Genomic DNA, 230,686 nt, shown 5'->3' with positions numbered 1-230,686 from the left:
CCCCCACGCGCGGGAGGCCACCGTCCGTCTTTCCCGCGGGCGCGACCTGGCCGGCGAACGAGCGCACAAAGCCGTCGTTGGAGTAGATCGAGAACGCGTACTTGTGGTCGGTGACCTTGGTGTCCCAGGTGTACTTGCGCGGCTTGCTCGCGGTGACGGTGAACGGCGTGTTGGAGAACGGCTGGTACTTGTCGGGGAAGACCTGGAAGCACACGGCCTTGTCCTTCGCGCCGCCGGCCAGGGTCATCGTGGCGGTGACCGTCCCTGCCGCGCGGTCTTCCGAGATCGTCGCGTGCGGATGGAAGCTCAGCGGGCGCGGCTTCATGTGGTCGGCGGCGATCGACACCGGCTGCTCGGCGAGCGGGTCCGGGAAGGTGGCGGGCCCCGGTTGCGGGTGGGCGAAGTCGATCGCGCTGGTCAGGTCGCCCGCGATCGAGCGCCGCCAGTCGCTGATGTTGGGGCAGCGGAACGGCTTGCCGAGGTGGGCCGCCCAGTTCTCCAGGAACTTGATCGTCGAGGTGTGGTCGAAGACCTCCGAGGCGACGTACCCGCCGCGGGTCCACGGTGAGACCAGCAGCATCGGCACCCGCGCACCAAAGCCGAGCGGATAGTCGTCGGCGTACTCCCGCGCCGTGCCCGGCTCCGGCCACGGCGGCAGCACGTGGTCGAACTTCCCGTCGTTCTCGTCGTAGTTGAGGATGAAGAGGGTGTGGTTCCAGATATCGGGGTTGCTCTGGAGGATGTCGAGCACCTTCTTGACGTAGCGCTCGCCGTGCAGGCTGTCCGCGTCCGGGTGCTCGGACCAGCCGTACGGCGCCACGATCCAGGAAACCGCCGGCAGCGGGTGTTCCGCGCCCGGCCGGCAGGCGTCATGGAGGTCTTTGAGGACCGCGTCGAGGTTCTTGTCGGAGTCGTCGTTCGGCGAGGTCGTGCCGGAGTAGTACGTGGCGTTGCCGCGCCAGATCAGCCCTGTGCCGGGCTTCAGCTTCGGGTCGTCGGCGCTCAGCCCCTCCGGGTCGAACCCCTTGAAGTACTTCAGCTCGTTGTCGCCGTAGTCGCCGACCCAGCTGCTGACGTAGCCCTGTCGCCCGTTGCCGCTGTTGTCGGAGTAGAGCCGCCAGTCGATGCCTGCCTGCTGGAGCTGCTCGGCCACCGTGATCCAGGGACGGGAGTAGTTGGACTCATCGGTATTGCCCGTCTCGCTGTTGGCGGTTCCGCTCCACAGGTACTTCCGGTTGGGGTCGGTCGGCCCGAACTCGGAGCAGAAGTTCTGGTCGGCGATGGTGTACTGGGCGGCGACCGAGTGGTAGAAGCCCATGTAGGCGTCGCTGTGGTGGTTCATGCAGCTTGCGCCGCTGTGCTGCACCCACAGGTCCCACTTGCGGTGGTCGACGTCGCCCCAGGCTCCGTGGTCGTTGCCCCAGGTGCCGTCGTCGACCTGCGGGGTGACGATGTTGCCCTTGCCGTCCTTCTGCTGGAAGACGTTGGTGCCGTCCTGGAACCGCAGCGCCTGCTTGTCGTGGAAGCCGCGTATGCCGGGGAACGTGCCGAAGTAGTGGTCGAGGGACCGGTTCTCCTGCATCAGGATCACGACATGCTTCAGGTCGGACATGTCGCCCTTGAAGCCCTTTGGCAAGATGTACCCGGGCTTCGGAGCGGCGTACGCGCCGCCCGCCCCGGCGGTCGCGCCCAGCACCAGCGTCCCGGCGGCGGCTCCCGCGCCCTGGAGGAACCGACGGCGGGTGGCGCCGGTCGTCGTCTCGTGTCTGTCGCCGAACTCGGACTCGGGCGTCGGGGTGGTCGGATCGGGGGCCATGGATGCTCCTCACGAGGGAACAGATAGTTGGGCATGGGTACTGGGGCCGTTCACGTAAGCCAGCCGACGCCAACCCCGTGTGAACACTGGCTGAGCGACGACTGGCAACAAGCGGACGGTTGCGGGCAGCAGAGCCGGCTGGAGCCCGTGGCCCGCCCCGCCGGAGTCGCACCGGCACAGCAGTGCGTCGGCGGCGCTGCACGCCCCGGTCCGGGCCAGGCCGCTGAGGACCGGGGAAGTGAGGTCGTCGACCGCTTCCCCTAGGGCGCGTCGTTCGGATCATGGTGTCCCGGCCCTCCGGACGGCAGCGTCTACGCGAGCGGCAGGGCGCTCTCCTCCTGCTCGTCGGACGCTCGCGCGAATCCGTCTGTCAGCCTTCCCGGATGAAGCCCTCCCGCACCAGCCAGTCCTTCGCCACCTCGTGCGGGTCCTCCCCGTCCACGTCCACCCGCGCGTTCAGCCGCTGGGCCTCCGCCCCCGTAAGCCGCTTGGTGATCGGGGTGAGGAGGTCGGCGATGGCGGGGTACTTCCTCATTGTGGCGCTGTTCATCTCGGGTGCCGCGTTGTAGTTGGGGAAGAAGTGCCGGTCGTCCTCCAGCACCTTCAGCTTGAGTTCGGGAATGCGGCCGTCGGTGGTGGCCGCCACGCCGAGGGCGCAGGCCGCGCCCTCGGCGACCTGGGTGTAGACGACGCCGTCGTCCATCTTTTTGAAGTTCCCGCGCCGGAGGGCGAATCCGTACGTCTTCGCCACGCCCGGCAGGCCGTCCTCGCGCACCGAGAACTCACTTCCGCCGCAGATCGTCGCCGCGCCCGGGTCTTTCTTCGTCAGACGTGCCACGTCGGAGAGTGTGCGCAGCCGGTACTTCTGCGCATTCGCCTGGTTCGCGACCAGCGCGTAGGTGTTGTTGAGCGGGGCGGCATGCAGCCAGGTGATGCCGTTGCGGCGGTCCTCCTCGCGTACGGCCGCCCACTGCTCGTACGGGTCGACGAGGCGCTTGGTGTGACCGAGGTAGGTGATCCAGGCCGTGCCGGTGTACTCGTACATCCCGTCCGCCGCACCGGACTTGACCGCCTCGCGGGCACCGATCGAGCCCTGGATGTTCGTCCGGTCCAGGACTTCCGCGCCGGCCGCTTTGAAGACCAGCCCCATGATCTGGCCCAGGATGATCTGCTCGGTGAACTCCTTTGAGGTCACGGTCAGTTGGACGCCATCCAGCGGCCGCCCCTTCCCGATGGAGCCGGGCTGCACCGAGTCGGCCAGCGGGCTGCCGCTGGTCAGTCCGCAGCCGCTCAGCCCTGCGGCGGCGAGCAGCAGGGCGCCCGCGACGGCCGCCCGCACCTGGGCCAGGCGCATCAGTCCACCTCCAGGCCGCGTGGGCGTAGCAGCAGCCCGACGAGCGTCCCCAGCCAGTCCATGATCAGCACCATGGCGACCGTCAGTACGAAGCCGAGCACCAGCACCGACATGCGCTGATTGGTGGTGCCGGAGGAGCCCAGGTCCCCGAGTCCTCCTCCTACGCCGAAGGTGGCTGACGGTCATGTGCGGGAAGAGACCCGTGGCCTGGATTGCGTAGCCGATGGTGCGGCGGTGCGCCACGGGGTTGATGCCGGTGACGTCCTCGCCGCCGAGGGTGATCTGCCCCGAGGCCGGCTCGATCAGCCGGTTGATCATCTTAAGGGTGGTGCCCTTGCCGCAGCCCGAGGGCCCCACAAGGATCACGGTTTCGCCGGCTGCTTCGTCCCGGGTCACATCCTCCACGGCCGGGGCTCGGCTGTCCGGAGAGCGCTTGGTGAGGTTGTCCAGCCGGATACTCGCGCTGGCGGCGGCCGGCCGGCCGGGCCCGGCGGATCGGGCGGATCCGCCGGGGCCCGCGGCGCCGGACGTCGGGGAGGTCGGTTCGACGGTTTCGGCAGAGTCAGCCACGGATCCCCCGTGAGATGGTGAGCCGTCCGATCAGCACGTACCCGGCGTCGAACGGCAGGACTGGGACGACGATTCCGAGCGTCCCCGACAGTACTTCGTTGAGCGTGACTCCCAGAAGGTCACTTCTCGGTCCCTCCCTCAAGCCGGTCCTCCAGCGGTCAGACGTCCATACGGCGCCTGCCGCGACGCCCGGCGCACCAGTGGAATGATCCGGAGCGACACCGGATTCTCCAACGTGATCGCCGTCGAGGCCCGCACGATGTCATCGAATCCCACCATCCGGTCGATCACGCGCTGCAAGTCGGCATTCGAGCGTGCCACCAAACGGCACAGCATGTCACCACCGCGCCAGCGGCGAGGAGTACTTGGGCCGCGCCCGACGGGAGCCGCATCACCGGTTCAGCCAACTCGCACTGCTCGCCAACCGCTGACCCACCCGGGCATCCGACATGACTCCCCCGGTGGTGAGGGGACGGTACCGGGTCGGAGGGATTCCCGGTGTCCGTGACAGGCCGTTTGACACGGATGACGGCGTCGCCGGCACGCGGGGACGTACGAAACGGCTGAACGGGAACGTAGGCGTGTCCCGTCGAGTTCTTCACTCCTCCAGATTAGCGTGCGCGGCGCACGCTTTTCCTGTACGGTAATAAGCGTGCTCGACGCACGCATCTCCGACCGATGCACGGCGGGTCACTCCCGCACCCAACCGAAGGAATCCCCATGAACCGCACCGACGCCCACGCCGCCCTCACCGACCTGCTCCTCACCCCGGGCCTCGACCTCGACGAGGCCGCCGACCGGCACTTCGCCCCCGACTACCGCCAGCGCACCGACGGAAGCTGGGCGAACCGCATCGAGTTCCTCGACCACATCGCCCACCTGCGCACGGTCGTCGCCGGCGGCTCGGTCGAGGTGCACGACGAACTCGTCTCCGGCGACCGGTACGCCGACCGCCACACGATGGAGGTCATCAAGAACGACGGCTCCACCGTCCGCATGGAGGTTTACCTCTTCGCCGAGTTCGCCCCCGACGGCCGCTTCCGCCGTATCGAGGAGACCACCCTCATGCTCGAAGGCGCCGACGCCGACCGGAACCTCGGCAGCGCCCGCTGAGCCAGATTGCCCACCTGACGCCACGAGGCCGCCCCTGTCCCGGCGCATCGGCGGGGGCCGCCGTCGTGGCGCATCGTCCCAAGAGTGAGAGGAAGTGGTTGTCATGCTCGACGTGCTCATCGCCGGGGCCGGCCCTGTGGGGCTCTGGCTCGCCGCGGAATTGCGCCTGCACGGAGTGGAGGTGACCGTCGTGGAACGCCGGGCGAACCCGGACGGACGGTCGCGCGCGGTCGGCATGCAGGCCGGCACGCTGGACACCTTCGCCACCCGCGGCCTCGCGGAGCGGTTCATCGAACGCGGAACCCCGGTGCCGACCGGCCACTTCGGCGCGGCGACCACCCGGCTGGACTTCTCCACAGTCGGGGCGGTGCACCCGTTCATGCTCGCGCTCGGTCAGTCCGTCACCGAACAGCTCCTGGAGGAGCACGCGGTCGCCGTGGGCGCCCGGGTGCTGCGCGGGGAGGAGGTCGTCTCGCTCACCCAGGGGCCGGACGCCGTCGAAGTGGTGATCCGGGCCGGCGGCACCCATCGGACCGTGCAGGCCCGCTGGGTGGTGGGCTGCGACGGCACCCGCAGCGCGGTGCGCCGGGCGGCCGGCATCGAATTCCCCGGTCAGGACACCACCCTGACCGGGTGGCTCGCCGACGTCGAACTCGACGATCCGCCCACCGCGCCGCTCGCCGCCACCGGGCCGGCCGGTTCGTTCCTGGCGGCCCCGATAGACGACGGCGTCCACCGACTGGCGGGCCTCTCGACGGCCACCATGCACCACGGCACCGGCGAACCGCTGACCCTGGAGGAGGTACGCGAGCAGACCCGCACGCTGCTGGGACGGGACCTGGGCATCCGCAACCCCCGGTGGCTCTCGCGCTACGGCAACGCCACCCGCCAGGCCGCGCGGTACCGAGCCGGGCGGGCGCTGGTGGCCGGGGACGCGGCGCACATGTTCTTCCCGGCCGGTGGGCAGGGCATGAACCTCGGCATCCAGGACGCCACCAACCTGGGCTGGAAGCTGGCCGCCACCCTCCAGGGCCGGGCGCCCGACGGACTGCTCGACAGCTACGACGCGGAGCGCCGGCCGGCCGCCCGCGCCGTCATCGACAACACCCGCGCGCAGCTCGCCCTGTTCGCGGCGGCGAGCCCGGAGCAGATCGCGCTGCGCGAGGTCTGGTCCGCCGCGCTCGCCGAACCGCAGACCAACCGCCAGTGGGCCCGCCGGATCGCCGGCTTCGACGACCCGCTCCCCGCCGACACCAAACCCGGCGCGCACCCGCTGAACGGCACCCGACTGGCCGGCCTCGCCCTGGACACAGCCGGCGTACCCACCGCCCACCCGTTGATGCACCACGGCCGACCACTACTGCTGGACCTCGGCGGGACGCGGACACCGTGCCCCACAGACGGCCTGGAGCAGCAGGCAGGAACCATCAACGCCGAGGCAGCGCATCCGATCTGGCGGGACGTCACCGCCGTCCTCATCCGGCCGGACGCCCGGATCGCCTGGGCCAGCACCGACACCGACCCGCAGCGCCGGGGCGCGGACTGCCTCACCACCCTGCGCACCTTGTGCCGCTGAACGCCGCTCGATGAGCCCACCCACCGGCCCCGCTCGGCGGCCCTCTCTCACGGATAAGGCCGGATCATCGCGCGGCGCCCCCCAGCCTCCAGACGGGGGGACCCCCATCCATGTGTGCATCGCAAGGCGGGGAACCTCCGGGCGCCGGGCCGGACAGCCCATGGACCCCGCGACGTTCGACAGGCGCCTTTCGAACGGGCCAAGGGGCTCGATGGCAGCTGCGCGGTTCCCCCTTGGGAGCTGCGGACCGAGGTCACCCGCGGAGCCGGCAGCGAAGCCGCTGCCCTGGTCATGCAATTTGCGGCACCACGGCGGCAGGATCGCCGAGGAGAACCGCTGGCGCCCGCCTGTCGTCTCGTCGATGCGCTTGTCGTTCACCCGCGGGGCCTTCACCTCGACCGGCCCGGCCGCGGTCGTGACCTTCCGAGGCTGGTGATAGCCGTTGCGGACCACCAGGCGCCGCCCGCTCCCGGTGAGGTCGTGGATGCCGTCGGTGGTTGGGCTCCTCGAACAGCGTGAGCTGGGTGCTCACCGTCGCGTGGACGAACTGCGAGAGGAGGCCAACCGCATGCAGGTCGAGTCGGCCGTGGCCGAGCAGAGCGGAATCACAGCGTGGATCTTCCTTGGCGGGTGCGGCTTTATGACGCCGCACGAAGCTGTGCGGCCTCGTGGCACAGCGCCTCCACGGTGGCCGTCACCTCGGGAGAGCGGTCGCGGACCGTGACGGCGACGCTGGCTCGGCCAAGCCAGGCGGGGTCGTCGACTTGGATGATGCGGACTCCGGTGGGGACCGCGGCCGCGGCTACTTCGGGGAGTACGGCGATGCCGAGACCGGTGGCGACAAGGCCGAGGCGAGTGGGCCATTTTTTGGCGGCGTCGGCGATCCGCGGGTGGTCGAGGGTCGGCCAGGCGCCGAACTGGGGGTCGTCACGGAGGCCCTTGCCGACGATCCAGGGTTCGTCCCTCAGCTCGGTCACCGGGATGGTTCCGCGGCCGGCGAACCGGTGGTTGGCAGGGACGGCGAGCAGAAGGCCGCCGTCGAGGAGCAGGTCTCGGCGCAGGCCCTCGAAATCGTAGGCGGGCAGGTCCGGTCCCACGCCGATCACTGCGACGTCGATGCGGTGAGCGCGGAGTTGGCGAAGCTGCGTGGGCGAGGACGTCTCGCCGAACTCGACAATCAAACCCGGGTGGTCGTTTCCAAGGCGGGCCAATGTCCTGGGGACGAGCACGGCGGCGGCCGAGGGGAACGCCGCGATGGCGACTCGTCCGGTGACGTGGTCCTGCAGTCCGGCGAGGTGGTTGCGTCCGCCAGATCAGCGACCTCGCACGCGGCTACGAACCCCACCTGAAGGTGCAGGGTGTTGAGCAGTTCCTCAGCATCGTCCGGGCAGCGGCATGACACCACCAGGAGGCTCCTCATGAACGACGAGCTGGGACTCGCACCCACGCCCGGACCGCTGACCGCCGGGCTGCCCACGGCCCGCGCGGCAACGCCCGCAGATGCGGCAGGCATCATCCGGCTACGCGCCGAGTACGTTCTGTCCGAGCCGATGGGCGAGGAGTGGATCCGACGGTGCACCGCCGAGCTGGCTCCGCGGCTAGCCCCGGGTGGTGATGCACGGGCCTTCGTCATCGACGCCCCGGACGGCTCGATGGCCGCCTGCGCCCTCGGGCTCATCCATCGCGTGCTCCCGGCACCGTCCTACCCCTGGGGGCTGGCAGGCCGCGTGCACGTGGTCGCCACACGCCCGGATTCCCGACGCCGCGGCTACGCCAGGGCCGTTGTCCGCACTGCTCGACGAGCTCCGCACCGAGCACGTCACCCTGTTCGAACTCCACGCCAGCCAGGAAGCGGCACCCCTGTACCGCGAGTTGGGCTTCGCCAGCAGTTCAGCGCTGATGAGGATGACGCACCTGGAGGAGCCGGGCGGTCGGCTCCACTGACCGACGGACAAAGGGTGGCTTCGCAGACGGGGATGCCGCGGAGCCACCCCCTCCGCAGGTGCAGTCCACGCTCTCGTTTCGGGCCGTGGACAGCACCTGCGGCCGTCGACCGGTTCACGCCGCCGCGTAGCTCGCGCGGAACAGCTCCTGGGCGCGCTCCAGGTCCCTCCGGCTGCGCAACTGCACCTCCAGGTCCCCGGTTCCGTGGTGGCCGAGTCCGGTGACGTCGCGGGTGAACCCGGGCACGAGGTCAACCTGCTTGGGGGGCCCGCAGGTAGACGAGGAGCTTGGTCTTCTGCGGCGGGCAGACGCACGCGAAGTTCCGCAGGCGCTGGTATGCGCGGTACTGCTTGCGCTGGATGCGGTTCACGCCGTCACCCAGCCCGAGGTGCACCTCGTCGACCGCCGCCGCCAGCTCGCCCAGATCTACGCACCGGTCGCCCCCACTGCCGCACCGGCCGCGGGCCGGCGCGCCATCCGGGCGGTAGGTGTCCGGCCGGCGACGGAGGCGACGGTCTCAAGGCCCAGGAGGTCGCTGCCGAAGTATCTGCCATCTCACATGGGAGCATATGAAATCCATGCCCTAATTAGGAATTGGCGAGAACTACGACATTCTCCTCGTCTCCAGGGGAGGCTATCAGCTGCCCCCAGATTAAGCCCTACCGGGAAACTGAAGGCCTCGCCGACATTTCAAATCGACACAATGCGGAAATCGCTCACGCCGACGAGTCAGCAAAAAGTCGGCATCGACCCCGTGATCTTGACAGACGGCGCGCAGGGCCACAGTGGCAAGATCTTGGCCCGCCGCTGGCCGCTGGCCCGCAGAGCGTCTGGTAGGCCGTTTCCTTCGGACATCTGATCGTTGATCCGATCGCCGTCGCTGACTGATACCCAATGGGCTCGGGTCGAGCCACACCATCGCGGTGACGTCGACAGCCGCCACGGCGAAGTCGACCACCACGGTGACCCGGATCGCGGCCCGCACGCGCTTAGTTGAGTGGGCGGCCGGGAATGTTGCTGGGGGGCGGGCACGTGTGGGCCGCGATCCGATGCGCGCGGTGGCGTCAGCCGCCGGGAAGGGGATCGGGGTAGCGCTTGAGGACCTGGGCGGGGTGGTCTTCGTCCGTGGGCCAGAGCACCACGTGGTAGCGATCCTCGCCGTCCAGCCCGTCCTCGGAGATGGTGTGCAGGCCGCTGGAGTAAACGCGCACGGCGTATGTGCCTGGCGTGAGGCGGATACGGGGCAGCTCGTCGTCGAAGTCCGCCCCTCCGACGGCAACCGCAGGGGCCCGACGCCCCTTCGACCAGCTGTGGGGCGACCTCGATAGCCGGACGCGAGGGCGCCAAGGTGCGGTGACGCCTTCAGCAAGTCGTAGGTCTTCACATGGTGCGGCGGTCACCCCCCTGGGCTCCCTTCCCCTGCGCACGCAGCCGATCCGTTGGATTCGATCAGCTAGGTCCGCCGGGGCACTTGTCCCGTCATCAGCAGGTCAACGATCTTCTCGGCGAGGTCGTCGACGAAGTTGACGCCAGTGACCACCTGTCGGTAGAAGACGGGCCCCGCGATGATGTCCATGAAGATCTCGACGTCGACGTCTTCGGGGATGTCTCCGCGCTCGATGCCGCGGTTGATCAGGACTTCGCAGTTGGCTCGGCGTCCGTCCAGGAAGTGCCGCCGGAATCCCGCGAGGGTGCCGGGTTCGTGGGCGAGGTCACTCAACAGTGCCGGAAGCGCAGTTCCTGCGGGCGTCGAGGTGTAGTTGGCGATCGTTACTTGGAGCCAGGCGATCAGGTCGTCGCGGGTGTTGCCGGTGTCGGGTACCGGGCCTCGGTCCAGCGTGGCCCCCAGCGCCCAGCCTACGAGGTTTCCCTTGGACGGCCACCAGCGGTAGAGCGTGGCCTTGTGTACGCCGGCACGTGCAGCCACCTGCTCCATGGCCATGCGCTGATAGCCCTGCTCCGCCAACAGCTCCAACGTAGCCTTCAAGATCGCGTCACGACCACGAGGCCCTTCGTCGCTGCCCAGCGCGATGCCGTCGCCCTGCTGCATTGGTTTTGACATGACAGACATTCTCCATGCAAGGATATGCGCGACGCGACGTCGCGTCGCATTGCGTGTCAGCGAAAGGGAGTGGTGAGAGCCGTATGGCGGAACTCCCGGTCACTTTCGCTGCACCCCCTGGCATGCGGAGCGGGATCCAGAGTGGCGGGCCCGGAGCTATATGCCTCTTATGTCCGCATCGATGGAAGGCAGGCGGGTGTCTAAGGTGAAGCTTCCAGGGCGGCCACTCGCGACGGTTCGAGCGATGGCGGCTGCCTGCCTGCTGGGAGGGGTGGCCGGCTGGTCACTGACTGCAGTGGGCGCAATCGCTCCGGGGATCGCGGACGCGTACGGAGTCGAGCTGGCGACGGTGGGCCTTTTCACCACGGCTTTCGCGGTCACCTACGCGCTGTGCCAGATACCCGCTGGTGCGCTGGTTGACCGTGCCGGGTTCCGCTGCGTTGGCGCGGCAGGACTCTCGGTCGTCGCAGCGGCCTGTCTCCTGGCCGCCCTTGAGCCGTGGCCAGGGCTCGCCATCGCCGCCAGACTGCTGGCTGGCGTGGGTGCATCGCTCTGCTACGTTGCCGGCGCGGATCTGGCGCGAGCCAGTGGCGCCGGCCCCTGGGGGCAGGGCGTCTTCGGCGGAATCTCCGCCGCCGCAGGCGGAGTCGCCCTGATCGTCGTGCCGTGGACTGCCGAGGCCCTGGCCTGGCGGTCACCCTGGATTACCAGCGCCATATTCGCCGCCGCCGGACTGGTGACGTGCCTTATGGCGGCCCCCGTACCGGGCACGAAGCGCACACGGGCCGTCCCCAAGGGGGCAAGGCGGTCCGTGCTGAAGGATCGGGAGCTATACCATCTGGCAGCCGTGCACGCGGTCACCTTCGGCGGTGGGATCGTCCTCAGCAACTGGGCGGCACTCATCTTGCAGCGCTCTTGGGATATCGACCGCAGGTGGGCGTATGCCACTGCCTCTCTCGTGCTGCTGACCACGGTCATCAGCCGACCGCTCGGCGGACTTCTGGCTCGCACCCGCCGGCAGCAGGTCCCTATGGCGACGGTGGTGTCGCTGACCATGGGTGCCCTGGCCACGCTGGGGCTGACACGTCCGGGCCCGCCCCTCCTGGCCGTGTGCTGGACACTGCTGCTCGGACTGGCTTCCGGCCTCCCGTTCGCGGCTGTCTTCGCCACCGCGCAGCAGCGCCGCCCGGACCGTCCCGCATCCGCTGTCGGGCTCATGAACGCCCACGCCAACGCGCTGATCTTCGCCGGGACCCCGGCGCTCGGCGCAGCAGTGGGCAGCGGCCACACCTCGGCGGCTCTGACCGCAGCAGCTGTCCTGTGGCTGCTGCCTCTCCTCTTCCTGCCGAACAGCTTGGGGGAGGGCCCCGTCCGCTAGCACTAACCACAGTTTTCGGCCTTCGACGCGGCCGCGCCGCGTGAACGGGACAGGCACCTCCTGATCGAAGGCCGCAAGCGGCGGGAACGCCGGTCGCTGAGGGGCACCCTGCCCCCGGAGTTGACCTCTTTCGCCGCGATCACCAGTAACCCACGCACGGTGCGCAACGGGCTGCCGGTGCCGCACGCCCGGCGCATCGGAAAACTCTCAAAGGGACATGAACATGCGCGTCAACCATGAACGCCTACAGCGGCGCATGGCCGACTTCGAGCTGGACGCGATCGTCAGCACGACGGCTGAGAACCTCACCTACCTCACCGGCATCGACAGCGTCCACCTGGGGATGTTCCCGCACTCCGGGCGCGCCTTCGCGGTGCTGTCGCGGGACACCACCGCGGGCTCCGTATTCGTATGCGGCCGGTGCGAGGTCGACCAGTTCCTAGACGCCGACGAACCCATCGCCGAGGCCATCGGCTACGGACCGTTCTACCGCGAGAACCCCGCGGGCGCCCTGCTGGACGACGACCGCCTCCTGCAGCAGGTCAACGACGACACCCCCTTCGACGATGCGCTCTCCGCACTCGTCTACGCGGTGAAGAAGTCCTCCCCGGGCGGCGGCCGAGTGGCCGTCGACGAGGAAGGTATACCCGCGGCCTTCCTCGAAGCTCTCACCCAGCAGCTGCCCGGCTGGGAGATCATGCCCGGCGCCGCCCACCTGCGCTGGGTGCGCAAGGTGAAGACCCCGGTCGAGCTGAGGCGCGTCGCCGCCGCTGCCGCTGTGGCCGAGAACGCCATCCGCGCCACCGTCGCCCTCATGCACGAGGGCGTCACCGAACGGGAGCTGGTGCGTGAGTTCAACCGCTCTGTAGCCGCGCAGGGCGGCACGCCCAAGTTCACCCTCGTCCGCATCGGCGCCAACGCCGTCGCCGGGCAGCGCCGGCCCACCGGCACGGTGCTGCGCGGGGGCCAGGCGGTCTGGTTCGACGTGGGCGCCGTGGTGAACGGCTACTGGTCCGACATAGCCCGCGTGGCCACCCTCGGCGAGCCTGACCCGCGCATGGCGCACCTGTACTCGGCGATGCTCACCGGTGAGCAGGCCGCCATCGACCAGGCCCGCCCCGGAATGACCGGCGAGGAGCTCTACGACCTGACCATGGACGCCGTCCGCACCGCGGGAGTGCCCGACTACCGCCGCAGCCACGTCGGCCACGGCATCGGCGTCGAGGTCTACGACCCGGTGCTGATTCGCCCCGATTACAAGGACGAGTTGGAGCCCGGCACCGTCGTCAACATCGAGACGCCGTACTACGAGTTCGGCTTCGGCGCCGCACACGTTGAGGACCCCTTCGTGGTCGAGCCCGGCGGCAACCGTCTGCTGACCAGCCTCTCCCGCGACCTGATCGTCGTCGGCTGACCGCCCGCACCGGAACCCTCGCGGAAACACAGTGATCTACAACGACGTACTGGAGACCCTGGGCGAAACCCCGGTCATCCAGCTCCGCAAGCTCCTGCCCGACCCGCAGGACAAGATCTTCGTCAAGCTGGAGGGCGCGAACCCCTCCGGCAGCATCAAGGACCGGGCCGCACTCAACATGGTCGTCCAGGCAGAGCGCAGCGGCCGACTCACGCCGGACTCGACGATCGTGGAATCCACCTCCGGCAACCTCGGCAAGGCCCTCGCCCTCATCGGGGCCGTCAAGGGCTATCGCGTCGTCCTTGTCGTGGACCCCAAGACTCCGAAGACAGTGCTCTCCTACGCCACCAGCCTCGGCGCGGAACTGGACATGGTCACCGAGCCGGACGCCAACGGCGGCTACCAGGCGACACGTATCCGCCGGGTACAGGAGCTCGTAGCGCAGATTCCCGGGGCGATCACGCTCGACCAGTACAACAACCCCGACAACCCCCGGGCCCACATCCAGCACACCGCTCCCGAGATCGCAAAGGACTTCGAGCACCTCGACGCCCTGGTCGCGGCGGTCAGCACCGGCGGGCACCTCAGTGGCCTGAGCACCGGGCTGAAGGAGACGTTTCCGTCCCTGCACGTGCGCGCCATCGACGCCGTGGGCTCGGCCACCTTCGGGCACCCCTTCGCCCCGTACAAAATCCGCGGCATCGGCCTCGGCTGGACACCGGGCAATCTCCGCACCGACGTCGTCGACTCCCTGCACCGTGTGAGCGACACCGAGGCGTTCTCCACCTGCCGCGTCCTGGCCGCCGAAGAAGGGCTGCTGCTCGGGGAGTCCGGCGGTGCCGCCGTCTTCGCCGCCCTGGCCTACGCGACGGAGAACCCCGGACGGACGGTCCTCGCCATCGCCCCAGACGCGGGTGCCAACTACCTGTACGAGTCGTACGACGACACCTGGCTCTGCGAGCACGGTACGGATCCGGACTCTCTCTGGCGTAGCGGCGACGACCTGTTACGCAACGCCCGCTCCCCGCAGTACCCGGCCGCCGCCAGCACCGTGTCCGCTCCCGGCTCCCCTTGCTCCCCCGCCCCCACCGAGGTGTACGCATGACCATCCGAACCGGAGCCGAATACCTGGCCGGACTGCACGACGGCCGTGAGGTGTGGATCGCCGGCCGCCGGGTTGACGACGTCCTCTCCGAGCCCGTCCTCGCCTCCGCCGCGCACAGCATCGCCCGCCTGTACGACCTGCAGCACGATCCGTTCCTGCAGGACAAGCTCACCTACGAGGAGAACGGCGAGCGCTACCCGCTGTCGCTGGCCTCGCCGCGCGACCAGGAGCAGCTGCGACGCCGCGGCGAGGCGTTCCGCACCGTCGCCGAGTCGACCTTCGGCCTGCTCGGCCGCTCGCCCGACTTCATCAACACCGCCGTGACGGCGTTCGCGTCCGCCGCGCCGTTCTTCGCCCGCGCCGACCCGCGTTTCGGCCGGAACATCACCGACTTCCACGCCTCCTGCCTGGCTGCTGACCGTTTCCTGTCGCACGCGGCCATCAATCCGCCACTCAACCGGTCCCAGTCCTCCGCTGAGCAGGAGGACCAGGACGTCCACCTGCGCATCGTGCGCGAGACGAGCGAGGGCGTCGTGGTCCGCGGCGCCAAGCTGATCGGCACGTTGGTTCCCGTCGCGGACGAGATCGTGGTCTTCCCGCTGCCCAAGTACCAGCCCGGCGACGAGGCGTACACGGTGGCCTTCGCGGTCCCCGTCGCCGCCCCTGGGGTGCGCATCATCTGCCGCGAGCCCATCGTGCCCGACCCCCAGCGGCTCCTGAGCAACCCCCTGGCCCCGTACGAGGAGATGGACGCAACCATCGTCTTCGACGACGTCGTCATCCCCTGGGACCGGGTGTTCTTCCACGGCGACGTCGACGACGCCAACCGCCTCTACGATGCCACCACTGCCCGGCACCACACCGGCCACCACGGCATCATCCGCGGCGCCGCCAAGGCGGAGCTGCTGACCGGCATATCCGTCGCAATAGCCGAGATGACCGGCACCAACGCCTTCCTGCACGTGCAGGAGAAGCTCGGCGAGGTGCTCGGATCCCTCGAACTGGCAAAGGGCGGCATCCTGAGTGCCGAGGCCGGTGCCCGGATGTCTAAGTGGGGCACGTGGACCCCGGCCATCGAGCCGATCATGGCCCTGCGCTACCACTTCCCGCGCATGTGCGCGCGGATGATGGAGGTCATCCAAATCCTGGGCGGCGGCAGCCTGTTGAGCACCCCGGCCGAGGAGGACCTGCGCAGCGAGCTGTGGCCGGGCATTGAGCGGTTCTTCCGCGGCACCCGCGGCGTCGAGGCGGAGCACCGCATCCGGCTGCTCAAGCTCGCCTGGGACGCCACCGGCAGTGCCTTCGGCCAGCGGCAGATGCAGTACGAGCGCTACCACTCCGGCGACCCGGTGCGTCTGGCAGCGGCGCAGTACTTCGGGTACGACAAGGCCCCGCTCCTGGACACCGTAAACCGTGCCATGAACCCGGTCCCCGTGCCCGCCGATCTCGGCGCACCGACCCAGCGACAGGGAGCGCACACGTGACCTTGGTACAACAGCAGCCTCGATGCGGGAAGTTGCTCGTTCTCGTCGGCGCCGCGACACCCGCCTCGCGCTCACGATCGGCCGCCGAGTCGGTCTGCGCCGAGGCGGAACGCGCCGGGCTCGAGTCGCGCCTGTGGGACCTCGCCGAGGACCCACTGCCGCTCCTCGACACCAGCCGTGGCGGCGCCGGGCACGGGGCCGGTGCGCTGCGCGACCGTGTCGCCGAGGCCGACAGCCTGGTCCTCGTCACGCCCTGCTATCACGGCAGCTACTCCGGCGTGCTCAAGAACTGCCTCGACTACCTGCGCGCGGACGACCTGCGCGGCAAGCCGGTCGGCATCGCCGCGGTCGGGGCCTCGCTCACTGCGGTCCAGGCGTGCGACCACCTGCGGTCCGTGGCCAGGACGCTGGGGTGCGTCACGGCCCCGACCCAGACGGTCTTCGTCCACTCCGGGCCGGGCGGGCAGGACTCCGACCTGACCCGCGGGCAGCAGGACAGCGCGCTCGGCCGTATCCGCCGCATGGTGGGAGAGCTGCGGGCCCTCAGCGAGGCCACGTCGGCCCTGCGTGGGGCCGCCGAAGCCGATCCGCTCACCGCTGCGGGAGCCGGGGCATGACCGGCACCCCGCAGTGCGGGCCATACGGCGGCCGGGCGGTACCCGCCCGGGAACGAACACGTGTGCAATCCCGCGTCGACGGCGCGGGTCACACCGTCGTCGAGGTGGCGGCGCCGGATATCGCGTCCCGTATCCAGCCGGGCCAGTTCGTCTCGTTGCCGGCGCCGCCCGGCATCGGCCCGCCTGCCCGCTGGATGTTCTCGCCGCTCGGGGTACGCAGACCGCACGGAGCGGAGCCGGCGCTGCGCCTGGTCGCCCAGCGCTCTGCCAACGGTGCGCTCTCCCGGCTGAAGCCGGGCGACCCGCTCGACGCCATCGGGCCTCTGGGCAGTCCGGTCGCCCTGGCGCAGGACGTCAGCTCCGTGGTCGTGCTGGGTCTTGGCCACGGCGCTGCCACGGCGGTGTTCCTCACGGAGACCCTGCGGGCGCGGGGCATTGCGTGTACACCACGGCTGTTCACAACCGGGCCGGCGGCGCCCACGACGGATACACCATGGCGACTGGGCGACGGGACGACCGAGCCCTTGGCACAGCACCGGATCCATGATGCGGGGGACTGGCCCGGTCTCGTACGCCGCACCCTCGACGACGCCGGGGCCGACCACGCGGTCGTCACAGGGCCCCTGGCGCTGCTCCACGCCGCGGCCGACGTGTGCCGTCAGGCGGCGGTGGGCTGCACCGTGCTGCTTGAGCCTTTCATGGCCTGCGGAATCGGGCTCTGTCTCACGTGCGCGGTGCCGCTGGCTGCCACGGACACCACCGGGCCGCGCCACGTGGGCGGCTGCACCGACGGCCCGGCCTTCCCCGCCGAAGCCGTTGACTGGGAGCGCCTGCTGGCGGGTTCAGGAGTCAGAACATGAAGCCCACCTCACTCTCATCACCTCGCTCCGACCGCGTCACAGTGGACCTATCCACCGACCTGGCCGGGCTCCGGCTGCCCCACCCGGTCCTGCTTGCCTCCGGGACGGCGATGTACGGCAAGGAGATCAGCGCCTTTCTCAACCTGGCGCGCACGGGGGGCGTGATCACCAAATCGGTGCTCTCGCGCCCCTGGAACGGCATGCCTCCGGTACGTGGCACCACCACGCCGAGCGGCATGCTCAACTGCATCGGCCTCCAGGGCGAAGGCGTCGGCACCCTCCTCGACGAGCACCTGCCCTGGCTGCGCGAGCAGGGCGCGCGGACCGTGGTCTCCATCGCGGGCCACAGCATCGACGAGTACGCGGAGGTGGCAGCCGCGATCGCCGCGCACCCAGAAGCCGTCGAGACGGTGGAGCTCAACATCTCCTGTCCCAACGTCGAGGACCGCAACAAGATCTTCAGCCGCGATCCGGACTCGGCGGCCCAGGTGGTCGCCGGAGTGCGCGCCGCACTCCCAGACGTCACGCTCCTCGCCAAGCTCAGCCCCGATGTGACCGACATGGTCGAGATCGCGCACGCTTGCGTGGCCGCCGGGGCCGACGCGCTGAGCCTGATCAACACCCTCACGGGGGCCGCCATCGACCTGCGGACCCTCCGCCCCACGCTGTCTGGGACCTTCGGCGGGCTGTCCGGCCCGGCCATCAAGCCGGTCGCCGTGCGCTGCATCTGGCAGGTGCACCAGGCCCTACCAGAGGTACCGATCCTCGGCGGAGGCGGAGTGCGCAGCGGCCGGGACGCCTTGGAGCTGACGCTCGCCGGAGCCTCGGCGCTGTCCATCGGCACCGTGAACTTCGAGGAGCCCGACGCCGCCGACCGCATCACTGCCGAGCTGACCGACTTGCTGGCCGAGCGCGGCATCATGCGCTACCGAGATGCCATCGGCCTGGCCCACCGGGCCGACACACCGACCAAGGAGACCTCGTGACCAGTACCCTTGCCAATACCACGGAACTCAAGCACCTCATACGTGAACTCGCCCTGGTCCAAGGGGAGATCACCCTCGCTTCAGGGAAGAAGTCCGACCACTACTTCGACCTGCGGCGCGTCAGCCTCGACCCGCGCGGCCACGAACTCATCGGCGACGCGGTCCTGGATCACACTCGGGACTGGGACTACGACTGCGTCGCCGGCCTGGTGCTCGGCGCGGTGCCCATCGCCGTGGCCGCCATGGCTGCCGCGCACAAGAACGGCCGGTCGTTGCCGGCCGTTGCCATCCGCAAGGAAGCCAAGAAGCACGGTCTGGGCCGTCGCACCGAGGGCGTCGACCTGGCAGGGCGGCGCGTGCTCCTGGTCGAGGACACCTCCACCACCGGCGGCTCGCTGCTCACCGCCGTCGAGGCCGCGCGTTCGGAGGGAGCCGAGGTAGCCGGCGTGGTTCTGCTGGTCGACCGCGGGGGCAGCCGCGCCATCGCCGACGCCGGCTTGCCCGTGCGCTCCGTCTTCACCACCGACGATCTGAGGTAGTCAAGCCCGTGACCTCCCACCCACACCCGAGCGATGCCGTCACGTCACCCGCTGCCGGCTCTACGCGGAGCATCGCCGTCTACACGGGCTCCGCCGTCGGGGCTTCTCCCACTGTCGCCGCACAGGTCCGTGCCTTCGGCGCAGCTCTGGCCGCACGGGGCATCACCGTGGTCTACGGCGGCGGGCACGTAGGACTCATGGGCGCCCTCGCCGACTCGGCCCTCGCCGCGGGAGGCAGGGTCGTCGGCGTCATGCCCAAGTCCCTCGTGGACAGCGAACTGGCCCACACCGGACTCGACGACCTGCAGATCGTGTCCTCTCTGCACGAACGCAAGGCGCGCATGGCAGACCTCGCGGACGCTTTCGTGGCGCTTCCCGGCGGCTCCGGCACGCTGGAGGAGTTCTTCGAGACATGGACCTGGGGCCAGCTCGGCCTGCACACCAAGCCGGTCTGTCTGCTCGACATCGAGGGCAGCTGGCAGAGCCTCGTGACGATGTTGCAGGACATGGTGGCGCAGGGTTTCCTCGCCCAGCGCCACCTCGATGGCCTCGTCGTCGCCAAGGACGCCGACGATCTGCTGGCGCAGCTGTCGGCCTGGACCCCACCGCAAGCGAAGTGGACATGAAAGCAACCCGCACCCTTGAGTCCGTCGGCTGGCTGCATCTGCGCGACGGACGGCTGCTCGTCGTCCGTTCTGTCGGCCGCGATGCCTTCTACCTGCCAGGTGGCAAGATCGAGCCGGGAGAGAGCCGGAAACAGGCCCTGGTACGGGAAGTCAGGGAAGAGCTCGGCATCGCACTCGCCCCAGGGTGCCTGACCTCCGCCATGCTGGTCACGGCGCCCGCCCACGGCCTCGACAACACCGAACTACACATGCACTGCTACACGGGGCTCGGCCACGGTGAGCCGAAGCCTGCCCGGGAGATCGAGGAGATGGCCTGGGTCGACTCCCGCGACACCGGCCGCTGCGCCCCGGCGGTTGTCACCGTGCTGCGCAACCTGTGCGTCCAAGGGCAATGCGGTTGAACACCGCACCTCGGCCCCCGTTCACCGGCCACTCCCTCTTCTATCCCGGGCTAGGTCTAAAACTGACGGACGCTATTGACAGGTGGGTCTCTCGTATCTAGGAGACCTGCATGATGACCGAACGCGATCTATCGTGGCGTGCGAGGCACCGGCTGGCGGTGCTGCGCCACGGCGGAACGCGATCAGCAACCTGAGTCGGTGGATCCGTGACAGGACCCCCCGGTCCGCTCCCGCGCCCCGCGCCCGGCATCAACCACGGCCGCTGACGCCGCTGGCTCCGATCTTCCGCCGTACCGGAACCAGACCCCTGTCATGTGTGCCGCACCTGCAGGAGAAAGGGCGGGCCCGGAACATCAGCTCCGGGCCCGCCCGTGTCATCCCTCGTCCGGCGCTCCGGCAACGAGGGCCGGATCAGACCCGTGGATCAGCGGTTGGTCCACAGGTTCCAAAAGTGTCCGTTCGCGCACTGGAATTCGTCCCAGTGGTGGCGTTGGACGCCTTCCTGACCCGCCTCCAGACAACCGCCGCGGGTCCAGTACTTGCCGCGATGCACCCAAGCCGGGGGCGCTTCGACGGTATGGGCGGCACGGGCCGCCTGGACCGACTCCCGTTTGGGCTCGGCGGACGCCTGAGCTGTGCCCAGGCCCATGGTTCCCGCGAACGCGATGGCCGCGAGAAGGCTGGCTGCAATGCGCTGACACCTCATGTTTTCCCCCTGGTGTATGCGGTGCTGATGCCCCTTCAGATTCTGGCGATCGAATCCCACGAATCGCAAGAAACCCGCAATTCCGTAGCTGACGGGATCCATGCAGGATGAGTTATGGGAGAGCCGATGAGGGAAGCCGTCCAGGCCCTCCTCCGGTGGCCGTTCCGATGCAGCTGATCACGAAGCCCGGTGCGCCCTACCCGGGCCGGTGGAGGGCGGTCCTCGCGATCTTTCGAATCAGGGCAACGTGCGGGCGGTCGCGGTTTCCGACGAACCAGGTGAGAGCCATCGTGCACGGTGGCGCGTCCACCAAGTCCCGATAGACGATTCCGGGGCGCGGGTAGAAATCGCGAGCCGAGGAGGGGAGAAAACCGATGGCCTGCTTTCGGGAGATCGCGTGAAGTACGCCCTCAACATCAACGGCCGGCGGCCCGAATTGAATGGGAATTCCATTGGGGCGTGGATTGACCGCCCAGAAGTCCCGCCACACCCGGGGCGATTCCGGTGGCATCGTCACCATGGTGCGGGTGGAGAGATCAGCAAGGGTGATCCGCTCCTGCTCGGCCAGCGGATCGTCGGACGGCAAGCAGACGATCCGAGGTTCCTCGGCCAGCTGGTACACCTGGATACCGGAAGGTGCAGGCGGACGGAGGAAGGCCACATCCACCTCACCACGGACGAGGGCCGCGTACTGATTGATGAAGTTGAGGCTGCGCATCTCGATCACCAAATGGGGGTGAAGCCTGTGCAGTTCGTCAAGAATGGCACGGGTGTGCGGCATCGCCGGCTCGGCGGCGAGTGTGCCGACGAGGATACGGCCGGAAATCTCCCGCGACCGCACCTCGGCGACATGGCACAGGTTGGCCATGGCCTCGGTGACGGCACGAGCCTGCGGTAGCAACGCGTGTCCGGACGCGGTGAGCTCGACGGCACGGCTGGTGCGTTCGACCAGTTGGAGACTCAACCGCCGTTCCAGAGCGCGGATCTGCTTGCTCAATGCTGGCTGAGACATAAACAGCCGGGCGGCCGCGCGCCCGAAATGCAGCTCCTCCGCCAGTGTCATGAAGAGACGAAGTTGATGGACGCTCGGCTCGGAACCACCCCCGTTCGAACGAGCAAGCGAGGATAATGCCAATTCGCCGTCAGCACTCATATCCAAAATCTATCGCCACATGAGCATCGGCTCCATAAGCACGCGTAACTCGACTGTGGTGGATGCTTTCTTGAAGCCCGCAGCAGATGCCGAACGCTGCAGCCTGGGTGCCGAAGGGGCGGCATGGCAGCGCGGCGCTGAGCGGAGCCCGCTGACGTCCCCGGGCGGCCGACCGCCGGGGACCGAGGGCAGCCGAAAGCCACCCCTTCCCGTCACCAATCGACGCACTTCCTCACGCCACGGCACTAGGGTCTGTTGTGAAAGCGCTGGTCATAGTACTCCAGCTGTAGATCGTGATCAGACGTCGTGAGACGCTGCCCTTCATGATCGCCAAGCTGCAGTGTGTGGTGTTGGACTGTGCCGATGTCCTTGAGCTGTCCCGGTTCTACCAGTCGCTTCTCGGCGGCGTAGTGAACCAGCCGGATCCGCGGTGGTCGCTCGGCGACGGCTGGGCGACGCTCCACACCGACGGGCTCGTGCTTGCCTTCCAGCGGGTGGAAGACCATCAGCCACCACGGTGGCCGGGCCCCGCTCGGCCCCAGCAGTTCCACCTCGACCTGGGTGTCAAGGACCTGGAACAAGCCCAGGAATGTGCAGCTGACGGAGGCCTATGACAGTGGGTTCTGGGCTTTCTGTCGGAGTCGTTCGTAGGGTGTCTGGCCGGTGAGTGCGCCGTGGGGGCGATCGTAGTTGTAGTAGTCCTCCCACTCCTGGAGCTTGGTGTTGAAGAGGTTGACGTCATCGATGACCTGCCCCTCCAGGAGGCGGTAGAACTCTTCGGAATCGATGCGGTGAGATCGTTCGACCTTGCCGTTCAGCCGCGGGGTGCGGGGCCTGATGCGGACGTGGTCGATGCCTTTGTCGAGCAGGTGCCAGTGGAACGCTGAGCCGAACTCTTGGCCGTTGTCGGTCTGGACCTGCTCGACAGCGAACGGCAACTTGGCCAGGACGTGGTCGATGAATTGGATCGCGGTCTTTTGGTCATTGCGTGGGTAGGCGCGCAGGACACGGAGCCGGGTGCAGTCGTCGATGGCCGTGTACTGGTAGTAGCGCTTCTTGCGGCCCGTCTGGCCGAGGGGCTCGATGAACTTGACGTCTACCTGCAGCTGGTGGCCCGGACGCTGCTTCTCGTACCGCTTCCAGCGGGTAGAACGGCGCTTGTAGCGCTGGGAGGCCGGCAGACGGTTGAGACCCACCTTTTTCAGAATGCGCCACACGCCGGACGAGCTGACCTTGACGTCGTGGTACCGCTCCAGATACATCGCGATCTTGGACGGCCCAAAGTGGTACTGCGGACGCAGCCACAAGATCTTCTCCACGACGTCTGCCTTGGTGGCATGCGGCGTGTGGTGCGGTGCGCTCGAGCGGTCCTTCAGCCCCTCCAGGCCCTCAGCCTCGTAGCGCCGCAGCCATATGTAGTAGCACTGACGGCTGATGCCGTAATAGCGGCACGTGGCGGCCACACTGCCACTCACCTCTTCCACATGGCGCAGCACCGCCAGCCGGTGCCTCGCACGCCTCGATAGATCGCGTTCGGTCATCATGCAGGTCTCCTAGATACGAGAGACCCACCTGTCAATAGCGTCCGTCAGTTTTAGACCTAGGCCACTTCGACGAAATTGGTGAAATGCTGCCGTCGCCGAGCATGTTCCCTGGCCCCAGCGGCGCCCCACGAGGGACGGGCGCCGGACAGACCGAAGTCCCCTTCATTTGCGTCGAGTTAACCGTAGTCGTGTGCGCGACGAGGGGCTTGAAGGTGACCGATGGGCCGGTGGCCGAGCAAGGGGTGCTGACCGCGCCGGATGAGCTGTGGGGTGCCGCGATGCGGCAAGCCGAGGTGATCAGGCACCCGCCGTCAGCGAGTGCAGCTTCTGTGCCCGTTGGCGGTTCTGCGGAGCCGCCCGGTCCGTATGTAGTGGTCCTCGGGTTGCCGGTGAAACCACGGGTCTATGGGACCGTTATTCCGGTTGAGTAGCTGAGATCGATTCTGGACTCTCCATGGAGGTGGGCCGATGCCGAGTCTTGCGCGGATGCCGCTGGAAGGCGGCGGGGCGATTCTGCTGGAAGAGGTGGAAGGCGCACCGGAGTTCGACGGGCCGGTGAAGGCGGGCCGGGTCGGTGACGCGGTACGTGAGCTGCCTAGGACATTGCAGCAGTCTCTGGTTCCGGTGCGGGAGACAGCGCGGGCAGTGCTGGACCAGCTGCAACAGGCGGGTTCGCGGGAGGTGGAGGTGGAGTTCGGGGTGAATCTGTCGGCGAAGGCCGGGGCGGTCATCACCACCGGCGAGGTAGCCGTCCATCTGAAAGTCCGCGTCGTGTGGGAGAGCGGTGGATCCGGGCAGGACGCCCCGTGAAGAATGCGGGGACGATGGCGGGAGACGAGTCTGCGGCAGGCCGTGGTGGAGGCGCGATGGAGGGTGTACCGGAGAGCAACCTTGCCGGGGCGGGTGAGCCTTCGGTGCCCGAGTCGGTATTCCAGGTACTTGCGTCGGACGGCGGTGTTGCTGGGGCAGGCTTCCTGGCTGGGGAGGACACCGGCTTCACCTGTGCGCATGTCGTGCACGCCGCCGGGCAGTACCCGGGCGGTCGGGTGGAGGTGCTCTTCCCGCGTCTGCCAGACGCACCGCGGGTGATGGCCGATGTGGTGGCTGAGCAGTGGCGGGCACCGGAAGCCGAGGATGTCGCCGTTCTCCGCCTTGACTCAGTTCCGGCGGGGGCCCAGGGCATGGCTGTGGGTGCGAGCGCGGGGTGCCGGGGGCACCGAGTCTGCTCGTTCGGTTTTCCTACCCAGGCGCCGAGAGGCGGTCATTTCGGGTACGGCGAGGCCGGCAACCTGCTGCCAGGGGACAACGGTGCGGGACGGCTGCTTCAGCTGTCGAAGGCCAACGACCTGACGACCGGGTTCAGCGGCGGGCCTGTGGTGGACGAGATGACCGGCCTGGTGATCGGCATGGTTACTGCCATCGCCTCCCCCGACGCCCACCTGAAAGGGCTGGGCACCGCGTACGCCACCCCGGCCGAAGTACTGCGAGAGATCCAGCCCCAGCTGGCCGAGCACCAGGCCTGCCCTTATCTGGGGCTGGAGTCCTTCACAGCCCGGCACGCCGACTGGTTCCACGGCCGGGAGGCCGCCGTGGAGCGGGTGCTGACGGCGCTGGGTGGGGCCCGGCGGATGCTGATGCTGCTGGGCCCCTCCGGAGCGGGGAAGACATCGCTGATCAACGCGGGTGTCCTGCCCGCCCTGGCTAAGGGAGCGATACCGGGCAGCGACCGTTGGCTGCCCGTGTGTGCCCGACCTGGCCAGGACCTACTCACGGAGATCGGGGGCCAGGGCCTGCCCGGTGCGGCCAGCGACGGCCTGGTGGCCGCGGCCGAGGCCCGCCTCGCTGCCGAGCCCGACCACGACCGTCTGCTGCTGGTTATCGACCAGTTCGAGGAACTTCTCACCCAGCCGGTCCCCAACCCGTACCGACGTGCAGATGACGGGCGTCTCAGGGCCGTGGAACAGCTCGTGGAGCTGGGCGCTTCCCATGCCCCTGTCACCGTGCTCCTGGTCATGCGCAACGACTTCTACGCCCCGCTCGACGCCCTCGCCCCGGACTTGATGAACACCGTCCTCCCCGGACTGTGCAACGTCCCCGCGACGCTGAGCCGCTCCGAGCTGCTGGCGATCATCGCTCGACCCGCCGCGGCCCTGGGCCTACCGCTCGAGGCCGGCCTGGCAGACCGGATCGTCGACGACGTCCTGGCCGTCGACCCGTTCGCCCGGCAGGCGCCGGTCACGCTGCTCCCACCGCTGGAACTGGCCCTGCGCCAGTTATGGGTACGCCGTCGCCGTGAGGACGGCCAACTCACCCATGCGGCTTACGAGAAGATCGGCAAGGTCACCGGCAGTCTGACGACTTGGTGCAACCGCGCCCTCGGCCAACTGACCGCCGAGCAACGTCCCATCGCGCAACAGATCCTCACCGCACTTGTCCGGCCCGCCGACGAAGGCAACGGCGTCCCCGCGACCCGTCGGCCCGTTCCCCTCACCCGGCTCCGTGCCCTGGCGATCGGCCACAGCTTCAGCGGACCAGATGCCGACATCGTCTTCGACGACGTACTAGAGGCACTCACTCGCTTCCGCATCATCATCACCGGCACCACCACACCTCCCGACGCGGCCTCCGGTGAACCGGCAGCGGAGCTCATCCACGACGCTCTCATCCGCGGCTGGGCCGACCTGCGTGACTGGGTCGCCAAGGACCACCAGTTCCAGGTCTGGCTCCAGCGCGCCACCGAACAGCAAGACCGACACGAGCACAGCGGCATTCCCGGCGACCTACTGGACGGCTCCCTCCTCGCAGAAGGAGAGGAATGGGCAGATCAACGCTCTCTCCCGACCGACATCACCTCGCTCCTGGAAGCCAGCCGGCAGCATCAGCAGTCAGCCCTGCGCCGCACCCGACGCATCAACATCACTCTCGTCGGAATGCTGGTACTCGCCCTGGTCGCCACCGGCGTCGCGTTCGGCCAGCGGCAGACCGTCATCGGCCAGCGTGACCGTGCGGCGTCCGCACAGGTGGCCGGGGTCGCCCAGTCGGTTCGCCGCACCGATCCCCAGCTCGGTCGGCGGCTGGCGGTAGCTTCGGCAAGTCTTGCCAGCACCCCCGAGTCGTGGTCGGCCCTGCTCGCCCTGCACGACCAGCAGGAAGACGATGCGCTCAAGCTCCCCGGCTTCGTAGCGACGGAGTCCGATCTGGACAGCACCGGGCAGACCTTCGCGGCTGCCGGAGGCACCCGCGTGGAGTTCTGGAACGTCCAGACCCGCAAGAAGATCAGTTCCTACACCGCTCCGGCCAAGGTCCACCAGGTGGACCTTTCCGACGACGGCAAGACGGCTGCCGTGAGTACCGACGACGGATACACCCGCCTGCTCGACGTCTCCAGCGCCCGCCAACGCCACGCGCACGCCTACCCCACCGCCAAGCAGGACGGCGAACACTGGCCGGCGATGGCGATCAGCCCTCTAGGCACCTACCTGATGGTCCAGACGAACGACTCGGACCTAAAGACCACACTGACCGTCTGGGACAGCCGCACCGCCCGCAAGATCATCACTTTGAGCCCCCGTGCATCCGCTTTCTTCAGAGACTCTTCGTTCTCTCCGGATGAACGAGTACTTTCCCTGCCCGGCAGCGGGGGAAAGCCCTTCACCTGGATCGACTTGCGGACCAAGAAGCAGTTGCCCGTCCCCGTCCCCTACTTCGGGCTCAAGGCCAGCGACATCCACGGCCCTGTGGTGTTCAGTCCGGACGGCAAACTCGCTGCCCTGACAGCCGAGGGCGGAAGAATCAGCTTCTTCGACCGCACTGGAAAATACACCAGCATCGAACTCAAGGGCGCTGAGGACCCCACGGACTATCCCCTTTATTTCAGTCACGACGGCAGGTACATCGCGCAGAACGGCCTCGTCTGGGAGGTGTCGGTGACGAGTTCGGGACCTGTCATGCGCTACTCGACCACCCAGAGCGAGTGCTACCCCGGGACGGCCCTGCGTTTCACGGCCGACGACTCGCAACTCCGATGCGCCGGAACCGATGGCGTCGTCCGGTCGCTCGACGTGAGAGCGTTCACCAAACCCCCCAAGGAGAATGTTGGGTTCACTCAAGAGGGGGTGGTGAGTTCCGATCGGCGCACCCTTGCGCGCAACCTCGGCAACGACATCGAAATCTGGTCCCTGCCTTCACGAACCAAGCGTTTCACCGTGACCTCGCGCGCGGAGGACACGGGATACGCCGTGGAGGAGATCCAGCTCAGCCGCGACGGGCGTCGGCTCGCTGTGCTCGCCGGTACGACGATCGAGATCTGGGACACGGGCGGGAAGAAGGGATCAAGGCTCGGAAGCCTGCCCATCCTCAGGAAGGACCAGCGCAGCGGAACAACTACGGCGTTCGCGTTCTCACCGGACGACAAGGCACTCGCCGTCCAAACCGTGACACTAAACGGCACCAACGTTCTCACCTTCTGGGATCTGACCACCATGCGCCAGACCCGTCAGCTGCGCGCCGACCTCGGCTACCCGGATAACGGAGGGGCCGTCTTCTTCCTTCCAGACGGCAAGAGCGTGATCGCCGCCCCGAACTTCGGCAGGGTCGCGTTCCCCTCCGGCAGGGTCGTCACCAAGGGCGCCCCGAACCTGGAAGTGGACTCCGTCAGCGACGACGGGACGGTGCTCTACACCTACCCCCGTGGATTCCGGTCCTACGTCCGGCTCTGGGACGCTCAGACGCTCCGGCCCACAGGGGAAGACCTGCGCACCGGTCCCGTGAGCCCTCCCTTGACCGCGCCGGAACGAGCGACCGCCGTCTCACCTGACGGCCGACTCTTCGCCACCGTGCACCAGTCCGGACTCGGCTACCAGACCAAGGTGTGGGACAGCCGCACCGGTAGCGAGCTGGGCGTCCCACCCGTGGGGCCCCTCACCGAGATCGTCGCCCTGGCGTTCTCTCCCGACGGCTCGACGCTGACCAGTGTGGATCAGCATGGCAGTTTCTTCACCGACACCATTGCCCCTGCGCGGTTGATCCGAGATCTCTGCACCAGGTCAGGCCCTCTCACCGAACAGGAATGGAAAACTCTTATCCCTGACATCCCGTACCGCAAGACGTGCTGACCAGGTGAGAACCAGCCGAGCTCGCCGGACAGGTCGTCAGGATGACCAGCGCGCAAGGAGTTCAGACATACATGCAATGGGCTTCGGAAGTCTACAACCAAGGCGGCGAGTTCAGCGCAGCGCCACTCTCACAAACGGTTGCCACTCGTGTCCATGCTGCGCACCTAGCTAAGGGCTCGCATGACTGGTGATCGGTGCGATCGCACCTGACTGACCGCACTCGCATCACCGCCCGATCGAGCCATCGATCTGCTCGCGCAGGATGTCCGCGTGACCGGCGTGCCGGGCGGTCTCCTCGATCATGTGGACCAGCACCCCAGCGCATCGACGGCGGCGGGGTCTCGCGCAACGAGCGGGCGCCGGGGCGGTCCAGGTCGGTGCAGGCGAGGGCGACTTCGTTGGCCTGGGCGATCGCCTCGCGATAGGCGTCCGCCAAGTCCGACGCGGTGTCGTCGGCGGACACCGCACCCTCGTCCTCCCAGCGCTCGCTGTCGGCGCCGGTGTAGGCCCAGACGAACCGGTTGAGCTCGACGGCCTTCAGGTGCTTGAGCAACTGGAGCAGGCTGGTCCCGGAAGGGACGCCGGTCGTGCGGACCGCCGGCTCCGGGATGCCGTCCGCCTTCGCAAGGACGGACTCGCGCAGATAGTCCAGGAAGGTCAGCAGGGTGGTCTTCTCGTCGGCGTTCAGGCCGGGGGGCCGAAGATCGAGGCGGGGCTCCGTAGTCGTCATGGCGGAACCGTAGTTGATCGATTCAAGCCGTCAGTGGTCGTATGCGGTCAGCGCGAGTACTCGCTGGAGCACGCGGACAACCACACCATTGGGAGTTCGGCCGCGATGCCGTTCGAGGTGGAGCTGGCCCTTGGGTCTCGTTGATCGACTCGATGACCTGCCGCAACGGCTTGAACAACTGTGATCCGACCCGCTCGGCCTCGCCCTTGCGGGCCGGCAGCAGCAGCGCGATGTTCAAGTCCGCCAGTTGCGACTCGAATTCGCGGCCGAAGTAGTTGTTGTCGCCGATCAGCGTCTGGCCGGGTGGCCGGTCGGTGACCAGCGTCGGTTCGGTGGCGAAGATGTCGAGGAGCGTCTCGCGTTCCTCGGCCTTCGCCCCGGTCAGCGCGAACGCGATCGGCAGCCCGCCCAGCGTGCACAGCAGGTGCAGCCGAAGTCCCCAGAAATAGCGCGTATGGCTGGCGCAGTAGCCGTACCCGTGCACGCGTCTCGCGTCATTCTCGTGACAGCTCCTACACTCACCGTCACATGACGCGCTGACGCGAGGGGGACCGGATGGCGCGGGACGGATTACCCGAACAGGGGCACGCCGCCGCATCGGAACCGACGCTGGAGAGTCTGCTGTCGGTGATGGGCGCCGGTGCGATGGAGTTGTGCGTCGCTCCACGTGGCCTGGGAGCCGTGGTCGAGGGAGTAGCGGTGCTGGACTCGCTGGAGCCGGGGCTGCCGCCGGGGCAGGTGTTGCTGGCGGTGGGCGTCGATCCGCAGTCGGCTGCCGCCGTCGACGTCGTGCGCGATGCGGCCGGATCGCGAGCGGTCGCGGTGGTCTTCGGGCAGGGCAGGTCGGGCCGGCCCCCTGAAGCGTTGCGGGCGGCCGCCGAGGACGCCGGTACTGCGCTGCTTTTCCGGACGGCATGGTTCGGCTGGACGGAGTTGGTCGGGGCGCTGCGGGCGGGCCTGGTCCTGTCCGGAGTTCCCGCCGATCCGGCTGTGGCGGCTGTGACGTTGGGCGACCTGAACGGGCTGGCCGACGCGGTGGCGGTGTTGGTCGGCGGCGCGGTGACGATCGAGGACGTGGAGTCCCGGGTTCTGGCGTACTCGTCGACGAAGGAGGACGTGGACGAGTTGCGCCGACTGACGATCCTCGGCCGTCGGGTACCGGAGTGGCGAGTCTCCGCGATGCAGGAGGCCGGGTTCTTCCGGGCGTTGTGGGGTACAGGGGACGTCATCCACCGGCCGGCGCACGGGGAGAACCCCGAACGACTGGTGGTGGCCGTCCGAGCGGGTGGGGAGGTCTTGGGGTCGATCTGGGTGGCTGCCGCAGGCAGTGACCTCGCGCCGCGTGCATCCGACGCACTGCGGTCGGCGGCGCGGGTGGCCGCTGCACACCTGGTTCACCACCGGTCGCACCGGACACACGCCCGGTTGGTCGAGGATGCGGCCCGTGCGCTGCTCGACGGGCGGGGGTCCGCCGACATGCTCGCCGAACGCGCCGGGATTCCGCCGCATGGACACTGCGCTGTCCTGGCGGTACGCCCCGGAGGCTCCCGGAAGGGTGACGAAACCGGAAAGCTGCACGGCCTGCTGGCGGTGCGTTGCGGCGCGCACGACCTCAAATCGGTGGTGCTGCCGGTTGAACAGGGGGCCTTGGTGCTGCTGGGCGCGCTGCACCAGGACAGGCAGCGGGCCGTCGAACAGGTTTCACAACTGGGCAATTCACTGGTCCGGCAGGTGACCGACGCGTTCGGTCCGGGAACGAGAATCGGCCTGGGATCGGTGGCCGAAACCTTGGCGGATCTGCCTGAGTCCCGTCGGTCGGCCGACCTGGCGCTGAGAGCCCTGCTCTCGACGGGAGAGCACCGCGCCGTCGGGTTCGCACGCGAGGTGGCCGAGACGGTCGCCCTGAACCAGATCATGGACGCGCTGACGGGGCTGGCCCTGGCATCGGAGACTCCGGTGGCACGCCTGGTGGCATTCGACGCCGGGCACGGCGGGGGCACCATGGTGGAGACCCTGCGGGCATACCTCGACCACTTCGGTCACGTGCCGGCCACCGCCAAGGCGCTGGGTGTGCACGCAAATAGCCTGAGGCACCGGATCAACCGGCTCACCAAGGTATCCGGGCTCAACCTGCGCAGTCCCGACGCCCGACTGCTCGCCCAACTGCAACTGCGCCTGCTCGACCGCGGCGGCCGGGAGGCGTGAGCACTTGGGGCGCCTCTACGAAAAGAAGGTGGCGTCTTCGTGCACCAGCACAACGGTGGCGGTGCCACGGCCCGGGGTTCGCGCCACGGCGAGAACCGCGCAGCGGAATACCGGTACTCCCGACGAAGACACTGGCATCGTTTCGACGAGAGTCTGGTGGCCCGCCCAACAGCATCCGTGGGTGGTCGAGAATCTCGGCTCAGGGAAGGTGCACGATGAGTGCTTATGGCAAGGACCGGCGTGAGCGAATTCTGCGGGCAGCCGTAGAGCAGGGCCTCCTGGAACCCGAGACGGCCGTACTGGCCGGGTTCATCGACCTCGACGGCGTCAACGAGACCGTCACGTCCCTGCGGAGTGCATTTCCTGACTCGCTCCGGGTCCTGCACGCGTTCGCGGCCAAGGCGAACTGTCTGGTTCCCGTACTCCAAGAACTGCGCCTGAGCGGCATGGGCTGCGAAGTCGCCAGTGCCGGCGAGCTCGCCCAGGCGCTGGACGCGGGCTTCGAACCCGCACGCATGGTGTTCGACTCCCCGGCCAAGACCCGGGCGGAACTGGTCCAGGCACTGAGCCTGGGGGTCGCGGTGAACGCGGACAGCTTCCAAGAACTTTCGAGGCTGGACGAGATCCTGGCGACCCGCCGCTCCGACTCGCGGATCGGCGTGCGCATCAACCCCCAGGTAGGCGCCGGCTCGATCACCGCGATGAGCACGGCCACCGCGACGTCGAAGTTCGGCATTCCCCTGGAGGACGAAGGCAATCGACAGCGGCTGCTTCAGGCGTACCGCGACCGTCCCTGGCTCACCTGGGTGCACACGCACGTCGGCTCGCAGGGCTGCTCCCTGGACCTGATCGCCCGGGGCATCGCGAAGGCCGTGGCCTTCGCCGAGGAGATCAACGACTACCTCGGCCGTGGACAGGTGACCGGCATCGACATCGGGGGAGGTCTCCCGGTCAATTTCGGCAGCGACGAGACGACCCCCGGCTTCGACACCTACGCGGCCCATCTGCGCGACCACGCGCCTGCCCTGTTCTCCGGCGAGTACGAGATCGTCACCGAATTCGGACGCTCCGTCCTGGCCAAGAACGGGTTTACCGCCGCGTACGTCGAGTACACCAAGACCGTCGGCGGCCGTCCCATCGCGATCACCCACGCCGGCGCCCAGGTCGCCACGCGGACCGTGTTCGCCCCCGACGCATGGCCGTTGCGGATCGAAGCCCACGACCCTCACGGCCGCACCAAGCACAGCCCGCCCGTGCCGCAGGACATCGCAGGCCCGTGCTGCTTCGCCGGTGACCTGCTAGCACGCAACCGTACCCTGCCCCTCCTCGACGCCGGTGACATCGTCGTCGTCCCGGACACCGGCGCCTACTACTTCTCCACCCCCTTTCACTACAACAGTCTTCCCGAACCCGCCGTTCACGGCGCCCGCCTCGACGCCGACGGCCGGGTCACCTTCCAACTGCTCCGCCCCGCGCAGGCGGTGCACCCGGCCCCGGTCCTTGCCGGGAGGTAACTCTCGCCCTTCCAGTACATACGGACCCCGGCGTGACCGCACAAGAACGCCGACCGCAGTCACTAAGGCCAGGACGGCACCGAGCGGGAACGCCTGGCTGCCCAGAGAGAACCACAAGGCGAAGGAAGCAGGTGCAACCGCCATGAAAGTACGGCGCGCCCGGTCGGGGTGCTCCATGGAGAAAACGACCTCTCCGGGGCGATGGGAGGCCATCGGACGACGGCTGTCCGCCGCCGGGGTGCGCTGCGGCCGGACGGCGCGTGGTTCCGCGCGGTGGATCTCACGGCGCCGGCGGATCGCGGCCGACCAGTTTCTTCGGGGTGCGTGCTACGGGGCAGGCACTGCTGTAGTGGGCTTGCTGGTGGTGTGGGCGCAGACCCGTTGACGACGGCGCGAGCCCGGCACCCGCCCGACCTCGCTGCGCCCCGGGCCTCATGAGAGAGCCGGCCCCCACCTGGGTGGTTCCGGTGCTGAGCACGAGCGCCGGACAACAAAGAAGCCCCGGGCCACTGGTGGCCTGGGGCTTTCTAGTGGAGCGGGTGACGGGAATCGAACCCGCGTTCTGAGCTTGGGAATCAGGGGCGCCTTGGGGGGCAACAGTGCTCTGAGCTGCGACTGTTTGAGCAAGGGGCCTTGTTGGAGGCGGCCAGTTTGACCGCTGTTGGTCCTGGTCTACCGCGCTAAAGGGCTGGGATGGGGGTGGCCTCCGATGGGGTGGGGATTGTCCGATACGGGTTGGCGTTGCATATGTCAGCTCTAAGCTGCATGCGATCTTGCATAGGTCAGCGTGACCTTGCATCGAGGGGCGAGGTTAGCCGGACGTGGTGCATGCATGAGTGCCGTTGGACATCCGGATGTCAGTGGGGTTGGACGTCAGATGTCACTGGGGCCCAGTTGAAAGGAGCCGACCGTTGCTCCCCGGGGCACAAAGGTTGAAAGGCGGCGCACCGCTGCTCGGCGCACACGCCGAAGGCCAGGTCGGGCCCTTCGGCCTGTGCGGCGGTGATCATGGTGCGGAGGAAGACGACGCAGCCGGCCACGCACTCGCGTTCACCGTGCCGCAGCCGTGGAGCGCGGCCTGATGGCCGGGGGTGGCGGCAGGTCCTGACCGCCTTCGCCAGCGACCAGCTCCCCACCGAAGAAATGCGAACACCTGCTCGCGCAAGGCGCCGCCGAACACTCCTACGACCGTCGCCGCGACGACCACCCACTGGCCCCCGGCGACGTCCAACACATCGCCCTGCTGGAGTTCGGACTGCTGATCGACGACCAGACCGCCGAGACGGCTCTGGCTCGACGATGGGTGACCTCGTCACCGCCCAAGCGTTGAACCCACCATGCAGGCGTGGCGCGGTCACATCCCCCCGCCGCTCCACGCGGCACCGGCCGGCAGCCTCCACGCCCGCCCGGCCACGAGGCTGCCGGACCGGCCGGTCACGTTGGGCCCCGTCCGTCCCGGCACCCAACCGAGAGCCCTGATCACGAATCAGCGCGATGACGGAACCCGTCGGCATGGATGATTCGCCCCGGGCGGCGGCCCCGGTGGGCTGCCGTGGTGCGGTGGAGTGCAATGAGGGCAGCGTCGTCGTCGAGACGTCCGCCGGCATGCGCGAGCAGGTCACTGCGGATGTGGTGCAGCAGCGAGGCGGGGCTGGCTTCGGTCCACTGCGCGGCCCGCCTCTCGAACGGGTAGAAGCCGCCGTCACCGTCGCGTGCCTCGATCACACCGTCGGTGTAGAGCAGGAGGGTGTCGCCGGGCTCGAAGGAGAACACGTCCACCGTGTAGTTCGTTTGTCCAAGGCCGCCGAGCCCCAGTGGCGGTGCGGGGTGCAGGCTCGGGGTGGTGACGGCGCTGCCGCGGCTGAGCAGCAGCGGGGGAGGGTGCCCGCAGCTGGTCATCTGGGTGATCTGGTCCCGGTCGGGGATCTCCAGCAGCAGCGCAGTGGCGAAGCTCTCCCCGGGCTCCTCCGCCTGCTCGAAGTCGGCCAGGTAGCGGGCCACGCTCTGCTCCAGGGCGGCGGCCAGCTCCGGAAGGGAGCGGTGCTGATAGGCGGCTTCACGGAAGGCCCCGAGCAGGAGGGCGGCCTCACCGATGGCGGGCAGGCCCTTGCCTCGTACGTCCCCGATCATCACGCGCACCGCGCCGTCGCATCGGGTGGCCGCGTACAGGTCACCGCCGATCTGCGCCTCATCCTCGGCCGCCAGATACAGACAGGCGATCTTCAGCGGGCCGATCTTGTCCGGCAGCGGCCACAGCAGGACATGCTGCGCCGCCTCGGCCACCGACCGCACCTGAGCCAGCTGGGCGCTACGCCGCTCGCGCACGGCAGACAGAAACACGACCAGAACCGTCAGCAGCGCGAGAGTGGTGATCTGCACTATGTGGTTCGTGGTGGCCAGGCCGCCGTGAAACACCGCGATGATCACCTGGGCTGCCACGGCGAGCCCGCCGATGAGCCCGGTCACCAAGGGGCCGGCGAACGCTGCGGCGATCGCGGGCGCGATGGCCAGCGCCGGTCCCAGATGAATGTCCGCAGGAGAGCGAATGTCCGCCACTGTGATCACCACGATGAGCGCGACAGGGATCACTAGCAGCGCACGGCTCGATCGCCAGGGCTGCCGTAGACCAGCAGGCTGCAGCTGGGAGCCCATGCCTCCACCCTGCACCGCGCCGCAGCAGCTGACCACCGCGGCTGGCAGGAGATGCCCGCATCGCGAAGATCGACATCACCGTCAGCGATCTCCTAGCCCTGCGGCAGGCCCCGACCGAGATCCGCCAGGGGACCGGGGCAGGTCAGCAGCCGGATCATGCCCTCGTCGCCGATCCACTCCGGCTCGCCGAGCATCAGCCCGAGCCCGAAGGCGTGGTCGGCGCGCTTGCGGTCCCGGTATGCCTGGGCCGGGCATACGTCGTCGCAGTACCGGCGCCGGGCCGAGGAGCCCCTCGGCAGCCGGGCCCCACACGAGTCGCAGAAGCGGATGCGGGCCACGCCTCCAGGGTCGCTCTGCGGTGGGGTGGCTACTCGTCCCGGCCGGCATCGTCACCCTGGTCCGGCCTTGGGGACCAGCGGTACAGCCATTAACGCTAAGCAGTTGATCTTGGTCTGGAGTGGTGAGCTACGAGGACGGCGTCGTGATGTGGACGAGCCTCAGGGTGGGGCGTGGTGGGGCGAATTCGCCGAGTTCCAGTGCTGCCTCACGCCAGTTGGCGGCCAGTTGGAGAAGGCGCTCGCTGTCGTGGCGGAAGAAAATCTTGTGGCACTCCGCCCGGCGGAGGGCTTCGAGCTGGCTCGCCAGCTCCTGGCGGGCAGTCGAGGTCCTGGCGTACCCGATCCTCACCGGCCGCTCGGTGCGAGGCGCGGGGATCACCGCAAGCGCGGGGCCCTGCTTCCACGCGCGGCCCGGTCGGCGGGCACCGGCACTTCGAGCTCCTCGCGGAGCGCGGGGACGAGGGCGAAGCGGGCGGTGTGGTACTTCGCGGCGGTCTTGCCGCCCCGGGTGCGGCGGGCGCTGCCGGCGGGCGCGTCACAGTTCGGGCAGTCGTGACGTTCTACCGCCAATGCGGCCTGATCGGGCGTCAAATCCATGGCGGGCAGCCTCTCAGAAGTGCCTCGCCCAACGCGCCGGTTTCGATAGGACTTTTGCGAGTGGCGACCTGCGGAAACGTGATCGCTCCGGGGGCTCTCGCAGAACTCTCACAGATGGTCATTTGTGAGAACCAGCGGCGTTGCTGTCCGCTATGGACAGGGGCACGCTGCCCCCATCTGAACCTACTTGGCCGAGAGAGCAGGTGGGGACGAAGCGGCGAGGCCGGCCGGGGCTTGCTGCAGCCCCGGCCGGCCCCTTCATTGATGCCCGCCTTCGTTCGACAGGCTCTCTGTTGTCACTTGCCAGTCAGGGCCCGCCATGCAAGCTGCCCCAATATGACCGCTGCCGTCTGCGCGACCGCCGCGCCGGTGCCACTGGCGGCACCGACCGGGCGAACATCGTTTACCAGCTGGCCGGTGACCGTCGGCGGAGGCGGAGGCGGAGGAGCCATCTGCCCGGTGTACTGGTAGCTCATCGTGAACCTTTCTGACTGTTCGAGTCCCGCAGAAGCGGGCTGATTCAATGGTCGCTCGGGGCCTCACGTTTGAATATGGGAGGAACCTGGATGCACATCAACCGGAGTGAGGGCTTTCCCTGTATCCCCGGGGCACGGCTGCGCTACTCCTATATGTTGAGGGTAACCGTGAGCCTCTTGGGCTATTCGGGATCACTGTGCCTTGTGTTGTCGCTGAGGTACGCAAGGACGATCAGGACTCGGATGTTCATTTTCAGTTCCCGTTCCTGGTCAGGCGAGGGAAGCTCGTAAGCTCTCCTGATGGCCCCGATGTGCCGATCAACCGTTCCCTCGGCCATCCTCAGTTCCTCACCTATTCCCTTATTCGTCCGTCCTCGTACGATCAGCTCGGCGACCTCTCGCTGCTTATGAGTCAGTCTGCCTCCACGACCTGCCAAACCTTGCAGCTCTGCGTCGATGCAGATACCTCCGGCCCTGACCGTTTCTGCGCATTCCAATAGTTCCGCGACGTCGGCGACTTTGTCTTTGAGGAGATATCCGACCCGGCCCCCCTGTTGCCCGATCCTCATCATTTCCAATGCGATGCGCATTTCGTCGTGCTGAGAGAGGGCGATCAGTGCAATTCCGGGGAAACCGCGCCGGATTGTCCGTGCGACCCTCAGTCCGCCGAACGATTCTTCGCCGGAACGAGAAAAGTTGATGTCCAGCAGAATCACGTCGGGAGCGACACCTTGCTCAAGCTGTCCGAGCGTCTCTTTGATGGACCTGGCGCTGCTTACTCGAACTCCGTGTTCCCGTAGCCGTGGTGCAAGCGTATCGTGGAGTAGGCGCGCATCGTCAGAGATCATGATGTGCATGGCAGTTCCGCCTTCACGTGCGTGCCCACACCCAGTGGACTATCAATGGACAACTTTCCCCCTAGCACGGTCACCAGTTTTTCCACCCGCTGAATTCCGACACCCGGGGACTTGGATGAGTTCGCGCCCCCGAGGCCATCATCAACGATCTCCACAATGAGCCGATCGTGTTGATGAGTGGCGATGACGCGAATCGTCCGGGCTTGCGCATGGGTCATGGCATTACGCACTGCTTCACTGACGACCCCGTACGCGATATACTCGACTCGCTTTGGCCAGCGCGTTTCGGGGATGTCCACATGCACTGGAAGCCGCAGCCGATCACGCAACGACATGACGCCAGCGCGCAGACCAAACTCCTCAAGTGTCGGCGGCGAGAGCTTGAACGCGACATCCTTGATCTGGCGCTGCAACTGCTTCGACATGGCTACTCCCTCCTCTAGCAGCTCGGTCACGCCAGGGGTCAACTGGGTTCCCAGCCGACGTCTGAGGTCGGCGAGGATGCTTAGAAGGCCGATCACTTCATTCTGCCCGCCGTCATGGAGCTCGATCTGGAGATCCTTGCGTCGCTCAATCTCCTGGTCGATCAGCGTCTGACTGGCTTCCTGTAGCTGGTCTAAATTTCTACGCAATTCCGCTTGGAGGGCCGCCCTCTCTAGGACAATTCTGGTTACGGTCGCTACCGACCTTAGCTGCGGGGCGCCGGCCAGAAACGAATCATGAATGAGGGCGCCGAGCGGCCGACCACCCCATTCCAGAAACGTCACGCGACTCGGATCTGCGGGTAAGCCGATGGTTTCGCCCAGCGAGTTTGCGTATCGTTCTTCGCTGGGGAGCCATGGGTGAATCTCGATGCTCGGGTCGCCCAGCCACTTGGCCAGAAGCTCCCGGTATCCATCGCTTTCCGCCTGCTCGAAGTCAACCAGTCGTTCAAAAGCGTTGACTCGGCCAACCCATTCCCGAAGTGCGCCAACCTGACTGGCAACGGGAACAAGAAGTACAGACGTGGCATAACCGAAAAGGAGGATGTGATTCAAAGGAGCGGGGGCGTGTGTCAGCGCGACAATCAGAAAGCCCCCAACGATCACAGTAGCCAGAGTAGCGGAGAACCAGACCGGCGTAGCATTCCTGCGCATCGGTGGACTCGCTGACCGCCAACGGCGAACCAGCAGCACGAAAACGGTGGCACAGAGGACCATGCCAGCTGCCGTTCCAACTGTGGCCCACGGCGAGTAGGTGCCCGCATTTGGGTCGCCCCAGACTTGTGGGGGTGGCGACTCTTCGACGAAGTATCGGACGGTCTGAGTGATCAGAATGACACCGTAGAGACCGGTGACGACCAGAGTTGCGATGGGGTCCCGCAGTCGGCCCGAGGGAAAGCTCAGAACGATCTGGGCCATGACTGCGGCGTTAAAGAAGAACAGGCAAAAACCAACCGCGTACAACACCCGGTGTTCACTGAATTGCAGATCGCCGATATACCACGTCAACCCGTATGCGACCAGCAGAGTACCGATACCGCCCGCACGCGGCCGCCGTAACAGTATGACGATCCCGGCAGCCAGTGCGAACATGCCTGCGCTTTGGATTGGGATCTGCATCCACCATGGCCATGGCGCCTTTTCAACGGACAGCGATATGGCGTACGTTGCGAAGGCTCCGCAGGCCAGCGCTACCCCAGTGACAGCCGCTGCCCGAGGGGAGTTGGGGGTAGCTGAGCCAGCAACCGACTCGTCCGCGTTTCCCGATAGGGCTGGTGTATCGGCGTTCGGCATCTATCCATCCTCGGCATCCAGTGGTGTCAGCACCAGACAGGTATCCCCACTCTTTCCCACGGTCATGAAGGATTGCCCTCCCGCTCCTGTCGCAGACCCAGGACGCGAGCGGCTCCGGTAACGGCACAACGGATGCCGGGCGCCTGGTCATGCCGCAGCCGGGACCTGGTCGTCCTCCAGTACGCTGAAGTCGACGTCGAGGCGGGTGTCGTAGTCCTCCGGGGTGATCCCGAGCTCGTGGGTGGAGTAGGCGCCGAACCGGTTGATGTGCTCGGTCAGGTACGGCGAGATCTGTGCCAGGTCCAGCGGGTCGATCACGTGGCCCTCGGCTTGCAGCTGCCGCACCGCGTCCGCGATGTCCAGGGTGTTGTGGAAGATCACCAGGCTGGCCAGCAGCGAGGTGAACTTCACGTCCTTCTCCTGCTCGACCGGGTCGTTGTGCGCGACCGTGCCGCGCTGGCCGAACCGCACCCAGTCGCTGAAGTGACTGCGCGTACTGGTATCAGACCGGCTCTGGCCCACGCTTGCACTGTCGCGGCGGCACCGTACGGTCGCCTGCAACTCGTACAGAACAAGCCCACGGGCGCCGCATCTCGCACCCCGAGTAGGCACGGCGAAGAGGCCTCACCGGGGCCCCCTAACTCTTCACATCCGTCAGTGCACCTTGTGGTAGGCGTCGCGGATTTCAGCAGGCACTCGGCCGCGGTCGTTGACCTCGTAGCCGTTTTCCTTCGCCCACGCACGGATCCTTGCACTCTCCTCTCCAGCCGCCTTGACCGAGCGCTTCGCTGCCTGGCCTTTGGCCCTCCCGGTCTTCCGGGCTGCCTTGATGAAAGGACCGAAAGCCTCGAGCATCTGCTCGTAGGAGTCCGGGCCGAGGTCGATCTCGTACGGCACACCGTTGAGAGCGAAGGTGTGGGTAGCAGCCTCATGAGTCTCTTCGCCCGTGAGGTCGTCCGTGTAAATGGTGACAATCTTCTGTGCCACGAGGCAATCCTAGACCGCAGGGAAGCGGAAGATGCCGGGACTACTGCGCTGCAGCTAAGCCATCCCCCTTCCAGCGACACCCCCGGATGCCAGCCATTCTCAAGAAAGACGTTAAACAGCAAGCCGACTTCGAAAATCGAGCCTGCAGAGCTGCTCGATACCCGCGGCCATCTGTTCCCCAATCCACGTCACACGAAGGGTGTCATGACGGGTCATCAGGTATACCTGACGCTACGTCAGCAAATCAGCATTGAGTCAGCATGCACCCTGCCAGAGGTGGTGACAGGAGGCGACACATGCACATGCGCCAATCCGACCCGTACCACCTCTGAGCTGCAAAGATGCTGGCCAACCCGCTGCACCCACAACACCGCCGCCAACCTGGTGCCAATGGAAGCCGAAGAGGCACCGGGCCCAGCCTGACGGGTCGCCGTGCTCATGCACGTCCAGCTCGCCACAGGCCGCGCTGCTTCCGGCCAGGCACCGACGGTCCGATGGAGGCGCATTCCAGGACAGCGTCGGCAGCCCAGCCCCGGCCATACAGCAAGCTGACGTCAAGATCCGGACCCGGCACGGACCAACGCTCTGCCCCTGCGGTCACAGCCACCATTTCAGCAGGTCAGCAACGCTAGAAGGTCTGTACCACCAGAAGACGAAGAACCTGCTGGTGTCGTGCACACCGAACAAGCGCGGCTTCTTCTAAGCGCCCGCGGAAAGGTGCCTGGACTGGGCTTTGCCTGGCGGGCGCCTTTCGTTCGTCCCGTTCGGACCATGGCCCGGATTGCGTTGCACCTCCGACTTCCTCGCATGTGCTCTGCACGGTCCCGGTTTCACCAACCGGGGACCGTCTGCTACGTATCGCGTCGAGCCACGGGACTCGCACGCAGCCACTGCATTGGTTTGGCCAGGAAGCCAGCTGGTCCGGAGAGCGGGAGTCACACCGTCCGTGACGAGCACCAGTGGCTCGTCGTCCATGAGTCGGTCGAGGTTGTCGGCAGCGACACGTGAGGAAGTACCAACGACTTGGGCGATGTGCCGGGTCGCGGCTCCTTGGGTCGCGGTCTTGGCGACGAGACCGTCCGGCGGCCCTTGCCTCCCGGCCCGGCCGGCGCTCAGACGTTACGCCGTGTTGTACGAGCGTCACCGTGCATAGCCTGTTCCGACGCTCCTGGACCACCACCACTGGGAAGACCGCCCCACCCGCGACCCGCTGTCCGGGCGAGCCCCTAATATCATTTGGCGTCCTCCCACGGACGCTGACGCCCGCTGGGTCGTGCCCACCGCCCCACGCCCTGCACGACGACTCCACCGCATGACAATGGAGTCGATCATCGAGGAGAGGAACGTTCATGCGCGCCCGGAGCATTGCCACGGCCACCGCAACAGCATTGGCACTGGTGGCCGCTCGTGACCTTGTCCAGAAGAAGCACGCATTGCTCCGGAACTTCCCCGTGCTCGGGCACGCCCGGTACCTGTTGGAGACGATCGGGCCTGAGCTGCGGCAGTACATAGTGACCTCCAACGACGAGGAGCGCCCGTTCAGTCGTGACCAGCGCACCTGGATCTACGCGTCGGCGAAGGGGGAGAACAACTACTTCGGGTTCGGAACCGACAACGACGTCGAGCACACGCAGGGGCACGCCTACCTGAAGCAGCGCACGTTCGCCGGCACGCTGCCCGACGCGCACGACCCGCAGGCCCCACTGCCGTCGGCCAAGGTGCTGGGCGGGCCGCGCGGGCGCGCCAAGGCGTTCCGGCCGGCGAGCGTGGTGAACATCTCGGCGATGAGCTTCGGGTCGCTCTCCGGCGCGGCGATCACGGCGCTCAACAAGGGGGCGGCGCTGGCGGGCACCCTGCACAACACGGGCGAGGGCGGTCTCTCGCCGTACCACCGCAACGGCGGCGACCTCGTCCTTCAAATCGGTACGTCCTACTTCGGCTGCCGCAACGAGGACGGCAGCTTCAACATCGACAAACTCAAGGATGTGGTCGCCGGCGCCCCGGTCAAGGCGATAGAGATCAAGCTCTCCCAGGGCGCCAAGCCGGGGCTGGGCGGAATGCTGCCGGGCGCGAAGGTGACCCCGGAAATCGCCGAGATCCGCGGCATCCCGCTCGGCGAGGACTGCGCTTCCCCGTCGCGGCACACCGCGTTCGACGACGTCGACTCGATGCTCGACTTCGTCGAACTGCTCGCCGCCGAGACCGGCCTGCCGGTCGGGATCAAGAGCGCGGTGGGCGAGATGGAGTTCTGGCAGGAGCTGGCCACGCTGATGGCGCGTGGTGACCGTGGTGTCGACTTCGTGACCATCGACGGCGGCGAGGGCGGCACCGGGGCGGCGCCGCTCACCTTCTCCGACTCGGTGTCGCTGCCCTTCCGGATGGGCTTCTCCCGGGTCTACGGCGTCTTCGCCGAGCGGGGGCTGACCGACGACCTGACCTTCATCGCCTCCGGCAAGCTCGGCCTGCCCGAGAACGCCGCGGTCGCCTTCGCTCTGGGTGCCGACATGATCAACGTGGCCCGTGAGGCGATGCTGTCGATCGGCTGCATCCAGGCGCAGAAGTGCCACACCGACAAGTGCCCCACCGGCATTGCCACCCAGAGCCCGTGGCTGGCCCGCGGCCTCGACCCGACCTCGAAGGCCACCCGGGCCGCCGTCTACCTGCGCACCCTCCGCAAGGAGCTGATGAAGGTCTCGGCGGCCGTCGGAGTCGCCCACCCGGCGCTCATCACGGCCACGGACATCGAGATCATGAACGGCGACTACGAGGCCCGTACCCTGGCCGGCGTCTACGGCTACAAGGACGGCTGGGGCGAGCTCGGCCCGCATCTCGCCGAGGAGATCACCGCACTGCTCACCGCCGAGCAGTCCTCCGACCGGAAGCCGACCGCCTGACGTGGCCCTCACGGCAGGCACCACGCTCGCCGCTCCCCTGCCCGGAGTGCGCGCGTGGCGCCGGCCGGTGGCACTCTTGTCTTCCCTGCTCCACGAACAGCCCCTGCCTAGGTGATCACAACATGAGCGAAAAAGTGAGATTCCCGAGCGTCGTCGGCCCCGAACTGGCCGGAGCGATCGACCTGCCGGACGGCGAGATCCGCGGCTGGGGGATCTTCGTGCACGGATTCACGCTCGGCAAGGGCTCGCCGGCCGCGTCGCGCGTCAGCAAGCAGCTGGCACGCGAGGGGATCGGCATGCTGCGCTTCGACAACCTCGGGATCGGGGACTCCGACGGCGACTGGGGGGACGGTTCCTTCACCGTCAAGGTCCAGGACACGATCCGTGCCGCAGCGATGATGGCGGAGCGAGGGACTCCGGCAGACCTGCTGGTGGGGCACTCATGGGGAGGTGCCGCCGTCCTCGCCGCGGCGGCCGAGGCCACCGGCGTCCGCGCGGTCGCCACGATCGGGGCGCCGGTCGATCCCAGCCACGTCGAGCGACAGTACGACGCCGTCGTGGACCGCGTGCTCAGTGACGGGTCGCACGAGTGGTTCGTCGGCGGGCGGACCCTCGTCCTCAAGCGCGCCTTCGTCGAAGACGTCCGCCGTGCTCACCTGCGGGACCGGATCGGCGAGTTGGACCTGCCGCTACTCGTCCTGCATTCGCCGACCGACAACACCGTCGACATCGCCAACGCCGGGGAGATCTTCCGCGAGGCACGACACCCGCGAAGCTTCGTCTCGCTCGAAGGAGCGGACCATTTCCTGACCGCCCGAGGGCAAGCACAGCGAGCCGCCCGCATCATCAGCGCCTGGGCCGACCAGTACGTCCACGGGTCACAGCCGTAGCCGGGGATCAGGTACACGGTCAGAATTGCAGCCACAGAGAACGAGACTCGGCAAAGCGCCGGACCTGGCCGACAAGGTAAGGCCGCACCCCGCTGAGCGCACGGTCCACATCGCGACGATGCAGGCTGACGATCTCCCGGCCGGCGGCCGCGGGTCCTACAGCTGATCCGCATCACCACCAAGCCCCTGAGTCCGACAGAAAGTGCCCTGCGCGCCGGGCGCCACGACCTCGTGCGCGCTCCTCAGCGAGCGTGTCAGCCTGCGCCCTCGGCGCCCCTCCGAGCGCGACGCCCGGCCCGCGTCACCGTACGGATGGCCACGTCATGACCGCCTGGCGCGCACCGCCTCCGCCTACCAGGTGACCGGGAGCTCGTGCAGGCCGAAGATGGCCGCGTCGTTCTTCAGCGGCAGGTCTTCAGCGGGGCCGGCCGGCCGGAGTCCGGGGATGCGGCGGAGCAGGGTGTCGTAGACGATCTCCAGTTCCATGCGGGCGAGGCTCTGCCCGAGGCACTGGTGCGGTCCGTGGCCGAAGGCGAGGTGCTGGCGTGCGCCGCGGTCGACGTCCAGTGTTCCGGGGTTCTCGAAGACGTCCGGGTCGTGGTTGGCCGAGCCGCCCAGCGCGAAGACGCCTTCGCCGGCGCGGATGGTCTGCCCGCCGATCTCGACGTCCTCCTTGGCCACGCGCGTGGTGATGATGTCGGTGATGGTGAAGTAGCGCAGCAGTTCCTCGACGACCTGCGGCGTGGAGCCGGGGTCGCCGGTGAGGCGCGCCCGCAGCTCGGGCGTCTCCATCAGGGCGAGCATGCCCAGCGAGATCATGTTTCCGGTCGTGTCGTGTCCGGCGGTCAGCAGCAGGAACGCCAGGTCGACGAGTGCGTCGTGGTCGTACGCGCTGTCCTTTCGGCCCTTGGCGATCTGGCGGCTGAGCAGGTCGTCCCCCGGGACCTTCTCCTTGGCCGTGACGAGCTCGTCCAAGTAGGTCTGCAGGTCGAAGAACGCCTGCTGCCGGGTCAGCGGCGGGAGGGTCATGCTGAGCATGCGGGAGGTGCGGTCCTCGAAGAAGTCGCGGTCGGCGACGGACACACCGAGCAGCTCGCAGATGACCAGGGACGGCACCGGGAAGGACATCGTCTTCACCAGGTCGGCCGGGTTGGGGCCGGCGAGCATCGCGTCGACGCACTCATCGACGATCTCCTGGACGCGCGGGCGCAGGGCTTCCATCCGGCGGAAGGTGAACTCGCCGACCACGGCGCGCCGCGCGCGGGTGTGTTCGGGCGCGTCCATGCCCGCCAGGGACAGTGTGGAGTCCTTGTCGCTGCGGGCGAGTTCGACCAGCATCGGGAAGTTCGGATCGGCCCGGTCGGAGCTGAGGTGCGGGTCGAGCAGCGCCTTGCGCACGTCGTCGTAGCGGGTCAGGATCCACGCCGGCTTGCCGGTCGGCAGGGTCACCTTCGACACGGGCCCGCTCTCGCGGAGGCCGTTGTACTCGGCGGGCAGCCGGTAGGGGCAGGTGCGGGGGAAGGGGAAGGCGGGCGGGATGCCGCCGTCGGTCGGTCCGGTCACGGGATATCGCTCCTCATCGGTGGTGGGTGCGCGGTGGCGCCGGAGGTGCGCCGCGCCGTCGCCCGGGGTTGGGCCGGCGCTCCTCCGGCGCCACCTCGTTCGAACGTCCCCGGTCAGAGGGGCTTTTGGGCGGTCAGCAGGACGGAGCCGAATTCGTCGACGTCGATCATGGAGGCGGGGCTGAACTTTTCCTCTGCCTCGTCGTCGAAGACGGTCTGCATCTCCTGGGAGCCCTTGCTCATCTGCTCGAAGGTCTGTCGCACGCTCTGCTCGGTGATGTCGAGGAGTTCGACGAAGCGCAGGCCTGCGTCGCGCAGCATGGGCACGTAGTCCTCGGGCCGGGCCAGCGTCATGATGAAGTCGCGCAGCAGCCGGTCCACCGCGGGCTGCTTCTCGGCGGGGATGGGGCCGCGCTCGAAGAAGTCGGTGAGGACCAGGCGGCCGCCGGGGCGCAGTACGCGGCGGATCTCGGCGAGGACCCGTCCGCGGTCGGGCATGTGGAAGATCGACTCGATGGCGATGGCGGCGTCGAAGGAGTTGTCGGGGAAGGGCAGTTCCATGGCGTCGGCGTGCCGGAACTCCACGCGGTCGCTCAGGCCGGCGCCCTCGGCGAGGGCGGTGGCGCGGGCGATCTGGTCCTTGCTGATCGCGATGCCCGTGACGTGGGCGCCGGTGCGCCGGGCGATCCGCATGGCCGGCTGGCCGACTCCGCAGCCGACGTCGAGGACCCGCTGTCCCTGGTCGATCCGCAGGCGGTCGGTCATCGTGTCGGTGAGCCGGTCGGCCGCTTCCACGAGCGGGGTGTCGTTGTCGTCGACGTCCCAGTAGCCGAGGTGGAGGCTGCCGCCGGCCGCTTCGGTGTCCAGTGCGGTGAGGCGGTCGTAGAGGTGTCCGACCTCTTCGGGGACGGGGACGGCGACGGGGGCGGTCGTGGTCGTGGACGTGGACGTGGACGTGCTGGACATGAAGTCCTCCGTTTTTCTGTCTGGTGAATCGGTAAGGGAGGGGTGGAACTTGCGCGGTGGGCGCGTGGATTCGGCCGGAAGCGCCGGAAGCGTCTATGCGACGCAGGCTGAACGCCGAGGGAAAATGGGGCAGGTGGAGAATTCACTGCGCATGGTGTGCAGCCCGCCAGCTGTGTGGCGTCCGGGCCTGGAGATCACCATACCGGGCGGGAAGAAAATGGGGAACAATTTCACCGGAAATTCCGTGGAGACAGGAAAATCCAGGGAGTTCACCCTTTCTTCCCGCAGGGCGTGGTGTTTTCATTCAGCGATTCTCACGAGCATTTTGCCGGTGTTGGCGCCGCGCAGCATGTCGATGAATGCGGCGGGTGCGTTCTCCAGTCCCCTGACGACGGTCTCCCGGTAGGAGATTCTCCCGTCTGCCAGCCAGCCGCCCATGCGGGCGGTGAACTCGTCCGGGAGGTCGGCGTGGCCGCCGACGAGGAAGCCGCGCAGGGTGATGCCCTTGGCGATGGCCTGCGTCAGGTTCCGTGGGCCGGCCGGCGGGTCCTTCTCGTTGGCCTGCGAGATGCTGCCGCAGAGGGCGAACCGCGCGCCCATCCTGGCCAGGACCAGGGCGGCGTCCAGGTGGTCGCCGCCCACGTTGTCGAAGTAGACGTCGATGCCGGCCGGCGCGGCCTTCGCCAGTTGTTCGAGAACCGGTCCGTCCTTGTAGTCGAATGCCGCGTCGAAGCCGAGCTCCCCGGTCAGATAGGCGACTTTCTCGGCGCTGCCCGCCGATCCGATCACGCGTTCCGCGCCGCAGAGCCGGGCGATCTGACCGACGAGGGAGCCCACCGCGCCCGCGGCGCCGGAGACGAACACGGTGTCGCCGGGCCGGAATTCGGCGACCTTGAGCAACCCCGTGTAGGCGGCGTGCCCCGGCATACCGAGCACTCCGAGATACGCGCCGGGCGGCGCGAGCGCCGGGTCGATCTTGACCGCGCCGGCAGCGCCCACGACGGCGTACTCCCGCCAGCCGAGGCCGTGCAGGACCAGGTCACCGACGGCGAGGTGCGAGGACTTCGAGACGACGACCTCGCCGACGGCGCCCCCGTCGAGCGCCTTGCCGACGGCGAACGGCGGAACGTAGGACCTGGTTTTGTTCATCCGCCCGCGCATGTACGGGTCGACGCTCATCACCAGGTTGCGGATCAGCACCTGGCCGGTCCTGACTGCGGGCGTTTCCGCCTGCACGACCGAGAAGTTCTCAGCGGTCGGCCACCCCTCGGGGCGGGCGGCGAGCCGGACTTCGGTGCCCGTGGACGGAACGGTCATCACGTTCTCCTCGACTGCGGTGGGGTGTCCGTCACGCACTGGGCACACCGAGGGTGTCGCGCCAGTGCCGGCATGCGGTGGCGATGTGTTCGGCGGCACCGTCGAGCAGCATGAGGGCGATCCGGTCCACGTGACGGTGCCGCCATGAGGCGAGTTCGGTGCCTTCGACCCACTGGTTGAAGGCACCCAGCGCCGGACCGGTCTGGACCTGGTAGTTCACTTTTCCGGAGCCGTCGCCGTTCATGGCGAGGCGCGTGGTGTGGAAGAAGTACCAGCGGAATACCAGCGCCATCTTCTGTTTGGGCTCGGCGTCGGCCCGGTCGATGTCGGCGTCGCGGCCCTGCGACCGGAGATAGGTGCGTACTTCGTCCCAGACCTCTTCGATGCTCTTTCCGAAGTAGGTTCTCTCCAGGAGGGAGCGCGTTTTCTCCGGAATATCGTCGAGGCCGGCGTAGTGGGAGTAGAGGGAGAACAGTTTGTTGGCCCGCGTGGGGAAGAAGACGCCTTTGCGGAGCACCTGCACCTTGGCACCGAATTCGAACATGTCGCCTGCGGGGGCGTAGGCGGTGTCGGCGATGCCGACGTCCTGCAGCATGTCCTTGACCTCGGTGCTCATGCCGGATTCCACCGTGCACTGGTTGATGGATCCGGTGAGTACGTAGTCGGCGCCCAGCATGAAGGCCGCCGCGACCGCCGCGGGGGTGCCGAGGCCGCCGGCGAGCCCCATGCAGATCTGTTCGTCGTAGCGGTACCGGTCCTGGGCCTGCTGCCGGAGCTTGAGCATGGCGGGCATCATGACCGTGGCGACGCCGCCGTCCGTGTGCCCGCCGGAGTCCGCCTCGACCGTGATGTCGTGGCTCATCGGCACCGTCCGGGCGAGCTCCGCCTGTTCGTCGGTGAGGGCGTTCTCCCGGCGGAGCCGGTCCAGGACCGTCCCGGGGGCGGGTGCCATGAACTGCTCGGCGACCTCCGGCCGGGAGACCTTGGCCACGATGCGGTGGTCGCACACCGTCCGGCCGTCGGCACCGCGGCGGAGTCCCCGTGCCCGGTAGAGGACGAGTGCGGGGGTCATCTGCATGAAGGCCGACGCCTCGATGACGGGGACGCCGTCGCGCATCAGCACGTCGACCAGCGCGCGCTCGGCCGCGGGGTCGTCGTGGTCGGCCAGTACGTTGACGCCGTAGGGCTGCCCGTCGGCCAGGCCGTGCTGGACCTCCTTCACCCCCTGCTCGATCTCCGGGAGCGGCAGGCCGCCGGTTCCCAGGAAGCCGAGAATGCGGTGCCGGCCGAGCCTGACGACCATCTCGGCCGAGGCGATTCCCCGGTACATACCGCCCACGGCGTAGGCGTGGCGCACGCCCATGCGCCGGCGGAACAAGGGGCTGCCGAGCGCGGCGGCCGGTGTCTCGGGCCGGGCAGCCGGTGCATCGGGCCGGGCGACCGGCCGCGGGGCGGAGCGGATCTGGTCGATCAGCCTGCCGAGCACGCGGCCTCCGAGTTCGACGAAATCGGTGACGCCCTGGTCGAGGAGGTGGTGGACGCTCTCGGTCCAGCGCACGGGCTGCACGATCTGGTCGACGAGCGTGCGCGCGGTCCGGCCGGGGACGTACGGGCGCGCCGTGGCGTTGGCGATCACGGGCGTGGCCGGGTCCCCGAGGGCGAATCCGTCGGCGAAGCGGGCGAAGTCCTGCTGCGCCTGCTGCATCAGGGGCGAGTGGAAGGCGCCGGACACGTTCAGTCTCACGCAGCGGACGTCGCGCGCCTCAAGGTAGGCCACCAGCGCGTCGACGGTCGCGGTGTCGCCGGACACGACCTTCTGCTGCGGTGCGTTGTCGTTGGCGACGGTCAGGCCGCAGAAGCCGCCCTCGTCGAGGAGTTCGCGCAGCCGTGCCGCGTCGACCCCGACCACGGCCGCCATGCCACCGCCCCGTGCCTGCGCCATCAGTGCACCGCGCCGCTGGACGAGGCGCAGTCCGGTCGCGAAGTCGAAGGCGCCGGCGGCGTGCAGGGCGCAGTACTCCCCCAGGCTGTGGCCGGCGAGGAAGGCCGGCTCGTCGCCGGTGCTCTCGCGCCACTGCCGGTGGGCGAGCGCCCCGACCACGAACAGCGCGGGCTGCGTGTACTCGGTGCGGCCCAGTTGCCGGTGCGGATCGTCCAGGCACAGTGTGCGGAGGGAGTAGCCGAGGACTTCGGAGGCTTCGTCGGCGAGTTCGGGATACGCGTCGAACAGCTCGCGTCCCATGCCGCGCCGCTGGGCGCCCTGGCCGGGAAAGACCACTGCCTTCATGTCAGCGGCCTCCCTGCGCGGAGGTCGCCGGGGCGGCGGCGTCCTCGGCCGCGTAGAGCCGGTCGCAGAGGCGCATCAGCTTGTCGAGCGACTGCGGGGCCGTCATGACCTCGGCGTGCATCGAGGTGTCGACGTCGATGGTGAAGAAGTCGTCGATCTGGTCGGCCCACTCCTGCCAGTACGCGATGTCGTCCACGGTGGGGAGCTCGGGGTTCGGGAAGAGCACCATGTGCTCCTCGAAGGCGCCGAAGAACTTGCCGCCCCGGTTGCGCAGGTAGTAGCAGCGCAGTCCGTCGCGCTTCGGCAGCGGGTCCACCGTGTACGTCTCGCCCTGCGTGGCCTCGAAGTAGCGGGACAGCTGCCGGACTCGGGAGCGCAGCTGCGTCTCGGTCTTGCTGACACCGCGGGCGAGGGCGGCGTCGATCAGGGAGCCGAGGAACTCCTTGGGTTCCAGGGTGGTGTCGACCTCGTCGCGGCGCAGGATCGGGGTGCTGCCGCCGTGCGAGTCGAAGCGGTTGTTGCCGAGGATCAGGTTGACGGCGCGGAAGTCGCTCACCTTGGTGACCACGTCGGCGTCGAAGTTCCCGCCGACGATGAGGGCGTTGGCCTTATTGGTGGATTCGGCGTCCAGCGTGTCCAGCATGACCAGCGTGCGCACGTCGGCGCCCGTCAGCTGGAGCTGTCGCACGGTCTCGTACGCGAACAGGCCGCCCAGGGAGAACCCGCCGATGTCGTACGGGCCTTCCGGCTGTACGGCGAGGATGAGGGACGCGTAGTGCTCGGCCATGGCGTACTGACCGGTGAGGATGTCGGTGGAGTCGATCCAGCCCTTCGGCTGGATGCCGTAGAAGGGGCGCGGGCAGCGTGCGGCCAGCGGGGCGTAGGACTCCACGCCGCCGTTGCCGTGGTGGACCCAGAACACGGGCCGGCCGGAGGTGACGCCGTTCATGCGGACCAGTTCGGGGAAGTCGTTCGGCGATGCGGGCGCGGTGCGCCGTGCCGAGGCCTTGGCCGGTGCGGCGGCCGCCGGGGCCTCCTCAACGGGAGCCGCCGAAGCGGGCTTTGGGGCGGTCGTGTCGGTGTCGGAGGCCGCGCCGGTGTCAGCGGCCGTGCCGGTGTCGGAGGCCGTGCCGGTGATCGCGTCGACGACGTCCTGCAGCGTTTCGCAGCCGGCGATGACGTCGAGGGTGAGGGACGCGTCGAGGTGCGTCTGCGCCTGGGCGAGGAACTGCATCATGAAGATGGAGTCGAAGCCGTAGTCACCCAGGGACTTGTCCCACCGCAGGGTCTCGACGTCGACCTCCAGCAGCGTCGCCATGAGGTCCGCGACGACGGTTCCCACGCTCGACGGCTCGGCCGGCTCGGCCGGCTCGGCCGGCTCGGCGGCCGGCTCGGCGGCCGGCTCGGTGGCCGGTGCGGTGGCCGGTGCGGTGGCCGGTGCGGTGGCCGGCATCGTCGCGGCGGCCGGCGCGAGTTCGGCAGTGGCCTCCGGCTCCGGGTGCGTCGGCAGGAAGCGCTCCCGCATCCGGGCGTGGTCGCCGTCGAGGGCGATGGCGCTGGGCAGGCCGGTCGCCCAGACGCGGTCGAGGGCGTCGATGCCCACGGATGCGCGCATCGGCCGCATGCCCACGGACTCCAGGAGCTGGACGGTCGACGGGTCGGCGCCCATGCCGCCCTTCTCCCACAGCGGCCAGTTCACCATCAGGGTGCGGCCCGACCGGCTGCCCCGGTCCACCAGGGAGTCGCGGTGGGCGGCGTATCCGTCCATGAAGGCGTTGGCGGCGGCGTAGTCGGCCTGTCCGACGTTGCCGAAGGCGGCCATGGAGGAGAAGCCGATGAAGCAGTCGAGCGGGACGGCGGCGGTCGCCTCGTCGAGGTGGCACAGCCCGGCCACCTTGGCCGCGAACACCTCGCGGAGGTCGTCCGCGGTCTTCCTGGCCACGAAGCCGTCACGCAGCACTCCGGCGGCGTGCACGATGCCGTGCAGCGCGCCGTACTCGGCCTGGACCTCGCGCACGACCCGGGTCACGTCGGCGCGGTCGGCGACATCGAGCACGCGGTAGTCGGCACGGGCTCCCAGCGCCCGCAGGGCGGTGAGCAGTTCCTGCTGTGCCGGGCCGGCCGGGCTGCGACCGCACAGGACCAGGGCGGGCGTCTCGACGCGCCGGGCGATGTCCTGCGCGAACAGGGCGCCGAGTCCTCCGGCGCCGCCGGTCAGCAGGTAGACGCCGCCGTCGCGCCAGGGCAGTTCGGGTGCGGCCGGTGCGACTTCACGCCACTGGGACACCTGCCGGCGTCCTCCGCGGTAGCGCACGGCCTCCTCGGCCGCGTCGGCGCCGTCGCGCCGCAGCCGTCCGGCCAGCTCGGCCGGGGCCAGGCCGCCGTCACCGTCCAGTGCGATCCACTGCGTCAGCAGCTTGGGGTGCTCCATGCGCGCCGTGCGGAGCATGCCGCTCAGCCCGCCCAGCCAGGGCGCGTGCGCGGGGGTGACGACCTGGATCAGGCGCGGCTCCCGGGCGGCCTCCGGTGCCTTGTCGCGCAGCAGCTTCAGCAGCCGCTCGGCGTACTCGGTGTAGCGGGTGCCGGTCTCGCCGCGGGCCTGCCAGGTTTCGCAGGTGGCGCCGCCCAGCGCTGCGCCGAGCGCGGTGGCGTCCGCCGCCGGGAGTTCGCACAGGACGACGTGCCGCTCGACGTCGTCACCGTGGTGCTCCGGTGCCGCGCTCTCGCGCCAGTCCGCCTGGATCAGCAGTGCGGGCATGCTGGTCGGCTCGGCGGCGCGGGGCGCCTGGCCCGGCTTCATGCGGGTGGAAAAACCCAGCAGACGCACGCAGACGTTGCCCTGCGTGTCACAGAGGTCGATGTCCAGGCGGCGTACGCCGGAGTCGCGGCGGTCGTCCGCGGCACGGCGCACCAGCGCCCAGCCCTCGGCCGGGGTGGGGGCGAGGACCTGTACCTCGCGCACGGTGAACGGGAGTGCCGTCCCCTGCGGGGTGTCGGCGTGCTCGCCGAGCGCCAGTCCCAGGGTGGCCTGCAGGGCGGCGTCGAGCATGACCGGGTTGAGCGTCAGCGAGGATGCCGCCGCCTCGGGGAGGACGAGGCGGGCAAGGGCGCTGTCCGCACCGTGGTACAGCTCCTGCACGGCCCGGAACGCGGGGCCGTATCCCATGCCCATGCGCGCGAACAGCGCGTAGCACTCGGCGCCGTCCCGCCGGAACGGGAGGTTCGCGCGCAGTGCGTCGATGTCGTGTGTGTCGTCGGCGGCGAGGAGTGCGGGGTCGGCGTGTGCGGTGCCGTTCGCGTGCAGGACGCGGTCGCCGGAGCCGTGGTCGTACACCTCGAATGTCCCACCGGCCGGGTCCACGTCGACGGCGAGGGTGCGCAGTGCCGTCACCTCCAGGGGACGCAGCCAGGTCACGTCGCGCAGGCGCACGCCCGTGGCGGTGGCTGCGGACGTGGCCCGGACGAGCGCGTCGCGCACGAACTCCAGGTAGGCGGCGCCGGGCAGGACGGGCGTGTCCCCCACGCGGTGGTCGCCGACGTAGAACTCGTGCCCGGTCAGGTCGCGGCGGTAGGGCGACGGTTGGGCGTCCGGCGCCGCGGCCACCGGGGCCGGAGGCCGGTGCGTGCTCTTCGCGTCGGTGATCCAGTAGCGCTTCAGCTGGAACGGGTAGACGGGCAGCGGGATGCGCCGCATCGGCCGGCCGGCGTACAGGCGCCGCCAGTCCACGTCGAAGCCGGTGACCCAGAGTTTGAGCAGGCGTCCGAGCTTGCCCTTGGCTATCCAGCTGTCGATGGCGAGGGCGATGTCGTCGTCTCCGGCGAGCTCGTTCCACGGCCCCGGGCGCTGTGCCCGTCCGGTGTGCAGGCCCTGTGCGGTGCCGCCGTCGAGGAAGGCGCCCAGCCGCTCGCGCAGGTCGGCGAGCGAGGGGGTCAGGAAGGCGAGGCGCTCGTCCATCGCGACGCGGCCCACCTGCAGCGTGTGGGCGAGGTGCGGCAGGTCGGCCTCGCCGAGCCCGCCCGCGTCGATCCAGTCGGCCAGCTGCCGGGCCCGGGCGCGCAGCATCTCGGGCTCCGGGGCGGACAGGACGACGGCCACGGGGTCGGGTGTGCTCACCGCCGGTACGGGCCGCGGCACGTACTCCTCAAGAACCACATGGGCGTTGACGCCGCCGAAGCCGAAGGAGCTGACTCCGGCCCGGCGCGGCAGCTCACGGCCCTCCGCGTCGCGCAGGGCGGGCCAGGGCTGCTGCTCGCGTACGAGGTGGAACGGGCTGCCGTCGAGGTCGATGTAGGGGTTGACGGTGTCGCAGTGCAGGCTCTTGGCGAGCGTGCGGTGCCGCATCTGCAGCAGCACCTTGATCACGCCGGCGACGCCCGCCGCGAGTTCGAGATGACCGATGTTGGTCTTCACCGTGCCGATACCGCAGTGGGCGTCCTCGACCACCGCGCCGTGCTCCTCGTACAGCTCCCGGAAGGCGGCCTTGAGCCCGTTGATCTCGACCGGGTCGCCGAGTTTGGTGCCGGTGCCGTGGGCCTCGATGTAGCCGACCGTCCGAGGGTCGATGCCCGCGGTGCTGTAGGTGCGCCGGATCAGGGCGGCCTGGGCCTTGGGGTTGGGCGCGGTCAGGGAGTTGGAGCGGCCGCCGTGGTTCTCGGCCGTCGAGCGGATCACGCCGTAGACGTGGTCGCCGTCGCGCTCGGCCGCCGACAGGCGCTTGAGCACCAGCATGCCCACGCCCTCACCACGGGCATAGCCGTCCGCGCGGTCGGAGAAGGTCTTGCAGCGTCCCTCGACGCTGAGCATCCCGGACTTGCTGAAGCTGACGTGGCCATCGGGGATCACCATGGTGTTGATACCGCCGACGACGGCCATGTCGCACTCGCCGCGTTCGATCGAGATGACGCCGCGGTGCATGGCGACCAGGGAACTCGAACAGGCCGTCTCGATCGGCTCGCTCGGCCCGTGGACGTCCAGGAAGTAGCTCATCCGGTTCGGGCCGACGGAGGGGACGCTGCCCGTGGGCGTGACGCTGTCGCCCCTGCCGCTGCTGCGGTCGGAGAGCAGGCCGTAGCCGGTGTCGCTGGTGCCGACGAACAGGCCGAGGCTGCTCCCGGCCAGGGCGTCGGCGGCGTAGCCGGCGTCCTCCAGCGCCTTCCACACGTACAGCATCAGCAGACGCTGCTGCGGGTCCATGTGGACGGCGTCCTTCGGAGCGATGCCGAAGAACAGCGGATCGAAGTCGGCGACGCCGTCCATGAAGCCGCCCCACTTCACGTTGGTGCGGCCCGGCTCCTGGAGGGGGTCGCCGAAGAGGGCGCGCCAGTCCCACCGGTCGGCGGGGACTTCCGCGATGCAGTCGCGGCCGTCGCGCAGGTTCCGCCAGAAGGCGTCGAGGTCCTCGGCCTGGGGGAACCGGCCGCTCATGCCGACCACCGCGATGGGGTCGTCGTGCCGGTCGGCGGGCGGGGGGACGGGTGCGGCCGGTGTGGGGACGGCTGCGGCCGGCACAGGCGTACCGACGAGCTCCGCGGCCGGGGGCTCCGCGGCCGAGGGGTCCGCGGCGGCGCCGGGCGACTGCAGCCCCAGGCGGGCGGCCAGCGCAGGGCCGTACTCCTCGGTCAGGTGGGCGCCGAAGGCCTGGATCGTCGCGTGCTCGAACAGCACGGTGGGCACGAGCTCCAGGCCCAGCGCGTCGTTCACCATGTTCACCAGCTGGGTGATGACGAGGGAGTCGAGCCCGTATTCGCTGAGGTCGACGTGCACGTCCAGGTCGTCCTTGGTGACCTTGAGCAGCTCGCAGACCTTCTCCACCACGACGGCGCAGACCCGCTCCGTCAGGGCCTCGGTGTCGACGACGTCAGCCGGCCGTGCGGTGTGCGTCTGTGCTTGCGCCTGCTTCTGCTCCTGCCCCTGCTCCTGCCTCCAGTCGCGGATAAGGCGGAGCGCTTCGTTCTGTCCCACCTGTCCCTCGCGAATGAGCCGGTGCAGGTCGTCCAGGGATGCGATGCGGGTGGTGCTCATGCCAGGCTCCTCTTGAATTCGTCCGCGCTCATCTCGCGTCGGCCAATGGCTTCGATCAGGTCCAGCAGGTAGGCGTCGTCGGACCCGGACGGCGGCTCGGGTGCCCGTTCGGCGGGCCGGGTGGGCTCGCTGTCACCGGTGGGCTCGCTGCCGCCGAGCGTGCGGACGCTGAAGCCGCGCAGGCGTACGCACACCTCGCCGTCGTCGTCGCAGAGGTCGAGGTCGAGGCGGCGCACGGCGCCCATGTGGTCGTCCTCGGCGAAGCGGACGACGACCCAGCCGGTGCCCGGGACCGCCCGCAGCACCTCCAGCTCACCCAGGGCGAACGGCAGTGCCGTGCGCGGCGTGCCGGGGTCCTCGACGAAGAGGCCGACCGTGGCTTGAAGGGCGGCGTCGAGCATGCCCGGGTTGAGTACCCAGCCGCTCTCGCGGGACGCGGCGGCGGGCAGCTTCAGCCGCGCCACCGACTGCCGCGAGCCGGTGTGCAGGCGCTCGATGCCGCTCAGTGCCGGGCCGTAGGCCATGCCGATGCCGGTGAAGCGTGCGTAGCAGGTCTCGGCGTCGAGCACGGGGCCGTCGCACTGCGCGCGCAGGGCCGCGAGGTCGAGCCGCTCGGCGGGCACAGCGGTTGCGCGCCGCAGCTGGCCGCGGCCGAAGGTGACGCGTTCGCCGTCCTCGTCCACCGCGTACACCTCGTAGCTCAGTCCGCCGCCGGCCCGGGTGGTCAGCGTGGTGTGCACGTCGGTCGCCTTCTCGACGGTGAGCGGGCGCAGCCAGGAGGCCAACTTCAGCGACCAGGCGCGTGCGTCGCCGCCGGCCGCCTGGACCGCGGCGGCGCGCGCCATCTCCAGGTAGGCCACCGCCGGCAGCACCGGCACCGCGTCCGCGCCGACGTCATAGGCGGTGGGCCGACGCCCGGGCCGCCAGCCGGAAACCGTCTCCATCACCTGGGCGCGTACGCGGTGGTCGGCGAGGAAGAACTCGCGGCCGGTGAAGTGCGAGGTGTAGCGGTGCTCGGTCAGGTCCGACGTGTTCGTGTGCACCAGCGGGTGCAGTGCCTGCGTCTGTGGGCCGTTCGCGGGGCGCGAGGTGTCGACCCAGTAGCGCCGGAGGCGGAACGGGTAGGTCGGCAGGGCGATCCGGCGCGGGCGGCGCCCGGTGTGGAGGCGGTCCCAGTCGAAGGGGGCGCCGTTCACCCATGCCTGGAGCAGGCGGGCCCAGTCGTGCCGGCTCGCGCTGTCGGGGTCGTCGTGCGGGCCGAACCCGGCTGGTGCGTCCGGCAGGTCGACGCCGCGCGGAACCTTGCCGCGGAAGACGTCGGCCGCGGGCTCGCCGCGCAGCCAGGACTCCAGTGCCTCCCGCAGTTCGCCGGCCGTGCGGGCCAGGCAGGCGAGGCGCTCGGTCATGGGCGTGCGTCCGGTCTGCGTGGTGTAGGCGATCGACACCATGTCGGTGTCGTCGTAGTCGCCGCGGCGCAGGGCGTCCACCCAGCGCTCGGCGAGTTCGCACAGCACGTCGGGGTGGCTCGCCGACAGGACGACGGGGACGGGTGCGGTGGGCGCCCGGTCCGGCTCGGGTGCGGTGCGCGGCTGGTACTCCTCAAGCACCACATGGGCGTTGACGCCGCCGAAGCCGAAGGAGCTCACTCCGGCCCGGCGCGGCAGCTCACGGCCTTCGGCATCGCGCAGGGCGGGCCAGGGCTGCCGTTCGCGTACGAGGTGGAACGGGCTGCCGGCGAGGTCGATGTAGGGGTTGACGGTGTCGCAGTGCAGGCTCTTGACCAGGGTGCGGTGGCGCATCTGCAGTAGCACCTTGATCACGCCGGCGGCGCCCGCGGCCAGTTCGAGGTGGCCGATGTTGGTCTTCACCGAGCCGATGCCGCAGTGGGCCTCCTCGACCACCGCGCCGTGCTCCTCGTACAGCTCCCGGAAGGCGGCTTTCAGCCCGTTGATCTCGACCGGGTCGCCGAGCTTGGTGCCGGTGCCGTGGGCCTCGATGTAGCCCACCGTCCGAGGGTCGATCCCGGCCTTCCCGTAGGCCTCCCGCAGGAGGGCGGCCTGGGCCTTGGGGTTGGGCGCGGTCAGGGAGCTGCCCCGGCCGCCGTGGTTCTCGGCCGTCGCGCGGATGACGCCGTAGATGTGGTCGCCGTCGCGTTCGGCCGCCGACAGGCGCTTGAGCACCAGCATGCCCACGCCCTCACCACGGGCATAGCCGTCCGCGCGGTCGGAGAAGGTCTTGCAGCGGCCTTCGGGGCTGAGCATGCCCGCCTTGGAGATGCTGATGTGCCCGTCGACGCTGACCATGGTGTTGACGCCGCCGGCGATGGCCAGGTCCGACTGCCCGTCGCGGATGGCCTGGACGGCCCGGTGCAGGGCGACCAGCGCGCTCGAACAGGCCGTGTCGACGGGCTCGCTCGGACCGTGCAGGTCGAGGAAGTAGCTCATCCGGTTCGGGCCCATCGAGGGGGCCGCGCCGGTGATGTCGTATCCCTCGATCATCGGCGAGTACCGGGTGACGAGGGTGCTGTAGCCGGTGCTGGTGGTGCCGGCGATGAGGGCCGTGTTCGTGCCCGCGAGGGCCTCTGCCGAGTACCCGGCGTCCTCCAGCGCCTTCCATACGTACATCAGCAGGAGCCGCTGCTGCGGATCCATCAACTCCGCTTCCTTCGGGGAGATGTCGAAGAACAGCGGGTCGAAGTCGCCGACGCCGTCCATGAAGCCGCCGGACGTCACGTTCGACGTGTTGGGCTCCTTGACGGGGTCGCCGTAGTGGGCGCGCCAGTCCCAGCGGTCCGCGGGGACCTCACGGGTGCAGTCGCGGCCTTCGCTGAGGTTCTCCCAGAACGCGTCGAGATCGTCGGCCATCGGGAAGCGGCCGCTGATACCGATGACGGCGATCGGCTCGTTCCCGGGCGCATCCGTACGGGGCGCGGTGGTGTCGGAGGTGGCGGGCTCCAGGACGGCGGGGGCCGCCGCGCGCGGTTCCTGCTGCTGTGCCGTGGTGGCGGCGACGCGGTCGGCGTGGTGGTCGAGGAGGTGGTCGACGACCCCGTCCAGGGTGGGGTTCTCGAAGAACAGGGTCGGTGCCAGCGAGAGCCCGAACTCGGCATTGAGGTCGTTGGCGAAGCCGATGTACGAGAGGGAGTCGAAGCCGTAGCGGGTCATCTCGGCCGTGCCGGTGATCCGTTCTGCGGGCACGTCCAGCAGGTCGGACACGCGGGCGATCAGCTTCTTCAGCAGCGCCTTGTGCTGCTGCTCCCGGCCGGCCGTCGCGACGGGCGCGGCGGCGCTTTCGGGCCCGGCGGAGCGCTCGGGCGCGGGAGCCGGCGGGACCGTCCCGAAGTGCTGGGGGTGGGGGTCGAGCAGGTGGTCCACGACCTCTCCCAGGGTGAGGTGTTCGGAGAAGGGCTTGGACACGGGCGGAAGCCCGAACTCCGTGGTGAGGCGGGCGGCGAACCCGGTGAGCGAGACCGGGTCGAACCCGTACTCGCTGAGCTCCACCGCGCCGTCGAGCTCCTCCGCCGGCACGCCCAGCACGGCGCTGGCGTGGCTGAGGGCGCGGCCGAGGACCTTCGCGTGCAGGGCGGCGCGGTCGGGTGCGGTCACCGCCGGTGCGGCGCCCGTGGCCTCCGGGGCGGTCAGGAGGGTGGCGTCGATGCGGGCGCGGTCGCCGAAGACGGCCAGGACGTGCGGGGCGCCGGTGCCGTAGGCGCGGAGCAGCGCCTCCACACCGTGCGGGGCGCGTAGCGGCACCATGCCGACGCTGTCGTGCAGGCGGCGTTCGGTGGCGGCGTCCACCGTCATGCCGCCGTCGGCCCACAGGGGCCAGCCGACCACCAGTGTGCGGCCGCGGCGCTCGCCCCTGGCCACCCGCTCGTGGCGGAGGCCGGCGTAGGCGTCCATGAAGGCGTTGGCCGCCGCGTAGTCGCCCTGGCCCTGGTTGCCGTACGCCGACAGTGAGGAGAATCCGATGAAGCAGTCCAGGTCGAGAGCGGCGGTGGCTTCGTCGAGGTGGACGAAGCCGGCGACCTTGGCGGCGAGGACCTCCCGCAGCTCTTCGGCGCTCTTACGGGCCAGGTAGCCGTCGCGCACCACACCGGCGGTGTGGACGACGCCGTCGAGGCGGCCGTGCTCGGCGACGACGGAGTGCACGCAGGCGGTCACGGCGTCGCGCCGGGCGACATCCAGCACCCGGTAGGTGGCGGACGCTCCCGAGGCGCTCAGTTCGCGCAGGAGGGCACGCTGGGCGGGGCCTTCCGGCGAGCGCCCGCAGAGCACGAGGGCGGCGCCGGGCGCCTGTCGGGCGATCTCGCGGGCGAACAGTGCGCCGAGCCCGCCGGCTCCCCCGGTCAGGAGGTAGACGCCGCCGGCCTTCCACGGGCGGGCCGGATCGGCGTCCTCGACGGCGGTCCACTGCGGCACCCGGCGCTGCCCGCCGGAGTACCGCACGGCCACGTCGTCGGGGCTCGCCGCGTCCCGGCGCAGGTGCTCGCACAGCGTCGCGGCGTCGACGGGCGTCTCCACCTCGACGAGCTGGGTCAGCAGCTTGGGGTGCTCCATGCGGGCCGTGCGCAGCAGGCCGCCCAGGCCTGCGAGGACCCGGTTCTCGCCGTCGGCGGGCACGACCACCTGCAGCAGGACCTCGCCGTCGCGGGTGCGCGGGACGAGCTGCTGGAGGCGGGCCAGCACCGTCTCGGCCTGGCGGGTGAAGCACCGGGCCGGATCGCCGTCGGCGGGCAATGCGGTGCAGGGCACACCGAGCCCGTCCCGGACCGCCGCGGGGTCGGTCCCTACGAGTCCGCCGAGCAGCACCTCGTGGTGCACCAGCGGACGCGAGGCCCGGGTGTGCTCGGCCGGGCGCCAGCCGGCCCGCATGAGGGTGAGCGTCGCGCCCACGGTGTCCTCCCCGTCGGCGAGTTCGTCACCGGCGGAGTCGTCACCGGCGGACAGGACGCGTGCGGTGAACCCGAGCAGGCGGACGCACACCTCGCCGTCGTCGTCGCACAGTTCGATGTCGATGCGGCGTACGGCTCCGCCGCCGTCGCCCGCTGCGGGCCGCACCACGGCCCACCCGCCGGCCGGGCTCGGCGCGAGCAGCTGCACCTCCTCCAGGACGAAGGGCAGTGCCGGCGCCACGGTGTCGGTGTCCTCGGCCAGTGACAGGCCCAAGGTGGCCTGTACGGCGGCGTCGAGCATCGACGGGTGAAGGGCCCAGTCGGCGCCGTCCCGGGCGGCCTGCGGCAGGCTCAGGCGTGCGACGGCGAGCCCGGCGCCGACGTGGATCCGCCGGATGCCTCGCATGGCCGGGCCGTAGCCGATGCCCATGCGGTCGAAGAGCCGGTAGCAGTCGTCGTGTTCCAGCGTGCGCACGTCGCACCGGGCGCGCAGCGCGGCGATGTCCACGCGCGCGGGTGCCGACGTCCCGCACCGCTCGATGCGTCCTTGCCCGTGGACCACGGGCTGTTCGCCGTCGGCCGCCGTGGTGATCTCGTAGGTGAAGGCGTCGTCCGCGCACGGCCGCAGCGCGATCTCGACCGCGGTCGGGCCGGTGATCCGTGCGGGGCGCGACCAGACGACGTTGCGCAGGCGGGCGTGGGCGGGGTCGACGCCCTCGGCCCGGGCCGCCGCGTACGCCAGCTCCAGATAGGCCACGCCGGGGAGCACCGGCACGTTGCGCACCCGGTGGTCGTCGAGGAAGAACTCGCGGCCGGTCAGCTCGGCGGCGAAGGACGGCGAGCCGGGATCACCGGTCAGCCGGCGGCCTTCCAGCGGCGACGGGGCCGCAACGGGGGCCGGGGCGCGTACCGGAGCGGAGGCCGGGGTCGCGGCGGGGGCCGGGGTCGCGGCGGGGGCCGCCGGACGTGATCCGACCCAGTAGCGCTCGCCCGCGAACGGGTAGGCCGGGAGGGACACGATACGGAAGCCGCCGTCGCCGAAGAGCGGGGCGAAGCCCAGATCTTGACCCTGGGCGAAGAGCCCGGCCAGCTCGGTGAGGCTGTCGTGACGGTCGGGCTCGGCCATCAGGCGGCCGGCGCGGGCGACCTCGGCGGGGTCCTGGCGGCGGTGCCCGTCGGGCGCCTCACCGGTGACCACGCCCGCCGCCCGGCCGTCGCGCAGCCAGGTCCGCAGGGCGGCGACGAGCTGCTCGCGGTCCGTGGCCACGCCCGCCCAGCGGTGGCTGCAGTGGCGGCGTCCGGCGGCCAGGGTGTACGCCACGTCGCCCAGGTCCAGGTCCTCGTGGGCGAGGGCGTGGTCCAACAGGCGCTCGGCCTGGGCTCGGCGGCCGGCGTCGTCCTGTGCCGACAGGACGATCAGCCAGGCATGCCGGGGGCCGTGTCCGGCGCTCTGCACGGCGGGGGCCTGTTCGATCAGTGCGTGCGCGTTGGTGCCGGCGGCGCCGAACGAGCTGACGCCGGCGCGGCGCGGACCGTCGGCGGGTGCGGGCCACGGGCGCAGTTCCGTGTTGACGTAGAAGGGGCTGCCCTCCAGCGTGATCGCCGGGTTGGCCCGGCGGAAGTGCAGCGACGGGGGCAGCTGCTCGTTCCTGAGCGCCAGCAGCACCTTGATGACGCCGGCCACGCCCGCGGCGAACTGGGTGTGCCCGAGGCTGGTCTTGACGGACCCCAGGGCGCAGCCTTGCTCGGGCGCGTCGCCGAACGCGGCGCGCAGGGCCTCGAACTCGATGGGGTCGCCCAGCGGCGTGCCGGTCCCGTGCGCCTCGATCAGCTGGATGCCGGCGGGGTCGACGCCGGCGCGCTCGTGGACGCTGCGCAGGAGGCGTTCCTGCGATCCGGCGCTGGGCGCGGTGAGCCCGTTGGTGGTGCCGTCCTGGTTCATGCCGGAGCCGCGGATCACGCCGTAGACCTGGTCGCCGTCGCGCAGCGCGTCGGCGAGCCTCTTGAGCACGACCACGCCGGCGCCCTCCCCCGGCACGAAGCCGTCGGCGCGCTCGTCGAAGGTGTGGCAGCGCCCGCGGGCGGACAGCATGTTCGCCCGCACGGCGGACCGGTAGAAGATCGGCGTGGACTGGACGAACACTCCGCCCGCCAGCGCCATGGACGTGTTGCCCAGGCGGAGGTCCTGGCAGGCCTGGTGAATGGCCACCAGCGAACTGGAGCAGGCCGTGTCGACCGCCAGCGCGGCACCCTGCAGGTCGAGGAAGTAGGAGATCCGCGAAGCGATGACCGAGGAGATGTTGCCCCACAGGGTCTGCGGTGGCGCGTCGTCGCCGATCAACTGCTGGTAGTCGCTGGGTGAGCCGCCGACGTAGACGCCGCACCCGCGGCCGTCGAGCCGTTCACCGGCGTAGCCCGCATCCTCCAGGGCGTGCCAGCACTCCTCCAGGAAGATGCGCTGTTGCGGGTCGGTGTAGGTGGCCTCCTTACCGGACATGCGGAAGAACCAGGCGTCGAAGCGCTCGATGTCGTCGACGAAGCTTCCGTACTGGCGCGGGGCGTCCGCGCCCAGCTCCTCGTCCATGTCCCAGCGGGTGACCTCGCCGACCAGGTCGTCGCCCGCGGCGAGGTGTGCCCACAGGGCGGCGGCGTCGGGCGACTGCGCGAACCGGGCGGCGATGCCCACCACGGCGATGCCGTCGTCGGCCGGGTCGTCCGCAGGGGCCGCGGGGGCCGCGGGGGCTTCAGCGGGGACGGCGGGAGTTGCAACGGAGGCGGCAGGAGCAGCAGGAGCGGCGGACGGAGCCTCGGCGGCGTGCCCGTGGTCGTCCTGCGCCGGAGCCCCTCCGGCCCCGGCTGCCGGCTCGCGCAGCGCACTGGAGGACCGCAACTGCGCCCCGTACCGGGTGACCAGGTGGTTCGTCAGCCGGTCGAGCGAGCTGTGCTCGAACAGTGCGGTGCTCGGCAGATCGACGGCGAGGGCGTCGTTCACCGCTGCGACGAGCCTGACGGTGAGGATCGAGTCCACGCCGTAGTCGGAGAAGGACGCCTGCGGGTCGATCTCATCGGGCTCCATCATGAGCACGCGGGAGAGCTCGGCCAGCAGGAGTTCGCCGGCCAGGTACCGCACGGTCGCCTCGTCCGTGTCCGGTGTCGGCTGCGCGGGTGCCGGCCGGGCGGGCTCGGGCGACGGGGCGGCGGCAGGGCCGTTCGCGGCCTCCGGGGCCTGGTGGCGCCGGCTCGGAGCAGCGGCCGTCGGCCAGTAGCTCTTGCGCTGGAACGGGTAGGTGGGCAGCGGCGTGCGGCGTACGTCGAGGCCGGAGAACAGCGGCGCGAAGTCGACCTGTTCGCCGTTCAGGTACCGGTCCCGGGCGCGCTCCGGCGAGGTGTCGCCGCGCCGGCCGGCGGTGTCGCTCCGTCCGTCGGTCAGCCAGGCCTCCAGCCGCTGTGCGAGCGTGTCGCGGTCGGCGGCGACAAAGGCCGCGCGGTGGGTGAAGTGGTCCCGGCCGGCCGCCAGCGTGTAACTGACGTCGCCCAGCGCGGCGTCGGGTGTGCGGCGCAGGTACGCCAAGAGGTCCTCGGCGCGGTGGCGCAGCGCCTCGGGCTGCTGGGCGGACAGGACGAACAGCAGCTCGCCCGCGGCCTGTTGGCGCTCGTCACGGTCCGGGGCGTTCTCCACGACCAGATGGCCGTTGGTGCCGCTGAAGCCGAACGCGCTCAGGGCGGCGACGCGCTTGCCCTGGCCGTTGGGCTGCCACGGCCGCAGCGTGGTGTTCACGTGGAAGGGGCTTTCGGTGAGTCGGATCGCGGGGTTGGGGTCGTGGTAGTGGAGGGACGGCGGGATCTGGCCGTGGCGCAGCGAGAGCACGACCTTGAGCAGGCTCGCCACGCCCGCGGCGGAGGTGGTGTGGCCGAGGTTCGTCTTGATCGAGCCGAGGGCGCAGGTGTCCCGGCCGCCGGCTGTGCCGAACGCGCCGACCAGGGCCTGGCATTCGATGGGGTCGCCGAGCTGGGTACCGGTGCCGTGCGCCTCGACCATGCCGATCTCGGCCGGGTCGATGCCGAATTCGGTGTGCACCTGGCGGATGAGGCGTTCCTGCGACAGGGCGCTGGGTGCGGTGATGCCGTTGGTCGCCCCGTCCTGGTTGACGGCGGAGCCGCGGATCACGGCGTGGATGTGGTCGCCGTCGGCCAGTGCGTCGGACAGGCGACGGAGCACCACGACGCCCACGCCCTCGCCGGGGACGAATCCGTCGGCGGCGGCGTCGAAGGTGTGGCACTTGCCGGTGGGCGAGAGCATCCCGCCGCGGCCGGCCGCCAGATAGGTCTCCGGGGTGGTCTGGACGCTGACGCCGCCTGCGAGGGCCATGTCGGTTTCGCCGCTCCACAGGCCCTGGCAGGCGAGGTGGACGGCGACCAGTGAGCTGGAGCAGGCCGTGTCGACCGCGACGGCGGGACCCTGGAGATTCAGGTGGTAGGCGATGCGCGCCGGTACGACCGAGGGTGCGTTGCCCCATGCCGCCTGGGCGGGCGGCGCGTCCTCGAACCACTGGGGGTAGTCGCCGCCGGTGCAGCCGGCGTAGACGCCGCACCGGCGGCCGTCCAGCGCGGAGCCCGCGTAGCCGGCATCCTCGATGGCCGTCCACGCCTGTTCGAGGAACAGCCGCTGCTGGGGGTCGGTGTAGGTGGCTTCGAGGCCGGTCAGGTGGAAGAAGCGGGCGTCGAACCGGTCGATGCCGTCGAGGAAGCTGCCCGCGCGGCAGGACAGTTGGTCCTGGCTGTAGCCGGAGAGGTCCCACCGTTCTACCGGGCCTACGAGGTCGCGGCCGGCGGCGAGGTGCTGCCAGAGGGCGTCGGTGTCGTCCGACTGCGCGAAGCGGCCGCTGATCCCGACGATGGCGATGGGCTCGCGTCCTTCGGGACGGTTCGGCGCTCCGGCGGCGTCCGGTGCGGGCACCGGTGCCGCTGCTGCGGGGACCGGTTGCGGCCGGTGGCTCTCGGCGAGGTGGGCGGCGAGCTGCGCCACGCTGCGGTAGTCGAAGACGACCGTGGTCGGCAGGTCGGTGCCCAGCTCCTCGTTGAGGCGCTGGACGAACCGGACGCCGACGATGGAGTCGAGGCCGTAGTCGGCGAACGCCCGGTCCGGGCCGATCCGGTCGGCGGGCATGCGCAGCGCGTCGGCGAGCGCGGCCAGCACCACGTCCGTGACGGCCCGGGCCGAAGCGGAGGCGGCGGCCGGAGCCGCGGTCTCCGCCGGCGGCGGGGAGGGAGGGCTGCTCATCTCGGGCGTTCCGGAGAGCAGGCGCGGGCTGCGGGCGAGACCGTCGCTGTGGGCCACGACGACCTGCTGCCCGAGCGCCAGGGCGTCCCGCGCCGGATGGCGGATGCCGGTGAAGCCTTCCTGCTCCAGTACGAGCTGCCAGGCCGCCGGTGACAGCGCGGGGCTGCCGGGCACCCGCAGTTCGGCGTCGTCGTGCAGCCACCAGCCGTCGAGCAGGCCGAAGGTGAGGTGGTTGACGAGGTAGAAGCCGCTGATCTCGTTGAGGGCCAGCAGGCCGTTGCCGCGCAGGAGCGCCTTGGCGTGCCGCAGGGCGGGGCGGATGTTGTCGGTGGCGTGCAGCACGTTGGCCGCGATGACGACGTCGAAGGCGCCGGTGTCGAGCCCTTGGGTGTGCGGGGGCCTGGCCGCGTCGAAGATGCGGTAGGTGAGGTGGTCGCGGCCCGGCCCGAAGGTGTCCTGGGCGTTCTGCAGGAAGGCCTGGGACAGGTCGGTGAAGCAGTACTCAGTCAGGTCGAGCCCTTCGCGGGCGAGGCGGTCCAGCACGGGGCCGGTGGTTCCGCCGGTGCCTGCGCCGATCTCCAATACGCGCAGGCGGGCGCCGGGATCGGCGTCCCAGCGTGCGCGCAGGAAGGCCGCCACGTGTTCGGCGAGGACGGCGTTGAAGTGCGCGGCCACGCGGTTGTCGCGGTAGACGCCTTCGACGAGGGAGAACTCTCCCTGGGGGAAGAGCACGTCGGTGGCGCGCACCCGGCCGCACAGGACGTCGGTGAGCGCGGGCAGGGTCCGGTCCAGCAGGTTCAGCGGTGCGCGCAGGTCGGGGTTGGCGGCGGCCCAACGGGGTGTCTGCGCGGCCCAGTCGGCACGGCAGGCGTCGGCGTCCGTGGCGGCCGGGCTGCCGGTGGTCCAGCGGCCCCGGTCGTCGATCATCCCGTGCTCGGCGAGCGCGTGCAGGGTGGCCGAGAGCCAGCCGTCGAACCGTGCGTCGACGCCCTGCCGCTCCCGCCACTCCCGGAGGCCGTCGCGCGGCTCCTCCAGACCCGCTCGGCGCAGCTCGGCGGCGAGGCGGCGGAGCAGGAACGCGTCGATCTCGCCCGGGACCGGGCCCTCGTGGTAGGCGGCCAGGCCGGTGGGCAGCGCGAGGGCCGCGGCGCCGTCGCGGGCCGCCGCACCGTGCGCCTGCGGGGTCAGCGTCTCCGCGGTGAGCACCCCTTCGACGGGCAGCGGGCGGCCGAGGCGCATGAAGCCGATCTGGTGGAGCGGGCCGGCCAGGAGGCGCTCCAGTGCGCCCATCGCCGTGGCCGGGACGATCGGGGCCAGTCCCATGGACGTCACGTCGCGCAGCAGCTCGTCGGGGACGTTGCCCCAGTAGCCCCAGTTGACGACCTTGACCCGGCAGTCCAGCGCCTCGCGCAGGGCGGCGGCGTGCGCGTCCTCGAAGGCGCAGGCCGCCGAGTAGTGCGCCTGGTGGGAGTTGCGGATGAAGCTCACCAGCGAGGAGATCAGCAGGACGAAGTCCAGGCCGTGCCCGGCGAAGACGTCGGCGAAGTGCACGCACGGGTCGACCTTGGCCGCGAGGGTGGCTTCCAGTTCGTGCTCGGTCATCCGGGCGAGCGGCGTGTGACTGAACACCATCGCCAGGTGCACCACGCCGTCGATGCGGCCGTAGCGGCGGACGACCTCGTCCCGCATGCGGGCGAGCGCGCCGGGGTCGGAGGCGTCGGCGGACAGGTAGACGGGAGCCCGTCCGCCCGCTGCGGCCCGGTCCGCCTTGGCCCGGATGTCCTCGTCCTCGGCGCGGCGGCCGACCCATACGACGTGGGCGTCGTGTTGCCGTACGAGGTATTCGCTGAGCAGCACGCCGAGGTCGCCCGCGCCGCCGATGAGCACATAGACGCCGTCGCGGCGCAGCACGGGCTCCGCGGGCGGCTCGGTGGCGTCCACCGGCAGGAGCTGACGGCGCAGCCACTGGCCGCCGCGGCGGACGAGCGGGTGCGCGCGGCGGTCGGCGGGCAGGGCGAAGACCTCGTCGGCGACGAACGGTTCGCCGTCGGCCAGGTCGACTGCGCGGATGCGCCAGTGCGGCTGCTCCTTGGCCAGGCCGCCGAGCAGACCGTGCAGGCTCGCCTGCGCCGGGTCGGCGGTCCCGGAGCCGCCTGCGTCGAACGCGCCGCTGGTCAGGAGGGTGAGTCCGAGCCGCTGCTCGTCCCGGGTGAGGGCCAGTGCCTTGAGGACCCGGAACATCCTCCGGATCGCCGCGCGCTGCGTGCCGATCTGCGCCTCGGCGCCGTGGGCGGCGGCTGCGGTCGGGAACTGCATGACGACGTGGTCGAAGTCGCCCAGGACGGCGAGTTCGTCACGCACCTCTTCGGCACAGGACGCGGCGGTGTCCAGCACCACGGTCTGCGGGCGGCGGGCGGTCAGCTCGGCGAGGGCGTCCGGTGCGAGGCCGATCGCCACCACACGGGAGGCGGCGGACGGGTAAGGGCTGCCGCGCAGCAGCCGGACGGGCTCCCAGACGGGGTGCAGGGTGAGGTCGCCCGCGGGAAGCTCGTAGGAATTGGCCGGCCGCGCGGGCGGGGCGGGCACGGCGGACGTCGTCGCAGGCGCGGCCTCCACGGCAGGGGGCGGGGTGGCGGGCTGCCGTGCGGCGTTCCCGAACGTGGCGGGGATTTCCTGGAGTTCCGGAAGTCCGTCGGTGTACCAGTAGCGCTCCCGGGCGAACGGGTAGCCGGGCAGTCCGACCTTGCGCGGCTTGGGTCCCTCGGTGTGGAGGCGGGCCCAGTCGACGGCCAGGCCGCTGGTCCAGGCCTCGGCCAGCGGCGCCGGCTTTCCGCGCCGTGCCCAGCGCACGGCCGTCTCCTGGAAGTCCTCGTCGGTGAGGAAGTCCTTGACCGCGCCGCCCCCCTCGCCGCCGGGGTTGAGGTACGCGCCCGCGGGCAGCGTGCTGCCGAGCGCGCAGGCGTCCAGCGCGTCGACCAGGGCGGGAAGCGTGCTGACGGCCACGGCGAACCGTGCGGTCATCGCCTCGCGGCCGACCTGCAGCGTGTAGGCGATGTCGGGCAGGTCCGCGCTGCTCCACCGCTCCTTGCGCAGCGCGTCGCGCAGCCGCCCGGCCGATTCGCGCAGGCGCTCTTCGTCGAAGGCGGACAGCACCACGACGACGGTTTCGCCACGGTGCGCGGGCGCCTCGGGCGCATCGGGCGCGAGGTCCTTCCCGGCGTGCTCCTCGACCACGAGGTGGGCGTTGGAGCCGCCTGCGCCGAACGAGGAGAGGCCTCCGAGGCGCGGGCGGGTGCCGGTCCTCGGCCAGGGCGCGGCTTCGCGCTGCAGGACGAAGGGGCTGTCGGCGAAGTCGATGTCGGGGTTGACGCGTTCGGCGTGCAGGGAGGGCACGAGCGTGCCGTGCCGCATCTGCAGCAGCAGCTTGGCGAGTCCCGCGATACCCGCCGCGGACTCCAGGTGGCCGATGTTCGACTTCGCCGAGCCGATGGCGCAGAAGTTCCGGGCGTCGGTGAACTCGGCGAAGGCCGCGTTCAGCCCGGCGATTTCGATCGGGTCGCCCAGCGAGGTGCCGGTGCCGTGCGCCTCGATGCAGCCTATGTCCCGGGGGTCCACTCCGGCCCGGCGCCAGGCGCTGCGGATGACCGCCGCCTGCGCGAGCGGGTTCGGCACGGTGAATCCGTGCGTGTGGCCGCCGTGGTTCACCGCGGTGCCGCGGATCACGCCGAGGATGCGGTCGCCGTCGGCGACGGCGTCGGCGAGCGGGCGCAGCAGCACCGCGCCGACGCCCTCGCCGGGCACGTAGCCGTCGCCGCCCTCACCGAAGCTGCGGCAGCGGCCGTCGCTGGAGGCGAACTGGCCCTCCCCGATCATCAGGTACTTGCCCGGGTGCACCGACAGGTTGACCCCGCCGGCCAGGGCGACACCGCACTCCCCTCGCTGGAGGGCGGCGCAGGCGAGGTGGATCGCGGACAGCGCCGAGGCGCACATGGTGTCGACGGTGACGCTGGGGCCGCTCGCGTCCAGGAAGTAGGAGACGCGGTTGGCGATGGACGCCAGGCTCCCCGGCACCACGACCGGCTCACCGCGCACGCTGTACTCCGCGCCGTAGAGCTGGTACTCGGAGTACATCGCGCCGGCGAACACCCCGATGTCGCCGGCGTCCTCGGCCACCCGGGCGCGGGCGGCGGCGCGCAGGGCGCCGCGCGAGTAGCCGGCGTCCTCCAGCGTGGTGTGGGCGCACTGCAGGAACAGCCGCTCCTGCGGGTCCATCGTGGACGCCGCCTTCGGCGAGATCCCGAAGAACAGCGGGTCGAACTCGTCGATCCCGTCGAGGAAGCCGCCCCACTTGCTGTACGTCCTGCCGGGCACGCCGCGACGCGCGTCGTAGTAGCGGCTGTGGTCCCAGCGCCCGGCCGGGATCTCGGTGATGCTGTCCCGGCCGGCGAGCAGGTTCTCCCAGAAGGTGTCCAGGTCGGGTGCGCCGGGGTAGCGGCCTGCCATGCCGACGATCGCGATGGCCATGCCCTGCTCGGCGCGGGGCGGTTCGGCGGCGATGACGGGGGCCGGCTCCGGCCCGGCGGCCTGCGCGGGCTGCGCGGGCTGCTCGTCGGTGCGCGCGGCCCGCGCGCCGCTCAGGCCGACCAGTTTCGCGAGCGCGTCGGGCTGGGTGCGCAGGAAGTGCTGGACGAGGCCGTCGACCGTCCGTACCTCGAAGAACAGCGTGCTGCCGACGTTGCAGAGCCCCTTACGGACCGCTTCCGTCAGCTGGACGACCAGGATCGAGTCGATGCCGTAGCGGTCGAAGGGCACATCGGCGCGGATGTCGGCGACCGGCAGTTGCAAGGTGTCCGCGACCAGGGTGCGGAAGTGGTCACGGGCCAGGTCCGCCAGGAGCTCGTCGTCACGTACGCCGTCGGCGGCGACCGGATCCGGTGTCGGGGCGGGCAGTTGAGGCTCGGCGGCCCGCGGCCCGGCCTCGGGGAGGGTGCCGCGGAAGGCGGACTCCCCGTCCGGGCGCGGCTGGCGGATCGCGCCGTCGCTCTCGGCGACGATCACCTGCTGGCCGAGGTCGTCGGCGCCCGCGGCGGCGACGAACGCCGCGCGGAAGCCGACCTCGCCCAGGACCCGCCGCCAGCTCTCCGGCGCCAGGCCCGGAGAACCGGGGATACGCGGCGCCGGGTCGTCGTAGAGCCACCAGCCGTCCAGGAGGCCGAACGTGAGGTGGCTGAAGAGGATGTTGTCGCTCAGCTCGTTGAGCAGCAGCAGGGCGTTCGGGCGCGCGGCGGCCTTGGCGTTGCGCAGCGTCCTGCGGATGTTGCGGGTCGCGTGCAGCACGTTGGTGGCGATCACGACGTCGTACGCGCCGGGTTCCACCTCCTGGCCTGCCAGCGGCTTCTCGGCGTTGAAGAGCCGTGCGTCCAGGTACGGGGCGATCTCGCCGTACTCCCGCTGCCCGTACAGCAGGAACGCCTTGGAGATGTCGGTGTAGGTGTACTTCTCGATGTGCCGGGCCCACGGCTGCAGCCTGCGGAGGACCGTGGCGCTGGTACCGCCGGTGCCGGCGCCGATCTCCAGGATGCGCAGGCGGGCGGACGGGTCGTCCGCCAGCCGCCGTTCGAGGTAGCCGACGAGGGTGTCGGCGAGCACGTCGTTGAAGTAGTCGGCGACGGGGTTGTTCTTGTACACGGCCTCGACAAGTTCGAGCGAGGCGTTCGGGAACATCACGTCGGTGGCCGGGCGGCGGCCGGTGAGGATGCCGGTCATGGCGCGCAGCGTCGTGTCGACGAGGATCGCCTGGGGACGCTTGGCGTCGTCGGCCAGCCACTGCTGCCGCGCCCGGTCCCAGTCGGCCCAGGCGTCGTCGACGGATCCGGTACGGGTATCGAGGGCCGCGTACGTGTCTTCGCCCTCGCGGTGCAGGTGGCCGGCGTCGGCGAGGACGGCGAGGGTGTGCTCGGTCCAGCGCGCGTAGCGGTCCTCGATGCCGCCGACGGCGCGCCACTCGGCGGCGGTGGCCGCGCGGCCGTCGCGGAACAGGCCCAGGGACTGCAACAGCGCCCAGGTGATGCGGACGAGTGCGTCCTGCATGGCTCCGGCGTGCCCGCCCGCCTTCTCGCGCAGCTGCGCGATCTCGGCGCGGCGGTCGGGGCGGTCCTCGCCCAGGGCGCCGATCAGGGACGGGATGGTGACGGCCGGGTGCGTGAGGGCGTCGTCGTCGTGGAGGCCGTCGATGCTGCGGGTGTCCGTGGCCTTGAGGAGTGCGAGCTGCGGGTACGGGGAGGCCAGCAGGGTGTCGAAGGCGGCCATGCCCTCGTCCGGTTCGATCGAGCCCAGGCCCAGCTGTGCCATGCGCTGCCGGTAGCCGTCGGCGGTGACGACGCCGACGCCGGCCCAGTAACCCCAGTTCATGACCTTGACCGGGCAGTCGAGCCGGGTGGCAAGGTGCTCGGCGTAGGCGTCGGCGAAGGTGCAGCCCGCCGCGTAGTTGGCCTGGCCGGGGGCCTTGAAGAAGGCCTGCATGGAGGAGAAGAACGCGACGAAGTCCAGCGGCTGGCCGGCGAAGGCGTCGGCGAGGTTCACGGCGATGTCGGCCTTGGCGGCGTACGTCGTGCGGAACCGGTCCTCGTCCATCCGGGCGAGGGTCTGGTCGCCGAGGACGATCGCGGTGTGCAGGACGCCGCGCACGGGGCCGTGCCGCCGCACGATCTCGTCGCAGGCGCGGCGCAGGGCCTCGGGGTCGGTCGCGTCGGCCTGCACGTAGTCCGGCTTGGGGCCGTGGGCCGCCAGGGCTTCCTGCTGAGCGGCGATGGCGGCGTCCAGCGGGCGGCGTCCGATCCAGACGACCCGGGCGCCGTGACGGCGCATCATGTGCGCGGTCCACACGGTGCCGATGCCGCCGGCGCCGCCGATGGCCACGAGCACGCCGCCGGGCTCGCGCGCGGCGGCCACGGCCCCGGGCCCGTGCGTCTCCAGCAGGCGCAGGCGGTACCACTCGCCGTGCCGGTGAGCCAGGGTCTCGCCGCGGGGGTCGGCGGGCAGAGCCAGCAGAGCCGGCCAGGGCACGGCGGCGTCCGCCTCGATGTCGGCGACGCGGATCCGCCAGTGCGGGTACTCCTTGGCCAGGGTGCCGGCGAGGCCGTGCACACCGGCGTGGGCGGGGTCGGCACCGGTGTCGCCCGGTAGCCGGCGCGCCTGCCGGGTGACCAGGGTCAGGCCCATCTCACGGGCGTCCGCGCCGTCGGCCAACAGCGCCTTGACCAGACGGAATACGGCGAGGGTGCCGTCGTACCGCGCGGCGTCCGGGGCGCCGGCGGGGCCGGCCGGGGCGAGCCAGAAGACGTGCTCGGCGCCGGCGGGCAGCCGCGCGGCCAGCTGGTCGACCGGTTCGTCGGCGTGGGCGTCCAGGACGGTGGCGTCCGGGTAGCGGCGGCGGAGCCCGTCCCGTTCCTCGGTGGTGCCGCCCAGCAGCACGACGCGGGTGTGCGGGTGGGGCCAGGGGGCGGCGGGCGCGGCGGGCGCGGCGGGCAGGGCGTCCCACACCGGTGCCAGCAGCGTGGCACGCGGGGCCGCGCCGGACGGGGCGGTCATGCGGCGGAACGCGTAGCCGCGCAGGCTCGCGGAGAGCTGTCCGTCGTCGTCGTACACGTCGATGTCCACTTTCGTCACGTCCCGGTCGGCCGAGGGGGTGTAGCCCTCGGTGTGGCGCAGGTGGGCCCACATGCGTTCGGTGGTGGGGGCGAAGAGGTCGGCGGCGTCCAGGGCGAAGGGCAGTGCGGGTGCGCCGCGTTGCTCGTCGAGCGTGCCGGTGGCATCGCCGTAGAGGCCGACGACGGCCTGGACGGCGCCGTCGAGCATCGCGGGGTGCAGCGCGAACGCGCCGTCGCGGGCGCCGTCGGGCAGGACGAGCCGGGCCAGGACCTCGCCGTCACCAATGGCCAGGGTGTCGATGGCGCGCAGGCGCTCTCCGTGGCGGATGCCGACGGCGTCGAGGGCCGCACGGCACTGGCTCCGCGACAGGGTGCGGCGGCCGCAGCGGGCCCGCAGGTCGTCCAACGGCGTCGGGACGGGCGGGCCGGGCGTGGCGATCCGGCCCTGGGCGTGCACGGTCGAGCCGTCGCGCAGGACGCGGAAGGCGTCGCCGTCCCGATCGACTCGTAGTTCGGCGCCGCCGTCCCCGACCGGGAACGGCTCCGGCCATACGACATCGCGCAGGCCGACCGGCGCGAAGGAACTGCCGGTCACGGCACGGCGTGCGACCTCCAGCGAGAGCACGCCGGGCAGCACGGCCCGGCCGTTGACGTGGTGGTCGGCCAGGAAGAACTCCTCGCCGCCGAGCCGGAGGCGGTAGGCGGCCTCGTCCGTGTCCTTGTGCCCCTGGCTCTCCCCGGTGTCGGTCGTGTCGGTCCAGTAGCGCTGCCGCTCGAACGGGTAGGTCGGCAGCGGCACCTGGCGGCGCGAGGCGGACGCGAAGCTGTCGGCGAACCGGTCGGCCTCGCCCCGTACGTACGCTGCGGCCAGCGCGGCCGGGGCAAGGGCGCGCACACCGCCGACGGGGCGCGGGTCCGCTGCGGTCTCCCCCTGCAGCACCGTGTCACCGGCGGTGCCGGACAGCCAGGAGCGCAGGCGTGCCGCCAGGTCGGGCAGGCCGGCGGCGACGACGGCCAGCCGGTGCGCGAAGTGGCTGCGTCCGGCGGCCAGGCTGAAGGCGACGGCGTCGGCGGGCAGACCGGGTTCGCGGTCGAGGTGGGCGAGCAGCCGTTCGGCGACGGCACGGAGCGCGGCCGGGGTGCGGGCCGACAGCAGAAAGGCGTGTTCCCCGCCCGCGCCGGTCGTCCGCGGGACCGGGTGCTCCTCCAGCACGATGTGCGCGTTGGTGCCGCTGGCCCCGAAGGAACTCACGGCCGCCCGGCGCGGGCCGCGGGCAGGTGCCGTCCAGGGCTGCGGGGCGGTGGTGACGGTGAACGGGCTGCCGTCGAGTACGACGGCGCGGTTGGCCTCGTGGAAGTGGAGCGACGGCGGGATCTGCCGGTGCTCCAGGGCCAGCAGCGCCTTGATGACGCCCGCGATGCCGGCGGCGAACTGCGTGTGCCCGATGTTGGTCTTGATCGATCCCAGGACGGCGCTCCCGGCCGGGGCGTCCTCGAACGCGCGGGTGAGCGCGCGGAATTCGATCGGGTCGCCGAGCTGGGTACCCGTGCCGTGCGCCTCGACGAGCTGGATGCCGCCCGGCTCGATGCCGCTGCGGGCGTGGACGTCGCGCAGGAGCTGTTCCTGCGAGGCCGCGCTCGGGGCGGTGATGCCGTTGGTGGTGCCGTCCTGGTTGATGCCGGAGCCGCGGACGACGCCGTAGATGTGGTCGCCGTCGCGCCGGGCGTCGGCGAGCCGCTTGAGGACGACGGCGCCCGCGCCCTCGCCCGGGACGAAGCCGTCGGCGCGGGCGTCGAAGCTGTGGCAGCGGCCGCTGGGCGAGAGCATGCCCGCGCGGGTCGCCGACTCGTACAGCCGCGGCGTGGTCTGGATGAACACCCCGCCCGCAATGGCCATGTCGGCGTCGCCGGAGAGCAGGTCGCGGCAGGCCAGGTGCAGGGAGACGAGTGAGCTGGAGCAGGAGGTGTCGGTGGTGAGGGCAGGGCCCTTGAGGTCGAGGTGGTAGGCGATCCGGGACGCGACGACCGAGCCCATGGTGCCCCACAGGGCCTGCGCCGGCGGCCGGGCGTCCAGCTGGTCGTGGTAGTCGCCGGCGTAACAGCCGGCGTAGACGCCGCAGTTGCGGTTGGTCAGGCGTTCGCCGGTGTAGCCGGCGTCCTCCAGGGCGTTCCAGCACTGTTCGAGGAAGATGCGCTGCTGGGGGTCCATGGTGGTGGCCTCGACGCCGGAGATCGCGAAGAACACCGGGTCGAACTGGTCGATGCCGCGGACGAAGCTGCCGGAGCGGCAACTCACGTCCTGGCCGAGCGGCCAGCGGGTCACCGGTTCGACGAGGTCGTGGCCGGCCATCAGGTGGTCCCAGAGCGCGCGCGGGTCCTCGGCGTCGGCGTAGCGGGCGGCCATCCCGACGACGGCGATGGCGTCGTCGTCCGGCGCCGGGGCGACGGCTGCCGGGGAGGCCGGTGCGTGCAGCGCGTCACGGTAGGTACCGATGATGAACGCGTGCAGGCGCTCGACGGTGCCGTGGTCGAAGAGATCGGTGGTTTCCAGCGCGGTGCCGAGGGCCGTGTTGAGCGTGTGGACCAGGTTCACGCCGAGGATGGAGTCCAGGCCGTAGTCGGCGAAGGGGCGGCGGCGCTCGATCTCGGCGACCGGCATCTGCAGGGCCTCGGCCAGTGCGTCGAGCAGGATGCGCTCGACGTCGGCGGCACCGGCCGCCGTCGGGCGGGACGGGGCGGCCGCCGGCGTCGTTGCCGGGTGCTCGCTGCCGGCCGGGCCGAACCAGAACTCCCGTCCGGCGAAGGGGTAGGCGGGCAGGTGGACCCGTGCCGGCGTGTCCGCACCGGCGTGCAGGCGGGTCCAGTCGAGCGGCATGCCCTTGGCCCAGAAGGCGGCCAGGTCGTGCCAGTCGCCGCGGTTGATCCAGCGGGCGACGAGGGCGCGCAGTTCGTCCTTCTCCGCCAGGGCTGCCAGGGTCTCGCGAGTGGCCCTGACGCGGCCGCGGGACCACGGGCCCTCGGCCTCGGAGCCGGAGCCGGAGCCGGAGCCGGCGAGGAAGGCGTCGAGCTGGTCGAGCCATTCCTCGGGTGTGCTCGCGACGAAGCACACCCGCTCGTCCATCTCCTCCCGTCCGGTCTGGAGGGTGGCCGCGACGGCGGGCAGGTCCACGGGGGCTCCGTTGCGGAGCAGGTCGGACAGTTGGCCGGCCCGTGCGTGCAGGTCCTCGGTGGTCCGGGCGGACAGCGGCAGCAGCACCGGCCGTGCGGACGGGGCGGGCGTGGCGGGTGCGGTCGTCGGGCTCCGGTACTCGGCGACGATGACATGGGCGTTGGCGCCGCCCGCGCCGAACGAGGAGATGCCGGCCCTCCGCGGGCCGCCGTCCGCGGGCCGCGGCCAGGGGGCCCCGCCGGTCTGCAGGGTGAACGGGGTGGCCGCGAAGTCGATGTCGGGGTTGGTCTGTTCGGCATGCAGGGTGGGCGCGAACTCGCCGTGCTGCAGTTGCAGTACGGCCTTGGTCAGGCCCGCGATACCGGCAGCGGCCTCCAGGTGGCCGATGTTCGACTTGACCGAGCCGAGGGCGCACGCACCGCTCCCGCCGGCGTCAGGAGCGAAGGCCTGGGTCAGACCGTCGATCTCGACGGGGTCGCCGAGCCGGGTGCCGGTGCCGTGCGCCTCGATGTAGCCGATGCCGGCCGCGGACACGCCGGCGCGGCCCAGCGCGTCGCGGATCAGCGCGGCCTGTGCGCGCGGGTTGGGCACGGTGTACCCGTTGGTGCGCCCACCGTGGTTGATGGCGGAGCCGACGATCACCGCGTGGATGGGGTCGCCGTCGGCCTCGGCCGCGGACAGCGGCTTCAACAGCACCGCGCCGACGCCCTCGCCGGGCAGGAACCCGTCGCCGCCGGCGCCGAAGCTGCGGCAGTGCCCGTCGGTGGCGAGCATCCGGGAGCGGCACAGCTCGACGTACGAGGAGGGGTGCAGGTAGAGGTTGACACCGCCGGCGATGGCCAGCTCGCACGCGCCGTGGCGCAGGTGCTCGCAGGCCTCGTGAATCGCGGTCAGCGACGACGAGCACATGGTGTCGATGGGCATGCTCGGGCCGTGCAGGTCCAGCAGGTACGACACCCGGTTGGCCAGCGATCCGAAGGACGTGCGCGGCGCGGGCGGCAATCCGTCGGTCGCCGGCGGGCGGTGGCGGTCGAAGCCGGTCTTGGTGATCCCGGCGAAGACGCCGACCGACGATGCGTGCTGCTCGGCGAGGCGCTGCCGCGTATAGCCGGCGTCCTCCAGCACCGACCAGGCGCTCTCGACGAACAGCCGTTCCTGCGGGTCCATGTCGGCGGCGTCGCGCGGCGCGATCCCGAAGAACGCGGCGTCGAAGCGGGCGAAGTCGTCGAGGAACGCGCCCCACTTGCTGTAGCTGGCGCCCTGCTGCACGGCCCGCTGCGGATCCGGTTCGTAGAAGGGGTCCAGCGGCCAGCGCTCGGCGGGGACCTCGCGGACGCTCTCCCGGCCCGCGCGCAGGTTCTCCCAGAACGCCTCCAGGGTCGGGGCGTCCGGGTAGCGCCCGCTCAGGCCGATGATGGCGATCGGCTCGTCCGCGTCGGCCGGACGGGGCCGCGCCGTCAGCGGCGCGGCCGCCGTCGCCGGAGTCCCGGCCGGGGCGGCGGCCACGTCCGGGACGTCGCCGAGCCAGCGGCGGCAGCCGTCCGCGTGCTGCTCCGCCAGGTGCCCGGCCAGGTCGTTCAGCGTCGGGTACTGGTAGAGCACCGTCTTGGGCAGGGCGCCGAACCACTGCGCGAACCGGCGGTTGAGCCGGGTCACGGCAAGCGAGTCGATGCCGAAGCCGTCGAGCGGAGCGGCGGCGTCCAGCCGGGCGGGGTCGAGCCGCACCGTCTCGGCGATCAACTCCTTCAGCAGGGGCAGCACGCGTGCCCGCAGTTCCGCCGGCCCCGTCTGCGGCGTCTGCGCCTCCTGCGGACCTTCCTCGTCCACTCCGCTCTCCTCGTCCATGACCAGTAGGTGTGGTGTGCCGAGCGCCAGTGCGCCGTGCAGGGCCCGCAGTGCCGTGTCCGTTGTCAGGGGGCGCCCGAAGCGGGCGGTGAGCGCGGGCACGTCCTCGGCCGGGACGCTCATCCCGCCGTCCTGCCACAGCGGCCAGCCGATCGAGACGCTCGCGCCGTGGCGCTCGCCCGCGGCGGCCAGGCCGGCCCGGTGGGTCAGGTAGGCGTCGAGGAACCCGTTCGCGGCGGCGTAGTCGGCCTGCCCGGGGTTGCCCAGCGTCCCCGCGCCGGAGGAGAACGCCGCGAGGAAGTCCAACGGCAGGCGGCGGGTGGCCTCGTCGAGGTGCACCAGCCCGGCGGCTTTCGGCGCCAGGACCCGCTGGGCGTCCTGGTGGGACTTGCGGATCACGTAGTCGTCGCTGATCAGGCCCGCCGCGTGCACGACCCCGTCGAGCCTGCCGTACGTGCCCACAAGGGAGTTGACGAGCTCCGCCACGGCGGCGGCGTCGGCGACGTCCACCCGGCGGTACTCGGCCCCCGGGCGCAGCTCACCGGGCCCGGGGCCCGCCGGCGAGCGTCCGCACAGGACGACCCGGGCGCCGGGGGCGTGCCGTGCGATGTCGGCGGCGACCAGCCGGCCGACGCCGCCCGCTCCCCCGCTGATCAGATAGACGCCGTCGGCCTTCCACACCGGCGGGGCTGCCGCCGGACGCGGGGCCGCTGCCCAGGCGCGGACCTGGCGGCGGCCGCCGGTGTAGCGCACGTGGTCCGCCGCCTGCCCGGACTCCGCCCGCAGCACGCGGGCGAGCTCCTCGCCCGACGGCCGCTGCGTGAACTCGATCAGCTGGCCGTGCAGCGCCGGGTCCTCCTGCGCGGCGGTGCGCAGCATGCCGATCAGACCGGCGTAGCCGTACGGAGTCCCCTCCCGGCACACGACCTGCACGGAACGGGGGCCGCCGGCCGGCTGGTTCAGCAGCCGCTGGAGCTCGCCGAGCAGCAGGGTCGCCGCGTGCTCGTAGGCGGCAGCGGGCCCGTCGTCACGGCTTTCCACGCGGGCGACGGACACGCCGGGCAGGTGCCGGCGCAGGTCGGTCACGTCCGCGTCGGGGGTGTCGCACAGCACGACCAGCCGCCGGGTTCCGGGGGGCGCGGTGCGCTCTCGCGCCGGTTCGTCGCGCCATGCCGGCACACGAAGGATGTTTCTGCTCACGTTCATTCCGTTCCAGGTCACGGGGCGGCCGGGCCGCCCGGTCCGGGGAGGAGGCAGGGGGAAGCGTCAGGTCCTGCTCAGGGCGTCCGGGCCGGCACGGCCGTCGAGGACCGCGTCGAGCAGCGCCGCACGGGCATCGGTCTCGAACGCGGGCTCGGCCGCGGGGGGCTGGACGGGTACCGCGGGCGGCGGGACGGGGGCTGTGTCGCCCGCGGGCACCCAGTAGCGGTCACAGGCGAAGGGGTACGCGGGCAGCCGCACGGTGCGGCGCTCGCCTGCGGGATGCATCGCCTGCCAGTCGACCGGGGCTCCGTCGCACCACAGGGCCGTCACCCGGTCGAGCCGTCCGTCATGGAGGGACCGGGTCACCTCGGGGGCCTGCTCCGGCTTGCGCCGCACTCCGGCGCCCCGCGACCGCCTGATGCCGCCGGTGTGCCAGCCGGCGGGCTCGTCGCCCGCGAGGAACCGGTCCAGCGTGCCGAGCAGGTCGTCCATGCTTCCGACGACGAAGCCCAGGCGCCGTTCCATGGCCTCCCGGCCCACCTGGAGGGTGAACGCCAGGTCCGCCAGGTCCGGGGCGTGTCCGTCGCGGCGCGCCCGGTCGAGGAAGTCCCGCAGTCGTCCGGCCGTGGCACGCAGCCGGTCGCCGTCGCGGGCGGACAGCACGATGGCCTGGGGGGCGGTCGGGCGGGCCGGCTCCGCCGGTGCGGGCGGTACGGGCGGTGCTTCGAGAACGACATGGGCGTTGGCGCCGCCGAAGCCGAAGCTGCTCACTCCGGCCCGCAGGGGCCACGGCCGCCCGGTGGCGTCGGTGCGCGGTTCCCAGCGGCGCAGTTCGCGTACGACCTCGAATCCGCCGTCGCGCGGCAGGTGCGGGTTGAGCCGGTCGCAGTGCAAGGTCGGCGGGAGCTCGCGGTGCCGCATGGCGAGCAGCACCTTCAGCACGCCGGCCAGGCCTGCGGCCGACTCCGCGTGGCCGATGTTGGTCTTCACCGAGCCGAGCGCGCACGGCCGGGCCGCATGCGCCGGCCTGCCCTCGGCGGTGCGCAGCGCGCGGTAGGCACTGTCGAGGGCGTTGACCTCGACCGGGTCGCCCAGGCCGGTGCCGGTGCCGTGCGCCTCTACGTAGCCGATGCTGTCCGGGTCGATGCCGCGCATGGCGTCCTGGATCAGGGCGGCCTGCGCCTTGCCGTTGGGGGCGGTCAGCGAACCGGCGCGGCCGCCGTGGTTCTCGGCGCTGCCCCGGACGACGCCCCAGATGGCGTCGCCGTCCCGCTGCGCCTGGGCGAGCGGCTTGAGCAGCACCGCGGCGACGCCCTCGGAGCGGACGTAGCCGTCCGCTCCGGCGGAGAAGGTCTTGCAGCGGCCGTCGGGGCTGAGCATGCCCGCCATGTGCGTCGCGGCGAAGGTGTCCACGCTCAGCAGCAGGTTGACACCGCCCGCGATGGCCATCTCGCACCGGCCCGACCGGATGTGCTCGACGGCGCGGTGCAGCGCGACGAGCGAGCTGGAGCAGGCCGTGTCGACGGGTTCGCTCGGCCCGTGCACGTCCAGGACGTAGGAGATCCGGTTGGCCAGCATCGAGTGGGCGTTGCCGGTGGCGGTGAAGCCGTCGGGTGCCACGCCGCTGGCGTTGAGCAGGTGGTGGTAGTCGCTGCCGGAGACGCCGAAGTAGACCCCGGTGTTCTCGGGGAGGCGCGCCGGGGCGTAGCCGCCGTTCTCCAGCGCGGCCCACACGGTCTCCAGGGCCAGCCGGTGCTGCGGGTCCATCAGCTCCGCCTCCAGCCGCGACAGGTGGAAGAAGTCCGCGTCGAAGCGGTCCACGCCCTCGATCCGGCCGGCGAACTTCGGGAAGTCCGCCCGCGCGACGACATCCGCGTAGGGGCCGCCGTCGAAGCGGTCGCCGGGGTAGTCGGCGATCAGGTCCTCGCCCGCGCGCAGCTGCTGCCAGAAGGTGTCCAGGTCGTCCGCGCCGGGGAACCGTCCGGCAGCGCCGACGATGGCCACCGCGTCGTCGTCCGGCCCGGGCGCCGGCATCGGCACCGGGGACGGCTGGGCGGCGGCGACCGGCGCGGGTGCGTCGGTGATCGTGGGTGCGTCGGTGATCGTGGATGCGTCGGCGCTCGTGGGGAGGCTCAGCTCGGGGCCGTAGCGGTCGAGCAGGTACTCGGCGAGGCTGCGGATGTCGGCGCACTCGAAGAAGACGGCGGGGGTGAGGTCCGTGCCGAGGATGCCGTTGAGTTCCGAGGCCAGTTTGGCCAGCGCGATGGACTCGAAGCCGTACGCGTGGAAGTGCGTGTCGAGGTCGATGTCGGCCAGGTCGAACTTGAGCAGGTTGGCGACGGTCTCGCGCAGTGACGCGACGAGCGCCGCCGGCCCGTCCGCGACCGCCGGCACGGTCCCGGACGGCTCGACCGCCGGCCGCACGGCCTCCGACTGCTGCCGCTCCCCCGTACCGACCGGCGTCCGCAGCACCGCACGCGACGCCTGCGGCAGTGCCACGAGTGCTGCGCCGGCCTCGCCGGGGAGTGCCGGCTCAAGGTCGCCCGGTGTGAACTCGGCGTCCTCGATCCGGCCCAGCACGCTGCCGTCCTCGTCGAGGAAAGCCGCATGGAAGACGGCGTCGGACGTCCGCGCCAGCACGATCGCCCGGGTGCGCTCCCACTGCTCGCCCTGCACGGATCCGACCCGCACCACGGTGGCGTCGGTCCGGCCCCACGCGTGCTGAACACCCTGGACCAGCCCGGCGAGCGCCCAGGCCGGGAGGTGCACGTGCTGCTTGTGCGGGTCCTGGCACATGGCCGGTTCGGCGACCCGTACGAGCAGCCGGTGGGCGTCGAGTTCGGTGACCCCTTCGACGCTGCGCGCGTACGGCCGGGCGTCGAGGCCCGCGGTGCCGAGCGCGGCGTAGAAGCCGTCCCGGTCGAGGGTCGCGGGCGCGCTGCGCATCTGCGGCATCGAGGCGTCTTCGGCAGGCGCGGACGGTACGACGTCGGCGGCGAACCGGAGCGTGGACTCGTCGGCGTGCCACAGCTCGACGCGATGCGCGCCGTCGCCGGACGTGCCGAGCCGCCAGGTGAACGTCTCGGGGGTGTCCGCGGGCGACGGGAGGGCGGCCCACTGCGCGTTCCGCAACCGCAGCGGCCCTTCCAGCCCGGCGAGCCGCGCGAACGCCAGTGCCGCGTCCAGCAGCGCCACGGTGGCGTAACGGCGCTTGCGTCCCACGGTGTAGACGTAGTCGAGGAGTTCGTCGCCGCGCAGCCGGAGGGTGTAGCGCACACCGCCCAGGTCCGAGGCGTTGACGCCGACCCAGGGGTGCGCGCGCCGGGCGAAGGCGAGCGGCCGCAGCACGCTGGGCGCGTCGTCGTCCTCGGGGTACCAGCAGCGCACCTTGTCGAAGGGGTAGGCGGGCAGCGACTGCTTGGCCGGGCGGCTTCCCGCCGGCCACAGCAGGTCCCAGTCGACGCTCGCGCCGTCCGCCCAGTGCTGCGCCAGCTCCGCCTGCTTCCCGTCGCGCAGGGCCTGTTCGACGGTCGCCGCGTCGGCGGTGCGCCGGCGCCGCAGCGTGCTCGCCGTGAAGTGCACGTCTGCGGGCACGCCGGGTGACTCCGCCGTCCAGTCCACCGCGGACAGCCGGGCCAGGCGGGCCTGCGCGTCCGCGATGTCGTCCGCGACGAAGGCCAGCCGGCACGGCAGTTCGTTCTTGCCGGTCTGCAGGGTGTACGCGAGGGCGTCCAGGCCCGGTGCGGTCTCCCGTACGTGCTCGTGCATGGCGCGCAGCACCGTCTGCAGGGCCTGGGGCGTCATGGCGGAGAACACCAGCAGCCGCGGGCGTCCGCTGTCCGGTGCGGCGACGACCTGGCCGTCGTACTCCTCGACGACGATGTGCACGTTGATGCCGCCCGCGCCGATGGACGTGACGCCTGCCCGGCGCGGCGCCTCCTCGCCGCCGACCACGGGGCGCCGCCACGTGTCGCGGTGGCGCTGCACCACGAACGGGGTCTTCTCGAAGTCGATCGCCGAGCTGAGCGTCCCGGCGTGCAGCGAGGGCGCCAGCGTGCGGTGCTTGAGCTGCAGCAGCACCTTGGTCAGGCCGGCCATGCCGGATCCGGACAGCAGGTGCGCCACGTTGGACTTGACCGAGCCCAGCGCGCAGAACCCCAGGTCCTGGGTGTCCCGGCCGAACGCGAGGGCGGCGCCCTTGATCTCGATGGGGTCGCCGAGGGAGGTCGCCGAGCCGTGACCCTCCAGGTAGCTGATCGTGCGCGCGTCCACGGCGGCGTCGTCGAGCGCCTTCTCGATGGCGCGGGCCTGCTGCTGCGGGCTCGGCACCGTGAAGCCGTTGCGGACCCCGGCGTTGGTCATGCCGCTGCCCTTGATCACGCCGTAGATGTGGTCGCCGTCGGCGACGGCTTCGGCCAGCGGCTTGAGCACGAGCGTGCCCACGCCTTCGCCGAGGATCGTGCCGTCGGCGCCGAGGCCGTAACTGCGCACGACTTCGGCCGACTTGGTGGTGAAGTGCGCCTGCGAGGTCGCGATGAGGTCGAACGGGTGCAGCATCAGATTGATGCCGCCGACGACGGTCATGCGGCACTCGCCGCTGCGCAGCATCCGCACCGCCTGGTGCACACACGCCGACGCAGAGGAGCACATGGTGTCGAGGAACGCGGACGGCCCGGTGAAGCCGTAGTGGTAGGACAGCATGTTCGCCATCACGCCGAGCTCGCTGCCGCTGGTCGCGGTACCGCGCATCAGCATGTTCTGGAAGCCGTAGAGCGAGTAGCTGTTGTTCATCGAGCCGACGAGCACGCCGACGTCGCCGTCGTAGCGGCGCCGCAGCGTCTCACGTGAGTAGCCCGCGTCCTCCAGGGCCGTCACGCCCGCCTGCAGGAACAGCCGGACCTCCGGGGACAGCAGCTCGGCGTCGCGCTGGGAGATGTTGAAGTAGCGCGGATCGAACGCCTCGACGTCCCGCAGGAAGGTGCCGGTCTTGACGACGGTCTTTCCGTCGACGTCACGCTCGTCGAAGTAGATGTCGCTGTGCCGCCACCGCGATTCCGGGACGGGCTCGAAACTGTGCCGGCCCTCGCTGAGCAGCTCCCAGAACTCCTCCAGGGTGTCGGCGCCCGGGTACCGGCCTGCCATACCGATGACCGCGATGTCGTGGCGCTCCGGATCGGCCCAGGCCGGGCGGGCGCGCCCGGCGGCGGCCTCCACGGACGGCCGGGCGGCCGGGGTGGGCGCGGCCGCGGGCGGCTCCTCGACGGCAGGCCCCTCCGGGGCGGCCTCCTCGGGCGCGGGTGCTTCGGGGGCGAAGAGTTCGAGGAGCCGGTCACGGTGCTCGGCGACGAAGTAGCCGGCCACGCCCCGCAGATCGACGTACTCGAAGAAGAGCGTCTTGGGCAGCGAGCCGAAGGTGTCCTCCAGCTTGCTGGTCAGCTCGACGATGGAGATCGACTCGATGCCGTAGGTCTCCAGCTTCTCCTCGGCCAGGATGTGCTCCGCGTCCTGCAGGGTCACCTCGGCGAACAGGTTCCGCAGCAGGTCCTGTGTACGGGCGACGAGTTCGCTCTCCTCCAGGACGGCCGGCGCGGCCGTGTTCCGCTGCACCCCGGACGTGCGCGGCTCCGGCTTCGCGACGCGGTCCAGGCCCGCGTATCCGCGCAGCTTGGACCGCTCCCCGAAGAGCACCACGCGGCGGACCGGTGAGGCGGAGTGCAGTGCGCGCTCCAGTGCGTCCAGGCCGGTCTCGCTCGGCAGTGGCACGGTCCCGGTGCGCTTGCGCAGGTAGGCGAGGCTGGCGTCGTCCACGCGCATGCCGCCGTCGGCCCACAGCGGCCAGTCGACGGAGCGGGTCACGCTGCCGGCGGCCTGCCGTCGTGCGGCGAACGCGTCGAGGAAGGCGTTGGCGGCGGCGTAGTCGGCCTGCGCGGCGTTGCCGAAGGCGCCCGCCACGGAGCCGAACAGCAGGAGGAAGTCCAGGCCGTGGGCGCGCGTCGCGTCGTCGAGGTACGCGGCGCCGTCCACCTTGGGCGCGAGTACGGCGGCGGTGCCCGCGAGGGGCTTGCTCGCGAGGTAGCCGTCGTCGAGGACGCCGGCCGCGTGGAACACGCCGTCGAGCCGTCCGTACAGCGCGCGGATGTCCGCGACCGCGTCCCGCACGGCGGCCGCGTCCGTGACGTCCGTGCGGCGGTACGCCACTTCGCCGTGGGACAGCCGGGCCCGCAGTGCCTCGATGGCCCGGCTGTCCGGCGAGCGGCCGCTGACGACGACCGTGGCGCGGCGGCGCTCGCAGAGCCGCTCGGCGAGCAGCAGGCCGAGGCCGCCGGCGCCCCCGGTGATCCAGTAGACGCCACCGTCGCGCAGCAGGCTCTCTCCCGCCTCGCCACGGGGAAGTTCCACGAAGCCGTGCCGCAGTCGGCGGTCCTGGGCGTCGTAGGCGACTTCGGTGTCGTCTCCGGCGCCCGCCTCCGCGCTGACTACACGCTCGAAGCGGTCGGCGTCGCGGGGGTCGTAGCGGTCGAGGAGCACCAGCCTCCCCCTGAAGGAAGGGTTCTCCTGCTGTGCGGTCTTCAGCAGCGCCGCCAGGGGGGCGTAGACCGGCGAGTCCGGGGCGCCCGGGGCGACGACGAGCACGTGCCGTCCCGCACCGAGCAGTTCCCGGACCTGCGGGTAGCAGGCCTCGAACGCCGCCTTCATGGCGACGGCATCGGTGGCTTCCGCGGGAACGGCCAGCTGCCGGATGTCCATGCCCAGCCGTGCGGCGCTCGCCGCTGCGAGGTCGCCGTCCAGTGCGGCGTTGAGCACCGTCACCGGGCCGGCCGGGGTGGCCCGACCGGCTGCGGGGGCCGGGGCAGGGGCCTCCTCCCATACGCCGGTGACCTCCAGGAGCTCCCCTTCCGGGGCCTGGACTGCTGCCGGTTCTGCGGTGGGCAGTTCCCTCGACGTGTAGCCGGACAAGCGCACGCACAGCCGGCCGTTGCCGTCGAACAGATCGATGTCGGCTCTGGCCATGCCGCCTGCCGTGCCGCTGCCGGCCGGCCGCAGCCACGCCCACATCGTCGCGGTCGTCGCCGCGTGCACGGTGAGCCGGTCCAGCGCGAACGGCACCACGGGGGCGCCGGGCCTGCGCCAGCCGCCGTCGGCCGAACCGAGTGCCAGGGCCGCGAGGAGGGCGCTGTCGAGGATCGCGGGCTGCAGCGCCATGCCGTCCGGGGCACCCGCGGGGAGCCGCAGCTCGGCCAGCACGCCGTCCGGACCGCGGTGCAGGGCGTGGAGGCCGCGCAGGGCGGGGCCGTGCTCGATGCCGCTGGACCGCAGCGCGGCGTAACCCTCGGCGGCATCGACAGGCTGGGGGAAGCGCTCGCGCAGCGCGCCAAGGTCCGTCTTCTCGGCCGCGGCGGCCTCGCCGTACTCGACCCGGCCGCTGGTGTACGGCGTGCCGTGCTCGTCGGTGATCGCGTAGTCGTAGCCGTCGGCGGCAGGGGTCAGGCGGAGCTGCGGGGAGAGCACGGTGTCGCCGACGAGCAGCGGGCGGATCCACACCGCGTTGCGGATGCGGGGCGTCAGCCCGGCCCGGGCACCTGCGGCGGCGGCCCGTTCGGCTGCCACGGTGACGAGTTCCAGGGCCACCACGCCCGGGACGATCCGTGCGCCGTTGACGAGGTGGTCGCGGACGAATCCCTGGGTGGCGTCGAAGTGCAGGGGGAAGGTCCAGCTGCCGCCTTCCGGCGTGCCTTCGCCGAGCGGGGCGGGAGCGGTGTGCGTCGCGCCGCGCTCCGGCCTTCCCGTCGTCTCGTTCCGGTCCGTCCGGAACCAGTGCGGCGTGCGGGCGAACGCGTAACCGGGCACGTGCACGCGGCGGCCGCGCTCGGGCCACGGTGCCCAGTCCACGGCCAGGCCCTGGGCCCAGGCGGCCGCGAACTTGTCCCACCGGCCCTGCTCCAGCCAGCGCTCGGCCAGGGCCGTCAGATCGTCCGCGTCCAGGCCGTCGGGGGCCTCGGTTCCGGCCCGGCCGCGCGGGCAGTCCGCGGGCGGGCCGTCCCCCGCGGCGACGCTCTCCAGCTGTGCCGCCCACTCCTCGATGCCGCTTGCGCGGAACACCACGCGCTCGCGCATCGACACCCGGCCTTCGCGCAGCGTGCGGGCGGCATCGGTCAGGGACGGAGGATCGTTCTGCGCCATCCGGGTCCGGACCCAGCGGGCGAGCCGGGCGCATGTCTCGCGAAGCCGCTCCTCGTCCATGGCGGACACCGGCAGCCACTGTTCGCCGGCGTCCTCGGTGGCGGCCACCGGCTCCGCGGATTCCAGCAGGACGTGGGCGTTGGTCCCGCCGAATCCGAAGGAGCTGACGCCCGCGCGCAGCGGTGCGGACCCTTCGGCGTTCCAGTCGGTGAGGCGGTCGAGGACGTACAGCGGGCTGCCGTCGAGGTCGATGAGGGGGTTGAGCTTGCGGAAGTTGACCGTCGCGGGCAGCTTGCGGTGGCGCATGGCGAGGATGACCTTGAGCATGCCCGCGATGCCGGCGGCCCCTTCCAGGTGGCCGATGTTGGTCTTCACGGAGCCGATGCCGCACCGGTGGGCCGGAGCCTCCCCGGGCCGGTCCGCGCCCAGGTCGGCGAAGGCCTGCTTGAGGCCGCGGATCTCGATGGGGTCCCCGACCGGTGTGCCGGGGCCGTGGGTCTCCACGTAGGTGACGGTCTCGGGTGCGATGCCGGCCTTGCGGTAGACACCCGCGATCAGTTCGGCCTGTGCGGCCGGGTTGGTGACGGTCAGCGAACTGGTGCGCCCGCCGTGGTTGCTGCCGATGCCCTTGATCACGGCGTGCACGGCGTCACCGTCGCGGCGGGCGTCCGCGGCCCGCTTCAGCAGCACGATGCCGCCGCCCTCGCCGCGCACATAGCCGTTGGCATTCGCGTCGAACGCCCGGCACAGGCCGTCGGACGAGAGCATGCCCGCCTTGGCGAAGGCGATGAAGTGCCGCGGCGACCAGGTCAGATTGACGCCGCCGGCGAGCGCGAGGTCGCAGTCGCCGGCCTGGAGGGCCTGCACCGCCTGCTGCACGGCCACGAGCGAGCCCGCGCAGGCCGTGTCGTTGACGACGCTCGGTCCGCGGAAGTCGAAGTGGTGGGAGACCCGGTTGGCGATGATCGCGTACGCGGCGCCGGTCGGGTAGTAGGCGTCGATCTCCTCGACTTCCTGCTCCATCAGCTCGGCGTAGTCCCAGTGGCAGACGCCCATGAAGACACCGGTGCGGGAGCCCGCCACGCGGTCGGCCCGGTAGCCGGCGTCCTCCAGGGCGTGCCAGCTCATCTCCAGGGCCATCCGCTGCTGCGGGTCCATGGACTGCGCCTCGCGCGGGGAGATCTGGAAGAAGTCGGCGTCGAAGCAGTCGGCGTCGTCGACGAAGCCGCCCCAGACGCTGTTGGTCTTGTTGAATTCGCGGCGCGGGTGACCGAGGTGGTCCTCCTTTCGCCAGCGGCGCTCGGGGACCTCGCTGATGAGCGAGCGGCCCTCGGCCAGGTGGCTCCAGAACTCCTCGGGCGTGCGCGAGCCGGGCAACCGCAGGGACAGGCCGATGACGGCGATGTCCCGGTCGTCGGCGAGGACGCCGTTCTCCTTCTTCATGGCGCGTTCTCCGTCCTAGGCCGACTGGGCGCCGCTGCGCCGGTCGACGACGTACAGGGGGACCCCGAGCGGAGTCCGGCGGCGGGCGTTGCCGCGCACGTACCAGTGGTGCAGCCAGACCGTCGACGCCAAGGAGACGAAGGCCTGGTTCTCCTTCGTGCCGATCTGCTCGGGCGGGCTGTCGAAGACGCGGTCGCTGAACCGCTTCACGAAGCGCGCGTCGAGGACGCCGATCTCGTCGAGGGTGCCGGGGTCGGTCAGCAGCTCGCGGTAGTCCGGGCGGGAGCGGACGAACGCGGCGCTGTCCGGGGCGCGGTAGGGGAACTTCCCCTTCTTGACGATCCGTTCCGGCAGCACATCGGCGTAGGCGCGCTTGAGCAGGTACTTCTCGTCGTAGGGGTCGCCGAACCGCAGGTTGACCGAGGCGGCGCGGCGGACCACGGCGGGGTCGAGGAAGGGGCAGCGGTTCTCCACGCCGTGGGCCAGCGCCATGCGCTCGCCCTGGGTCGAGAGCAGGTAGCCGCTCAGGAGCGTGCGGAACTCCAGCCACTGGGCCTTCTGCACGGGGGTGAGCTGTGCGTAGCCGGGCTCACCGGCCACGAGTTCCCCGAGGGCCGCAAAGGGGTCGCCCGCGTTCTTGAGCAGCCGGGCGGCGAAGCGGCCGTTCTGGAACCGCATCTGATGGGAGAAGAGGCCGGGCAGGGTCTCCTCGGTGAACTGCCGGTAGAGGCCGAGCATCCGGCGGTGGCCGTCCTCACCGCTGAAGTGGCGCAGGTACGGGTAGAGCTGGCTCATGCGGCGCAGGCGGGTGTCGTCGTCCAGCTCGTGCCAGGTCGACAGCAGCAGCGTGTCCTTGAAGATGCCGTAGCCGAGGAAGGCCTCGTCGGCGCCCTCGCCGCTGAGCACGACCTTGATCCCTTCGCTGCGGACGTGGCCCGCCAGCAGGTACATGGGGACGAAGGCGGTGCGGAAGACGGGCACCTCGGCGTGCCGGACGGCTTCGGGGAAGGCGTCGACGACGTCCTCGTCGGTCACGCGCACGGTGGAGTGGCGCGTGCCCAGGTGTGCGGCCAGCTCGGCCTGTTCGGCCGATTCGTCGAACTCGGCGTCCTCGAACTCGATCGAGAACGTCCGCAGCGGGCGGCTCGTCCGCTGCGCGGCGAGGTGCGCGATGATCGAGGAGTCCAGGCCTCCGGAGGCGTAGACGCCGACCTCGACATCGCTGCGCAGGCGCACGTCGACCGCGGCTTCGAGGTCCGCGCGGACGAGCTCGACGGCCTCCTCCTCGCTCTCCGGGGCCGGGCCCGGGGCCAGGTCGAGCGTGGCCCAGCGGCCGCGCCGGACCTCGTCGCCGCGCACGGACAGATACTCGCCCATGGGGATCTGCTCGATCCCGCGGTATCCGCTCTGGCCGGGCAGCGGGGTCCAGGTGGCGAAGACCGACGCCAGCTGTGCCTCGTCGAAGGCGAACCTGAAGTCCGGGTAGGCCAGGAACGCCTTCATCTCGGAGGCGAACAGCCACGCGCCGCGGTGGCGCGCCACGAACAGCGGCCGCTTGCCGAACCGGTCGCGCACCAGGTGCAGCTCGCCGGTGACACTGTCGTAAAGGGCAAAGGCGAAGGCCCCGTTGAAGCGGGGCAGGCAGTCCAGGCCCCAGGCGACCCAGGCGTTGAGCACGACCTCGGTATCGGACTCGGTACGGAAGGCGAAGCCGCGGGCGGTCAGCTGCTCGCGCAGCTCCCGGTAGTTGTACAACTCGCCGTTGTAGCAGAGCCAGTAGCGGCCGTCGGCGCTGCCGACCGGCTGCGAGCCGGTGGACAGGTCGATGATGCTCAGCCGTACCGTGCCCATGGCCAGCCGGTCGTCGAGGAAGCAGCCCGCCTCGTCCGGGCCGCGGTGCTCGATCTGGGCGAGCATGCCGTGGATCAGGGTCTCGTATTCCTGCGGTGGCAGGGGGCTTCCGTAGAAGCCGGCGATGCCGCACATCGGGTCACCGGCTCCCGGCGGCCCGCACGCGGGCGGCGTCGACGAACGCGACGATGCCGGACAGCGAGACCGCGACGTTGCCGAGGATCTCCTCGCCGAGCGGCACGCCGTACTCCTCCTCGATGTGCGTCATCAGCGAGATGTAGCCGAACGAGTCGAGGATGCCCGCCTTGAACAGGTCGGTGTCCTCGGTGATGTCCGAGTCGAACTCGAACATGAACCGCTCTTCCATGTGCTTCTTGAGTTCCTGCTTCATGGCTGTCCGTCACCCTCGGGATGGTCGATTCGGGACGCGTGCCGGTGGCCGGCGCGCGTGAACTCTTCGCTGTTCCGGCGCGGCGTCAGGGGGCCGCGAGCCCGGCAGCGACGATCCGGGCCAGCGCGGGCCACTGGGACCGGATGAAGAAGTGGTCACCGGGGAACCGGTGTGTGGTCAGGGGCCGGGTGCTCTCCTGTTGCCAGGCCTCCAGGTCGGCCCGGGTGAACCACTCGTCCTCGCCGGCCATGGCGGTGACCGGCACGTCCAGCGGCGGGGCGTCCTCGTGCCGGTAGGCGCCCAACGCGGTGAAGTCGGCCCGGATGACCGGCTCGTAATACGCCATCAGGTCGGGGTGCTCCCACAGCTCCGCCGGGATTCCGCCGAGCTCCTTGAGGTGGTCCCAGAAGGCGTCGGCCGGCAGCTCCCAGGTGTGGCGTTCCCGGCTCGGGACCGCCGGTCCGCTCTCCCCGGAGACGAACAGGTGGGCCGGTGCGGGCAGCCGCTCCTCACGCAGCCGGCGACAGAGCAGGAACGCCAGCCGGGCTCCGAGGCTGTGGCCGTAGAGCGCGTACGGGGCGTCGAGCCGGTCCCGCAGCTGCCGGAGCAGATCGTCGACGATCGCGGCGGGGTCGCGCAGCAGCGGCTCGGAGGCGCGCCGGCCGCGTCCGGGGCGTTCCAGCGTCACGACGTCGACATCCGGGCAGTGTTCGGCGAGTCCTGCGTAGGCGCGCTCGTCGCCTCCGGCGTAGGCGACGCAGAACAGGCGTGGCCGTGACGGCGGCTGCGGCTTCGGCTGTCGAACCCCGTGGGCGGGGGCCGCGTCGATCTGCCGGATCATGCGGGTCAGGACTCCTCCCCCGCCCACCTCACGGCAGTGGCCGGCGGTCGTGCGCTCCAGCAGGTGGCGGACGCTGTCCAGCCACTGCACCGATCCGCAGATCTGCTCGCTCAGCGTCGCCGCGACGTCCTGGTCCGGGTACGGCCGTGCGGTGAGGTTGGCGATCACCGTGGCCCGCAGGGGCGCGAACCGGAAGCCTTTGAGGAAGGCGGCGAACTCGTCGCGGGCAGCGGCCATGAACCGCGAGTGGAAGGCGGCCGAGACCTTCAGCCGGGCGACCCGGGTCCCGCGCGCGTCGAGCGTCTTGTGCGCGCGCTCGATCTCGTCCCGGGCCCCGGACAGCACGGTCTGGACGGGGGTGTTGATGTTGGCCACGTCGAGCTGCGACAGGCCTTCCTCCGAGAGGAAGGCCCGCACCTCACCCGCGTCCGGCCCCACGACGGCGAGCATGGCCCCGTCCGGAGCCCGGGCCATCAGCTCGCCCCGTTTGAGGACGAGCTTCAGGCCGGTCTCGAAGTCGAAGGCCCCGGCGGCGTGCAGGGCGTTGTACTCCCCGAGGCTGTGGCCCAGCAGGTACGCGCCCTCGGGTTCGCCGCGCTCCAGCGAGTCCTGGTAGGAGAGGGCGTTGACGACGTAGAGCGCGGGCTGGGTGTAGCGCGTGTCATCGAGCCGCCCGTCCGGGTCCTCCAGGCACAGCCGCGGGAGATCGTAGCCGAGGATATCGCTGGCCAACGCGGTCAGTTCGGGGTATCGGTCGAAGAGGTCGCTTCCCATGCCACGGGTCTGGGACCCCTGGCCGGGGAAGAGCACGGCGGGCATTCCCGCTGCGGAAGCCCTCACGCCGGGCCCGCAGCACAGTGTTCTCGGGTGACGGCAAGGCAGTCGTCCGGCGGGTTCATGACCTCCCCCTTCAGCGGTGGTTTCCGATGACGGGCATCCTGCAGCACCCCCCTTGCAGCGGCCTGGCCTTCACACTGGCGAATTCCTGCCGTTCGCTGTACCGGTTTTCCGCCAACCTTGCCGAACGCCCTGCCGAGACCTTGCCGTTCGCTTGCCGACAGCCAGGGTGATCTTGGAACGTCCCCGTTCTCTATGCAAAGCTCCGGTTTGGAAGGGCACCGGCCGCACTGCGCCACCCGCCAGCCAGCACGATCGCGCGTGCGAGAACGATTGGGACCGATATGCCTTCATCTCTGACGCCGAATCAGCCCCCCGGCACTCCGGCCTCCGAGGACGGCCCGCACGGAACTCCCCTCCAACTGACTGTTCTGGGCCCCATGTCGGCGCGCCACGACGGCCGCGACCTCCCACTCGGTCCGCCACGCCGCAGAGCCCTGCTCGCCCTGCTCCTCATACGCCTGGGGCGTGTGGTGCCCACGGAACTGCTCATCGAGGAGCTGTGGGGCGAGGAGCCCCCGCGTCAGGCCGTCGCCACGCTCCAGAGCCACGTGTCCCACCTGCGCCGCGCGCTGCAGCCGGCGTCCGGGCCCGACCGCCCCACCGTGCTGCGCCACCGCGCGCCCGGTTACGTCCTGGAAATCGCCGCCGAACAGCTCGACGCCTGCCGCTTCGAGCGCCTGGTCGCCGAAGGGCGGCGGCGGCTGGAACAACGCGAACCGCTCGCCGCCCGGGACCGGTTCGCCGCAGCCCTGACACTGTGGCGGGGCTCGCCCTATGCGGAGTTCGACGGCCATGCTCCGCTCAGCGACGAGAGTGCGCGGCTCGAACACGTCCGGCTCACCGCCGTGGAGTCCTGCGCGGAGGCCCGACTCGCCCTCGGGGAGGCCCAGGAAGTGGCCGCGGGCCTCGACCGCGAGGTGCGCCGCCACCCGGCGCGGGAACGCCTGGTCGGCCACTTGATGACGGCCCTGTCCCGGCTCGGGCGGCAGGCCGAGGCGCTCGAAGTGTACGAACGGACCCGCGTCCACCTGAACGAGGAGTTCGGCGTGGGCACGGCCGCCGAACTCCGCCGGGTCAGGACCGCGATCCTGCGCCAGGAGCCGGGGGCGGGCGGTCCCCCCACGGGACCACGCCCCGGTCGCCCCGAACCTGCCGGGCCCGCACTGGGGGCTCCGGTGATCGGGGTGGCCACGGCGCAGGACGACGACGGTGCACGAAGGCCGGATGCGCACCCGCCGCGCGCGGCACAGGAGCCCGAGCGGCCCACAGCGGCCGAGGCGTCCGGTGCGATCGGCCGGGCAGCAGCGGCTCCGGACGAGCTCGCAGCAGACCGCGGTGCTGACGCTCCCCAGGACGGCACGCTGTCCGCCGGATCGGGAGGGGCCGGAAGCGCTGCCTCGGACGGGGCGCAGGCGCACGAGACCACCGCCGCACCGGGACCCGCGCGCCGGCCGGTGACGATCACCGCGACATCGCGGTCGACCACCGCGGATTCAGCGGAGAGCACGCGTCCGACGCAGGATGCGAAGGCCCAGGAGCACGACACGAGCACCGAGGCCTCCGGGCCGGTGTACGGCGCACCGGGCGCCCAGTCGCCGTTCACCGGCCGCAGCGAGGAATTACAGCGCCTGACCGCCGCGGCGGCGAGCGCGCTCGCCGGTCACGGGCACGTTGCGGGCGTCCTCGGCCCCGCCGGCGTCGGCAAGACCCGTCTGCTCCTGGAACTCGTCCCCCAGCTGGAAGCCGCCCGCGCCGGCGAGGTCGGCACCGGTCAGGAGAGCGCCGGCCTGGAGGTGATCTGGAGCCACTGCTTCCTGGGCGAGGGCGTGCCGCCCTACTGGGTGTGGACCCAGATCCTGCGGCGACTGTGCACGACCCGCCCGGACGCCTTCCGCGAGGCGGCGAAACCGTTCGGCACCCTGCTCGCCCCGCTGATGCCCGAGCGCGCGGCGCGGCCCGGCGGCCTGGCCTCCGAATCCGACTGGGGCCAGGCCCGGTTCCTCACCCACGACGCGGTCTGCGAGGTCCTGCTCGCCCTCGCCGCCCAGCGCCCGCTCGTCCTGCTCATGGAGGACCTGCATTGGGCCGACCCCGCCTCCCTGGACCTCCTCAGACTGCTGAGCACCCGCAGCCAGGGCCACCCGCTCGGCATCGTCCTGACCGCCCGTGAGCACGAGATCGAGTCCGACGCGATGCTGCGCCGCATGCTCTCCGAGGTCCTGCGCGGCCCCAGGACCGAGACCCTGCGGCTCGGCGGCCTGCCCCGCCGCGCTGTCGCCGCCCTCGTCGTCGCCCAGGCCGGACCCGGCGTCGATGCGAGAGTCGTCGAGGTGCTGCACCGGCGCAGCGAGGGCAATCCGTACTTCGTCATGCAGCTCCTCTCCCTCCTGGGGGACGCGCGCAGCCTGCGGCGGCCCGACGCGGTGGACGTGCTCCTGACGCGCGTCCCGACGGGCGTCCGCGAGGCCCTGCACCAGCGGTTCGCCGCACTGCCCGAGACGGTGCTGCGCGTGCTGCGGCTGTGCGCCGTCATCGGCACCGAAATCGACACCGACCTGCTGGAGCGCACCGCCACCGAGGACGAACCGGTCACCGCGGCACTGGAGTCGGCGATCCGCGCCGGGCTGCTCGGCGAGGACCCCCACCACCCGGATCGGCTCCACTTCACCCACGCCCTGGTCATGGAGACGCTCATCGACGAGCTCACCCGCGAGGACCGGCAGCGGCTGCACGCGAGAGTCGCCGAGGGGATATCGACCCGCACGCTCGGTCAGGTGGCGGACGAGGAGATCGAGCGGATCGCCCACCACGCCTGGCACGCCAAGAGCGCACTGCCCACTGAAGAAACGCTTCCTCTCCTGCTGCGCGCCGCCGAACAGGCCGAGCAGCAACTCGCCTACGAGCAGGTGGAGACCTGGCTGCGCCGCGCGGTGCACCTGGTCGGCCTGCTGCCGCCCGGCGACCCCTCGGCCGTGTCCCTGAACCAGCGGCTGCACATTCAACTCGGCCAGGTGCTGGCCATCACCCGGGGCTACGGCCACGCCGAGGCCCAGACGGCACTCGCCCGCGGCCGGGCGCTGAGCGCGGCCACCCACTCCCCCGAGGACCCCTCGGTGCTCTGGGCCCTGTGCGCGGCGTACATCGTCACCGGCCGCTACGACGCCTCACGCCAGTTCTCGGGCCTGCTCCGGAACCTCGCCGACCGGACCGGCCACCCCGTGGCGGTGCTCGGCGCTGCCTACGGCGAGGGCATCGTCCTCCACATCCGCGGCCAGTTACGGCAGGCACTCACCGAACTGGAGCACGGCGTCGCCATGGCGGACGAGTACGCCGGCGAGGGCCACTCCCTGGCCCGCACCTTCCAGCACGACCCACGCGTCTCCTGCCGCTCCTACGACACCTTCACCCACTGGCTCATGGGCAACCGCAAGACCGCCACGGCACGCCGCCGCGAATTGCTGCGCCTCACCGAGTACGACAGCAGGCCCTCCGACCGCTCCTTCGCTCTCTACGTGGACGCGGTCGTGGCTGCCTGGGAAGGCGACGCCCGCACGGCCCGCTCCTCCGGCGCCGAGGGAGTCCGCCTGGCGGACGAACACGGACTGCTCTACTGGAAGGCAATGCTCGGCGTACTGGAGGGCTGGGGCCGCACCCACTCCGGCCAGGAGGACGGCCTCACCCTGATGCACTCCTCCCTCGCCGAACTCCGCAACTCCAGAACCCACTTGCGCCGCCCCCTCCACCTGGGCCTCCTCGGCCAGGCCCAGCACCGGACCGGACGGACGGAGGACGCGAAGACCACCTTCCACGCCCTCCTCGCAGCCGTCGGCCAGGGCGACGAACCCGTCTACCTCCACCCGGAACTCCCCGCCACCCGCCTCCTCCACGACCTCCTGGGCCGTGGCGCCGCGGAGGCGGTGGCGGCCGGGTGAGGGCGGCGGCCGTTCTTGTCGGAGCGCTCGACCAGATCGGCCATCGGGTGCTGGACTGTCGCGGCACTCCCTATCCGACATCGGGCGCAGACCGTACGTCGATCCCGTCCCCCGTCCGCTCCATCTCCAGCACGACGAGCTCGTTCCGCCCCTTTCGCCACAGATGGCTCGGCGCGTACAGGGTGATCTGCGGCCCGAGGGACCAGTAGCGGCCGAGCGCGAATCCATTGAGCCAGACCATGCCCTTGTCCCAGCCCGGAAAGGCAAGGAAGCCGTCCGCCGGGGTGTCCACATGAATCCGCGCCCGATGGAACGCAGGGCCGGTCGGCGTGTCTTCGCTGGTGAATTTCAGCGCGGAGAGGTTGTCCAGCGGCAGCCGGCGGATCTCCCAGTCGTGCAGTTCTTGTTCGTCGAGGAGTACCTTGCCGCTGATTCCCTTGGGGTCGTTGAGGCCGTCGCCGAAGTTGATCCGCCCGGTGGGGTCCACCAGGAGGTCGAGGGTGCTGGACGCACCGGCCACGGTGACGTCGACGGAGTGGTCCGGCTGGTTGCGGTCGAAGGTGCCGATCCGCTTGCCGTCGCTGAACACCAGCGCACGGTCGCCCAGCCCCGTGAGCCGCAGCCCCTTGGTCCCCTGCTGCCCGCGCACCCGGGTGCGATAGTGGATCAGTCCGTGTGCCTGCCCGAGGGCCTCCATGTGGACGGGGGCGGTACGCCGCACCGGAGTGCTCAGCGCGTCGAGCGACTCCATCAGCGACACCGACTCGCGGACGGCGACCCGCTGAGCCGGCATGCGGTGTGGCGTGGCCGGCAGGGGCGTGTCCGGCAGCGTGGCGTATTTGCCGAGCACCTCGCGCACCTTGTGGAATTTCGCTGTCAGTTCGCCGGATTCGCTGATCGGGGAGTCGTAGTCGTAGCTGGTGACGGTGGGCTGATAGGCGCTACCGCTGAGGTTGGCACCGGCGGACCAGCCGAAGTTCGTTCCGCCCACCGCCATATAGAAGTTGACCGACGCTCCCGCTTCGAGCATCTTCTCCACGTCGGCGGCGGTCTGCGCCGGGTCGGTGGTGTGGTGCCGCTCTCCCCAGTGGTCGAACCAGCCGTCCCAGAACTCCGTGCAGAACAGGGGCTTGTCCGGCTGGAACGCGCGCAACTCCGCGAAGGGTCCGGTGGGATCCCCGCCGAAGTTGACGGTGGACAGGAGATCGGGAAGGCTGCCGGCCTTCAGCGCTTCCTGAGTGGCTCCGTTGGAGCAGAACAGCAGGCAGTCGATGCCCTGGGCGCGCATGGTGTCCCGCAGATGTTCCAGGTACGCGTGGTCGTCGCCGTAACTGCCGTACTCGTTCTCGACCTGCATGGCGATGATGGGCCCGCCGCGGGTGGCCTGCAGATCGACGAACCGGGGCAGGAGTTCGGTGAACCAGGCGTCGACCGCTCGCTCGAATGCGGGGTCGGAACGGCGTAGCGGCGCGTCCTTGTCCTTGAGGAGCCAGGCGGGCAGGCCACCGAAGTCCCATTCCGCGCAGATGTACGGTCCCGGTCGCACGATCACCTTCAGCCCGACCTCGTCCGCGGTCCGCACGAAGGCGGCGACGTCCCGCCATCCGCTGAAGTCGGCTTTCCTCTCGTACGGTTGGTGGAAGTTCCAGGCGACATAGGTTTCCACCGTGTTCAGGCCCATGGCCCGCATCCGCAGCAGCCGGTCGCGCCAGTCCTTGGGGTGCGTCCTGAAGTAGTGAAAGGCACCCGAAAGGATCCGGAACGGCTTGCCGTCCAGCAGGAATTCCTTCCCGCGGATGGTCAGTCCCCTGGGGCCTTCGGCCTGGGCGAGGACTGTCCGGCTGTTCCCCACGGTGACACCCACGGACGCGGCCGCCACCGTGGCTGCGCTCAGGAACCTACGTCGGCTGAATGGCGTCATGCCTGCACTCCTCGACTCAACGGATCGTCGCCCACGGCTCGAACATGTTCAGTAGTGCGCGTTTCTGTGCATTGAGAGTGTTGTGCAGAACAGAAACGAGCACAAGGGTTCGTGACTGAACACGGCGAACGGAGGCTTGGACGAGCCGCACACCAACTGCCCGGCAGGGAGACGATGTTCCGGCCGCCAAACTCAGCCCGGAGCGGACCGGCGAAGCCCCGGCAGACTCCTCCGGTGGCGGTCCTCGCGATCGCCGGGCGGCGATCATGCTGCCCTGGCCGACGTCAGGAGCTCGTGAGGATGACGAGTTGCTGGGTCGCCCGGGTCATCGCGACATAGCGGTCGACCACTCCTTCAACGCCGTTGCCGAATGCCTCTGGGTCGACGAGGACGACCAGGTCGAACTCAAGCCCCTTCGAGAGCTCCGGGGTCAGCGACCGGACGCGGGACGTCGCCCGGAACGTGCCCTCGTTGATGTCGCCAGCGCCGATGACGCAGGCGATTCCGTCGGCATGCGCAGCGAGCCAGCTCTCAAGGATCGAGTCCAGATCCGCAACCGCTCCGTGGACTACGGGGATGCCGCTGCTGCGAATGGAGGTCGGCACATTGGCATCCGGGAGCACGCCGCGGATGACCAGCTCGGCCTCCGCCATGACCTCTTCCGGCGTGCGGTAGTTGATGCTCAGGGAGGCCACGGTGATCCGGTCGAGCCCGACCCGCTCAAGCCGTTCCGGCCACGATTCCGCGAATCCGTGCCTGGCCTGGGCACGGTCGCCGACTATGGTGAAGCTCCGGGACGGGCAGCGTTGCAACAGCATCTGCCACTCGGCGTCGGTCAGTTCCTGGGCCTCGTCCACGATGATGTGCGCGAACGGGCCGGCGAGAGGCTCCGGGTCGGTTCCGGGCAGTGCGCTCTCGTCGATCAGGGTGTCCTGCAGGTCCTGCCCGTGCAGCATCGTCACCGCACCTTCACCGTCGTCATCGGCCTCCAGCAGGCCGTCGATGACGTCGGCCCTGCGCGCACGTTCGGCGGCGACAGAGGCCTCGTGCCGACGCTTGCGTACGGACGCCTCCGGATCGCCGAGCCGCTGCCGTGCCGCGTCCAGGAGCGGGAGGTCGGACACCGTCCAGGCCTGGGCGTCCGTGCGCTGCAGCTTGCGCACGTCCTCGGGACTGAGCCAGGGCGCGCACTTGCGCAGGTAGGCGGGCACCGACCACAGATCCCCTACGAGGTCACTCGCTTCGAGCATCGGCCACGCACGGTTGAGCGTCCTGATCAGCTCTCGGTCCTGCAGCAGCGACCTCCTCAGCAGGTCCGGCGGGGCGTCACTCTCGTCCTTGTCCATCAGGATCGTGAGCAGCTCCTCCCTGATCTGATCGCGCGCCTCGTTGTGCGGAGTACCTGGTTCCACTGCTTCGAACGCCGCCGCCCAGTCATCGGCGCTCAGCCAGAGGTCGGACCAGTGGCTTGAGACGGTCATCCCCTCGGTGGGCGGCTCCTCGTAGATGCCGACGGCCGGCTCGATCGCCTTCACCAGGTCCGCGGACGACTTGAGAAGGGCCACGCTCGGGTCGGTCTCGGCCGCCGCGCCGGCTCCCTCGGTGACGAGGTCGCGCAAGGTGCAGGTCTGTACGCCCTCCTCGCCGAGGCTGGGCAGGACATCGGCGACGTAGGCCAGGTAGGGCCGGCTCGGACCGACGAACAGCACACCGCCCCGACGGTGACCGAGACGCGGGTCGGCGTAGAGGAGGTGGGCGGCGCGGTGCAGCGCGACGACGGTCTTGCCCGTGCCCGGACCGCCGTCGACGACGAGCGCGCCGCGGGATCCCGCCCGGATGACGGCGTCCTGGTCGGCCTGGATGGTGGCGAGCACGTCGCGCATCCGGGCCGACCGGTTGCCGCCCAGGCTGGCGATGAACGCGGACTGGTCGTCGAGCGCGGCGTGCCCCTCGAGCCCGTCGGCGGTGAACACCTCGTCCCAGTAATCGCTGATCCGACCGCGGGTCCAGCGGTACCGGCGGCGGCTCGCCAGACCCATCGGGTGGGCGTGGGTCGCCGCGAAGAACGGCTCGGCGGCGGGGGAACGCCAGTCGAGCAGCAGCCGACGCCCCGCGCTGTCGGTGAGGCCAAGACGTCCGATGTACACGGGCTCGGGGTTGTCCGTACGGACGATGTGTCCCAGGCACAGGTCCAAGCCGAAGCGACGCAAGGCGCGCAGGCGACCGGTCAGCCGGTGGATCTCCGTGTCCCGGTCCATCGCCGCCCGGCCTATCCCGCCGGGTGCCTTGCGCTCGGCATCGAGGCGGTCGGACAGTTCGGCGATCGCCTGCTCAAGGCTCTCCGAGAGGGCCGCGAAGTGCTGCTCGTCGCCGTCGATCAGCGCCGGGTCGGCCTTGGGGACGAGGTGCTCGGGGAGGTCGAACGCGCTGGTGGTCAGGGGGTTCATGTCATCAACTCCGGTCCGAGGTCGCTGCCACGACGGCCGGCTGCGCGCACACCCGCATCTCGGTGCCGAGTGCCCGCACCCGCAGTACTCGTCCCTTCACCTGCTCGACGTCACCGCACGACCCATAAATCGACAACACCACACGCACTTCGTGAATCTCCTATTACTGCAGGTTCTGACCTCGGGCCGGCGATTCTGCCCCACGACCTGGGCCTTGCCGCAAGCCCCCCAGTGCGCTATAAGTTAAAAATGGCAAGGAGTGGGAATTCCTCCTTGCCTTTGTCGTCCACTGGGGACGACTCGCCTGCCTGATGACGTGACGAAACTCGGGCCCTACCGTGACAGGTCATGAACATCCTGATCGTCGGTGGCAGTGGCTTCCTGGGTCGTGAGTTGGCTCAGCAGGCATTGGCAACCGGGCACGCCGTGACGGCGACCTTTGCGACCCGTGCCGGCAACATCCCCGGGATTCAGTGGCTGCCCATGGACCTTCGTCGCAGCGAGGAGATCACACCGGCGCTGAGGGAGACCCAGCCGGACGTGGTCATCAATGCGGCGTATCGCAAGGCCGACTGGGCAACCACGGCCGACGGCGCGATCTGCCTGGCGATGGCCGCCGCTCAGCACGGATCCCGGCTGGTGCATGTGTCCAGTGACGCCATCTTCTCCGGCGCCGACGTCCACTACGACGAATCCGCCACACCGGACCCGGTCACGCCATATGGGGCTGCGAAGGCTGCGGCCGAAACGGCGATCCGCCTGTTCGTCCCGGACGCCGTCATCGCTCGTACTTCGCTGATCATCGGCGACGGTGGCTCCGTGCACGAGGCATTCGTCCACGACCTGGCCACCGGGCGGCGAAATGGCGTGCTGTTCACCGACGACATCCGGTGCCCCGTGCATGTCACCGACCTCGCCCGGGCCGTTCTTGAGCTGGCCGCCGGCGATCACGCAGGTGTGTGCCACCTTGCGGGAGCAGATGCAGTCAGCCGTCATGAGCTCGGTGTCCTGATCGCCGACCGCGATGCCTTGGATGCCTCCCTGCTGACCGCCGGATATCGCGCCGACACCGGTTCTCCAGGGGCCCTGGACGTCCGCGTGGACAGCAGTCGGACGCAACGCACATTGCGCACCACGCTGCGCGGCGCCCGGGACTTCGTACGTCGCGAGCGCTGACCCGTACCGCGGCTGGACGACGCCGTGGTGCTGGAGAGCCGCCCGGAGCTCTTCGGCGAGCGTACGGCTCCGTTGACGGGGTATCAGAGCGACTGCCTGTTCGCCGGCACGACACGCGGAGTCTGCGCGACTGGGCACTGGCTACGCGAGCCAGTAACTCGGAGCGGTTTTCCCGGCAAGAAGCCAACGCCACGCCGCGCTTAGTCCTGAAAGAGTGAAAGGTTTGCAAATTCCTTCATGGTGAGGGCTTACGCGTCGAAGGGAGTGTCAGGAAGGCGGCGTGGGCCGCTTGGATCGACCAGGAGATTGTTATGTCACGGATCACGCGGGTCACTGCCATCGCCGCGATTGCGGCAGGCACCGCCCTCGGGGGCATTTCGACGGCGTTCGCAGACGCTGGCGCGGCCGGCGGCGCGGCCGGTTCACCAGGAGTGGTGTCGGGCAATGCGATTCAGGTCCCGATCCACATTCCGATCAATGTGTGCGGTAACACCGTCAACATCGGGGGGCTGCTGAACCCGGCCTTCGGCAACACCTGCATCAACGGTTCGATTGAGCGTCGGGTGGTCGTCCACCACCATCACCGCCGCGTCGAGCACCACCACGCCAAGCACACCAAGAAGCACCCCAGGAAGCACCGCCACCACCGGCCGGCCGGCGGCGTGCACACCGGGGGCGGCGGCATGGCCGGCTAGGACGGGAACCATCCCGGGTGCGGTGGCCGATGGTCACGCGCTGCCCGGGACGGCCGCTGAGGCCCTGTAACACCACCGGGGCCAGCCCGTAACACCACCGGGGCCAGGTCGTTTGCCCGTCAGCCCTTCCACCTTCACCGGAGGAGACGGCCCGGCCCCGGACACATCCCCCTCAGCGGTGTAGTTCTTGCGCCATCAGCAGACGACGACCTGTTGGTGAGCTGTACGGCGAAGAAGCGGGGTTCTTCCAGAGGCCCGTGAAAAGGCGCCTGATCTGGGCTTTGCCCGTCAGGCGCCTTTTGTTCGTCCCGTTCACAGCAGGGGCCGTCCGGCCGCTCTCAGCTGAGAAGGCACTTTTGCTTTCCGGCTCAAGGCCCGGGCGCTGCCATCGATGAAATGCAGAGGTCAGTTCGTCTTGGGGTGTGGGTTGCCGAGGTAGGGAAACTCGTTCAGAAGGTCGGTGTGAGGCTCGAGCCCGGTGGGAGGGATGTCGCCCGCCGAGAGGAAGGAGAGCCGGTAGTTGATGACGTCGTCGGTGAAGACGCGGCCGTTGGGGTACTGCGCGGGCTTCGAAGGGTCGAAGACCAGCATGTCGGGCAGGATGCGGTCGGCGTCGATCGCCGCGATCGCCTCTTCTCGCGTGTAGTTGCCGGTGTGCCCCATGAGGTGGACGAACTGATCGGTCCAACGGTCGCGGTCGTTCACCGGCTCACTGGCGTTGTATTCCTCCTTTGTGTCGTCGGTGTTGAAGAAGCTGCTGACCGAAGGGTGGCCTGCGCGGTCGGCATGGACGAGCCGGCCGTCTTTCCGCACACTGCAACGGCCCCAGATGCGGATCTCGGGGTGGGCGCGGAGCTCACTCGTCGGCAGTTCCATCACCATCGAGAACACGTTGGCCTTCGTGTTCGAGTCCACACCGGTCCACGGTGACTTGCCGCCGAGATGGGGCGCGGTGAAGTTTCGGCCGCCGGTGGTGTCGAAGAGATTCTTGATTCCGTCGAAGTCGAAGAAGAAGGCGTCGCTGCGGCTGCCGGCGAAGAACGTGTACGGACCAGAGGTGGCGCGGTTCGCCATGGTGCCGAACGACACCTCGGCGTCGGTGACGACCTGCTGTCCGACGGCTTCGGCCGAGCGGGCCTCCTCACCCGTTGCCATGAAGACGCTGAAGGTCTGACGGCCGTCTTGCGGGGGCGAAAAGACGTAGCTGATCGCCATGTTGGCGAGACAGTCCCCGTCGTTGTCGACGTTGAGCCGATAGATGGCATCAGGGTGCAACGCATCAGCGTTTGGATTCGCGTTGAGGATGAGCACCGTCCTCGCCGAGTCAGCTGGGGACTGAAACGCGTAGAGGTCACAGAGGTCGAGCCTTTGGTCCCCGAGCGGTGCACCAAGGCTGAGACCGGTGAAGTGATTCGACATCCTGCATGTCCTTTCGCTGGTGAGGGGCTGACGGTCGGGTGGGCCAGATCTGGCGCTGGGGAACGCGGGTGGCCTTTCCCTGCCGAGTGAGGCTCGCACGCGTGATCCGGATATTGGAGCATGAAAGCGCTCAAATCGGTCGGATTCATGTGGGTTCAGGGCCTGGTAGGCCTCGTTCAGTTCGCCCACGGCAGCCGGCGTGAAGGCGGCCTCGCCCGTGCGCACCGGTGCCCCGCACGTTCCTTCCCGTCCGCCGATGCCTTCCGCGTCCCGGCGCGGCGTTCCAGGGAGGGGGCGTTCCCGCAGGTCAGAGGTGGTACGAGCGTTCCGGCGTCCCGTTTTCCGCGGTGGCCATGGCGGCTGGGACGGAAGGCGTCGCAAGCTCAGGACGGCAAGCACCGACGACCTCATGTCGACCTCATGCAGAAGGGGGGCACCATGCGGACCCGCTTCCGGCGCCGCCGGTTCCGCCGCGCCGATGTCACTGACGCGGTGGCCCTGGCGGTGCTCGCCGCATCAGCAGCGACCGTCTTCCTTTCGATCGTCAGCCGTCTTTGACGTCACGTATGCCGACCGGACCCCACCGAAAGAGAAAGCACCCACTCACTATGCGCATCGCCCGTCACACCACCCGCCTCGTCGCCTCCGCCGCCGTACTGGCGGCCGCCCTCTCACTGACCGCCTGTGAGAACGACACCAAGAAGACCGACAGCCAGGCGCCGGCCGTGTCCTCCCATCCCGAGTCCGGCGGCCAGGGCACCCCGTCCTCATCGGGCGCGAAGGGCCCGGCCAAGGACGGTGACTCGTCGAAGGCCGCGTCGGGTGCCGCCGGCAGCGGAGCCGGCGGAAAGAACGGCTCCGGTCAGGCCGCCGGTAAGGGGTCCGGCGGCCAGAAAGCGACCGTCGCCTGTACCGGGGCGCAGGTCAAGGTCACGGCGACCAAGGTCAATCGCCCGATCAACCACATGCTCCTCACCGCCACCAACACCGGGTCCGGGCCCTGCCACGCCTACAACGCCCCGTACCTCCGCTGGGACGACGCCCAGGCCGCCACCGCGTTCCTGGACAAGTCCAAGCCGCAGGCCGTGATCACGCTCGCACCGGGCGAGTCGGCGTACGCGGGGGTCATGTACCAGTCCGCGGACGGCTCCGGCAGCGGCGGCTACACCGCCCGGACTCTGGGCGTCCTGTTCGCCAACCGGGCGGGGAACGGTTCCACCGGCCCTGCCGTGCGGCTCCCGCTGCCCAAGGGCGGTATCGCCACGGACAGTTCGGCGTGGGTCACGTATTGGCAGTCCACCGCCGAGGAGGCGCTGACCTGGTGAGGGGGCGTCACTGATCTCGGTCGGGCCCGGGACCGGCGTATGCCTCGGGCCCGGGCTCAGCCGTTCTCCTTCGGGGCGGGAATCCACTTGCTGCCGCCCAGGGGGTAGTCGTACTGAGGCCGGCCGGCCAACCCGCTGGTGTGGAACGGCTCCCCGTTGTCGTCGATCCGGAGCGTGCCGTGCCGGTTCCCGCTGGACCACTCCAGCTCCATGTACCAGCGCACGTCGCGGCCTCCGGCCCGGGCGACGACCTTGAAGACCTCGGGGTCCCGCTCGCTCACCTTGTAGGGGAAGTCCCGCTGTCCGTTCTGCGGAGCGATCCGTGGCTGCGCCGCGTCCAGGGAGACCCCGAACACCTTGGGCGTGATGCCACCGCCACAGCCCACGCCCATGCTGTAGGCGTTCCAGGCGGGTGGCGCCGAGCTTCCCACCACTCGCACCCTCAGGGCGTGCAGTACCACTGTCTCGTCACCCGCGCCCTGTACCGATAACTGAACCAGCTGGCTGTCCGCCGAGACCGCGCCCAGCGCCGAGATCCAGCCCCGGGCGACCTGTTCGGCGGGCGGCGGGGGCATCTCGCCCGGGTCCCGGTCGACCAAATAGCGCTGACTGCACGGGTCCTCCCAGGTGTACGGGCGGACGTCCACGCTCACCGGGAGCCCGGCCCGGTCGACCGTGCCCGGACCGGTCGCCCGGTCGCCGGCTCCACCGGACGCCTTGCCGCCGGGCGTACGGGACGAGGACGGGGACGGGGACGAACTCGCGCCGTCCTCAGCGGGCGGCTTCGCGGACGCCGACGCCGACCGGCCGCCCCCGGTCTTCGCCGGCTTGCTGCCGCTCTTCGTGGTGGTAGCCGCCCCGGCTGCCGCCTCGCGGCCGTCGCCGCCACCGGAGGAAGCCAGTCCGGCGACCAGCGCGGCGGATGCGGCCACGGCGGCCGCGGCGATCCCTGCGGCCAGCGCGATACGCCGCCGGCCGCCGGCGGGCGTCATCTGGGGCACGGACCGCCCCTCGGGGGCGAGTTCGGCGTTCTGACCGGGGCCGGAAGTGGAGAGGGGAGGGGCAGGGGAAGCGGAAGCGGAGGTGGCGGGCGCGGCGACGGGGGCCGTCGGTGGCGCGGTACCGGGACCTGACTCGACCTCAGATTCAGTATCCGGCGCGGGCTTGGCCCCAGCCCCGCATTCCGGCCCGGGCTCGACCTCGGGCTCGAACTCGGGCTCGGCGTCGGTCCCGGCCGTCGTCACGGGCGCGGACTCGACCCCCGGCGCTGTCACGGCCCCAGACTCCGCACCCCGCTCCCCACCCGCGCCAACAACCGCCGCGCCACCGCCCCCTTGCCTGCGGTCCCGCTCCCGCCGACGTGCCTCATCCGCCAGGATCCAGCGCCGGTGCAGCTCCACCAGCTCGTCCGGCGTCGCCCGGCACAGCCGTGCGAGCCGCTCAAGCGGTGCGTACTCCGTCGGTACCGCGTCGCCGTTGCAGTAGCGGTGCAGCGTCGATGTGCTCATGTGTAACCGTTTCGCGAGCACTCCGTAGCTGTACCCGGAGCGGTCCTTCCACTCCTTCAGCAGCGCCGCGACCCCAGCCGCTTCCTCAGCCGCCCCCACTGTCACTCCCTCCCCGCCCGCGCGCACCGCACTCGTGCAGTCCGCCGAACACATCCGCTCCAACCACCCAGACAACGCCGATGCCCCCGCCACCTCCCGGATTCTCCGGATGGCCGATCCGCCGGTGCCCGCGTGTGTCCCCGGTGGTGTGCGTCGCCCAGTACGTGAGGATCATGTTCGCACCGATCCGTCCGGCCGCCGACCGGACCTCCGGACACGCCCAACGGCCCCCCTCGGTCGTTCTGTTGCCACCTGCTGTCGACGCTGCGAGGCGCTCAGGGGCGGGCCGTCCAGTATCGCTTGAGCACCTCCAGCTGGAGGGAGCATTCGAGGGAGGTGACTTCCTCGCTGCCCTCGAAACCGCCGGTCCCTACGACACCGACCAGCAGGCCACCATGCACCTCGACCACACCTGGCACCTGGCACCTGGCACCTGGCACCTGGCACCTGCACCCCGGCACCCCCGCAGGCTCGGCCACCACAGGAGGACCGGCATGACCTGGTGCCGCATCAGAAAACCTTTGAGCCGTAGTGACGTGCCGCGCCGTTCGGGCTCATGGGCCGGGTCGTGGCCGCTACGCGGATTCGGCGCGGAAGGCCTTCGGCTGAGACCGCCGCGGGAGTCAGCTGCCTGACAGCTTCTCCTGCAGCCAGTCGAAAACGACCTCACAGTGCTGCTGCGGGGCCATCGGGGAGCAGTGCAGCTGCGCACCGGTGGCCGCGGTGAGCTTCACGTAGTCCTTGGGAGCCGTCAGTTTGGCGTACATCTGGCGTGGCTGCCCCGGATAGAACTGCTCGTCGTCGTAGTCGAGGACCAGCGTGGGCATCTTGATGCGGCCCACGACATCCGTGATGTCCAGCGAGGTGATGAGGGTGGCGGGGGTGTAGAAGTCGGTGAACATCTTGCCCTCGCGGGCCGCGAGCATCGCCGGCCCGGAGAAGGGCTCGATGCGCTTCTTCAACGTGGCGGCCGCGGACGGCGGCAGCTCGGGGACGACCTCCTTGTTCCAGATGTTGTTGGTCTTCTCCTTGTCCGGGGTGAGGATCTGCCGGACCTCCGGAGGAAAGCCGAGCCAGGGCGAGAGCACGCCGGGCATCGCCACCAGAGCGGCGATCCGGGTCTCGAAGGCCGCGGCCCGGGGGGCCAGATTCCCGCCCATGCTCAGCCCGGTCAGGGCGATCTTCCTGCTGTCCACGTCCGAGCGGGCGGAGAGCCAGTCGACGAGCGGGGTGACGACGGTCTCCCAGCGTGGCGTGAAGACCACCTGGTTGACGAAGAGCAGCTGACCCTGGCCGGGCCCGTCGTACACCAGGGCGTTCCAGCCGCGCTGCAGAGCGGCCTGGACGCCATAGGTCCACATGTCGACGTTCTGCCCGTCGCTGCCGTTCGTGAGGATCACGGTGGGGCGCCGCTCGCGGGAGTCGTCCGGACGGAAGAACCACACGGGCAGCGGGGTCTTCCCGTACGGGACGTGGGCGGTCACCGGTGCCGGGTCGCACAGCCCGCAGAACGTGTCCCAGGCGTCCCGCCCGGCCCTGTACAGCTCTTCCTCGCTGCCGGGGGTGTCGGAGCCGAGGACGAAGAACAGCGCCTGGCCGTAGTACTGCGCGGCCCGCAGCGCACGGAACCGTGTGGTCTGCGTCCCCGGCTTGCCGCTCCGGGGCGGCTCCCTCAGCTGGTCACCGAGTCTCTTGAAGGTCTCGGTGTACGTCTGCGCGGAGAGGCCGGCCTTGTTGATCGTGTTCACGGCGGTGAGTACTTCGCCCACCTCACCGGCGCCGTAACCGGCCGAGCCGAGCGCGAGGAGCCCGTTGAAGTTGAAGCCGGGGTCCTTGAAGAGCGTCATCACGCCGGGCGTGGGTCCGCTCACGGGTCCGGAGGCCCATGCCGTGCGTGTGGGGGTGGGCTCCGGCACGGACGAGGCGCCCGACGCGGTGCACCCGGCAGTCAGCACGGCCCCCGCCCCACCGATGAGCCCGGCCATCGTGGTGCGGCGGGTGGGACCGGATACGTGCTCGCCCGAGGCGTGGGTCATACCAAGTGAACGTACGAGCCACGCCCCTGGGCACCTCGCTCCGACACCCGCCGTTCCCCCGAACGGCACTTCACGCGTTGCCTGGCGGCGTCGTACGGAGCCGGGCGGGCGGGTGCATACGTCGGCCCGCCCGGTCCTGCGGGACGGCCTCCGGCCCCGGCCGGGTACGCCTCGCTATCCGAGTTATCCGAACTGGCCCGGCTGGTAGTCGCCCGCGGGCTGCTGGACGATGACGTTCGCGCGGTTGAAGGCGTTGATGACGGCGATGAGGGACACCAGGGCGGCGAGCTGCTCCTCGTCGTAGTGCTTGGCGGCGTTCGCCCAGGCCTCGTCCGTGACGCCACCGGCCGCGTCGGCAAGGCGGGTGCCCTGCTCCGTCAGCTCCAGCGCCGCGCGCTCGGCGTCGGTGTAGACCGTGGCTTCCCGCCACGCCGCGACCAGGTTGAGGCGCAGCGAGGTCTCACCGGCGGCAGTCGCGTCCTTGGTGTGCATGTCGAGGCAGCCACCGCACCCATTGATCTGACTCGCGCGGATCTTCACCAGCTCCTGCGTCGCGGCCGGCAGCGACGAGTCGACGAGCACCTGGTTCGCCGCGATGATGTGCTTCCAGAGCTTGCCTGCGAGCGGGCTCTCGAACAGGTTCAAACGGGCACTCATGGTGAACTCCTCCATCGTTGTCGATGCCTACACCGAGAGGACGAAACCCCTCGGCGGGGTGTGACATGAACGAACGTGACCTGCGTCTCCCCTGAGCCGAACCCATCGGCCTAGGCACTGAACCGCCGTGTGGTCGCACGCAACCGCTTGCCCCGCTTGCCGAGCACCACCCGGACAGGGATCAGCACCGCCCACCACAGCATCGCGCCCGTCGGTGAGACGAAGGCGAGCGGTACGGCGACGACGAAGACCAGCACCGTCGACGCAAGGTCGGCCACATCGTTGCGCACGATGGGGTCGGGCAGTGGCGCGCTCCCCAGCCATGGGCGCTTCCACAGCACCACCGCCAGCGCGAGCTGCGTGGCCCCCATGGCCGCGACGGCGCCGGAGTAGATGGCCACGGACTGCGGCAGGTCCGCGTACTCGGCCAGCAGGGTGGTGGGGAACGGCATCAGGGCGACCAGCCCCAGGCCCAGCAGCACCAGCTTGACGACCGTCCCGTCCACGTCCCGCACGGACTGGAAGAGCTGGTAGTGGCCCCGCCAGAAGGCCGCGATGACCAGCACGCTGAGGGCGTACGCCCACACTTTGGGCATCACATTGCTCAGCGCCCGCGCGAAACCGTCGGCGTCCAGCCCGTCGGGCAGCGCGATGTCCAGCGCCAGCAGCGTCATCGCGATGGCGAACACTCCGTCGGACAACGCGAGGAGTCGAGCTGCGCTCCCCTCGTCGTCCCGCACTCTCCGGCCACCGTTCACCACGCCACTCTAGGATCACCTGCCCCGGAACAGTCCGATTGGTCCGTTGCACGTGTTGAGCCGTCAGGCGTGGCTGCACGGACTGCGGGCTCCAGCCCGGCGCGGCTGCCGAGTGACTAGGAATCGAGGACCGCGGCGACGGCTTCGATCTCTACGAGCTGGTCGGAGTAGCCGAGCACGGTGACGCCCATCAAGGTGCTGGGGACATCGTGGTCACCAAAGGAGTCGCGGACCACCTGCCAGGCGGTCACAACGTCTTCCCGCCTGGTGGAGGCGACGAGCACCCGCGTACTGATGACGTCCTGCAGCGACGCACCGGCGGCGTCGAGTGCGGCTCGCATGTTCTCGACGGCCTTCGCCGCTTGGCCCGCGTAGTCCCCGATCGCTGCCGTGGAACCGTCCTCGTTGAGCGGACACGCACCGGCGAGGAAAATGAGCCGGGACTCGGCGGGCGCCGTGGCTGCGTAGGCATACTCAGCGACGTCGGACAAGGAATCGGAGCGAATCAAAGTGATGGCCCGGGCCAAGGTCGTTTCGGTCCCTTCTCGTCGTCATGAAGCTCAGCCATCCTGTCCGGCCGCCCCGGAGCACGACCATCTCCCGGAGGAGTGGACACATGGAGCTGGAGCTTCGGCATCTGAGGGTGCTGTGTGCGATCGCCGACGCCGGGAGTGTGGGACGGGCCGCATCGGAGCTGGGCTACTCGCAGCCGGCGATGAGCACCCAACTCCGGCGCATCGAGCGGCACTTCGGGAAGGCGTTGTTCGAGCGGAAGGTATCGGGGGTCGAGCTGACGCAGTACGGCGTAGGGGTCCTGGCGCAGGCACGTGACGTCCTGGCCCGCGCGGATGCCATAGGGCGCGGTCCGGCGGAGAGCGTTTCGCGCACGCGCCGGCCGCTCCGTCTGGCCGCGACCAACTCTCCGGTCCTGTCCGGCATGGTCGTCCGACTCCGGAGCCGGTTGCCTGACCTCGCGCTCACAGTGAGCAGTGTGTATCCGTCCTCGGAGATCGTCCAACTCCTGGAGGACGGCGAGGTGGATGCCGCGATCGCCGCGGACTATCCCGGGCTGGAGCTGTGGCACTCGGCCGCCGTCGCGCACCGCGGGATCGTCACCGAGCCGTCCTTCGTCGCCCTGCCGTCGCATCACCGGCTCAAACACTGCCTGGAGGTCGGGCTCGCAGATCTGGCCGAGGATGCATGGTTCGTCACTCCGGACGACGGGGCCGGCTGGCCGGGCGTGTTCTACGCGGCCTGCGAGTCGGCCGGTTTCACCCCGGCGGCGGTGCACGAATTCCTCGGCGACCAGCTGCAGTTGCAGAACATGATTGCAGAGGGTCTCGGGGTCTCCATCGTGCAGGCGACGCTTCGTCCGGTCCCCGGCGTCCTCATCAAACCGCTGACCGGCACACCGCTGTGGTGCCGTTACGTACTGGCCTGGCGGCGTGCGAGCCCCGCCGACGAGATCGCGGATACGCTCGTCAGCTCCGCCACCGCGGCGTACCGCGCACTCATCGCGCAGTCCCCGCACCTGCGGAGGTGGGCCTCGCGGACCTGGAGTGTGACCGGTCCGCAGGTCGCGGTCCGGCCCGACCGGGGGCCTTTGCGGCACCGCCGGGATCTGGCCAACGGCGAGGATGCGCAAGGACATTGACGCCTCGCCGGGCGGAAGCCCCGCGATGTCGACGCCTCCTGGGACGTTATGCCGGGTCAGCCCAATGTGCTATGTCACACCTCATTGTCGGCGGGTGAAGTGCGCTGAGATGGTGCCGCACACGCCTCATACGGTTTCCCGAGGCGCATCTGTTTCCCCCCACGAAGGAGCAGGGATGCGCTACCGCTTCACCTGGCCCAGATGTGTGGTCGACAGCCTGGCCGCCTGCACGACGATCGCCTGCCTGGCGACGCCCGCGGCCGCCACGCCCCACGCGATGGCCGTCGCCAAAGCCGTGCCCATACCCCCCACCACTTCTCACCCCGCACCGCCGCCCGTCGGCTCAACCGTCAGCACAGGCGAACGGCCGGATGTGCAGGGCCGGCCACTCTCCCCCACCCAACTCCCCCCGCTCAGGGCGCAGAAGCCCCCCACATCCTTCTCCGCTGCGGCCTCCTGCAGCCCCGGCGACTTCGGCAGCCGGACCGGAGCCGAACTGGTCACGGCCGTCAAAGACGCGACCACAGAGTGCGTCAACACCCTCTTCTCGGTCACCGGTAAAGACGCACACGACGTGTTCCGCGAGGACCAGATGGTCACCGTGGCCAACGCCTTCAAGGACGCGGCGGCGGCGTATTCCGGCGACAACTCGGCGAAGACGTTGCAGCTCGTGCTCTTCCTGCGCGCCGGATACTACGTGCAGGACAACCACCCTGATGACGTCGGCGACTACGGTCAGAACCTGGCGGCACCCGTCGAAGGCGGCCTGGACGCCTTCTTCGCCAACTCGCACTCCAAGGACGTCACTTCGAAGAACGGCGATGTCCTCAGCGAGGTCGTCACCCTCTCCGACAGCGCGAACGCGCAGGGCCGCTATCTGAACGTCTACAAGGAGGTGCTGAGCGGGTACAACAACTCGTACAACGACATCCCCAGCATGCTGGCGTCCGTCAACAACGTCTACACCCCGCTCTGGCGCGGAAACTGGAACCCAGAGTATGTGAAGGCGGTGACGGCCGACCCGAGCATTATCGACACGCTCGACTCGTTCGCGCGGGACCACCTGGACCTGCTGGGCACCGACAAGTCCTATCTGGACTCCAACGCCGGGATGAACGTGGGGCGTTACGTCGAGCACGCGCCGCTCCGGGACAAGGTCCGGCCGCTGATGAAGGGCCTGCTGGACGCCTCGAAGATCACCGGCAAGACCGCCCCCCTGTGGGTCACGGTCGCCTCCCAGGCCGACTCCTACGACAAGGACAACTGCTCGTACTTCGGCGTCTGCGGCCTGGCCGATCAACTCACGAAGGCGGCCCTGCCGGTCAGCCACAACTGCGACGAGACGCACACCATCAAGGCGCAGTCGCTGACCGCCGCCGACCTAGAGGCCGCCTGCGCCAGCGTCCTGAAACAGGACCCGTACTTCCACAACCTGGTGAAGGACAGCGGCCCGATTCCCGACCAGCACGAATCGACCATCCAGTACAGCGTGTTCGGCAGTCGCAGCGACTACCAGACCTACGCCGGCGCGATCTACGGCGTCGACACCAACAACGGCGGCATCACCATGATCGGGGACCCGACCAAGCCCGACAACAAGCCGCTCTCCATCATGTACCAGCGGGACGACGACAACGGCTTCCCGGCCCGGATCTGGAACCTCAACCACGAGTACACGCACTACCTCGACGCCCGCGACGACATGAAGGGCGACTTCGGCAAGCAGACGTCGGTCCCGGACGTGTGGTGGATCGAGGGACTCGCCGAGTACGTCTCGTACGGCTATCGCGGGATCACCGACACCGAGGCGGTCACCGAGGCCGGAAAGCACACGTACAAGCTGAGCACGTTGTTCCAGAGCACCTACGACAACAGCGATGTGACCCGCACCTACCCCTGGGGCTACCTCGCGGTCCGCTACATGTTCGAGAAGCACCCGGACGACATCGCCAATATGCTCGGGCACTTCCGAACCGGCGACTACGAAGGCGGCTACGCCGTCTACAACACCGGCATCGGGACCCGCTACGACGACGACTTCGACACCTGGCTCACCGCCTGCGCGGCCGGCGCCTGCGCCGCCAAGGCCCGGTGACGTACGGAGTACCGCACCAAGGCATGAAGCACACGGCATGAAGCACCAAGCATGAGGCATGAGGCTCCTGACGCAATCCGTTCGGCGGCGGCCGGGCGGACCTGTCAGGAGCCTCATGCCGGTGTACGGGACTCAGGACTTGGTCATCCGCACCACGTCCCCGGAGCCACCGCCCGACAGGACGTCGATCCGCGCCCCGGTGGTGGGGTCGGTGAAGCTCTGGCCGGGTGCGTACGCCGCCAGGTCGAGGGCGGTGCAGCCGGCCGGCGGGGTGGTGGACGGATGGGCATTGATGATTCTGACCGGGCCCGTGCCGGTGACGGCGGCGGAGTCGACCTTGTATATGAGGACGCCGGTGGAGCAGGCGTCACTGTCATTGCCCTCGGCGCGCCGGGACTCCGCCACGTACGCCGTCGTCTCGCTCGTACGCAGTACGGCGATCTTGGTGCCGCCGGGGCGTTCCACGGGAGTCAGCCGTACGGTGCGCGACCCCCGCGCGGGCAGGCAGGCGACCTGGGTGTCGCGGGTCCAGCCGAGCTTCCAGGAGTGCCAGCCCAGGTACTGCGGGGCGGGGCCGGCGATGTTGCCCATGAGGTCCCAGCCGCCGACGTACTGGTGGGTGGCCCCGGTGAAGGAGTACAGGTCGGGCAGCCCGAAGGTGTGGCCGGTCTCGTGGTCGGCCACCTTGTATCCCCAGCGCCACATGTCCTGGCCGAACGTCACGGCCCACTTGAGGCGGGTGCCGTCGGCGGTCACACCGGGCGTGGCCGGGTCGTACAGGTAGGTCGGGGAGAAGGAGATCGCGGCCGCTGCCTTGGTGGGGACGATGTACACCATGTCGTAGCGGGAGAAGTCCGCGTAGGGGTCGGCGGCCGTGATCGCGTCGCGCACATACTTCTCGTGTTCCTCGAAGGTGAGATCGCGGGTGAAGCCGTAGGACGTGGAGTCCGCCGGCATGCGGATCCAGCGCTTGAGCGAGCTGAGGGCGAGGCGGGAACGGCCGTAGCTGGCCGTGCGCATCCAGTCGGCGGCGGGGGCGAGTTGCGCCGCGTACGCGTCGGTGGAATCCGTGGCCGGGGCGTCCGGGAAGTCCACGTACAGGGTCAGCACCCGGTGTGTCCCGGTGGACCGCTGGAACCGGACCCGGTCGGTGGGGTGGCCCTCGTCGGTCCAGCCGGTCCTGCCGGGGAGGGCGCAGCTTCCGGCCGGGGCCGGGGAGGCCGCAGGTTCAGTGGCGGTGGCGGTGGCAGGGGCGGCAAGACACGGGCCGGCCACGAGGGCGACGGCCACGGCGAGGGGGCGCAGTCGGGTGGGCAGGGCAGACATGACTCTCCCGTCGGAAGTGCGGGGCAGGGTGTGGCAGGGGTGCCAGGGGTGGGGAGCGGGCGCGAGGCGGTTGGGCCTGTCGTTTGGATCAGGTTGGATCGGGGAGCGGGGTCTGGTGCGTGCAGCTGCAAGGCGGAGGATTGAGGCAACGCGGAGCGTTGCTGATTGACGACAACGCCGCAGATGCGCGTGCCAGGCCCCGCGAGCCCGACCTGATCCAAACGACAGGCCCTAGGCGCGGCCTGCGGCCAGGTCCATGAGGCGGGCCAGTACGAGACCGCCGGATGCCGAAATCCCGTCGTGTTCCCACTCGTTGGTGACCCAGGCGCGGGTGGCGCCGACCTCGCGCGCGGTGCGCAGGGAGAGGCCCGCGTCCACGTACATGTCGTCGTGGTAGACGGCCGCGGCGAGGGGCACCTCGTTGGCGGCGAGGCGCTGGGGGTCGTACAGGGGCGGCCAGTCGGTGCGCGCGGCCAGGATTTCGGCGGCGTCCGCGAAGGGGCGCAGGCCCGCGATGTCGCGGAACATCCAGGGGTAGATCATCTCGCCGGTGAGCAGGAAGGGATCGGCCTCCTCGGCGAATTCGGGGAAGTCGGCGAGGGCGCGGGCGGCCGCCCAGCCGGTCGGGCCGGTCCCCTGCCCGTACAGCGTCTCCTGCAGGACGGCGAAGAGCGGGTTGTCGGTGAAGGCGGTGAGGGTCATCGCCTGGTGGAGGAAGGTGTCGGTCAGCTCCCCGTTGTGGTCGAGGGATTCGTCGAGGAGCCAGTGGATCCGCTCGAAGCCGTCGCCCATGCCGAGGGCGAGGCCGAGGGTGCGCAGGCGGCGGACGGTGAGCCGGTCCCCGTCGGGCAGCCGGACGTCGGTTGCGGCCAGCAGATCCGCGATCTTGCTCAGGCGAGGGGCGTCGTCGGGGTAGCGCGCGTAGAAGTCGAGGACGCGGTCGCGGACGCGCGGGTAGGTGCGGGCGTACACGTCGTCGGCGGTGGCGGCGAGACCGGGCAGGCCGCCGGTGACGTAACAGGCCCGCAGGCCCTCGGGGGCCCGGGAGAGGTAGGTGAGGGTGAGGAAGCCACCGTAGCTCTGGCCGAGCGTCTCCCACGGTGTGGCGTCACCGCACAATTGACGGCGTATCAGTTCTGCGTCGGCGACGATCGAGTCGGCGCGGAAGTGGCCGAGATACGCGGCGAGCTGCTCAGGAGAGGAGGAGCGGGCGGCCGTCCGTGCGGTGACCGGGGTGGAGCGTCCGGTGCCGCGCTGGTCGAGCAGGAGTACCCGGTGGGTCGTGAGCGCCTGGGGCAGCCACCCGGGTGAACCGGCCGACGGGCGGGGCGACTTACCGCCCGGGCCGCCCTGGAGGTAGAGCAGCCACGGGAGCTCTTCCCGGGTGCGGGACGGGTCGACGACCTCGCGTGCGAACACCTCGATGGTCGGGCCGTGCGGGGCGGCGTGGTCCAGGGGGACAGGGAACACGTGGTCGGTGGTGGCGTACGCGGGGTTCATGGATTCCTTCCGAGGCCGAGGCAAGGGCCAAGTGCGGTGTGACATTGCATAGCCAGCGTGAAGCAACTGCTCTCGTCCGGGAAGCCCTTGTTCACGCATGGTCCCGTGAGGTGGCGGCCCTCCCCGCGCCACCAGCACGCCCACGATGCGCTCGTCAGCGACCCCGGCGGGCGTTGAGCCGGGCGGCCTGGCGCGTCAGGTGGTCGCGTTCGGCGAGGTTGGGTGCCTTCTGGGCCGCCTCGGCGTACAGCCGGGCCGCCGTCGCCAGGTCGCCGTCGCGCTCGTGGAGGTACGCCGCCACAGCGGCGTGGCGGGGCAGGGAGTCGTTCAGCGCGGCGAGCGCCGCCAGGCCGGCGCGCGGTCCGTCGGCCTCGCCGACGGCCACCGCGCGGTTGAGCCGGACGACGGGGCTGTCGGTCAGGCGCGCCAGCTCGTCGTACCACTCGACGATCTGCACCCAGTCGGTCTCCTCGGCGGTGGGCGCGTCGGCGTGGAGTGCCGCGATGGCGGCCTGGGCCTGGAACTCGCCCAGCCGGTCGCGGGCGAGGGCGGCCTGCAGGATCTCGACGCCCTCGGCGATCAACTCGGTGTCCCACCGGCCGCGGTCCTGCTCGGCGAGCGGCACCAGGCTGCCGTCGGGCGCGGTCCGGGCGGCGCGCCGGGCGTGGTGGAGCAGCATGAGGGCGAGCAGACCGGCCACTTCGGGGTGGTCGATGGCGGCCGCGAGCTGCCGGGTGAGCCGGATGGCCTCGGCGGAGAGGTCGACGTCGCCGGAGTAGCCCTCGTTGAAGACCAGGTAGAGGACGCGCAGCACGGTGGCGACGTCGCCGGGTTGGTCGAAGCGGACACTGGAGACGGTGCGCTTGGCCCGGCTGATGCGCTGCGCCATGGTCGCCTCGGGCACCAGGTAGGCCTGGGCGATCTGACGGGTGGTCAGCCCGCCGACGGCGCGCAGCGTGAGTGCGACCGCGGACGACGGCGTCAGCGACGGGTGGGCGCACAGGAAGTAGAGCTGGAGCGTCTCGTCCACCGCGGGTGCGGGCCCGGGCGGCGGCTCCTCGTCGACGAGGTCCTCACGCCGGCGCCGGGCGGCGTCCGACCGGGTCGCGTCGAGGAACCGGCGCCAGGCCACGGTGACGAGCCAGCCTTTCGGGTCCCGCGGAGGGTCGGCCGGCCAGGCGCGGACCGCCTCGACCAGCGCGTCCTGCACGGCGTCCTCGGCCGCCGCGAAGTCGGCTCCGCGGCGGACGAGGATGGCGAGCACGCTCGGCGTGAGGCTACGCAGCAGAGCCTCGTCGCTCCAGGTCACTTGAAAGTGCAATCCGTTACGGTCGGTGACGCGGCCAGGAACGGGCGCACCTCCAGCCACTCGTGGATCGGCTTCCCGCTCGCCCCGGGGGCGGCGGACAGTTCCCCGGCCAGCTCGACGGCGCGCTCGTAGGTGTCGACGTCGATCACCATCCAGCCGGCGATGAGGTCCTTGGTCTCGGCGAACGGGCCGTCGGTGACCGGCGGGCGCCCTTCACCGTCGTACCGGACCCAGGTGCCCTCGGGGGCGAGCGCCTGACCGTCGACGAACTCGCCGGTCTTCTCCAGCCGGGCCGCGAAGTCGTTCATGTACTGCACGTGCGCCGAGATCTCCTCCGGCGTCCACCGGTCCATGGGCACGTCGTTCACCGCCGCCGGGGCGCCGCGGTAGTGCTTGAGCAGCAGGTACTTGGCCATCGTGGTTCTCCTCGGTTCTGGTGCGACCCATTGTGGTCGCGTTCACAGCAGGGACGGAGCCGGCCACGGGTTCTCGACATCGGCGTCCGAAAATTTTTGGCTTTCCCGCGGCGGGGGCTTTCAGCCCTGGTCGAAGGCCGGTCGGACCCTCCGGACCTGCCGGCGGGCGGATGGGGCCGAGTGGCTCATGCCGTACGGCGGCCGCTCCGAGCACCCTGGAGATGCGGGGCAGTGCGCCGCCGGCCACCACGGCGAGACGAGCCGGAGAGGGCATCTCGGTCGCCTAGGGCCTGACGCCGGCCAGGGCTGCCCGACCCGACGCATCCGTCGGAGGAGGCTGAGCACGTCATGACGAACCTCATCACCGTCGGTCTGGACGGCACTCCGCAGTCGCTCTCCGCGGCCGTGTGGGCCGCGCGGGAGGCGACGCTGCGCAAGGGCCGGCTGCGGCTGCTGCACGCCTGGGTCCTGCTTGCTCTGGAGCCGAACGGCACTCCGTCCGAGAAGGCGGAGCAGAACTACTGGCCGCGCCGCATCGTCGAGGACGCACAGGCGGCGGTCGAGTCGGCCTGCCCGGATCTCCCCGTGGACGTGAGTCTGGTGCGTAAGGACCCGTTCGAGGCCCTGACCGATGCCGTCGAGGAATCGGATCTGCTGGTGCTGGGCTCGCGGGGGCTGGGGGCCGCGGCGCGCTTCACCCTGGGGGAAACCGGCCTGGAGCTGGTGACGCACACCGAGACCCCGACGGTTCTGGTGCGCGCCCAGCAGGACGCGCCCGCCGACAGCGCGAACGGCAAGGTGACCGTTGGTGTCGGTCTGCATGCCGCCTGCGAAGAGATGCTCACGTTCGCCTTCGAAGCCGCGGCACGGCGCGCGGTCCCGCTGCATGCCGTGCACGGCAGGCACCTGCCCTCATACGCCTACAACCGCGGTGGCGGTGTGGAGCGGAGCGCCGCCGAAGATGCGGTGCGCGATGCACAGGGCGAGCTGGCCGCCTCGCTGCGTCCGTGGCGGGAGAAGTTCCCGGCCGTTGCGGTGGACGAGGAAGTGGTGATGGAGAATCCGGTGGCCGCCCTCCTGCACCGCAGCGCGCACGCGGACCTCCTGGTCGTCGGCCGTCGGCACCGCGGGCGGCTGCTGCCCCCTCGCATCGGCCACGTCGTACAGGCAGCCGTCCACCATGCCCCGTGTCCCGTGGCGATCGTCCCGCACTCATGAATCCGGGCGGCAATGCGCCGTCCTCACCGACGGGTTCGTGCCTGAGCGGCGTCCCGGCGCCACGTCGCCACTCGACGCAGGGAGGACGAGGGAGGACGAAGGGATCTGGACACGATGACGAAACGCGAGAAGGGCTCCGGCTCGGGGGCCGCCCGGGCCGGCAGCGACCTGGGGCGGCGGGCCGCGATGAGAAGGGAGCAGCTGGGGCTGACCCGCGCGCATGTCGCGGCCCGGGCCGCCGCCTCGCCGGGGTATCTCCGGTACGTGGAGGACGGCGCGGCCGAGCCGGGCATCGGCTTCCTGCTGCGGCTGGCCGGTGCGCTCGACACCACGGTGGACGAACTGGTGGGAGGGACGGCGGAGCTGCCGGCGGGCTTCGGTGCGGCCGCGGCGCATCCCGAGGTGCTGGTGCTCAGCCCCGACGAGTGCCGCGAGAAGCTCTCCACCCACGGCGTCGGCCGAGTGGCGGTGACCGTCGATGACGCACCCGCCGTCTTCCCCGTGAACTACACCGTCGCCGGCGAGCTGGTCGCCTACCGCACCGATCCCGGAGCCGGACCGGCCGCGGCCGCCGGCCACGAGGTCGCGCTGGAGGTCGACCACCTCGATGACGCCTTCAGCCAGGGCTGGAGCGTCCTGGTCGTAGGGCCGGCGCACATCGTCACCGACGCCCACGAGGCCCGCCGGCTGGTGGATCACGCGCACACCGGCCCCTGGGTCGGAGACGGGCGCCAGCAGTGGATCGCGATCCGTCCGACCCGGATCACCGGGCGCCGGATCCGGGTCATGGGCACCCACGTCTCGCCGAAGGCGACGTCGTGAGGAGGACGGGTCGAGGTCGAGGCCGGGCCCCGGGCGACACGGTCTGCTGAGGCGCAGGGCCCGGCCCGGTGACGGCAAGGAGGACGGTTGTATCCGCAGCCCCGACGGTGTGGAGGTAGGTCATGGGCGGCTCTGTTGTCGTAGGTCTGGACGGGCTCGGGAACAGCGTGCCGGCGGTGCGCTGGGGCGCCGAGGAAGCCGCCGCCCGGGGCCTCCCGCTGCACCTGCTGCATGCCTGGACCTCCCAGCCCCTGAACCTCCCCCTCGCCCCGGAGGCCACGAACAAGCAGCGCTTCGGGGCCGAGGTGCTGGGCACGGCCGAAGCGATGGCGCTCAGGGCACATCCCGGCCTGTCGGTGACGACCGAACAGGTCGCGGAGCAGGCGGTGGACGCCCTGGTGGAGCGCGGTGGGCAGGCCATGATGATGGTGCTCGGATCGCGCGGGCACGGCGCCATCGCCGGCTTCCTGCTCGGCTCGGTCAGCCTGCACGTCCTGGGGCGCGCGCAGTGCCCGGTGGTCCTCGTGCGGGAGGAGGAGACCGCGGTCTACGGGCGGCCGGAGATCGTGGTCGGCGTCCAGGAGCCCGGGACGAAGGGCGAGGGCGTGCTGGAATTCGCGTTCGCCGCTGCCGAGGCCCATCACATGGCGGTGCGCGCCGTGCGGGCGTGGCAGCCTCCCGCGGGCGGGGAGCCGGTCCCCGCCGCGCCCGCCTCCGCGCCGGACGACGAGGGGCCCTCGGCCGCGGAGGAGGAGATGCTCACCGGCATTCTGGCGCCGTGGCGGGCGAAGTTCCCCGGCGTCGGCGTCATCGCCCACATACGGCGGGGCAGAGTGGCCGCGGTGCTGCTGGAGGCCTGTGCGCAGGCCGGTCTCCTGGTTGTGGGCCGTCGGGTGCAGCGCACCCCGATGCCGCTCGGCCCCCTCGTCCTCGCCGTTCTGCACCATTCCCCGTGCCCCGTCGCGGTCGTGCCGCGGCTCTGAGCGCCGTGGGGAGGGGCGGCCGGGACAACGGGATGACGACACCGCGCGCCGAGCGGTGCTCTCGCACCTCGCCTCGTTCCAGGTGAGGCGGCCGCCCGCGGTCACTACCGTGGAAGGTGTGACCGCACCCTGGGCGGCCGCACCGGAGGGCGCCGTGGGTGACGAGAAGCCTGGCCGAGCCGAAGACGCGCCGTGGCAGCTGGGTGCGCTGCCCGAAGAGCTGCACGAACGCCTCCGGGCCGTGGAGCGGAGCGGCGGCGGACCGCCGCATCTGCTGCTCGAAGCGGTGCTGTCCGTGGGCAAGGGGCTGGAGCTGCCGCAGGTGCTGCGCCGCATCGTCGAGGCCGCGGTCGTGCTCGTGGACGCCGAATACGGCGCGCTCGGCGTGCTCGGTGACGACACCCGCATCTCCCAGTTCCTGACGGTCGGGATCACCGAGGACGGGGCGAAGGCCATCGGCGAGCTGCCGGCGGGCCACGGGATCCTGGGTGAGCTGATCCGTCATCCCGCGCCGCTGCGCCTGGCCGAACTGGGCGAGCACCCGTCGTCGTACGGATTCCCGCCGCACCACCCGCCGATGCGGTCGTTTCTCGGGGCACCGGTCAAGGTGCGCGACAAGGTCTTCGGAAATCTCTACCTCACCGAGAAGCGCGGTGGCCGGGAATTCGACGCCGAGGACGAGACCGTGCTGTCGACGCTGGCGGTGGCGGCAGGTGTGGCCATCGAGAATGCCCGTCTGTACGAGGAGGCCCGCTATCGCCAGCGGTGGCTGGCGGCCAACGGTGAGATCGTCGCAGGACTGCTGACCGGAGCGGGCGGGGCCGACGTCCTGGAGACGATCGTGGACCACGCGGTGCGCATCCTCTCCGCCGACCTCGGTGTGCTGGCGCTGCCCGAGGACGACGACAACTTGCGGGTGGCGCTCGCTGTCGGCGTGGATGCCGAGGTGCACCGAGGGCTGGTGCTGCCCCGCCGCGGCTCGTTCGCCGGCGCGGCGCTCACCGCCCGAACTCCCTTGAGCAGCCTGGATATCGAGCACGATCCCCGCATCACCGCCGGTCCACCCCGGTGGGCGGGGCTCGGCCCCGCGGTCGCCGTTCCGATGATCACCGGCGAGCGGGTGCGCGGTGTGCTGCTGCTGGCCCGGCTCCACGGCCGTGCGCCGTTCACCGAGCCGGAGACCGCGCCGCTGCCGACGTTCGCGGGGCAGGCCGCCCTCGCCATGGAGATGGCCGATCAGCGGCAGAGCGCCGAGCAGCTGGCGCTGCTCAAGGACCATGAGCGCATCGCCCGTGACCTGCATGACCTGGCCATTCAGCGGCTCTTCGCGACGGGTATGACGCTGCAGAGCACGCTGCGCTTCGTCGATCATCCGGAGGCCAGTGAACGGCTGTTGCGGGCGGTGGACGATCTGGACGAGACGATCAAGATCATCCGGTCCACCATCTTCGGGCTCCGCGCGCACGAGACCGGCCCGGCACCCCACGGTCTGCGGGTCCGCACGGTCACCGTGGCGGAGCAGGCCACCCGCACCCTGGGCTTCGCACCGGCCCTCCACATGGAGGGGCTCATCGACACGGACGTACCGGCCGGCATCGCCGAGCATGTGCCGGCCGTGCTCGGCGAGGCGTTGAGCAACATCGCCCGGCATGCGCACGCGACCACCGCGGACATCTCCCTGGTCGTCCGCGGCGGGAGCCTGACGCTGACGGTCGAGGACGACGGCGTGGGCATGCCGCGGGACGGCAGGCGCAGCGGGCTGAGCAATCTGGCCAAGCGGGCGGAGAGTCTAGGCGGCACGATGACCATCGAGGCACCGTCCGAAGGCGGCACCCGGCTGGTGTGGCGCGCACCTCTGCCCGTTGGCCCGACATGAGCCCCAGGCCGTGTGCCACGGCCGTCGGCTCAATGCGACCCGGCGGCCGGATCCGGTGGGGCCGCGGCCTGGGTGGCGAGGACTGCTGCCTGGATGCGCCGCTCCACACCGAGTTTGGCGAGCAGCCGGGAGATGTGGTTCTTGACGGTCTTCTCGGACAGGTAGAGCCGCTTGCCGATCTGACGGTTCGTCAAACCTTCGCCGATCAGGCCGAGGATCTCCCGCTCCCGCGGGGAGAGCCCGGACAGGGCGTCCTCCTCGGGCGCCGCCTCGGGGTCCGCGCCCCGCAGGCTGCTCATCAGCCGTGTCGTGGTCGCCGGATCCAGCATCGAGCGACCGGAGGCGATCGTCCGCACCGCGGTGACGAGGTCCGCCCCCTTGATCTCCTTCAGCACATAACCGGCCGCACCGGCCATGATCGCGTCGAGCAGCGCCTCGTCGTCGTCGAACGAGGTGAGCATCAGACAGCCCAGCCCCGGCATGCGCGAGCGCAGCTCCCGGCACACGGAGACGCCGTCCCCGTCCGGCAGCCGCACGTCCAGCACCGCTACGTCCGGCCGCAGCGCCGGACCGCGGGCCATCGCATGGTCGGCCGTACCGGCGTCCCCCACCACGTCGATATCGGGTTCGGCATCGAGCAGGTCCTGCACACCCCGCCGGACGACCTCGTGATCGTCGACGAGGAACACCCGGATCGGCCGCTCCGGTGAGAAGGTGTCCGGCTTGCCCATCACGCCCTCCGGCGGGTACGACGTCCGCTTCCACCCCGCTTTCCCATCGTGGCCCCTGGCGCAGCGGCGTGCCATGGCGGAGCGGTCCCGCCGCCTGCTGTGCGGAGCCCCTCACCCACCTACGGGCGCCCGGAACTGCGGCCCGCCACCGGCGGTTCCCCCTGCCCGGGGGCCGGCCCTTCGAGGTCGAAGGTCACGTCCACGACGCCCTCGACCGCCCGCACCAGCCGTGCCGCGACGGGGAGCAGCGCGGCGTTGCGGATCCGGCCGCTGAGGGTGACCACGCCGTCGGTGACACGGACCGACAGCTCCGGTGCGGTTGCGGCGAACAGCCGGCCCACGACCTCCGTACGCACCTCCGCCGCCAGGTCCTCGTCGGAGCGGAGGAAGACCTTCAGCAGGTCCGAGCGGCTGACGATGCCCTGGAGCAGCCCTCCGCTGTCGACCACGGGAAGCCGCTTCACGGACTTGTACGCCATCGTCCGCGCCGCCTGCGCGAGGGTGTCATCGGCGTGCACCGTGAGGGCCGGCGAGCTCATCAACTCCCCCGCCGTCACGCCGCCGGCCTTGCGCACCGCGTCCGACCGCCGCAGCTGTTCCATCCGGTCGGGGTCCGTTTCCCGGAACTCCTCCTTGAGCAGCAGATCGGCCTCGGAGACCACCCCGATCACCCGCCCCTCCCCCGCGAGCACGGGCAGCGCGCTGACCTTCCACCGCTGCATCGTCTCGACGATCTCCTTGAAGCGCGCCTCCTGACCGATCGCCACCACCGCCTGCGTCATGACATCGCGGACGGTGCGCGGAGTGTGCGGAGTGTGCGGAGTGTGCGCCATGGCTCCTCCTCGGTACGGGCCGACGCCGCACGGGCCTTGCGACACTTCCAGCGTGCGCTTGCCGGCCGGTGCCGGGCAGGGGCCGTCCGGCTCCGGAGTCCGCCGACCGGCATGACGCCCCCGTGTGGGGCCACCGGTCGGCCGGTGCGCTCCGCCCACCTCACACTTCACCGCTCTCCGCCCGGACCGCCCGTCGCCGTGGGCCCCGTGCGGGCGGCATCCGGTCCGGTCACATCGAACTCCACGTCCACCACCCCCTCGACCGCGCGGACCAGGCGGGCGGCCACCGGGATGAGCGAGGTGTCCCGGACGCGTCCGCGCAGCGTAACGACCCCGTCGGCCACGGTGACCTGCAGATCCTTGGCCTGCGTCGGGAACAGTGCGCCGACGATGTCCCGGCGGACCTCCTCGGCCAGGTCGTCGTCCGAGCGCAGAAAGACCTTCAGCAGGTCGGCCCGGCTGACGATGCCGCCCAGCACGCCGTGCGCGTCCACCACCGGAAGCCGCTTGACGGACTCCCGCGCCATCACCCGAGCCGCCTGGGAGAGCGTGGCATCGGCGCGTACGGTCAGCGCGGGACTGGTCATCAGCTCCCCCGCCGTCACCGCTTCCGCTCGGCGGACGTCGTCGACCCGCCGCAGCTGCTCCAGCCGGTCGGGGTCCGACTCCCGGAACTCTTCCTTGGGCAGCAGATCGGCCTCGGAGACCACCCCGACCACCCGGCCCTCCGCCGCCAGCACCGGCAGCGCACTGACCTGCCAGCGCTCCATGGTCTCGATGATCTCCTTGAACCGCGCCGCACGATCGACCGCCGCCACGGTCGTGGTCATCACGTCGCGGACGATGTGCGGGGTGTTCAGCATGGCGCCACGCCTCCTCGGTGCCGGCCGCCGCGAAACGGCCGGGGTGACACCTCCAGCGTGAGCGGGGCGGCCGGGGCCCTGACAGGGCCGTCCGGTCCCTTCCGCCGTCGGCCGGTCGGCCCCCTCAGCGGCCGGCTTCTTCGTCCGCGGCCGGGGGGAACGTCACGGTGAACGCCGTGTGCCCGGGGCGGCTCGTCATGGCGACCGAGCCGCCGTGGGCGGTCACCACCGCGTGCACGATGGCGAGCCCGAGCCCGGTGCCACCGGCGGCACGCGAACGGCTGTGGTCCGCCCGGACGAAGCGGCCGAAGATCTCGGGGCGGACCTCGTCCGGGATTCCCGGGCCGTCGTCCGCCACGGTCAGCCGCGTGCCCAGCTCATCGGCCGTGAGCCGCACCGTGACGGCGGTTCCTGCGGGCGTGTGGCTGCGGGCGTTGGCGAGCAGATTGCCGATCACCTGATGCAGCCGGTGTTCGTCGCCGGTGAGGGTCACCGCCGTCTCGGGCAGCTCCAGCAGCCACCGGTGGTCGGGACCGGCCGCCCGCGCGTCGTCCGTCGCATCGAGCACCAGGCGGGTCAGGTCCACCGGGGCACGTTCCAGAGCGCGGCCCGCGTCGAGCCGGGCGAGCAGCAGCAGGTCGTCCACCAGGCGGCTCATCCGCTCCGACTCCGACTGGATACGGTCCAGGGCGCGCCGCACCTCGGCGGGGACGGGCCCGTGGTGCCGCAGGGCGAGTTCGGCGTGGCCGCGGACATGGGCCACGGGAGTGCGCAGCTCGTGGCTGGCGTCGGTGGCGAAGTGGCGCAGCCGCTCCTCGCCGGCCTGACGGCGTTCCAGGGCGTTGCCGACATGACCGAGCATCCGGTTCAGGGCGGTGCCCACCTGCCCGACCTCGGTGTGCGGGTCCGCCACCGGAACGGGTGCGGGCATGGCCACCTCGCCGCTGGCCAGGGGGAGCTCCGCCACGCTCGCGGCAGTGGTGGTCACCCGTCGCAGGGGGCGCAGGGACAGCCGTACCCACATCGCCCCCATCACGCCGGTGACCAGCAGGGCCCCGCCGAAGACCGCCGCCTCCACCGCCTCCAGCCGGTGCACGGTCTCCTCGACCGGGTGCAGCGGCAGCCCCGTGACGAGAACATCGCCGTCGTCTCCGGACACCGCGTTGACGCGGTAGCGCCCCAGCGCGGACAGCCGGATGCTGTGGCCCGTACCGTCCGGGCGAAGAGCGGCCAGCGACCGGCGGTCGTCGCCGGTGAGCGGCACCTTGGCATCTGCCGCCGCACGGACCACGGCCGCCTGTGTCGTGGTGCCGCGCAGCAGCCGGGCGCCGAAGGTGCCCTCCGACTGGCCGCGGGTGTCGGGCCGGTTGTCGGCGTCCGGCCGTGCCTCGTGTTCCAGGCTCACCGCGAACCGGCCGCCCGACGCGGACAGCTGCTGGTCCAGGCGCCGCACGAGAAAGCCTTCGAGTGCGAAGACCGTGGTCACGCCCACGGCCAGGCAGGCGAGGGCGAGCAGGGTGACCAGGCCCGCGGTGAGCTGGCTGCGCAGGGTGCGCGGAAGCAGCCGTCTCATGCCGCCTCCGGCTTGAGGACGTATCCGACGCCCCGGACCGTGTGGATCATCGGTGCCCGGCCGGCGTCGATCTTCTTGCGCAGATAACTGATGTAGAGCTCGACGACGTGCGACTTGCCGCCGAAGTCGTAGGACCAGACCCGGTCGAGGATCTGCGTCTTGGACAGCACCCGCCGCGGGTTGCGCATCAAGAAGCGCAGCAGCTCGAATTCGGTGCGGGACAGGTCGACGAGGTCGCCGCCGCGGACGACCTCCCGCGCCTCCTCGTCCATCACCAGGTCGCCGACCACGAGCCGGTCGCCCTCCGGCGCCTGCGCCATGCCGGCCCGGCGCAGCAGCCCGCGCAGTCGCGCCAGCACCTCTTCGAGACTGAACGGCTTGGTCACGTAGTCGTCGCCGCCCGCGGTGATCCCCGCGATGCGGTCCTCGACGGAGTCACGTGCGGTCAGAAAGAGGACACAGACGGTTTCCAGCTCCTGGCGCAGCAGGTGCAGCACCCGCAGTCCGTCGATGTCGGGGAGCATCCAGTCCAGGACGACGGCGTGCGGACGGAACGTCCGTGCCACCGCGAGCGCGCCGGCGCCGTCGGCCGCGGTGCGGACCGCCCAGCCTTCGCCGGCCAGCGCTCCGGACAGCACTTCGGTCAGGTCCGGTTCGTCGTCGATCACGAGGACGCGGACCGCTGATCCGTCGTCGCCGTGCAGGTGGCCGGTGGTGGGGTGGTTGTCCATGGTCACTCCAGGATCCCCCGCGCCAGGAGGTGCCCAGGCACGCCCCTGCTCTGAGTTTCCTCTGAATCCGGCGTCCAGGGCTCGCGGCGGGGCCGCTCAGAGGGTCTTCAAAGGTTGCGCTGCCACGGTAGCCCTCCCCACGGAAACGGAGCCCCATGACCACGCTGTCGCACCCCCGCCGCGGAGCGGCCCTGCGCCCGGGCCGGCCACCCTCCTTCGTGCCGCTCCTGGCACAGGCCGCCGTCTGGGCGGGGGCCGCCGGTGTGCTCGGCCTGTGGTGGACCGGCACCCCGTCCGTGGTGAGCCCGGCGGACTGGCTGACCGGCGCCGGCCGGATCACCGGGCTGCTGGCCGGATACGGCTGCGCGGTGCTGGTGGCGCTGATGGCCCGGGTGCCGCTGCTGGACCACCGCGTGGGCACGGACCGGCTGGCCCGCTGGCACGCCATGGGCGGCCGCTACACCCTCTCCCTCATCCTCGCCCACGTCCTGCTGATCATCTGGGGGTATGCGCTCGCCTCGCACAGCGGCGTGGTGCACCAGACGACCACCCTCGTCCTTGACTATCCCGACATGCTCATGGCCACCGCGGCCTTCCTGCTCCTGATGGCCACCGCCGTCGTCTCGGCGCGGGCCGCCCGCCGCAGGATGAGCTACGAAACCTGGCACTACCTCCACTTCGCCACCTATCTGGCCCTCTTCCTCGCCTTCGGCCACCAGCTCTCCAACGGCGCCGACTTCGTAGGCCACCAGCCCGTCCAACTCGCCTGGTACGCCCTCTACCTCGGCGTGGCGGCACTCCTCGCCTGGTACCGCTTTCTGCTCCCCGTACGCCGGGCGCTGCGTCACCGCCTCCGTGTCGCCGACGTCCGCCGGGAGGCACCGGGGGTGGTCTCGGTCCACCTCACCGGCCGGCACCTGACCGAACTGGGTGCACAGTCCGGCCAGTTCTTCCGCTGGCGGTTCCTGACACCGGGGCTGTGGTGGACCGCCAACCCGTACTCCCTCTCCGCACCGCCACTCCCCGGCCACCTGCGCATCACGGTGAAGGAAGCCGGCGGGCACAGCGCGGCCCTGGCAGGCCTGCGGACCGGAACCCGGGTCTGGGCCGAAGGCCCCTACGGCTCCTTCACCGCAAGGCGCCGCAGGGCCGAAAAGGTGCTGCTGCTTGCGGGAGGCGTCGGCATCACCCCCCTGCGCGCCCTGTTCGAGACGCTCCCCGGCGAGGTCACCCTCCTCTATCGGGCACGGCGGCCCGAGGACCTCGCGTTGCGCTCCGAACTCGACGCCATCGCCGCCGCCCGCGGTGCGACGGTGCACTACGTCGTCGACGAACCGGCCGTTCATTTCTCCCCGTTGACGGCCCGCGCCCTGCACCGCCTGATACCGGACCTGGCCGCGCACGAGGTGTACCTGTGCGGCCCGCCCGGCATGACCGAGGCGGCCCGGCGCGCCCTGCGGGGCGCCGGGATACCGCGCCGTCACATCCACCACGAGTCGTTCGAGTTCTGAAGGAGCCACCGCGTGCGCCGAGCCGTCCTCACCACCGCGTCGACCAGCGCTCTGGTCGTCCTGCTGCTCACTCTCAAGCCCCACCACAGCGCCGACCCGATCGGTGGGACACCGCAGACGGGCGCCGCTTCGGTACCGGCGCCTACCGGCAGTACACACCGGGGCACCGCTTCGGCACCGGCTACGACCGGCAGCGCACACGGGAGCGCCGGACAGCGCAACGGGACGTACACCGGTGCCCCGGTCACCACCAAGTACGGCACCGTACAGGTCGCCATCAGCGTCAAGGCCGGGCAGCTGTCGACCGTCAAGGTGCTGAAGGCGCCCTCCGAGGACGCCCGCAGTCGCGAGATCGCCGCCTATGCCCTGCCGCGGCTGACCCAGGAGGCCCTGAACGTCCACAGCGCTCATGTCGACGCGGTGTCCGGTGCCAGCTACACCAGCGCGGGATATGTCCGGTCCCTCCAGAGCGCACTGGACGAAGCCGGTGTCTGAGCCACGGCGCGGCCTGCGCCATGTCGAGCAGGCGATGGGCACCGTGTTCTCGTTCGACATCCGCGACACCCCCACCGCGGCCATCGGCTCCGCCCTGCGCGACGCCGTCGCCTGGCTCCACCACGTCGATGAGGTCTTCTCCCCCTACCGTCCCGACAGCGCCATCAGCCGTCTCGCGCGGGGTGAGGTCTCCCCCGCCGACTGCTCGCCCGAGGTACGGGAGGTCCTCGGCCTCTGCACGCGGGTCCGCCGCGCCACCGACGGCTGGTTCAGCCACACTCCGGACGGCACCCTCGACCCGTCCGGCCTCGTCAAGGGGTGGGCCGTGGAACGCGCCTGGCAGATCCTCCACACGGCGGGCGCACACAACCTCTGCGTGAACGGCGGTGGCGACCTCCAGCTCAGCGGGGAGTCCGCCCCCGGCGTCCCCTGGCGCATCGGCATCGCCCACCCCCTGCGCCCCGGGGCCCTGTGCACCGTCGTCACGGGTCACGATCTGGCCATCGCCACCTCGGGCACCGCGGAACGCGGCGCGCACATTCTCGACCCGCACACCGGCGCGCCCGCCGACGGCCCTGCGTCCGTGACGGTGGTCGGCCGCCGGCTGACCCTGACCGACGCCTACGCGACGGCGGCCTTCGCCATGGGAGGGCGGGCCGCCGACTGGCTGGAACACCTCGACGGCTATGAGGCGTTCGCCGTTCTCCGGGACGGCCGGGTCTGGCGGTCCACCGGGTTTCCCGGCGATGAATGAGGAGTCCGTCAGACGCGATGGACGTCGGCCGTGACGATCACACCGTCCTGAACGGTGTACGTACCGGTGAACCGCTGGTGGGAGCCGTTGATCAGCGTCAAGTCGTAGGTCACCGTGACCTTGTTGCCGGCCACGGAGTCGACTGTGACGACGTTCTGGTCGGTGCCCTGGTTGGCCGTCACGAAGGAGTCGTACGGCCGCCCTGAGGTGTTCTTCCCGCCCAGCGCCCAAGCCGCCTCGAATTCATCGTTGTTGATGGCCGCGAAGTATGCCTTGACCACGTCCACGGGAACGGGCTGTGGTTGCTGGGCCGGCGCGGCCGCAGGGTGGGCGGCCGCGGCCGGTGCCGTGGCGGTGACCGCCGGTGCCGCGGCCCCGGCGGGCTGGACGACGCCGAACAAGGCGCCGGCACCGGAAAGGGCCACGACGACCGCCGCCCGCACGAGCGTCATCCGCACGGTCTTCACCACGGACACGGCGTTCGCCACGGACACGGTCTTCACCACGGAGGTGTCACATCCTGGAAGCTCCGTCATCATCGGACATCCCGGGGATTCGAGTGTGTGGGCCCACCTGGTCACCTGCTCACCTGTGTGCCTCACCTCGGTGGATGACGTAGGTGGGGCACGCAGGCAGGTGAAGGTGGGTTCGTCATTCCATCGTGCGGTACTTGTCCCGTGGCTGCACCTGCGGCCGGCTGTGGGCGGGGTGCGCGGGCGACACAGTCCACAGCGTGACAACTGGTGTACACGGGGTCACCGGACTTGATGCGTCATTCGCCCACCGCGCGGTGCATCCGCCGGAAGCCGTCGAGTCCCGTTCCGCGGCGGTCGTGCCGTTCGCCCTGCGAGACGAAGCCGAGGCGCTGGTACAGCGCCCAGGCCCGGGTGTTGGAGCAGGAGACGTCTCCTTCGAGGTGGGTCAGGCCGGCCGTGCGGGCCAGCCGTTCCGCCTGCTGCACCATCAACGAGCCGTAGCCCTGGGAGCGGTGGGCCGGCCGTACCGCCAGGTTCGCCATGAAGAGGGCGTTCGGGCTCGGCGGGGCGAACAGCCGGGAGACGGCCGCCGACCGGCGCAGCACCGACAGCAGGCAGCGCGGCCCGAACCGGGCGGCGGACAGCAGCGTCTGGAGGCTCAGCGCCTGGTAGCGCTTTCCCCGGTACAGCGTCATGGTCGCCAGTACCTCGCCGTGGGGTGCGACCGCGAGGATCTGCTGGGCGTGCCCGAAGATCCCCCGTCCGCGGAGGAAGTCCCGCCGCAGCAGCGCCGCCGGTCCGCCCGGGACGCCGCCCATCGTGCTGTCGAGAAGGCTGCGGGAGGACTCCCACATCAGGGGCACGACTTGGTCGGCGTCCGTGGGGCGGGCGGTGCGGAACTCGACGGGGAGGGGGGTGTTCATGGGTGCTCCGTGGGTCGGGTGGCGAGCGCCTGGCGCGCTGCGGCGCAGACGTTGTCGAGGGTGGGTTGGCGGATCAGGTCGCGCAGCCGGGCGTCGAAAGCGGGCTCGCCGGCCGCGCCGACCACGTCGGTGGCGACCGCGGCGAGCATGCGCAGCAGCGTCAGGGAGTCGCCGCCGAGCCGGTGGAAGTCGTCCTGTGGTGCGAGGTGCAGGTCCGGGCCGCCCAGGACGCGAGCCCAGATCGCGGCGACGGACGCTGCCACCGGATCGCGCCCGGAATCGGGTGGCCGGTGCCCGTCCTCCGCGTCGTCGGCCGGCGCGGCCCCCGCTCGCGCCTCTGCGGCCGGACGTGCGCGAGCGAACGGGTCCGGGAGCGCCTGGACGTCGACCTTGCCGTTGACCGTCCACGGGAAGGCATCCAGCACGCGGACGGCCGCCGGGACCAGGTACGTGGGCAGTTGTCGGGCCGCGTGCGTCCGCAGCTCGTCCGGGGCGGCGGTGCCGGTGACGTAGGCGCAGAGCACGGGTTCGGCGCCCGGGCGTGGCGGGCGGGCGGTGACCATCGCGCGGCGCACGCCCGGATGCCGTTCCAGTGCGGCCGCCACCTCGCCCGGCTCGATCCGGTGGCCCCGGACCGACAACTGGTCGTCGGTACGGCCCAGGTAGCGCAGCACCCCGGCGTCCGTCAGCTGCGCCAGGTCGCCGGTGCGGTAGACCCGGGTGCCGTCGGCGAGGTGCCCGAAGCGCTCCCGGTCGAGGTCCGGTCGGCCGAGGTAGCCGCGCGCCAACTGCGCGCCGGACAGGTGGATCTCGCCCACCTCCCCCGGCCCGGTGAACCGCCCGTCGGCGTCCAGCAGGTACGCCTCGGTGTTGTCCACCGGGAGGCCGATCGGCACGGCCGGGAGGTCCCCGTCACGCTCGGCGTCGAAGGTGTGCACGATGCAGCCGATGGTCGCCTCGGTGGGGCCGTACTCGTTGACGATCCGGCAGTCCGGGCCGAACATCCGCTGCACCCGTGCGGCCACCGGGCCGCGCAGCTGCTCGCCGCCCACCACGAGCACCCGGAAGGAGCGCGGCTCGATGCCGAGTGTGGTGAGCAAGTCGAGGTGGGCGGGGGTGAGTTTGAGGGCGTTGGCGCCCGAGCTGGTCAGCAGGTGGCGCAGCGTGCGGTGGTCCGGCTCGTCCGGGACCAGGGCGATGCTGCCGCCGGCGGCCAGCGGCGCGAAGAGCGTGGTGCCGGTGAGGTCGAAGGCCAGGGACGTGAACAGTGCGAAGCGGGTGGTGGCATCGACCCGGTACCGGTCGGTGGCCCAGCGGGTGTAGTTGACCAGCGCCCGGTGCTCGACCACAACGCCTTTCGGGCGGCCCGTCGAGCCGGAGGTGTAGATGACGTACGCGGCGTCGTCCGGTCCCGCCGTCCCGGGGTGCGGCTGCGCGCCGCTCACCGGCAGCTCGTCCAGGACGATCGCGGGGCAGTCCGGTCCCGGCAGCGCCCGGTACGTGCTGCCGGTCAGGCAGTGGGAGGCGCCGGCGTCGGCGAGGACCGCGGCGATCCGGGCCGGCGGATGCGCCGGGTCGAGCGGCAGGTACGCGGCGCCTGCCTTGAGTACGCCCCACAGGCCCGCGACGGCCGCCGCAGTGCGGTCGGCGAGCAGCCCCACGACCGCGCCGCGCCCCACGCCCCGGCTGCGTAACTCCGCGGCCACCACGTCGGACCGGCGGTCCAACTCCCCGTACGTCACCGTGCCGTCCGGCCCGGTGAGCGCCACCGCGTCCGGGGCACGGTGCACCTGCTGCCGCAGCAGCGCCGTCAGCGTCAGCGGGGGAACGGAACGCCGCGGGCCCACGGCCACCGGGCGGCGCCGTGCGCGGGGGGGCAGTGCTTCGCACACCGCGTCCAGCAGCGCCGCCGCCCGGGTGTCCGCGCGGGCGCCGCCGGGGTGGGACATGGCCAGCTCGGTACGGCCCGCGCACTCCACGGCGGTGAACGACAGCGGGACGAACGGCGCCTGGACCGGCAGCGAGTACACGGTGCGGGCCGCGAAGCCCGGGGCGGACACCTCTTCCGGGGCGAGGCGTCCGAGGGTGGTGACCAGGGCCGAGCAGGGGTAGCGGCCGGCCGCCGCGGTCGCCGTGTGCGCGGCCGTCAGCAGTGCGGCGAGAGGAGCGAGCGGCAGCCGGGCCGCCGACTCCTCCTCGCCGACGGCCAGTTCGCGCCGTTCGGCCAGGGCCCGCAGCAGCTGCGCGTGCCACTGTTCCCAGGGGTCGCCCGCGCTGCCGTCGAGGAAGACGGGGAGGCTGAGATTGGCGGTGGAGCGCAGCTGCGGACGGTGCCGCCGGAGGTCCACCGGCACCATCACCCGGGTGGCGCCCGGGGCAAGGTCCGCGAGGGCGGCGGCGGTCTTCGCGACCAGGCCGGGGTGGCTGCCGTGCAGGGTCCGCCGCTGCCAGCGCGGGGCCCGGCCGTGGCGGACACCCGCGAGCGGGGACCGCCACCGTGGGGCGACCGGCTCGCGGTGGGCGCCGCCGAGGGCGTCGAGCAGGGCGAGGTCGTACAGCGGGGACGGGGCCCCGACGGGGGCCTCTCCGCGCAGCGCCCGGAAGACGTCCGCCGTCCAGGCGAGCGCGCCCCGCGCGTCCATGACCGCGTGGTGCACGCGGAAAACCAGCGTGGTGGTGGCGCCCTCGGTACGGACGGCCACCTCGCAGCTGCGGCCGTCGCCGGGGGCGAGCGGGGCCCGCAGCGCCGCACCGAGCCCGGCCACGATCCGTACGGCGGGGGGCCGTCCGGAGTCCGTCCAGATCCGGCCGCGGCGGCGCAGGCGCGCCCCGGGGCAGGCGGCGGACGCCTCGTCGACCGCCCGGCGCAGCGCGTCGGGAGCGATCGTGCCGGTGCCCTCGACCACGATCTGGACGGCGAACGGCGGGGCGAGCCGGCCGCCGGCCAGGTAGAGCCATTCGGTGGGTGAGACCGGCCGCTCGAAGCGGGTGCTTTGGGGCGGGCGGTTCGGTGCAAGCACCGGCTCCCTGCCGGTGCGGGCCTGCTGGACGTGGGTCATGACGATCCGTTTCGTTGTGCTCGGCTGCCGCGGTCGCGCCGGGCGGCGGCCCGTGCGCGGGAGCCGGGGAGCTGTGCTGGGTGCCGCTCCCGGCTCACCGGACGGCGCGTACGAAGGCCTCGGCACCGCCGGCCGACTCGACCCAGGCGGTCAGCTGTCGCAGCCCCGTCTCCTGGTCCGTGTCCGCGGTGTATCCGAAGTCCCGTGCCGCGGCGCTCGTGTCGTAGGTCGTGGAGCGGGTGAGCAGGGCGACGGTGTACCGGCTCAGCGGTGGGGCCACCCGTGCCCGCAGCGGGGGGAGTCTCCAGAGGCGGTCGACGGCCCCCGCCAGGGCGTCCCTGACCAGCGGCGGGACCGGGCGGGTGGGCGGCAGCGCGCCGAACAGCCCCGCCAGCCGGGCCAGGAAGGCCCACAGGTCCGTCCGCTCCCGGTCCGCGATGAAGTACGCCTTGCCGCCGACCCGTTCCGCCGGGGCGGCGGCCGCCCGCAGGCACGCCGTCACCGCGTTGTCGCAGTGGCACAGGGACACCTCGACGCGCTTGCCCGCGGCGAGGTCGGGCAGCCGGCCCGCCCGCATCGCGCCGACCAGGCGCGGCAGGAAGCCGGAGTGGTCGCGCGGCCCCCAGATGCCGCGCGGGCGCAGCGCGACCGTGGTGAAGTCCGGCCCGTCCGCGGCCAGCACCCGCCGTTCCGCCGCGGCCTTGGTCTCCGAGTACAGATTGAGGAACCGGTCGGGGTAGGGAATGCTCTCGTCGATGTCGAACCGGTCGCCGTCCTTGACCGGCATCAGCGCGCTGGGACTGCTGACGAACACGAAGCGGTGGGCGCCGGCCCGCCGCGCGGCGTGCAGCAGCTGCTCGGTACCGGTCACATTGGCCTGCCAGAACTGGGCCCTGGTGCCGAAGTCCACCACCCGCGCCGCGCTGTGGTGCACGACGTCCACGCCCGCCACCGCGCGGCGCAGGGAATCGGCGTCCTCCAGCGCACCGTGGACCAGCTCGACGCCGTCCAGGGTCCGCAGCCGGGTGAGGTCGCTGTTGCCGCGGACGAGGGCCCGTACGTGATGTCCCTCGGCGAGGCAGCGGTCCACGAGGTGTCCGCCGAGGAATCCGGACGCACCGGTCACCAGGACCTTCATGCCGCCCCCTCCCCCGTGCCCGCGCTGCGATGTGCGGGGGTGATCGGCGGCAGCGTCCGCCACCAGGTCGCTCCGTAGAGCATGGTGAGGCCCACTGTCGCCGCGGTGCTCCGGCCGGCGGCCCGTCCGCGCGGCAGCGCCGCCGGAAGCTGGGCGGCGTGCACCACGAGGCTCAGAAAGGCATCGGTCCACCACAGGGCCGTCAACACCGGGGAGTGGAACGGCCGTACGGCGCCGAGCAGCAGGTACGCCCAGCCCGCCAGCGGGATCGCGCGCAGGGCGGTCTGCCGCCGCCGTGCGTGGCGGCCCAACTGCCGGCCGGCCCAGCGGGCCAGCCGTTCGCGGCCGATCTTCGCGTTGTGCCGGGGGTCGACGGGGAAGGCCGGGTGCCGGAGGAAGTCCTGTACGCGCCGGGTCTGCGGGTGCCCGGCGGCCAGCTGCCGCAGTTCGGTGACGAGGGTGCGCCACTGCTCGCGGCCGGTCCCCGGCTCGGTCTCCACGCAGAGCACCGGCCGTTGTGCACCCGCCGCTCCGACGCCGACCAGCGCGGTGCGCCGGACCAGCGGGTGGGCGTTGAACACGCCCTCGCAGCGGACGGTGTGCAGGTCGCCCTCGGCGGTGGTGACGCGCTGGGTGCGTCGCCCGGCGAACCACAGCCGGCCCGCGTCGTCCAGGCTGCCCAGGTCACCCGTGCGGTGCCAGAGCCGGGCCGGGCCGTTAGCCGGGTGCTCCTGGATCTTGTGCTGGGCGTCCGCCGCCGGGTCCGCGTGGTAGCGCCGGCTGACCGTCTCGCCGGCCACCGCGATCTCGCCGACCTCGCCCGGCCGGACTGCGAGCGCGGGCTCCCAGGACGGCAGCGGCCCGTCGCTGGTCCGCACGATCCGGACGTCGACCCCGGGCACCGGCCGGCCCACACAGGTGCCGTCGCCCCGTGCCGCGCGCGCCGCGGTCTCGCCCAGGACGTCGGCGGACTCCAGGGAGGAGATCGGCAGCGCCTCGGTGGCGCCGTACGTCGTATGGATCTCGGCCGCCTCGTCCAGCACGTCGCGCAGTACGGCGACGACGTCCGCGGGCACCGGAGCGCCACCGGAGACGACGCAGCGCAGCGCCGGGAGTGCGGTGGGCCGCCGGCGGAGGTGGTCGCCGAGCACCCGCAGCAGCGCCGGGGAGGCGAACATGGTGTTGACCTCGAACCGGGCCAGCGCCGCCACCACCAGGCCGGGTTCGGCGCCGGCCACCTTCGCGGGGGCCACCGGGGCCACCACCAGGGTGGAGCCGAAGACCAGATCGAGGATGCCGTAGAGCGGCAGCGTGACCAGCGAGACCTCCTCGCGGCTGCGCCGGTGGGCGGATGCGATGCCGCGGGCCGTCGCGGCGGCCATCCGGTGCGTGTACTCCACGCCCTTGGCCGGACCGGTGCTGCCGGTGGTGAACCCGATCATCAGCAGGTCGTCACCGCTCGCCGGCCGGCTCTCCGCTGCCCTCGCGGTGGCCGCGTCGTCCGCCGAAGAGTCCGAGTGGCGCAGCCCGTTGAGGGTGTGGCCGCCCCAGAACCATCGGCGGCCCACGGTCACCCGGACGCGGGCGCTCGCGAAGGTGCGGCGGCTGAGCACGCGGACGGCGTGCGCGGCCGGCGGCCCGATGAACGCCTCGGCGCCCACGGTGCGGTAGCAGTGCAGCATCCGCCGCACGCCCATGCCGGGGTCGACCACGACGGGCACGGCACCGATCCGGAACAGCGCGAACGCGAGCGCGAACAGGTCCGGCCCCGGGGGCGCCATCAGGACGGTTTTGGTGCCCCGCCCGATGCCGCTGCGCAGGAAGCCGGCCGCCAGGGCCTCGACCTGCTCCTGGAGGGCGCCGTAGGTGAGCGTGCGGTACCGGATTCCGCCGCCGGCCTCGGTGCCGTCCGGGTGGATGATCGCGGGCTTGTCGGGGAAGGCCCGGGCGTGGTGTTCCAGGTGCCGGGCGAGGTTCGGCTGTACGTCGTATTCCTGACGCTCCGCCAGAGTACGCATGGTGCCGCCCTCACCTTCCCGTCAGGCGGTAGCCGGCGCACGCGGCGCTCGGCCCGGCGCCCACGGTGAGGAAGAGCAACTCTTCATAGGCGTGCGGCAGTCCGCCCTCAAGGGCGGTCAGATAGCCGAGGACCGGGGCGGCGGTGTGCGGTTCGCCGGACCGCTCCGGGTCGCTTCCCGGCAGGCCGGCGGCCTGGACGGAGGCGGGGTCGAGGCCCAGCCGCCCGGCGAGCCGCGCCGCGAAGTCGGGGGTGGGGCGGGAGCAGACGACCATCGTGCGCTGCGGGTCCAGGCCGTGCTCCTCGACGTACTCCGACACCGTGGCGGCGGCGAGGTCGAGCAGCTTTCCGGCCCGGTCCGCGTCCTGCTCTACGGTGATCAGCTGCCGGCCCCCGGCCCCCATCGCGGCCGTGTCCAGATAGCCGGAGATGCCGGTCGGCCCCGGACCGCTCCGCAGGTGCACCGGCCCGAATCCGGCACCGGGCTCGGCGGAGCGCTCCAGCAACAGCGCCCCGCCCAGGTCCTCGTACGGGTATCCCGGGTCGTCGGCGGCCCGCCCGCCGGGGTGGACGTCCGCCGCGGTCACCAGCACCCGGTCGGTGCTGCCGGTGTCCAGCAGGGCCTGCGCCACCTGTACGGCGTTGAGCACGCCGCAGGCACCGTTCATCAGGTCGAAGGAGAAGCCGGCGCTGGGCACGGCGTCGGCGAGATAGTCCAGGTTGATGCCCGCTTCCTTCTGCACCATGGCCGCGAGGGCGGGTTCGAAGGTGTTGGACTCGCGGTAGACGCCGACGTTGATGAGCACCCCGACGGAGTCCGGTGACAGCCCCGTCCCGGACAGGCAGTCACGGGCGGCCCGCCCGGCGAGCTGCACCGTGGTGGCAGAGGCATCGGCGGGTCGCGGCAGCGCGAGGGAGGCAGCGGCGATAACGGCACCCATGGCTCACACCCCCATCGTGGAGATCGTGGCGGACAGGGCCCCGGCGACCACGCCCGAGGCGGCGGGCACCAGCAGGAACTTGCCGCCCGGCCGGGCCGTTCCGGCCCTCAAATGCTCGCGCAATACCAGGAAGTGGGAAGTGGTGGCGGTATTGCCGAACCGCTCGACCACCGACAGCGACTGCGGCATCCCGGTACCGAACACCTCCTCACCGGTCCGGTTCACGAACTCGACGAAGCGGGTGCCGACCTGGTGTTGCACGATGTAGTCGAACTCCTCGTCGGCGAAGCTGCGGCCCTGTTTGGCCAGTACGTCCCCGTGAAAGGTGGGCCAGAGCCGGAGCCGGTCCCGCTTGTGCATCTGCTTGTTGTCCGTGTAGAGGGCGATGCCCTCGGTCCGGTCGCTGGGCATGCCCAGGCACAGGTGGGAGTACTCCGCGCAGGTCATCATCTCCACGTAGTGGATGCGGTCGGCCTCGTCCACGGACTCGTCGAGGATGACGGCCGCCGCCGAGTCGCCCACCGAGAGCGAGGCGAACTGCGGATCGTAGGAGTCGGTGATCTCGGCGGCCGCGGTCTCGGCCACCTTGGTGGCCTGCTCGCCGCTGACCACCAGGCCGTTCCTCGCCACGCCGGCCCGGATGAGCCGGTCCAGCAGATACACACCGGTGAGCATCCCGGCGCAGGCGTTGGACACATCGAAGTGGATCGCGCGCCGCGCTCCCAGCTCGCCGGCCAGCTGCCGGGCGAAGGAGGGCTCGAAGGCGAAGCGGCCGCCGTCCTGGAAGCGGGTGATGGACGCGGAGATCACCACGTCCAGATCGGCCGCCTCGTAACGGGAATTGCCCAGGCAGTCCCGGGCCGCCCGCAGGGCCAGACCGTAGGAGTCCTCACCCGCCTCCGGCCGGGGGTCATGGACCCTCCGCTCCGCCACCCCCGTGATCCGTTGCAGGTCGAATTCCTGCGTCCCGGACACCTGGGCCACCAACTCCGCAGTCGTCTGCACGGTGGGCGGCAGATAGGCGCCGAGCGCCTCTAACCGACTGCTCCTGCTGGTCATCGTCCTCACTCCTTTTCCTGGCCCCGCTCGTGGGTACCGGCGGCAGAGCCGGCACGCACCACGCGAGGCCGCACGGCGGGATGTTCGTCCCGCACCTCCACCGAGGCAGCGCGAAGCGGGGTGCGGGCCGTCGGACGGCCCGCACCGGCCGGTGGCGCGGCGATTCCCCATGGAGGCCCTGCCAGGGGGCATGGCCCCGTTCACGGCAGGAAGCTTGCTGATTTCCTACGGAGGCGGCGTCAGCGGCGCACCCCGCGTTGCCGCAGCCGGAGGCGGACCTCCCGGTCCTGCCTCTCTGGAGCGGCGTTGATACTCACCGTATCCTGTGATCTGACCGGATGACCTGACATGGCGCATGACGTTGATCACTGAGGACAGTGGGTGAGCCTCCGGAACCAAAACCCCGCGGCGAACGACGTGCCTCCGCCGCGGCTCGCGCCCAGGGGTGTGCCCTGCCGCACGCGCACAGCAGAACGGTCTGCCTCGCATGTGCTCACGAGGCAGACCGTTCCGCTGTGCGTTCTCCGCGTACTCCGCGTACGTGGTCAGGGGTTGGGCGTGGGCTCCGTGTCCGGGGTCAGACACCGGTCGACCGCCGTCGCCAGTGCGGTGAGTGCGGGGCGGCGCAGCATGCTGTGGTGGGTGCCGTCCACCGGGTGGGCGGTGGGGGTGCCGGTGGTGAACGGGCGCCATCCGGCGAGACGTTGCCGTGCCTCGGTGGCGTCCCCGGCGACCAGCAGGGTCAGCGGGCCGTCGTAGGGGGCCGGTCGAGTCGTCCAGCGCGTCCGTGGACAGCCGGGTGACGGCCGCCAGCACGGCGCGGAGGTCGCGGGCGGCTCCCGCCGTCACCGGCGCCACCGGGCCGGCGGATTCCGGGGTGGTCGCGAGGGGCGGCAGCGCGCCCTGCAGCCAGGCGTCCCGGCACGCCTGCCGACGCAGCTTTCCGCTGGTGGTCCGGGGGATGCCGCCCCGGCGGGTGAAGTGCACGGCCGCGACCGCGACATCGAGTTCGGCCACGACCGCGGACCGTACGGCGTCCGCCATGCCCGCCAGTTGGTCGGGGGGCGTGTGCCGGTCGGCCTCCAGCACGAGCGCCAGCGCCTCCGCGCCGTCCTCCTCGAAGCCGAACGCTGCGGCGGCGTCCGGGTCGAGCGCGGGGTGCGTGGCGGCGGCGATCCGTTCGGCGTCCTGGGGATGCACGTTGCGGCCGCGCACCACGATCAGGTCCTTGACCCGGCCCGTGACGTAGAGCTAGCTGGCGCTGCGCGCGCTTGCGGCTGGTGGGCAGCGGCACGGCCACCATGCCGGCGTACAGACAGGCGAAGAAGGCCACCACGAAGTCGAGACCCGGCGGATACAACAGGAGCAGCCGGCTGCCCGGTGGCTGTTCGGCCTCCAGGCGGGCGGCCAACTCTCTGACGGTGGTTACAGGAAGGCCGAGACGAGCTTGGTCACGGCGACGGCCTGGGTGTCCACGAAGAAGTGGTCGCCATGGACCGGGTGCAGGGCGAACGACGCGGTGGTCCGGGCGGCCCAGCCCGCCATCTGGTCCGCAGAGGCACGGTCGTCCTCGGTGCCCGCGAGCGCGAGGATCGGCACGTCGAGCGGCGGCTCGGCGCGGTCGCGGTAGGACTCCACGATCGCGAAGTCGGCACGGAGGGCCGGCATCAGCAGGCTCATCAGTTCCGGCTGGGCGAGCACCGCTTCGGGCGTACCGCCCAGGTCGCGCAGGGCCTCGGTGAACTCGTCCGCGGGCAGCCCGCTGACCTGCCGGAACCGCCACGGCAGGTCCGGCGCCTGGCGGCCGGACACCACGAGGCCCTGCGGCATGGGCAGGCCGCGTCGCCTGATCTCCAGGCACAGTTCGAAGGCGACGGTCGCCCCGAGGCTGTGGCCGAAGAGCACGTACGGCCTGTGCAGTATCCCGGGGAGCGCGTCCGCGAGCGGATTCAGCAGTGACGGCAGATCACGGCAGGGTTCCTCGCCGTAGCGGCGGCCGCGGCCCGGCGGGGTCATGGCAAGCACCTCGACCGACGGTCCGAGCAACTCCCCCCAGCGGCGGTAGGTCTGGGGTCCCCCGCCGGCGTACGGGAGGCAGAGCAGCGTCCGCTCGGCGAGCGGAGCGGGCTCCCCCGTCCACCAGGGAGCGGCCAGGGAATGTGTGATGCCGAACATCGCGTGTCCTCGTTCCAACGACGGCAGGCCGGTCAGCCGCGCAGACTCAGCGGCCGCATGTCGGTCCATACCCGTTCCACGTGCGCCAAACAGTCCTCCTTGGCCCCCTGGAACCCGGCGTCGGTCCATCCGCCGGGTATCTCGAGGTCGGCCGGCCAAATGGAGTACTGCTCCTCGTGGTTCACCACGACACGGAATTCAGCAATTGCTTCGCGCTCTATCACTTCAGCCCCCACTTTTACACGTACAGGAATCATGAAACACCGGCCCAAGGCAGCACGGAGAAACCGGACTCAGAGAGCCCAGAGCACATTGGGTCGCAGTCAGACACGCCAAGAATTTAACGTCGGAAACAACCGACGTTCCCCTCATCCCCGTTCAAGCCCCCTGGAGACCGATCCCTGTCATGTGGTCAGGAGTGGAGACCGGCTTCCGATGCGAAAGGTACAGCACCGCGTCGTCACCGCCAACACCGTGCTCGTCGTGATCTTCCAGGTCCGCCTGAGCCGCGGCGCCGACACGGTGGAGGGCGGGGCCCGCGCCCAACGCCGGGCCGGGATCCTGCTCGCGCTGTCCTGCGTCGGCATCGCGGCCGCCGCGGCGGCGACGTCACCGGCCCTGACGATCACCTTCCTGGTCGTGGCGGTCCTGTTGCTCACCGCCGGCGAGTTGCTGCACATGGCGGGAAGCCGGGGCATCTCCTACGGGCTGGCCCCTGACCACACCCGGGGCGAGTACCTCGGCGTCTATGCGCTCGGCATGGCCTTCGCCGAGACGGTCGGCCCGGTCTCCACCGCATCCCTCGGCGTCGGCAAGGGCGCCCCGGGTTGGCTCGCCATCGCTGCCGTCTTCCTGGTCTCCGGCCTGGCCGTGGTGCCGGTGGCCCGCCGCGCCCTCGCGAACCGGGCAGCGGCGCAGGCTGCGGACGTGGCCGGCGGCTCCCCCGCCGTCGTCGCGGCCACCGGAGGTGCCGAGTGACCCGGCGTTCGCTGCGACGACTGCTCCCCCACTGGTCGGAGATCCGCTGCGCGCTCGTCGACACCGTCGGCGAACTCACCGTGCGCCGCCCCCCGTACGCCCCACAGCTCGCGGAAGCACTGGCCACCATCGTGCCCGCCACCCTCGGACGGCACATCGCGGCACTGACCGACGCGGGCCCCCGCTGGCGCGAGAACCAGCAGAGCATCGCCGCCACGCTCCGGCATCTGCACACCGAGCTGACCGGGGCCGGGTACGAGGTCGCCGAGCAGCGGTACGGCGAAGCCCCGCACCAGATCAACCTGTTCGCCACACTGGCGGGCCGGGACACCGCGGCGCCGCTGGTGGAGGTCGGCGCGCACTGGGACACCGTGGAAGGCAGCCCCGGGGCCGACGACAACGCGAGCGGCGTCGCCGGGGTGCTCGAAATCGCCCGCGCCCTGCACGGCCTCGGCCCGCGGCAGCGGGGGATCCGCTTCTGCCTCTTCGGCGAGGAGGAGGAGTGGATGACCGGAAGCGGCGCACACGTCGCACGGTTCACCGCCGCAGGGGAGGCAGTGGAGGGCCTCATCGCACTGGAGATGATCGGCTTCCGGGACCCCCGGCCGGGCGCCCAGCGCGCCCCACTGCGGATCCCCGGCATCTTCTCGCCGCCCCGGACCGGGGACTTCATCGCCGTGATCGCCGATCTGCGCTCCTTGCCGTTCGTCAATGCGGTGCAGCGCAGCGCCCGGAGGTACGTCCCGGACCTGAAGGTCTATCCGCTGAAGAGGACCGGCGGACTGCTCCGTGACGCCGCCCGCAGCGACCACCTTCCGTACTGGCGGGCGGCCCGCCGCGGCCTCCTCGTGACCGACACCGCAAACCTGCGCAACCCCCACTACCACAAGGCGAGCGACACCCTCTCGACGCTGGACCTCGACTTCGCGGCGGACGTCACCCGCGCCGTGGCCGGGGCACTCGTCGACCTGGCGGCCCGCCGGCAGAGCCGATCCCGCGGGAACCACCCGCAGCGCTCTTGATAATGGCATCCATTTTCATATAGCCTCCTCGACGCACACACTCACGCCACACCCCTTCGAGGAGAGCCGCCATGGCCGTACCCAAGCGGAAGATGTCCCGCAGCAACACCCGCCACCGCCGCGCGCAGTGGAAGGCCACCACCCCCCAGCTGGTGCCCGTCACCATCGACGGATCCGTGTACCGGGTACCCCAGCGGCTCGCGAAGGCATACGCCCGCGGGCTGCTCCGACCCGAAGGCTGAGTCGCAGTGACGCACGACCGACTTCCCGTGACAGTCCTCTCCGGTTTCCTGGGCGCAGGAAAGACCACGCTGCTCAACCATGTCCTGAGCAATCGCGAGGGCCTGCGCGTCGCGGTGATCGTGAACGACATGAGCGAGATCAATATCGACGCGGCGCTCGTACGCGGCGGTGCGGCCGCCCTCTCCCGTACCGAGGAGCGCCTGGTCGAGATGACCAACGGGTGCATCTGCTGCACCCTGCGCGACGACCTCCTGGAGGAGGTGGAGCGGCTGGCACGCGAAGACCGCTTCGACTACCTCCTCATCGAGTCCAGCGGCATCTCCGAACCCATGCCGGTGGCGGCCACCTTCGCCTTTCCCCGCGACGACGGCGCCACCCTGGGCGAGCTGGCCCGGCTCGACACCATGGTCACGGTGGTGGACGCGGCCGCCTTCCTGCCCGAGCTGAGCGGCGGGGACCAACTCACCGAGCGCGGCCTCGATCAGTACGAAGACGATGAGCGCACCGTCAGCGACCTGCTGATGGACCAGATCGAGTTCGCCGACGTCCTCGTGCTGAACAAGCTCGACCTCGTCGGCGAGGAGGATGCGGCCACGCTGCGGGCCGCGCTCACCCGCCTCAATCCGGCGGCCCGGATCGTGCCGTCCGTACACGGCCGCGTGGACCTTGCCGAGGTCCTCGGCACCGAACGGTTCGACCTGGAGCGTGCCCAGCAGGCCCCGGGCTGGGTCATGGAGCTCAACGGCGATCACGTACCGGAGACCGAGGAGTACGGGATTTCCAGCACCGTCTTCCGGTCGGCGCGCCCCTTCCATCCGGACCGGCTGTGGACGTTCGTCACCGAAGAACTCGACAGCGGTACCTTCGGACAAGTCCTGCGCTCCAAGGGCTTCTTCCACCTGGCCAACCGGCCGCAGGTGACGGGACTGTGGTCACAGGCCGGAGCCGTGGCCCGGTTCGAGCCAGCGGGCGCCCACGACGCGGACCTGCCCCAGGGCCAGGAGCTGGTGTTCATCGGCGCCGGCCTGCACGCCGCACCTCTCCAGGCGGCTCTGCACGACTGCCTGATGGCAGAAGGCGAACCCGTCCCGGGCGAGGACCCCTTCCCGCCATGGGACACCTACGGCATCGACGAGGCCTGCGCGCACGACCATCCAGAAGCTGCTTGACCACCGCGGGGCGACGCTCAGAGCCCTCCACAACGGACGCCAACAAGGCAAGGACAGAGACAAAGACAGAGACAAAGACAAAGGCAAGGAGGTCACCCACTCCTTGCCACTCTCAACGTATAGCGCACCAGGGGGCTTGCGGCAAGGCCCAGGTCATGCCGCAGAATCGCCGGTCTTAAGCCAGAAGTTGAGCACATGGGAGTCGCGAAGTGCGTGTGGTGTTGTCGACGTATGGATCACGCGGGGACGTCGAACCGATGGCGGGTCTCGCGGTGCGGTTGCGGGCACTCGGCGCGGAGGTGCGGGTGTGCGCGCCGCCGGACGAGGACTTCGCGCAACGGCTGGCCGGTGTCGGCGTGCCGCTGGTGCCGGTCGGCCCGTCGGCGCGCGCGCTGACGAAAGCGGCGCCGCCGCCGTCATCCCTGCCCGAGCGCGCGGCCCAGGTGATCGCCAGCCAATTCGACGCGGTCACCGCGGCGGCCGAGGGGTGCGATGTGCTGGTGGCGACCGGCATGCTGCCGGCCGCGGCGGGCGCGCTGTCGGTGGCCGAGAAGCTGGGCATCCGCTCCGTGTCCGTGACCTTCCAGCAGCTCACCGTGCCGTCACCGCACCGCCCGCCGCTGGCGTATCCGGGCCGGCCGCTCCCGCCGGAGGTCACCGACAACCGGGTGCTGTGGGAGTTCGACGCCCAGAGCATCAACACGTTGTTCGGCGCGGCGCTCAACACCAACCGGGCGGCGAACGGCCTGCCGCCGGTGGACGACGTCCGCAACTACGTGATCGGCGACCGGCCGTGGCTGGCGACGGACCCGATCCTGGACCCGTGGCAGGAGACACCGGACCTCGACGTCGTCCAGACCGGCGCGTGGATCCTGCCCGACGTGCACCCGCTCCCGGCCGAGCTGCTGGCGTTCCTGGACGCCGGCACACCACCGGTGTACGTGGGCTTCGGCAGCATGCCCATGCACACCTCGACGGACATCGCCCAGGTGGCCATCGAGGCGATCCGCGCGCAGGGCCGTCGCGCGGTCGTGGCCCGTGGCTGGGCCGACCTGGCACCGATCGACGGCCAAGACGACTGCTTCGTCGTCGGCGAGGTCAACCAGCACGCCCTGTTCGCCCGGGTGGCCGCCGTCGTCCACCACGGCGGCGCGGGCACCACGACGACGGCCACCCGGGCCGGCGCGTCTCAGGTGGTCGTCCCCCAGGCAGCGGACCAGCCGTACTGGGCGGGCCGCGTGGCCGAGCTGGGCATCGGCGTGGCACACGACGGCCCGACTCCGACCTTCGAGTCCCTGTCGGCCGCGCTCAGGACGGCCCTGACCCCCGGGACCCGCGCACACGCGACCGCTGTGGCCGGCATGATCCGCACCGACGGGGCGACGGTGGCCGCGCACCTGCTGCTCGACGCGGTCGGCCGGGAAAGGGTGGGGGCGTGAGGCTGTCCCGTGGGACACGGGGGCCGTTGGACGATTGCCACTGGAGGCCAAGGCCGCGACGGCTCCCTCTGGCTCCCCACAGGCAACACCTGGCTGCGCACAGAAGCCTGAAGTGATGTGTGACCTCGCTGGTCAGAGCTGACGTTGACAGTCACTCAGGGAGGGTGAGTGAACGAAGGCCGGCGTCCAGTATGCGGATCAACTCACCCACCCGCCCGCCGCCACCCGGTGCCGCTGGGAAGCGTGTGAGCACGTCGACGACGACCGGTGTCGCACGATGCACCGCTCGCTCAAGTTGTTCGGCGCCCACGTTCCGATCGTCGCCGGCGACGAGTTCGGCCGCTCGGGCCGCGTAGGCGCCTGCTCCGAGAATGTGCTTGACCTGTGTGGCCTTGGCCAGCGGATGCAGGTAGGCGGCGCCTGCCGCAGACATCGCTGCCAAGGCTGCCTCGCGCGCAGCCGTGGTGTCCGTACTCTTGGCTGCCTTGAGGGCCGCCCACGCCGTGTCGCGCAGAGCTTTACCGCGCTCACCACCCCGGGCGAACTCCCACGCGGCACGGATAGCGTCTCGAGGCCGCGAGTCCTCCGGCTGATCGGCCTCGAATACCTTGAGCACCACCTCCGCGCACGCCGCAGCGAACGCGGTGACCTCACGCAGGTCCTGCTTACTCAGAACGATCTCGGTCGCTTGCCCAGTCATGGTTCCATCTTCGACCACTGTCCTGCTGCGTAGAGAGGGCAACGAGTTCTGTCTCGACTGAGCATCCCCCGGGACGGCGAGGTGGGGAGCCGCCTCCCCTGACCACGTGCGTACCGGGTCCGCACCCCTCACTCAGAGTCGTGCGAGGGCCGGCATGAGGTGCAATGCGTTGTCCCGGTTGATGCCGCGTCGCTGGCTGTCGGAGAGGGCCGGGTCCCGGTCGAGGGCCGGAGCCACGACATCGGTGATGATCTCGGCCGATGTGGGGGGCCAGTCGGTCCCGTAGAGGATCCGGCCGGGATCGACGGTGGAGATCAGCGTGGGGGTGGCGGCGGGGGACATCGGTGCCGCGGTGTCGTAGTAGAAGCGATGCAGGTAATCGCGGACGCGCGCTGGCTCGATTTTCGGGGTGAGCATGTGCGTGAAGAGTTCCAGGCGCGTGGCCATGTAGGGCAGGAATCCACCGCCGTGGGGAAGGATGAACGAGAGATTCGGGTACCGGTCCAGGGTCCCGTGGAGAATCAGGTTGATGGCGGCGCGCGTGGTGTCCAGCAGGAAGTCGCACATGAAGGGCGGCAGCCCTTCCATGACCGGACCTGAGGGGATCTCCATGGGGTGGGTGCTGATGACTGCTGATCGCTCGTTGAGTTCTGCGAGCAGTGATTCGTGTGCCGCGTCGCCGAGGTATTCGCCTCGCATGCTGGTGCGGGTGCTCACGCCGACGGCACCGTAGTCGTCAAGTCCCTTGCGAATGGACCAGCTTGACGTCTCCAGGTCGTCGAGGAAGACCGGGGTGAAGAAGGCGAAGCGCCGGGGGTGGGCCTGTGCGAGATCGGACATCGCCTGGAGGGAGAGGTGCAGGCCTTCCTTACGCTGCTGGGGATCCTGGGCGGGGCTGCCCGGCATGGCAGCGGTCAGAATGCTGGTGCTGATCCCGGCCTTGCTCATGACGTCAAGCGTGGTTTGCTCGTCCCAACGAGTCCACCAGGGCAGCTTTTCGCGTCGTGTCAGGCCTTTGCTTTCGGCCCAGTCGATCCAGGCCGGGGCGGTGAAGTGATGGTGTACATCCACGCGGCCGTTCTCGGTGCTCTGGTCCCCTCGGGCGGTCTTCCCTGCCCGTCGCTTGTCAGTGCCGGGAGAATTACTGGGGTGCTGCTCGGGTGATGTCACGGGGATCTCCCTGATCTGACAGGCTGGTTGGGGTCCGTCGGTGTCGGCGCGGAGCTTGCTGGAGCGGTTCGCTACGGGCGGTGCAAGAGCTTTCTGAGGACGTCCGCCAAGACCTTGTGCGGGTCCCCCGCGGCGCCGTTGCCCGACTTCCATGCCACGAAGCCGTCCGGGCGTACCAATACCGCACCGTCGTCATGCGTTCCGTGCAGTTGCGCCCAGTCCACTCCGGGTTCCGGGAGCAGGTCGCAGTCGGCTGTATTGCCGATGAGGTAGCCGGCGAGAGGTACGTCCAACTCTTCTGCTACGGCGCGAGCCGCTGCCCGCCAGGGGCTGCCCGCGGGACCGCTGAGGAGGGTGAAGGATTTCTCGTACAGATCGAGGGTGGACATCCGCTTGCCGTCTCGCTCGACCCACAGATGGGGAGCCCGGCTGCCGGGTGCTCCGCCCAGTTCGAATTGGCGGGGAACGACGTCGCCGTCCGGATCGCTGCCCAGGATTGCGTCCGAGGCATAGCGGTAGCACAACGCGACGGTGAGCAGGTCGGCCGGATCGTTGTTGCGGGAAGCGGCCGCGGTGTATCCGGGGTGCTGTTCCTCCACCGCTTGCTGTGAGGCGCGGAGGGTGGTGGCCAGGGCAACCGACCTCCGTTCCGCCTGATAACTGTCCAGCAGGCCGCGGCCGGCCCAGCCGCGCAGTACGGCGGTGATTTTCCAGGCCAGGTTGTGTGCGTCCTGGATCCCGGTGTTCGAGCCGAATGCGCCCGTCGGCGGCATTTCGTGTGCCGAGTCGCCGGCCAGGAATACCCGGTCCCGGCCGTAACTGTCGGCCACTCTGTTGGCCGCATGCCAGGGGGCCTTGCCGGTGATCTCCACGTCGATGTCGGGGTCACCGGCTGCCGCGCGGATGTGCGCGGTGAGGCGCGTGTCGGTGAAGGCCTCCAGCGTCTCACCGCGGTCGTATGCCCAAGGGACGTGGAAGACCCACTTCTCCTCGTTGTCCACCGGCAGCAAGGCTCCCTCGCCGTCGGGGTTCGTGATGTAGCAGACGACGAACCGGCGGTCACCCACCACGTTCTTGAGGTTTTTGCTGCGGAACGTGACGCTGACGTTGTGGAACAGGGTTCCCGGGCCGGAGTGTCCGATATCCAGGCTCTTGCGGACCGGGCTCCTGGGGCCGTCGGCGGCAATGAGGTATTCCGCATGTACCGCTCGTGACTCGCCGGTTTCCCGGTTGCGCAATTCGGCATGGACGCCGCTGTCATCCTGGGTGTACGAGATGAGCTCCGTACCGAACCGCACATCGCCGCCCAGGCCCCGGGCGTACTTCAACAGCACCGGCTCCAGGTCGTTCTGGCTGCACAGACACCATCCGGACGGGGTGATGCTGGACAGCGTGGAATCCGGATCGATGCGCGGGATGATCCATCGCTGCTCGTCGCTGGAGAGCCTTTCCGTCTGCAGCACCCCGTCGTTCCCCGAGAGCGCGGAGGCCGCCTCGCGGATGGCCGGCTCGACGCCTGCGGTGCGGAAAAGCTCCATCGTACGGATATTGTTTCCGCGGCCTCGCGGGTGCATGGACGTCTCGGCGTGACGCTCCACCAGGAGGTGTTTCACCCCCAGGCGGCCGAGGAATACCGAGGCGGATAGACCGACCAAGGATCCACCTGCAATGAGTACCGGCACGGATTCTGCAGCGCTGTCACTCATGTCTGTTCCTCTTGTCGGCGTCCTGAAGGCCAGGGCTGATGGATGCGAAAGGCCAGGACTGAATGGATGCGGATCCTGGGAACAACTCTCGACCGGTGGCCTTCCGATGCGCGAGTCCTGTTGCTCCGATCGGGAGGCGGGAGTGGCGGGTCCAGTTTTTTTTGCGGCGTAGGGCCGGATAGGACGCCCCTCCGGAGGCAATGGCGGCCCCCGAATGGGCTAGCACAGAAGTTTCGCGCTTACTGACTCCGGGAAGTTTTCGATCGGCCCTCCGTATTCATTCAGCCTTGAAGGCAGGGCTCTCCCTCCATGCAGCATTCATCTCGGCTGCAGTTCCAGCGGCAGCCCTCACTTCAGGATGAGCCGTGACAGACGTATATGAGTCTTCAGACCCCGCAGCTGCCGCCTCCGCATGCACCCCGGAGTTCCGCACGAATCCGCACCCCGTCTATGCCCAGTTGCGGAAAGACTCTCCGGTCTGCCCCCTGCTCCCGCCGCACGGCGTGGAAACGTACCTGATCACCCGGTACGACGATGCGCGGACTGCGCTGGCGGATCCCCGGTTCAGCAAGGACATGTACGGGGCCATGGACGCCTACCAGCGGATCTTCGGGGACTCCTCGGTGGCGCTGGACGACAACATGCTGTTCTCCGACCCGCCCAAGCACACCCGGCTCCGCCGGGTCGTCAACGGCGCGCTCACTCCGCGTCGTGTGGACGCCCTTCGCCCGCGGGTCCAGGAAATCGCGGACGGACTGCTCGACCGGTGCTCGACCCGCGAACCGGTGGACCTGCTGCCCTCCTTCGCCTTCCCGCTTCCGCTGAATGTGATCTGTGAGCTGCTCGGCGTGCCGGAGGACGAACGCGAGCAAGCCCACACGTGGTCCGTCACGGTGGCCAAGACGGGATTCGGGCCCGAGGCGAAAAAGGCGCTCGAAGAAGCCGAGGGGAATCTGCGCAACTATCTCGTCGATCTCATCGCGCGCAAGCGGCGCAACCCCGGCGAGGATCTGATGAGCGCGCTGATCACGGCTCAGGACCAGGACGGAGCGCTGACCGACAGCGAACTGGTCTCGACCGCCTGGGTCCTGCTCTTCGCCGGCCACAAGACCACGGCCTACCTGATCGGGAACGCCGTCTACCATCTGCTCACCAACCCGGAGCAGCTCCGCACGGTGAAGCAGGATCCGGCCCTTTTCCCGCAGGCCATTGAGGAATTGCTGCGGTATGAGGGGTCCGTCGAAAACTCGACGTTCCGTTATGCCACCGAAGACGTGAAGATCCGCGACATGCTCATCCCGAAGGGCGCGCTCGTGCAGATCGCCATCGCGTCCGCGAACCGGGACCCGGAGGCATTCGATGAGCCGGACCGGCTCGACCTGATGCGCGAGGGCGTCCAAAGCACGCACATCGCGTTCGGTCACGGTCCGCACTATTGCGTCGGGGCTCCGTTGGCGCGGCTTGAGATGCAGATCGCGCTCACCACGCTGTTCCGCAGGTATCCCGACGTCGCCATGGCCGTACCGTCGGACGACGTGCGATGGCTCACGGTGCCCTTCCCCGCGTTCCGTGGCCTGGTCGAACTGCCCGTGTCCCTGGATCCCAGCCGGATGCGCTGACGTCCGGAGGGCGGCGGGAGTTGGTGGGCGGGCTGCTCGTAACGGCTGTGCAGCCCGCCCGCCGAAGAGGCTGAGGGGCGAACTCGCAGCAGCCCGCCCGGCCACGGGGTCCGGCAGACCGGGCGTCAGGCGCGGACGCCGAGCGGTACCACCACCATCTTCGTCACCGTGCCGTCGTCCCCGACGACATCGCGAATGTGCTGGGAGCCCAATTTGCCGGCCAGGCCCAGGCAGGGAGTGTTTTCGGCGCCCACCATGCCGTAGACCTCGGTGAGCTTCAACGTGTTGGCGGCGTAGTGCAGCAGCCCTTGCACGAGTTCGGTTCCCAGGCCCTTGCCCCAGTGTTCCCGGACGAGCGCGGCGACGGCCTCGTGACCGTCGACATTGCCCGTCTTCTTGAGCTCCGCGTGGCCCACGTACGCGCCGTCGGACCACACGGCCCATATGTCGAACAGGTTCTTCGGGTAGACGTCGGTAAGGATGGACTGGAATATCGATCGGATGTCTTTCTCCGGTGATCTTTCCTGGCCCATCCAGCGGCAGACGACTTCATCCCTGAGCAGGGCCACGAAGACGTCCTCGTCCTCGGGCCGGTAGGGCGAGAACACCAGTCGGTCGGTGTGCAGGGTAGGGGTCATTCCAGAGTCCTTCTCATTCGTGAGAACCGGGAGATCTCGGTGGCGTGAGAAACGATGCCGGGCCGCTGGGGAGCCGGCGGAAGGTCAGGGATGTGCACCGTTTCCGGGCGGCCACACGAGCCGTTCACCAGGGACGAACGTGGCTGCGCGAGTCCTTCGCCGGCCGGCGGGAGAAATGCTCCGCGCGATCACCGCGGCCCCCTCACCCCGTCAACGTCCTGAATTCAGCACTCAGGCACGTGCCCTGCGCGTGATGCACCCCACTGGTATAGCGCAAGAAGCCATCTTTCGTCACTACCCGGCACCTAAGCGGAATGACCGTCAATTTGGACGTACGTCAGCATCAGTAGGGGATGTGTAACGGGGAGGTGTTCCGTGGAACTCTTCTCCTCATTTTTCGGCAAGGAGGAATGCCTGGGAGGGGGGATGTGATAGGGGAGCAACGGGGCGCCGCAGGGCGTCTTGGGGGGAGAGACGGATGCCGCGAGGGGGGAAGTCGGCTTCGTCTGTGGGTACTTCGGGGATTGGTGCCCGGGCCGTGCGGCGGCGGTCGCCGGCGTTTCGCCGTGCGACGCTGACTCGCTGAGCTACTCGACCCGGCTTCCCCACGCGTGGGGGCCGGGGAGCGGGGTCTCGCGGAACTTCCGGGGCCATGGGGAACGCGCGGGGCGCGGCAGGTGGCCGCGCCCCGCGGGGCGGTTCAGGAGCCGGCGTTCTCCATGCGCTCGCGCAGGCTGCGCGGCCGCATGTCGGTCCAGACCTCGTCGACGTACGCGGCGCACTCGTCCTGGGTGCCCTCCTTGCCCACGGCCTGCCATCCGGCGGGGATCTCCAGGTCTGCCAGCCACAGCGAGTACTGGTCCTCGTCGTTGCGCAGCACCTGGTAGCGGGCGTTCTCGTCCATGTCGTGCTCTCCCATCGTTGGTTGCTTCACTTCGTTGGTTGCTTTACTTCGTTGGTTGCTTCACTGAGCGGTTCATCGTGCGGCTGCGCAGGCCGGGGTGGCCGGGAGGTCCGGTCCGGTGCGGCGGGCGGGCAGTCGACGACGTTCAGGGGGTCTCCGGCAGACGGTGTGCGGAGACGGGCGCGGTGGAACGCCGCGGTGGGTGCGGTGCGTACCGCCGGGGCCGGTCGCGCGAGCGGTGGTCCCGATGGTCTCCCCCGGGCTCATACGCTGTCCCGGGCGTGCTGGGCGATCCGGCGCAGCGCTTCGGCGAAGTCCTCGGCGACCGCTCGTACCGTCGCTTCCTCGTGGACGCCGGGGCGGTAGTGCCAGGTGAAGGCGAGCCGCCCGTTCTGCACGGCGCCGACCGCCTCCAGCAGATGGGAGCCGCCGTCGCGCGGGTCGTGGTCCTGGCCGAAGGAGCCGTGCTCGGCGCGGACGAGTCCACCGCCGGATCCGCCCGGTCGGGCGTCCCACTGGCCCAGGTAGTTGAAGACGATCTGCCCGCGGCCGGTGCGCTCCAGGCGCGCGCGCACCTCGGCGGGGCCGTGGGTGCGCAGGGCGCCGAAGCCGAGGCCGTTGCCGGGCACGGCGCGCAGTTGCCGCCGGACCGACTTGACCAGGGCGCGCCAGTCCCGCGACGGGCCGAGGTCCGCGGGGTCGGGCACCTGGAGGCCGACCGGGTAGACGGTGGTGAACCAGCCGACCGTACGGGAGAGGTCGACCCCGTCGAGGATGTCCTCGCGGCCGTGGCCTTCCAGGTCCACGCAGACCCGGTCGCGGCCGGTCCAGCGCGCCAGCGCCAGGGCGAGTGCGGCCAGCAGGACGTCGTTGATGCGGGTGCGGTAAGCGGTGGGGGCCGCGCGCAGCAGCGCCGTGGTGTCCGCCTCGTCCAGGGTCACGGTCACCGTGCGGGCCTGCCGGGTGGGCGCGGCACCCTCGTGGTCGACCGGTAGTGGGGCGGGGGCCACGGCGTCCTCCCAGTACGGCAGTTCGTGGTCCAGCCCCCCTTCGGCGACGTGCGCGGCCAGGCCGCGGGACCAGTCCCGGAAGGCGGTGGTCCGCTCGCCCAGGGTCACCGGCCGGCCCTGTGCCGCCTGTTGGTAGGCGGTCTCCAGGTCGTCCAGGATGATCCGCCAGGACACGCCGTCGATGACCAGGTGGTGGGCCACCAGGAAGAGGAAGGCGGGGCGGTCCGTGCCGCCGGTGAACAGCGCCGCCTTCAACAGCGGGCCCTGGCCGATGTCGAAGCCCGAGTGGAGGTCGTCGGCGGCCTTCTCCATGGCCGCGTCGGCCTCGTCGGACGGCAGACCGGTCAGGTCGTGCCGGGTCAGCACCCGCGGGTCGGGGGACGGTGGCGGGTTGTGCTGGCGTCGGCGGCCGCCGTCCTCGGTGAACCGCATGCGGAGCGCGTCGTGGTGGGTCAGAAGCGCGGCCAGGGCCGCCTCCAGGGCCGTGGGGTCGGGCTCGCCGTCCAGTTCGAGCAGCGCCGACTGGTTGAAGTGGTGCGGATTGGCCCGGGGGGTGGCGAAGAACCAGTCCTGGATGGGGGTGAGCGGCAGGTCGCCGGTCACCGGGCCGTTGTCGGTCCGCTCGGGTTCGGTGGTGACGACGCTCGCCAGTGCGGCGACCGTCTGGTGGGTGAACAGGTCCTTGGTGGCCAGGTGCAGTCCGGCCCGGCGCAGCCGGGAGACCACCTGCATGCTGAGGATCGAGTCGCCGCCGAGGTCGAAGAAGTTGTCGTCGGCCCCGACCGTGTCGAGACCGAGGACATCGGCCCAGATCTCGGCGATCCGGCGTTCGGTGTCGGTGCGCGGCGCGACATGGCCGGCGGTGGTGGCGGACGCCGGCTCGGGGTCGGGGAGGGCACGGCGGTCGGTCTTGCCGTTGGGGGTCAGCGGCAGTTCGGCCAGCGGGACGAACACCGACGGCACCATGTGCGGCGGGAGGCTTGTGGCCAGGAAATCGCGCAGTGCCGGGACGGGCAGCGGCTCAGTCGTCCCGCCGGCCGGGACGACATAGGCGACCAGGCGCCCGGGGCCGGTGTCCGCCCGGCCGGCCGCGCCGGTGGCGCGGACGGCGACCACGGCGTCGCGTACCTGGGGGCTGCGCCGCAGCGCGCTCTCGATCTCGCCGGGCTCGATGCGGAAGCCGCGCACCTTGACCTGGTCGTCGGCGCGGCCGGCGTACCGAAGTTCGCCGTCGGCGCCCCAGCGCACCAGGTCGCCGGTGCGGTACATCCGGCTGCCCGGGGTGGCGAACGGGTCGGCGACGAAGCGGGCCGCGGTCAGTCCCGGGCGGGCCAGGTAGCCGCGGGCGAGTCCGGCCCCGGCCACGTACAGCTCACCGGTGACACCGACCGGTACGGGACGCAGAGCGGCGTCCAGGACGTAGGCCCGGGTGTTGTCGACGGGGCGGCCGATCGGCGGCGCGCCTGCCTCCGGGACCAGCGGATCGGTCCAGGTGGCGACCACGGTGGCCTCGGTGGGGCCATAGGAGTTGATCATGCGGCGGTCCGGCGCCCAGCGTGCCACGAGGTCGGCGGGGCAGGCCTCGGCGCCGACGATCAAGGTGCGCAGGTCCGGCAGGGCGCCGGCCGCCTCAGGCGGCACGGTGGACAGTGCCGCGGGCGGGATCAGGGTGTGGGTGATCCGCCGCTCGGCGAGCACCTGGGCCAGGCGTTCGCCGAGCAGCGGCCCCTCCTCCCCCGCGATCAGCGTCGCTCCCGCGAGCAGGGAGATGCTCAGCTCCAGGTAGGAGGCGTCGAAGCTGGGCGAGGCGAACTGGAGGACCCGGTCGCCGGGTTGGACGTCATACCGGGCCGCGGCGGCCGAAGCGAAGCCGGCCAGTCCGGCGTGGGTGACGACCACCGCCTTGGGGGTGCCGGTCGAGCCGGAGGTGTAGATGACGTACGCGGGGTGGCCGGTCCGCAGCGGTGCGCTGCGGTCCTGGTCGGTGGGTGCGGAGGCCGGGCCGTCCGCGCACCAGACGGCCTCCGGGTCGTCGAGGAGCACGGCTGCCGCGGAGTCGCGCACCATGAAGTCCCGGCGCTCGGCCGGGTAGGCCGGGTCGACGGGCAGGAACGCGCCGCCGGCCTTCGCCACGGCCAGTTGTGCCACGACCATCTCCGCCGAGCGGGGCAGTGCCAGGGCCACCAGGCGCTCGGGGCCGACGCCTTGGGCGATCAGCCGGTGCGCCAGCCGGTTGGCCGCGGTGTCCAGCTCGGCGTAGGTCAGCTCGCGTGTGCCCTGTACGAGAGCCACCGCGCCGGGTGTCCGGTCGGCCTGCCGCTGGAACAGCTCGGGCAGGGTGGCCGGGGGTACCGGGCGGACGGCACCCTGCCGGTCGGTGAGCAGCCGCCGCAGGGCGTCGGCGGGTGCCAGGGGCAGGGCGCCGAGCGGGCGGTGGGGGTCGTCGGCGATGCCGGTCAGCAGGGTGGTGAGCTGGTCGGCCATCCGCCGGGCGGTGGCGGGGTCGAAGAGGTCGGTGTTGTAGGTGAGCAGGCCGTGGAGGGCGCCGGAGTCCGTCTCGGCGAATTCCAGGGTGAGGTCGAAGGCGGCGTCGTCGCGGTCCGTTTCGATGTCGCTCACCTGGAGGCCGGGCAGCTCCATCGCCTCGCCGGGCGCGTTCTGCAGCACCACCATGGCCTGGAAGAGCGGGGTGCGGCTGGTGTCACGGGCGGGCTGGACCTCGTCCACCACCTGCTCGAACGGCACGTCCTGGTGCGCGAAGGCGTCCAGCACGGTGTCGCGGACGTCCGCCAGGAACGCGGGGAAGCCCTGTGCGGGGTCGACCGTCGCGCGCAGGACCAGGGTGTTGACGAAGAAGCCGATCAGCCGCTGGGTCTCGGCGCGGTCGCGGCCCGAGGTGACGGTGCCGACCGCGATGTCCTGCTGGCCGGACAGCCGCGCGAAGAGGGCCTGGGCCGCGGCGACCAGCGTCATGAACAGGGTGGTCTGCCGGGTCCGGCCGAACTCCTTGAGGCGGTGGGCCGTCTCCGGCGGCAGGACAAGCCCGGTGGTCGCGCCGTTTCTGGTCTGCACGGGCGGGCGCGGCCGGTCGGCGGGCAGCTGAAGCGGCTCGACTCCGGTCAACTGCTCCTTCCAGTAGCGCAGTTGGTCCTCGGCGGCCGGGCCGGTGCGTGCCGTTCGCTGCCAGTGGGCGACATCGGCGTACTGCACCGGCAGCGGGGGCAGCTCGGCCGTCGTGCCGTGCAGCGCGGCCCGGTAGAGGTGGGACAGGTCGCCGGTGAGCACGCCGGTCGACCAGCCGTCGGTGATGATGTGATGGAGCGTCAGGGTCAGTACGTGGTGGTCGTCCGCGAGCCGGACCAGTCCGGCGCGCAGCAGCGGGCCGCGGCGCAGGTCGAAGGGGCGGGTGCGCTCCTCGGCCAGCAGCCGGTCCAGTGCGGCCGGGCGGTCGGCGGCGGGCAGGGACGACAGATCGCGCAGCGGCAGCGGCACCTCCCGCGGCGCGTGGACGATCTGGACGCCCCGGCCGTCCACGCTGTCGAAGGTGGTCCGCAGCGACTCGTGCCGGGCCGCCAGCGCGGTCAGGGCGGCGGCGAGCGCGGCGGTGTCGAGCCGGCCGCGCAGCCGCAGGGCGAGCGGGGTGACGTACTCGGTGCTCTCCGGCGTGAACGCGTCGAGGAACCAGAGGCGTTGCTGGGCGAAGGACAGCGGCATCGGGGTGTCCCGGTCCACCGGGGTGAGGGCGCCGCCCTCCTCGGCGGGCTCCTCCCCCGCCGTGAGCAGCGCGGAGAGGGCGGCCGGGGTCGGGTGGGTGAACACGGCCCGCGGGGTCAGCTCGGTGCCGAACGCCTCCGTCAGCCGGGAGGCGAGCCGGATGCTCAGGATCGAGTCGCCACCCAGCGCGAAGAAGTCGTCCGCCATTCCGACCCGTGCCACGCCGAGCACCTCGGCCCAGACCTGAGCGGTGCGGCGTTCGGCCTCGGTGCGCGGGGCGACCGGCTCCGGCCGGTCCGCCGCGGCGGCCGGCGCGGGCAGTGCTGCGCGGTCCACCTTGCCGTTGCCGCTCAGCGGCAGCGCCGGCAGGGGGACGAACGCCGTCGGGACGAGGTAGTCGGGCAGGGTGTCGCGGGCGTATCCGCGCAGCTCGTCGGTGTCGAGTCCGTCGTGGCCGACCACGTAGGCGACCAGGTGTTTTGCGCCGGGCCGGTGCTCGCGGGCCACTACGGCCACGTCCGCGACGCCCGGGTGGGCGGCCAGTGCCGCCTCCACCTCGCCGGGTTCGACGCGGAAGCCCCGGATCTTGACCTGGTCGTCGGCGCGGCCGAGGAACTCCACGGTGCCGTCGGGCCGTCGGCGGGCGAGGTCACCGGTGCGGTACATCCGGGCGCCGGGCGGGCCGGACGGATCCGCGACGAAGCGCTCCGCGGTGGCCCCGGGGCGGCCGAGGTAGCCGCGGGCCACCCCCTCGCCGGCCAGGCAGAGTTCGCCCGCGGTGCCCGGCGGCACCGGGCGCATCCGGGAGTCGAGGATGTGGACGCGCATGTCGTCCAGCGGGCTGCCGATCGGCACCGCGGCGGGGACCGCGGCGGCGTCGGTCATGGCGAAGGACGTCGCGAAGGTCGTGGTCTCGGTCGGGCCGTAGCCGTCCACGACGGTCAGGTCCGGGCAGGCGGACAGCGCCCGGCGCACGGCGGCGGCCGGTACCACGTCGCCGCCGGTCCACACCTGGCGCAGCCCCGCGAAGCAGTCCGGCGCGTCCTGGGCCAGCAGCCGGAACAGTCCGGCCGTCAGCCACAGCGCCGTCACCTCTCCCCCGGCGGCCAGCCGCCGCAGGAGGGCCGCGTCCACCGTGCCGGGCGGGGCGACCACGATCCGGCCGCCGTTCAGCAGCGGCGCCCAGACCTCGAAGGTGGCGGCGTCGAAGGCCACCGGTGAGTGCAGCAGCACCCGGGCGAAGTCGGGGCCGGTGAACCGGCTGTCGGTCGCGAGCGCCGTCACGTCCCGGTGGCGCACCCCGACGGCCTTCGGGGTGCCGGTCGACCCGGAGGTGAACATCACGTACGCCAGCCGGTCCGGGTCGGCGGGCGGCAGCGCCTGCGCCGCGGCCGGGGCGGCGGTCCGCGCGGCGGTGACCTCCTCGGCGGTCAGCCGGACCGTCACACCCGCCTGGTCGAGCAGCATCCGGCGGCGTTCCTCGGGGGCCCGGCCGTCCACGGGCAGATAGGCGCCGCCCGCCTTGAGCACCGCGAGCTGGGCGGCCACGAGCGCGGCCGAGCGGTCCATGAGCAGGGCGACCCGGTCCTCGGGGGCCAGGCCGCCGGCCAGCAGCCGGTGGGCCACCCGGTCCGACCAGTCCGCGAGCTGACGATACGTCACTTCCAGGCCGTCGTCCGTGAGCGCGATCGCGTCCGGGGTACGGCGCACCTGTGCGGCGAACCGGTCCACCGGCGAGCCGGCCGGGGCGTGGCGGGCGGGGGTGTTCCACCGGCGCAGTACCGCGCGGTCGGCGTCGGTGAGCAGGCCGAGGTCGTCCAGGCACCGGTCGGTGCCGTCGGAGACCGCGGTCAGCAGGGTCTCCAGGCGGTCCGCGGCCCGCTGCACCGTCTCCTGGTCGAACAGCGTCCCGTCGTAGGCGAGGTCGAAGCCGAGGCGGTCGTCGAGGTAGGCGCGCAGGCACAGCGGGAAGGTGGTGGCGTCCTCGGCGCGCACGTCCTGGATGCGGATGCCCGCACCGGTGGCGGCGGCCTCGTCGAAGGGGTAGTTCTCGAAGACCACCATGCTGTCGAACAGCGCCTCGCCCGAGGGGAGTTCGCTGAGGGACTGGATGCGGGCGAGCGAGACGAAGTCGAAGCGGCGGGAGTCGCTCTGCTGCTCCTGGAGGCCGCGCAGCCAGGGCAGCACGCCCTGGGTGCCGTCGATCACGGCGCGCGTCGGGACCGTGTTGATGAACATGCCGACCATCGCCTCCACCCCCGGCAGTTCGGCCGGGCGGCCGGAGACCGTGGTGCCGAACACCACGTCCTGGCGGCCGCTGTAGCGGGCCAGCAGCAGCGCCCAGGCGCCCTGGACCACGGTGTTGACGGTCAGTCCGCTCCGCCGTGCCGTGCTGCGCAGCCGCTCGGAGACCTCGGGGGTGAGTTCCAGGTGCACCAGGGCGCCCGAGCGGGCGCGGTGCGCCTCGACGGGGGGCCGGTCGTAGGGCAGCGGGGTGCGGGCGGTGAACCCGGCGAGGGTGTCCGTCCAGTGCCGCTCGGCCTCCGCCTCGTCCTGCCCGGCCAGCCAGTGCAGGAAGTCCCGGAACGGGCGGCGGGCCGGCGGCCGGACGGTACGGCCCTCAACGGCCGCCGCGTACTGCGCGCACACATCGGCGAAGAGCGCTCCGGTGCTCCAGCCGTCGAGCATCAGGTGGTGCGAGGACCACACCAGCACGATCTCGTCGTCGGGCAGCGCCGCCACCGCGATCCGGCTCAGCGGTGCACGGGTCACGTCCAGGCCGGCCGCCCGGTCCGCGGCGAGCAGTTCCGCGAGCGCGCCCTCGCGCTCGTCGGGGGTCAGGGTCCGCCAGTCGTGGTGGGTGACGGGCAGGACGGCGTGGCGGTGTACGACCTGCACCGGGTGGGGCAGGCCCTGCCAGTGGACGCTGCTGCGCAGCGCCGGGGTGTGGTCGGCGACGGTCTGCCAGGCCGCGGCGAACGCCTGCGGGTCGGCGACCCCGGCGATCCGCAGGGCCATCTGGTCGAAGTAGGCGCCCGCCTCGTCGACCAGCCCGTGGAAGAGCATGCCGGCCTGGAGCGGGGTGAGCGGGTGGATGTCCGCGACGTGCTGTCCGTCGCCGGCGATCAGGTCCACCTGGTGCTGGTCGAGCCCGGCGAGCGGGAAGTCGGACGGGGTGCGGCCGCCGGTGTCCGGCCGGGCGCAGTGCGCGACGATCTCGCCCAGCGCCGCGACGGTGTCCTCGGCGAGGCGGCGCACGGTGGACTCGTCGTAGCGCGCGGGCGAATAGGTCCAGCCGAGTTCGAGCCGGCCGTCCTGGACAACGCCCGTCACATCGAGGAGGTAGGTGCGCTCCTCGTCGGGGTCGGTGTCCGCGCCGGCCGGCGGCAGGGCGGCGCGGTAGAGTCCGCCGCCGTCCGGCTCGGTGCCGGACGCGACGTCCCACTGGCCGTGGTAGTTGAAGCCGATCTGCGGCGACGGCGTGTCGGGCAGCGTGCCCGGCCGGGCGAGATGGCGCAGGGCGCCGTAGCTGAGGCCGCGCAGCGGGACGGCGCGCAGCTGCTCCTTGACGGACCGTACGGTCTCGCGCCAGTCCGCGTCGGGGGCGACGGTCAGGGCGAGCGGGAATTCGGCGGTGAACCAGCCGACGGTGCGCGACAGGTCCAGGTCGTCGAAGAGGTCCTCGCGGCCGTGTCCCTCGACGCCGAGGAGCACGGTGTCCTGGCCGCTCCAGCGAGCCAGGGTGCGGCCCAGGGCACTCAGCAGGACGTCGTTGACCTGGGTGCGGTAGACGTCGGGGACCTGGCGCAGCAGGGCGTCGGTCTCGGCGCTGCCCAGGCGGACGGTGAGGGTGGCGGCCTCGGCGTGGGTGTTGCCGCCCTCCCGGTCGGTGGGGAGGTGGGCGGGGGCCGCGCAGGTGCGGGTCCAGTACGCCAGGTCGTCGTCGAGGGCGCCGGAGCGGGTGTGCTGTTCCAGGCGGGCCGCCCAGTGTCCGTAGCCGCTGCTCGCCGGGGGCAGACTGGCCGGCCGGCCGGCGGCGGCGTGGCGATAGGCGGTCTCCAGGTCGCCGAGCAGGATGCGCCAGGACACCCCGTCGACCGCCAAGTGGTGGACGGTGAGGAGGAGTTGGGCGGGACGATCGGGCCCGAGGTCGAAGTACAGGACCCGTACGACCCGGCCTTCGGTGGGGTCGAGGGAGGTCTGCGCGGCGGTGGCCGCGTGCTGGACGGCTGCCTCCTGGGCCGGCTCGTCGAGTCCGGTCAGGTCGTGGCGGGTGAAGACGTCGCCGGGGGCGGTGGGCAGGACTTCCTGGTGCCAGGCGCCGTCGGTGCGGCGGAAGCGGGTGCGCAGCGCCTCGTGCTGGGCGACCAGGGCACCGGCCGCCTGCCGCAGCGCCGGTTCCGTGCTGTCCGGGGCCAGTTCCAGCCGGTGGGTCATGGTGAAGCGCAGCGCGTCGCCGGGCCGCCGGTCGTCGAGGTACCAGTGCTGGATGGGGGTGAGCGGTGCCGGTCCGGCCGGGGCCGGGGCGGCGTCGGCGGGTGGCGGGGTCACGGCGTCGGTGCGCAGGGCGAGTTCCGCGATCGTCTGGTGCCGGAAGACGTCCTTGGAGGTCAGGGCGAGGCCGGCCCGGCGGGCCCGGGAGACGATCTGGATGCTGAGGATCGAGTCGCCGCCGAGGGCGAAGAAGTTGTCCTCGACGCCGACGCGGGGGATGCCGAGCACCTCCGCCCAGATGTCGGCGAGGCAGGTCTCGGTGTCGTTGCGCGGCGCCACGTGGTGCGTCGCGGTGTCCGGCTGCGCCGGAGGCGCGGGCAGCGCGCGCCGGTCGGTCTTGCCGCTGCTGGTCCGCGGCACCCGCTCCAGCGCGACGAACGCCGCGGGGACCATGTAGTCCGGCAGCGTGCGGCGCAGCTCGACCCGCAGCTCCTCGGCCGGGGGTGTCCGCTCCCCGGCGGGGACCACGTAGGCCACCAGCCGCGCCCGGCCGTCGTCTTCCCGCGCCACCACCACGGTGTCCGCGACCTCGGGGTGGGCCAGGAGGGCCGCCTCGATCTCGCCGGGCTCGATACGGAAGCCGCGGATCTTGACCTGTTCGTCGGTGCGCCCCAGGAACTCCAGCAGCCCCTGCGCGTCGTGGCGCGCGCGGTCGCCGGTGCGGTACATGCGGGTGCCGGGCGGGCCGAACGGGTCGGCGACGAAGCGCTCGGCGGTGAGCCCGGGCCGCCCCCGGTAGCCGCGGGCGACCTGGGCACCGGCCAGATACAGCTCGCCCGGTACCCCGGCCGGCACCGGCCGCAGCCGCCCGTCGAGCACATAGGCGCGCAGGTTGCGGCCCGGCCGGCCGATGACGGGCCGCTCGGCGTGGTCGGTGAAGCGGCCGTAGACGGCGTCGACGGTGCACTCGGTGGGGCCGTAGACGTTGTACGCGGTGAGGCCGTCGGTCTCCCGCAGCTCCCGCCACAGCGGCGTGCCGACGGCCTCGCCGCCCACCATGAGGAGGCGCGGACGGTGGCCCTCGCCGGTGAACAGACCGGCGGCCATCAGCTCGTGCAGGAAGGTCGGTGTCACATCGACGACGTCCAGGCGCTGTGCGGCGATCTGCCCGACGAACGCGGCCGGGTCCAGGCGTACGTCCTCGTCGATGAGGTGGACCTGCTGGCCCAGCGCCAGCATCAGCGGGCCTTCCCACGAGGTGTCGAAGGAGAAGGCGCCGCTGAGCGCGAAGCGCAGTTGCTCTCCCCCGGTGGTGTGCGGGGCGACGAGCCCGGCCCGGTGGTCGTGGCAGAGGTTGACCAGCTGGCGGTGTTCGACGGCGACGCCCTTGGGCCGGCCGGTGGAGCCGGAGGTGTAGTTGAGGTACGCGGTGTGGGCGCCGCACAGCGGCGCGATCCGGTCGGCGTCGGTGGGGTTGTGGGTGGGCAGCCCGTCCAGCGGGGCGTCGCGCAGCGTGCCGGGGGTCAGGACGGTCTGCGGCGCGGCGTCCGCGAGCAGGAACGCGATGCGGTCCTCGGGCAGGTCCGGGTCCAGGGAGAGCTGGGTGCCGCCCGCCTTGAGGACGGCGAGGAGGGCCACCACCATGTCCGAGGTGCGCGGCAGCCGGACGGCGACCACCCGTTCCGGGCCGGCGCCGAGGCCGATGAGGTGGTGGGCCAGCCGGTTGGCGCGGGTGTTCAGGGTGGCGAAGTCGAGGGTGGCATCCCGGGCCACCAGGGCGGTGGCGTGCGGGGTGCGGGCGGCCTGGGCCTCGAACAGCTCGGTGAAGGTGGTGTCCGGTACGGGCAGCGGCTCGCCCTGCCACTCCTCCAGCACCTGCCGGCGCTCCGGGGCGGACAGCAGCGGCAGTTCGCCCACCGTGCGTCCGGGGTCGTCCGCGATCGCCTCCAGCAGCAGCCGCAGCCGGCCGGTCATCCGCTGGACGGTGGCCGCGTCGAAGAGGTCGGTGTTGTACTCCACGAACGCGGTGAGGCCGCCGTCGCGCTCGACGAAGTCGAAGCCGAGGTCGAAGGAGGAGTGGCGGACCGGCGGCTGGACGGTCTCGACGTCGAGGCCCTCCAGCTGCGGGGCCTCGCCGCCCAGGTTGTGCAGCGCGACCATGACCTGGAACAGGGGGGTGCGGCTGGTGTCCCGCTCCGGCTGGAGGACGTCCACGAGCCGTTCGAAGGGGACGTCCTGGTGGGCGAAGGCGTCCAGCACGGTGGCGCGCACGTCCGCGAGCAGGGCGCTGAACGGGCGGTCCGCGGGCACCCGGCTGCGCAGCACCAGGGTGTTCACGAACATCCCGACCAGGTGCTCCAGTTCGGGGCGTTCGCGTCCGGAGGCCACGGTGCCGACCGCGATGTCCTCCTGGCCGGCCCAGCGGGCGAGGAGGACCTGGCAGGCCGCGAGCAGCGTCATGTAGAGGGTGGCGTCGGCGCCGCGGCCGGTCTCCCGCAGCCGCTCGGTCAGCCCGGCGGGCAGCGCGAACTCCAGCAGCGCGCCGTTCTTGGTGCGGACGGCGGGCCGCGGCCGGTCGGTCGGCAGCTCCAGCGGAGCGACGTCGGCCAACTGCTGCTTCCAGTAGGTGAGTTGCTCTTCTGCCCGGTGGGTCCGGGCGCGCTGCCAGACCGCGTAGTCGGCGTACTGGACGGGCAGCGGGGGCAGGTCCGGGCGGCGGTCGTGCCGGGCCGCCGCGTACAGCTCGCCCAGGTCCCGGCCGAGCACGGCGGTGGACCAGCCGTCGGTGACGATGTGGTGCATGGCCAGGGTCAGCATGTGCTCGTCGGCGGCGAGGCGGATCAGCCGGGTGCGCAGCAGCGGCCCGGCGCCCAGGTCGAAGGGGGTGGCGCCGTCGCGTGCCAGCAGGTCGTCGAGCGCGCCGTGGCGGGCCTGCGGCGCGAGGGCCGACAGGTCGTGCAGCGGCAGGTCCACCGGAGCGGGGGCGTGCACGCGCTGGTGGGCGTGGCCGTCCTGGTCGGCGAAGGTGGTGCGCAGCGGTTCGTGCCGGGCCACCAGGGCGTCCAGGGCGGTGCGCAGGGCCGCCTCGTCGAGGGGGCCGCGCAGGCGCAGCACGAAGAAGGTCAGGTACTCGGTGCTGTCCGGCTCGAAGCGGTCCAGGAACCACAGGCGCTGCTGGGCGAAGGACAGCGGTACCGCGGCGGCGCGGTCGGCCACCGGTATCGCATCGGCCGCCGCCGGGCGGCCCGCGGCCGGACCGGGCAGGGCGGCTGCCAGCGCGGCCACCGTCGGCCGGGTGAACAGCAGCCGGGGTGAGACCTCGGCACCGAGGGCGGCGCGCAGCCGGGAGGTGACGCGGATGGCGAGGATCGAGTCGCCGCCCAGCGCGAAGAAGTTGTCCTCCGCGCCCACGTCCCCGGCGTCCAGCACCTCGGCCCACACCCGGGCGACGAGGCGCTCCGCCTCGGTGCGCGGGGCGGTGCGGTCCGCGCCGGCGGCGTAGCCGTCCGGGCCGGGGGCGGGCAGCGCCCGGCGGTCGAGCTTGCCGTTGACGGTCAGCGGCAGCGCGTCCAGGGCGACATAGGCGGCCGGCACCATGTGCGCGGGCAGGGTCTGCTCCAGGTGGGCACGGAGTGCGGCGGCGGGCGGCGGGGCGTCCTGGCCCGCGCCCACGACGTGGGCGACCAGCCGCCGCACGCCGGGGGTGTCCTCCCGGACGTCCACCACGGCGGCACCGATGCCGGGGTGGGTGTGCAACGCGGCCTCGATCTCGCCGAGTTCGATGCGGAACCCACGGATCTTGACCTGCTGGTCGGCGCGGCCGAGGTACTCCAGGGTGCCGTCGGGCCGCCACCGGGCCCGGTCGCCGGTGCGGTACATCCGGCTGCCGGGCGGGCCGAAGGGGTTGGCGACGAACCGCGCGGCGGTCAGGCCGGGGCGGTGCAGATAGCCGCGGGCCAGGCCCTCCCCCGCCACGTACAGCTCGCCGACGGCGCCGTGCGGCACCGGGGCGAGGTCGCCGTCGAGGACATGGACGCGCAGGTCGGGGAGGCCGGAGCCGATGGCGCTGGCGGTGGCTCCGGTCACCGTGGCGCGGTCGAGCGGGGCGTAGGAGACGTGCACGGTGGTCTCGGTGATGCCGTACATGTTGACCAGGGCGGGTGCGGTGTCGGGGTGGCGCTCGTACCAGTCGGCCAGCCGCGCCAGGTCCAGCGCCTCGCCGCCGAAGATCACCGTGCGCAGGCTCAGGCGGGCGCTGAGCTCGGGGTGTTCGGCGTCCGCGCGCATCAGGGGGTAGAACGCGGAGGGCGTCTGGTTGAGCACGGTGACCCGTTCGTCCGCCAGCAGGCGCAGGAACTCCTCGGGGGCGCGGGCGGTGTCGTGCGGGACGACGACGAGCCGGCCGCCGTGCAGCAGCGCGCCCCAGATCTCCCAGACGGAGAAGTCGAAGGCGTAGGAGTGGAAGAGCGTCCACACGTCGTGCTCGTCGAAGCCGAACCAGTGGCGGGTGCGGGAGAACAGCCGCACCACGTTCGCGTGCGGGACGACCACGCCCTTGGGCCGGCCGGTGGAGCCCGAGGTGTAGATGACGTAGGCGGGCGACTCCGGGAGCGGGCGGCGGGCGGTTTCCGGGCCGGTGGCGGGGCGTTCGGCCAGGTCGTCGCGGACCGCGGGATCGTCGAGCAGCAGCCGGGGGACGTCCGTAGCGGGGAGCCGTCCGGCGACGGCGGTGGTGGTCACCAGCAGGGCCGGGGTGGCGTCGGTGAGCAGGTGGGCGATGCGGCCGCCGGGGAGCTCGGGGTCGACGGGGAGGTAGGCGGCGCCGGTCTTGAGCACTGCCACGATGGCCACGATCAGGTCCGCCGAGCGGGGCAGGGCGAGCGCCACGAAGCGCTCGGGACCGGCTCCGTACTCGGCCAGCTTGTGGGCCAGCCGGCCCGCCCGCGCGTCGAGTTCGGCGTACGAGAGAGTGTCGCCGGCGCAGGTCACGGCGGTGGCGTCGGGGGTACGGGCGGCCTGGGCCGCGAAGAGGTCCACCAGGGTCGTCTCGGGGCGGCCGTGCTCGGTGCCGTTCCAGTCGACCAGCATCCGACGGCGTTCCTCGGCGGTCGTCCACGCCAGCTCGCGCAGCGGGCGGTCCGGGTCGGCGGCGAGCTCCGCGAGCAGCAGGCACAGCCGGTCGGCGAGCGCGCGGACGGTGGCGGGATCGAAGAGGTCGGGGTCGTAGGCGAGGTCGAAGCCGAGGCGGTCGCTGTGGTGGGCGCGCAGCACCAGGGGGAAGTTGGTCGCGTCCCGGGAGGTGACCTGCGCGAGGCGCACCCCGGCGCCGGAGGTCCGGGCCTCGTCGAAGGGGTAGTTCTCGAAGGCGACCATGCTGTCGAAGAGCGCGGTGCCGGCCGGTACGTCGCTGAACGCGGCGAGCTGCGCCAGCGAGACGGTCTCGAAGCGCCGGGACTCGGACTGGGCGTCCTGGAGCTCCTGCAGCCAGCCGGCGGCGGTGCGGTGCCCGTCGACCCGCACCCGGGTGGGCAGGGTGTTGATGAACATCCCGACCATCGACTCGACGCCGTGCAGGGTGTCCGGGCGGCCGGAGACGGTGGTGCCGAACACCACGTCCGGCTCTCCGCTGTAGCGGGCCAGCAGCAGCGCCCAGGCGCCCTGCACCACCGTGTTGAGGGTCAGTCCGGCGCGCCGGGCGCAGCGCAGCAGCTCCGCGGAGCGTTCGACGGGCAGGCTCACCGTCAGCACCTCGGCGGAGCGGGCCCGGTGGGCCTCCCGGGGCGGGCGGTCGCAGGGCAGCGGCGTCGGGGTGGCGAAACCGGCGAGGACGGCACGCCAGTGCTCCTCGGCCGCGCGGCCGTCCCGGCCCGACAGCCAGCGGACGTAGTCGCCGAAGGGACGGCGGGCGGGCGGCGCCGGTTCACGGCCGGCGACGAGCGCGGCGTACTCCTCGCAGACCTCGGTCAGCACCTGGGCCAGGCTCCAGCCGTCCAGGATCAGATGGTGCGAGGTCCACAGCAGCCGCAGCGCTCCGCCGGGCAGCTGGATCAGGGTGAGCCGCATCAGCGGTGGGGTGCCGAGGTCCAGGCCGCGCTCCAGGTCCTCGGCCTGGAGCCGGGCGAGTCCGGCCGTGCGCTGCTCCTCGTCCAGGGCGCGCCAGTCGAGGTGGACGACGGGCACGGTCGCCCGGCGGTGCACGAGCTGGAGCGGTACGGGCACGCCCTCCCAGACGACCGAGGTGCGCAGCACCGGCGTCCGGTCGGCCACCCGCTGCCAGGCCCGGGCGAACGCCCGCGGGTCGGCGACCCCTTCGAGCAGCAGGCTGGCCTGGTCGAGGTAGACGTCGTCCGCGCCGCCCACCAGGCGGTGGAAGAGCATGCCTTCCTGGAGCGGGGTCAGCGGATAGATGTCCTCGACGGCGCGGCCGTCCCCGGCGAGCCGGTCCACGCCGGCCTGGTCGAGGCGGGCCAGCGGGAAGTCGGAGGGGGTGCGGCCGCCGGCGTCCGGCCGGGCGCAGTGCGCGGCGATCGCGGTCAGCGCGCGGACCGTGCCGTCCGCCAGGTTCCGGACGGTGCTCTCGTCGTGCACCTGGTCGCTGTAGTGCCAGGTGATCTCCAGGACGCCGTCGGCCACCACGGCCGAGATGTCCAGCAGGTGGTCGAGGACCTCCTCGGCGGCCAGGTCGCGGCCGGGGGCCTCGCCGGCGGGGGTGAAGTCGCCGTCGTGCGCGCTCTCCCACTGGCCGTGGTAGTTGAAGCAGACCTGGGGCAGGGGCAGCGCGCGCAGGGCGCCGGCGGCCGGGTCGGGTGAGCCCAGGCGGGCGAGCGCCTCGTAGCCGAGACCGCGCCGGGGGACGGCGCGCAGCCGTTCCTTGACCGCCTTGAGCGTGGCGCCCCAGTCCGGCTCGTGCGATGGTCCGGGCAGGGTGAGCGTGACGGGGTACTGGGTGGTGAACCAGCCGACGGTCCGGGACAGATCGGCCCCGTCGCGGGCCCCCTCGGCCCCGTCACCGGCGGCCTCGTGGAGGTCTTCGCGGCCGTGCCCCTCCAGGGCCAACGTCACCCGGTCCGTGCCCGCCCAGTCGGCGAGCACCCGGCCGACCGCGCTGAGCAGCACGTCGTTGATCTGGGTCCGGTAGACACCGGGCACCCGGCGCAGCAGGGCCTCGGTGGTGTCGCGGTCGAGACGCGCGCGGACGGTGCGGGCGGACCCGGCGAGCGGGGTGCCGGGGCGGTCGGCCGGCAGCGGGGTGCGCGGCGCCTCGCTCTCGGTGCGCCAGTACGCCAGGTCGTCGTCCAGGCCGCCGTCCCGTACGTGGCGGGAGAGGGCGGTGGCCCAGGTGGTGAACGGTGTGGTGGCGGGCTCCAGTTGGACCGGCTCGCCGGCGGCGGCCTGGTGGTAGGCGCGCTCCAGGTCGGCGAGCAGGATGCGCCAGGAGACGCTGTCCACGGCGAGATGATGGGCCGTCAGGAAGAGCTGTGGCCGGTCGCCGGGGGCCGGCGGGAACAGGACGGCGCGCAGCAGCGTGCCGGTGTCGGGGTCGAGGGCCGCGCGGGCGGCGTCGGCCGCCGCGGTGCGGGCGGCGTCCCGGGCGGCGCCGGTGGTCCCGGACGGGGCGTGCCGGGTCAGCAGGCCGGGGGCGACGGGAGCGCCGGGGTGCTGGCGCCAGGTGTCGCCCGTGCGGACGAAGCGGGTGCGCAGCGCCGGATGGTGGGCGGCCACGGCATGCAGGGCCCGCTCCAGGGCGTCCTGGTCGAGGTCGCGGGGCAGGTCGAGCAGCATCGACATGGTGAAGTGCCGCAGCGGTCCGTGGGTGGCGAAGAACCACTCCTGGATGGGCGTGAGCGGGGCCGGGCCGGTTTTGTCCGGCTGCCGGGGCGCGGGAGCCGGGGCGCTGCGCTGGTCCACGGCGGCGGCCAGTTCGGCGACGGTCTGGTGCTGGAAGACGTCCCGGGAGGTCAGGTGCAGGCCGGCGGCGCGGGCCCGGGAGACCGCCTGGATGCTGAGGATCGAGTCGCCGCCCAGCTCGAAGAAGTTGTCGTCGGCGCCCACCTGCGCGACGCCGAGCACCGCGGACCAGATCCCGGCCAGCGTCCGTTCGGCAGGGGTGCCCGGCGCCACGAACTCGCGCTCGCGCGGGGCCGCGTCGAGGTCGGGGGCGGGCAGCGCGCGGCGGTCCAGCTTGCCGCTGCTGTTCAGCGGCAGGACGTCGAGGACGACGAAGGCGGCGGGGACCATGTGGCCGGGCAGGGTGCGCTGGAGGGCGGCCCGCAGCTCGGCGGCGGCGGGCGGGCCGGCCTCGGTGGCGGGGGTCACGTAGGCGGCGAGCCGGGCGTGGCCGTGCGCGTCGTCGACGGCGACGACGGCCGCCTCGGCGACGGCCGACAGCGCCCGCAGGGCCGCCTCGATCTCGCCGGGTTCGATGCGGTGGCCGCGGATCTTGACCTGGTCGTCGGCGCGGCCGAGGTAGTCGAGCCGTCCGTCAGCCGTCCAGCGGGCGAGGTCGCCGGTGCGGTACATCCGGCTGCCGGGCGGACCGAACGGGTCCGCCACGAACCGGGCGGCCGTCAGTCCGGGCCGGTGCAGATAGCCGCGCGCGACCTGGTCGCCCGCGAGGTAGAGCTCGCCGCCGACGCCGGGCGGCACCGGCTGGAGCCGGTGGTCGAGCACATGGGCGCGGACGTTGGCCAGCGGCCGCCCCACCACGGGCCGCCCGGGGCCGTCGATGCGGCAGGCCAGCGCGTCGACGGTGCACTCGGTGGGGCCGTAGAAGTTGTACGCGGCGACGTCCGGCAGCGCGGACAGCTCCTGCCACAGGTCGGGCCCGACCGCCTCGCCGCCCAGCATCAGCAGCCGGGGGTGGTGGCGGGGGTCGGTGAGCAGTCCGGCGGGCAGCAGCTGGCGCAGGTAGGAGGGGGTCAGGTCGAGGAAGTCGATGCGGTGCGCGACGGCGTACTCGACCAGCGCGGCCGGGTCGAGCCGGGTCGCCTCGTCGACCAGGTGCAGCCGGTGGCCGTCGGCCATCAGCAGCACGCCCTCCAGCGAGGTGTCGAAGGAGAACGACGCGGTCAGGGCCACCCGCAGCGGGCCGCCTCCGGCCGCGGCGACGAAGCCGTCGCGGTGGCCGGCGAGCAGGTTCATCAGGGACCGGTGTCCCACGGTCACGCCCTTGGGGCGGCCGGTGGAGCCGGAGGTGTAGATGACGTAGGCGGGGTGGCCGGGGAGCAGCGGGGCGCGGCGGTCGCTGTCGGTGGGGTCGATCGCGGGCGCCGATGCGGGCACCTCGCGCAGCGCCGCCTCGTCGAGCACCAGCAGCGGCCGGGCGTCCGCCAGCAGGAAGTCCAGGCGCTCGGCGGGCAGTTCGGGGTCGAGGGGCAGGTATCCGGCGCCGGACTTGAGGACGGCGAGGATCGCCACGACCATGTCGGCGGTGCGCGGCAGCCGCAGCGCGACGAGTTGTTCGGGGCCCGCGCCGCGGTCGATGAGGTGGTGGGCCAGCCGGTTGGCGCGGGCGTTGAGTGCGGCGTAGTCGAGCGTGGTGTCGCCGGCGACCAGGGCCGTGGCGTGCGGGGTGCGGGCCGTCTGCGCCTCGAACACCTCGGGGTAGGTGGCGGGGGTGACGGCGAGCGCGGTGTCGTTCCACTCGGTGGTCAGCCGTCGCCACTCGCGCGCCGAGAGCAGGGACAGCTCGCCCAGCGGGCGGTCCGGTTCGGCGGCCACGCCGTCGAGCAGGAGCAGCAGTTGCTCCGCCATCCGCGCCACCGTCGAGGCGTCGAAGAGATCGGTGCGGTACTCCAGCAGGCCGGTCAGCCCCTCGCCGTCCGGGACGAACTCGACGCTCAGGTCGAAGGTGGCGGCCCGGCGGGGCACGGTGACGTTCTGGGCGGTCAGCCCGCGCAGGCCGGGGGCCTCGGGCGGGGCGGGGTGCAGCAGCACCATGACGTCGAAGAGCGGGTTGCGGCCCGCCTGGCGTTCCGCCCCCACGGCCTCCACCAGCCGTTCGAAGGGGGTGTCGTCGTGGGCGAAGGCGTCGAGGACGGTGCCGGCCGCGGTGTCCAGCAGCTCGCGGTAGGGGCGGGCGGTGTCGACCGGGCAGCGCAGCACGACGGTGTTGACGAAGAAGCCGACCGCGCGCTCCAGTTCGGTGCGGCCGCGCCCGGGCGTCAGCGAGCCGACGCTGATGTCGTCCTGCCCCGACCAGCGGGCGAAGAGCGCCTGGCAGGCCGCGATCAGCGCGGTGAACAGGGTGGTGTGCTGCTCGGCCGCCAGCTTCCGCAGGCCGGCCGTGGTCCGCGGCGGGACGCGGAACTCGTGGACCGCGCCGCTTCCGGACTCCGCACCGCTGCGGGGACGGTCGAGCGGCAGCTCCAGCGGCGCGGCCTGGTCCAGCTGCTTGGTCCAGTAGGAGAGTTGCTCGGCCAGCAGAGCGCCGGTCAGCCGGCCGCGCTGCCAGACGGCGTAGTCCGGGTACTGGGTCGTCACGGGTGCGAGCGCAGGCGTCCCGCCGTGGGCCAGGGCGTCGTAGAGCGTGCACAGTTCGTCCAGCAGGACGCCCATGGACCAGCCGTCGGTGACGATGTGGTGCGCGGTGAGCAGCAGGACGTGCTCGTCGGCGGCCAGACGCACCAGCAGGGCCCGCAGCAGCGGCCCGGTGCGCAGGTCGAACGGGCGGGAGTACTCCGTCAGCAGCAGCTCGTCCAGCGCCGCGTGGCCCCGGCCGGGCTCGTCCGGGTCCGGGTCGCCTGCGCATTCCTGATTGGCCGTCAGGTCACGGACCGGCAGCGGCACCGGAGCGGCCGGGTGCACCGTCTGCACGGGCCGGCCGTCGATGTCGTGGAACGTGGTCCGCAGCCCCTCGTGGCGCTCCAGCGCGGCGTCCAGCGCCCCGGACAGCGCGGCCCGGTCCAGGCTGCCGGTCAGCCGCAGCGCGACCGCGCTGTTGTAGCGGCAGTCGCCGGGCCGCAGCTGGTCGAGGAACCACAGGCTCTGCTGGGCGAAGGAGAGCGGCAGCGGCTCGGACCGGTCCGCCCGGGGGATGGTCTCGCGGGCCTTTGCGGCCGGTCCGCCGGTCTGCCCCGCCAGGCGGCGGCGCAGCGCTTCCTGCAGCTCCTGCGGCAGCGCCGCGGCGCGGCCCTTCTTCGAAGACGTCATGGGGTCGTTCCTCACCGTTCGTCGTGGTCGCTGTCGCCGTGTACGGCGTCTTCGAGTTCGCGCAGGATGTGCTCCTCCACCAGGTCCGCCAGGGCGGCGACGGTGCGGGAGACCAGCACATCGCGGGGTGTGAGGGACACCCCGAAGGTCTCGTTGGCCCGGGAGGCGATGAGCAGGCTGCGCAGCGAGTCGCCGCCCCGTGCGAAGAAGTCGTCCTCGACGCCCACGGTCGTCTCCAGGGCGGTGGACCAGATGTCCGCGAGAAGTTCCTCGGTGGGGGTGCGCGGGGCGACGTGCCGGGCCGGCTCCCCCGCGTCCCGCCCGGGTGCGGGCAGGGCGGCGCGGTCGGTCTTGCCGTTCTCGGTGAGCGGGAAGCGCTCCAGGACGACGAAGGCCGAGGGCACCATGGGGCCGGGCAGGGTGCGGGCGGTGAAGGCGCGCAGCTCCGGGCCGGCCGGAGCGTCAGCGCCGGGTGCCGCGAGCAGATGGGCCACCAGCCGCGGCAGCCCGGGCTCGTCCTCCCGTACGGTCACCACCGCGTCCAGGACGGCCGGGTGCCGGGTCAGGGCGGCCTCGACCTCGCCCGCCTCGATGCGGTGGCCGCGCAGCTTGATCTGGTGGTCGGTCCGGCCGAGGTGGTGGAGCTCGCCGCGGGCGTCGCGCCGGACCCGGTCGCCGGTGCGGTACATCCGGGTGCCCGGCGGGCCGTACGGGTCGGCGGTGAAGCGGGTGGCGGTCAGGCCCGGCCGGTTCAGATAGCCGCGGGCCAGCGAGGCGCCGCTGATCCAGAGTTCGCCCGGGACGCCGTCGGCGACCGGGCGGAGCCGCTCGTCGAGCACGTACACCCCGGTGGCGGGCAGCGGGCGGCCGATGGGGGGCGCGCTGCCGTCGGGGCGCAGCGGGCCGGACCAGGTGGCGACGACCGTGGTCTCGGTGGGCCCGTACGAGTTGATCATCCGGTGGTGCGGGGCCCAGCGGGCGACGAGTTCGGCGCCGCAGGCGTCCGCGCCGACGATCAGCGTGCGCAGGTCCGGCAGGGTGCCCGGGGTGTCGGGCGGCACCGTGCCGAGCGCGGCGGGCGGCAACAGGGTGTGGGTGATGCGCTCCTCGCGCAGCACCGCGGCCAGCTGCGCACCGAGCAGCGGGCCGGGCGGCGGCACCACCAGGCAGGCGCCGGCCGGCAGGGACATGCACAGCTCCAGCACCGAGGCGTCGAAGCTGGGGGTGGCGAAGGCCAGGACCCGGTCTCCCGGGCGGACCTGGTAGTGGTCGGCCTCGGCGGCGGCGAAGCCCGCGAGGCCGCGGTGGGTGACGACCACGCCCTTGGGGGTGCCGGTGGAACCGGAGGTGTAGATCACATAGGCCGGGTCGTCGAGGTCGAGCGGGCGGACGCGGTCCCGGTCGGTGGGCCGGTGGCCGGGCGCGGAGTCGTCTTCGGCGTCCATGAGTTCGCGGATCTCCGCGGCGTCCAGGGTGACGGCCGGGGCGGCGTCGCGCAGCATCAGCGCGATCCGCTCTTGCGGGTAGCCGGGGTCCACCGGCAGGTACGCGGCGCCCGCCTTGGCGGTCGCGAGCTGGGCGACGACCATGTCGTCCGATCTCGGCAGGACCAGGGCGACGAGGTCACCGGGGCCCGTCCCGCGGGCGAGGAGACGGTGCGCGAGGCGGTTGGCCCGCGCCTCCAACTCCGCGAAGGTGAGCGTCCCTTCCGGCCCGCGCACGGCGGTCTCCTCGGGCCAGCGGTCCACCGCCGCCTCGACGAGTGCGGCGAGGGTGGCCGGCGCGACCGTGTCGGCGTCCGCCGCCGGGCGGCCGGTGAGCCGGGCCCGCTCGTCCGGCGGCAGGACGTCGATCCCGTCCACGGACGCGGCCGCACCGGGCGCCGCCAGGGCGGCGAGGGTGTGCACCAGCTGCCCGGCCAGCGACCGCGCGGTGGACTCCTCGAAGTACCGCGGGTCGTAGCCGAGTTCGACGCACAGTTCGGAGCCGGGCGAGATCACCACGGTGAGCGGGTAGTTGGTGGCTTCCAGGGCGTGCAGATCGCGGACCCGCAGGCCGTGCGCGGTGGCCGCCGTGTTGTTGATCGGGTAGTTCTCGAAGACCACCAGGCTCTCGAACAGCGGCTCCCCGGCGTCCAGTGCGCTCCAGTCGCGCAGGTCCGACAGCCGTACGTGGTCGAACCCGCGGGCGTCGGCCTGCGCGGACTGCAGCGCCCGCAGCCAGTCCGCCGGAGCAGCGGTGCCGTCCACATCGACCCGCACCGGCAGCGTGTTGATGAACAGGCCGGTGATGGCGTCGGCTCCGGGCAGATCCGCGGGGCGGCCGGAGACCGTCGTGCCGAAGCACACCTCGCGCTCCCCGCTCCAGCGCGACAGCAGCAGGCCCCAGACCCCCTGGACGACGGTGTTGAGGGTGAGGTGGTGGCGCCGGGCGAAGTCCGTGAGTGCGGTGGTCCGTTCCGCGTCGAGCCGCTGGGAGTGCCAGGTGCCGGCGCGGGTGGCGGCGCCCTGGGCGGGGCGCCGGTCGTAGGGCAGCGGGGTGGCGGCGGACAGCCCCGCCAGCTCCCGGCGCCAGTGCGCCTCGGCCGGGGCGGTGTCGTGGCCGGCGAGCCAGGCGGCGTAGTCCACGAACGGCCTGCGGTCCGGCAGCTGGGGCTCGGTGCCCGCGGCGAGCGCCGCGTGGCAGGCGAAGACGTCCGAGAGGACCTGGAAGACGCTCCACCCGTCGAGCAGCACATGGTGGAAGGTCCACACGACCCGCACCTCGGCCGGGGAGAGCCGGATGAGGGCGACGCGCAGCAGCGGTGCCCGGTCCAGGGCGAGGCCGCGGGCCCGGTCCTCGGCGAGCAGCCGCTCCAGTGCGGCGTCCCGCTCGTCCGGCGGCAGGGCGCTCCAGTCGTACTCCGTCACGGGCAGGGTGACGGAGTGGTGCACGGTCTGGAGCGGCACCGGCACGTCGCGCAGCACGACCGCGCTGCGCAGCACGGGGGTGCGGTCCACGACCTGCTGCCAGGCGGCGGCCAGCAGCCGCAGCTCGTGCACGCCGTCGACCACGAAGGTGGCCTGCTCCACGTAGAGCCCCTGGTCGGGCTCGTCCAGGCCGTGGAAGACCAGGCCCGTCTGGGTGGGGGTCAGCGGATAGATGTCCGTGACGTCCCGGCCGTTGCCGGCGAGCCGGTCGACGGTCTCCTGGTCCAGGCGGACCAGCGGGAAGTCGGAGGGGGTGCGGCCGCCGGCGTCCGGCTGCGCGCAGTGCCGGACGATCTCGCGCAGTTCGGCGGCCATCTCCTCGGCCAGCCGGGCGACGGTGTCCCGCCGATGCAGGTTCTTCGAGAACGACCAGGTGAACTCCAGCCGCTTGTCCGCGACCAGGCCGACGACATCGATCAGCTGCGGCCGGTCGGCGGCCGGGTCCATGCCGCCCTCCAGTGCGCCGTACGGCGCGTGCAGCAGGCCGCCGCCGGCGGAAGCGCTCCAGTCCTGCTGGCCGAGGTAGTTGAAGCCGATCTGCGGGGCGGGCGGGAGCCCGTCGGCCGCCGGCGTGCGCAGATGGCGCAGCGCGCCGTGCCCCAGGCCGTGCCGGGGCAGGGTCCGCAGCCCCTCCTTCGCGGACTTCAGCGCCGCCGCGAGGTCCGCCTGCGGCGGCAGGTCCAGCGCGATGGGGAACATGGTGGTGAACCAGCCGACGGTCCGGGAGAGATCGACGTCGTCGAAGATCTCCTCGCGGCCGTGGCCCTCCAGTCCGATCAGCACCCGGTTGTGCCCGGTCCAGCGGGCCAGCACCCGGCCCAGGGCGCACAGCAGGACGTCGTTGATCCGGGTGCGGTAGGTGTCCGGCACGTCCTGGAGCAGCCGGCGGGTCTCCTCGGCCTCCAGGCGGACGGTCACCGTCTCCTCGGAGTCGGCGGTGTTGCGGCCCGCGCCGTCGGTGGGCAGCTCGGCGTGGCCCTGCGGCCCGCTCCAGTACGGGAGTTCGTCGTCGAAGCCGCCGGCGGCGGTGTGCGCGGAAAGCCGCTCGGCCCAGGTGCGGAAGGAGGTGGTCTTGGGTCCGAGCTCGGCCCGGCCCCCGGCACGCACCGCGCGGTAGGCGGTGTCCAGGTCCTCCAGGAGGATGCGCCAGGACACCGCGTCCACGACCAGGTGGTGGGCCGCCAGCAGCAGGACCGGGCGCTCCTCGGCACCGAGCCGGCACAGCACGGACCGCAGCAGCGGCCCGCCGCCGGCCAGGTCGAAGCCGGCGCTCAGGTCCCGGGCCAGCGCGCGCAGCGCTCCGGGGCGGTCGCCCGGTGCCCAGTGGGACAGGTCGCGCACCTCCAGCGCGGGCGCCGCGCCGGGTGCCACGCCGAACTGGCGCCAACGGCCGTCGCCGGTGGGCTCGTAGCGCATCCGCAGGGCATCGTGGTGCTCCAGTACGGCGGCCAGAGCGACGCGCAGCGCGTCCTCGTCGGTCTCGGCGGTCAGCTGGAAGGACAGCGACTGGGTGAAGTGCCAGGGGCTGTCGGGGACGGTGTCGAACAGCCAGTGCTGGACGGGGGTGAGCGGGACCTCGCCCACCACCGGGCCCTGTTCGGCGCTGGTCACAGCGGTCGGCTGGCCTTCGGCGGCCGCTGCCAGGGCGGCGACCGTCTGGTGGACGAACAGCTGCCGCGGGGTCAGCTCGATGCCCGCGCGGCGGGCTGCGGAGACGATCTGGATGCTGAGGATCGAATCGCCGCCCAGGGCGAAGTAGTTGTCCTCGGCGCCCACCCGCTCCACACCCAGCACCTGGGCCCAGATGGCGGCGAGCGTCTTCTCGGTGTCCGTGCGCGGCGGGCGGTGGCCGCCGGCCGGAGCCGCCCAGTCGGGCGCCGGCAGGGCGCGCCGGTCGAGCTTCCCGGTCGCTCCCAGCGGCAGCCGCTCCAGCGGGACGACGACCGCGGGCACCAGATGGTCCGGCAGGCGCTGCGCGAGGAAGGCGCGCAGCGCGGCGGGGTCGGGGCGCGCCGCGCCCCGCCCGACCGCATAGCCCACCAGCCGCTTGTGGCCGTCGGTCTCGACCACCCGGGCGGCGGCCTCGGCCACCTCCGGGTGGCGGGCCAGCGCGGCCTCCACCTCGCCCAGTTCGATCCGGAAGCCGCGCACCTTGACCTGGTCGTCAGTGCGCCCGAGGTACTCCAGCTGCCCCTCGGCGTCCCAGCGCACGAGGTCGCCGGTGCGGTACATCCGCTCGCCCGCGGGGCCGAACGGGTCGGCGAGGAAGCGCCGGGCGGTCAGTCCGGGCCGGGCGAAGTACCCGCGCGCCACGCCCGTACCGGCGAGGTAGAGCTCACCGGGCACCCCGACGGGCACCGGCTGGAGGCGCGGATCGAGGACATAGGCGCGGGCGCCGGTGACGGGGCTGCCGATCGGCGGGGTGCGCTCGGGGTCGTCGGGGTCGCAGTGCCAGGCGGTGGCGTACACGGTGGCTTCGGTGGGGCCGTAGATGTTCATGACCCGGCAGCCGGGGACGGCGGCGCGGACCTCCGCGACGGTGCGGGCGGCGAGCCCCTCACCGGCCAGCACCACGGTGTCTGCGGTGACCTGGACGGTGTCCTCGGCGAGGAGTCGGCCCAGGGCGGAGGGGACGGCGCTGAGCAGGCCCGCGGTCCAGGGGCCGCGGCGTTCGGCCAGCGCCAGCAGGTCACCGACCAGCTCGACGCAGCCGCCGGACAGCAGTGGGCAGACCATCTCGAAGACCGAGACGTCGAAGTTGAGCGAGGTGGAGGCCACGACGTGGGACAGGCCGCGGTCGCCGAACTCGGCGGCCGCCCAGTCGGCCAGTGCCACCACCGAATCATGGGTGACCACCACGCCCTTGGGCAGGCCCGTCGACCCCGAGGTGTGGATGACGTACGCGGGGTGGGCGGGCAGCAGCGCACCGGCCCGCTCGGCGTCGCCGAGGTCGGCGGCGGACCGCTCCGCGAGCCGCTCGGCGGTCCCGGCGTCGTCCAGCACGAACCGGGTGGCGGGCCCCTCGGGCAGCCGGCCGGCCAGGTCGGTGGTGGTGAGCACGATGTCCGGCCCGATGTCGTCGAAGAGGAAGGCGATCCGCTCGGCCGGGTACGTGGGGTCGACCGGCAGGTATGCCGCGCCGCTCTTGAGCACCGCGAGCATGGCCACCATCAGGTCGGCCGTGCGCGGCAGCGCGAGCGCCACGAACCGCTCCGGGCCGGCGCCGGCGGCGCTCAGCAGCCGGGCCAGCCGGTTGGCGCGCTCGTTCAGCTCCCGGTAGGTCAGCCGGTCGGCGCCGGCCACTACGGCCGGGGCGCCGGGGGTGCGGGCCGCCTGCTCCTCGAAGGCCGCGGGCAGCACCCGTTGCGGTCTGCGGACGGCCGGTCCGCCGAACTGCTCCAGGAGGCGCCCGCGTTCCGCCCCGGTGAACAGGGGCAGATCGGCCAGCCGGCGGTCCGGGTCCGCCGACATCTCCGTCAGCAGGACTCGCAGGCACTCCCCCAGCCGCTCGACGGTGCCGGCGTCGAAGGCCGCCGGGTCGTAGTCCAGGGTGATGGCGAGGCGCTCGCCGGGGGCGACGACCACGCTGAGCGCGTAGTTGGTCGGCTCCAGGTCGCGTTCCTGCTGGATGCCCAGGCCGTGCCGGGCCAGGGCCGCGCTGTCGAAGGGGTAGTTCTCGAAGACCACGATGCTGTCGAACAGGCCGGTCCCGCCGGGGAGTTCGCTCCAGGTCTGGAGCTGGGCCAGGGAGACGAAGTCGAACCGGCGGGACTCCGACTGGGACGTCTGGAGTTCGCGCAGCCAGTCCAGCAGCGCCCGCTGCCCGTCGACCCGCACCCGGGTGGGCAGGGTGTTGATGAACACGCCGACCATGGACTCGACGCCCGGCAGCGCGGCGGGCCGGCCGGAGACGGTGGTGCCGAAGACCACGTCGTCGCTGTGGCCGTAGCGCGAGAGCAGCAGGCCCCAGGCGCCCTGGAGGACGGTGTTCATGGTCAGGCCGGCCCGCTGCGCCGTCTCCCGCAGCCGGGCGGACTCCTCGGCACCGAGCGTGACGCCGACCGAGCCGGACGAGGCGGTGCGGTGGGCCTCCAGGTGCCGCCGGTCCCGCGGCAGTTCGGTCGGGGAGGTGAATCCGGCCAGCGCGGTGCGCCAGTGCCGCTCGGCCTGCGTGCTGTCCTGCTCCGCCAGCCAGCGCAGATAGCTGCTGAAGGGGGCACGCGAGGGGACCTCGGGGCGGCGGCCCGCGGTGAGTGCCGCGTACCGCTCGCAGATCTCGTCGAAGACCTGGGCCGCGCTCCAGCCGTCGAGCAGGACGTGGTGGAAGGTCCACACCAGACGGACCCGGTCGGCGGAGAGCCTGATCAGGGCGAGCCGCATCAGCGGGGCGGTGGTCAGGTCGAGACCGGCCGCCCGGTCCTCGGCGAGCAGGGTCTCCAGGGCGCGCTCGCACCGTTCGGAGGTCCATCCCGACCAGTCGTGGTGGGTTATGGGGACGGTGGCCCGGGTCCGGACGATCTGCAGCGGCTGGGCGGTCTCCTCCCACACCAGTCGGGTGCGGAGCATCGGGTTGGCGTCGGACGCCTGCTGCCAGGCCGTGGCGAGCGCGGCGGGGTCGGTGACGCCGGAGAGCACCAGCTGCACCTGGTTGAAGTAGGCGCCGGACGACGGATCCATCAGGCCGTGGAAGAGCATGCCGGCCTGCATCGGGGTCAGCGGGTAGATGTCCTCGACCGCATTCCCGTCCGCCGCGATCCGGTCCACGGCCGCCTGGTCGAGGCCGGCCAGCGGGAAGTCGGAGGGGGTACGGCCGCCGGCGCCCGGGCCGGCGCAGTGGGCGACGATGTCCTCCAGCGCCGAGAGCATGCCCGTGGCCAGGGCGGTGACCGTCTTCTCGCGGTGCACCCCGCTGCTGTAGTACCAGGTGAGTTCCAGCCGGCGGTCCTCGACCCGGCCCACCACGTCCAGCAGGTGCGGGCGGACCGACTCGGGCGCGGCGGCGCCGTCCAGTCCGCCGCGCACCCCGCGGATCAGGCCGCCGCCGTCGGCGGACCAGTCGAAGCGGCCGAGGTAGTTGAAGCTGATCCGGGGCCGGGGTGCGCCGGCGAGCTCCGGGGCACCCCCGAGATGGCGCAGGGCCCCATGGCCGAGCCCCCGGCCGGGCACGGCGCGTAGCTGCTCCTTGACGGAGGTGAGCGCCGTGGCCCAGTCGCCGGCCGGCACGTCGAGGGCGACGGGGAACAGGGTGGTGAACCAGCCGACGGTGCGGGACAGGTCGACGTCGTCGAAGAGCTGGTCCTCGCGGCCGTGTCCCTCCAGGCCGACGGCGACGGTGCGCTCACCGGTCCAGTCGGCCAGCACTCGGCCGAGCGCCGTGAGCAGCACGTCGTTGATCTGGGTGCGGTAGACGCCGGGCACCTTCTGCAAGAGGTCGTCGGTGCGTCGCCGGTCCAGGCGGACGGTGACCGAGCGGAGGTCGGCGATCGTGTTGGTCCCGGCGGAGTCGACGGGCAGCGCGGCGGCGCAGCGCGCGCCCACCGCGCTCCAGTGGGCGAGCTCCCCGGTGAAGCCGCCGGCCTCGGTGTGGGCGCGCAGCCGCCGGGCCCATTCCTGTACGGAGGTGGTCCGGGCGGGCGGACGCACCGGCTCCCCGGCGCGGGCCTGCCGGTAGGCGCTCTCCAGGTCCTCCAGCAGCACCCGCCAGGAGACACCGTCGACCACCAGGTGATGCCCCGTCAGGAACAGCTGGGGTGGCCGGTCCTGTGCGCCGGTGAAGAGCCGGGCGGCGAGCAGCGGGCCGGACTCCAGCCGGAAGCCGGCGTCCGCCTCGGCGCGGGCGGCGTCGACCGCGGCGTCGCACTCCTTGCCGGTCAGCCCGGTCAGGTCGTGCGCCCGCAGCAGCTGCGGGTCCGACGCGTCCGGTGCCGGGCAGTGCTGGCGCCAGGTCCCGTCCGCCTGCTCGGTGAAGCGGGCGCGCAGGGCGTCATGGTGGGACCACAGGGCGCGCAGGGCCGCTTCCAGGGCCCGCGGGTCGGGGTCCTCGGCCAGCTCGATGACGACGGACTGGTTGAAGTAGCCGGGGCGCTCGGGCCGGGCGTCGAGGAACCAGTGCTGGATCGGGGTGAGGTCGACGTCCCCGGTCACCGGGCCGGTGCCGGTGACCTGCGCGGTGGCGCCGGTGGCGGCGGCCAGCGCGGCGATGGTGGGGTGGCGGAACAGGTCCCGGGGGGTGAGGGACAGGCCCGCCCGGCGTGCGCGCGAGACGACCTGGATGCTGAGGATCGAATCGCCGCCCAGCATGAAGAAGTTGTCGTCCACGCCCACCCGGTCGATGCCCAGCAGGGCACACCAGATCTCCGCGAGGATCCGCTCGGCCTCGGTGCCCGGCGCGCGGTGCTCGGCTGCAGTAGCGGCCGACCAGTCGGGGGCGGGCAGCCGTCGCCGGTCGACCTTTCCGTTGCCGGTCAGGGGCAGCGCGTCCAGGGTGACGAAGGCGGCCGGGAGCATGTAGTCGGGCAGCACCTCGGCGAGGAAAGCGCGCAGTTCGGCCGCCGGCGGCACGGTCGCTCCCGGGGCGGCCACGACGTAGGCGACCAGGCGCTTGCGGCCGCCGTCGGCGAGGACGGTCAGCACCGCTTCGGCGATGGACTCGTGGCCGGTGAGCGCGGCCTCGATCTCGGCCGGTTCGACGCGGAAGCCCCGGATCTTGATCTGGTCGTCGGCGCGCCCCACGAAGTGGAGTTCACCGTCCGCGCTCCAGCGCACGATGTCGCCGGTGCGGTACATCCGGGTGCCGGCCGGGCCGAACGGGTTGGCAAGGTAGCGTTCGGCGGTCGCGCCGGGTCGGCCGCCGTAGCCGCGGGCCAGTCCGGCCCCGGCGATGTAGAGCTCTCCCGGGATGCCCGGCGGCTGCGGCTGGAGCGCGTCGTCCAGTACGTAGACCCGGGTGTTGTCCAGGGGACGCCCGATGGGCAGGGCGGCGGGCAGCGGGTCGCCGGCGCGGAAGACCCGCCGGGTCGCGAAGGTGGTCGTCTCGGTGGGGCCGTAGCCGTCGACCACGGTGAGGTCCGGGCAGGCGTCGAGCAGCCGGCGGACCGCGGCACCCGGTACGGCCTCGCCCCCGGTCCACACTTCCCGGGCACCGCGCAGACACCCGGGGTCCTCCTGGGCGAGCAGGCGGAACAGTCCGGCGGTCAGCCACAGACAGCTGACGCCCTGTTCGGTGATCGCCCGGCGCACCGTGGCGGCGTCGACCTCCGTCGGCGGGGCCAGCACGGCCGTACCGCCGCGCAGCAGCGGTACCCACAGTTCGTAGGTGGCGGCGTCGAAGGCCTGCGGGGAGTGCACCAGGACCCGGTCGTGTGCGGTGAAGGCGCGGTCGAAGGCGAGCGCGACGACGTCCCGGTGGCGCACCGCGACGCCCTTGGGGCGCCCGGTGGAGCCGGAGGTGAACATCAGGTACAGCAGGTTGTCGGGGTGGACGGCGGGCAGCGGCGCACCGTCCGGGGCGGGGGTGTCCGCGGCACCGGGCGACACCGCGGCCGCTCCGTCACCGGTGAGCAGCAGGGTGCGCCCGCCAGGTGCCGCCTCCTGGGCGGTCTCCTCCCAGGAGGCGTCGGTGAGGACGAGGTCCGCCGCGCTCTCCGCCAGGACCTGCCGCAGCCGCTCCCGCGGGGCGCGGCCGTCCAGCGGGACGTACACGCCGCCCGCTTTGGCGAGCGCCAGCTGGGCGACGACCAGCGCCGCCGAGCGGTCCATGAGGACCCCGACCGGACGCTCCGGTCCGACCCCGAGCCCGGTCAGCCGATGGGCCAATGCGTCGGCTCTCTCATCGAGTTGACGGTACGTCAATCTCAGCTCCCCGGCGTCCAGGGCCATGGCGTCGGGGGTGCGCCGGGCCTGGGCGGCGAACAGCTCGGCCACCGTGCCCTCGGGCAGGGCGGCGGCGGTGTCGTTCCACTCCTCGACGACCTGACGGCGGTGTGCCGCACCGAGCACCGGCAGCCGCGCGGGCGGGCGCCCGGCGTCGTCGGCCATGCCCGCCAGCAGCACCGTCAGGTACTCCCCCATCCGCTCGACGGTGGCGGCGTCGAACAGCTCCGGGTCGTAGCCGAGCCGCAGCGCCAGCTCCGCGCCCGGGTAGGCGACCAGGCTCAGGGGGTAGTTGGTGGTCTCGATGCCGTCGAGGCCGCTGAGCCGGAGGCCGTGCGCGGCGGCGAGGTCGTCACCGACCGGGTAGTTCTCGAAGACCACGATGCTGTCGAACAGCGCGACCCGCTCGGGCAGGTCGGCGAAGGCCGTCAGCCGGGTGAGCGGGACGAAGTCGAAGCGCCGGTCGTCGGTCTGGATCTCCTGCACCCGGCGCAGCCAGTCCCCCAGGGTGCCGTCGGCCGGGACGGTCAGCCGGGTCGGCACGGTCGCGATGAACAGCCCGTTCATCGCCTCGACGCCGGGCAGCTCGGGCGGCCGTCCGGAGACGGTGGTGCCGAAGACGACCTCGCGGCGGCCGGTCTGCCGGGCCAGCAGCAGCGCCCAGGCGCCCTGCACCAGGGTGTTCACGGTCACCCCGGTGCGCTTGGCCAGCTCGTCCAGGGCGCGGGTGGTGTCGGCCGAGAGGGTGCGGCGCACCGCTGCGGTGGACTCGGCGCGATGGGTCTCTCGGGGCTCGCGGTCGTAGGGCAGCGCGGTGGGCTCGGCCAGGCCGTCGAGGCGGGCCCGCCAGTGCCGTTCGGCCTGTGCCCAGTCGCGGTCGCGCAGCCAGGCCACATAGTCACGGAAGGGCCGGCGGACCGGCAGGCCGCTCTCCGCCGCGGTGTCCCCGCCGGACAGCAGCGCATGGCACCGGAAGACGTCGGACAGCACCTGGAACAGGCTCCAGCCGTCGAGCACCAGATGGTGGAAGGACCACACCACCTGGACCTTGTTGTCCGACAGCCGGGCGAGGGTGAGGCGCTGGAGCGGGGCGGTTTCGAGGTCGATCCCGCGCCGCCGGTCGTCGTCGAGCAGCTCTTGCAGCCGCGCCCGGCGCTCCTCGTCCGGCAGAGCGCGCCAGTCCAGCCGGGTCACCGGCACCGTGGCGTCGCGCTCGACCACGAGCAGCGGATCGGGTACGTCCTGCCACACCACCCGGCCCCGCAGCACCGGCGTACGGTCGGACACCCGCTGCCAGGCCGCGGCGAGGACCTCAGGGTCGGGCACGCCGTCCAGCACGAAGGTGAGCTGCTGGAAGTAGACGCTCTGGTCGTCCTGGGACAGCCGGTGGAAGAGCATGCCGGCCTGGGTCGGGGTGAGCGGGTGGATGTCCTCGACGGCGGCGGCGTCCTCGCCCACCACCCGGTCCACGGCCGGCTGGTCGAGCGCGGCCAGCGGGAAGTCGGACGGGGTGCGCCCGCCGGCCCCCGGCCGGGCGCCGTGCCGGGCGATGTCGCCCAGCGCCCGGGCGAAGGCACCTGCCAGCGCGGTGACGGTCTCCTCGTGGTGGAGGTTCGCCGAGTAGAACCAGGTGAATTCCAGGGCGTCGCCGTCGAGCCGGCCGACGACCTCCAGCGCGTGCGGCCGCGCCGCCGCCGGGTCGGCGTCCAGCGACAGCTCGCGGTGCGGGCCGCGGTAGAGGCAGCCGTCGCCGCCGGGCAGGCCGAACTGGCCGAGGTAGTTGAAGCTGATGCCGGCGGTCGGCGTGGTGGGCAGGCCCTCCGGCCGGATCAGGTGGCGCTGGACGCCGTAGCCCAGACCGCGGCGCGGCACGGCGCGCAGCTGCTCCTTGACCGACTTCAGCACGGTGCCCCAGTCCGCGTCCGGTGCCACGGTGAGGGCGACCGGGTAGCGGGTGGTGAACCAGCCGACCGTGCGGCTCAGGTCCAGGTCGCTGAAGAGCTCCTCCCGGCCGTGGCCCTCCAGGTCCACCGGGACCCGGTCCCGGCCGGTCCACCCGTGCAGCGTCCGGCCGAGCGCGCTCAGCAGCACGTCGTTGACCTGGGTGCGGTAGGCGCCGGGCAGGGTGTGCAGCAGGACGGAGGTGTCCTGCGGGGTGAGGCGCACGGTCACCGAGCGGGCCGACGCATAGGTGTTGGCGCCGTCGAGGTCGGTCGGCAGCTCCGGGTCGCAGGAGCGGGCCAGCGCGGTCCAGTACCCCGTCTCGTCCTGGAAGCCGCCGGTGCCGGCGTGTTCGGTGAGCCGGCGGGCCCAGTGGCGCAGCGGGGAGGACTTCGCCGGCAGCGCGGCGGCCTGCTCGCCGCGCTGCCGTGCGCGGTAGGCCCGGTCCAGGTCCTCCAGCAGGATCCGCCAGGAGACGCCGTCGACCACCAAGTGGTGGACGGTCAGATGCAGTACGCGGGGCAGCCCGGCGCCCCGGTCGTGGAGTACGGCGCGCAGCAGCGGACCGCGGGCCAGGTCGAACGGGCCGAGGTGGACGGCGGTGTCGTCGGGGCCGCGGTGGTGGTGCAGCACGCCCGCGGGCGCCTCGGCGTCGATGTGCTGGAGCCACCGGCCGTCGCCGTCGCGCGTGAAGCGCGAGCGCAGCGCGTCGTGGTGGGCGACCACCTCGCGCAGGGCGGCGTCCAGCGCCGCGGTGTCCAGGTCGTCGGCCAGCTCGACGGACAGCATCTGGCCGAAGTGGCCGGCCCGGTCGGCGTCGCTCTCGAACAGCCAGTGCTGAATGGGCGTCAGAGGCGCGGTGCCGGTGGCGGCCGCCTCGGGTGCCGGGCCGGCGGCCGGCCGTTCGGCGGCGTCCACGCACTGGGCGAGGGCGCCGACCGTCTGGTGCCGGTAGACGTCGCGCGAGGTGACGGCCAGCCCTGCCTGCCGTGCCTGGGCGACCACCTGGATGCTGAGGATCGAGTCGCCGCCCAGCGTGAAGAAGTTGTCCTCCACGCCGACCTGTGCCACCCGCAGGACGTCGGCCCACACGGCGGCGAGCGCCCGCTCGGTGGCGGTGCGCGGCGCCACGTACTCCGCCGTCCCCGCGGCCGTCCGGTCGGGGGCGGGCAGCCGGCCCCGGTCCAGTTTGCCGTTGGGGTTGAGCGGCAGCGTCGGCAGGACGACGACCGAGGAGGGCACCATGTAGTCGGGCACACTGCGGCCGAGTTCGCGGCGCAGCGCACCCGGGTCGAGCTGTGCCCCGGGCGCCGGCACGACATAGCCGATCAGGCGCTTGTGGCCGTCGCTCTCCTGGGTGGCGGCGGCCGCCTGGGCCACCCCCGCACAGCGCAGCAGCGCCTCCTCGACCTCACCCAGCTCGATGCGGAAGCCCCGCACCTTGACCTGCTGGTCGGCCCGGCCGACGTACTCCAGCTCGCCCTCGGCGGTCCACCGCACCAGGTCGCCGGTGCGGTACATCCGGCTGCCCGGCCCGGCGAAAGGGTCGGCGACGAACCGGGTGGCGGTCAGCCCGGGCCGCCTGAGGTACCCGCGGGCCAGGCCCCCGCCGCCGAGGTACAACTCCCCCGTCACGCCCGGCGGCTGGGGCCGCAGCAGGCCGTCCAGGACGTAGGCGCGGGTCCGGGCGACGGGCCGGCCGATCGGCGGGGACTGCTCGGGGATGCCGTCGCCGGCGAACCACGCGGTGGCGTACACGGTGGCCTCGGTCGGCCCGTAGATGTTGGCGACCTGGGCGGACGGCATGGTCCGGCGGATGTCGCGCACGGTCTGCGCGGGCAGTGCCTCACCCGCCAGCACCACCGTGTCGGCCCGGACGGTGGCGGCGTCCCGGGTGAGCATCCGGGAGACCACCGACGGCACCCCGCTGAGGAGACCGGCCTGCCGCGGGGCACCGTCCGCCCGGTCGGCGAGGGCCGGCAGGTCGGCCACCACCTCGATGCTGCCGCCGGCCAGCAGGGGGCACAGCAGCTCGAAGACGGACACATCGAAGTTGAGCGAGGTGGAGGCCACGACATCGGTCAGCCGCTGCCGCCCGAACGTCTCCCCCGCCCAGCGGGCCAGGTCCGCCACGCTGGCGTGCGAGACCACCACGCCCTTGGGCCGCCCCGTCGAGCCCGAGGTGTAGATGACGTAGGCGGGGTGGCGGGGATCGAGCGGCCGCGCCCGTTCGGCGTCGGTGAGGTCGCCCTCCGGGTACCCGGGCAGCGCGGCCAGGGTCGCCGGGTCGTCCAGCACCAGCGGCTCGGTGCCCTCGGGCAGGCAGCCGGCCGTGTCCCGCGTGGTCAGAACGACGGCCGGAGCGGCGTCGGCGAGCATGAACCGGATGCGCTCGGCCGGATAGCCGGGGTCCACCGGCAGATATCCGGCACCCGCCTTGAGCACCGCCCACAGCACGGCGACCAGATCGGCGGAGCGCGGCAGCGCCAGCGCCACCAGGGATTCCGGGCCCACCCCCCGGCCGGCCAGCAGCCGGGCGAGACGGTTGGCGCGCCGGTTCACCTCGTCGTAGGTGAGCTGCGTCCCGCCGCAGGCCACGGCGGTCCGGTCGGGCGTACGGGCGGACTGCGCCTCGAAGAGCGCGGGCAGCGTCGTCTCCGGGGCCTCCTGCTGCGGCGCGTTCCAGGCGTCGAGCATGGTGCGCCGCTCGTCGTCCGTGAGCAGCGGAAGTTCGGCCACGGTCCGGTGCGGGCCGTCCGCCATGCCCGCCAGCAGGAGGTGCAGATGACGGCTCATCCGGGCCACGGTCCGGGCGTCGAACAGGTCGGTGTTGTACTCGACGGTCAGCCCGAAGGAGCCGTCGCTGCGCGGCAGGAACTCCAGCACCAGGTCGAACCGTGCGGCCGGGCGCGGCAGCGGATGCTCCTCGATCCGTACGCCGCCGACCTCCTGCGGGTGCACCATGGCGGTCTGCTGGACGACGAGGACCTGCACGAGGGGCGTGCGGCTGGGATCCCGCGGCGGGGCCAGCTCCTCGACGACCCGGTCGAACGGCACGCCGTCGTGGCTGAAGGCATCCATCAGCGTGGCCCGCATCGTGTCCAGGAACCGGTCGACGGTGACCGCGCCGTCGACATCGCTCCGCAGGACCACGGTGTTGACGAAGAAGCCCGCCACGTCCTCCAGTTCGCGGCGGTGGCGTCCGTTGGTGACGGTGCCGAACGCGATGTCCCGCTGGCCGGTGTAGCGGGAGAACAGCACCGCGGCCGCCCCGGAGAACAGGGTGAAGGGGGTCGTGCCCTTGGCCCGGGCAAGTCTGCCGAGACGTGCGACGAGGTCCGCGGGCAGCTCGTGGCGGTGTGCCGCGCCGGCCGTGGTGCGCACCGGCGGCCGGGGCCGGTCCGTGGGCAGGTCCAGCTGCGGCGTCCCGGTCAGCTGCCGCTTCCAGTACCCGAGGTCCGCGGCGTGCCGGGCGGGCGCCGGGCGCCCGTGCTCCCACACGGCGAAGTCCGGGTACTGCAGGCCTGGTTGCGGCAGGTCGTCCGGCTTCCCGTCGGCCTCGGCGGCGTACAGCGCGGCCAGTTCCCGGACCAGGATGCCGACCGACCAGCCGTCGGTGACGAGGTGGTGCTGGGCGAGCAGCAGCAGGTGCTCCTCGTCGGCAAGCCGGATCAGCAGCGCGCGGGTCAGCGGGCCCTCGCACAGGTCGTAGCGGCGCTCCAGCTCCTCGGTCAGCAGCCGCTCGGCCGCTGCGGGGTGCTCGCCGGCCGGCAGGGTGCGCAGGTCGGCGGTGCGCAGCGGCAGAGCGGCGGCGGCGTCGACCCGTTGCACACCGCGTCCGTCCACCGTGGTGAAGGTGGTGCGCAGCGCGTCGTGGCGCGCGGCGAGCCGGTCCAGGGCGCGGCCGAGCGCGCCTTGGTCCAGCCGGCCGCGCAGCCGCACCCCTACCCCGGTGTTGTACTCGCTGCCGCCGGCGGTGAGGTCGTCGAGGAACCACAGCCGCTGCTGGGCGGCGGAGAGCGGCAGCGGGCGCTCGCGCGCGGCCGGCGGGATCGGCGTCGCGGGGTCCGTGCCGTCCGCCCCGTCCAGGAGGCTGGCCACTTCGGCGACGGTCCGGGCCGTGAACAGGTCCCGGACGGTCAGCCGGACCCCCCGCTCTTCCCTGATCCGGGAGAGCACCCGCACGGCGAGGACGGAGTCGCCGCCGAGGGCGAAGAAGTCGTCGTCGGCGCCGACGGGGTGCACGTCCAGGACGTCCGACCAGATGCCGGCCACGGTCCGCTCGGCGGGTGTCCGGGGCGCGAGGTGGCTCGCGGTGTGGGCCGGGCCGGGCTCGGGCAGGGCCGCCCGGTCGATCTTGTGGTGTGCGGTGAGCGGGAACGCGTCCAGGACCACGACGGCGGACGGCACCATGTGCGCCGGCAGGCTGCGGGCGACCGCGGCCCGCAGCGCCGCGGGCTGCGGCGGCCGGCCGGCGTCCCCCGGCGTCACGTAGGCGACGAGCCGCTGCCGCCCGGGCTCGTCCTCGCGCACCAGGACCACCGCTTCACCGACGCCGGCATGGCCCGCCAACACCGCCTCGATCTCGCCGGGTTCGACCCGGAAGCCGCGTATCTTGACCTGCCGGTCGAGCCGCCCGAGGTACTCCAGCTCGCCGTCCGCGTTCCAGCGCGCCAGGTCTCCGGTGCGGTAGAGCCGGGTTCCGGGCGGTCCGTACGGGTCGGCCACGAAGCGCGCGGCGGTCAGGCCCGGGCGGTTGAGGTACCCGCGGGCCACCCCGTCGCCCCCCACATACAGCTCACCGCTGGTCCCCGCCGCCACCGGACGCATTGCCGCGTCCAGCACATGCAGCCGGGTGTACGGCAGCGGCCCGCCGATCGGCGGGGTGCCGCCACCGACGGCCAGCGGTCCGGTCCAGGAGGCGACCACCGTGGCCTCGGTGGGACCGTAGGAGTTGATCAGCCGGCGCCCTGCGGCCCAGCGGTCGACCAGATCGGCCGGGCAGGCCTCGGCTCCCACGATCAGTGTCCGCAGGTCGGGCAGGCTCCGGTCACCGGCCGGGGCGGGCAGCGTGGCGAGCGCGGCCGGCGGGATGAGCGCGTGGGTGATGCGCTGCTCGGTCAGCACGTCGGTGAGGTCGTCGCCCAGCCACGGGCCGTCCGGCGGCACCACGAGGGTCGCGCCGGACAGCAGGGAGATGCACAGCTCCAGGACCGCGGCGTCGAAGCTCGGGGACGAGAACTGCAGGACGCGGTCACCGGGTTCGACGGCGTACCGGTCGGCCGCCGCCGCGGCGAAGCCGGCCAGTCCGGTGTGGGCGACCGTCACCCCCTTGGGGACGCCGGTCGACCCCGAGGTGTAGATGACGTAGGCCGGGTGCGCGGCGTACAGCGGCGCGCACCGGTCCGCGTCCTGCGGGGTGTGCTCCGGTCCGGTGGCGAGCCGGAGCCGGGCCGGATCGTCGAGGACCACGGCCGGATCGGCGTCGGCGAGCATCAGCTCCCGGCGTTCGGCGGGGTAGGCCGGGTCAACGGGCAGGAACGCGCCGCCGGCCTTGGCCACGGCCAGTTCCGCCACGACCAGTTCGACCGAGCGGGGCAGCACCAGCGCCACCGTGCGCTCCGGCCCCACGCCGCGGCCGATGAGGTCGTGCGCGAGGCGGTTGGCCCAGGTGTCGAGTTCGCGGTAGGACCAGGTCCGCCGGCCGTCCGTGACGGCGGGTGCCTGCGGGGTGCGCGCCACCCACGCGGCGAACAGGTCGCCGAGCGAGCACGGGGGCACCGGACGGACCGTGCCGGGCCCGGCGACCGGCGAACCGGTCCGGGTCTGCGCCAATGCGGACGCGGGTGCGGAGTTCTCGTGCGGGTCCGACATGGAAGTCAGTCCTTCGGGGCGGGGACGGGGCAGGGCAAGGAGACGTCGAGCAGCCCGGGAGAGCGGTCCCGGACAGGGGGCAGGGCCGAGGTCCGGCCGGGCCCGGCGCAAAGAGCGGGGAGGCGCGCGGGCCGCCGGCGGCGGGCTCGGCTCAGGCGGCGGTACGGCGGGCGGTGCGTCCGGAGATCTGCAGCCGGTCGATCGCGCCGGTGTCCGGATCACGCACGAAACATCCGCCGGGCACCCGGCGGCCGGACGCGGGGTCCACCAGATCGCAGCTCAGATCCGCGTAGCAGACGAGGGGTGCCGGAGTGTCGCCGCTCACGGACAGCGCCAGGGAGCCCTCCGCGTCGGCGGTGACGCGGTATTCGACGGTTCCGTTGTGGTAGGTCCCGGCGCACTGGGGAAGTGCGAGGGGACGGCCGGCCTCCCGCGGGCGCGGTGCCGCGGGCACGCTCACCCCGGTGATCTCGGCGAGGTCGTCGGCCAGTTCGTGCCACAGGGCGGTGCCGCTGTTGGCGTTGCTGGTGAAGGCGACCACGGTGCCGCTGTCCGGTTCGGCCCGCAGATGGCAGGAGGTGCCCTGCGCGTTGCCGTCATGGCCGCACCACTGTGCCGCGCCCTGCTGGAAGAGCGCGAGGCCCAGCCCCCAGGCGTCCGCCAGGACACCCGGCACGGCGCCGGGGACCGGCCGGCGCATCTCCTCGGCGGCGTCCTGTGGCAGCACCGGGCGGGGGCCGTGTCCGATCAGGTCCCGGCCCAGTGCGACCAGGTCGAGCGCGCTCGCCAGCAGGCCACCCGCCGGCGCCTCCACCGGCGCGAGGGTCTGCTGCACCGGCAGGACGCGTCCGGAGAGCGGGTTGGCGGAGTGGCCGCTCGCCACCGGTCGCTCCGGCGCGGGGTCGCCGAGGAAGGCGGGCCGGGTGCCCAGGGGTTCCAGGAGGAAGGCCCGTACCGCGTCCTGCCAGGGCATGCCCGTCACCGATTCGATCAGCCGGCCGGCGGCGACGAACCCGGCGTTGGAGTAGGAGAACCCGGTCCCGGGCGGGCACACGGTGTCCCGGTCGGCGCAGTGCGCGGACAGATAGCGGGACGGCGTCAGGGCCGCGGCGTCGTCCGAGTCGGGCCCGGTCGGGAGTCCCGCGGTGTGGCTGAGCAGCTGCCGTACGGTCACCTGCGGCGTCCGCAGCTCCGGCACGTACAGGGCGACCCGGTCGGCCGGCGCGAGGTCGCCGTCGGCGGCGAGCAGCATGACGACCGCGGCGGTGTAGCACTTGGTGACGGAGCCGAGCGGCACCGCGGTGTCCGCGGTGAAAGGCCGGCCCGTGGAGACGTCCGCCTCGCCGGTGTGGACGCTGTACGTGACCGAGTCGGTGTGCACGGCGAGTTGGGCTCCGGGCACCTGATGGGCACGGGCGAGCGTGTGCAGACGCTCTTGTAACAGGCGTCGTATCTGCGTCTGCTGCCGGCTTGCGACCGGAGCGCTCGTGGCATACGGCATGAGAAAGCTACTCCCGGATCTCGAAATTCACGAGGCGTTGATGTGCCGGCTCACCGTGAACCGGTTCCGGTCGCGGTGTCGGCGCACCGGCCTCCGGACCTGATCGCCGAGGTGTGCTCGACGGCTGGACTCCCCGCGTGCCCGCGTCCCCTGCGGCCATGCACGCCGGGAACGGCGCTATGACCTCCGTACCTCCAGCGGCAGTCGGCGCACGCTGACGATGACGGCGGGATTCTGGATCTCGACCTCGCTGCGACAGGCCACGGCGATCTCAGGGAAACGTTCCAGCACCAGCCGGAGGGCGATCCTGGCCTCCAGCCTGGCCAACGGCGCACCGAAGCAGAAGTGGATGCCGTGGCCGAAGGTCAGGTGCGGGTTGGGGCTGCGGGTCACATCGAAGTCGTCGGGACGGGCGAACCGGGCCGGATCGCGGTTGGCGGCGGCCAAGTTGGCCATCACCACCGAGTCGGCGGGCAGCGTCCGCCCGGCGAGCCGCACTTCACGGGTGGTCCGGCGGCCCAGTTCGGGGAAGGGCGGCAGCCAGCGCAGCACCTCTTCGATGACATCCGGCAGCCGCCCCGGATCGGCGCGCAACAGAGCGGCCTCGTCGGGGTACTGGTCGAGGCTGAGCACGGCATTGCCCAGCAGGGCGGTGGTGGTGATGTGCCCGGCGACCAGCAGCAGCGCCACGAAGCCGACGATCTCCTGGTCCGTCAGGCGCACCCCGTCCACCTCGGCCTGCACCAGCCGGCTGGTCAGCCCCTCGCCCGGGTTCTTCCGGTGGTGGCGGATGTGGTCGAGGATGTAGCCGTTCATCTCGCGCACGGTGGGCGCGATGGAGTCCAGCGCGCGCTCGACATCGGCCATGTCCAGCGAGGAGCCGATCTCGTCCCCGCCGAAGAGGGTGGCCGCCCACTCCTGGAACAACGCCCGGTCGCCGGCCGGTATCCCCAGCAGTTCGGCGATGACGATGATGGGAAGCGGGTAGGCCAGCGCGTCGACCACGTCGAACCGGTCGCGGTCCTCGACGGCGTCGAGCAGCTCCGTGGTGACGGCGTGAATCCGCGGTTCGAGTCCGGCCACCACTCGCGGGGTGAAGGCCTGGCTGACCAGGGTGCGCAGCTTGCGGTGCGCCGGCGGGTCCATGCCGACGAAGTTGCCCTGGCGGAAGGTCTCGAAGTCCGGCTGGGTGGGGGCCAGCCCGGAGAAGTCGGAGGAGTACGCGGCCGGATCGGCGAGCACGGCGGCCACGCTCTCGTGGTCCAGCACCTGCCACAGCTTCTGCTGCTCGTCGTAGCGGACGGGGCCGGCCTGCCGCGCGGTTCTCCACCCGTCGACGAGCTCGTCGAAGGCGAAGGGGGCCTGTATCAGTTCGTTGCTGGTCACCGGTTCTCCCTGGCGAGCGGGTCCGGGAGGGTTCGCTCCTCGCCGGCAGTGGTGCAAACGACCGGTAGGCGGTCATGTGCCCCGGAACGGTGGATTGCGATACGGCACAACGGACTCACGTCACCGCCTTTTCCTGACCTTGGTTACTTTCTTGATTGTTTTCGGTGCGGGCAAAATCGCCGCTCCGGGACTCCGTGCACGGTGGTGTCGCGGTCACCCCGGGGGGCGAGGCACACCGAGTTCCACGACCGCACGGTCGTTCAAGGGGACGCGCGCACGTGAATTCCGGCGCACGGCAGGCAGCAGCGCGCGAATACCGGGTGGCGCGACAAAGTGACATCCTGCGCAGCCGCATTCGCGTTCCGGGTCGTCAGGGACGCGGGCAGCGCCGAGTGCCACTGCACGACGGGCGACACGGGCGGCGCCCCACCGCGACCTGCGGCGGACAGCGGCGCGAAGGCTGCCTCGGCGGTCGGCCGGGTCCCCACCGGGGCCGTACCGCGGGCCGTTCACGGACAGCGTGCGGGCCGCAATGTCACCGGCCCGACCCTTCCGTCCCTCGGCGCATCCCACCGGGGAAATACAGCCGATTTCGCCTTCCCACTCGGTGCACAAGTCCGCGAGCACCCTCCCCCACCATCCGTCACTCCATGGACAAACGGTAGCGACTGCACAGTCGACCTTCCCGATATCACTGATCCCCCACTGAAGAACCTCGCGCATGACGCGAATGCGACGTCCCGTCCCGGACAAAAGGCGGCTGATCCCACACGCCAACCACCGCTGCCGAAAAAGAGAACGAGAGAAGAGTACGCATTACTGGCAGGTATCGCTTGGTGTTGTCAGTGATTCGTACCCCTGGAAGCTTTCGCGCCAGTTCGACGTGGCCACAGTCTTCACTCCCGGTCATACGATAGCAACCCCCCAAAGCTTCACGGAGGGTGACTTCAATCCCCAGTTGCCTTAACTCGCCCGTAAGTTACCGGGGACCCCTGTTACTCCTGAGGCTCCGGATTCGACTTCCCGTTCGAACCACCTGCGGCGAATTGGCTGCCACCACGCCCGGAAAGCCGCAAAACCCCTACCGGGACACCGGTCCCCGCCGCAGGGCAACGCCCCCACCACCACGACAACGGCGCAGCCCAGACGGGTCGAGCTTCCTGACAGAGCGTCAATTCAATGACACTTTGCCGAACTTGGTCGACACCCCACGGCCAGACGACGGATGTCTCGGCGTCACCCGGGCCGGGCCACGCCGGCGACCAAGGGGTCCGGGCGGGTCCGGAATGGCGGCCCGGGCCGATTCGGTGGCGTCCGGTCAGCCAGGAAGACGCCCCACTCGATGTCTGACTTTCGACGGCCGAATCATTGGCTGGATTTGATGCCTTGCGGGCAGCGCGCGCACCGCGGTATTCAACCCTCCGCCGAATAGGGGGAAAAGAGCGGCCATGCGCCCCAATAGGCCGCGACTTTGCCCGGGGACGGCATCCCGGGGCGGCCCACCAGCCCGGCCGATCACGGTTTCTTCCAGCCCGCCTGCATGGCACCCGGGCATGTGCAGGTGCGAAGAGACAGGTGCCCATCGGGCGGTCGGCAGAGCCGTCTGGGACCAACGATGAGGGCAGCGCGTCCAGTTGCGGGGCCGACAGCCGGGCGCAGGCACGCGCGGCGCCCGCTCATCGAAGGCCGAAATTGGCGCATACGTGCGACTGAGGCGTGCTTAGATATAGCTTATGTCTCCCCGGGCGATGCGCCGGGCAACGGTGCACGACGCCAGCACGCTCGTCGGCTGAGCCGTCTCCGCGCGCCGAGGGCCCGCCCGGCCCCGCCGCGAGCGGTCCACGGCCGCACCCTCACCCCGCATCGCCCCTTCCGCTTTCCTCACCCACCTGACGTCAGCCGGGTCCGGCTGACGTCACGACTACAACAGAAGAGTTCATGAGACGAATACCTTGGACGCGCACCGCCACCCTGGGCCTGTGCGCCTCGATAGCGTCGCTCGCCCTGGCCGCTCCGGCGACCGCGGTCCCTGACCTCGCCGGCCGGGCACCCGCCTCCGCCACTCGGAGCGCGGCGGCGCCGCTGTCGCACCCCACACCCCCCGCGCCCTCGGCCGCGCCGACCACGCCGCCTCCGCCGGGCGCGCCGGTGAAGCCCTCGAAGGGCGTGACGCCGGAGGAGATCCGTAAGGCGCAGGAGGCGGAGCGGTATTGGACGCCCGAGCGCATCCGCAGCGCGGTCCCCGTCGAGGTCCCGGAGACCGGCGGGAAGCCGGACGAGCAGCGTGCTCCGGCGGTGCGGGGCAAGCGGTCGCTGCGGGAACCGAGTCATGAGGTCGGCGCGGGCATCGCCACGGTCGGTGTGTTCCTGATCCGCAGCACCGACGGATCGCCGACGCCCAACCAGTTCTGTACGGCCAACTCCGTGACGTCGCCGACCAAGAGTCTGGTCATCACGGCGGCACACTGCCTCAAGGGCAATAAGTCCTACAGCAAGGTCGCCTTCGTCCCCGGCTACCGCGCCGGTGCCTCGACGCCCGGCCAGGCCGGGGAGACGCCGTACGGCATCTTCCCGATGCAGGAGGGAAAGGTCTGGATCGACGGGCGGTACCTCTCCCCCTCCCCCTATGACGATGTGGACTTCGCCTTCCTCCGTGTCGGACCGAACTCCCGTGGCCAGCTCCTGGAAGACGCGACCGGCACCGGCAACACGCTGACCACCACGTCGTCCGCGAACCTCGCGCGCAAGAACGTGACCCTCATCGGTTACCCCGGCGGCCAGAAGACGCCGCTGCAGTGCACGAACGACACCAGTGCCGTCAAGAACCGGTTCATGGAGATCAAGTGCGCCCGATTCCGCTCGGGCGTCAGCGGCGGCCCGTTCCTCGACGGCTTCGACGGCAGCCGCGGCAAGCTCGTCGGGGTCATCGGCGGCTACAACACCGGTGGGCTCTCCGACGACATCTCCTACTCCTCACAGTTCGACGACGACGTCGTCCGGCTCTACGACCAGGCGGTCGGTGACGCGGAGCCGGACGATCCCAACCTCATGGGCAGCGCCGGCACCTGGCAGCACGCCACCGTCCTGACGGCCGGCAGCTTCCACACCGCCTCGGTACGCGACGACCGCAGCGACCTGATCGTGCGCTGGTCCGACGGTGAGGTCTCCCTCTACCCGGGTAACGGCAAGTTCGGCTTCCGCAAGGACGTCCAGCTCCTCAAGAAGAACAAGGACTGGGAGCAGGCGCAGGTCATCACCGCCGGCGACTTCACCGGCGACGACACCGACGACCTCTTCGTCCGCTGGGCCAACGGCAGGATGACCCTCTACAAGGACGTCGACGAAACCAACAAGCTCACCGACGCGATCCAGCTCCGCGGCCCCAACAGCACCTGGACGCACGCCGCGAACATCACGGCCGGCCGCTTCGGCGGCGGCAACACGGCCAAGGACGACCTCGTGGTGCGCTGGGACGGTGGCGGGGTGACGCTTTACACCAACGTCGACGCCGCCGGGCTCCACGCCGAGAAGCAGCTCGCCAAGAGCAACACGACCTGGCCGCACACCGCGGACCTCGCCGCCGGGGACTTCAGCGGCCCCTCGGGCGACCAGGATCTGTTCGTCCGCTGGGACGACGGCGAAGTCACCGTCTACGAGGACATCGCGGCGGCCGGATTCAAGAAGGAGCACCAGCTCCGCCCCGCGAAGTCCGTATGGCGCAGTGGCCTGCTGGTCACGGCCGGCGCGTTCGGCGGCGGTTCGGGCCAGGACGACCTCATCGCTCTGTGGCCCAAGGGCAAGCTGAGCCTGTACGCCGACACCACGGCCACGTCCCTGGCCCGGGAGCACAACCTCGTCCCCGCAATGGCCAACTGAGCATCAGCGCAGATGTGCTGCGGCGCCGGCCCGGGACGTCCCGGGCCGGCGCCGCGTCCTTGATCAGCTGGTCAGCTCGACGTCCGGCTGGTCGGGTGAGCCGTCCCCGGCATGCGCGAGGACGACGCCGGCCACGGTGCGGGCGGCTTCCCGCGGGGACGGCGCGACGGTGCGCTCGGAGAGCGGAAGAGGGGCCGGGGCCTGGTCCTGGATGCCGAGGAAGGCCCGGTTGACCACCCGCTCCGCGGCGTGGCCGTCGTCCCACATGCAGAAGCGCGCCCGGAACGCGGCACGCAGCTCCCTGGCCCGCTCGTCGTCCCAGCGGCCGCTGCGGAACGCCTCGATCAGCTCGTCCTCGCTGGTGGCGATCGTCCCCGGGGTGTCTCCCGGCTTGCCGGAGAGCAGGTCGAAGGTGACGCCGCGGGAGCGGACGTACGTCTCCCAGTCGTCCGCGTAGGTGATGATCGGCCGGTCGAGGTTCGCGTAGTCGAACATGATCGACGAGTAGTCCGTGATCAGTGCGTCCGCGGCGAGGCACAGCTCCTCGACCGAGGGGTGCCGGGAGACGTCGATCAGCGCACCGCGCTCCTGGAGTTCCTGGAGGTGCGGGTCCTGCCCGTAGAAGTAGTGGGTGCGGACGAGGAGGACGAAGTCCGGGCCGAGCTCCCTGGTGATCTTCTCCAGGTCGAGCTGCGGCACATAGCCGACTTGGTAGTCGCGCACGGTCGGGGCGTAGAGGACCGCCGTCCTGCCGGGTGCGATGCCCAGCCGGGCCCGGATGTCGAGGACGTCCTGGGCACCGGTCCGGAAGAAGACGTCGTTGCGCGGATAGCCGGCATCGATCGACTCGAAACTGCAGGGGTAGACCCGCTCCCACTGCTCGCTGGTGTGCTGGTTGGCAGAGACCGACAGGTCCCAGCGGTCGGCGCGTTCGAGCAGCTTGCGCATGCTCATGCCCTTGACGGCGGCCGGGTACTGCTGCTGGTCGATCCCCATCCGCTTGAGCGGGGTGCCGTGGTGGGTCTGGAGGTGGATCTGACCCGGGCGCTTGACCACGGTGTCCGCGAAGTTGACGTTGTTGACGAAGTACGTCGCGCGTGCCATCACCTCCCAGTAGCGCTGCGAATTGACGACGACATGGTCCATGCCCTCCGGCACGGTGTCCACGAGGTCCTCGCGCACCACCCACACACCCTTGAGGTGCGGCGCCAGCTCCTTGGCCTTTTCGTAGACCGCCAGCGGATTGCAGGACGGGGTGCGGTTCCAATAGGCGCTGAAGACGGCCAGGTTGGGGTCGAGGGGCCGCTTCAGCTGCATCCGGTAGAAACCGGAAGTGGCCCGCTTGCTCACTGCGCGCTGGGCCTTGCGCAGACGCTGCTGCCCGTTCTTCCGGGTACGGCTCAGCAGATTCACGGCCTGGAAAACGCGGTACGAACCGCGTTCCAGGGCCTGGAACTGAAGGGCGTCGACCTCGGCGGGCGGGGTGAATCCGGCGGGCTTGTGGCGCCGGTACATCTCTGCGGCACGACGGAAGAACTCCGGCCGGTCCTGGACGAGGACCCGGCTTTCGCGTGCGCCGGTGAAAAGGAAATGGCTGATCATTCGCTCGAAGAACAGCGGCCGCAGCGGAGTGAGGTCCGGCCGGCCGTCGAGAAACTCGAAGAGCCGCTGGTACTGCTCGAATATCGTGAAGTGCTTGCGGCCCGGCGTCTTCATGGAATTTCCGTGGCGGCGCTGCCGGTAGTCGACACAGGCGTGGTCCAGACACACGGCACGCTCAGCGGTGAGCATGGTGGTGTACACCATGAGGGCGTCCTCGTAGAGCCCGTCGGTGTAGCGGAAACCGTTGTCGACGAAGAACCGGCGCCGGAAGGCCCTGTTCCACACCACGGCGAACATCTGGAAGAACTCGGTGCGCTCGGCGGGCCGGAACACCTCCGCCCCGGCCTCGGCGAGGAGTTCACGGGCGGCACTCGGCTTGACCGCATGCCACCAATAGCTGCGCACATGATCGAAGAGCAGCAGGTCCGGGTCCTCGGAGTCGGCCAGGCGGTCGGCCATGGCGCGCAGCGCCCCCGGAGTGAGGGTGTCGTCACTGTCGAGGAACAGCAGATAGTCCCCGCTCGCCCGCGCCACCCCGGTGTTCCGGGCCGCACCGATGCCACGGTTCTCCTCGTGGCGCACGGTGATCACCCGCGGGTCGCGGGCGGCGTACTCCGCCAGGATTTCACCGCTCCGGTCCGGCGAGCGGTCGTCGACCGCGACGACCTCGAAGTCGGCGAAGTCCTGCTCCAGCAGCGAGTTCAGGCACGCGCGAAGGTAGCCCTGCACGTTGTAGACAGGAACGACGATGCTGAAGCGTGGGGCGGAGCTGAGGCCCGTTTCGGGCATGGCGGGGTTACTCCTAGAAGATGTCGGCCGCACGACGCAGGCCTGAATTCTTGTGACTGTGAGTGTGACAACCGAAAGCGCGGACAGGTTGCGCCTGGGCTGCGTGGCCTTCCTGTTGTGTCCATCACACTCAAGGCTCCGGGTCATCAACGGGCGCGCTGCGTGCCAGGCGGAGTGGACGGCAGCAGTTTCACGGGCGGGCTGCGGCGGCCCCATGACGCGCACCCGGTGACGTACTTCACGGCAGCCGAAAGAACGAGCCGCGCACGCCATACGTCCCTCTATGTACACCTTTATTGCTGCGACCGAAAACATCCCGCGGGCCCGGCTTGCCGTGGCGGCTGTCGCGAGTGATGACCGGGAGACGGAAACTCGGAAGGACGGTATTCCCGTGTCGCTTTCCCTCGCCTTTGGCGCCGGCGTCCTCGGCAGTGTGCTGATAGCGGTAGGGGCCACGCTGACCGATCGCCCCCGGCGTATCGCTCACCGCGTGGTGCTGGCTCTCGGATGGCTATGGGTCGCCTGCGTCATCGGCTTCACCTTCGGCACCCGGTCCGGCGGCGGACAGGCCGTCAATCTGACATTGCTCGATGTGGCCAATCCCGCGGACCTCATCGATTTCCTTCTGAACATGGCGATGTTCGCCCCCGGTGGCATTCTCCTGGCCGTACTGCGCACCGGTGTGTGGCCGGCCGGTGCGCTCGCCTTTCTCGGTTCCCTCGCCATTGAGGTCACGCAGTATCTGACCGCGTCCGGACGGACCGCGGACATCAACGACCTCCTCTCCAATACCTTGGGCTGCACAGCCGGTTATGCCTGCGCGGCGGCCGTGGGAAAGGCCGCACACGAAATCGGGCGGCGTCAGCGGTACGCACACGAGGTCGACAGGCTTTCCCGCCTGTAGCGCAGCGGAGCCCGGCGTCCGAGACCGTTGCCGCCGCCGGGTTGAGCACGCCTCGCCGACGCCGCCCCGTACGCTTCCCTCGTCAGAGTCGCGTACGAGGAAGGAGCGGACCGCGGTGCGTGTACTGCTGGGCATCGCCGGTGCCGTGATCGTGCTCGGGATCTTTTCCTCGGTGCTGCACTCGCTGGTGATCCCCCGGCCGACGCGGCCGGGCTTCAGCCGGTACGTCCAGCGTCTGGTGCAGTGGCCGTTCCGGCTGGTGGCCGACCGCCTGCCGAGCGTCGAGGCCAGGGACCGGGTGCTCGCCCCCATGGCGCCGCTGGCCATCGTCGTCACCCTGATCAGCTGGCTGGTGGCCTTCCTGATCGGATATGCGCTGCTGGAGGCGTCGGTGAGCCGGCTCGGCCTCAGGGAGGCGCTGATCGAGGCGGGCTCCTCGCTCTTCACGCTCGGCTTCGCCAGCGGCAACCGCGTGTCCCTGAACGTCATCGACTTCTGTGCCGCCGGCACCGGCCCGATCGTGATCGGTCTGCAGGTGGGCTATCTGCCCGCGCTCTACGGCGCCTATCAGCGCAGGGAGACCGAGGTGACCCTGTTGCAGGCCCGGGCCGGCAGCCCGCCGTGGGGGCCGGAGATCCTCGCCCGCTATGCGCAGGTCGATCTGCTGGACGACCTCTCCGAGCTGTTCCGGAACTGGGAGCGGTGGAGCGCCGGGGTGAGCGAGAGTCACACCACCTACCCGATCCTGATCCACTTCCGCTCCCCGAGGGTGTCCCGCAACTGGCTGATCGCCCTGCTGGCCGTATTGGACGCCGCGGCCCTGCAACTGGCCTTCAACCCCTCCCGGCGGCAGGCCGAGGTGCGGATGGCGCTGCGGGCGGGCTTCGTGTGTCTGCGCGACATCGCCGACACCGAGGGCATCCCCTATGACCGTGACCCTCACCCGGACGACGTACTGCAGTTGGATTACGAGGACTTCCTGCGGGGCGTGGAGCGGATGAGGTCCCAGGGCTACCCCATGGAACGCACACCGCAGGAGGCGTGGCCCCATTTCCGTGGCTGGCGGGTCAACTATGAGCCGCTCGTCTACCGCCTGGCCCGCGACATCGAGGCGGTACCGGCCCCGTGGTCCGGGGCGCGCCGCACGGAGATGGCCACCTACGCCCCGCGCACCCCGATCGACCGCCGCCCCGTCGGGTAGGGCGGGTCGTCGGAACAGCCCGGGCGGGCCGGCCTCAATCCCGGGGCAGCAGTGAGCCGAGCGGTCCGAGATCGAGGTTGAGGTCCTCCAGGCGCAGACCGTGCTGGTCGCACAGCTCGGTCATCCGCGCTTCGAGATGCATCAGCGTCTCCCCGATCCGCTCCACCTGCTCGTCGCTGAGATCTCCCTGTTCCACCCGGCGGATCGCCTGCCGTTCCATCAGCTGCCGCAGGAGTTCGACGACGGTGAGCACCAACGAGGCCAGATCGCGGCCGACTTGGTCCCGGTCGATGTCGAACCTGCTCGGCGCGTGGTCCGTCCGCTCGGTCACAGCGGGCCCCCGTCCGCCCACGGCGCGGGCATCCGCTCACTGACCGACGACAGCAGCGCGTGCAGGGAGAGCCGCACCAGGGGCACGTCCGCGATGGCGATGACCAGGTCCCCGCTCACCACGACCCCCGTGGAGAGCACCCGGTCCAGCAGGTCGACGAGCGGCACACCGAGGGGTCCGGCGAGCGGGCCGGGCGTGTCCCAGGGCACGGGCGCGTGTGCGTGCGCGGACACGCTCACACCTCCCCGACGAAGGAGTACGGCACCCAGGGGCCGGACAGCTCGATCTGTGCTCCGGTCCGCGTGCGCCAGGTCTCCACCGCCTCGGCCAGTTCCTCCGCGCGGTCGTGCGGGAGCAGGTACGCGGCATTGAGGATCTGCCGCCGGGATGCGGCCCCGGTCATCTCCTGCCCGTGCGGACGGAGCCGGCGGGCCGCGGTGGCCAGCCGGCTCAGCGCGGCATCGACGTCTTCGGCGGTCTGCAGCGCACGGTCGTGGCGCTGCTCCCGTGCCTGATGGAGCCCTCGCTTGCGTTCCAGATAGGCACGGCCCGCGCCGGCCTTCCCGCTGCCCTGCGGACCGTCCGGAGGCGTCTGGTCGGACGGTCGGGGAGCACCGGCGGGAAGCGAGACCTTCACCCCCCACTCGGCCTGTCCCTCGATGCGGTCCAGCACCGCGGTGAAACGGGCCGCGTCCTCCCCGAGGGCCTGACGTGCGCGCTCGTCGCTCCGGTAGAGGGTGGCGAGCGCCAGCGGTGCCGTGGGTCCGCAGGCGGCGGCCGCGACCACCACCTCGTGGTGGGCGCGTGCGCACCGTTCGAGCTGCGTACGGTCCGACAGCCGCTGCTCCCAAGCTTCCTGGGTGAATTCCGCCGCGGGCACGTGCTGGACGACCGCCGTGAGAGCCCCGCACCGCAGCGCCCGTACGGGAAATCCCTCGGCGAGCCCGGGCAGCCCGGTCAGCGCGGCCGGCGTGAGCTGCCGGCACACGGCGTAGACATAGGTGGCGGTCTCGGCGGCAGTCGTCCCGTTCGCCGGCGTTCCGGCCTGCTGCTGCGTCGTCATGTCCCTGCCGCGTCCTTCCTCCTGGAGGAGTCCGTCGAGCCGTTGCCGTCGCCGGACTCCAGTGCCTCCACCCGTTCGCGCAACTGCCGGTTCTCCGCGCGCAGTTCACTGTCCGCGGCCTTGGAGCTGAGCGCGGGATCCGTCTCCCACCAGTCGATGCCGGCTTTCCTGGCCGTCTCCACCGAGGACACGAACAGCCGCAGTCTGATCGTGAGGAGCTCGATGTCGAGGAGGTCGATCTTGATGTCGCCGGCAATGACGATGCCCTTGTCCAGGACGCGTTCGAGGATGTCGGCGAGGTTGGTGGTGCCCGGGCCGTTGGCGGGCGGAGCGCTCGGGCGGTAGTCGACGTCGGTCATCGGGTCACGCTTCCCGGCGCGCGGCCACTGCCCGGGGCAGCGGCGAGGGGGACGTCGGTCGGCCTCACGTTCTGACACCTCTCCTTCGGCACGCGGCCGGTCAGCACCCGTGCAACAGGTCGAGCAGCTGCTCCTCTTCGCGTTCGAACGCCTCGGCGCTGAGGTGGCCGGCTTCGAATTCGTGGTTCAGCGCGGCGAGCCGGGCGCGGACCAGCGACGGGTCGTGCAGCTCGTTGTCGGCCGCCTGCGCGAGTTGATCGGCCACCCAGACCACTCCGCGTACGGGCGCGAGCGGCAGCGTGAGCACTGCGCTGATCAGCCCCATGTCAGGCCCCGAGAGGGGCGGCGGAGGGAAGCGGCTCCAGAAAGCTGTAACACGGCAGGGGGCCGGCCACCCGCAGTACGACGCGGTCCTCCCGCTGCCGGGCCAGCCGCTCGGCCTCCGCGACGAAGCCGGCGCCGTCGCCACGGTCCACCAGGAACGACACATTGACCTGGCAGCCGGTGACCTGCGGCCCGGCGCAGACGGCATGCGCGGAGGACGACAGTTCCCGCACGATGTCACGGCCCGCTTCGGCCGCCCGGCGCGCCAGTGCGGTCGCCACCGCCTCGCCCAGGCGGACGTTCGCCTCGTAGCTCGGCCGCCGGCGGGCCGCCTCGCGCAGTCCGCGGATCGTGGCGTCGCCCTTGACGAGCGCGGGCAGTGCCTCGTCGGCCGGCAGCGCTTTGACGTTGATCTCGACGCGGCCCGCGACGCCGTCCAGTGCGGCCAGCTGACGGTCCTCGGCCTCGCTGAGCTGGCGGCGGATCACCGACTCGTCCGGTGCCACCATGCCGAAGCGCATCGGGAGGACCGGCCCGTCCTCCGCCAGTGCCAGCAACAGTTCCTGGTGCGCGAGCAGATCGCGGCGCCGGGCCCGGAGCCGCGGCGGTGCCTGACTGATGACCGCGGCCAGCCGCCCCTCTTCGACCCGTCCCACGGTCCCCGGAGGGTCCCCGACTCCGCCCAGTGCGGGCGGCAACGGATGACCGGCCCGGACGATGCCATAGACGTAGATGCCCTCGTCCGTCACTGTCACTGCGTTCAGTCCTCCTCTTTACGCCGGCGGGAAGCGGCGCCCGTCCGGGCGGTACTGCGCCGACGCCGCTGCGGCTTCGACTCCTCCTCGGATTCCTCGTCCGAGTCGCCGCCCGCGCCCACCGCGGAGCGGACGGTTTCGCCGACGGATTGGGCGGCGTCCTTGACCTTGCTCTTTCCGATGCTCTTGGCGGCCTGGCCGCTGAACAGCTCGGGCACGGTGACGCTGCCCGAATCCCGCTCCAGATCCAGTCGATTGCACGCCTCCGCGAACCGCAGATACGTATCGACGCTGGCGACCACGATGCGGGCATCGATCTTGAGGATCTCGATCCCCACCAGGGACACCCGTATGAAGACATCGATGACCATGCCCCGGTCCAGGATGAGCTCCATCACGTCGTACAACGTGCCTGCCCTGGGCGGGCAGGGAACCACCTCACCGGACAGTCCGGTATACGTCGTGGTGCCCATCTGGGGTGTCCTTTCAGCAGGTGGCGGCGGTGCGCTCACTCATCTGCCGCACCGCGCCGATAGCGGCGGGTCCGGTAGTACTCCAGCAGTTCGCCGTCGGCGTCGAGCCGCACCTCGTACGTCGCGAGGAGGCTGGTGGTATCGGGGATGCGGAGCAGCTCCAGCACGTCCACCTCGACGCACCAGCCGTGATCGGTCCGGCGCACCGCCGATACGCCCTCGGCCCGATGGCTGATCAGGTCCTGCAGCAATTCAGCAGCACGGCGAGCCATCGCCCCGGGCGCGTTCCCGGACTCCTTGGTCCGCTTTCGGGCAGCCGTCGACGATGACCGAGTCCGCGTTCGGGATTGCTCTGCCATGCACCCCAGTCTCATCGCAATCCCGACCTGCGCATCCTGAGCGCGGCCGGATGACGGCGGGGGTGGATTCCCTGCGCCGGCGGGGCCACCCGGACGGGTGTGATGGCAGCCCTCCACGTCTCCAGCCGGAACCCGGACCGGCCGATCCGGCCTGCGCCACCGCCCACCGCACAGCCCGCCGCACGGCCCCCGAGCAGCCCGCGGTCGTCGCCGAGGGAGCACGGATGCCCTGATCACCTACACTCGGCGGATGGCGAAGTATTTCGACGTGCACCCGGAGAATCCCCAGCGACGCACCATCGGCAATGTGGCGGACAGTATCCGCTCCGGCGCGCTCGTCGTGTACCCGACCGACTCCTGTTTCGCGCTGGGCTGCCAGCTGGGCAGCCGGGACGGCATCGGCCGGATCCGGTCGATCCGCAACCTCGACGACCGCCATCACTTCACCCTCGTGTGCCAGAACTTCTCGCAGCTGGGGCAGTTCGTGCACATCGACAACGACGTGTTCCGCACGATCAAGGCAGCGACGCCCGGCAGTTACACCTTCATCCTCCCGGCGACGAAGGAAGTGCCCCGCCAGCTGCTGCACCCGAAGAAGAAGACGGTCGGCGTCCGGATCCCCGACCACGCCGTCGCCCAGGCCCTGCTCGCCGAGCTCGGGGAACCGCTGCTCTCCAGCACCCTGCTCCTGCCCGACGAGGAGGAGCCGATGACCCAGGGCTGGGAGATCAAGGAACGGCTCGACCACGTGGTGGACGCGGTACTCGACTCGGGCGACTGCGGCACCGAGCCGACCACCGTCATCGACTTCTCCGGCGGCGAACTCGACATCGTACGCCGAGGAGCAGGCGACACGACGCGGTTCGAGTAGGCGCTTTTGACCACCTCGTCAATCACCGTCGTGACCTCGACTATCATCCGAGGCTGCGCTCAGCGTCGGGACATGTAGAGGCCGAGGGCCTTGTGCAGGACCTTGTTCAGCGGGTAGTCCCACTCGCCGAGGTATTCGACGGCCTGGCCGCCGGTGCCGACCTTGAAGCGGAGCAGCCCCAGCAGGTGGTTTCCCTCTTCGAGGGTGTCGGTGATGCCGCGGAAGTCGTAGCGGCGGGCGCCGAGTTCGTAGGCATCGGACATCATCCGCCACTGAAGAGCATTGTTCGGCTGGACCTCGCGCTTGCGGCTGGTGGAGGCGCCGTAGGAGTACCAGGCATGTTCGCCGACGGTAAGCATCGTGGCCGCCGCGAGCATCTCCCCTTCGTGATGAGCGAGGTACAGGCGCATACGGTCCGGGTCCTCGGCCCTCAACACGGTCCACATGCGCTGGAAGTAGGCCAGCGGACGCGGGATGAACCGGTCCCGCTCGGCGGTCTCGACATACAACTGATGGAACGCGACCAAATCCTCGTCACCACCCTGGACCACCTTGACGCCGGCCTTCTCCGCCTTCTTGATGTTGCGGCGCCACTGCTGGTTGAGGTCGCGTCGGACCTCCTCCAGTGACCGCCCGGCGAAGGGGACCTGGAACACGTAGCGCGGTTGCCCCGCGGCGAAGCCGTCCTCGCCGTCGAGCTCGGCCTGCTGCCAGCCCATCTGGCGCAGCCGGTCGGCGATGCCCAAGGCCCGCGGCTCGCGCGCAGTCGCCTCCACATCCCCCAGCCGCCGTGCCTGCGGGTCGGCGATCGCAGCCTTGACCGCCTCGGCGCTCCAGCGGCGGGTCACCACGGGCGGCCCCATCTTCACCGAGAACACACGCTGCGACTTGAGGTAGGCAAGCATCGGCTCCAGCCACTGCTCCAGATCTGGTGCGGCCCAGTCGATGACCGGGCCTTCGGGCAGATAAGCGAGGTAGCGCTTCAGCTTCGGCAGTGGCCGCAACAACACCAGTCCAGTGCCGACGAGGCGGCCCCCCTCGTCGAACCAGCCCAGACTCTCCGCCCGCCAGTCCGGCTTCACGTCCCCCCACGCGGGAACCTGCATGTGACTCACCGAGGGCCGGGCAGTGACGAAGGCCAGATGCTCCTCGCGGGTGATCGCCTTCAGGCGATAGCTCATGCGCAGTGCTCCTTTGTCCGAGGCGCAAGCCTACTGAGGCGTGAACAACAGCGGTGAACACTCGCCCTGAGCCGCGCCGGCCTCCCACGTTCGGGCCGCACCCTGAGCCGCGCCCGGTGGCCGCATCAGCACGTACCTCAGCGCCGCCGAGACCACGGGGCCGGCGCGCCGGACCGCCCGCCGGGGGCACGGGACGCGGTGACATCCGCACGGTCAAGAGGCCTTCCCCACAGGGGCGTTGGCCTCGTCGCGTAATGCGGGTGATAGATTCTCAACACGTGTTTATTTTCTTGAAGTCGGCCGTGAAGCCTGCGGTGGGGGGCACGTCGTGGCGTCCGCACCGCAGCGTGGAGAGGGAGCATCATGCGCATTCTCATCACTGCACAGGCGAGTTATTCCCACCTCGCCCCTCTGGTGCTACCGGTGGCGGAAGCAGCACAACGGGCAGGTCATGAGGTAGCCGTCGCCACCGGACCCGCCGTGGTCGAGCACATCGAGAAGCGGGGACTCACCGCGTTCACGCTGCCGAGCGTCAAGGGCCTGGGGGACGTACTTCAAGGGGGAGCGCTCCAGCGTCCGATCGGTATGGAGCAGGTCGGTTCCGTGACGATAGAACTGGAGCCGGGGTTCTTCGCGGCGGCCTTCGTCGGGCTGTTGGCCGCTCCCTGCGCACGCGACCTCCTCGACCTGGCGCGGGAGTGGCAGCCGGACCTGATCCTCCATGAGTCGACCGAGTACGGCGGCTATCTGGCCGCTGAGCGCCTCGGCATACCGCACGGCGCGTTGGACATCGCTCCGATGGCGCCCTACGCCCATCCGGTCGTCACGGAGGAGCTCAACCGGCAGCGTGCGGAATTCGGCCTGGAGCCGGTTTCCGACCCCTGGCACCCCTTCCGCGCCTTCCGCGCCGGAGTCGTTCCGGAGGACTTCTACCCGACGGACAGCCGGCTGCCCGGCGCCCGCCACTATCGGGTTCCGGCGCAGAAGACGCGCGGCACCCTCGACCCGGACATCGCCCAACTCCCCACGGACCGGCCGCTCGTCCTCGCCACCCTCGGCTCGAACGTTCCCCGGTTTTCCGACGGTGCCACCGCTCTGCTCCAGACCATCATCGAGACACTCGGGGAGCTGCCGGTCACCGGTGTCGTGGCGCTGGGAGCGGACCGCGATCCTCAGCTGTGGGAGGGGCCGCGCGCCGACAACGTCCATCTGACGTCGTTCGTCCAGCAGGAACTCCTGCTCCAGTCCAGCGATCTGTTCCTGACGCATGCGGGCTTCAACGGGACCCGGGAGGCGCTGACGGCCGGAGTGCCCATGGTGGCTGTGCCGTTGTTCGCCGAGCAGTCCCAGAACGCCGGCCGGCTGGAGGAGTTGGGCGTCGGGACCCAAATCAAGGCCCAGGACGTCACCCGCGAGGCGCTGTCCGCGGCTCTGCGCACCGTGCTGGAGGACCGCTCGTACCGGTCTCGCGCCCAGGGACTCCAGCGCCGGGCCCATGCACTGCCGGACCTCGACCGGCTGGTGGAGGACGCGGCGGCGCTGGTCTCCTGAGCCGGGCGACTCCGGCCTGCCACCGGCCCGGCCGGATCGGGGTCGGTGGGGAGCGCGCACGGCGGCCGTGGATCCGGCACTCGGCGGCCCCGTGCGCACCCCGGCGCCGTACGCGACGGCCGGTCGGGGGCGGCCGCGCCGGCGAAAGCCACGGTGCAAGGCCCTGGTGCCACGGGGAGGTGCTTGTAGCATCAGGTCCCGGCACCGGAAAGGGGACCGACTGTGACCTGCGCCGATGCAGTGACGAATGCGCCCGGACGGGCCGCGCCACGGGAGACCGGGGCGCGCGGCCCGGCCGCGGAGGCAGCGCTTCCGGAACGTAAGGGCGAGCGCACGCGTCGGCGCATCCTGGCAGCTGCGCGTCGCAAGTTCGCAGAGGTCGGCTACGAGCGCGCCACCATCCGTGCCATTGCGGCCGAGGCCGACGTGGACAAGTCGTCCGTCATTCAGTACTTCGGCAGCAAACAGGAGCTGTTCCGCGAGGCCGTCCGCTGGCACATCCCGCACGACGAACTCACCACCGACAACCCGGGCCACACAGTGGAGAACCGTCTGCGGGGCATGCTGGACAACTGGGCGGCGGATCAGGACAGCCCCATGGCCGTGCTCCTGCGGACCAGCATGACGAGTGAGGACGCCGCGGAGCTGCTGCGCCGGCATGTGACCGCGGAGGTGACCGACCATCTCGCCGCCACCATCGACACCCCCGATGCCCGGCTGCGCGCCGCGCTGTTCGGCGCGATGATGATGGGCATCGCCAGCCAGCGCCATCTGCTGCACCTGCCCGACCTGGCCGAGGCCGACGTGGAGGACATCGTGCGGCTCGCGGCTCCCCTGCTCCGCAGCCTCATCGCCCCCGAGGCGTAGCCGCTCGCGCCGTCGGGGCGGCGCACGCCTCACAGCGCACGGGTCTCAGTAGGCAGGGAAGGCCCAGCCCCCGGGGTAGAACGGTTCCCGGTCGCCGCGGAAGGCAGTGGAGGCGTGTGCCAGTGCGCCCGGCCGGAGTTCTTGTACGAGTCCCGCGGCCGCGAGTGCGGTGAGTGTGGTGCCGCCGAGGAAGGCCGCGCCGAGCTCGGCCGAGGTCATCCGCAGGTCGGGGGCGGCAGCCGTGCGGGCGCAGCCGGCTGTGTCGCCGTCCGCCTGCAACCGGTAGCGGCCGGCGTTCCACGGGCAGAAGCTGTCCTGGACGTCCAGGACGACGTCCAGCGCCGTGGTGTACCGACGCCCCGCCAGAGCGCGGTCGACGTCGACGAGGCGTACCCACAGACGGTCCACTTCGGTGGTGCGCACTGCCCGCGGGTCGGTCAGCAGGTGCGGGAGGGGCTCGTCCACCGCGGCCTCGTACTCGATCCACGGCACCAGGTCGATTCCGGCGAGGAAGCGCCACAGTGCGGCGTATCCCTGCCGGGAGACCGCCGCCAGCTCCACGACCTGCACGGCGCTCGCGTTCGCGCCCAAGATGTCCCGTGCGCTCTTGAGCCGGTAGAGCGCGTAGCCGGTTGCCCGGCCGTCCGGTTCCCGGTGCACGGCGTACCGCAGAGCGCCGGCGCCGCCGCGGGCCTGCGGCTCGTCGTCGAGGCGGCTGTCCCAGGCGCGTTCGGCGCGGGCGGGCCAGCCGACCGTGCGGAGGCGCACCTGCTCATACACCGTCTCGATGTGCGGACGGGCCTCCTCGCGACCCAGAAGCCGGATGCTTCCCGCCCCGAAATCCGTGCCGGGGCGGAAGTCCATGGCACGCTTTTCGGCGCGCAGTTGAGCCCCACGGGAGGACGGGCCGTAGCCGTACCGCCCGTAGATGCCGGCCTCGGCGGGACGCAGTGCCGCAATCGGCTCGCGGCCGCACTCGTGCAGGTCGGTGAGCTGTTTGCGCATCATCGCGGTGAGGATGCCGCGGCGGCGGTGGGTGGGGGCCACACCGACCCAGGTGACCCCCGCCACCGGAAGCACGGCCCCGGGGACCGTCAGCGAGCGGGTGTAGGCAGCGGTCCCGGCAACGGGGAGGTCACCGTCGAATGCCGCAAGGGTGCGGTCCAGCTCGACAGTTGCGCGTTCCCGGGCGATTTCTTCGTCGGACCGGTCATCGCCGTAGGTGTTGGCGATGACGCGGGCCCAGGTCTCGAACTCGGCATCAGTGACGGGGCGAAGCGGAAAGGATTCGGGCACGGCGTCTGTGTAGCCGATGAGGCGACATGGGCGCGAGGGGTTTTCCCCGGTTCTGGCGAGGGCGCCGATCCGGAGGTGTTCCCCGGCGGGGGCGCCGAGCGGGCAGGCGGCGGGCGACAGCGGTGCGGCCCGGGTGCGGGGCCGTTGCGGGCCTGCCGGTGACAGGCCCGCAACGGCGTGCGCAGGTGCGGTGATCAGAGCCGGTCGAGGATCTTGTTCATCTTCGCGACCTCGGCGGTCTGGTTCTTGATGACGTTGCCGGCGAGCTTCTTGGCGGTCGCATTGCGGCCGTTGCGCTGCTCGTCCTTGGCCATGGTGATCGCGCCGTTGTGATGGCCGATCATCATCTGCGCGAACTTCTTGTCGAAGCCCGTGCCCTTGGCGGCCTTGAGGTCCGTCATGTCCTTCGCGGACATCATCCCGGACATGCCGCCGGAACCGTGGTCCATGCCGCCGGAACCATGGTCCATACCGGGCATGCTGTGCGCGGACGACGCCGGGGCGCCCCACGCCTTGAGCCATCCCCGCATGGTCGTGATCTCGGGGCCCTGGGCCTTCTCGATCGCCGCCGCCAGGGTCTTGATCTCCGTGTCGGAGGCCCTGCCATCGGCCAGTCGGGCCATCTCGACGGCCTGCTGGTGGTGCGGGATCATGCTCTGCGCGAAGGTGACGTCCGCGTCGTTGGACGCCCCCGGGGCGGGGTTCGCCCCGGACTTCTTCGCGGCGGACGGCGCACTCGTGCTCCCGTGATCCGTGCCGCTCGACCCATCGTTGCTGCCGCACGCGGCGAGCAGCAGGACTCCCGAAGCGAGGACCCCCACGGCCGCGAGGCGGCGGTTCAGGGGACGTCGGACGGTGCGCTGGAGGGAACTCATGTCGATACACCTCATGTTGTCGGTCGTACAGATAGGTGGCGCGTACGCGGCTTCGCAGGCCGCGCACAGTGCGCGGCCGCGAGGGCGGGTCGGCCTAGATCCGCAGGACGGACAACCGGGTGAGATCAGGTGGGCGAGGTGGAGGGTTGGGCCGCAGCAGCACGACGGCCTTCGCCAGGTGGTCCGCCAGCCATCCGGGCGTCCGGGTGAGTGCCGCGCCCAGCAGTATCGCGAGCGCCCAGGTGCCGAGCACGGCGCTGCACAGCGAGGCCATGTTCATGCCCGTGCCGGGTCCGGGAGCGTAGTGCGAGGGCGGGTCGTCGGTGGAAGTCCCGGAGTGTGCGGAAGTCGCGGAGTAAGTGGAAGTCCCGGAGTGGGCGGAGCGGGTGGGCGGTGCCTGGCGCGTCGGGGTGTCGGCGGCGGCAGGGGGCCGGGACATCGCGGCCATGCCGGTGGTGTGGCCTGCCGCGGCGTGGCCACTGGACCCAGCGGTCCCATCCGGATGCCCGACGGTATGCATCACGAAGACGCCGAGCGCGAGCACCACGACCAGCAGGAGATGCGCCATGGCGCCACCTGCTCGTACGTACCGTCTCGTGTTCACCGCTGCCGAACCTCCTGAGGAGGAGCGTACCCAAGCAGGCGGATCGAGCCGTGCTTCGGGGGCCTGCGCGCCTGTCGGCAGCTATCAGCCGGCAGGCGGTTCCCAGACCGCGCAGTCATGGGCGAAGAGCACGCGTCGTGGGTCGAGGGCAGCCAGGCGGTCCCACCACCGAGGGGTGGGCAGCGGTACGTCCGGAGCGTGCGGTGCAGCGTGGCGGGCGAGGTGGTCCGCGGCGAACTCGGATGCGCGGTCGTACGCCTGGCCGGCCAGGATCACGGTGCCGTCGCCTCGCCGGATCACCAGGGATTGGTGCCCGTCGGTGTGTCCGGGCGTCGGGAGGATCCAGATGCCCGGCCGGACCTCGGCCTCGCCGGTGAATTCCTCATAGCAGGCGCCGGGAAAGTCGATGAGTTCGTCGAACGTGTAGTCGCCCCGGCGGGCGGTGGTCAGCTCCACCTCCTGCACCAGAATCGGCTTGCCGCCCAGCAAGGGATTGCCTCCGCAGTGGTCGAAGTGGAGATGGCAGTTCACCACCAGCGAGATGTCGGCGAGCGTGACTCCGGCCGCCGACAGGGCGTCCTGCAACGACCGGCGCCGAGGCCGGTAGTGCGCTTCGGTCTCGGGGTCCGCGTGACCGATTCCCGTGTCGAAGAGGAGCAGTCCCTGGTCATGCCGGACCAAGTAGGCCAGCACGGGCTCCACCCGCGGTAGCGGGCCGCCGGTCTCCGAGGCGGGCCGGACGATATACCCCAGGTCCAGTCGGCGTACTGCGGTGTCATTCCCCATCGGGCCATGCTGACAGCCCGTCATGCCGGTCACCGGTTGTTCCGCCGACGGCGGACGGATGGGCACGCATCGTGGGGAGGCGCTCCCGGGCAGCCGACGCTCGCGGGCCCCCGACCACCGGCCCCCGGCAGCCTTCGCCTCCGTAACCCCGCCCCCAACCCCACGCCATTCGCGCACGATAACCGCTCCGCACTGCCGCCCCGGCGCAGTGCCACAAGGGGGAGTTGGCACATGCAGAGCACGAACGGCGAGGCCACGCTCGTCATAGCGGTGGTGGTCGTCGGTCTGGTGATACGGCGGCAGTTGCGCACCCGGCCGGTGCGCCGTATCGGGAGCAAAACATCCTGGTGCGTCGGCCAGCGGCCCGGCTGGCCCCGAGGGTCGCGCTCGGGCTGCCGGCCGGTGTCTGAGGCCGCGAGGGCTGGTCAGACACCTCGGAAGGCGGCGCCGTCCCCCTCCGCGGCATGGCGCAGAAGGGGACGGCCGGGCGTCAGCGGGATTCGTGGAGCACCATGGCCGAGCCGCCGCCACGGCGCTTGGGTTCGGCCACCGCCGTGATCTTGCCGCCGGGCAGGAACTCCAGCGCGGCCACCGCCCCGATCTCCGGTGAGGGGGTGAAGGCCTTCGGGGCCAGGACGAACCGGTGCCCCAGCGCCTCCAGCTTCTTGCGTTCGGGAGAGTCGAGGAAGGCCGGCTCGGCTTCCGTCTGTGCCGCGTTCCGCTGCGAGATACGTGGTGCGGCGACCGCGGCGGGCAGCGACATGCCGAGGTCAAGACGGTTGACCAGGGTCTGCAGCACGGTGGTGATGATCGTGGCGCCGCCCGGCGAACCGACGGCCATCATCGGCTTGCCGTCCCGCAGGACGATCGTCGGCGACATGCTGCTGCGCGGACGCTTGCCCGGGCCCGGCAGGTTCGGGTCCGGCGTCCCCTTGGTGAGGGGCGCGAAGTCGAAGTCGGTCAGCTCGTTGTTGAGCAGGAATCCGCGGCCGGGCACGGTGATGGCCGAGCCACCGGTCTGCTCGATCGTCAGGGTGTAGGAGACGACGTTGCCCCAGCGGTCCGCGGCGACCAGATGTGTGGTCGACGGCCCCTCGTGCGGTTGCTTGCTCCCGGTCCTGCCCTGGCAGCCCGCGTCCGGGTGGCGGGGGTCCGCCGGGGCCAGCGGGCTGGTCAGTGCCTTGTCGGAACGGATCAGGCAGGCCCGGCTCTTGGCGAATTCCTTGGCGAGCAGAGGCTTGGTGGGCACATCCGAGAACGCCGGGTCGCCCACCCAGCGGTTGCGGTCCGCGAACGAGATCCGGCTGGCCTCCAGGTAGTGGTGCAGGGCCTGCGTCTTGTCGGCCTTCGAGAGGTGGAAGTTGTCCAGGATGTTCAGCGCCTCGCCGACCGTGGTGCCGCCCGAGGAGGACGGCGCCATGGAGTAGACGTCCAGCCCGTGGTACTTGATCCGGGTCGGGTCGCGGCGTTCGGTCGTGTAGCGGGCGAGGTCGCCCGGCTTCATCAGGCCGGGCCGGGCCTGGTGGTGGGCGCCGGGTGCCATGGGCGGCTTCTGGACGGTCCGCGCCACATCGCGGCCGATGCTGCCGTGGTAGAGCGCGTCCACGCCTTCCCCGGCGAGCTGGCGGTAGGTCCGGGCGAGGTCGGGGTTGCGGAAGCGGGAGCCGACCACCGGGAGCTCGCCCTTGGGCAGGAACAGGTCCGAGGTGGACTTGATGTCCCGGAAGCGCTTCTCGTTCATGGCCGTCTGGGCCCGGAACTCCTTGTTGACCACGAAGCCGTCGTCGGCGATCCGGGTGGCCGGGCGCAGGGCCTTCGCCAGGGAGACCGTGCCCCAGCTCTTGAGTGCCTTGTCCCAGGTGGCCGGCGTGCCCGGGACACCGACCGACAGCCCCGAGTTGATCGCGTCCTCGGTCGGCAGTGGCTTACCGGTCGCCTTGTCGAGGAACGAGTCCGCGCGCATGGCGGCCGGCGCGGTCTCCCGGCCGTCGATGGTGCGCACCTTCTTGGCCTTGGCGTCGTAGTAGACCATGTAGCCGCCGCCCCCCACTCCCGCGGAGTACGGCTCGACCACGCCGAGCGCTGCAGCGGTTGCCACCGCCGCGTCGACGGCGTTGCCCCCCTTGCGCAGCACCTCCAGCCCCGCGCGGGAGGCATACGGGTTGACGCTGGACACCGCGCCGCCGCTGCCGGTGGCGACCGCCTTCTTCGCGGGGGCCGGCGGCGTGGACTCGGCGGCGGCCGCGGTCCCACCGGCACTGCAGGACGTGGCCAGCAGGGAAAGACTGAGCGCTGCCGCGGACGCGGCGGCGACAGCGGCACGACGGACAGCCATACGGCCTCCAGGATTTCGCTGTGGTGTGCAGGGAATTCCCGAAACCCTGGCACCGTTCGGGTGGCGGATCAACGCTGAGCTGCAAGGTTTGCGTGAGATCTGAGGTTTCCCCTCGGTAACCTCCGAGGGGTGGGGGGATGCGGTGGTCCGCTTCGGAGCCGCGGGCGCGGCGTCGGCGCAGGGGAGCAACTCCCCCTCTTCCCCGGCCTGTTGACGCTTTTGCCGGTGAGTCGGCACCCGAGGGCCAGGGGGACGCGCGACCGAGGGCGGGAAGCATCCTGCCCCCCGGGGGGACCTGAGCGGGGCCCGGCCACCACGGCGCCCGCCTCGCCGCGCCCGGCGTCTCTCCGGAGTCCGTGCCACCGCTCCGGTGCCACCACTCCGGTGGACACGCGGCCGCCACGTCCGCGAACACCATGGTGGGCACGGTGTCAATGCATACCCTGACCTGGCCGTCGCGTAGATGGCTGGATCCTTTCGCGGTACGACAGGAGCACACGATGGCCGCCTCCGCCCCTGCCGGTTCGTCCGGGACCGCAGTGCGGCATCGCTTCCGGGCGTGGATGCTGGAGGGGCTGGCCGACATGGCCAAGCACCACTCCGGTCCGCACGCCACTCCCCAGGGGGTCGTACAGGGCCAGCGGTGGTGGCGGGTGATGTGTCTGACCGGTGTGGACTACTTCTCCACCCTCGGCTATCAGCCGGGCATCGCCGCTCTGGCCGCGGGACTGCTGTCGCCGGTGGCCACCGTCGTGCTGGTCGTGGTGACGCTCGCCGGGGCGCTGCCGGTCTACCGGCGGGTGGCCGAGGAGAGTCCGCACGGCCAGGGGTCGATCGCGATGCTGGAGCGGCTGCTGACCTTCTGGAAGGGCAAGCTGTTCGTCCTGACCCTGCTGGGTTTCGCCGCCACCGACTTCCTCATCACCATCACCCTGTCGGCGGCCGACGCCGCCACCCACCTGGTGGAGAACCCGCACGTCAGCAACGCCCTGCAGCACCAGCAACTGGTCATCACGCTGGTCCTGATCGCCCTGCTCGGTGCGGTGTTCCTCAAGGGCTTCCTGGAGGCGATCGGGGTGGCGGTCGTCCTCGTGGCCCTCTATCTGGGGCTCAACGCGGTCGTGGTCGTCGTCGCGCTGTGGCATGTGCTCACCGCCGCGCAGGTCATCCCCGACTGGTCGCAGGCGCTGACCGCCGAGCACGGCAACGTCCTGGCGATGATCGGAGTGGCACTGCTGGTCTTCCCGAAGCTGGCGCTGGGCCTGTCCGGCTTCGAGACCGGCGTGGCGGTCATGCCCCATATCGAGGGCGACGCAGCTGACACCGAGGAACGGCCGGTGGGGCGGATCCGCGGGGCGAAGAAGCTGCTCACCACCGCTGCCGTCATCATGAGCGTCTTCCTCATCATCACCAGCTTCGTGACGACCCTGCTCATCCCCAAGGAAGCGTTCCAGCCCGGGGGTTCGGCCAATGGGCGCGCGCTGGCCTATCTGGCCCATGAGTATCTGGGCTCCGCCTTCGGCACCGTCTACGACGTGTCCACCATCGCCATCCTGTGGTTCGCCGGCGCCTCGGCCATGGCCGGCCTGCTCAACCTGATGCCGCAGTATCTGCCGCGCTACGGCATGGCGCCCCACTGGGCCCGGGCCGTGCGCCCGATGGTGCTGGTCTTCACCCTGATCGCGTTCCTCGTGACCTGGCTCTTCGATGCCAACGTGGACGCCCAGGGCGGCGCCTACGCCACCGGCGTCCTGGTCCTGATCAGCTCCGCCGCGATCGCGGTGACCCTCGCCGCCCGGCGCGCCCGTGAGCACGGCTGGTGGATCGCCTTCGCCGTGATCGCCGTGGTGTTCGTCTACACCACGATCGCGAACATCATCGAGCGCCCCGACGGCGTCAAGATCGGCGCCTGCTTCATCACCGGCATCATCCTGCTGTCGTTCCTCTCCCGCCTCGCCCGCTCCTTCGAGCTGCGGGTGACCAGCGTGGTGCTCGACGACATCGCCCAGCGGTTCATCCGCGACATCGCCCAGCGCAAGATCCGCTTCATCGCGAACGAGCCCGACCAGCGCGATGTCGCCGAGTACCGCGACAAGCTCCAGCAGATCCGTACGGACAACGACATCCCCACGTCCGAGGACTTCATCTTCGTCGAGGTCACCATCGGCGACCCGTCCGAGTTCGAGAGCGAACTGCAAGTACGCGGCGAGGTGCTGCACAACCGCTACCGCGTGCTCTGCCTGGAGAGCCCCGCCGTCTCCAACGCCCTGGCCGCTCTGCTGCTGCATGTGCGCGATGCCACCGGGCATCGGCCGCACATCTACTTCGAGTGGACCGAAGGCAACCCCTTCGCCCAGTTCCTGCGCTTCTTCCTGTTCGGCCAGGGCGAGGTCGCCCCCGTCACCCGCGAGGTCCTCCGCGAGGCGGAACCCGACCGGGCCCGCCGCCCTCACGTACACGTGGGCTGAACGACGGCGCGCGTACCGCAGCCGGCCCGCTTCCCTGCCGCCCGCCCAGCGTTAACCGCAACTCCCCTTCGATGTAAGGAAGTTGGTCGTCCGGTGCATCGACGGCAACGTACCTGCCGCTCCCCCGCCCCGCGCCCTGTGCCGCTCCGACTGAAGAGAAGGTGACGGGGTACACGAAGGCCACCGTTGATCAGTGGACAAGGGGAGAGGGGCGCGTGGTGAAGACCGATGAGTTGAGCGTCGAGGTGTCCGTCATCGATCCGCAGGTGGCGGTCGTGGTCGTCCAGGGAGAGCTGGACACTCAGACCGGCACCTTGCTTCATCATCAGCTCGCCAACCAGCTCGTGCACGGCCGGCAGCACCTCGTGCTCGACCTGCGGGCCGTCCCGTTCATGGATTCCTCCGGCCTGAGCGTCCTCATCCGTGCGGGCAACGACACCAAGCGGGTCGAGGGAAGTCTGCGGCTGGCCGCGGTGTCTCCCGAGGTCCGGCGGCTGCTCGACCTCACCGGGATCAGTGTGTCCATGCCGGTGCACGCCAGCCCCGAGGAGGCGCTCTTTGCGATCGCGGCGGCCTCGCTGCCCGATGGGGCAGCGTCCGGGCCGGAGGCCGGCACGAACACCGGCGGGTGAACGGGGTCGTGCGCCTCGTGGCGCAGCGGGCCCGGCAGCTGTCGGTGGGGGCCCTGCTGCTCCTGGCCGTCGGCTTCGTGGCCGCCTCGGTGCGGTGGTCGCCCTGGTACGGGCCGCCGGCCGTGCTCTTCCTGGCGCTCGGCGTGCTCGGGGTGGCCGATCTGACCCAGCGCCGCCACTCCGTGCTGCGCAATTACCCGGTCATCGGGCATCTGCGCTTTGCGCTGGAGGCGCTCCGGCCGGAATTGCAGCAGTACTTCATCGAGCGCAACTTCGACGGCCGGCCCTTCGACCGTGATGTCCGCACCCTCGTGTACGAACGCGCCAAAGGCGTCGACGCGGAGGAGCCCTTCGGTACCGAACGGGACGTCTATGCCACCGGGTACGAATATCTGGTGCCGTCCATGGCGCCCGAGCCGGTGCCCGAGCAGCCGCCCACGGTGCGGATCGGCGGACCCGACTGCACCAAGCCGTATGACATGGCGTTGCTGAACGTCTCGGCGATGAGCTTCGGGTCGCTTTCCGCCAACGCCGTGCTCGCCCTGAACAAAGGGGCCGCCATGGGCGGTTTCGCGCATGACACCGGTGAGGGCGGACTGTCCGAGTACCACCTGCGGCACGGTGGCGATCTCATCTGGGAGATCGGGACCGGCTATTTCGGATGCCGCACCGCCGACGGGGAATTCGCGCCGTCCGAGTTCGCCGAAAAGGCCGCTCACGAGCACATCAGGTGCATCTCGCTGAAGATATCCCAGGGCGCCAAACCGGGCATCGGCGGTGTGCTGCCGGGTGGCAAGGTCAATGCCGAGATCGCCCGGGTACGCGAGGTGCCCCAGGGTCGCACGGTGCAGTCCCCGCCCTATCACCGGACGTTTTCCACCCCGCGTGGGCTGGTCCATTTCCTCGCGAGGATGCGCGAGCTGGCCGGCGGCAAACCCGTCGGGTTCAAGCTGTGTGTCGGTTCGAGACGGCAGTTCCTCTCGGTCTGCAAGGCCATGCGGGAGGAGGGGGTGACCCCGGACTTCCTCGTCGTCGACGGCGCGGAGGGCGGCACCGGGGCCGCTCCCCTGGAATTCGCCGACCATCTCGGTGCCCCGCTGACCGAAGGCCTGATCACCGTGCACAACGCACTGGTCGGCTGCGGACTGCGGGACCGCATCAAAATCGGCGCGAGCGGAAAGGTCGCCACCGGCGCCGATATGGTCAAGCGCCTGGTGCAGGGGGCGGATTACACGAATGCGGCACGCGCCATGATGATGGCCGTCGGTTGTATTCAGGCACAGCGCTGCCACACCAATACCTGCCCGGTCGGAGTGGCGACCCAGGATCCGCGCCGGGGCCGGGCCCTGGACGTCGGTGACAAGTCCGCGCGCGTGCACAGGTTCCAGAAGGCAACGGTGCACAGCGCCCTGCAGATCATGGGCTCCATGGGCGTCCGGAATCCGGACGGCCTGCGGCCCTGGATGCTGCACCGGCGGATCGATCCGCTCACCGTCCGGTCGTACGAGGAGCTCTACGACTGGCTGCGCCCCGGCGAGTTGCCGGCGGACCCGCCGCAGGACTGGGCCGCGGACTGGGCGGCGGCCGACCCCGATCATTTCGGTGTCTGAGACGGGGCGCTTCCCGAGGTCCGAGCGTCACAGGGCGTTGAACTGGCAAGTCACCCGCATAGGAGTGTTCTTGCTGGGTAGGCGGCCGCTGTGCGTTCGCGTGTGCCGGACGCGCAGGGAGGCATGATGACCACCGTCGTGAACGACACCACAACCGAGCAGCACTCCGACCTGGCCGCAGAACTGCCGGAGGTGGAGTGCCCCAGCGCGGTGGCCCCGAGGGACGCGAGGGAGCTGTCGAAGCAGTTCTTCGACCGGCTGCAGTTCCTCGACGAGGGCACGCACGAGTACCAGTACGCGCGGAACACGCTCATCGAGATGAACATGTCGATGGTGCGCTACGTCGCGCGTCGCTACCGCAATCGTGGCGACGACATGGAAGACATCATCCAGGTCGGCACGATCGGACTGATCAAGGCCATCGACCGCTTCGACCTCTCCCGTGAGGTCGAGTTCTCCACCTTCGCCGTGCCCTACATCCTCGGCGAGATCAAGCGCTTCTTCCGCGACACCGGCTGGGCGGTGCACGTCCCGCGCCGGCTGCAGGAGCTGCGCAGCGATCTGGCGAAGGCCAAGGAAGAGCTCCATGTCCAGCTCGACCGCGACCCCACGGTCCAGGAACTCGCCGCCCATCTGGACCTGTCGGAGGACGAGGTGATCGAGGGGATCGTCGCGGCCAACGGCTACTGCGCCGGCTCGCTGGACACCCCCACCGATCCCGACCCCTCCCACCAGCGTCGTGCCCTCGCCGATGTCCTGGGCGAAGAGGATCCGGCCATGGGGACCGTCGAGGACCTGCACGCCCTCGCGCCGCTGCTGCAGGAGCTCGACCCGCGGGAGCGCCAGCTGATCGAGCTGCGCTTCGGGCAGGAGATGACCCAGTCCCAGATCGGCGCCGAGCTCGGCGTCTCCCAGATGCACGTCTCCCGTCTGCTCACCCGCACCCTGACCAAGCTGCGCGCCGGCATGCTCAGCGACCGCTGACCGGGACCGTTCCCGTCGGGCGGGCTCCGGCCGTACAGGCCGGGTGCCCGCCCGCGGTCGTTGGGTCGCCCGCCCCGGGACCGTAGCCCCGTACGCCCTCCGTACGGGCCGTGGGCCGGGGTGGGGTGCATGATGGAAGTAATCGAATAGACGCACGTGAAGAGGCGTAATTCGTGAGCGACGGATTCCTGGAGACCGGTTACGGGAGCGACGAGACCGGTGGCGAGGACGTACGGCCCGACCGCGAGGGGCAGGCCGAGGCGTTCGATGCGATCGGTGACCGCTATGACGAGGCGTTCCCGTTCAAGGAGGGACAGCTCGCGGCCGGCGAGTGGCTGATCCGCTCGCTGCCCGGCGGCTCCCGCGTACTCGACCTCGGCTGCGGCACCGGCCTTCCGACCGCCCGGCAGCTGGTGGACGCGGGGTGCGAGGTGGTCGGCGTCGATCTGTCCCGTGGGATGGTCGAGCTCGCCCGTAAATATGTGCCCGATGCAACGTTCCACCGGCTGGACATCGCCGACCTGGCGCCCGGCGGCCCGCACGACCTGGGCCGCTTCGACGCGGTCGCGGCGTTCTTCTCCCTGCTGATGCTGCCGCGTGCCGAGATCCCCCTCGCGCTGCACACGATCCACGACCTGCTGGTCCCCGGTGGCCTGTTCGCGCTCGCGATGGTGGAGGCCGACGTCGACTACTTCACGATGCCGTTCCTCGGCAACACCATCCGGGTGTCCGGCTATCTGCGGGAGGACCTGCGCAAGGTCATCGAGGCGGCGGACTTCGGGGTCGTCGAGGAGACCTCGTACACCTACGCCCCGGCGATCTCGGACGTACCGCCCGAGGAGCAGCTCTTCCTGCGCTGCCGGCGGCGCGACTGAGGCCGCCCGGTACGTCCTGGCACCCACCGGACGGACACCCACGAGTGACGGACACCCACGAGTGATGGAGCCCCGTACCCCCGACCACGGACCCGGCAGGCTCCCCGCCGGATCCGGAGGGCGCCCTGCGGAGGGTGCCCGGGGGGAAGCGGAGCGTGGCCCCGAGGCACAGACCGACCGTCTGCGGTACCTCGAATCCGCGACGCGGCGGATCGCATGGGGCAGCGACCGGGACGAGACGCTGGGGGAACTGTGCCGGGCGGCGATCCCCGCGTTCGCCGACGCGATCCTCGTCCATCTGCGGGACCCGCTGCCGAGCGGGGAGGCGGAGCCGGCCGAACCGAGCGTCCTGCGGCTGCACAGCATGGCCCAGGGGCCGGAGGCTTCGGTCACCGAGGCGCCTGCGGGGGCCGCCGAGTTCGCACCGCTGACGGTGAGCGGACGGTTCGTCGGGATCCTGCTGGCCGGGCGGCCCGTGTTCGGCGACGCCCCCGGGCTCGTGCCCACGGTGACCGCCCTGCTGGAGCCGGTGGCGAGCCTGCCGGCGACCACCGCACCGGGCCGGCGGCTGATCGTCGCCCCGCTGTACGGCCGCCGGCACGTCCTGGGCACCGTCGCCCTGCTGCGCGGGGCCGGCCGGCCCGCCTTCACGGAGGACGATCTGCTCGTCGCCTCGCAGCTGGCCACCCATGCCGCGCTCGGCATCGACAAGGCGAAGGTGTCCGGCCATGAGGCCTCCATGGCGGACGCGCTCCAGCTGACGATGCTGCCCTCGTCGCTGCCCCGGACCACGGGCGTGCGGCTGGCGAGCCGGTATCTGCCGGCTGCCGACACCGCCCAGGTGGGCGGCGACTGGTACGACGCGATTCCGCTACCCGGCAACCGCGTCGCGCTGGTCGTCGGCGACGTCCTGGGCCACTCCATGACCTCCGCCGCGATCATGGGCCAGCTGCGTACCACCGTGCAGACCCTCGCCGGGCTCGACCTGCCGCCGGAGGAGGTGCTGCATCACCTCGACGAGCAGGCCCAGCGCCTGGGCAGCGAGCACATGGCGACCTGCCTCTACGCCATCTACGACCCGATAGCGCAGCGGCTGCTGATCGCCGACGCGGGCCATCCGCCCCCGGTGCTGCTGCACCCGGACGGCTTCGGCGAGGTGCTGCAGATCCCGCCCGGCGCGCCGATCGGGGTGGGCGGCGTCCCCTTCGAATCGGTGGAGATGCCCGCGCCCACCGGAGCGACCCTGCTGCTGTACACCGACGGCCTGGTCGAGTCCCGGGAGCGGGATGTCTGGGCGGGGGTGGAGCTGCTGCGCGCCCGTCTGCAGGCCGCCGCCGACGCGTTCGGGTCCCCGCCGCTGGACATGCTCTGCGACGCGGTGCTGAACATCCTGGAACCGGAGAGCCTGGACGACGATGTCGCGCTGCTCGCCGCCCGGTTCGACGGGTTCCCGCCGCTCAATGTCGCGTACTGGTTCCTCAGCCCGCAGCCCCAAACGGCGGGCCGGGCACGGCAGTTGACCCGCCGGGCACTGCACCGCTGGGGGCTGGACTCGATGCTCGACGCGACCGAGCTCATGGTCAGCGAGGTGGTGACGAACGCGGTGCGCTACGCCTCCCGGCCGATCGCGCTGCGGCTGCTGCGCACCGATGTGCTGCGGTGCGAGGTGGGCGACGATTCACCGCAGGTGCCCCGGATGCGGCGCGCGCAGGCGGGTGACGAGGGCGGGCGCGGCCTGTTCCTGGTCGACCAGCTGGCCCAGCGCTGGGGGGCGACGCGGTTGAGCACGGGCAAGGTCGTCTGGTTCGAGCAGCAGATGCCCGAGGAGCGCCGCCAGAAGACGCCCAGCGCGCCCTGACTGTGGCCCGCGGCGGCGCCCGGCCCGGGTTCAGATGGCCATCGCCTCCTGGAGCCACCGGTTCACCCGGTAGGGCAGCCACCACAACAGCGGTCCGGTGCGGGCGATCAGCCGTTCCGCCAGGAAGTCGGCGGTGATGGCGGCGGGCACGTCCGACTGCGGGGCGCCGTAGGCCAGTTTGTCGATCGCCTCCCGGTATGCGGGCTCGTCCGCGGTGAAGCGGCGCAGCTCGCCCCACCGGCGGTCGCGGATCTGGACGAACCCCGGGCCCTGGCGCCACAGGCATTTGCAGAGGTAGTGCTCCCTGCGCCACTGGGCGAGCGCGGCCGCCGGGTCGGCGGGGCCGGTGAGGGTCCCGGGCGGCTGGAGGTGGCTGAGGTCGCGCCAGCCGTCGTCGGGCTCCGCGGGCAGGCGCAGCTGCCACTGCACCAGGACCGCGCGGGCCGTCAAGTCGCGGATCAGGCAGAGCCGTTGGACGGCGTGCGCGGCGGCGCCGAGCTCGTCGACCGCGGTCAGGTCGATCTCCTCGGCGAACCGCACCCGGCGTACCCCGAGTTCCCACAGCCGGTCGGCCTGTTCCGTCGGCGGGCCGGCCGGAATGAGGGTGCCCAGGCTCATGCCGGGCAGTGCGCAGGCGGCTTCGTCGTAGTCCCGCCAGGCGCTGAGCGTCGGCCCGGTGGGGGTGGCGGTGCGGTGCATGGTGTCTCCTCGTGGACCGGCGTCAGACGTGGGCGACGGCGCGGGCGGCGTCGTCCGGCTGTTCCTGCGGGGCGGGGGCGGCATGGGTGTGGCGCATGTAGTCGAGCCGCAGCAGGTCCTCGTTGACGGCCGCCGGTGCCAGATGGACGTACTGGCCGCCGTCGGTGAAGACCAGGCCGAGCGTCACCCAGTGCTGGAGCAGGGCGTGGACGGCGGTCGCGTCGACGGGGTGGGCCGGCAGCCGCGCCGCGAGCTTGCGGATCAGGGCGGCGGGGGCGTGCGGCTGGTCGAGGAGCCGGAAGGCCGCGGTCTCCAGCGGCTCGGTGAGTTCCATGGCGCCCCAGTCGAAGGCGCGCCGGCGGCTGACCAGCACGATGCGGTCGCCGAGGTCGGCGTGGGTGAGCCGGGCGTCCGCGTGGTGCTTCTTCCAGGCGCCGAGGGCGTCGTTGAGCGCGGTGACGGTGGGCTCGGTGATGCCGCGTTCGGGTGCCTCGAAGACATAGGCCAGATCGAGCAGTTCGGACTCGGGCAGGTCGTAGGTGAAGCGGTAGTGCTCCTCGGGGCGCAGGCCGGTGAAGCCGAGTTCGGGCCGGTTGAAGTACGGGCTGAAGCGTTCGATCGCGATGCGGGCGGACAGGTCGACCGGCGGGTCGAGGTGTTCCAGGGCCGGTATCTGGGCGATCACCGGCTCGTAGTCGGCGGCGGTCTCACCGGGGAAGCCGTGGAGGTAGTTCCAGCAGACCGAGAGTCCGGTCTCGGCTCCGTCGCGGAGCATCCGGACGTTCTGACAGCCGCTCACGCCCTTGTCCATCAGGTCGAGCACCCGGCTGTTCAGGCTCTCGATGCCCGGCTGGACGTAGATCATTCCGGCCTCGGCGAGGGTGCGCAGCTGGGCCCGGCGCATGTTCGCCTTGATCTCGATGTGCATCCGCAGGTCGTAGCCGCTGTCGATGATGCGGGGCAGGACGGTGGTGAGGTAGCCCATGTCGAGGATGTTGTCGACGAGGTACATGTCCAGCACCCGGTGGCGGCGGGCCAGGTCCATGATCTCTTCGAGGAAGGTGTCGGGGCTCTTGCTGCGGAACTGCATGAAGGAGCCGTTGAGGCCGCAGAAGGTGCAGTGGTGCTTCTCGCCCCACCAGCAGCCGCGGGCCCCCTCGACGACGAGCTTGGGCTCCACCCAGTTGC

General features: G+C 71.3%; 129 protein-coding genes and 9 pseudogenes (2 of these 138 running past the window's edge). 51 read left to right on the top strand and 87 right to left on the bottom strand.

Annotation, left to right across the window (positions count from 1 at the left end; genetic code table 11):
• The 6 genes and pseudogenes from CPH93_RS33290 to CPH93_RS33265 form a co-directional block, all read right to left on the bottom strand.
• Nucleotides 1–1,816, bottom strand: the 5' portion of a protein-coding gene (locus CPH93_RS33290) for an alkaline phosphatase family protein (RefSeq protein WP_096214983.1). Its footprint begins 266 nt before the window's first position; only the first 1,816 of its 2,082 coding nucleotides appear in the window; its start codon is at nucleotides 1,814–1,816; the stop codon falls past the left edge of the window.
• Nucleotides 1,817–2,186: 370 nt separating this feature from the next.
• On the bottom strand, nucleotides 2,187–3,170 hold the full coding sequence (locus tag CPH93_RS33285; protein ID WP_096215688.1) for a glycine betaine ABC transporter substrate-binding protein: 984 nt from the start codon (nucleotides 3,168–3,170) through the stop codon (nucleotides 2,187–2,189).
• A pseudogene (locus tag CPH93_RS33280) lies at nucleotides 3,170–3,346 on the bottom strand (ABC transporter permease); the annotation flags it as partial. The gene CPH93_RS33285 and the pseudogene CPH93_RS33280, both read right to left, overlap by 1 nt.
• Before the next feature lie 52 nt (nucleotides 3,347–3,398).
• Nucleotides 3,399–3,527: pseudogene (locus CPH93_RS37365) on the bottom strand (ATP-binding cassette domain-containing protein); the annotation flags it as partial.
• A gap of 205 nt (nucleotides 3,528–3,732) precedes the next feature.
• A pseudogene (locus tag CPH93_RS33270) lies at nucleotides 3,733–3,843 on the bottom strand (ABC transporter permease); the annotation flags it as partial.
• A 35-nt stretch (nucleotides 3,844–3,878) separates the two neighbouring features.
• Nucleotides 3,879–4,082 (bottom strand): annotated as a pseudogene (locus tag CPH93_RS33265) (Lrp/AsnC family transcriptional regulator); the annotation flags it as partial.
• Between the two features lie 378 nt (nucleotides 4,083–4,460).
• Between CPH93_RS33265 and CPH93_RS33260 the strand changes: the two are divergent.
• Nucleotides 4,461–4,853 carry a nuclear transport factor 2 family protein gene (locus tag CPH93_RS33260; RefSeq protein ID WP_093648419.1) on the top strand — a complete coding sequence of 131 codons (393 nt, stop codon included), beginning with the start codon at nucleotides 4,461–4,463 and terminating at the stop codon, nucleotides 4,851–4,853.
• Between the two features lie 103 nt (nucleotides 4,854–4,956).
• Nucleotides 4,957–6,429: an FAD-dependent monooxygenase gene (locus tag CPH93_RS33255; RefSeq protein WP_096214982.1), complete on the top strand. Its 1,473-nt coding sequence runs from the start codon at nucleotides 4,957–4,959 to the stop codon at nucleotides 6,427–6,429.
• A gap of 297 nt (nucleotides 6,430–6,726) precedes the next feature.
• Here the strand turns inward: CPH93_RS33255 and CPH93_RS33250 are convergent.
• Both CPH93_RS33250 and CPH93_RS33240 read right to left on the bottom strand, forming a co-directional pair.
• Nucleotides 6,727–6,897: pseudogene (locus CPH93_RS33250) on the bottom strand (IS256 family transposase); the annotation flags it as partial.
• 170 nt (nucleotides 6,898–7,067) lie between these two features.
• Entirely contained in the window at nucleotides 7,068–7,715 is a 648-nt protein-coding gene (locus CPH93_RS33240; RefSeq protein WP_269460168.1) for a LysR substrate-binding domain-containing protein, read from the bottom strand.
• 496 nt (nucleotides 7,716–8,211) lie between these two features.
• Here CPH93_RS33240 and CPH93_RS37090 point away from each other — a divergent pair, with 496 nt between their 5' ends.
• The gene (locus CPH93_RS37090; RefSeq protein WP_231977046.1) at nucleotides 8,212–8,373 is read left to right on the top strand and encodes a hypothetical protein; all 162 of its coding nucleotides are present in this window, start codon (nucleotides 8,212–8,214) and stop codon (nucleotides 8,371–8,373) included.
• A gap of 114 nt (nucleotides 8,374–8,487) precedes the next feature.
• Here the strand turns inward: CPH93_RS37090 and CPH93_RS33230 are convergent.
• From CPH93_RS33230 to CPH93_RS33225, 3 genes and pseudogenes are all read right to left on the bottom strand, one after another.
• A pseudogene (locus CPH93_RS33230) lies at nucleotides 8,488–8,922 on the bottom strand (DUF5655 domain-containing protein); the annotation flags it as partial.
• 515 nt (nucleotides 8,923–9,437) lie between these two features.
• Nucleotides 9,438–9,584, bottom strand: a complete 147-nt coding sequence (locus tag CPH93_RS35965; protein ID WP_159395094.1) for a hypothetical protein — start codon at nucleotides 9,582–9,584, stop codon at nucleotides 9,438–9,440.
• Nucleotides 9,585–9,826: 242 nt separating this feature from the next.
• Nucleotides 9,827–10,435: a TetR/AcrR family transcriptional regulator gene (locus CPH93_RS33225; protein ID WP_197708722.1), complete on the bottom strand. Its 609-nt coding sequence runs from the start codon at nucleotides 10,433–10,435 to the stop codon at nucleotides 9,827–9,829.
• Nucleotides 10,436–10,679: 244 nt separating this feature from the next.
• On the opposite strand from CPH93_RS33225, the gene CPH93_RS33220 reads away from it, so the two are divergent.
• The 10 genes from CPH93_RS33220 (at nucleotide 10,680) to CPH93_RS33175 (ending at nucleotide 19,845) form a co-directional block, all read left to right on the top strand.
• Nucleotides 10,680–11,813 (top strand): MFS transporter, encoded by a 1,134-nt coding sequence (locus CPH93_RS33220; RefSeq protein ID WP_159395093.1) that lies wholly within the window; start codon nucleotides 10,680–10,682, stop codon nucleotides 11,811–11,813.
• Between the two features lie 223 nt (nucleotides 11,814–12,036).
• Nucleotides 12,037–13,227 (top strand): M24 family metallopeptidase, encoded by a 1,191-nt coding sequence (locus CPH93_RS33215; protein WP_096214978.1) that lies wholly within the window; start codon nucleotides 12,037–12,039, stop codon nucleotides 13,225–13,227.
• Between the two features lie 31 nt (nucleotides 13,228–13,258).
• Nucleotides 13,259–14,332: a PLP-dependent cysteine synthase family protein gene (locus CPH93_RS33210; protein ID WP_096214977.1), complete on the top strand. Its 1,074-nt coding sequence runs from the start codon at nucleotides 13,259–13,261 to the stop codon at nucleotides 14,330–14,332.
• On the top strand, nucleotides 14,329–15,816 hold the full coding sequence (locus CPH93_RS33205) for a 4-hydroxyphenylacetate 3-hydroxylase family protein (protein ID WP_096214976.1): 1,488 nt from the start codon (nucleotides 14,329–14,331) through the stop codon (nucleotides 15,814–15,816). The genes CPH93_RS33210 and CPH93_RS33205 overlap by 4 nt, the downstream gene beginning before the upstream one ends.
• Nucleotides 15,813–16,433, top strand: coding sequence for an NADPH-dependent FMN reductase (locus CPH93_RS33200; protein WP_096214975.1), 621 nt, complete (start codon nucleotides 15,813–15,815; stop codon nucleotides 16,431–16,433). Before CPH93_RS33205 ends, CPH93_RS33200 begins: the two co-directional genes overlap by 4 nt.
• A 62-nt stretch (nucleotides 16,434–16,495) precedes the next feature.
• Nucleotides 16,496–17,293 carry an iron-sulfur cluster-binding protein gene (locus CPH93_RS33195; RefSeq protein ID WP_159395092.1) on the top strand — a complete coding sequence of 266 codons (798 nt, stop codon included), beginning with the start codon at nucleotides 16,496–16,498 and terminating at the stop codon, nucleotides 17,291–17,293.
• Nucleotides 17,290–18,279 carry a dihydroorotate dehydrogenase gene (locus CPH93_RS33190; RefSeq protein ID WP_096214973.1) on the top strand — a complete coding sequence of 330 codons (990 nt, stop codon included), beginning with the start codon at nucleotides 17,290–17,292 and terminating at the stop codon, nucleotides 18,277–18,279. Before CPH93_RS33195 ends, CPH93_RS33190 begins: the two co-directional genes overlap by 4 nt.
• Nucleotides 18,276–18,818, top strand: coding sequence for an orotate phosphoribosyltransferase (pyrE, locus tag CPH93_RS33185; RefSeq protein WP_096214972.1), 543 nt, complete (start codon nucleotides 18,276–18,278; stop codon nucleotides 18,816–18,818). Before CPH93_RS33190 ends, pyrE begins: the two co-directional genes overlap by 4 nt.
• 8 nt (nucleotides 18,819–18,826) lie before the next feature.
• Nucleotides 18,827–19,444: a TIGR00730 family Rossman fold protein gene (locus tag CPH93_RS33180; RefSeq protein WP_231977045.1), complete on the top strand. Its 618-nt coding sequence runs from the start codon at nucleotides 18,827–18,829 to the stop codon at nucleotides 19,442–19,444.
• Entirely contained in the window at nucleotides 19,441–19,845 is a 405-nt protein-coding gene (locus tag CPH93_RS33175) for an NUDIX hydrolase (RefSeq protein ID WP_096214971.1), read from the top strand. The genes CPH93_RS33180 and CPH93_RS33175 overlap by 4 nt, the downstream gene beginning before the upstream one ends.
• Nucleotides 19,846–20,269: 424 nt before the next feature.
• Here the strand turns inward: CPH93_RS33175 and CPH93_RS33170 are convergent, their stop codons facing one another.
• Nucleotides 20,270–20,653 (bottom strand): hypothetical protein, encoded by a 384-nt coding sequence (locus tag CPH93_RS33170; RefSeq protein ID WP_231977044.1) that lies wholly within the window; start codon nucleotides 20,651–20,653, stop codon nucleotides 20,270–20,272.
• Nucleotides 20,654–20,747: 94 nt separating this feature from the next.
• The gene (locus CPH93_RS33165) at nucleotides 20,748–21,704 is read right to left on the bottom strand and encodes a LysR family transcriptional regulator (RefSeq protein ID WP_096214970.1); all 957 of its coding nucleotides are present in this window, start codon (nucleotides 21,702–21,704) and stop codon (nucleotides 20,748–20,750) included.
• Between the two features lie 323 nt (nucleotides 21,705–22,027).
• On the opposite strand from CPH93_RS33165, the pseudogene CPH93_RS33160 reads away from it, so the two are divergent.
• Nucleotides 22,028–22,294 (top strand): annotated as a pseudogene (locus tag CPH93_RS33160) (VOC family protein); the annotation flags it as partial.
• An 18-nt stretch (nucleotides 22,295–22,312) separates the two neighbouring features.
• Here the strand turns inward: CPH93_RS33160 and CPH93_RS33155 are convergent.
• On the bottom strand, nucleotides 22,313–23,248 hold the full coding sequence (locus CPH93_RS33155) for an IS481 family transposase (RefSeq protein WP_096214969.1): 936 nt from the start codon (nucleotides 23,246–23,248) through the stop codon (nucleotides 22,313–22,315).
• Nucleotides 23,249–23,734: 486 nt separating this feature from the next.
• Between CPH93_RS33155 and CPH93_RS33150 the strand changes: the two genes are divergently transcribed.
• On the top strand, nucleotides 23,735–24,058 hold the full coding sequence (locus CPH93_RS33150) for a CU044_2847 family protein (RefSeq protein ID WP_231977043.1): 324 nt from the start codon (nucleotides 23,735–23,737) through the stop codon (nucleotides 24,056–24,058).
• Between the two features lie 56 nt (nucleotides 24,059–24,114).
• A complete protein-coding gene (locus CPH93_RS33145) occupies nucleotides 24,115–28,362 on the top strand; it encodes an nSTAND1 domain-containing NTPase (protein WP_159395091.1) in 4,248 nt (1,415 codons plus the stop codon).
• Between the two features lie 91 nt (nucleotides 28,363–28,453).
• On the opposite strand, the gene CPH93_RS37670 is transcribed toward CPH93_RS33145, so the two are convergent.
• Together CPH93_RS37670 and CPH93_RS33135 are read right to left on the bottom strand one after the other, a co-directional pair.
• Entirely contained in the window at nucleotides 28,454–29,092 is a 639-nt protein-coding gene (locus CPH93_RS37670; RefSeq protein ID WP_443031416.1) for a mycothiol transferase, read from the bottom strand.
• A gap of 42 nt (nucleotides 29,093–29,134) precedes the next feature.
• Nucleotides 29,135–29,567 (bottom strand): annotated as a pseudogene (locus CPH93_RS33135) (transposase); the annotation flags it as partial.
• Nucleotides 29,568–29,791: 224 nt separating this feature from the next.
• Between CPH93_RS33135 and CPH93_RS33130 the strand changes: the two are divergent.
• Together CPH93_RS33130 and CPH93_RS33125 are read left to right on the top strand one after the other, a co-directional pair.
• Nucleotides 29,792–31,297: a PucR family transcriptional regulator gene (locus tag CPH93_RS33130; protein WP_159395090.1), complete on the top strand. Its 1,506-nt coding sequence runs from the start codon at nucleotides 29,792–29,794 to the stop codon at nucleotides 31,295–31,297.
• Between the two features lie 215 nt (nucleotides 31,298–31,512).
• Nucleotides 31,513–32,811, top strand: a complete 1,299-nt coding sequence (locus CPH93_RS33125) for a diaminopimelate decarboxylase (RefSeq protein ID WP_096214965.1) — start codon at nucleotides 31,513–31,515, stop codon at nucleotides 32,809–32,811.
• A gap of 1,479 nt (nucleotides 32,812–34,290) precedes the next feature.
• On the opposite strand, the gene CPH93_RS33120 is transcribed toward CPH93_RS33125, so the two are convergent.
• The 8 genes from CPH93_RS33120 to CPH93_RS33090 form a co-directional block, all read right to left on the bottom strand.
• On the bottom strand, nucleotides 34,291–35,463 hold the full coding sequence (locus CPH93_RS33120; RefSeq protein WP_096214964.1) for a PP2C family protein-serine/threonine phosphatase: 1,173 nt from the start codon (nucleotides 35,461–35,463) through the stop codon (nucleotides 34,291–34,293).
• A 92-nt stretch (nucleotides 35,464–35,555) separates the two neighbouring features.
• Complete coding sequence (locus CPH93_RS33115) at nucleotides 35,556–35,801, bottom strand: hypothetical protein (RefSeq protein ID WP_096214963.1); 246 nt, start codon at nucleotides 35,799–35,801, stop codon at nucleotides 35,556–35,558.
• A 127-nt stretch (nucleotides 35,802–35,928) separates the two neighbouring features.
• Complete coding sequence (locus CPH93_RS36490) at nucleotides 35,929–36,150, bottom strand: hypothetical protein (RefSeq protein WP_197708784.1); 222 nt, start codon at nucleotides 36,148–36,150, stop codon at nucleotides 35,929–35,931.
• Between the two features lie 26 nt (nucleotides 36,151–36,176).
• A complete protein-coding gene (locus CPH93_RS33110; RefSeq protein WP_197708721.1) occupies nucleotides 36,177–36,398 on the bottom strand; it encodes a zinc finger domain-containing protein in 222 nt (73 codons plus the stop codon).
• Nucleotides 36,399–37,056: 658 nt separating this feature from the next.
• Entirely contained in the window at nucleotides 37,057–37,731 is a 675-nt protein-coding gene (locus CPH93_RS33105; RefSeq protein ID WP_096214962.1) for a response regulator, read from the bottom strand.
• A complete protein-coding gene (locus tag CPH93_RS35960; protein WP_159395089.1) occupies nucleotides 37,719–39,305 on the bottom strand; it encodes a sensor histidine kinase in 1,587 nt (528 codons plus the stop codon). The genes CPH93_RS33105 and CPH93_RS35960 overlap by 13 nt, the downstream gene beginning before the upstream one ends.
• A gap of 348 nt (nucleotides 39,306–39,653) precedes the next feature.
• Complete coding sequence (locus tag CPH93_RS33095) at nucleotides 39,654–40,028, bottom strand: Tn3 family transposase (RefSeq protein ID WP_096214960.1); 375 nt, start codon at nucleotides 40,026–40,028, stop codon at nucleotides 39,654–39,656.
• Nucleotides 40,029–40,160: 132 nt separating this feature from the next.
• Nucleotides 40,161–40,493, bottom strand: coding sequence for a histone-like nucleoid-structuring protein Lsr2 (locus CPH93_RS33090; protein ID WP_096214959.1), 333 nt, complete (start codon nucleotides 40,491–40,493; stop codon nucleotides 40,161–40,163).
• A gap of 1,349 nt (nucleotides 40,494–41,842) precedes the next feature.
• Between CPH93_RS33090 and CPH93_RS33085 the strand changes: the two genes are divergently transcribed.
• Nucleotides 41,843–43,387 carry an FMN-binding glutamate synthase family protein gene (locus CPH93_RS33085; protein WP_093481590.1) on the top strand — a complete coding sequence of 515 codons (1,545 nt, stop codon included), beginning with the start codon at nucleotides 41,843–41,845 and terminating at the stop codon, nucleotides 43,385–43,387.
• A gap of 122 nt (nucleotides 43,388–43,509) precedes the next feature.
• A complete protein-coding gene (locus tag CPH93_RS33080) occupies nucleotides 43,510–44,277 on the top strand; it encodes an alpha/beta hydrolase family protein (protein ID WP_093481591.1) in 768 nt (255 codons plus the stop codon).
• Between the two features lie 351 nt (nucleotides 44,278–44,628).
• On the opposite strand, the gene CPH93_RS33075 is transcribed toward CPH93_RS33080, so the two are convergent.
• The 10 genes from CPH93_RS33075 to fabD (CPH93_RS35955) form a co-directional block, all read right to left on the bottom strand.
• Complete coding sequence (locus tag CPH93_RS33075; RefSeq protein ID WP_096214958.1) at nucleotides 44,629–45,840, bottom strand: cytochrome P450; 1,212 nt, start codon at nucleotides 45,838–45,840, stop codon at nucleotides 44,629–44,631.
• Between the two features lie 113 nt (nucleotides 45,841–45,953).
• Nucleotides 45,954–46,805, bottom strand: a complete 852-nt coding sequence (locus CPH93_RS33070) for an SAM-dependent methyltransferase (protein WP_093648424.1) — start codon at nucleotides 46,803–46,805, stop codon at nucleotides 45,954–45,956.
• Nucleotides 46,806–47,105: 300 nt separating this feature from the next.
• Nucleotides 47,106–48,125 (bottom strand): MDR family NADP-dependent oxidoreductase, encoded by a 1,020-nt coding sequence (locus CPH93_RS33065; protein WP_093481594.1) that lies wholly within the window; start codon nucleotides 48,123–48,125, stop codon nucleotides 47,106–47,108.
• A 28-nt stretch (nucleotides 48,126–48,153) separates the two neighbouring features.
• Nucleotides 48,154–50,409, bottom strand: coding sequence for an ACP S-malonyltransferase (gene fabD, locus CPH93_RS33060; protein ID WP_093481596.1), 2,256 nt, complete (start codon nucleotides 50,407–50,409; stop codon nucleotides 48,154–48,156).
• 1 nt (nucleotide 50,410) lies between these two features.
• The gene (locus CPH93_RS33055) at nucleotides 50,411–56,431 is read right to left on the bottom strand and encodes an SDR family NAD(P)-dependent oxidoreductase (RefSeq protein ID WP_096214957.1); all 6,021 of its coding nucleotides are present in this window, start codon (nucleotides 56,429–56,431) and stop codon (nucleotides 50,411–50,413) included.
• Nucleotides 56,428–80,469, bottom strand: coding sequence for an SDR family NAD(P)-dependent oxidoreductase (locus CPH93_RS33050; protein ID WP_159395088.1), 24,042 nt, complete (start codon nucleotides 80,467–80,469; stop codon nucleotides 56,428–56,430). Before CPH93_RS33050 ends, CPH93_RS33055 begins: the two co-directional genes overlap by 4 nt.
• A gap of 66 nt (nucleotides 80,470–80,535) precedes the next feature.
• A complete protein-coding gene (locus tag CPH93_RS33045; RefSeq protein ID WP_096214955.1) occupies nucleotides 80,536–90,096 on the bottom strand; it encodes an SDR family NAD(P)-dependent oxidoreductase in 9,561 nt (3,186 codons plus the stop codon).
• Nucleotides 90,097–90,111: 15 nt separating this feature from the next.
• A complete protein-coding gene (gene asnB, locus CPH93_RS33040) occupies nucleotides 90,112–92,082 on the bottom strand; it encodes an asparagine synthase (glutamine-hydrolyzing) (RefSeq protein WP_093481600.1) in 1,971 nt (656 codons plus the stop codon).
• Between the two features lie 4 nt (nucleotides 92,083–92,086).
• Nucleotides 92,087–92,338, bottom strand: a complete 252-nt coding sequence (locus tag CPH93_RS33035) for an acyl carrier protein (protein ID WP_093481601.1) — start codon at nucleotides 92,336–92,338, stop codon at nucleotides 92,087–92,089.
• Between the two features lie 85 nt (nucleotides 92,339–92,423).
• Nucleotides 92,424–93,998 carry an ACP S-malonyltransferase gene (gene fabD, locus CPH93_RS35955; RefSeq protein WP_093648436.1) on the bottom strand — a complete coding sequence of 525 codons (1,575 nt, stop codon included), beginning with the start codon at nucleotides 93,996–93,998 and terminating at the stop codon, nucleotides 92,424–92,426.
• Between the two features lie 458 nt (nucleotides 93,999–94,456).
• Here fabD (CPH93_RS35955) and CPH93_RS33025 point away from each other — a divergent pair, with 458 nt between their 5' ends.
• Nucleotides 94,457–98,011, top strand: coding sequence for a BTAD domain-containing putative transcriptional regulator (locus CPH93_RS33025; protein WP_231977040.1), 3,555 nt, complete (start codon nucleotides 94,457–94,459; stop codon nucleotides 98,009–98,011).
• A gap of 70 nt (nucleotides 98,012–98,081) precedes the next feature.
• Here CPH93_RS33025 and CPH93_RS33020 read toward each other — a convergent pair whose 3' ends face one another.
• A complete protein-coding gene (locus tag CPH93_RS33020; RefSeq protein ID WP_173909928.1) occupies nucleotides 98,082–99,932 on the bottom strand; it encodes a glycoside hydrolase family 35 protein in 1,851 nt (616 codons plus the stop codon).
• Nucleotides 99,933–100,216: 284 nt separating this feature from the next.
• Complete coding sequence (gene helR, locus CPH93_RS33015) at nucleotides 100,217–102,379, bottom strand: RNA polymerase recycling motor ATPase HelR (RefSeq protein WP_096214953.1); 2,163 nt, start codon at nucleotides 102,377–102,379, stop codon at nucleotides 100,217–100,219.
• A gap of 348 nt (nucleotides 102,380–102,727) precedes the next feature.
• On the opposite strand from helR, the gene CPH93_RS33010 reads away from it, so the two are divergent.
• Both CPH93_RS33010 and CPH93_RS37665 read left to right on the top strand, forming a co-directional pair.
• Complete coding sequence (locus tag CPH93_RS33010) at nucleotides 102,728–103,555, top strand: SDR family oxidoreductase (protein ID WP_096214952.1); 828 nt, start codon at nucleotides 102,728–102,730, stop codon at nucleotides 103,553–103,555.
• A 311-nt stretch (nucleotides 103,556–103,866) separates the two neighbouring features.
• Nucleotides 103,867–104,100: pseudogene (locus CPH93_RS37665) on the top strand (chaplin); the annotation flags it as partial.
• 555 nt (nucleotides 104,101–104,655) lie between these two features.
• On the opposite strand, the gene CPH93_RS33000 reads toward CPH93_RS37665, so the two are convergent.
• Nucleotides 104,656–105,669, bottom strand: a complete 1,014-nt coding sequence (locus CPH93_RS33000; RefSeq protein ID WP_096214951.1) for a DUF4331 family protein — start codon at nucleotides 105,667–105,669, stop codon at nucleotides 104,656–104,658.
• A 608-nt stretch (nucleotides 105,670–106,277) separates the two neighbouring features.
• On the opposite strand from CPH93_RS33000, the gene CPH93_RS32995 reads away from it, so the two are divergent.
• Complete coding sequence (locus CPH93_RS32995) at nucleotides 106,278–106,994, top strand: DUF4232 domain-containing protein (RefSeq protein ID WP_096214950.1); 717 nt, start codon at nucleotides 106,278–106,280, stop codon at nucleotides 106,992–106,994.
• Nucleotides 106,995–107,050: 56 nt separating this feature from the next.
• Here CPH93_RS32995 and CPH93_RS32990 read toward each other — a convergent pair whose 3' ends face one another.
• The 6 genes from CPH93_RS32990 to CPH93_RS32970 form a co-directional block, all read right to left on the bottom strand.
• Nucleotides 107,051–108,601, bottom strand: a complete 1,551-nt coding sequence (locus CPH93_RS32990) for a helix-turn-helix domain-containing protein (protein ID WP_443031415.1) — start codon at nucleotides 108,599–108,601, stop codon at nucleotides 107,051–107,053.
• A 275-nt stretch (nucleotides 108,602–108,876) separates the two neighbouring features.
• A complete protein-coding gene (locus tag CPH93_RS37360; protein ID WP_256331919.1) occupies nucleotides 108,877–109,011 on the bottom strand; it encodes a hypothetical protein in 135 nt (44 codons plus the stop codon).
• A 213-nt stretch (nucleotides 109,012–109,224) separates the two neighbouring features.
• On the bottom strand, nucleotides 109,225–110,637 hold the full coding sequence (locus CPH93_RS32985) for an alpha/beta hydrolase family protein (RefSeq protein ID WP_096214949.1): 1,413 nt from the start codon (nucleotides 110,635–110,637) through the stop codon (nucleotides 109,225–109,227).
• A gap of 183 nt (nucleotides 110,638–110,820) precedes the next feature.
• On the bottom strand, nucleotides 110,821–111,294 hold the full coding sequence (locus CPH93_RS32980; RefSeq protein WP_096214948.1) for a carboxymuconolactone decarboxylase family protein: 474 nt from the start codon (nucleotides 111,292–111,294) through the stop codon (nucleotides 110,821–110,823).
• A gap of 110 nt (nucleotides 111,295–111,404) precedes the next feature.
• Entirely contained in the window at nucleotides 111,405–111,995 is a 591-nt protein-coding gene (locus CPH93_RS32975) for a TMEM175 family protein (protein ID WP_269460130.1), read from the bottom strand.
• A 173-nt stretch (nucleotides 111,996–112,168) separates the two neighbouring features.
• Complete coding sequence (locus tag CPH93_RS32970) at nucleotides 112,169–112,579, bottom strand: RidA family protein (protein WP_096214946.1); 411 nt, start codon at nucleotides 112,577–112,579, stop codon at nucleotides 112,169–112,171.
• Between the two features lie 89 nt (nucleotides 112,580–112,668).
• Between CPH93_RS32970 and CPH93_RS32965 the strand changes: the two genes are divergently transcribed.
• Nucleotides 112,669–113,706, top strand: a complete 1,038-nt coding sequence (locus CPH93_RS32965; RefSeq protein WP_096214945.1) for a LysR family transcriptional regulator — start codon at nucleotides 112,669–112,671, stop codon at nucleotides 113,704–113,706.
• A gap of 175 nt (nucleotides 113,707–113,881) precedes the next feature.
• A complete protein-coding gene (locus CPH93_RS32960; RefSeq protein ID WP_096214944.1) occupies nucleotides 113,882–115,801 on the top strand; it encodes a collagenase in 1,920 nt (639 codons plus the stop codon).
• A gap of 132 nt (nucleotides 115,802–115,933) precedes the next feature.
• Here the strand turns inward: CPH93_RS32960 and CPH93_RS32955 are convergent, their stop codons facing one another.
• The 4 genes from CPH93_RS32955 to CPH93_RS32940 form a co-directional block, all read right to left on the bottom strand.
• The gene (locus CPH93_RS32955) at nucleotides 115,934–117,127 is read right to left on the bottom strand and encodes a M6 family metalloprotease domain-containing protein (protein WP_096214943.1); all 1,194 of its coding nucleotides are present in this window, start codon (nucleotides 117,125–117,127) and stop codon (nucleotides 115,934–115,936) included.
• Between the two features lie 231 nt (nucleotides 117,128–117,358).
• Nucleotides 117,359–118,627 (bottom strand): alpha/beta fold hydrolase, encoded by a 1,269-nt coding sequence (locus tag CPH93_RS32950; RefSeq protein ID WP_096214942.1) that lies wholly within the window; start codon nucleotides 118,625–118,627, stop codon nucleotides 117,359–117,361.
• 154 nt (nucleotides 118,628–118,781) lie between these two features.
• On the bottom strand, nucleotides 118,782–119,948 hold the full coding sequence (locus CPH93_RS32945) for an RNA polymerase sigma factor (protein WP_231977039.1): 1,167 nt from the start codon (nucleotides 119,946–119,948) through the stop codon (nucleotides 118,782–118,784).
• Entirely contained in the window at nucleotides 119,933–120,352 is a 420-nt protein-coding gene (locus CPH93_RS32940; RefSeq protein ID WP_093481620.1) for a YciI family protein, read from the bottom strand. The genes CPH93_RS32945 and CPH93_RS32940 overlap by 16 nt, the downstream gene beginning before the upstream one ends.
• A gap of 348 nt (nucleotides 120,353–120,700) precedes the next feature.
• Here CPH93_RS32940 and CPH93_RS32935 point away from each other — a divergent pair, with 348 nt between their 5' ends.
• The 4 genes from CPH93_RS32935 (at nucleotide 120,701) to CPH93_RS32920 (ending at nucleotide 125,251) form a co-directional block, all read left to right on the top strand.
• Nucleotides 120,701–121,570, top strand: coding sequence for a universal stress protein (locus CPH93_RS32935; protein WP_096214940.1), 870 nt, complete (start codon nucleotides 120,701–120,703; stop codon nucleotides 121,568–121,570).
• Between the two features lie 114 nt (nucleotides 121,571–121,684).
• On the top strand, nucleotides 121,685–122,392 hold the full coding sequence (locus tag CPH93_RS32930; RefSeq protein ID WP_096214939.1) for a helix-turn-helix domain-containing protein: 708 nt from the start codon (nucleotides 121,685–121,687) through the stop codon (nucleotides 122,390–122,392).
• A 122-nt stretch (nucleotides 122,393–122,514) separates the two neighbouring features.
• A complete protein-coding gene (locus tag CPH93_RS32925; RefSeq protein WP_096214938.1) occupies nucleotides 122,515–123,375 on the top strand; it encodes a universal stress protein in 861 nt (286 codons plus the stop codon).
• 154 nt (nucleotides 123,376–123,529) lie between these two features.
• On the top strand, nucleotides 123,530–125,251 hold the full coding sequence (locus tag CPH93_RS32920; RefSeq protein ID WP_159395137.1) for a sensor histidine kinase: 1,722 nt from the start codon (nucleotides 123,530–123,532) through the stop codon (nucleotides 125,249–125,251).
• 29 nt (nucleotides 125,252–125,280) lie between these two features.
• On the opposite strand, the gene CPH93_RS32915 is transcribed toward CPH93_RS32920, so the two are convergent.
• The 5 genes from CPH93_RS32915 to CPH93_RS32895 all read right to left on the bottom strand — a co-directional run bounded on the left by CPH93_RS32915 (nucleotide 125,281) and on the right by CPH93_RS32895 (nucleotide 129,982).
• Nucleotides 125,281–125,982, bottom strand: coding sequence for a response regulator (locus tag CPH93_RS32915; protein ID WP_093481625.1), 702 nt, complete (start codon nucleotides 125,980–125,982; stop codon nucleotides 125,281–125,283).
• 119 nt (nucleotides 125,983–126,101) lie between these two features.
• The gene (locus tag CPH93_RS32910) at nucleotides 126,102–126,815 is read right to left on the bottom strand and encodes a CBS domain-containing protein (protein WP_096214936.1); all 714 of its coding nucleotides are present in this window, start codon (nucleotides 126,813–126,815) and stop codon (nucleotides 126,102–126,104) included.
• A gap of 167 nt (nucleotides 126,816–126,982) precedes the next feature.
• The gene (locus CPH93_RS32905) at nucleotides 126,983–127,678 is read right to left on the bottom strand and encodes a CBS domain-containing protein (protein WP_096214935.1); all 696 of its coding nucleotides are present in this window, start codon (nucleotides 127,676–127,678) and stop codon (nucleotides 126,983–126,985) included.
• Between the two features lie 124 nt (nucleotides 127,679–127,802).
• Entirely contained in the window at nucleotides 127,803–129,251 is a 1,449-nt protein-coding gene (locus CPH93_RS32900; RefSeq protein WP_096214934.1) for a sensor histidine kinase, read from the bottom strand.
• The gene (locus CPH93_RS32895; RefSeq protein ID WP_093648444.1) at nucleotides 129,248–129,982 is read right to left on the bottom strand and encodes a response regulator transcription factor; all 735 of its coding nucleotides are present in this window, start codon (nucleotides 129,980–129,982) and stop codon (nucleotides 129,248–129,250) included. The genes CPH93_RS32900 and CPH93_RS32895 overlap by 4 nt, the downstream gene beginning before the upstream one ends.
• Nucleotides 129,983–130,137: 155 nt before the next feature.
• On the opposite strand from CPH93_RS32895, the gene CPH93_RS32890 reads away from it, so the two are divergent.
• Genes CPH93_RS32890 through CPH93_RS32880 form a run of 3 tightly spaced genes read left to right on the top strand, consistent with a single transcriptional unit; the run spans nucleotide 130,138 to nucleotide 132,742 of the window.
• On the top strand, nucleotides 130,138–131,493 hold the full coding sequence (locus tag CPH93_RS32890) for a ferredoxin reductase family protein (RefSeq protein WP_096214933.1): 1,356 nt from the start codon (nucleotides 130,138–130,140) through the stop codon (nucleotides 131,491–131,493).
• Between the two features lie 12 nt (nucleotides 131,494–131,505).
• Nucleotides 131,506–131,988 (top strand): FMN-binding protein, encoded by a 483-nt coding sequence (locus tag CPH93_RS32885; RefSeq protein WP_093648448.1) that lies wholly within the window; start codon nucleotides 131,506–131,508, stop codon nucleotides 131,986–131,988.
• 34 nt (nucleotides 131,989–132,022) lie between these two features.
• A complete protein-coding gene (locus CPH93_RS32880; RefSeq protein WP_371126797.1) occupies nucleotides 132,023–132,742 on the top strand; it encodes an FAD:protein FMN transferase in 720 nt (239 codons plus the stop codon).
• Nucleotides 132,743–132,750: 8 nt separating this feature from the next.
• Here CPH93_RS32880 and CPH93_RS32875 read toward each other — a convergent pair whose 3' ends face one another.
• The 9 genes from CPH93_RS32875 to CPH93_RS32835 form a co-directional block, all read right to left on the bottom strand.
• Nucleotides 132,751–133,248 carry a hypothetical protein gene (locus CPH93_RS32875; protein ID WP_093648452.1) on the bottom strand — a complete coding sequence of 166 codons (498 nt, stop codon included), beginning with the start codon at nucleotides 133,246–133,248 and terminating at the stop codon, nucleotides 132,751–132,753.
• A gap of 266 nt (nucleotides 133,249–133,514) precedes the next feature.
• Nucleotides 133,515–134,141: a GNAT family N-acetyltransferase gene (locus tag CPH93_RS32870; protein WP_096214932.1), complete on the bottom strand. Its 627-nt coding sequence runs from the start codon at nucleotides 134,139–134,141 to the stop codon at nucleotides 133,515–133,517.
• On the bottom strand, nucleotides 134,138–137,200 hold the full coding sequence (locus tag CPH93_RS32865; RefSeq protein ID WP_096214931.1) for a non-ribosomal peptide synthetase: 3,063 nt from the start codon (nucleotides 137,198–137,200) through the stop codon (nucleotides 134,138–134,140). Before CPH93_RS32865 ends, CPH93_RS32870 begins: the two co-directional genes overlap by 4 nt.
• Nucleotides 137,201–137,294: 94 nt before the next feature.
• Entirely contained in the window at nucleotides 137,295–138,338 is a 1,044-nt protein-coding gene (locus CPH93_RS32860; RefSeq protein ID WP_096215683.1) for an NAD-dependent epimerase/dehydratase family protein, read from the bottom strand.
• Nucleotides 138,335–140,356 carry a fatty acid CoA ligase family protein gene (locus CPH93_RS32855; RefSeq protein WP_096214930.1) on the bottom strand — a complete coding sequence of 674 codons (2,022 nt, stop codon included), beginning with the start codon at nucleotides 140,354–140,356 and terminating at the stop codon, nucleotides 138,335–138,337. Before CPH93_RS32855 ends, CPH93_RS32860 begins: the two co-directional genes overlap by 4 nt.
• Before the next feature lie 10 nt (nucleotides 140,357–140,366).
• Nucleotides 140,367–141,296, bottom strand: a complete 930-nt coding sequence (locus tag CPH93_RS32850) for a hypothetical protein (protein ID WP_096214929.1) — start codon at nucleotides 141,294–141,296, stop codon at nucleotides 140,367–140,369.
• A 3-nt stretch (nucleotides 141,297–141,299) separates the two neighbouring features.
• Nucleotides 141,300–142,355, bottom strand: a complete 1,056-nt coding sequence (locus CPH93_RS32845; RefSeq protein WP_231977038.1) for a 3-oxoacyl-ACP synthase III family protein — start codon at nucleotides 142,353–142,355, stop codon at nucleotides 141,300–141,302.
• A 1,425-nt stretch (nucleotides 142,356–143,780) separates the two neighbouring features.
• Nucleotides 143,781–144,530 (bottom strand): thioesterase II family protein, encoded by a 750-nt coding sequence (locus CPH93_RS32840; protein WP_159395087.1) that lies wholly within the window; start codon nucleotides 144,528–144,530, stop codon nucleotides 143,781–143,783.
• Between the two features lie 32 nt (nucleotides 144,531–144,562).
• On the bottom strand, nucleotides 144,563–144,787 hold the full coding sequence (locus tag CPH93_RS32835) for an MbtH family protein (RefSeq protein WP_096214927.1): 225 nt from the start codon (nucleotides 144,785–144,787) through the stop codon (nucleotides 144,563–144,565).
• Between the two features lie 178 nt (nucleotides 144,788–144,965).
• On the opposite strand from CPH93_RS32835, the gene CPH93_RS35950 reads away from it, so the two are divergent.
• The 5 genes from CPH93_RS35950 to CPH93_RS32810 all read left to right on the top strand — a co-directional run bounded on the left by CPH93_RS35950 (nucleotide 144,966) and on the right by CPH93_RS32810 (nucleotide 149,381).
• Entirely contained in the window at nucleotides 144,966–145,508 is a 543-nt protein-coding gene (locus tag CPH93_RS35950; RefSeq protein WP_096214926.1) for a hypothetical protein, read from the top strand.
• The gene (locus CPH93_RS32825) at nucleotides 145,505–146,530 is read left to right on the top strand and encodes a M20/M25/M40 family metallo-hydrolase (protein WP_096214925.1); all 1,026 of its coding nucleotides are present in this window, start codon (nucleotides 145,505–145,507) and stop codon (nucleotides 146,528–146,530) included. Before CPH93_RS35950 ends, CPH93_RS32825 begins: the two co-directional genes overlap by 4 nt.
• Nucleotides 146,531–146,601: 71 nt before the next feature.
• Nucleotides 146,602–146,772: a 50S ribosomal protein L32 gene (gene rpmF / locus CPH93_RS32820; RefSeq protein WP_093481642.1), complete on the top strand. Its 171-nt coding sequence runs from the start codon at nucleotides 146,602–146,604 to the stop codon at nucleotides 146,770–146,772.
• Nucleotides 146,773–146,778: 6 nt separating this feature from the next.
• Nucleotides 146,779–147,942: a GTP-binding protein gene (locus CPH93_RS32815; RefSeq protein ID WP_096214924.1), complete on the top strand. Its 1,164-nt coding sequence runs from the start codon at nucleotides 146,779–146,781 to the stop codon at nucleotides 147,940–147,942.
• A 215-nt stretch (nucleotides 147,943–148,157) separates the two neighbouring features.
• On the top strand, nucleotides 148,158–149,381 hold the full coding sequence (locus tag CPH93_RS32810) for a glycosyltransferase (protein WP_197708778.1): 1,224 nt from the start codon (nucleotides 148,158–148,160) through the stop codon (nucleotides 149,379–149,381).
• Between the two features lie 151 nt (nucleotides 149,382–149,532).
• Here CPH93_RS32810 and CPH93_RS32805 read toward each other — a convergent pair whose 3' ends face one another.
• The 3 genes from CPH93_RS32805 to CPH93_RS32795 all read right to left on the bottom strand — a co-directional run bounded on the left by CPH93_RS32805 (nucleotide 149,533) and on the right by CPH93_RS32795 (nucleotide 152,957).
• A complete protein-coding gene (locus tag CPH93_RS32805; RefSeq protein WP_096214922.1) occupies nucleotides 149,533–150,081 on the bottom strand; it encodes a putative immunity protein in 549 nt (182 codons plus the stop codon).
• 132 nt (nucleotides 150,082–150,213) lie between these two features.
• Entirely contained in the window at nucleotides 150,214–151,152 is a 939-nt protein-coding gene (locus tag CPH93_RS32800) for an amidohydrolase family protein (protein ID WP_093648460.1), read from the bottom strand.
• A 170-nt stretch (nucleotides 151,153–151,322) separates the two neighbouring features.
• On the bottom strand, nucleotides 151,323–152,957 hold the full coding sequence (locus CPH93_RS32795) for an FAD-dependent oxidoreductase (RefSeq protein WP_096214921.1): 1,635 nt from the start codon (nucleotides 152,955–152,957) through the stop codon (nucleotides 151,323–151,325).
• A 365-nt stretch (nucleotides 152,958–153,322) separates the two neighbouring features.
• Here CPH93_RS32795 and CPH93_RS32790 point away from each other — a divergent pair, with 365 nt between their 5' ends.
• Nucleotides 153,323–154,576 carry a cytochrome P450 family protein gene (locus CPH93_RS32790; protein ID WP_093648464.1) on the top strand — a complete coding sequence of 418 codons (1,254 nt, stop codon included), beginning with the start codon at nucleotides 153,323–153,325 and terminating at the stop codon, nucleotides 154,574–154,576.
• A 125-nt stretch (nucleotides 154,577–154,701) separates the two neighbouring features.
• Here the strand turns inward: CPH93_RS32790 and CPH93_RS32785 are convergent, their stop codons facing one another.
• The 6 genes from CPH93_RS32785 to CPH93_RS32760 form a co-directional block, all read right to left on the bottom strand.
• On the bottom strand, nucleotides 154,702–155,214 hold the full coding sequence (locus CPH93_RS32785) for a GNAT family N-acetyltransferase (RefSeq protein ID WP_093481648.1): 513 nt from the start codon (nucleotides 155,212–155,214) through the stop codon (nucleotides 154,702–154,704).
• A gap of 700 nt (nucleotides 155,215–155,914) precedes the next feature.
• On the bottom strand, nucleotides 155,915–156,118 hold the full coding sequence (locus tag CPH93_RS32780; protein WP_040901222.1) for an MbtH family protein: 204 nt from the start codon (nucleotides 156,116–156,118) through the stop codon (nucleotides 155,915–155,917).
• 263 nt (nucleotides 156,119–156,381) lie between these two features.
• A complete protein-coding gene (locus CPH93_RS32775) occupies nucleotides 156,382–176,427 on the bottom strand; it encodes a non-ribosomal peptide synthetase (protein WP_096214920.1) in 20,046 nt (6,681 codons plus the stop codon).
• 11 nt (nucleotides 176,428–176,438) lie between these two features.
• Nucleotides 176,439–195,083: a non-ribosomal peptide synthetase gene (locus CPH93_RS32770; RefSeq protein WP_096214919.1), complete on the bottom strand. Its 18,645-nt coding sequence runs from the start codon at nucleotides 195,081–195,083 to the stop codon at nucleotides 176,439–176,441.
• Between the two features lie 151 nt (nucleotides 195,084–195,234).
• A complete protein-coding gene (locus tag CPH93_RS32765) occupies nucleotides 195,235–196,584 on the bottom strand; it encodes a serine hydrolase domain-containing protein (RefSeq protein WP_096214918.1) in 1,350 nt (449 codons plus the stop codon).
• A gap of 177 nt (nucleotides 196,585–196,761) precedes the next feature.
• A complete protein-coding gene (locus CPH93_RS32760) occupies nucleotides 196,762–197,970 on the bottom strand; it encodes a cytochrome P450 (RefSeq protein ID WP_096214917.1) in 1,209 nt (402 codons plus the stop codon).
• Between the two features lie 1,938 nt (nucleotides 197,971–199,908).
• Between CPH93_RS32760 and CPH93_RS32755 the strand changes: the two genes are divergently transcribed.
• Complete coding sequence (locus CPH93_RS32755; protein ID WP_096214916.1) at nucleotides 199,909–201,846, top strand: trypsin-like serine peptidase; 1,938 nt, start codon at nucleotides 199,909–199,911, stop codon at nucleotides 201,844–201,846.
• Between the two features lie 63 nt (nucleotides 201,847–201,909).
• Here the strand turns inward: CPH93_RS32755 and CPH93_RS32750 are convergent, their stop codons facing one another.
• Complete coding sequence (locus CPH93_RS32750) at nucleotides 201,910–204,237, bottom strand: bifunctional glycosyltransferase/CDP-glycerol:glycerophosphate glycerophosphotransferase (RefSeq protein WP_096214915.1); 2,328 nt, start codon at nucleotides 204,235–204,237, stop codon at nucleotides 201,910–201,912.
• A 283-nt stretch (nucleotides 204,238–204,520) separates the two neighbouring features.
• Between CPH93_RS32750 and CPH93_RS32745 the strand changes: the two genes are divergently transcribed.
• Both CPH93_RS32745 and CPH93_RS32740 read left to right on the top strand, forming a co-directional pair.
• Entirely contained in the window at nucleotides 204,521–205,141 is a 621-nt protein-coding gene (locus tag CPH93_RS32745) for a VanZ family protein (RefSeq protein ID WP_231977036.1), read from the top strand.
• Nucleotides 205,142–205,256: 115 nt separating this feature from the next.
• Complete coding sequence (locus tag CPH93_RS32740; RefSeq protein WP_093481657.1) at nucleotides 205,257–206,342, top strand: hypothetical protein; 1,086 nt, start codon at nucleotides 205,257–205,259, stop codon at nucleotides 206,340–206,342.
• 34 nt (nucleotides 206,343–206,376) lie between these two features.
• Here the strand turns inward: CPH93_RS32740 and CPH93_RS32735 are convergent, their stop codons facing one another.
• The 8 genes from CPH93_RS32735 to CPH93_RS32700 all read right to left on the bottom strand — a co-directional run bounded on the left by CPH93_RS32735 (nucleotide 206,377) and on the right by CPH93_RS32700 (nucleotide 210,006).
• Nucleotides 206,377–206,673, bottom strand: coding sequence for a gas vesicle protein K (locus CPH93_RS32735; RefSeq protein ID WP_096214913.1), 297 nt, complete (start codon nucleotides 206,671–206,673; stop codon nucleotides 206,377–206,379).
• The gene (locus tag CPH93_RS32730; RefSeq protein WP_173909927.1) at nucleotides 206,670–206,906 is read right to left on the bottom strand and encodes a gas vesicle protein; all 237 of its coding nucleotides are present in this window, start codon (nucleotides 206,904–206,906) and stop codon (nucleotides 206,670–206,672) included. The genes CPH93_RS32735 and CPH93_RS32730 overlap by 4 nt, the downstream gene beginning before the upstream one ends.
• A 2-nt stretch (nucleotides 206,907–206,908) precedes the next feature.
• Entirely contained in the window at nucleotides 206,909–207,736 is an 828-nt protein-coding gene (locus tag CPH93_RS32725) for a GvpL/GvpF family gas vesicle protein (RefSeq protein ID WP_096214912.1), read from the bottom strand.
• Nucleotides 207,733–208,095, bottom strand: coding sequence for a gas vesicle protein (locus CPH93_RS32720; RefSeq protein WP_096214911.1), 363 nt, complete (start codon nucleotides 208,093–208,095; stop codon nucleotides 207,733–207,735). The genes CPH93_RS32725 and CPH93_RS32720 overlap by 4 nt, the downstream gene beginning before the upstream one ends.
• Nucleotides 208,096–208,195: 100 nt before the next feature.
• Nucleotides 208,196–208,420, bottom strand: coding sequence for a gas vesicle protein GvpG (locus CPH93_RS32715; RefSeq protein ID WP_006606768.1), 225 nt, complete (start codon nucleotides 208,418–208,420; stop codon nucleotides 208,196–208,198).
• A gap of 1 nt (nucleotide 208,421) precedes the next feature.
• Complete coding sequence (locus tag CPH93_RS32710) at nucleotides 208,422–209,168, bottom strand: GvpL/GvpF family gas vesicle protein (RefSeq protein WP_093481663.1); 747 nt, start codon at nucleotides 209,166–209,168, stop codon at nucleotides 208,422–208,424.
• 11 nt (nucleotides 209,169–209,179) lie between these two features.
• On the bottom strand, nucleotides 209,180–209,647 hold the full coding sequence (gvpJ, locus tag CPH93_RS32705) for a gas vesicle protein GvpJ (protein WP_093481664.1): 468 nt from the start codon (nucleotides 209,645–209,647) through the stop codon (nucleotides 209,180–209,182).
• Between the two features lie 35 nt (nucleotides 209,648–209,682).
• Nucleotides 209,683–210,006: a gas vesicle protein GvpO gene (locus CPH93_RS32700; RefSeq protein ID WP_096215681.1), complete on the bottom strand. Its 324-nt coding sequence runs from the start codon at nucleotides 210,004–210,006 to the stop codon at nucleotides 209,683–209,685.
• A gap of 250 nt (nucleotides 210,007–210,256) precedes the next feature.
• On the opposite strand from CPH93_RS32700, the gene CPH93_RS32695 reads away from it, so the two are divergent.
• A complete protein-coding gene (locus CPH93_RS32695) occupies nucleotides 210,257–210,877 on the top strand; it encodes an L-threonylcarbamoyladenylate synthase (RefSeq protein WP_093481665.1) in 621 nt (206 codons plus the stop codon).
• A gap of 59 nt (nucleotides 210,878–210,936) precedes the next feature.
• Here the strand turns inward: CPH93_RS32695 and CPH93_RS32690 are convergent, their stop codons facing one another.
• On the bottom strand, nucleotides 210,937–212,058 hold the full coding sequence (locus CPH93_RS32690; RefSeq protein ID WP_096214910.1) for a lipid II:glycine glycyltransferase FemX: 1,122 nt from the start codon (nucleotides 212,056–212,058) through the stop codon (nucleotides 210,937–210,939).
• Between the two features lie 363 nt (nucleotides 212,059–212,421).
• Between CPH93_RS32690 and CPH93_RS32685 the strand changes: the two genes are divergently transcribed.
• Together CPH93_RS32685 and CPH93_RS32680 are read left to right on the top strand one after the other, a co-directional pair.
• On the top strand, nucleotides 212,422–213,609 hold the full coding sequence (locus CPH93_RS32685; protein WP_096214909.1) for a glycosyltransferase: 1,188 nt from the start codon (nucleotides 212,422–212,424) through the stop codon (nucleotides 213,607–213,609).
• 222 nt (nucleotides 213,610–213,831) lie between these two features.
• Complete coding sequence (locus CPH93_RS32680) at nucleotides 213,832–214,476, top strand: TetR/AcrR family transcriptional regulator (protein ID WP_197708720.1); 645 nt, start codon at nucleotides 213,832–213,834, stop codon at nucleotides 214,474–214,476.
• 45 nt (nucleotides 214,477–214,521) lie between these two features.
• Here CPH93_RS32680 and CPH93_RS32675 read toward each other — a convergent pair whose 3' ends face one another.
• From CPH93_RS32675 to ggt, 5 genes are all read right to left on the bottom strand, one after another.
• Complete coding sequence (locus CPH93_RS32675) at nucleotides 214,522–215,772, bottom strand: GNAT family N-acetyltransferase (RefSeq protein ID WP_093481668.1); 1,251 nt, start codon at nucleotides 215,770–215,772, stop codon at nucleotides 214,522–214,524.
• A 194-nt stretch (nucleotides 215,773–215,966) separates the two neighbouring features.
• Nucleotides 215,967–216,647 (bottom strand): DUF305 domain-containing protein, encoded by a 681-nt coding sequence (locus tag CPH93_RS32670; RefSeq protein WP_093481670.1) that lies wholly within the window; start codon nucleotides 216,645–216,647, stop codon nucleotides 215,967–215,969.
• A 94-nt stretch (nucleotides 216,648–216,741) separates the two neighbouring features.
• Entirely contained in the window at nucleotides 216,742–217,215 is a 474-nt protein-coding gene (locus tag CPH93_RS32665) for a hypothetical protein (protein ID WP_231977035.1), read from the bottom strand.
• Between the two features lie 120 nt (nucleotides 217,216–217,335).
• Complete coding sequence (locus CPH93_RS32660) at nucleotides 217,336–218,037, bottom strand: N-acyl homoserine lactonase family protein (RefSeq protein WP_096214907.1); 702 nt, start codon at nucleotides 218,035–218,037, stop codon at nucleotides 217,336–217,338.
• Nucleotides 218,038–218,527: 490 nt separating this feature from the next.
• Complete coding sequence (gene ggt, locus CPH93_RS32655; RefSeq protein WP_096214906.1) at nucleotides 218,528–220,372, bottom strand: gamma-glutamyltransferase; 1,845 nt, start codon at nucleotides 220,370–220,372, stop codon at nucleotides 218,528–218,530.
• 500 nt (nucleotides 220,373–220,872) lie between these two features.
• On the opposite strand from ggt, the gene CPH93_RS32650 reads away from it, so the two are divergent.
• The 6 genes from CPH93_RS32650 to CPH93_RS32625 all read left to right on the top strand — a co-directional run bounded on the left by CPH93_RS32650 (nucleotide 220,873) and on the right by CPH93_RS32625 (nucleotide 228,799).
• Nucleotides 220,873–222,840 (top strand): APC family permease, encoded by a 1,968-nt coding sequence (locus CPH93_RS32650; RefSeq protein ID WP_096214905.1) that lies wholly within the window; start codon nucleotides 220,873–220,875, stop codon nucleotides 222,838–222,840.
• Between the two features lie 215 nt (nucleotides 222,841–223,055).
• Complete coding sequence (locus CPH93_RS32645; RefSeq protein ID WP_093481678.1) at nucleotides 223,056–223,472, top strand: STAS domain-containing protein; 417 nt, start codon at nucleotides 223,056–223,058, stop codon at nucleotides 223,470–223,472.
• 44 nt (nucleotides 223,473–223,516) lie between these two features.
• Nucleotides 223,517–225,082 carry an FMN-binding glutamate synthase family protein gene (locus tag CPH93_RS32640; RefSeq protein WP_443031476.1) on the top strand — a complete coding sequence of 522 codons (1,566 nt, stop codon included), beginning with the start codon at nucleotides 223,517–223,519 and terminating at the stop codon, nucleotides 225,080–225,082.
• A gap of 126 nt (nucleotides 225,083–225,208) precedes the next feature.
• Entirely contained in the window at nucleotides 225,209–226,066 is an 858-nt protein-coding gene (locus CPH93_RS32635) for an RNA polymerase sigma factor SigF (protein WP_093488367.1), read from the top strand.
• A 173-nt stretch (nucleotides 226,067–226,239) separates the two neighbouring features.
• Nucleotides 226,240–226,941 carry a class I SAM-dependent DNA methyltransferase gene (locus tag CPH93_RS32630; RefSeq protein WP_162501018.1) on the top strand — a complete coding sequence of 234 codons (702 nt, stop codon included), beginning with the start codon at nucleotides 226,240–226,242 and terminating at the stop codon, nucleotides 226,939–226,941.
• 64 nt (nucleotides 226,942–227,005) lie between these two features.
• Complete coding sequence (locus CPH93_RS32625) at nucleotides 227,006–228,799, top strand: ATP-binding SpoIIE family protein phosphatase (protein ID WP_096214904.1); 1,794 nt, start codon at nucleotides 227,006–227,008, stop codon at nucleotides 228,797–228,799.
• 30 nt (nucleotides 228,800–228,829) lie between these two features.
• Here CPH93_RS32625 and CPH93_RS32620 read toward each other — a convergent pair whose 3' ends face one another.
• Together CPH93_RS32620 and CPH93_RS32615 are read right to left on the bottom strand one after the other, a co-directional pair.
• A complete protein-coding gene (locus tag CPH93_RS32620; protein WP_093481681.1) occupies nucleotides 228,830–229,498 on the bottom strand; it encodes a DUF5825 family protein in 669 nt (222 codons plus the stop codon).
• Between the two features lie 22 nt (nucleotides 229,499–229,520).
• Nucleotides 229,521–230,686, bottom strand: the 3' portion of a protein-coding gene (locus CPH93_RS32615; protein ID WP_093481682.1) for a RiPP maturation radical SAM C-methyltransferase. 766 nt of this gene lie beyond the right edge of the window; the window shows 1,166 of its 1,932 coding nt (coding positions 767–1,932); its start codon lies off the right edge, out of view; it ends in the stop codon at nucleotides 229,521–229,523.

This window comes from Streptomyces sp. 2323.1 (genome assembly GCF_900221035.1).
GTDB classification, from domain to species: Bacteria; Actinomycetota; Actinomycetes; order Streptomycetales; family Streptomycetaceae; genus Streptomyces; species Streptomyces sioyaensis.
Note: the sequence above shows the minus strand (reverse complement) of the source record. Positions and strands in the feature narration are given on the sequence as shown.

Coding starts and splice junctions, on each gene's coding strand:
- CPH93_RS33285 (WP_096215688.1), bottom strand. CDS start 3,170: ATGCGCCTGGCCCAGGTGCGGGCGGCCGTCGCGGGCGCCCTGCTGCTC.
- CPH93_RS33260 (WP_093648419.1), top strand. CDS start 4,461: ATGAACCGCACCGACGCCCACGCCGCCCTCACCGACCTGCTCCTCACC.
- CPH93_RS33255 (WP_096214982.1), top strand. CDS start 4,957: ATGCTCGACGTGCTCATCGCCGGGGCCGGCCCTGTGGGGCTCTGGCTC.
- CPH93_RS33225 (WP_197708722.1), bottom strand. CDS start 10,435: ATGTCAAAACCAATGCAGCAGGGCGACGGCATCGCGCTGGGCAGCGAC.
- CPH93_RS33220 (WP_159395093.1), top strand. CDS start 10,680: ATGGCGGCTGCCTGCCTGCTGGGAGGGGTGGCCGGCTGGTCACTGACT.
- CPH93_RS33215 (WP_096214978.1), top strand. CDS start 12,037: ATGCGCGTCAACCATGAACGCCTACAGCGGCGCATGGCCGACTTCGAG.
- CPH93_RS33205 (WP_096214976.1), top strand. CDS start 14,329: ATGACCATCCGAACCGGAGCCGAATACCTGGCCGGACTGCACGACGGC.
- CPH93_RS33190 (WP_096214973.1), top strand. CDS start 17,290: ATGAAGCCCACCTCACTCTCATCACCTCGCTCCGACCGCGTCACAGTG.
- CPH93_RS33175 (WP_096214971.1), top strand. CDS start 19,441: ATGAAAGCAACCCGCACCCTTGAGTCCGTCGGCTGGCTGCATCTGCGC.
- CPH93_RS33170 (WP_231977044.1), bottom strand. CDS start 20,653: ATGGATCCCGTCAGCTACGGAATTGCGGGTTTCTTGCGATTCGTGGGA.
- CPH93_RS33165 (WP_096214970.1), bottom strand. CDS start 21,704: ATGAGTGCTGACGGCGAATTGGCATTATCCTCGCTTGCTCGTTCGAAC.
- CPH93_RS33155 (WP_096214969.1), bottom strand. CDS start 23,248: ATGATGACCGAACGCGATCTATCGAGGCGTGCGAGGCACCGGCTGGCG.
- CPH93_RS33150 (WP_231977043.1), top strand. CDS start 23,735: ATGCCGCTGGAAGGCGGCGGGGCGATTCTGCTGGAAGAGGTGGAAGGC.
- CPH93_RS33145 (WP_159395091.1), top strand. CDS start 24,115: ATGGAGGGTGTACCGGAGAGCAACCTTGCCGGGGCGGGTGAGCCTTCG.
- CPH93_RS37670 (WP_443031416.1), bottom strand. CDS start 29,092: ATGACGACTACGGAGCCCCGCCTCGATCTTCGGCCCCCCGGCCTGAAC.
- CPH93_RS33125 (WP_096214965.1), top strand. CDS start 31,513: ATGAGTGCTTATGGCAAGGACCGGCGTGAGCGAATTCTGCGGGCAGCC.
- CPH93_RS33120 (WP_096214964.1), bottom strand. CDS start 35,463: ATGGGCTCCCAGCTGCAGCCTGCTGGTCTACGGCAGCCCTGGCGATCG.
- CPH93_RS33110 (WP_197708721.1), bottom strand. CDS start 36,398: ATGGATTTGACGCCCGATCAGGCCGCATTGGCGGTAGAACGTCACGAC.
- CPH93_RS33105 (WP_096214962.1), bottom strand. CDS start 37,731: ATGCACATCATGATCTCTGACGATGCGCGCCTACTCCACGATACGCTT.
- CPH93_RS35960 (WP_159395089.1), bottom strand. CDS start 39,305: ATGTTCGCACTGGCTGCCGGGATCGTCATACTGTTACGGCGGCCGCGT.
- CPH93_RS33085 (WP_093481590.1), top strand. CDS start 41,843: ATGCGCGCCCGGAGCATTGCCACGGCCACCGCAACAGCATTGGCACTG.
- CPH93_RS33080 (WP_093481591.1), top strand. CDS start 43,510: ATGAGCGAAAAAGTGAGATTCCCGAGCGTCGTCGGCCCCGAACTGGCC.
- CPH93_RS33070 (WP_093648424.1), bottom strand. CDS start 46,805: ATGTCCAGCACGTCCACGTCCACGTCCACGACCACGACCGCCCCCGTC.
- fabD (WP_093481596.1), bottom strand. CDS start 50,409: ATGAAGGCAGTGGTCTTTCCCGGCCAGGGCGCCCAGCGGCGCGGCATG.
- CPH93_RS33055 (WP_096214957.1), bottom strand. CDS start 56,431: ATGAGCACCACCCGCATCGCATCCCTGGACGACCTGCACCGGCTCATT.
- CPH93_RS33045 (WP_096214955.1), bottom strand. CDS start 90,096: ATGAAGAAGGAGAACGGCGTCCTCGCCGACGACCGGGACATCGCCGTC.
- asnB (WP_093481600.1), bottom strand. CDS start 92,082: ATGTGCGGCATCGCCGGCTTCTACGGAAGCCCCCTGCCACCGCAGGAA.
- CPH93_RS33035 (WP_093481601.1), bottom strand. CDS start 92,338: ATGAAGCAGGAACTCAAGAAGCACATGGAAGAGCGGTTCATGTTCGAG.
- fabD (WP_093648436.1), bottom strand. CDS start 93,998: ATGCCCGCCGTGCTCTTCCCCGGCCAGGGGTCCCAGACCCGTGGCATG.
- CPH93_RS33025 (WP_231977040.1), top strand. CDS start 94,457: ATGTCGGCGCGCCACGACGGCCGCGACCTCCCACTCGGTCCGCCACGC.
- CPH93_RS33020 (WP_173909928.1), bottom strand. CDS start 99,932: ATGACGCCATTCAGCCGACGTAGGTTCCTGAGCGCAGCCACGGTGGCG.
- helR (WP_096214953.1), bottom strand. CDS start 102,379: ATGAACCCCCTGACCACCAGCGCGTTCGACCTCCCCGAGCACCTCGTC.
- CPH93_RS33010 (WP_096214952.1), top strand. CDS start 102,728: ATGAACATCCTGATCGTCGGTGGCAGTGGCTTCCTGGGTCGTGAGTTG.
- CPH93_RS33000 (WP_096214951.1), bottom strand. CDS start 105,669: ATGTCGAATCACTTCACCGGTCTCAGCCTTGGTGCACCGCTCGGGGAC.
- CPH93_RS32995 (WP_096214950.1), top strand. CDS start 106,278: ATGCGCATCGCCCGTCACACCACCCGCCTCGTCGCCTCCGCCGCCGTA.
- CPH93_RS32985 (WP_096214949.1), bottom strand. CDS start 110,637: ATGACCCACGCCTCGGGCGAGCACGTATCCGGTCCCACCCGCCGCACC.
- CPH93_RS32980 (WP_096214948.1), bottom strand. CDS start 111,294: ATGAGTGCCCGTTTGAACCTGTTCGAGAGCCCGCTCGCAGGCAAGCTC.
- CPH93_RS32965 (WP_096214945.1), top strand. CDS start 112,669: ATGGAGCTGGAGCTTCGGCATCTGAGGGTGCTGTGTGCGATCGCCGAC.
- CPH93_RS32960 (WP_096214944.1), top strand. CDS start 113,882: ATGCGCTACCGCTTCACCTGGCCCAGATGTGTGGTCGACAGCCTGGCC.
- CPH93_RS32955 (WP_096214943.1), bottom strand. CDS start 117,127: ATGTCTGCCCTGCCCACCCGACTGCGCCCCCTCGCCGTGGCCGTCGCC.
- CPH93_RS32950 (WP_096214942.1), bottom strand. CDS start 118,627: ATGAACCCCGCGTACGCCACCACCGACCACGTGTTCCCTGTCCCCCTG.
- CPH93_RS32940 (WP_093481620.1), bottom strand. CDS start 120,352: ATGGCCAAGTACCTGCTGCTCAAGCACTACCGCGGCGCCCCGGCGGCG.
- CPH93_RS32935 (WP_096214940.1), top strand. CDS start 120,701: ATGACGAACCTCATCACCGTCGGTCTGGACGGCACTCCGCAGTCGCTC.
- CPH93_RS32930 (WP_096214939.1), top strand. CDS start 121,685: ATGACGAAACGCGAGAAGGGCTCCGGCTCGGGGGCCGCCCGGGCCGGC.
- CPH93_RS32925 (WP_096214938.1), top strand. CDS start 122,515: ATGGGCGGCTCTGTTGTCGTAGGTCTGGACGGGCTCGGGAACAGCGTG.
- CPH93_RS32915 (WP_093481625.1), bottom strand. CDS start 125,982: ATGGGCAAGCCGGACACCTTCTCACCGGAGCGGCCGATCCGGGTGTTC.
- CPH93_RS32910 (WP_096214936.1), bottom strand. CDS start 126,815: ATGGCGCACACTCCGCACACTCCGCACACTCCGCGCACCGTCCGCGAT.
- CPH93_RS32905 (WP_096214935.1), bottom strand. CDS start 127,678: ATGCTGAACACCCCGCACATCGTCCGCGACGTGATGACCACGACCGTG.
- CPH93_RS32900 (WP_096214934.1), bottom strand. CDS start 129,251: ATGAGACGGCTGCTTCCGCGCACCCTGCGCAGCCAGCTCACCGCGGGC.
- CPH93_RS32895 (WP_093648444.1), bottom strand. CDS start 129,982: ATGGACAACCACCCCACCACCGGCCACCTGCACGGCGACGACGGATCA.
- CPH93_RS32890 (WP_096214933.1), top strand. CDS start 130,138: ATGACCACGCTGTCGCACCCCCGCCGCGGAGCGGCCCTGCGCCCGGGC.
- CPH93_RS32880 (WP_371126797.1), top strand. CDS start 132,023: ATGGGCACCGTGTTCTCGTTCGACATCCGCGACACCCCCACCGCGGCC.
- CPH93_RS32870 (WP_096214932.1), bottom strand. CDS start 134,141: ATGAACACCCCCCTCCCCGTCGAGTTCCGCACCGCCCGCCCCACGGAC.
- CPH93_RS32865 (WP_096214931.1), bottom strand. CDS start 137,200: ATGACCCACGTCCAGCAGGCCCGCACCGGCAGGGAGCCGGTGCTTGCA.
- CPH93_RS32860 (WP_096215683.1), bottom strand. CDS start 138,338: ATGAAGGTCCTGGTGACCGGTGCGTCCGGATTCCTCGGCGGACACCTC.
- CPH93_RS32855 (WP_096214930.1), bottom strand. CDS start 140,356: ATGCGTACTCTGGCGGAGCGTCAGGAATACGACGTACAGCCGAACCTC.
- CPH93_RS32850 (WP_096214929.1), bottom strand. CDS start 141,296: ATGGGTGCCGTTATCGCCGCTGCCTCCCTCGCGCTGCCGCGACCCGCC.
- CPH93_RS32845 (WP_231977038.1), bottom strand. CDS start 142,355: ATGACCAGCAGGAGCAGTCGGTTAGAGGCGCTCGGCGCCTATCTGCCG.
- CPH93_RS32840 (WP_159395087.1), bottom strand. CDS start 144,530: ATGTTCGGCATCACACATTCCCTGGCCGCTCCCTGGTGGACGGGGGAG.
- CPH93_RS32835 (WP_096214927.1), bottom strand. CDS start 144,787: ATGATTCCTGTACGTGTAAAAGTGGGGGCTGAAGTGATAGAGCGCGAA.
- CPH93_RS35950 (WP_096214926.1), top strand. CDS start 144,966: ATGCGAAAGGTACAGCACCGCGTCGTCACCGCCAACACCGTGCTCGTC.
- rpmF (WP_093481642.1), top strand. CDS start 146,602: ATGGCCGTACCCAAGCGGAAGATGTCCCGCAGCAACACCCGCCACCGC.
- CPH93_RS32805 (WP_096214922.1), bottom strand. CDS start 150,081: ATGACTGGGCAAGCGACCGAGATCGTTCTGAGTAAGCAGGACCTGCGT.
- CPH93_RS32795 (WP_096214921.1), bottom strand. CDS start 152,957: ATGAGTGACAGCGCTGCAGAATCCGTGCCGGTACTCATTGCAGGTGGA.
- CPH93_RS32785 (WP_093481648.1), bottom strand. CDS start 155,214: ATGACCCCTACCCTGCACACCGACCGACTGGTGTTCTCGCCCTACCGG.
- CPH93_RS32780 (WP_040901222.1), bottom strand. CDS start 156,118: ATGGACGAGAACGCCCGCTACCAGGTGCTGCGCAACGACGAGGACCAG.
- CPH93_RS32775 (WP_096214920.1), bottom strand. CDS start 176,427: ATGACGTCTTCGAAGAAGGGCCGCGCCGCGGCGCTGCCGCAGGAGCTG.
- CPH93_RS32770 (WP_096214919.1), bottom strand. CDS start 195,083: ATGTCGGACCCGCACGAGAACTCCGCACCCGCGTCCGCATTGGCGCAG.
- CPH93_RS32765 (WP_096214918.1), bottom strand. CDS start 196,584: ATGCCGTATGCCACGAGCGCTCCGGTCGCAAGCCGGCAGCAGACGCAG.
- CPH93_RS32755 (WP_096214916.1), top strand. CDS start 199,909: ATGAGACGAATACCTTGGACGCGCACCGCCACCCTGGGCCTGTGCGCC.
- CPH93_RS32750 (WP_096214915.1), bottom strand. CDS start 204,237: ATGCCCGAAACGGGCCTCAGCTCCGCCCCACGCTTCAGCATCGTCGTT.
- CPH93_RS32745 (WP_231977036.1), top strand. CDS start 204,521: ATGTACACCTTTATTGCTGCGACCGAAAACATCCCGCGGGCCCGGCTT.
- CPH93_RS32725 (WP_096214912.1), bottom strand. CDS start 207,736: ATGACGACGCAGCAGCAGGCCGGAACGCCGGCGAACGGGACGACTGCC.
- CPH93_RS32720 (WP_096214911.1), bottom strand. CDS start 208,095: ATGACCGACGTCGACTACCGCCCGAGCGCTCCGCCCGCCAACGGCCCG.
- CPH93_RS32715 (WP_006606768.1), bottom strand. CDS start 208,420: ATGGGGCTGATCAGCGCAGTGCTCACGCTGCCGCTCGCGCCCGTACGC.
- gvpJ (WP_093481664.1), bottom strand. CDS start 209,647: ATGGGCACCACGACGTATACCGGACTGTCCGGTGAGGTGGTTCCCTGC.
- CPH93_RS32700 (WP_096215681.1), bottom strand. CDS start 210,006: ATGGCAGAGCAATCCCGAACGCGGACTCGGTCATCGTCGACGGCTGCC.
- CPH93_RS32695 (WP_093481665.1), top strand. CDS start 210,257: ATGGCGAAGTATTTCGACGTGCACCCGGAGAATCCCCAGCGACGCACC.
- CPH93_RS32690 (WP_096214910.1), bottom strand. CDS start 212,058: ATGAGCTATCGCCTGAAGGCGATCACCCGCGAGGAGCATCTGGCCTTC.
- CPH93_RS32685 (WP_096214909.1), top strand. CDS start 212,422: ATGCGCATTCTCATCACTGCACAGGCGAGTTATTCCCACCTCGCCCCT.
- CPH93_RS32670 (WP_093481670.1), bottom strand. CDS start 216,647: ATGAGTTCCCTCCAGCGCACCGTCCGACGTCCCCTGAACCGCCGCCTC.
- CPH93_RS32665 (WP_231977035.1), bottom strand. CDS start 217,215: ATGGCGCATCTCCTGCTGGTCGTGGTGCTCGCGCTCGGCGTCTTCGTG.
- CPH93_RS32660 (WP_096214907.1), bottom strand. CDS start 218,037: ATGGGGAATGACACCGCAGTACGCCGACTGGACCTGGGGTATATCGTC.
- ggt (WP_096214906.1), bottom strand. CDS start 220,372: ATGGCTGTCCGTCGTGCCGCTGTCGCCGCCGCGTCCGCGGCAGCGCTC.
- CPH93_RS32650 (WP_096214905.1), top strand. CDS start 220,873: ATGGCCGCCTCCGCCCCTGCCGGTTCGTCCGGGACCGCAGTGCGGCAT.
- CPH93_RS32635 (WP_093488367.1), top strand. CDS start 225,209: ATGACCACCGTCGTGAACGACACCACAACCGAGCAGCACTCCGACCTG.
- CPH93_RS32625 (WP_096214904.1), top strand. CDS start 227,006: ATGGAGCCCCGTACCCCCGACCACGGACCCGGCAGGCTCCCCGCCGGA.
- CPH93_RS32620 (WP_093481681.1), bottom strand. CDS start 229,498: ATGCACCGCACCGCCACCCCCACCGGGCCGACGCTCAGCGCCTGGCGG.